Annotated in this window: 189 protein-coding genes, 10 tRNA genes, 1 pseudogene and 1 riboswitch (1 of these 201 running past the window's edge); of the genes and pseudogenes, 97 read left to right on the forward strand and 103 right to left on the reverse strand. The window is 36.6% G+C overall.

What is annotated here, in order from left to right; genetic code table 11:
• From HCX49_RS21370 to HCX49_RS21400, 7 genes are all read left to right on the forward strand, one after another.
• On the forward strand, nt 1-64 hold the end of the coding sequence (locus tag HCX49_RS21370; RefSeq protein WP_132771920.1) for a Gfo/Idh/MocA family protein. Its footprint begins 1250 nt before the window's first position; only the last 64 of its 1314 coding nucleotides appear in the window; the start codon falls outside the window, past its left edge; its stop codon occupies nt 62-64.
• Between the two features lie 15 nt (nt 65-79).
• The gene (locus HCX49_RS21375) at nt 80-1126 is read left to right on the forward strand and encodes an FAD:protein FMN transferase (protein ID WP_168128080.1); all 1047 of its coding nucleotides are present in this window, start codon (nt 80-82) and stop codon (nt 1124-1126) included.
• 8 nt (nt 1127-1134) lie between these two features.
• Complete coding sequence (locus HCX49_RS21380) at nt 1135-2055, forward strand: hydroxypyruvate isomerase family protein (RefSeq protein ID WP_132771918.1); 921 nt, start codon at nt 1135-1137, stop codon at nt 2053-2055.
• 92 nt (nt 2056-2147) lie between these two features.
• On the forward strand, nt 2148-3398 hold the full coding sequence (locus HCX49_RS21385) for a nucleoside permease (RefSeq protein ID WP_031288192.1): 1251 nt from the start codon (nt 2148-2150) through the stop codon (nt 3396-3398).
• 36 nt (nt 3399-3434) lie between these two features.
• On the forward strand, nt 3435-5123 hold the full coding sequence (locus HCX49_RS21390; protein WP_132771916.1) for a GMC oxidoreductase: 1689 nt from the start codon (nt 3435-3437) through the stop codon (nt 5121-5123).
• Between the two features lie 19 nt (nt 5124-5142).
• Nucleotides 5143-6573 carry a Gfo/Idh/MocA family protein gene (locus tag HCX49_RS21395; protein ID WP_168128081.1) on the forward strand — a complete coding sequence of 477 codons (1431 nt, stop codon included), beginning with the start codon at nt 5143-5145 and terminating at the stop codon, nt 6571-6573.
• A gap of 19 nt (nt 6574-6592) precedes the next feature.
• Nucleotides 6593-7225: a gluconate 2-dehydrogenase subunit 3 family protein gene (locus HCX49_RS21400; protein WP_168128082.1), complete on the forward strand. Its 633-nt coding sequence runs from the start codon at nt 6593-6595 to the stop codon at nt 7223-7225.
• 51 nt (nt 7226-7276) lie between these two features.
• On the opposite strand, the gene HCX49_RS21405 is transcribed toward HCX49_RS21400, so the two are convergent.
• Nucleotides 7277-8002 (reverse strand): acyl-[acyl-carrier-protein] thioesterase, encoded by a 726-nt coding sequence (locus HCX49_RS21405; RefSeq protein ID WP_021189843.1) that lies wholly within the window; start codon nt 8000-8002, stop codon nt 7277-7279.
• A gap of 205 nt (nt 8003-8207) precedes the next feature.
• Between HCX49_RS21405 and HCX49_RS21410 the strand changes: the two genes are divergently transcribed.
• The gene (locus tag HCX49_RS21410) at nt 8208-8474 is read left to right on the forward strand and encodes a hypothetical protein (RefSeq protein WP_021189844.1); all 267 of its coding nucleotides are present in this window, start codon (nt 8208-8210) and stop codon (nt 8472-8474) included.
• A gap of 40 nt (nt 8475-8514) precedes the next feature.
• Here the strand turns inward: HCX49_RS21410 and HCX49_RS21415 are convergent, their stop codons facing one another.
• The 22 genes from HCX49_RS21415 to HCX49_RS21520 form a co-directional block, all read right to left on the reverse strand.
• Nucleotides 8515-9564, reverse strand: a complete 1050-nt coding sequence (locus tag HCX49_RS21415) for an endonuclease/exonuclease/phosphatase family protein (protein WP_168128083.1) — start codon at nt 9562-9564, stop codon at nt 8515-8517.
• Between the two features lie 192 nt (nt 9565-9756).
• A complete protein-coding gene (locus HCX49_RS21420; protein WP_132771913.1) occupies nt 9757-9975 on the reverse strand; it encodes a hypothetical protein in 219 nt (72 codons plus the stop codon).
• Between the two features lie 11 nt (nt 9976-9986).
• Nucleotides 9987-12266 carry a cation:proton antiporter gene (locus HCX49_RS21425; protein ID WP_168128084.1) on the reverse strand — a complete coding sequence of 760 codons (2280 nt, stop codon included), beginning with the start codon at nt 12264-12266 and terminating at the stop codon, nt 9987-9989.
• Between the two features lie 93 nt (nt 12267-12359).
• Nucleotides 12360-13070, reverse strand: coding sequence for a LytR/AlgR family response regulator transcription factor (locus HCX49_RS21430; protein WP_168128085.1), 711 nt, complete (start codon nt 13068-13070; stop codon nt 12360-12362).
• Nucleotides 13063-13779 carry a sensor histidine kinase gene (locus tag HCX49_RS21435; protein ID WP_168128086.1) on the reverse strand — a complete coding sequence of 239 codons (717 nt, stop codon included), beginning with the start codon at nt 13777-13779 and terminating at the stop codon, nt 13063-13065. The genes HCX49_RS21430 and HCX49_RS21435 overlap by 8 nt, the downstream gene beginning before the upstream one ends.
• 136 nt (nt 13780-13915) lie before the next feature.
• Nucleotides 13916-14000: transfer RNA gene (locus tag HCX49_RS21440), tRNA-Leu, on the reverse strand.
• 14 nt (nt 14001-14014) lie between these two features.
• Nucleotides 14015-14090 (reverse strand) — tRNA-Gly (locus HCX49_RS21445).
• A gap of 310 nt (nt 14091-14400) precedes the next feature.
• Nucleotides 14401-15645 carry a beta-ketoacyl-ACP synthase II gene (gene fabF, locus HCX49_RS21450; RefSeq protein WP_168128197.1) on the reverse strand — a complete coding sequence of 415 codons (1245 nt, stop codon included), beginning with the start codon at nt 15643-15645 and terminating at the stop codon, nt 14401-14403.
• 3 nt (nt 15646-15648) lie between these two features.
• On the reverse strand, nt 15649-16206 hold the full coding sequence (locus HCX49_RS21455; RefSeq protein ID WP_168128087.1) for a TetR/AcrR family transcriptional regulator: 558 nt from the start codon (nt 16204-16206) through the stop codon (nt 15649-15651).
• 306 nt (nt 16207-16512) lie between these two features.
• Nucleotides 16513-16597, reverse strand: a tRNA-Leu gene (locus HCX49_RS21460).
• Nucleotides 16598-16610: 13 nt separating this feature from the next.
• Nucleotides 16611-16686, reverse strand: a tRNA-Gly gene (locus tag HCX49_RS21465).
• Between the two features lie 187 nt (nt 16687-16873).
• A complete protein-coding gene (locus HCX49_RS21470) occupies nt 16874-17584 on the reverse strand; it encodes a HesA/MoeB/ThiF family protein (RefSeq protein ID WP_168128088.1) in 711 nt (236 codons plus the stop codon).
• A 26-nt stretch (nt 17585-17610) separates the two neighbouring features.
• A complete protein-coding gene (gene thiH / locus HCX49_RS21475) occupies nt 17611-18732 on the reverse strand; it encodes a 2-iminoacetate synthase ThiH (protein ID WP_168128089.1) in 1122 nt (373 codons plus the stop codon).
• Between the two features lie 9 nt (nt 18733-18741).
• A complete protein-coding gene (locus HCX49_RS21480) occupies nt 18742-19512 on the reverse strand; it encodes a thiazole synthase (protein ID WP_168128090.1) in 771 nt (256 codons plus the stop codon).
• The gene (gene thiE, locus HCX49_RS21485) at nt 19500-20150 is read right to left on the reverse strand and encodes a thiamine phosphate synthase (RefSeq protein ID WP_168128091.1); all 651 of its coding nucleotides are present in this window, start codon (nt 20148-20150) and stop codon (nt 19500-19502) included. The genes HCX49_RS21480 and thiE overlap by 13 nt, the downstream gene beginning before the upstream one ends.
• Nucleotides 20151-20257: 107 nt before the next feature.
• Entirely contained in the window at nt 20258-20854 is a 597-nt protein-coding gene (locus HCX49_RS21490) for a thiamine phosphate synthase (protein ID WP_168128092.1), read from the reverse strand.
• Nucleotides 20851-22665, reverse strand: coding sequence for a phosphomethylpyrimidine synthase ThiC (thiC, locus tag HCX49_RS21495; RefSeq protein WP_168128093.1), 1815 nt, complete (start codon nt 22663-22665; stop codon nt 20851-20853). The genes HCX49_RS21490 and thiC overlap by 4 nt, the downstream gene beginning before the upstream one ends.
• 27 nt (nt 22666-22692) lie before the next feature.
• Entirely contained in the window at nt 22693-22941 is a 249-nt protein-coding gene (gene thiS, locus HCX49_RS25620; protein ID WP_206368657.1) for a sulfur carrier protein ThiS, read from the reverse strand.
• Nucleotides 22942-22962: 21 nt separating this feature from the next.
• Nucleotides 22963-23060: riboswitch (TPP riboswitch) on the reverse strand.
• A 186-nt stretch (nt 23061-23246) separates the two neighbouring features.
• Nucleotides 23247-23825 carry a GDP-mannose pyrophosphatase NudK gene (gene nudK / locus HCX49_RS21505; protein ID WP_168128094.1) on the reverse strand — a complete coding sequence of 193 codons (579 nt, stop codon included), beginning with the start codon at nt 23823-23825 and terminating at the stop codon, nt 23247-23249.
• Nucleotides 23826-24296: 471 nt separating this feature from the next.
• Nucleotides 24297-24381: transfer RNA gene (locus tag HCX49_RS21510), tRNA-Leu, on the reverse strand.
• A 14-nt stretch (nt 24382-24395) separates the two neighbouring features.
• Nucleotides 24396-24471: transfer RNA gene (locus tag HCX49_RS21515), tRNA-Gly, on the reverse strand.
• A gap of 99 nt (nt 24472-24570) precedes the next feature.
• Complete coding sequence (locus HCX49_RS21520; protein ID WP_132771896.1) at nt 24571-25059, reverse strand: regulatory protein RecX; 489 nt, start codon at nt 25057-25059, stop codon at nt 24571-24573.
• A gap of 73 nt (nt 25060-25132) precedes the next feature.
• Between HCX49_RS21520 and HCX49_RS21525 the strand changes: the two genes are divergently transcribed.
• The 4 genes from HCX49_RS21525 (at nt 25133) to HCX49_RS21540 (ending at nt 29321) form a co-directional block, all read left to right on the forward strand.
• Complete coding sequence (locus tag HCX49_RS21525) at nt 25133-27574, forward strand: bifunctional UDP-N-acetylmuramoyl-tripeptide:D-alanyl-D-alanine ligase/alanine racemase (protein WP_168128095.1); 2442 nt, start codon at nt 25133-25135, stop codon at nt 27572-27574.
• 48 nt (nt 27575-27622) lie between these two features.
• A complete protein-coding gene (locus tag HCX49_RS21530; RefSeq protein WP_132771894.1) occupies nt 27623-28219 on the forward strand; it encodes a DUF502 domain-containing protein in 597 nt (198 codons plus the stop codon).
• A gap of 98 nt (nt 28220-28317) precedes the next feature.
• Nucleotides 28318-28680 (forward strand): iron chaperone, encoded by a 363-nt coding sequence (locus tag HCX49_RS21535; RefSeq protein WP_168128096.1) that lies wholly within the window; start codon nt 28318-28320, stop codon nt 28678-28680.
• A 29-nt stretch (nt 28681-28709) separates the two neighbouring features.
• Complete coding sequence (locus HCX49_RS21540; protein ID WP_168128097.1) at nt 28710-29321, forward strand: hypothetical protein; 612 nt, start codon at nt 28710-28712, stop codon at nt 29319-29321.
• Here HCX49_RS21540 and HCX49_RS21545 read toward each other — a convergent pair.
• The 3 genes from HCX49_RS21545 to HCX49_RS21555 form a co-directional block, all read right to left on the reverse strand.
• A complete protein-coding gene (locus HCX49_RS21545) occupies nt 29318-30094 on the reverse strand; it encodes a Cof-type HAD-IIB family hydrolase (protein ID WP_132771891.1) in 777 nt (258 codons plus the stop codon). The genes HCX49_RS21540 and HCX49_RS21545 overlap by 4 nt on opposite strands.
• A 144-nt stretch (nt 30095-30238) precedes the next feature.
• On the reverse strand, nt 30239-31099 hold the full coding sequence (locus HCX49_RS21550) for an alpha/beta fold hydrolase (RefSeq protein WP_168128098.1): 861 nt from the start codon (nt 31097-31099) through the stop codon (nt 30239-30241).
• 78 nt (nt 31100-31177) lie between these two features.
• Nucleotides 31178-34537 carry a DEAD/DEAH box helicase gene (locus HCX49_RS21555; RefSeq protein ID WP_168128099.1) on the reverse strand — a complete coding sequence of 1120 codons (3360 nt, stop codon included), beginning with the start codon at nt 34535-34537 and terminating at the stop codon, nt 31178-31180.
• Between the two features lie 251 nt (nt 34538-34788).
• On the opposite strand from HCX49_RS21555, the gene HCX49_RS21560 reads away from it, so the two are divergent.
• The 3 genes from HCX49_RS21560 to HCX49_RS21570 are packed head-to-tail and all read left to right on the forward strand — an operon-like array spanning nt 34789 to nt 36033.
• The gene (locus HCX49_RS21560; protein WP_168128100.1) at nt 34789-35136 is read left to right on the forward strand and encodes a DUF6249 domain-containing protein; all 348 of its coding nucleotides are present in this window, start codon (nt 34789-34791) and stop codon (nt 35134-35136) included.
• On the forward strand, nt 35136-35681 hold the full coding sequence (locus tag HCX49_RS21565) for an RNA polymerase sigma factor (protein ID WP_168128101.1): 546 nt from the start codon (nt 35136-35138) through the stop codon (nt 35679-35681). The genes HCX49_RS21560 and HCX49_RS21565 overlap by 1 nt, the downstream gene beginning before the upstream one ends.
• A 1-nt stretch (nt 35682) precedes the next feature.
• Complete coding sequence (locus HCX49_RS21570; protein ID WP_168128102.1) at nt 35683-36033, forward strand: hypothetical protein; 351 nt, start codon at nt 35683-35685, stop codon at nt 36031-36033.
• Between the two features lie 41 nt (nt 36034-36074).
• Here the strand turns inward: HCX49_RS21570 and HCX49_RS21575 are convergent, their stop codons facing one another.
• The 4 genes from HCX49_RS21575 to HCX49_RS21590 form a co-directional block, all read right to left on the reverse strand.
• On the reverse strand, nt 36075-36674 hold the full coding sequence (locus tag HCX49_RS21575) for a hypothetical protein (protein WP_132771884.1): 600 nt from the start codon (nt 36672-36674) through the stop codon (nt 36075-36077).
• 76 nt (nt 36675-36750) lie between these two features.
• Entirely contained in the window at nt 36751-37236 is a 486-nt protein-coding gene (locus HCX49_RS21580) for a GNAT family N-acetyltransferase (protein ID WP_132771883.1), read from the reverse strand.
• Complete coding sequence (locus tag HCX49_RS21585) at nt 37237-39315, reverse strand: TonB-dependent receptor (RefSeq protein WP_168128103.1); 2079 nt, start codon at nt 39313-39315, stop codon at nt 37237-37239.
• 65 nt (nt 39316-39380) lie between these two features.
• Entirely contained in the window at nt 39381-40709 is a 1329-nt protein-coding gene (locus HCX49_RS21590; protein WP_237682870.1) for a BamA/TamA family outer membrane protein, read from the reverse strand.
• Nucleotides 40710-40987: 278 nt separating this feature from the next.
• On the opposite strand from HCX49_RS21590, the gene HCX49_RS21595 reads away from it, so the two are divergent.
• Complete coding sequence (locus tag HCX49_RS21595) at nt 40988-42859, forward strand: M1 family metallopeptidase (RefSeq protein WP_168128104.1); 1872 nt, start codon at nt 40988-40990, stop codon at nt 42857-42859.
• A gap of 193 nt (nt 42860-43052) precedes the next feature.
• Here the strand turns inward: HCX49_RS21595 and HCX49_RS21600 are convergent, their stop codons facing one another.
• Entirely contained in the window at nt 43053-43517 is a 465-nt protein-coding gene (locus tag HCX49_RS21600; protein ID WP_206368659.1) for a hypothetical protein, read from the reverse strand.
• Nucleotides 43517-44086 carry a hypothetical protein gene (locus tag HCX49_RS21605; RefSeq protein ID WP_206368662.1) on the reverse strand — a complete coding sequence of 190 codons (570 nt, stop codon included), beginning with the start codon at nt 44084-44086 and terminating at the stop codon, nt 43517-43519. The genes HCX49_RS21600 and HCX49_RS21605 overlap by 1 nt, the downstream gene beginning before the upstream one ends.
• A 171-nt stretch (nt 44087-44257) precedes the next feature.
• On the opposite strand from HCX49_RS21605, the gene HCX49_RS21610 reads away from it, so the two are divergent.
• Nucleotides 44258-45949: a sodium/sugar symporter gene (locus HCX49_RS21610; RefSeq protein ID WP_132771878.1), complete on the forward strand. Its 1692-nt coding sequence runs from the start codon at nt 44258-44260 to the stop codon at nt 45947-45949.
• A gap of 573 nt (nt 45950-46522) precedes the next feature.
• Nucleotides 46523-47101, forward strand: a complete 579-nt coding sequence (locus HCX49_RS21615; RefSeq protein ID WP_132843920.1) for a hypothetical protein — start codon at nt 46523-46525, stop codon at nt 47099-47101.
• Nucleotides 47102-47199: 98 nt separating this feature from the next.
• Here the strand turns inward: HCX49_RS21615 and HCX49_RS21620 are convergent, their stop codons facing one another.
• Nucleotides 47200-47778 (reverse strand): hypothetical protein, encoded by a 579-nt coding sequence (locus HCX49_RS21620; RefSeq protein WP_021190911.1) that lies wholly within the window; start codon nt 47776-47778, stop codon nt 47200-47202.
• A gap of 185 nt (nt 47779-47963) precedes the next feature.
• Entirely contained in the window at nt 47964-48716 is a 753-nt protein-coding gene (locus HCX49_RS21625; RefSeq protein WP_132843919.1) for a DUF1080 domain-containing protein, read from the reverse strand.
• A 432-nt stretch (nt 48717-49148) separates the two neighbouring features.
• On the opposite strand from HCX49_RS21625, the gene prpB reads away from it, so the two are divergent.
• The 3 genes and pseudogenes from prpB to HCX49_RS21640 all read left to right on the forward strand — a co-directional run bounded on the left by prpB (nt 49149) and on the right by HCX49_RS21640 (nt 52699).
• Nucleotides 49149-50045, forward strand: a complete 897-nt coding sequence (gene prpB, locus HCX49_RS21630) for a methylisocitrate lyase (protein ID WP_168128105.1) — start codon at nt 49149-49151, stop codon at nt 50043-50045.
• A gap of 1 nt (nt 50046) precedes the next feature.
• Nucleotides 50047-51180: pseudogene (gene prpC / locus HCX49_RS21635) on the forward strand (2-methylcitrate synthase).
• A 67-nt stretch (nt 51181-51247) separates the two neighbouring features.
• On the forward strand, nt 51248-52699 hold the full coding sequence (locus HCX49_RS21640; RefSeq protein WP_168128106.1) for a bifunctional 2-methylcitrate dehydratase/aconitate hydratase: 1452 nt from the start codon (nt 51248-51250) through the stop codon (nt 52697-52699).
• A 152-nt stretch (nt 52700-52851) separates the two neighbouring features.
• On the opposite strand, the gene HCX49_RS21645 is transcribed toward HCX49_RS21640, so the two are convergent.
• Both HCX49_RS21645 and HCX49_RS21650 read right to left on the reverse strand, forming a co-directional pair.
• A complete protein-coding gene (locus HCX49_RS21645) occupies nt 52852-54981 on the reverse strand; it encodes a 3-hydroxyacyl-CoA dehydrogenase NAD-binding domain-containing protein (RefSeq protein ID WP_168128107.1) in 2130 nt (709 codons plus the stop codon).
• A gap of 49 nt (nt 54982-55030) precedes the next feature.
• The gene (locus HCX49_RS21650) at nt 55031-56218 is read right to left on the reverse strand and encodes an acyl-CoA dehydrogenase family protein (protein WP_168128108.1); all 1188 of its coding nucleotides are present in this window, start codon (nt 56216-56218) and stop codon (nt 55031-55033) included.
• Between the two features lie 367 nt (nt 56219-56585).
• Here HCX49_RS21650 and HCX49_RS21655 point away from each other — a divergent pair, with 367 nt between their 5' ends.
• The 5 genes from HCX49_RS21655 (at nt 56586) to HCX49_RS21675 (ending at nt 61043) form a co-directional block, all read left to right on the forward strand.
• The gene (locus tag HCX49_RS21655; RefSeq protein ID WP_168128109.1) at nt 56586-57770 is read left to right on the forward strand and encodes a thiolase family protein; all 1185 of its coding nucleotides are present in this window, start codon (nt 56586-56588) and stop codon (nt 57768-57770) included.
• A gap of 383 nt (nt 57771-58153) precedes the next feature.
• The gene (locus HCX49_RS21660; RefSeq protein WP_168128110.1) at nt 58154-59005 is read left to right on the forward strand and encodes an ATP-binding cassette domain-containing protein; all 852 of its coding nucleotides are present in this window, start codon (nt 58154-58156) and stop codon (nt 59003-59005) included.
• A complete protein-coding gene (locus HCX49_RS21665; protein WP_168128111.1) occupies nt 58989-59801 on the forward strand; it encodes a hypothetical protein in 813 nt (270 codons plus the stop codon). The genes HCX49_RS21660 and HCX49_RS21665 overlap by 17 nt, the downstream gene beginning before the upstream one ends.
• A gap of 1 nt (nt 59802) precedes the next feature.
• Nucleotides 59803-60186, forward strand: coding sequence for a GntR family transcriptional regulator (locus HCX49_RS21670; protein WP_132771869.1), 384 nt, complete (start codon nt 59803-59805; stop codon nt 60184-60186).
• The gene (locus HCX49_RS21675; RefSeq protein WP_132771868.1) at nt 60183-61043 is read left to right on the forward strand and encodes a hypothetical protein; all 861 of its coding nucleotides are present in this window, start codon (nt 60183-60185) and stop codon (nt 61041-61043) included. Before HCX49_RS21670 ends, HCX49_RS21675 begins: the two co-directional genes overlap by 4 nt.
• 82 nt (nt 61044-61125) lie before the next feature.
• On the opposite strand, the gene HCX49_RS21680 is transcribed toward HCX49_RS21675, so the two are convergent.
• Nucleotides 61126-61632, reverse strand: a complete 507-nt coding sequence (locus HCX49_RS21680) for an ecotin family protein (RefSeq protein WP_168128112.1) — start codon at nt 61630-61632, stop codon at nt 61126-61128.
• 212 nt (nt 61633-61844) lie between these two features.
• A complete protein-coding gene (locus HCX49_RS21685; protein WP_031289417.1) occupies nt 61845-62579 on the reverse strand; it encodes an SIMPL domain-containing protein in 735 nt (244 codons plus the stop codon).
• A 140-nt stretch (nt 62580-62719) separates the two neighbouring features.
• Here HCX49_RS21685 and HCX49_RS21690 point away from each other — a divergent pair, with 140 nt between their 5' ends.
• The 6 genes from HCX49_RS21690 (at nt 62720) to HCX49_RS21715 (ending at nt 71229) form a co-directional block, all read left to right on the forward strand.
• The gene (locus HCX49_RS21690) at nt 62720-65518 is read left to right on the forward strand and encodes a prolyl oligopeptidase family serine peptidase (RefSeq protein ID WP_168128113.1); all 2799 of its coding nucleotides are present in this window, start codon (nt 62720-62722) and stop codon (nt 65516-65518) included.
• A 186-nt stretch (nt 65519-65704) separates the two neighbouring features.
• Nucleotides 65705-67891 (forward strand): glutamine synthetase III, encoded by a 2187-nt coding sequence (locus HCX49_RS21695; RefSeq protein WP_168128114.1) that lies wholly within the window; start codon nt 65705-65707, stop codon nt 67889-67891.
• 206 nt (nt 67892-68097) lie between these two features.
• Nucleotides 68098-68526 (forward strand): c-type cytochrome, encoded by a 429-nt coding sequence (locus tag HCX49_RS21700; RefSeq protein ID WP_021191989.1) that lies wholly within the window; start codon nt 68098-68100, stop codon nt 68524-68526.
• A gap of 234 nt (nt 68527-68760) precedes the next feature.
• A tRNA-Leu gene (locus tag HCX49_RS21705) sits at nt 68761-68840 on the forward strand.
• A 151-nt stretch (nt 68841-68991) separates the two neighbouring features.
• Nucleotides 68992-70215 (forward strand): site-specific integrase, encoded by a 1224-nt coding sequence (locus HCX49_RS21710; protein ID WP_168128115.1) that lies wholly within the window; start codon nt 68992-68994, stop codon nt 70213-70215.
• Nucleotides 70216-70317: 102 nt separating this feature from the next.
• Complete coding sequence (locus HCX49_RS21715) at nt 70318-71229, forward strand: hypothetical protein (RefSeq protein ID WP_168128116.1); 912 nt, start codon at nt 70318-70320, stop codon at nt 71227-71229.
• 63 nt (nt 71230-71292) lie between these two features.
• Here HCX49_RS21715 and HCX49_RS21720 read toward each other — a convergent pair whose 3' ends face one another.
• From HCX49_RS21720 to HCX49_RS21845, 26 genes are all read right to left on the reverse strand, one after another.
• Nucleotides 71293-73476, reverse strand: a complete 2184-nt coding sequence (locus HCX49_RS21720) for a hypothetical protein (RefSeq protein WP_168128117.1) — start codon at nt 73474-73476, stop codon at nt 71293-71295.
• 10 nt (nt 73477-73486) lie between these two features.
• Entirely contained in the window at nt 73487-74557 is a 1071-nt protein-coding gene (locus tag HCX49_RS21725; protein ID WP_168128118.1) for a hypothetical protein, read from the reverse strand.
• Nucleotides 74558-74560: 3 nt separating this feature from the next.
• Nucleotides 74561-75226 carry a hypothetical protein gene (locus tag HCX49_RS21730; protein WP_168128119.1) on the reverse strand — a complete coding sequence of 222 codons (666 nt, stop codon included), beginning with the start codon at nt 75224-75226 and terminating at the stop codon, nt 74561-74563.
• Between the two features lie 12 nt (nt 75227-75238).
• Complete coding sequence (locus tag HCX49_RS21735; protein ID WP_168128120.1) at nt 75239-75547, reverse strand: hypothetical protein; 309 nt, start codon at nt 75545-75547, stop codon at nt 75239-75241.
• A gap of 54 nt (nt 75548-75601) precedes the next feature.
• Entirely contained in the window at nt 75602-77437 is a 1836-nt protein-coding gene (locus tag HCX49_RS21740) for a hypothetical protein (RefSeq protein WP_168128121.1), read from the reverse strand.
• Nucleotides 77438-77477: 40 nt separating this feature from the next.
• Nucleotides 77478-81773: a phage tail tape measure protein gene (locus HCX49_RS21745; RefSeq protein ID WP_168128122.1), complete on the reverse strand. Its 4296-nt coding sequence runs from the start codon at nt 81771-81773 to the stop codon at nt 77478-77480.
• The gene (locus tag HCX49_RS21750) at nt 81766-82143 is read right to left on the reverse strand and encodes a hypothetical protein (protein ID WP_168128123.1); all 378 of its coding nucleotides are present in this window, start codon (nt 82141-82143) and stop codon (nt 81766-81768) included. The genes HCX49_RS21745 and HCX49_RS21750 overlap by 8 nt, the downstream gene beginning before the upstream one ends.
• Nucleotides 82144-82437: 294 nt before the next feature.
• Nucleotides 82438-83439 (reverse strand): hypothetical protein, encoded by a 1002-nt coding sequence (locus HCX49_RS21755; protein ID WP_168128124.1) that lies wholly within the window; start codon nt 83437-83439, stop codon nt 82438-82440.
• A gap of 62 nt (nt 83440-83501) precedes the next feature.
• Complete coding sequence (locus tag HCX49_RS21760) at nt 83502-83816, reverse strand: hypothetical protein (RefSeq protein ID WP_168128125.1); 315 nt, start codon at nt 83814-83816, stop codon at nt 83502-83504.
• Between the two features lie 9 nt (nt 83817-83825).
• Nucleotides 83826-84254, reverse strand: a complete 429-nt coding sequence (locus tag HCX49_RS21765; protein WP_168128126.1) for a hypothetical protein — start codon at nt 84252-84254, stop codon at nt 83826-83828.
• Nucleotides 84251-85123, reverse strand: coding sequence for a hypothetical protein (locus HCX49_RS21770; protein WP_168128127.1), 873 nt, complete (start codon nt 85121-85123; stop codon nt 84251-84253). Before HCX49_RS21770 ends, HCX49_RS21765 begins: the two co-directional genes overlap by 4 nt.
• On the reverse strand, nt 85123-86070 hold the full coding sequence (locus HCX49_RS21775; RefSeq protein ID WP_168128128.1) for a DUF6712 family protein: 948 nt from the start codon (nt 86068-86070) through the stop codon (nt 85123-85125). Before HCX49_RS21775 ends, HCX49_RS21770 begins: the two co-directional genes overlap by 1 nt.
• A 3-nt stretch (nt 86071-86073) precedes the next feature.
• A complete protein-coding gene (locus HCX49_RS21780) occupies nt 86074-87495 on the reverse strand; it encodes a hypothetical protein (RefSeq protein WP_168128129.1) in 1422 nt (473 codons plus the stop codon).
• Nucleotides 87485-87775 carry a hypothetical protein gene (locus HCX49_RS21785; RefSeq protein ID WP_168128130.1) on the reverse strand — a complete coding sequence of 97 codons (291 nt, stop codon included), beginning with the start codon at nt 87773-87775 and terminating at the stop codon, nt 87485-87487. Before HCX49_RS21785 ends, HCX49_RS21780 begins: the two co-directional genes overlap by 11 nt.
• A gap of 73 nt (nt 87776-87848) precedes the next feature.
• Entirely contained in the window at nt 87849-88823 is a 975-nt protein-coding gene (locus HCX49_RS21790) for a hypothetical protein (protein ID WP_168128131.1), read from the reverse strand.
• Between the two features lie 83 nt (nt 88824-88906).
• A complete protein-coding gene (locus HCX49_RS21795) occupies nt 88907-90667 on the reverse strand; it encodes a hypothetical protein (protein WP_168128132.1) in 1761 nt (586 codons plus the stop codon).
• 2 nt (nt 90668-90669) lie between these two features.
• A complete protein-coding gene (locus HCX49_RS21800) occupies nt 90670-91617 on the reverse strand; it encodes a hypothetical protein (RefSeq protein ID WP_168128133.1) in 948 nt (315 codons plus the stop codon).
• Nucleotides 91618-91668: 51 nt separating this feature from the next.
• Nucleotides 91669-92307 carry a hypothetical protein gene (locus HCX49_RS21805; RefSeq protein WP_168128134.1) on the reverse strand — a complete coding sequence of 213 codons (639 nt, stop codon included), beginning with the start codon at nt 92305-92307 and terminating at the stop codon, nt 91669-91671.
• Nucleotides 92308-92337: 30 nt separating this feature from the next.
• The gene (locus tag HCX49_RS21810; RefSeq protein WP_168128135.1) at nt 92338-93057 is read right to left on the reverse strand and encodes a hypothetical protein; all 720 of its coding nucleotides are present in this window, start codon (nt 93055-93057) and stop codon (nt 92338-92340) included.
• 1 nt (nt 93058) lies between these two features.
• Nucleotides 93059-93562 (reverse strand): N-acetylmuramoyl-L-alanine amidase, encoded by a 504-nt coding sequence (locus HCX49_RS21815; protein WP_168128136.1) that lies wholly within the window; start codon nt 93560-93562, stop codon nt 93059-93061.
• Nucleotides 93549-94652: a hypothetical protein gene (locus tag HCX49_RS21820; protein WP_168128137.1), complete on the reverse strand. Its 1104-nt coding sequence runs from the start codon at nt 94650-94652 to the stop codon at nt 93549-93551. The genes HCX49_RS21815 and HCX49_RS21820 overlap by 14 nt, the downstream gene beginning before the upstream one ends.
• A gap of 61 nt (nt 94653-94713) precedes the next feature.
• A complete protein-coding gene (locus HCX49_RS21825; RefSeq protein ID WP_168128138.1) occupies nt 94714-95268 on the reverse strand; it encodes a hypothetical protein in 555 nt (184 codons plus the stop codon).
• A gap of 71 nt (nt 95269-95339) precedes the next feature.
• Nucleotides 95340-96869, reverse strand: coding sequence for a hypothetical protein (locus tag HCX49_RS21830; RefSeq protein ID WP_168128139.1), 1530 nt, complete (start codon nt 96867-96869; stop codon nt 95340-95342).
• A 27-nt stretch (nt 96870-96896) separates the two neighbouring features.
• Nucleotides 96897-97793, reverse strand: a complete 897-nt coding sequence (locus tag HCX49_RS21835) for a S49 family peptidase (protein ID WP_168128140.1) — start codon at nt 97791-97793, stop codon at nt 96897-96899.
• Between the two features lie 98 nt (nt 97794-97891).
• Nucleotides 97892-98269, reverse strand: a complete 378-nt coding sequence (locus HCX49_RS21840; RefSeq protein WP_168128141.1) for a hypothetical protein — start codon at nt 98267-98269, stop codon at nt 97892-97894.
• On the reverse strand, nt 98269-98805 hold the full coding sequence (locus HCX49_RS21845) for a hypothetical protein (protein ID WP_168128142.1): 537 nt from the start codon (nt 98803-98805) through the stop codon (nt 98269-98271). The genes HCX49_RS21840 and HCX49_RS21845 overlap by 1 nt, the downstream gene beginning before the upstream one ends.
• Nucleotides 98806-99582: 777 nt before the next feature.
• On the opposite strand from HCX49_RS21845, the gene HCX49_RS21850 reads away from it, so the two are divergent.
• Complete coding sequence (locus tag HCX49_RS21850; RefSeq protein ID WP_206368664.1) at nt 99583-99945, forward strand: hypothetical protein; 363 nt, start codon at nt 99583-99585, stop codon at nt 99943-99945.
• Here the strand turns inward: HCX49_RS21850 and HCX49_RS21855 are convergent.
• On the reverse strand, nt 99938-100627 hold the full coding sequence (locus HCX49_RS21855; RefSeq protein ID WP_168128144.1) for an SOS response-associated peptidase: 690 nt from the start codon (nt 100625-100627) through the stop codon (nt 99938-99940). The genes HCX49_RS21850 and HCX49_RS21855 overlap by 8 nt on opposite strands.
• Before the next feature lie 45 nt (nt 100628-100672).
• Between HCX49_RS21855 and HCX49_RS21860 the strand changes: the two genes are divergently transcribed.
• From HCX49_RS21860 to HCX49_RS21870, 3 genes are all read left to right on the forward strand, one after another.
• Entirely contained in the window at nt 100673-101146 is a 474-nt protein-coding gene (locus HCX49_RS21860; RefSeq protein WP_168128145.1) for a hypothetical protein, read from the forward strand.
• Between the two features lie 7 nt (nt 101147-101153).
• Nucleotides 101154-101384, forward strand: coding sequence for a hypothetical protein (locus tag HCX49_RS21865; protein ID WP_168128146.1), 231 nt, complete (start codon nt 101154-101156; stop codon nt 101382-101384).
• Between the two features lie 61 nt (nt 101385-101445).
• A complete protein-coding gene (locus tag HCX49_RS21870) occupies nt 101446-101667 on the forward strand; it encodes a hypothetical protein (RefSeq protein WP_168128147.1) in 222 nt (73 codons plus the stop codon).
• Between the two features lie 43 nt (nt 101668-101710).
• Here HCX49_RS21870 and HCX49_RS21875 read toward each other — a convergent pair whose 3' ends face one another.
• The 10 genes from HCX49_RS21875 to HCX49_RS21920 all read right to left on the reverse strand — a co-directional run bounded on the left by HCX49_RS21875 (nt 101711) and on the right by HCX49_RS21920 (nt 108810).
• Nucleotides 101711-102319, reverse strand: a complete 609-nt coding sequence (locus tag HCX49_RS21875; RefSeq protein ID WP_168128148.1) for a hypothetical protein — start codon at nt 102317-102319, stop codon at nt 101711-101713.
• Between the two features lie 263 nt (nt 102320-102582).
• Nucleotides 102583-102792, reverse strand: coding sequence for a hypothetical protein (locus tag HCX49_RS21880; RefSeq protein WP_168128149.1), 210 nt, complete (start codon nt 102790-102792; stop codon nt 102583-102585).
• Nucleotides 102793-103016: 224 nt separating this feature from the next.
• Nucleotides 103017-103799 (reverse strand): 3'-5' exonuclease, encoded by a 783-nt coding sequence (locus tag HCX49_RS21885; protein WP_168128150.1) that lies wholly within the window; start codon nt 103797-103799, stop codon nt 103017-103019.
• Between the two features lies 1 nt (nt 103800).
• Nucleotides 103801-104088, reverse strand: a complete 288-nt coding sequence (locus HCX49_RS21890) for a hypothetical protein (protein WP_168128151.1) — start codon at nt 104086-104088, stop codon at nt 103801-103803.
• Entirely contained in the window at nt 104066-104308 is a 243-nt protein-coding gene (locus HCX49_RS21895; protein WP_168128152.1) for a hypothetical protein, read from the reverse strand. Before HCX49_RS21895 ends, HCX49_RS21890 begins: the two co-directional genes overlap by 23 nt.
• A 7-nt stretch (nt 104309-104315) precedes the next feature.
• Nucleotides 104316-107351, reverse strand: a complete 3036-nt coding sequence (locus HCX49_RS21900; RefSeq protein WP_168128153.1) for a primase-helicase family protein — start codon at nt 107349-107351, stop codon at nt 104316-104318.
• A 9-nt stretch (nt 107352-107360) separates the two neighbouring features.
• A complete protein-coding gene (locus tag HCX49_RS21905) occupies nt 107361-107606 on the reverse strand; it encodes a hypothetical protein (RefSeq protein WP_168128154.1) in 246 nt (81 codons plus the stop codon).
• 2 nt (nt 107607-107608) lie between these two features.
• Complete coding sequence (locus HCX49_RS21910; protein ID WP_168128155.1) at nt 107609-108121, reverse strand: hypothetical protein; 513 nt, start codon at nt 108119-108121, stop codon at nt 107609-107611.
• Nucleotides 108122-108125: 4 nt separating this feature from the next.
• Nucleotides 108126-108488, reverse strand: coding sequence for a DUF4406 domain-containing protein (locus HCX49_RS21915; RefSeq protein WP_168128156.1), 363 nt, complete (start codon nt 108486-108488; stop codon nt 108126-108128).
• A gap of 73 nt (nt 108489-108561) precedes the next feature.
• Complete coding sequence (locus tag HCX49_RS21920) at nt 108562-108810, reverse strand: hypothetical protein (protein ID WP_168128157.1); 249 nt, start codon at nt 108808-108810, stop codon at nt 108562-108564.
• A 112-nt stretch (nt 108811-108922) separates the two neighbouring features.
• Between HCX49_RS21920 and HCX49_RS21925 the strand changes: the two genes are divergently transcribed.
• The 12 genes from HCX49_RS21925 (at nt 108923) to HCX49_RS21980 (ending at nt 124438) form a co-directional block, all read left to right on the forward strand.
• Nucleotides 108923-109351, forward strand: a complete 429-nt coding sequence (locus tag HCX49_RS21925; RefSeq protein ID WP_206368666.1) for a helix-turn-helix domain-containing protein — start codon at nt 108923-108925, stop codon at nt 109349-109351.
• A 54-nt stretch (nt 109352-109405) separates the two neighbouring features.
• Nucleotides 109406-110035 (forward strand): hypothetical protein, encoded by a 630-nt coding sequence (locus HCX49_RS21930; RefSeq protein WP_168128158.1) that lies wholly within the window; start codon nt 109406-109408, stop codon nt 110033-110035.
• A 26-nt stretch (nt 110036-110061) separates the two neighbouring features.
• Complete coding sequence (locus HCX49_RS21935) at nt 110062-110862, forward strand: hypothetical protein (protein ID WP_168128159.1); 801 nt, start codon at nt 110062-110064, stop codon at nt 110860-110862.
• A gap of 440 nt (nt 110863-111302) precedes the next feature.
• Nucleotides 111303-112709 carry a sialate O-acetylesterase gene (locus HCX49_RS21940; RefSeq protein WP_132771864.1) on the forward strand — a complete coding sequence of 469 codons (1407 nt, stop codon included), beginning with the start codon at nt 111303-111305 and terminating at the stop codon, nt 112707-112709.
• 145 nt (nt 112710-112854) lie between these two features.
• Entirely contained in the window at nt 112855-113535 is a 681-nt protein-coding gene (locus tag HCX49_RS21945; protein WP_021190960.1) for a response regulator transcription factor, read from the forward strand.
• Nucleotides 113532-114866 carry a sensor histidine kinase gene (locus HCX49_RS21950; protein WP_132771863.1) on the forward strand — a complete coding sequence of 445 codons (1335 nt, stop codon included), beginning with the start codon at nt 113532-113534 and terminating at the stop codon, nt 114864-114866. The genes HCX49_RS21945 and HCX49_RS21950 overlap by 4 nt, the downstream gene beginning before the upstream one ends.
• 68 nt (nt 114867-114934) lie before the next feature.
• Nucleotides 114935-116188, forward strand: coding sequence for a TolC family protein (locus HCX49_RS21955; RefSeq protein ID WP_132771862.1), 1254 nt, complete (start codon nt 114935-114937; stop codon nt 116186-116188).
• A 10-nt stretch (nt 116189-116198) separates the two neighbouring features.
• Entirely contained in the window at nt 116199-117302 is a 1104-nt protein-coding gene (locus HCX49_RS21960; RefSeq protein WP_165905958.1) for an efflux RND transporter periplasmic adaptor subunit, read from the forward strand.
• A 3-nt stretch (nt 117303-117305) separates the two neighbouring features.
• Nucleotides 117306-120398 carry an efflux RND transporter permease subunit gene (locus HCX49_RS21965; protein WP_132771860.1) on the forward strand — a complete coding sequence of 1031 codons (3093 nt, stop codon included), beginning with the start codon at nt 117306-117308 and terminating at the stop codon, nt 120396-120398.
• A 201-nt stretch (nt 120399-120599) separates the two neighbouring features.
• Complete coding sequence (locus HCX49_RS21970) at nt 120600-120857, forward strand: hypothetical protein (RefSeq protein ID WP_237682871.1); 258 nt, start codon at nt 120600-120602, stop codon at nt 120855-120857.
• Between the two features lie 337 nt (nt 120858-121194).
• Nucleotides 121195-121524, forward strand: a complete 330-nt coding sequence (locus HCX49_RS21975; protein ID WP_132771859.1) for a hypothetical protein — start codon at nt 121195-121197, stop codon at nt 121522-121524.
• A 1999-nt stretch (nt 121525-123523) separates the two neighbouring features.
• Nucleotides 123524-124438: a carbohydrate kinase family protein gene (locus tag HCX49_RS21980; protein ID WP_168128160.1), complete on the forward strand. Its 915-nt coding sequence runs from the start codon at nt 123524-123526 to the stop codon at nt 124436-124438.
• Nucleotides 124439-124507: 69 nt separating this feature from the next.
• On the opposite strand, the gene HCX49_RS21985 is transcribed toward HCX49_RS21980, so the two are convergent.
• Nucleotides 124508-124867 carry a VOC family protein gene (locus HCX49_RS21985; protein WP_021191545.1) on the reverse strand — a complete coding sequence of 120 codons (360 nt, stop codon included), beginning with the start codon at nt 124865-124867 and terminating at the stop codon, nt 124508-124510.
• 400 nt (nt 124868-125267) lie between these two features.
• Between HCX49_RS21985 and HCX49_RS21990 the strand changes: the two genes are divergently transcribed.
• A complete protein-coding gene (locus HCX49_RS21990) occupies nt 125268-126059 on the forward strand; it encodes a hypothetical protein (RefSeq protein WP_132771857.1) in 792 nt (263 codons plus the stop codon).
• 268 nt (nt 126060-126327) lie between these two features.
• Nucleotides 126328-127527, forward strand: a complete 1200-nt coding sequence (locus HCX49_RS21995; protein WP_168128161.1) for a hypothetical protein — start codon at nt 126328-126330, stop codon at nt 127525-127527.
• A 9-nt stretch (nt 127528-127536) separates the two neighbouring features.
• Here HCX49_RS21995 and HCX49_RS22000 read toward each other — a convergent pair whose 3' ends face one another.
• Nucleotides 127537-128319, reverse strand: coding sequence for a patatin-like phospholipase family protein (locus tag HCX49_RS22000; protein WP_021191549.1), 783 nt, complete (start codon nt 128317-128319; stop codon nt 127537-127539).
• A 543-nt stretch (nt 128320-128862) separates the two neighbouring features.
• Here HCX49_RS22000 and HCX49_RS22005 point away from each other — a divergent pair.
• The 3 genes from HCX49_RS22005 (at nt 128863) to HCX49_RS22015 (ending at nt 133378) form a co-directional block, all read left to right on the forward strand.
• Nucleotides 128863-129744 carry a GLPGLI family protein gene (locus HCX49_RS22005; protein ID WP_132771855.1) on the forward strand — a complete coding sequence of 294 codons (882 nt, stop codon included), beginning with the start codon at nt 128863-128865 and terminating at the stop codon, nt 129742-129744.
• An 84-nt stretch (nt 129745-129828) separates the two neighbouring features.
• Nucleotides 129829-130704 carry a GLPGLI family protein gene (locus HCX49_RS22010; protein ID WP_168128162.1) on the forward strand — a complete coding sequence of 292 codons (876 nt, stop codon included), beginning with the start codon at nt 129829-129831 and terminating at the stop codon, nt 130702-130704.
• Between the two features lies 1 nt (nt 130705).
• Nucleotides 130706-133378, forward strand: coding sequence for a TonB-dependent receptor (locus tag HCX49_RS22015; protein ID WP_168128163.1), 2673 nt, complete (start codon nt 130706-130708; stop codon nt 133376-133378).
• A 20-nt stretch (nt 133379-133398) separates the two neighbouring features.
• Here HCX49_RS22015 and HCX49_RS22020 read toward each other — a convergent pair whose 3' ends face one another.
• From HCX49_RS22020 to HCX49_RS22055, 8 genes are all read right to left on the reverse strand, one after another.
• On the reverse strand, nt 133399-133914 hold the full coding sequence (locus tag HCX49_RS22020; protein ID WP_132771852.1) for an STM3941 family protein: 516 nt from the start codon (nt 133912-133914) through the stop codon (nt 133399-133401).
• 33 nt (nt 133915-133947) lie between these two features.
• Complete coding sequence (locus HCX49_RS22025) at nt 133948-134655, reverse strand: LytR/AlgR family response regulator transcription factor (RefSeq protein WP_021191555.1); 708 nt, start codon at nt 134653-134655, stop codon at nt 133948-133950.
• Nucleotides 134648-135826, reverse strand: a complete 1179-nt coding sequence (locus tag HCX49_RS22030) for a sensor histidine kinase (RefSeq protein WP_021191556.1) — start codon at nt 135824-135826, stop codon at nt 134648-134650. The genes HCX49_RS22025 and HCX49_RS22030 overlap by 8 nt, the downstream gene beginning before the upstream one ends.
• Before the next feature lie 149 nt (nt 135827-135975).
• Nucleotides 135976-136713, reverse strand: coding sequence for a type II CAAX prenyl endopeptidase Rce1 family protein (locus HCX49_RS22035; protein WP_031289233.1), 738 nt, complete (start codon nt 136711-136713; stop codon nt 135976-135978).
• A gap of 377 nt (nt 136714-137090) precedes the next feature.
• Nucleotides 137091-137723, reverse strand: a complete 633-nt coding sequence (locus HCX49_RS22040; protein WP_132771851.1) for a DJ-1/PfpI family protein — start codon at nt 137721-137723, stop codon at nt 137091-137093.
• A gap of 21 nt (nt 137724-137744) precedes the next feature.
• Nucleotides 137745-138719: a GlxA family transcriptional regulator gene (locus HCX49_RS22045; protein WP_168128164.1), complete on the reverse strand. Its 975-nt coding sequence runs from the start codon at nt 138717-138719 to the stop codon at nt 137745-137747.
• 305 nt (nt 138720-139024) lie between these two features.
• Nucleotides 139025-140266: a GTP-binding protein gene (locus tag HCX49_RS22050; RefSeq protein WP_168128165.1), complete on the reverse strand. Its 1242-nt coding sequence runs from the start codon at nt 140264-140266 to the stop codon at nt 139025-139027.
• Between the two features lie 82 nt (nt 140267-140348).
• The gene (locus HCX49_RS22055; RefSeq protein WP_021191561.1) at nt 140349-140555 is read right to left on the reverse strand and encodes a hypothetical protein; all 207 of its coding nucleotides are present in this window, start codon (nt 140553-140555) and stop codon (nt 140349-140351) included.
• A gap of 344 nt (nt 140556-140899) precedes the next feature.
• Between HCX49_RS22055 and HCX49_RS22060 the strand changes: the two genes are divergently transcribed.
• From HCX49_RS22060 to HCX49_RS22105, 10 genes are all read left to right on the forward strand, one after another.
• On the forward strand, nt 140900-141529 hold the full coding sequence (locus HCX49_RS22060; RefSeq protein WP_021191562.1) for an RNA polymerase sigma factor: 630 nt from the start codon (nt 140900-140902) through the stop codon (nt 141527-141529).
• 50 nt (nt 141530-141579) lie between these two features.
• The gene (locus HCX49_RS22065; protein ID WP_132771849.1) at nt 141580-142776 is read left to right on the forward strand and encodes a FecR family protein; all 1197 of its coding nucleotides are present in this window, start codon (nt 141580-141582) and stop codon (nt 142774-142776) included.
• Nucleotides 142777-142983: 207 nt separating this feature from the next.
• A complete protein-coding gene (locus HCX49_RS22070) occupies nt 142984-146463 on the forward strand; it encodes a TonB-dependent receptor (RefSeq protein WP_237682872.1) in 3480 nt (1159 codons plus the stop codon).
• A gap of 2 nt (nt 146464-146465) precedes the next feature.
• A complete protein-coding gene (locus HCX49_RS22075; protein WP_168128166.1) occupies nt 146466-148262 on the forward strand; it encodes a DUF4397 domain-containing protein in 1797 nt (598 codons plus the stop codon).
• A gap of 49 nt (nt 148263-148311) precedes the next feature.
• On the forward strand, nt 148312-149517 hold the full coding sequence (locus HCX49_RS22080; RefSeq protein WP_132771847.1) for a hypothetical protein: 1206 nt from the start codon (nt 148312-148314) through the stop codon (nt 149515-149517).
• Between the two features lie 23 nt (nt 149518-149540).
• Nucleotides 149541-150629: a fasciclin domain-containing protein gene (locus tag HCX49_RS22085; RefSeq protein WP_132771846.1), complete on the forward strand. Its 1089-nt coding sequence runs from the start codon at nt 149541-149543 to the stop codon at nt 150627-150629.
• A gap of 17 nt (nt 150630-150646) precedes the next feature.
• On the forward strand, nt 150647-151999 hold the full coding sequence (locus HCX49_RS22090; RefSeq protein ID WP_168128167.1) for a fasciclin domain-containing protein: 1353 nt from the start codon (nt 150647-150649) through the stop codon (nt 151997-151999).
• Between the two features lie 106 nt (nt 152000-152105).
• Nucleotides 152106-153104, forward strand: a complete 999-nt coding sequence (locus tag HCX49_RS22095; RefSeq protein ID WP_084825423.1) for a fasciclin domain-containing protein — start codon at nt 152106-152108, stop codon at nt 153102-153104.
• A gap of 30 nt (nt 153105-153134) precedes the next feature.
• Nucleotides 153135-156449, forward strand: a complete 3315-nt coding sequence (locus HCX49_RS22100) for a carboxypeptidase regulatory-like domain-containing protein (protein ID WP_237682873.1) — start codon at nt 153135-153137, stop codon at nt 156447-156449.
• Between the two features lie 121 nt (nt 156450-156570).
• On the forward strand, nt 156571-158739 hold the full coding sequence (locus HCX49_RS22105; protein WP_168128168.1) for an IPT/TIG domain-containing protein: 2169 nt from the start codon (nt 156571-156573) through the stop codon (nt 158737-158739).
• Nucleotides 158740-159034: 295 nt separating this feature from the next.
• Here the strand turns inward: HCX49_RS22105 and HCX49_RS22110 are convergent.
• The 6 genes from HCX49_RS22110 to HCX49_RS22135 all read right to left on the reverse strand — a co-directional run bounded on the left by HCX49_RS22110 (nt 159035) and on the right by HCX49_RS22135 (nt 167505).
• Nucleotides 159035-159107 (reverse strand) — tRNA-Lys (locus tag HCX49_RS22110).
• Nucleotides 159108-159334: 227 nt separating this feature from the next.
• Entirely contained in the window at nt 159335-160633 is a 1299-nt protein-coding gene (locus HCX49_RS22115) for a TolC family protein (RefSeq protein WP_168128169.1), read from the reverse strand.
• Nucleotides 160634-160657: 24 nt separating this feature from the next.
• Nucleotides 160658-163744: an efflux RND transporter permease subunit gene (locus HCX49_RS22120; RefSeq protein WP_168128170.1), complete on the reverse strand. Its 3087-nt coding sequence runs from the start codon at nt 163742-163744 to the stop codon at nt 160658-160660.
• Between the two features lie 208 nt (nt 163745-163952).
• Nucleotides 163953-165086, reverse strand: a complete 1134-nt coding sequence (locus tag HCX49_RS22125; protein ID WP_168128171.1) for an efflux RND transporter periplasmic adaptor subunit — start codon at nt 165084-165086, stop codon at nt 163953-163955.
• A gap of 371 nt (nt 165087-165457) precedes the next feature.
• Nucleotides 165458-166825 (reverse strand): sensor histidine kinase, encoded by a 1368-nt coding sequence (locus tag HCX49_RS22130; protein WP_132843163.1) that lies wholly within the window; start codon nt 166823-166825, stop codon nt 165458-165460.
• Nucleotides 166822-167505, reverse strand: coding sequence for a response regulator transcription factor (locus tag HCX49_RS22135; RefSeq protein WP_021189661.1), 684 nt, complete (start codon nt 167503-167505; stop codon nt 166822-166824). Before HCX49_RS22135 ends, HCX49_RS22130 begins: the two co-directional genes overlap by 4 nt.
• 673 nt (nt 167506-168178) lie before the next feature.
• Between HCX49_RS22135 and HCX49_RS22140 the strand changes: the two genes are divergently transcribed.
• The 4 genes from HCX49_RS22140 to HCX49_RS22155 all read left to right on the forward strand — a co-directional run bounded on the left by HCX49_RS22140 (nt 168179) and on the right by HCX49_RS22155 (nt 173092).
• On the forward strand, nt 168179-168991 hold the full coding sequence (locus tag HCX49_RS22140; RefSeq protein ID WP_168128172.1) for a hypothetical protein: 813 nt from the start codon (nt 168179-168181) through the stop codon (nt 168989-168991).
• Nucleotides 168992-169000: 9 nt separating this feature from the next.
• The gene (locus tag HCX49_RS22145; RefSeq protein ID WP_168128173.1) at nt 169001-169771 is read left to right on the forward strand and encodes a methyltransferase domain-containing protein; all 771 of its coding nucleotides are present in this window, start codon (nt 169001-169003) and stop codon (nt 169769-169771) included.
• A 1-nt stretch (nt 169772) separates the two neighbouring features.
• Entirely contained in the window at nt 169773-171923 is a 2151-nt protein-coding gene (locus HCX49_RS22150) for a 7TM diverse intracellular signaling domain-containing protein (RefSeq protein ID WP_168128174.1), read from the forward strand.
• Between the two features lie 74 nt (nt 171924-171997).
• Entirely contained in the window at nt 171998-173092 is a 1095-nt protein-coding gene (locus HCX49_RS22155) for a sensor histidine kinase (RefSeq protein ID WP_168128175.1), read from the forward strand.
• Nucleotides 173093-173111: 19 nt separating this feature from the next.
• Here the strand turns inward: HCX49_RS22155 and HCX49_RS22160 are convergent, their stop codons facing one another.
• Nucleotides 173112-173582 carry a response regulator gene (locus tag HCX49_RS22160; protein ID WP_021189665.1) on the reverse strand — a complete coding sequence of 157 codons (471 nt, stop codon included), beginning with the start codon at nt 173580-173582 and terminating at the stop codon, nt 173112-173114.
• A gap of 396 nt (nt 173583-173978) precedes the next feature.
• Between HCX49_RS22160 and HCX49_RS22165 the strand changes: the two genes are divergently transcribed.
• Nucleotides 173979-175091 (forward strand): sensor histidine kinase, encoded by a 1113-nt coding sequence (locus HCX49_RS22165; RefSeq protein WP_168128176.1) that lies wholly within the window; start codon nt 173979-173981, stop codon nt 175089-175091.
• Nucleotides 175066-175794 (forward strand): LytR/AlgR family response regulator transcription factor, encoded by a 729-nt coding sequence (locus tag HCX49_RS22170; RefSeq protein WP_168128177.1) that lies wholly within the window; start codon nt 175066-175068, stop codon nt 175792-175794. The genes HCX49_RS22165 and HCX49_RS22170 overlap by 26 nt, the downstream gene beginning before the upstream one ends.
• 87 nt (nt 175795-175881) lie before the next feature.
• Here the strand turns inward: HCX49_RS22170 and HCX49_RS22175 are convergent, their stop codons facing one another.
• The 5 genes from HCX49_RS22175 to HCX49_RS22195 all read right to left on the reverse strand — a co-directional run bounded on the left by HCX49_RS22175 (nt 175882) and on the right by HCX49_RS22195 (nt 181445).
• Entirely contained in the window at nt 175882-176670 is a 789-nt protein-coding gene (locus tag HCX49_RS22175; protein ID WP_168128178.1) for a DUF4249 domain-containing protein, read from the reverse strand.
• 17 nt (nt 176671-176687) lie between these two features.
• Nucleotides 176688-179015, reverse strand: a complete 2328-nt coding sequence (locus HCX49_RS22180; RefSeq protein WP_168128179.1) for a TonB-dependent receptor — start codon at nt 179013-179015, stop codon at nt 176688-176690.
• A gap of 266 nt (nt 179016-179281) precedes the next feature.
• Nucleotides 179282-179354 (reverse strand) — tRNA-Lys (locus HCX49_RS22185).
• Nucleotides 179355-179444: 90 nt separating this feature from the next.
• A complete protein-coding gene (locus HCX49_RS22190; RefSeq protein WP_168128180.1) occupies nt 179445-180140 on the reverse strand; it encodes an SMUG2 DNA glycosylase family protein in 696 nt (231 codons plus the stop codon).
• A 228-nt stretch (nt 180141-180368) separates the two neighbouring features.
• Nucleotides 180369-181445, reverse strand: a complete 1077-nt coding sequence (locus HCX49_RS22195) for an agmatinase family protein (RefSeq protein WP_168128181.1) — start codon at nt 181443-181445, stop codon at nt 180369-180371.
• A 149-nt stretch (nt 181446-181594) separates the two neighbouring features.
• Between HCX49_RS22195 and HCX49_RS22200 the strand changes: the two genes are divergently transcribed.
• Nucleotides 181595-182029, forward strand: a complete 435-nt coding sequence (locus HCX49_RS22200; protein WP_021191445.1) for an immunity 22 family protein — start codon at nt 181595-181597, stop codon at nt 182027-182029.
• Between the two features lie 194 nt (nt 182030-182223).
• On the opposite strand, the gene HCX49_RS22205 is transcribed toward HCX49_RS22200, so the two are convergent.
• Complete coding sequence (locus HCX49_RS22205; protein WP_168128182.1) at nt 182224-182754, reverse strand: NAD(P)H-dependent oxidoreductase; 531 nt, start codon at nt 182752-182754, stop codon at nt 182224-182226.
• A gap of 99 nt (nt 182755-182853) precedes the next feature.
• Between HCX49_RS22205 and HCX49_RS22210 the strand changes: the two genes are divergently transcribed.
• On the forward strand, nt 182854-183219 hold the full coding sequence (locus HCX49_RS22210; protein ID WP_021191443.1) for a winged helix-turn-helix transcriptional regulator: 366 nt from the start codon (nt 182854-182856) through the stop codon (nt 183217-183219).
• A 204-nt stretch (nt 183220-183423) separates the two neighbouring features.
• On the opposite strand, the gene HCX49_RS22215 is transcribed toward HCX49_RS22210, so the two are convergent.
• Both HCX49_RS22215 and prmC read right to left on the reverse strand, forming a co-directional pair.
• Nucleotides 183424-183499 (reverse strand) — tRNA-Lys (locus tag HCX49_RS22215).
• A gap of 138 nt (nt 183500-183637) precedes the next feature.
• Nucleotides 183638-184492 (reverse strand): peptide chain release factor N(5)-glutamine methyltransferase, encoded by an 855-nt coding sequence (gene prmC, locus HCX49_RS22220; RefSeq protein WP_021188142.1) that lies wholly within the window; start codon nt 184490-184492, stop codon nt 183638-183640.
• Nucleotides 184493-184695: 203 nt separating this feature from the next.
• Between prmC and ribD the strand changes: the two genes are divergently transcribed.
• Together ribD and HCX49_RS22230 are read left to right on the forward strand one after the other, a co-directional pair.
• Nucleotides 184696-185742, forward strand: coding sequence for a bifunctional diaminohydroxyphosphoribosylaminopyrimidine deaminase/5-amino-6-(5-phosphoribosylamino)uracil reductase RibD (gene ribD, locus HCX49_RS22225; RefSeq protein WP_168128183.1), 1047 nt, complete (start codon nt 184696-184698; stop codon nt 185740-185742).
• A 29-nt stretch (nt 185743-185771) separates the two neighbouring features.
• Complete coding sequence (locus tag HCX49_RS22230) at nt 185772-187052, forward strand: DUF2851 family protein (protein WP_168128184.1); 1281 nt, start codon at nt 185772-185774, stop codon at nt 187050-187052.
• 1 nt (nt 187053) lies between these two features.
• Here HCX49_RS22230 and HCX49_RS22235 read toward each other — a convergent pair whose 3' ends face one another.
• Nucleotides 187054-187707 (reverse strand): ankyrin repeat domain-containing protein, encoded by a 654-nt coding sequence (locus HCX49_RS22235; RefSeq protein ID WP_168128185.1) that lies wholly within the window; start codon nt 187705-187707, stop codon nt 187054-187056.
• Nucleotides 187708-188064: 357 nt separating this feature from the next.
• Here HCX49_RS22235 and HCX49_RS22240 point away from each other — a divergent pair, with 357 nt between their 5' ends.
• From HCX49_RS22240 to HCX49_RS22275, 8 genes are all read left to right on the forward strand, one after another.
• The gene (locus HCX49_RS22240) at nt 188065-188628 is read left to right on the forward strand and encodes a UbiX family flavin prenyltransferase (RefSeq protein WP_132771829.1); all 564 of its coding nucleotides are present in this window, start codon (nt 188065-188067) and stop codon (nt 188626-188628) included.
• Between the two features lie 234 nt (nt 188629-188862).
• Nucleotides 188863-190131 carry a dihydroorotase gene (locus tag HCX49_RS22245; protein ID WP_168128186.1) on the forward strand — a complete coding sequence of 423 codons (1269 nt, stop codon included), beginning with the start codon at nt 188863-188865 and terminating at the stop codon, nt 190129-190131.
• A 2-nt stretch (nt 190132-190133) separates the two neighbouring features.
• Nucleotides 190134-190808 (forward strand): hypothetical protein, encoded by a 675-nt coding sequence (locus HCX49_RS22250; protein ID WP_021188139.1) that lies wholly within the window; start codon nt 190134-190136, stop codon nt 190806-190808.
• Nucleotides 190808-191404 carry a DUF4199 domain-containing protein gene (locus tag HCX49_RS22255; protein WP_168128187.1) on the forward strand — a complete coding sequence of 199 codons (597 nt, stop codon included), beginning with the start codon at nt 190808-190810 and terminating at the stop codon, nt 191402-191404. Before HCX49_RS22250 ends, HCX49_RS22255 begins: the two co-directional genes overlap by 1 nt.
• 102 nt (nt 191405-191506) lie before the next feature.
• The gene (locus HCX49_RS22260) at nt 191507-192457 is read left to right on the forward strand and encodes a glycosyltransferase family 2 protein (RefSeq protein ID WP_168128203.1); all 951 of its coding nucleotides are present in this window, start codon (nt 191507-191509) and stop codon (nt 192455-192457) included.
• 9 nt (nt 192458-192466) lie between these two features.
• Nucleotides 192467-193594 carry a glycosyltransferase gene (locus tag HCX49_RS22265; RefSeq protein ID WP_168128188.1) on the forward strand — a complete coding sequence of 376 codons (1128 nt, stop codon included), beginning with the start codon at nt 192467-192469 and terminating at the stop codon, nt 193592-193594.
• A gap of 228 nt (nt 193595-193822) precedes the next feature.
• A complete protein-coding gene (locus tag HCX49_RS22270; protein ID WP_021188135.1) occupies nt 193823-194095 on the forward strand; it encodes a hypothetical protein in 273 nt (90 codons plus the stop codon).
• Nucleotides 194092-194856: an MBL fold metallo-hydrolase gene (locus HCX49_RS22275; RefSeq protein ID WP_168128189.1), complete on the forward strand. Its 765-nt coding sequence runs from the start codon at nt 194092-194094 to the stop codon at nt 194854-194856. The genes HCX49_RS22270 and HCX49_RS22275 overlap by 4 nt, the downstream gene beginning before the upstream one ends.
• A gap of 10 nt (nt 194857-194866) precedes the next feature.
• On the opposite strand, the gene HCX49_RS22280 is transcribed toward HCX49_RS22275, so the two are convergent.
• Together HCX49_RS22280 and queA are read right to left on the reverse strand one after the other, a co-directional pair.
• Nucleotides 194867-195556 carry a 2-C-methyl-D-erythritol 4-phosphate cytidylyltransferase gene (locus tag HCX49_RS22280; RefSeq protein ID WP_168128190.1) on the reverse strand — a complete coding sequence of 230 codons (690 nt, stop codon included), beginning with the start codon at nt 195554-195556 and terminating at the stop codon, nt 194867-194869.
• 85 nt (nt 195557-195641) lie between these two features.
• Nucleotides 195642-196691, reverse strand: a complete 1050-nt coding sequence (queA, locus tag HCX49_RS22285; protein ID WP_045752934.1) for a tRNA preQ1(34) S-adenosylmethionine ribosyltransferase-isomerase QueA — start codon at nt 196689-196691, stop codon at nt 195642-195644.
• Nucleotides 196692-196884: 193 nt separating this feature from the next.
• Between queA and HCX49_RS22290 the strand changes: the two genes are divergently transcribed.
• The 16 genes from HCX49_RS22290 (at nt 196885) to HCX49_RS22365 (ending at nt 218314) form a co-directional block, all read left to right on the forward strand.
• A complete protein-coding gene (locus HCX49_RS22290) occupies nt 196885-198129 on the forward strand; it encodes an ABC transporter permease (RefSeq protein ID WP_132771824.1) in 1245 nt (414 codons plus the stop codon).
• Between the two features lie 113 nt (nt 198130-198242).
• On the forward strand, nt 198243-200699 hold the full coding sequence (locus HCX49_RS22295) for a glycoside hydrolase family 31 protein (RefSeq protein WP_168128191.1): 2457 nt from the start codon (nt 198243-198245) through the stop codon (nt 200697-200699).
• Nucleotides 200700-200733: 34 nt separating this feature from the next.
• A complete protein-coding gene (glgB, locus tag HCX49_RS22300) occupies nt 200734-202644 on the forward strand; it encodes a 1,4-alpha-glucan branching protein GlgB (protein WP_132771822.1) in 1911 nt (636 codons plus the stop codon).
• The gene (locus HCX49_RS22305) at nt 202644-204062 is read left to right on the forward strand and encodes a glycogen synthase (RefSeq protein ID WP_132771821.1); all 1419 of its coding nucleotides are present in this window, start codon (nt 202644-202646) and stop codon (nt 204060-204062) included. Before glgB ends, HCX49_RS22305 begins: the two co-directional genes overlap by 1 nt.
• Before the next feature lies 1 nt (nt 204063).
• Entirely contained in the window at nt 204064-205335 is a 1272-nt protein-coding gene (locus HCX49_RS22310) for a glucose-1-phosphate adenylyltransferase (RefSeq protein ID WP_021188128.1), read from the forward strand.
• Nucleotides 205336-205468: 133 nt separating this feature from the next.
• A complete protein-coding gene (locus tag HCX49_RS22315; RefSeq protein WP_237682874.1) occupies nt 205469-206029 on the forward strand; it encodes a DUF2306 domain-containing protein in 561 nt (186 codons plus the stop codon).
• Between the two features lies 1 nt (nt 206030).
• Nucleotides 206031-206951, forward strand: a complete 921-nt coding sequence (locus tag HCX49_RS22320; RefSeq protein WP_021191543.1) for a YARHG domain-containing protein — start codon at nt 206031-206033, stop codon at nt 206949-206951.
• 74 nt (nt 206952-207025) lie between these two features.
• Nucleotides 207026-208366, forward strand: coding sequence for a sigma-54-dependent transcriptional regulator (locus HCX49_RS22325; RefSeq protein WP_132771820.1), 1341 nt, complete (start codon nt 207026-207028; stop codon nt 208364-208366).
• Between the two features lie 868 nt (nt 208367-209234).
• Nucleotides 209235-209594: a hypothetical protein gene (locus HCX49_RS22330; RefSeq protein ID WP_132771819.1), complete on the forward strand. Its 360-nt coding sequence runs from the start codon at nt 209235-209237 to the stop codon at nt 209592-209594.
• A 14-nt stretch (nt 209595-209608) separates the two neighbouring features.
• Nucleotides 209609-209686, forward strand: coding sequence for a K(+)-transporting ATPase subunit F (kdpF, locus tag HCX49_RS25865; protein ID WP_084825336.1), 78 nt, complete (start codon nt 209609-209611; stop codon nt 209684-209686).
• Between the two features lie 39 nt (nt 209687-209725).
• Complete coding sequence (gene kdpA, locus HCX49_RS22340; RefSeq protein ID WP_132771818.1) at nt 209726-211414, forward strand: potassium-transporting ATPase subunit KdpA; 1689 nt, start codon at nt 209726-209728, stop codon at nt 211412-211414.
• Nucleotides 211415-211492: 78 nt separating this feature from the next.
• Nucleotides 211493-213502, forward strand: a complete 2010-nt coding sequence (kdpB, locus tag HCX49_RS22345; RefSeq protein WP_132771817.1) for a potassium-transporting ATPase subunit KdpB — start codon at nt 211493-211495, stop codon at nt 213500-213502.
• A 13-nt stretch (nt 213503-213515) separates the two neighbouring features.
• Nucleotides 213516-214082: a K(+)-transporting ATPase subunit C gene (locus tag HCX49_RS22350; RefSeq protein WP_031289228.1), complete on the forward strand. Its 567-nt coding sequence runs from the start codon at nt 213516-213518 to the stop codon at nt 214080-214082.
• Nucleotides 214083-214278: 196 nt separating this feature from the next.
• Nucleotides 214279-215367, forward strand: coding sequence for a porin (locus HCX49_RS22355; RefSeq protein WP_132771816.1), 1089 nt, complete (start codon nt 214279-214281; stop codon nt 215365-215367).
• Nucleotides 215368-215444: 77 nt separating this feature from the next.
• Complete coding sequence (locus HCX49_RS22360) at nt 215445-216566, forward strand: sensor protein KdpD (RefSeq protein WP_132771815.1); 1122 nt, start codon at nt 215445-215447, stop codon at nt 216564-216566.
• A complete protein-coding gene (locus HCX49_RS22365) occupies nt 216566-218314 on the forward strand; it encodes an ATP-binding protein (protein ID WP_132771814.1) in 1749 nt (582 codons plus the stop codon). The genes HCX49_RS22360 and HCX49_RS22365 overlap by 1 nt, the downstream gene beginning before the upstream one ends.
• The last annotated feature ends 892 nt before the right edge of the window (nt 218315-219206 follow it).

A 219206-nucleotide genomic window follows, 5' to 3' on the forward strand; every position in this document is an offset into this window, starting at 1 on the left:
ACCAAAAGAAGATGGTTCGTACCCGGTAGCTATACCAGGTCAGAATACAAATTTATACATTTAATAAGAGGATGCATTCATGTATTTTAAATCATGGATACTGCTCTCAATTAGTTTTTTTGGCTTGTGCAGGATAACAGCTGCACGAGCTGAACAAGCTTCTTATTCTTTAAAATCTCTCCGAAAAACTGTTTTATCTGGCCCTGCGCAGGGTACTTCTTATCATATTACGTATTTTGATACACAGGAGTTGGTTTCAAAAAATGATATCGATAGTGTTTTGAAAGTCATTGATTTGTCAATGTCGATTTATAACCCATCCTCTACAATAAGTCTATTTAATAAAGAGGAGAGAAGTGCTGTCAAGTTAGATCGTCATTTTCAAAAGGTTGTTGATGCATCATTCCGCTATAATCGCATCACGAAAGGTATTTTTGATATTACGGTAGCACCACTTGTCCAATTGTGGGGGTTTGGACCTAAACAGATTAAACATTTTCCAGACTCAAATGAAATCAATGCAACCCTAGCGTCTGTGGGAATGGATAAGTTAATTTGGAAAGCTCCTTATCTTAAAAAAAGCAAACCTAACGTCAGTATTGATGTCAATGGTATTGCACAGGGGTATTCAGTAGATGTCTTGGCTAAATTTCTTGAAAGTAAGCATATCAAAAATTATATTGTGGAGTTAGGTGGGGAAATGCGTGTTAAGGGAAGAAATCAGGCAGGTGAATTTTTTAAAATTGGTGTTGAAAGACCAGCCTCCAGCCACAATCAATTACTGAAAACCGAAGTTGTGCATATCAAATCTGGAGCATTGACGACTGCTGGAAATTTTGAAAAGTACATGATGAATGGAAAACAGAAGATTAGTCATCATGTCAATCCTTTGACGGGATATATGTTTTCTAGTCCAGTAGTCAGTGTTACGGTATATGCAAAAACTGCAATGGAAGCAGATGCCTTGGACAATTATTTTATGGCCCTTACACCAGATGAGATACTTGATTTTGTGAAGAAGAGAAAGAATTTAGAAGTTTATATTATATTTAACAATGAAAAGGGAGAAATAGAAGAAAAGTACTCGAAAGGGTTTTCCAACTTTTTTCTAAAAAAAACAATATAAATGAAATTATGAAAAGATCTGAATTTTTAAAAAACACCTTATTGGTTGCAGGTTCCGCTGTGAGCTTGAATACTTTAGCGGGTGAACAACAACAGAAAAAAAATAAGGCAGGAGCAGTATTTAACTTAGATTATGCACCGCATCAGGGCATGTTCAGTGCAACTGCTGGTAAAAATTTTGTTGATGAAATAAAATATATGCATGAACTGGGATTCAGAAGTATCGAAGATAACGGTATGACAGGACGCAGTATCGATGAACAAAAGAAAATAGGTGAAACGTTGGCATCTCTTGGGATGCGTATGGGCGTTTTTGTTGTTCCAAAGGGCGGGAACGGTGCCAATACTTTAGCGGCAGGTAAACAAGAGTACATTGATATCTTTCTAAAAGGCTGTAAAGAGTCTGTGGAAGTAGCAAAACGTGTCAATGCAAAATGGGTAACGGTTGTTCCTGGCGATTACGAACGTAATCTATCTATCGGGGTACAAACTGGTAATGTGATTGAGGCATTGAAGAGAGGGGCAGAAATTTTTGAACCACATGGCATAACGATGGTACTGGAGCCTTTAAGTGACAGTCCTGATTTATTTCTTAGATATTCAGATCAGACCTATGAAATATGCAAAGGTGTGGGAAGTCCTTCATGTAAATTATTATATGATGCGTATCATATGCAAAAAAATGAAGGTAATCTCATTCATAAAATGAATGAGTGCTGGAATGAGATCGCTTATATTCAAGTAGGAGATAATCCAGGAAGAAGGGAACCTACTACAGGTGAAGTTAACTACAAAAATGTGTTTAAATGGCTTCACGAGAAGGGATTTAAAGGCGTGGTCGGTATGGAGCATGGTATGTCCAAAAGTGGCAAGATCGGCGAAGAAACTTTGGTCAACGCTTACAGAGAAGTAGATAATTTCTTAGTGTAACTTGTACAATTGTTTTTTTTATGCTAGATTGTCATTTTAAAAACCAAATTCTTGATAGAAATCTCTTATTATAAAATAAACTAAAACATATAATGTCCACATCTATTAGATTTAAATTATCCTTCATGATGTTCCTGGAATTCTTTATCTGGGGCGCATGGTTCGTTACATTGGGTACATACCTGAGTAAAAATTTACAAGCACAGCCGCTTGAAATTGCGAATGTTTTTTCAACCCAATCATTAGGTGCTATTATTGCTCCTTTTATTATCGGTATGATTGCCGATCGTTACTTTAACGCGGAACGTATATTAGGCGTATTGCATATCATCGGTGCGGTATTGATGTATCAAATGTATAATGCAACTGAAATTTCTTCTTTTTACCCTTATGTATTGGCTTATATGGTTTTATATATGCCGACACTATCATTGGTAAATTCGGTATCATTCAGACAGTTGACCAATCCTGAGAAACAGTTCTCTAATATCCGTATTTGGGGAACTATCGGTTGGATCATTGCTGGTCTTTCAATCAGTTATTTGTTTAAATGGGATGCAGCAGAAGCTTCATCTGCTGGAGCTTTGAAAAATACCTTTTTAATGGGGGCTATTGCTTCTTTGGTGTTAGGTTTATTCTCATTTACATTGCCTAAAACGCCACCTGTTAAAATTGAGTCAGATCAGAAACCATCATTCTCATCGATCATCGGATTGGATGCTATCAAATTATTGAAAGACCGTAATTTCTTGATTTTCTTCGTTTCATCGATTTTGATCTGTATTCCTTTGGCATTTTACTATCAAAATGCCAATCCATTTTTAGATCAAATAGGAATGGAAAATCCTACTGGAAAAATGACAATTGGTCAGATTTCAGAAGTATTATTCTTATTAGCATTACCTGTTTTCTTTTCTAAATTCGGTTTCAAGAAAACGATTTTGGTTGGTATGCTTGCTTGGGCATTAAGATATATCTTATTTGCTTATGGTAATGCGGGCGATCTTTCTTTCATGTTGATATTAGGTATTGCTTTACACGGTATCTGTTACGATTTCTTTTTCGTTTCTGGACAAATTTATACCGATAGTAAAGCTGGAATCAAATATAAAAGTGCTGCACAGGGTTTGATTACATTAGCGACTTATGGGGTAGGTCAGCTTATTGGATTCTGGGTTGCAGGTTTTATCGGAGAGAAATATGCATACTTGCAACAAGCTAATGTTGCTGATTTTTGGAAACAAACATGGATCATTCCTGCGGGAATAGCATTCGTAGTCTTTATTATCTTTTTAGTTGCTTTTAAAGATGAGAAGGTCGAGAATAAAGCGGTTGCTGAATAAATTAATAAAAGAACTAAAACTAAACAATAAAATAAAATGGCTGAAAATAACACTTATGATGCTATTGTCATTGGTTCAGGAATCAGTGGTGGATGGGCAGCAAAAGAATTAACAGAAAAGGGTTTAAAAACTCTTATGTTAGAACGTGGTCGTAATATCGAGCACGTAAAAGATTATCCGTCGCCGAATAAGAATCCTTGGGATTTCCCACATGCCGGAGGACGTACGCAAGAGATGATCAAAGAACGTCCAGTTTTGAGCAGGGATTATCCGTTAAATGAAAAAAACTTAGATTATTGGGTAAATGAACAAGAAAGTCCCTATACCGAAACTAAACGTTTTGACTGGTATAGAGGTTATCACGTAGGTGGTCGTTCATTGATGTGGGGAAGACAATCTTACCGACTTGGCGATTTAGATTTTGAAGCAAATTTAAAAGATGGACACGGTGTAGATTGGCCGATCCGTTATAAAGATATTGCTCCTTGGTACAGCTATGCAGAGAAATTTGCTGGTATCAGCGGTAACCGTGATGGTTTGGATGTATTGCCGGATGGTGATTTTATGCCTGCTATGGCGATGAATATCGTGGAAAAGGATCTTGCAGCACGTTTGAAAAAAGAATACGGTGGTAACCGCCATTTTATTATGGGAAGAACAGCAAACATTACTGTTCCTCATCATAACCGTATCAACTGTCAATATCAAAACCAATGTTGGTTAGGTTGTAATTTTGGTGCTTATTTTAGTACACAATCGGCAACATTACCAGCAGCAGTAGCAACTGGCAATTTGACATTACGTCCATTCTCAATTGTTACGAAAATCATTTATGATAAAAATACCAAGAAAGCAAAAGGTGTTGAAATTGTAGATGCGGAAACAAATCAAACGTATGAGTTTTTTGCTAAAGTGATCTTCGTTAATGCATCTGCATTTAACTCAACTTGGGTACTGATGAACTCAGCTACAGATGTTTGGGAAGGTGGACTTGGAAGTAGCAGTGGAGAATTGGGACATAACGTAATGGATCACCATTTCCGTTGTGGAGCAGGAGGTAATGTAGAAGGATATTTAGATAGCTATGTATTTGGTCGTAGACCAACAGGATTATATGTGCCACGTTTTGTTAACGTTGCTGGAGATGACAAGAAACGTGATTATGTTCGTGGTTTTGGTTATCAAGGAGCTGCAGGCCGTGGTCGCTGGTCTGGAGAGGTCGCGGAGATGAGTGTAGGTGGCGCATGGAAAGATGCTCTTACCGAAGCTGGTGATTGGAACGTAGGTTTTACTGCTTTCGGTGAGATTTTACCATACCATGAAAACAAAATTAGCTTAGACAAAACTAAAAAAGATAAATGGGGTCTTCCTGTATTATCAATGGACGTTGAAATCAAGGATAATGAGTTAAAGATGCGTGGTGATATGCAAAATGAGATGAAAGAGATGTTGGAGAAAATTGGTGTTAAGGACACATATACTTATGATAACGTGTATGGTTTTGGTCAAGGTATCCATGAAATGGGAACTGCTCGTATGGGTAGAGATCCTAAAACATCTGTTTTAAATGGTAACAACCAGGTTTGGGATGCGCTTAACGTTTTTGTAACTGATGGTGCAGCGATGACTTCTGCAGGCTGTGTCAATCCTTCATTAACGTATATGGCATTAACAGCTAGAGCGGTTGATTTTGCTGTAAGTGAGTTGAAAAAAGGTAATCTTTAATCAGTTATAAATCTAAATTATGGAAAAGAATAATTCATCAAGAAGAGACTTTCTGAAAAAAGCTGCCTTATTTGGCGCTGGAGTGACTATACTGCCCCGCCATGTATTGGGTGGAGTAGGTTTTACAGCACCGAGTGATATGTTGAATGTTGCATCTGTAGGTGTCGGTGGTATGGGGGGATCAGACGTATCGCGATTTGCAGCAAGTGGAAAAGCAAATATTGCTTACCTATGTGATGTAGATACGCGTCGTGCGGCAGATTCTGTGAAAAAGTTTCCGAAGGCAAAATTTTATAAGGATTTCCGTGATATGCTCGATAAAGAGCATAAACATATTGATGCAGTTTCAGTATCAACACCGGATCATCAGCATGCTATTGTAGCTTTGGCAGCAATGCAATTGGGTAAGCACGTTTATGTGCAAAAACCATTAGCTCATGATGTTTGGGAAGCACGTGTTTTGACACAAGCAGCCAAGAAATATAAAGTTGTGACGCAAATGGGTAATCAAGGAGCATCAGGTGATGGTGTGAGACAGATGCGCGAATGGGTTGACGCAGGGATGATTGGAGATCTGAAAGAGATCTTCTGTTGGACCGATCGCCCAGTATGGCCTCAAGGTATCCAATGGCCTACACAACAAGCTCCAGTTCCACAAGAATTGGATTGGGATCTTTGGTTAGGTACTGCTCCAAAAAAAGATTATGTTGAAAAATTGATTCCTTTCAACTGGAGAGGATGGTGGGATTATGGAACAGGTGCATTAGGTGATATGGGATGCCATAACATGGAAGCGCCTTTTAGTATCTATGGTCTTCAATATGTGAAAGATGTACAGGCAACTGTTGGATCTGTATATGTTGACGAATTTAAAAGAGGATATTTCCCAGAAAGCTGTCCGCCGTCAAGCTATGCCGTAATGACATTCCCGAAAACGGATAAAACAGCAGGAGATGTTAAGCTACATTGGATGGATGGTGGAATTCAACCACCAAGACCAGATGAACTAGGTCCTAATGAGGCTTTTGGCGACGGTGGAAATGGTATTTTATTTATCGGTACGAAAGGTAAAATATTGGCCGATACTTACGCTGCAAATCCGAGATTATTGCCTACAACTGCTTCTTATACGACTCCAAAACAAAAGTATGCACGTGTTAAAGGTGGTGCCGATGGTCACTGGGCACAATGGGTAGAAGGTTGTATTGCTGGTTATGGTAATATGCAGATGTCTTCTCCTTTTGAAATTGCTGGACCATTGACAGAAGCTTTACTGATGGCAAACTTGGCTATCCGTGGATCAGATTTGAAAGTTGATAATAAATATCCAGGAAGAAACTTACGCTTATTATGGGATAATAATAATATGCGTGTGACGAATTTTGATGAAGTAAACCAGTTCGTGAAGCGTAACTACCGTCCAGGCTGGGAAGTTAATTATACAATTTAAGTATTAAAAGAGATTGATTATGAATAGAAGAGAAGCAATTCAACGTGTCGCAATGTTGATGGGAGGCGTGGTCATTGGTTCAAGCCTTTTTCTTGAAGGTTGTTCACGCTCTGCTACTAAACAGGTAGAAGTTTTATTCGAACCTAAGACAACCGATTTATTGGGAGACTTAGCCGAAGCAATATTACCGAAAACCTCTACTCCTGGAGCTAAAGAAGCAGGCGTGGGAAGCTTTATCCCAGTGATGGTAAGAGATTGTTATACCGATGAACAACAAACTGTTTTCATGGATGGAATTAACAACCTAAATAAAAAAGCACAAGAGTTAATGAAGAAAAATTTCTTAGATCTTTCTGCTGAAGAACGTACAAGTTTTGTAAACTTACTAGACAAAGAAGCTGGTGAGTTTAATAAAAAACAAGATGAGGCGACAAAAGAAGAACGTGAGAAAAATGCTGTAAAACAAAATGAATTATATAGAGAAGTGGAAAACAAACCACCTCATTGGTTTACCATGTTTAAGCAGTTGACCTTAACAGGATACTTTAATTCGGAACTGGGATTAACTAAAGCATTGCGCTATGTGAAGATTCCAGGAAAATTCGATGGAAATTACCCTTATAAAAAAGGTGATAAAGCTTTTGCAGGTTAATTCAAAAAGATAAAGAAGAAAAGGGGGTACTTCAAGCGAAGTACTCCCTTATTATTTAGTTTCGATTTCTAAGGCGAAAGAAACACGTTCTTGCTTTGTGACCGTCATGAAATAGCCTTTATCTGTTGAGTTACCACTAATTTCTACACGGTCATTATAGCGGAGTTCTCGTAGGTAATTCATTTCTATGGATACAATTTGATTTGTAAGCACTAATTCCATCGGTAATCTGTCCATACACCAATCTAAATATTTGACATTATTAGCATGATTGACAATATCCAGATCCGATATTTTAACCGTATAGTTTTCGATTGGTTTTACGGTCTGTGCTAGATTTAGTTTTGAAAAAGGCTTTTGCGTACTGTGACGCTCTGGAAATGTTTTAAAATCGCCAAGTGCTATTGCCAGTTCCTCAGGTCCTCTTTTTACAGTATTGATAACTGCCCAATAACTTGTAGCAGTCACATAAAGTTGGTTATTGACATACACCTCAAAATTACGGGTTGATTTAGCCCCTTCTAAGTGCTGAATCCAGGTTTTTATGGTCACTATATCCATCCATTTTGGCAAGCGGTTTATTTCAAACCGGATACGGCTTAACACCCAGGTCTGATTATTTTTGGCCATTTCCCTAAAACCAAAACCTGCAATAGTCGCATGTTCACCAGCTGTGAGCTGCAGTAAATTGGAAAGATCAGAATAACGGATTCTGGCATTTGAATAGCATTGTGTAAAATTGATTTCCCAGTTTTTTTCAAATGTTGAATTGTCCATTTTTGATAAATTTCAACAAATTTAGGCATTATTATGCTGTAGCATAAGTCATTTTGTAAAATAAATGTTAAAATCGAAATAGTATTGGTATTTTATCGAGGATTCCTTACATTTAAATAAGGTTAAGTATATGTTATAACAATTAGGAGCGTTATAAATGAAATGTCTTACTTAATCAAAGTGTCAATTATAAATTATTAGTAGTATGATCGGAGAATTGATAGAAAAAGAACAAATCTCTTCATTCAAAATAGTGGCGGCGAATGAAGATAAAAGTCAAACATTTTTAGAAACTTTAAAAGGAGCTTTGCGATTGGGGAATGAATTTAAGTCGAAGACTACAATAGCCTTTCAAACAGAAGTAGGTCCTAAAAGAATAGAAACAACAGTTTGGTCGTTAACGGATAAGTATCTCCAAATAAAAAGCGGTGTATTGATTCCTCTGAGATCAATTTTAGCAATAGAATATTAAACAAAAATAATTACTCAAAAAAAAGAAAAGTGCTGTTATATCAGCACTTTTCTTTTTTTTCCTCAGCTAATTCCCGATCTTCCTGATCTAAATCTAATGTGTTGTCTTCTTGTTCTGCATCCGCGGATTTTTCGTATTGTAATACGGTCAGAATTGGGAAGTGATCTGAATCAAAATTATTCAGTCTTTTCATTTTCTTTAATTTAAAGTCTGTACTACAGAAAATATGATCTAAAGGAAAGCGCATAAAAAAATGATGGGCGTGAAAAGTATTCAGAAAGAAACGGCCTCTTCTCGGATCAAGTAATTGACTTGTCTTTAAAAATAATTCAGTGGTGTAGCTCCAGGCGACGTCATTCAGATCACCGCAAACTATCACAGGTATTTTTGATGCTAAAGCTTTATCTGCAATCAGAAGGAGTTCCTTATCACGTTCTGTTGACCTTGGGTTTTCACCTGGTACAGGAGGAGTCGGATGTACCGCATATAACTGAATGACCTGCCCATTTCGTAAAATTACTTTTGTATGAATGGAAGGGATATCATCCTCCACAAGAAATTTGACTTCACTTTCCTTCAATTCCAATTTAGAGTACAGCAACATACCATAAGTGTTATCTATCGGTTTCTCTACACGATAGGGGTAGGTATCTGTGGCCTCCTTAAGCTGTTCCATCCATTCATGGCTGGTTTCCAGTAGCAGTACCAGGTCAGCATCAGTCTTTTTAATTTCCGCAATGCAGCCTTTGTAATTGGTATTATCTTCAAACACATTTGATATCATAATACTGATGGTTTGATCGGGTATTTCCTGTTTTACTCTTAAAATCTGCTTTTTCCCAAGAGGAGTAAAGGGAATAATCTGTTTTAATAGGTATAATATAGTCCCTGAAAGTAAGGTTACATAGATATAGAAGGTTAGCGTTTTGTTAGAGAATATTAAAAGGAGCGCCAGTGACAGGGCTGTTAATACAAGCTTTTGTAGTCTTGGATACTCAAAAATTCGGAATGTCCAATAATCATTCCTTATTAATGGAATAAAACTTATAATGATTAGGATGGAAGAAAAAATATATAGAGCTGTGTGCATATGTAATCTATTTGTGCGATAAAAATAGAAAAATAATCAAGAAAAGATGATTCGGGCACAATAAAATGAGAATTGGAAGATAGTAGAAGCAGGCTATAAGGGCATCATGTATGGGGAATCGTTAAAAATGCATACACCATTATGTAAACTTTCTGCCGGAGTTTACATAATGGTGTAACAATGGATCATCTATTATTCTTCGTATAAGCGCTCAACGGCAAAACCATTTTGTTTCAGACGTAGTGCTATTTCAAACGCTTGAATATTTAGAGCTTCCAATTTTAATATTAATCCGTTGCTGAATCTGTTAATATTAATGGTGATGATGTTGGGAATCTTCTTTAAAGTTTCCTCTAATTGATGAATTTTGTCTTCATTAATTAGCATGGTTTCAAAAATGTATTTTTCCATAACAATAAATATTAAGGTTTTAAAATCAATGTACTCGGTAATTTTTTCGTCCATTGCTCTTTCTCAAAAGAAATCTGTTTCCAAGCAATGAAACTTATCAGTATAATATCGAATGAAGAATAATCAATATCTTTAGTCTTGGGTTCCTCTATAATATTGATTTGATTAGGTGCCGCATAATCTAACGAACGAATCGCCTCTTTAAGCTCTACAGAGGTTTTAATGACCTCATCTTCGTCTAAGAAACTTATTTTTACATCGTTGTTCTGTACAAGTTTGTGCACATATATTAATAAGAAACTATCACTAAGTGTTTTGATAGGAACCAATATGTTTTTCACCTCTTCAGGAAGACCCCTATCGACTAAAATTCCACAAGGAATATGAACAGCTTTTAAAAGCGCTGTCGTTTTATCTTCAAATCCGCTATGATTAAATAGACTTTCTTTACCTGTTAATGAACCTAACAATCTTTCCGGATTAACGACTTTACTTGTAAACCCGATGATACTTCCTAAAACAGATCCTTCATAGACAGATTGACCAATACCTGTCAACAGTAAGTCGAAATCTTCTTCATTGGCCATTTTTGCAATATCGTCGTTGATATTGTCGGTACCTCTAAAAATACCAGTGTACGGTTGCTCTATTTTTTCACTTTCATCATTTAATACTGAAAAATTATCTCTTTCGTATTCGATCGAATTATAAGTATTGAGTTCATTCCCGATCGAAAGATGTAATGCCGTTACCGTACTATTTTCTTTTGATTTTTTAATCAGCATATTGGCAATACGGAGCAAAATTTTTCCAGAATTTGGGTTGCCAAATGAAATCAGAATATTGTATTTATTTTTCTTTGAAATGAGATCGCCATTATTTTCGATTTCAGGCTTAAAAAATTTATTAATTAAATCTAATGCAGGCCCCGTCATAAATGTTGTGATCAAAGCCATAAGAACCAGTATTGCGAACATTTCATCAGTAAGGACTCCTAAATCATATCCTATGTTTAGAGCGACTAGTTCCATCAAACCTCTAGTATTCATCAAAGCTCCTATGGTAAGGCTACTGTGCCAGTTTTGCCCCACAAATCTTGCTGATAAAGCACTTCCAATAAATTTACCCACTACAGCAATTGTAACCACCCAGAAACAGGTTTGCCAATGTTCGGCTTCATTGAGTAATCCAATCTGTGTTCTAAGGCCTGTAAAGACAAAAAATAGCGGTAAAAGAAGTACTTGTGCTACATCTTCCACTTTTTCAATAAAGATACTTCGAAAACTTGTGTTGGTTGGCATGATTACACCAGCCATAAAAGCTCCAAATAGGGCGTGGATTCCGATAACTTCAGTGGTCCATGAAGAAATCAACAATGTCAGAAAAAAGATGCCTACGATCGATTTACCTAACCGTTCTTTAGTTGAGTGAAGGTCACCTATACGTTGGAGAAATGGTTTTACGAACCGGACCATCAATAAGACATAGCCGGCCGCGAAAGCGATCGTGTAAACTGCACTGACTACAGATCCTGCTTTTACAACCGCAATAACAGCCGCCAAAAGACACCAAGCAGTGATATCATCTGCCGCTGCGCAGGTGATGGCAATCGAACCTAGTCGTGTTTTGCTCATACCCCTTTCCTGTACGATCCTTGCTAAAACAGGAAATGCAGTAATACTCATGGATATTCCAATAAAGAGCGCATATGATAAAAATGAAATACCTTCAGGTGCTGTTGTCTGGAAGATCACATAGGCGAGCCCCATTCCTAGAAGAAAAGGAAAGATAATGCTTACATGGCTGATAACTATGGCATCCTGAGCTTTGTTTTTTAATATTTTCAAATCTAGCTCCATGCCGACGACAAACATAAATAGCACTAAACCTATTTGACTCAATACTCCCAGATTTCCCAAAGAACTGACTGGAAATAAAAATGTGGATATTTCTGGAAAGTAATTTCCTAGTAAGGAGGGGCCTAGTGCTATACCCGCTACGATTTCTCCAATAACAGAGGGTTGACCAATTTTTCTGAATAATATACCAAAGATTCGCGCTACAAATATGATTGTTATGATCTGCAACATGAGTATTGCTAGCGGGTAGGAAAGATTTTCATGCAAATGATCTAAGAAATGTGACCACGCTGAGTGGAGAGGGACATCTGCAGTTGTATGTGGTTGATTTTCAAATTGGGAGCCCTGATGGATAATAAAATAGCCTAAAGCTATCCCAATAATTAAAATGGCTAGATAAAAAAAGGTGGAGCGGTACTTACTTTTAAACATATTTCGTCGGATTGTAAAGAGCAAGTATAATAGCTAAAGTTTTTTCTACAAAACGAATTCGTGTTTTTTGTACCAAACCAGAAAAAAAATGTACTAAACATTTAAGCTGTTTACAAAATGATCTTTGTAGGGTGCCGATAAGGTAAGTTGTATCAGGTCAGGCATATCTTTTATTTTACACGTGACATACTGTGCTGTGTAAGACGAGACCACAGCTAATGCAACAACATTTCGTCTATTAATCCTACAGAATTTTCCAGAAGGTAGGATCGCCAAAATTTCATCTAAACTGATGTTTTTCGCAAGAATATTTTGACCGTCTTTCATATAAATGTATTTATCCCGCCTATCATGATCGGCCACCTCAATATAGGCAATTTGATCTATTATTATCCTTGTTTTTCCTTGATTACTGTTTAACTCTATAACCTCTAAACCTGTTTCCTTTGTTGAGCTAAGCCACTTCAAGGCTTTATCGAAAGCAGTCTGTAATCGATCAGCCTGATAAGGTTTTCGTATATAATCCACAGCATTGAGATCAAATGCATCAGCAGCATATTCCTTATGAGCTGTTGAAAAGATAATCGCTTTGTCAGAAAGTATCCGGGCAACCTCTAGTCCGTTCATACCTGGCATATGAATATCTAGAATACAGGTGTTAAAATCAAGACTGTCAATCTGTGCTAAAAACTTTTGGGGATTATTGAAACTTTTCACAATTTCTACGTCCTTAAAATTTTCACATAAAGCTTGAATGTAACTTAGTGAAGGAAGTTCATCATCCAATAAAATACATTTAATCATTTTGATAAAGTTTTATTTTTACGGTTACCGTGTATATATTTTCTTTTTGCTCAGTATTCAAGCTGTACTCAGTACCGTAAATATTTTTCAACCGTTTCGAAAAAGTTTTATTGCCCAATCCACCTAAGCTTGAGTCTATTTTTTGTTTTTGCATGACCCGATTAGAAACGGTGAGGTGAAAATAATCGTCGATAACCTCAAACACCACAGAGATAAAACTGTTTTCATTTTGAACATCAGCATGTTTGAAAGCATTTTCAATTGGGTTGATGGTCATAAATGGAGCAATAAGCATTTCTCCAGCTTCGGCACTAATTTTTTTTCGTATATGTAGATCAAATAAGGGACTTATTTTAAGTTTATTGATCTCAATTAGATTTTGCGCAAAAGCGATCTCATCTTTTAGCTTTACGAACGTGCCATCTGTTTCATAAAGAATATAGTCCAGTACATTGGATAATTTATCAAGTGCATGATAACTTTGATAGGCATGAGACTGAATAGCGTTTAATGCATTTTTTAGTAAGTGTGGGTCCAACTTATAATAATTCGTTTCATCAGGAAGAGAAATGCTATTTAAATCTCGATTCTGTCGAATTAATAGTTTATTTTGACGTTTTAAAATACGAACCTTCCAAAAGAGGAAGACCGCTAATAAAACAAGAATAAAGAACACAAGAAATAATAAACTATAATAAAAAGTAGACATACTGACTTTGTTTTACTTCGAATATAGCAATTTTCTGTACAGACATGGCTTTTTTTGTTTTATGAAGAGGAGACAATTTGATATGTTCAGTTGCATAGAAAACAAGAAAAGCTCATCTTTTGGATGAGCTTTCTTGTACCTAGGGCGGGAATCGAACCCGCACTTCCTTAACGGAAACAGGATTTTAAGTCCTGCGTGTCTACCAGTTCCACCACCTAGGCAGGTGATATTAATGTGGAGCGAAAAACGAGATTCGAACTCGCGACCCCAACCTTGGCAAGGTTGTGCTCTACCAGCTGAGCTATTTTCGCATTGCTAACAGTTAACAAGTTGTTTTCTGTTTTGGTGATGCAAATATACGGCGATTTTTATAAAATCAAAATTTGAAACCATCATTTTTTTAATATTTAATGTAATGACCTCAAATATTGGCTCTTATTTTTTAGATTGAAATGAATAATAGAAAAATACATTGATCTGAAACTGGAGTATAGATGTTTTTTCAAAATTTCGCACCTATTATACGATGCACTATTTGTACATGTTTCAAGTAAAATGACAGCCTTCCAAAGCCGTCATTTTAAAATGTTCATTTATAAATCTTCTACAAGTAGCCGAGATCTAGTGCTCTATTTTTTTGAAAATGGAACAAGCGATATGACCACCAAAACCAAAAGTATTACTCATGGCTATGTCTACTTTTTTATGCTTTGCTTTTCCGAGAGTTAAATCCAATTTATCAGCAAATTCAGGTTCTATTTCTTTAGAGTTTATCGTAGGCGGAACAATATCTTCTTGAACCGCCTTAATACAAGCAATAGCTTCGATAGCTCCAGCAGCTCCCAGTAAGTGCCCTGTCATTGATTTTGTAGCGCTAATAGATACCTCGTTGTTAAAACCAAACATTCTTCCCATAGCTTTCAGTTCACTTTGATCGCCCATAGGAGTAGAAGTTGCGTGCGCATTGACATAGTCTATATCTTTTGCAGCGATATTCGCATCCTCCAAAGCAAGTTTCATTCCCAGAAATGCCCCGTCTCCTTCAGGATGTGTGCCCGTAATATGATAAGCATCCGCCGCTAAACTTCCTCCAATTATTTCCGCAATAATCGGGGCATTTCTTTTAATCGCACTTTCATAGCTTTCCAATACAATAGCCCCAGCTCCTTCTCCTAATACAAAACCGTTGCGATGAATATCAAAAGGGCGGGAGGCACCCAAATAATCCTCATTACTTGTTGATAAAGCTTTAGATGCATTAAATCCACCGATGGAACTTTCGGTTATAGACGCTTCAGAACCTCCGGTAATAATCATATCCGCTTTCCCCCAGCGGATATAATTAAAGGCATCAACAATCGCAGTATTACTTGCAGAACAGGCAGAGGCGGTCGTATAATTTACTCCTCTAAGTCCATATTTAATGGAGATAACACCTGAAGCAATGTTCAAAATACGCTTAGAAATAAAGAACGGACTGAAGCGTGGTATTCCATTTCCTTGCTTAAACTCCGCTATTTGTTGCTCAAATGTTGAAACCCCACCATCTCCAGAAGCCCAGATAACACCTATCCGATCTTTGTCCAGTAGATTGAAATCAATCTCAGCGTGGTGAATAGCCTCATGAACGCTAGCTAATGCATATTGCGTAAAAAGATCTAATTTTCGTAATTCTGATTTTTCCATGAATTGTAAAGGATCAAAATCTCTTACTTCACATGCGAATTTTGTTTTAAAGTTTGTCGCATCAAATTTAGTAATCATTTTTGCGCCACTTTGACCCAAAATCAGTGCATTCCAAAATTTATCTACGGTATTTCCTAAAGGCGTAATCGCTCCAATACCTGTTATAACAACTCTTTTCATCATTTAATCGTTTTTAATTAAATCTTCTTTAATAATTTTTTGTATGAGAGTGAAATCTTCATCACCGGTCAGTCTAGTAATCTGTACACTTGCAATCATCGTGGAAATTAGTAAGACGGCTTTTGTTCTAGGCTCACCTTTAAAATGAAAAGTACCCTGTTCTTGACCATATTTAAGCCATTCAATTACCCAGTTTAAAACCTGTTCGGAAAAAATCTTTAGATGTTCAATAATACCTATATCTAAAGTATTGTAATCAGTGGATAGAGAGCCAACGATACATATTTTATTGTCATTTTTAATATTCCTGTATATAGAGAGGAACTTGTCTAGTTTTTGTAGTGGAGATTTATCTTCAAAATCCTTTTTCATTTTGTGAAAGTTTTCAATATGATAATCTATAACTGCAATTCCCAAATCTATTTTTTGTGGAAAATGATAATGAATAGAAGCTTTTTTTATTCCAACGGCATTAGATATATCAAAAAAGCTAAAGGCATTGTAACCCTTATCCCGAATCAGGCTATCAGCAACTTGTATGATTTGTTCTTTTGTTGACATCAATTATTTTTTTGTAAATATACAAACCTACCAGTTGGTAGGCAAGAGTTGCTGATATTTATTTGAGATCAGTGGTGTAGTTGGATTTTTCCGCATGATCAGGCCTACCTGATTATGCAAGAACTTTTTTGAAGTGAGCGGATGTATTATCGCTGGGGTTATTGTATTTTGAAATACATGATGATCAGGATTTAAAATCTGAAATTTAAGTTTTAAGGGATATCTTGGTCAATTACATGTAAAGGGAGGAAACTCGAAATATTTAAAATAAACAAGAAAAGCTCATCTTTTGGATGAGCTTTCTTGTACCTAGGGCGGGAATCGAACCCGCACTTCCTTAACGGAAACAGGATTTTAAGTCCTGCGTGTCTACCAGTTCCACCACCTAGGCAGGTGATTTAATGTGGAGCGAAAAACGAGATTCGAACTCGCGACCCCAACCTTGGCAAGGTTGTGCTCTACCAGCTGAGCTATTTTCGCTTTTGATACTGCAAATATAGGGAGATTATAGATACTACAAAATGTTTTTTTACAGCTAAAGCGTAATTCCCTCAAATGAAGCGAGATAATTTTCATCCCGCTTCAAAATACGATGTGTTTAAATTTGAATTCACCACCTTGCTACGTATGTAGCGTAATTAATTCAATCTTTCATAGCAGTCAAAACTTAAAATGAGAGGGTAGTGAATCTCCAGTGGTAAGTATCAACTAGCGTCAGTTTGTCCAAATCAACAGGTAGATCCGTTATAATTTTCAATACCTGCATGGCCATCATACTTCCGATGATTCCAGGCAGAGGGCCTAATACCCCATATTGATCACAGTTAGGAACATCTTCCGGATGAGGAGGCTCTGGAAATAAATCACGCAATTGTTTACTGCCCATGTAATTGAAAACAGCCATTTGACCTTTGAAAGCAAGAATACTTCCATACACCAAAACTTTGTTGGAACGTACGCAAGCATCGTTGATCAGGTAACGTGTAGTAAAGTTATCAGAACCATCTACAACAATGTCATATCCTGCCAGGGTAACATCAACATTCTCAGAAGTGATTTTTGTCGCAATGCTATCGACTTGGATGGATGAATTGAGTTCGCGGATATATACTGCCGCACTTTTTACTTTTTGTAGATGTACACTTTTTTCATTGTGTATAATTTGTCTGTTGAGATTATGAATTTCTACATGATCAAAATCAACAATCCCTAAATGACCTACTCCAGCAGCAGCGAGATATTGAAGAACAGGCGAACCTAGTCCACCTGCTCCAATTACGAGGACTTTTGCTGCCATAATTTTCTGTTGCCCTTCAACACCAATTTCATTAATGAAAACTTGGCGGGAGTATCGATCAAAAGCACTGTGCTGTTGCATAAATACAGTAATTTAAATTAGAATTATTATTGGCTACCAGAGTAGCTTTTGTCCCAGTCTTTCATAATGGGATCGTATCCAGCCTTTCTGATGATACCTTGGATAGTTTCCATACTGCGCTCATCACTGATCTCAAATTGTTCAAGCGACTGTGGATCGACCACATAGCCACCTGGATTTGTCTTCGAAGCGGCACTCATGGTCGTAACACCGATAGGAATGATATGGTCTCTAAATTTCTCGCGTTCACGGGTTGATATGGATATTTCTAAATTTTCATTCCATAAACGATAAGCGCAGATCAATTGCAGTAAATCACGATCTTCCATAATAAAATTCGGTGTGGATACACCTTCAGCAGGACGTAATCGAGGAAATGAAACTGAATATTTTGTACGCCAATAATGCTTCTCTAGATAATCAATATGTAACGCATTGAAAAAGCTATCGACACGCCAGTCTTCTAGACCTAAAAGAACACCAAGACCAATTTTATGAATTCCTGCTTCACCAATACGGTCTGGTGTATCCAGCCGATACTCAAAATTTGACTTTTTGCCTTTTGGATGATATGTTTTATAAACCTCTTGATGATAGGTTTCCTGATAGACAAGCACAGTATTAACACCTTCTTCCTGCAGAATACGGTATTCTTCTAAAAGCAGAGGTTGTACTTCAATGGATATCTGCGCGAAGTGGGGCTTCAGCAATGCAATCGCATTTTTAAAGTAATTGATCTCAACTGTTTTATTGGCTTCTCCGCTTACCAATAATACATGACTGATACCCATAGATTTTAGCGCCATGGCTTCTAACAGTAATTCTGTATTCGAAAGTGTTTTGCGCTTGATCTTATTGTCCATACTAAAACCGCAATAGGTGCAGATATTCTGACATTCATTGCTTAGATATAAAGGAGCATATAACTGGATTGTCTTACCAAATCGACGTTGTGTGATCTGTTGCGTTAATTGGGCCATTTCTTCTATTTCAGTAATCGCCGCAGGAGAAAGGAAGGTTAGAAAATCAGTTAAATTTCTTTTTTCTTTACGGAGACTTCTTCTAACATCCTCAACTGTGGTGTTATATATTTTTTCCTTGATTTCCTGCCAGCTGTATAGTGTAAATAGTTCCTGAAAAGTTTGCATAAAACGTTCTTAATCGATTAAAAATGAAGTTAGCGGACTAGAAGCGATAGCACGATTTTCTGATATACCTAATCCTGCCTGATAAGCTTTGCGACCTGCTATTACAGCTTCTTTAAATGCCTCCGCCATCTGTATCGGATATTTTGCGGATGCAATAGCTGTATTGACTAAAACAGCATCAGCACCGATTTCCATTGCCTTTGCGGCATCGGAAGGAGCACCAATTCCAGCATCGATAATAACAGGAACTTGGCTCTGAGCGATGATCATTTCTAAAAAGTCCAATGTACGAAGTCCTTTATTACTACCTATGGGTGCAGCTAACGGCATTACTGCCGACGTTCCAGCTTCTTCTAGTCTTTTACAGAGCACTGGATCTGCATGCATATAAGGGAGCACAATAAAACCGAGTTTTGCAAGTTGCTCCGTAGCCAACAATGTTTCGATCGGATCGGGCATCAGGTAACGTGAATCTGGATGAATTTCGAGTTTTACCCAGTTCGTTTCCAGGGCTTCACGAGCAAGTTGTGCGGCCAAGACTGCTTCTTTTGCATTACGTGCTCCAGAGGTATTGGGGAGTAAATTTACGCCAGTGATTTGTAAAGACTCGAGAAATGTGTCTGAGGAAGACTGATGGTCCAAACGCTTTAAAGCCATCGTGACCAATTCAGAACCCGATGCGACGATAGATTCCTTCATTTGTTGCAGACTTCCGAACTTTCCTGTTCCTAAGAATAGTCTCGATTGAAATATCTGATCTGCTATTTTTAATGTATCCATTGCAGTTTATTTTTAAGTTCTTGAATGTAGTGAGGGTGTACGGTGATCAAACTTGACAGTGCTATCCCATAAATGCCAATATCTTGTAGGGGAACGATATCATCAAGTGTTATACCGCCAATAGCGTAAATCGGCGGATAGTTTTGACCGTTGTTTTTTAAATGATAAACGATGTCTTGATATCCTGTTAAGCCTAATATTGGACTTAAATTGTTTTTAGTTGCGGTGAACCGTAAAGGGCCAAGACCGATGTAATCGCAGTTTTCTGTGATGCGTTGCTGTACGTCAGAAATATTATTTGCTGTACCACCAATTATTTTGTGCGGTTCTAATACATGTCGGGCCTCTTGTATGTCAGTATCTGTTAATCCCAGATGAACTCCGGCAGCATCAATGGTTTTGGCTATGTGCAGATAATCATTGATAATAAGAGTAGCACTATGTTGCAAGCAATGCTGTTTAATACGACGTGCTAATGCGAGCACTTCATCTTCAGTGCCTTGTTTCCAGCGTAGCTGAATCCAATCTGCACCCGCTTGTAGTGCATTATTAATGTTAGTCTCCTGTTCAATAGCCGTATCTCCCTGCGAGATATACTGTATCTTACTGAACGTGATATTTTTGGGGTATGCTGTCATTACTGTTTCAATTTTTTTGCTATCGCATTTTTCTGCTCAGTATAATCCGGTTTGGGTATTTCCTTCTAATCATTTGTAAAGGAATGAAGTACCTTTAACAACTATTGTTACAGGCAATATGCATGATCTTTCATAAGACAATTTTTAAAACTTATTAAAGGTTGTTCATTCTTCCAGATTTCTCCTAATAGCGCTACACCATCGACGCCGGCATCATATACAAGGCCTAGGTTTTCGGAATGGATACCAGCAAGCCCAATTAATTGAACTTGCTGGTTATTCCGTAGCTTTAACTCGTTTTTTACGGTATGCTCCTTACCATGACCAGGTTTTGAAATACTTGAAAACATCGGACTAAACAGTGCGTATGACCATCGGTTATCCAGTTGATTAAAATCTGCAATGCTGTGCACAGATGTTGATCGGATTACGGTAGGACTATACTGATTTTGTTTTTTTGATTTTCGATCATATTCATTAAAATGTAACCGGTTTATGTTCAGCTTTTCGGCTAGATAATGATGGCTATGCAGGACAAGACGGTTTCGATATTGCGGAGCTATTCCATAAATAAATTGACACATATCATCATCTGAAAAGTTATATTTTCTGATATGTAACAGTTCCAATCCTGCATCCAGTATACTGTTGATGATCTGGAGTTCGTTATCAATATCATGCTCAGCTGTCAAGACGATGATCATAAGTACAATTCTTTACCTTGTTCGATAAACTCTTTTGACATATCGATCATGCCTTGTTCTGCAGAATCCCGGATTTCCTGTGTGATCTTCATCGAGCAGAATTTAGGGCCGCACATCGAACAGAAGTGAGCAACTTTGGCACCGTCTGCAGGTAAAGTTTCATCATGAAATTCTCGGGCTGTGTCAGGATCTAAGGAAAGGTTAAACTGATCTTCCCAACGGAACTCAAACCTCGCTTTACTTAGAGCATTGTCGCGGTATTGTGCACCAGGATGTCCTTTAGCCAAATCTGCCGCATGTGCAGCCAGTTTGTAGGTGATCACGCCATCCTTTACATCTTTTCGGTTAGGTAAACCGAGGTGTTCTTTTGGGGTAACATAACAAAGCATGGCACAGCCGAACCAGCCAATCATTGCCGCGCCAATTGCTGAGGTGATATGATCATAACCCGGAGCAATATCTGTTGTCAATGGGCCTAAAGTGTAAAATGGTGCTTCGTCACAAACCTCAAGCTGTTTGTCCATGTTTTCTTTGATCATGTGCATAGGTACATGACCTGGGCCTTCGATCATAACCTGTACATCATGTTTCCATGCTATTTTGGTCAACTCTCCCAAGGTTTCTAATTCAGCAAATTGTGCAGCATCGTTAGCATCAGCTATAGAACCTGGTCGAAGTCCATCCCCTAGGGAAAAAGCAACATCATATTCCTTCATGATCTGACAGATTTCTTCAAAATGCGTGTAAAGGAAGTTTTCTTTATGATGGAACAGACACCATTTTGCCATAATCGAGCCACCTCGGGAAACAATACCTGTTACACGTTGTGCTGTCAAATGGATATAACGTAAAAGTACTCCTGCATGGATGGTGAAATAAGAAACCCCTTGTTCGGCCTGTTCAATTAGTGTATCTCTGAATATTTCCCATGTCAGATCTTCTGCAACGCCTTTTACTTTTTCCAAAGCTTGATATATAGGAACTGTACCGATTGGCACAGGAGAATTACGGATGATCCATTCGCGTGTTTCATGAATATTTTTACCTGTTGAAAGATCCATAATTGTATCAGCACCCCATCGGCATGCCCAGACAGCTTTATCAACTTCTTCTTCAATGCTTGAGGTAACGGCACTATTACCAATATTAGCGTTGATCTTTACCAAAAAGTTGCGGCCGATGATCATCGGTTCGCTTTCTGGATGATTAATGTTGTTTGGAATAATTGCTCTTCCGGCGGCAATTTCTTCTCTTACAAATTCAGGGGTAATTAATTTCTTTGGAGTACGGGCACCAAAATTGTGACCGGTGTGCTGATGATCCATACCTTTAGTTGCTGCTTCGATTTGCTCAATACGCTGATTTTCGCGAATGGCTACATACTCCATCTCTGGAGTTATGATACCTTTTCTTGCATAGTGCAGTTGACTTACATTTTTACCTGCTAATGCTTTTTTAGGTCTATGACTGTATTCGAAACGGAGTTCATCCAGCTCCGAGTCTGCCAATCTTTCTTTTCCATAATCTGAACTGATTTGTGATAAAACTTGAACATCTTTTCTGTCCAATATCCAATTTTCACGAGTTCTAGGAAGACCTTTGCGGATATCAATCAGTGCTTGTTCATCCGTATACGGACCAGAAGTGTCATAAATAGTGACTGGAGGATTGATTTCTATTCCACCCTTGCTAAGTTTGGTCGGGCTTAATGTAATTTCACGCATGGCAACCTGAATAGGATAGAGCTGACCTGAAATATAGACTTTTTTTGAATTTGGAAATGGGGTCTGGGTAATGCTTTGTTCTAACATAATGGTATAGTAATAGGTATAAGAGATTTATCCGCCCTGTGTTGCAGCGATAATTAGAATTGAGTCCTGATGCTGTAGTTTGGTTGTTGCCCAAGCCGTTTTGGGTATAACCTGGTTATTAATAGCGACAGCAATGCCCTTGCTTTTTTCTGGGAATTCCAAAAGCATCAAACCTTCCAAAGAGGAGGGGGGCTGTTCAAAAAGACGTAATTGGTGATTAATTGTGAGTTCCATTCCTTTTAAAATTTTTAAATAAAAAACTTTAGGAATGGCCACAGTTGTGCCGGTATATGCACAATGAAGACATCTACTTTTCCCTACGCCAGTATGATCCGGATCAGGTTCTAAGGGTAAAATCTCAGCCTGCAAATTTGCAGACACCCCTAAAGTTTCCACTAAACTAGGTAAAAAATCTCAATAAACGAAAAGAGGTAGATTTATTTTAGTCTGTCCATCTTTTTGTGACAGAACCATATACTTTAAGAAGTGAAGTGTTTTATTGATGAGGCCTGCTGGTATAGCGAACAATGATTCTCCCTGCCAGAGGTGGAGTTATGGGCAGGGTGAATCAATGGAAAATACTATAAAATATGATGGAGTTTAATATATTGAAGCAGCATAATGGTTTTGGCATCTTTGATTTCGCCATTATCAACCATTTGCATCGCTTCTTTTATAGGCAATTCTAAAACTTCAATATTTTCTTCTTCCTGTTCTAGTCCACCACCTTCACTGACTTTCATTTCTTTAGCATATTCGGCTATAAAGAAATACAGAATTTCTGTGACAGATCCAGGGGACATATAAGCTTCAAATATTTTACGTACATCTGTAATTTTATAACCCGTTTCTTCTTCCGTTTCTCTTCTGATGCAATCCTCGGCATTATCTTTATCCAACAAACCTGCACAAGCTTCAATCATCATACCGCTCTCATTTCCATTGACAAATGTAGGTAGACGAAATTGACGGGTAAGAATAACTGTTTTCTGCTCTTTGTTGTACAGTAAAATGGTGGCGCCGTTTCCTCTGTCGTATGCTTCCCTGCTTTGACTCATAATGGTGCCGTCCTTTTTTAAATATTCGTAAGTGATCTTTCGCAAGACGTACCAATTGTCTGATAAGATCTTGGTTTCTGTGATTTTGATGTTATCTATCATGATTGAGGTATTTCAAATTCGCATTATTAATAATTATCATATGCATATTTTTCAGTTCTTTTATACTTTTTTTCTAAAATACGGTGGACTTTTAAAAGTAAGTTGTCGATGGCTAAAGGTATATAAATTTATAAACTCCTAAAATTGTTTATATGGGAAAAATCGATCGTGTTAAAGGAAGTTTTATTCAGTAGCGATTGCCTTTATGAGCTGATATAAAATGATGAAGATCATGTAGAGGACAGGTTAAAAAGTACTTGAGATCTTAAATACATTTTATTATGTATTTATAGAGGGTTTATAGAGATATACCTCTATGAACCCTTTAGTAAACCTCTATAATATCACTATTACCTATCTAGAAATATACAAGATGGAAACAATAAAATGCAATGGTAAATCTATTGATATCAATAAAAAAATCAAAGGTCTATAAACAAGAAAAGCTCATCTTTTGGATGAGCTTTCTTGTACCTAGGGCGGGAATCGAACCCGCACTTCCTTAACGGAAACAGGATTTTAAGTCCTGCGTGTCTACCAGTTCCACCACCTAGGCAGGTGATATTAATGTGGAGCGAAAAACGAGATTCGAACTCGCGACCCCAACCTTGGCAAGGTTGTGCTCTACCAGCTGAGCTATTTTCGCATTGCTAACAGTTAACAAGTTGTTTTCTGTTTTGGTGATGCAAATATAGAGCTAATAATTAAAAAAACAAATTTTAATATAAGCTTTATTGTCTTTTTTTTATAAGCCCTTTTCTTTCAGGAGAGAAGAAATGAGATCACTTTCGAAACCTCTTGATAAAGCATATTGAAATAACTTGTTTTTTAGAATATAGACATCTTTATCTTTCAATGATAGTTGCTTTTTATCTAAAAGATCATGGAGTTTATCTTCATACTCATCTAAATCAATTTTTGAAAATGCAATTTTGATTAAAGGGTCGGATACCCTTTTGAGTTTTAAGGACTGCTTAATCTTAATCTTTCCCCAACTTTTTATTCTAAGCTTACCTAGAGTATAGGCTATAGCAAAGCGTTCTTCATTTAGAAAATTGTCCGATATCAATTGTGAAATGATTTCCTCTACATCTTCTTGATGCAAGCCCCATTCGTATAATTTATCCCGGACTTCTTGTTGTGCCCGTTCTTGATAAGCACAATAACTGGCAGCCTTAAGCAATGCTTGCTTAGGTGTGTATATTTTTTTTCTCGTTTTCTCTTCGTCAAACATCTTTACAAATTTCAAAAATATATTGAACTTATTGAAAAATTGTGGAGCTTTGATTGAATAAATATTTTAAAAAATGTATACCATATCGGATATTTCAGAGATTGTTGTTCCTAAAAGATCAATTATTGTTCATCATAAATCTATCATTCAAAATCTGATTTATGATACACGTAAGATCGTAAATGCTGAAACAGGATTATTCTTTGCCTTGATCAATCGTCGTGATGGACATGAGTTTATCATGGATGCCTATAGTAAAGGGATTAGAAATTTTGTGTTACAAAATGACTTTCAGCAAGAACTGATATTGCCAGATGCTAATGTTTTATGGGTCGCAGATACTTTTTTAGCATTACAGGCAGTAGCAGAAACTCAGCGCATGAAATTTAAATCTCCTGTATTGGGTATTACAGGGAGCAACGGTAAGACTATCGTCAAAGAATGGTTGTTTCAACTGCTATCTCCAGAATATAAAATCTATCGCAGTCCTAAAAGCTATAATTCACAGCTGGGTGTTGCTTTATCACTATGGGAACTAAATGAACAATATAATTTCGCCATCATAGAAGCTGGAATAAGTGAGGTCGGTGAAATGGAGAAACTCCAAAAAATGATTAAACCTACGCATGGTGTATTAACCAATATTGGGGTAGCCCATAAAGAAGGGTTTCAATCGAAAGAGGAAAAAATTGCACAGAAACTGAAACTTTTTACAGATGCTGAGGTATTGGTCTATCCTAAAAAGTATCTTGAACAGATCTATATGCCTTCTCAGATTTACAAATTCGCCTGGGGAGAGGATGAATCGTGTCAATTAGAGGTTTATTCGCTTAAGAAGGAAGGTGATCAATCTACATTGGTAAGTTTATGTTTTTCCCGCCAGTTTTTTACGGTTAAAATTCCTTTTGTTGATCAAGCATCAATTGAGAATGCGATTTCATGTATTGCAGTGATGATTACTTTTGGTTATGATTTTAAAACTATAGCCGATCGTATTGCCACGTTGCAACCGATGGAGATGCGTCTTGAATTGAAAAAAGGAAAACATAATACTTCCATTATTGATGATTCATATAGTAATGATCTGGTAGCGCTACAGATTGCATTGGATTTTTTAAAGCAACAAAAGCAAAATTCTCGTAAGGTCCTAATCTTATCCGATATTCCTGGAGTACAGTTGCATGATGAGAAGAGTATCAGTAAACTAAAGCGTTTGGTCGCAGCTAGTGGATTAACTGATTTGATTTTTATCGGACCTATTTTGAGTCAGTTGGAAGCACAGTTTTCATTACCCACGGCCAGCTACTCGGATACAAAATCATTTATAGATGGTTTTAAGCATATTGATTATAGCAATTCAACGATCTTGATAAAGGGTGCACGTGATTATCATTTTGAACAGATCAGTAAACGATTGGTTGCTAAATCACATGATACGATATTAGAGATTAATTTAAATGCATTGGAACATAACCTCAATGTATATCGGGGTCTGTTGCCTGCAGGTGTTAAATTGATGGCTATGGTGAAAGCTTTTTCTTATGGAAGTGGAAGTTTTGAAATTGCTAATTTACTACAGTTTAATCATGTGGATTATTTGACGGTTGCTTTTGCTGATGAAGGTGTTGATCTGAGAAATGGAGGCATCACACTTCCAATAGTGGTAATGAGTCCTGATGAAAATGCCTTTGATGCTATTGTACATCATAAGTTGGAACCAGAGATCTATAGTTTTAGAGTTTTAAATTCATTTCTCCGCTATCTCTTACAGCAAGGACTAAAAGATTTTCCAGTCCATATTAAAGTTGATACCGGGATGCATCGTCTTGGTTTTATGCCAGAGGAAGTTGATGAACTGCTAGCGATATTGAAAAATCAGGATGCGATGAAAGTGCAGTCTGTTTTTTCACATTTAGCTTCGGCAGGAAATGCTGTTGATAATGATTTTACTGAGAGTCAGATTCATCTTTTAGATGTTTTCACTACAAAACTTAAGGAGGAATTAGGGTATTCTTTTATCAGACATATTGCTGCGACATCGGGTATTGATCTGTGGCCAAGTGCTTATTTCGATATGGTACGCTTAGGGATTGGTCTTTATGGAATTGATATGGATCGAGATGATCTGCCGGTGAGAGAAGTTAGTGTTCTGAAGACCAATGTTACCCAGATAAAAGAGCTTGCGGCTAATGAAACAGTAGGATACAATCGCGCTGGTATGTTGCAACGTGCGAGCAGAACCGCAACCATCAAGATCGGTTATGCAGACGGTTATGATCGAAGGTTCGGTAATGGAGTAGGTAAAATGTCGATCAACGGGCAACTGGTTTCTACCATTGGAAATATCTGTATGGATATGTGTATGTTGGATGTGACAGATATTAATGTTAATGAAGAAGACGAAGTCATTGTTTATCCTGATATCAAGGAAGCGGCATTGGCTATAGGAACCATCCCGTATGAATTGTTGGTCAATATCTCACAACGGGTGAAAAGAGTTTATTTTTACGAGTAATTCGAGGCTTATTTCGCATCTTTGTAGGGTCTTTTAGGTACAAGTAATATGTTATCAAAATTAATTAGAGCTTTTTTAAATTATCTTATCAAAGGAACTTTGGTCGTTGTTCCTTTAGCTGGTGCGGTTTTTTTAATTGTTTGGATTGTTGCTTCAGTCGATTCGGCGCTTAACCTTACAGGGTTATTCCTGGAGGATGAGACAGGACATCCTTTATATATTCCCGGAATTGGTATTTTAACAGTCATTTTATTTTTGGTTGTAGCAGGGATTGTTTTTACCAATTTTGTGACAGATCCAATTAAACACTGGCTGAATAATCAGATTAACCGTATTCCTTTGTTGAATACGCTATATTCATCCATTAAAGATTTTACTGAAGCCTTTGTAGGTGATGCCAAAAAATTTAATGTTCCTGTTCTAGTTAAAGTGAATGAAATAGGTGTTAGTAAAATTGGTTTTCTGACACAATCAGATCTATCAAAAATTAAGCTTACAGATGAAGTGGTGGTTTATTTTCCCTATTCATATTCATTTGCAGGTCAGGTGGTCGTTGTAAAATCATCCTTGGTAACCAAATTAGATATGTCTGCTACAGACGCGATGAAGCTCGTTGTTTCAGGTGGTGTCAGTGGTTTAGAATAAGATACAAATACATACGTTTATATAAAACAAAAGGGAATCATTGGTAAAATGGTTCCCTTTTGTTTACATTTATCTTGAACTTTAAATCATAATTAGTGATGAATGTTGAATTTAAAACAGTAGAAGAGTATATTGCTTCTTTTCCAAAAGAAGTGCAGGAGATCTTGTTGCAGGTCCGTAATACAATTCTGCAGCATGCTCCTCAAGCTACTGAAGGAACAGCTTATGGCATGCCAGCTTATAAATTAAAAGGAAAACCGCTTGTTTATTTCGGTGGTTATCAAAAGCATATCGGATTTTATGCAACGCCGACTGGTCATTCAAAATTTGAAATAGAACTTGCTTCTTATAAGCAAGGTAAAGGTTCGGTGCAGTTTCCGTTACGGGAGCCGATCCCATTTGAACTCATCGGAAGAATTGTTGAATTTAGGGTTTCAGAGACATTAGATAAGTTTAAATAGGTTATTAGGATTTTAAATTAAAGGTGGTGATGGATCGATTATGGAATCGTTTATGGAGCAGTAAAGTTCCTGAAAACTTACACGAACAATGGAAAGATAAGGCAAAACTTTCTTTTGTAAACAGTCAGTTTGATGTAGAACTTATACGAGGTTGCTTGGATAAAATTAAGGATGATCCAAAGAATACCTTATTTTTACAAGCTTTTCTAGCTCATCAGAATATTGCTTCGCAATTGGAAACTCAGAATAGTGCTGAAGCAGAAATTGATTTTATGGAAAGATATGTTTCTTTATTTAGTCAGATTTCTGCTGTAGACCTTTCCGTTGTTTGGACTAAAAAGATCGAATATCCCACTTTGTCTGTACCGAGGTTTATCTTATTGCCATTGGTTCAGAATGCTTTGTGGCAAGGATATCATGCAGCAGCAAAATATCCAATGAAAATCAAGATTTCAGTATTTGAAAAAATCATTTCATTGGATATTACAAATCATGTTAATCACCATATTGTAGATCAAAAAGTTAATGACTCTGTGGAGAATTATCAGGCTCGTCTACAGTATGAATTTGGTGATCAACATACACTTATTATGAATAGCAATGCACATACATTTCGCGCAAATCTAACTTTGAGGTTTTAGATGACCTCAAAATGAGCTAGAGCATTGTATATACCGTCATTGTCTACATCATCGGTAATATAGTCTGCAATAGCTTTTACCTCAGGATTGGCATTACCCATAGCAATTCCGTAGGCCGTATGTTTCAACATGGTGATATCGTTTCCACCGTCACCAAAAGACATGGTTTCCTTGATGTCGATATTAAAGTGTTTGATGAAAATATCGATACCAATTTGTTTGCTTTGACCTAAAGGATTCACATCTGCAAATAGCGGGGTCCAACGGCTGGCCACAGAATTAGGCATTACATTGTTCATGAATTCTTCCTGTTCCTCCGGTTGAATGAAGATATTGGTTTGAAGTACAGATCCCATATCAAAGTCTGCGTACGATCTTTGAGGCGGGACAGGTAAATTCAAGAGTGCATACATGGAAGCGATCTCTGGTGTTACTTGAAAAATGCTGATTTCTTCTTCAGACATCAGCGAGAAGCTTACTTCATTTTTTGCAGCATGGTCAATCAAAGATTGAATATCAGTGGCGTGAATACCTTTTCTGAAAAGTACATCACCCTCTTTCGTGATGCAATAGCCACCGTTGAATGTGATAAATCCGTCAAAGTCAAGGTATTTGATATGATCTAAACTATTGATAGACCTTCCCGTAGAAACAATTACTTTTATACCTTTTGATTTTAATTCTTGAATGGCTTTTTCGGTTGAAGCGGGTACTTTGTGGGTATCGAAACTAAGAAGAGTACCGTCGATGTCAAAAAAAACTGCTTTAATCATGCTACTTTAAAAATTTTTGTGATACAAAGGTAATCATTAGAAGATTGCTTTTTGCCCTTATGATGTCATAATGAAGACTAGTAGCGTCAGTATTATGCTACATTTCATCTGTCAAAAATTGAAGGATTTGAATAAAGATTCTTCTTATTTTAAAGAACTTATTTTTTCAAGAATGTAAGCTAGTGCTTCCTGTGATTTTAATATGCGTTCATGACCGACACCATTCAAGTCTATCGCCTCTGTCGGGGGATGAACTTTAAAAAATGATTGCAGATAGGTATAGGGCGCAATTTTGTCCTGTTGATCATAGAGTACAAGATGCTGCTGGCTATTATCAAAATCGTATAAACTGTTTAAATGAAAGTAAGCGGTTTTCATATTGAATTTTTCTTCAAAATTCAGAAAAAAGTGCTCTTGAACATCTTTTGGTACAGCTACGAAATCCATACTAGCTGCGAAATTTGCTTTTAAATCTATTAGTGGAGTAAGACTGATAATCCAGTTCGGAGTATGTCTAAGTTTTGCTAATGCTGCGATATTAGCCATGGCACCGAGAGAATGACCGATGACTATTGCAGGTAAACCATAGGTATTAATAATAGTTTGAACAGCTTCAATGTATAAAATTAAATTGGATAATTCTCCTTCCGCTCCTCCATTTCCAGGTGCGTCAAATGCGATTATCGTTAAATCTGGATTTTCCAATAGTTTATCAATAAGCATGGAAAAATCTGCGGCTTTTGATCCCCAACCGTGTGTCAACAAAACTAAATCTTTGCCCGATCCCCAACGGTAGAGAGGAAAAGATAATAGGTGACCACTGAAAAATTCATCCTTTACTGCTAATTCATCTTTTGAAGCTAACTGTATTAGTAGCTCTTGATGTTGTCGCAATGGCATTTTAGGGGAATAGCAGATATACGACCAAATATCATCTAAATTAGCCGTTATAGAAATATGTTCTAAAGATTTCAGATATTCAATGCTTTGCTTTAGTTTTTTCATCAGGATAATTATTTAAAAATGTATGTTTTAAGGGCATAGATGAGCTCTTAACATTCGCTTTGTATGTAGCAATTCGATTTATTGAAATAAACTCAGTAGGCGTTCTTTATTCATAAAGTCTGCAATCGGATTATAAGTACTGGAAATGATGTTATCTGCTATTGCTGTTTTATTGGCTTGCAGTTTCATGATTTTATCCTCCACAGTATCCGGGCAGATTAAGCGTATCGCGGTGACATCTTTTGCTTGACCTATTCGAAAGGCGCGGTCGATAGCTTGCGCTTCAACTGCAGGATTCCACCAGGGATCAACCAAATAGACTAAGCTCGCCGCTGTAAGATTTAAGCCCGTTCCACCTGCTTTTAAGCTGATCAATATGACCCTTTGTGTTTCATTTTCCTGAAATTGTGTTACAATATGTTGCCTGTCTCTTGTCTGTCCTGTCAATTTTAGTGCTGTGATATCATGTTTGGCTAAAGCTGTTTCGATTAGATTTAGCATGCTCACAAATTGGGAAAAGATGATGATTTTCTGATATGGACTTTTGTCGAGTACTTGTTCGATAAGCATTTCAATCTTGCAGGCATCTTGTTCTACACTTAGATCATCTGTTTTTAGCAATTTTGTTGAATTGCAGATCTGACGTAATTTGGTCAATCCTTTTAGTACATGCATAGGACTCTTGCGTATTTCATCTCCATCTTTGACCGAGATAAATTCCCGAAATTCCTTTTCGTAAGTATCGTAGATATGTCTTTGAGCAGGCTTCATTTCACAATAAAGTACGATTTCATTTTTTGCAGGCAACTCTTTGGCAACCTCCGTTTTTGTACGTCGCAAAATAAAAGGTTTTACTTTGCGTTGCAATTCTTCCAATCTTTTTTTATTGCTGAATCCGTCAATAGGCGTAGTATAGACATCTTTAAAATATTTTTTCGAACCTAATAATCCGGGATTGGCGAACGACAGTTGCGCAAACAAATCCATGGTGCTGTTCTCGATCGGTGTACCCGTGATCACGATACGATTGCGTGCACTGAGTTTGGTAACGGCTTGATAACGTTGTGATTCGGGGTTTTTAATCTGCTGTGACTCATCTAAGAAAACATAGTTAAAAGCGTACTTTTTTAAGTGATTGATATCGGTCAATAAGTTGTGGTAAGAAATTAATACGAGTTCATATTGTTCAAATCCTAGGATACTTTTTTGACGATCAGCACCCTGTAAGACAAGTGTCTTAATCGATGGCGCAAATTTCTCCAATTCGTTTTTCCAATTGAATATTAGCGTAGTTGGAAGTACCAGTAAATTGCAATTGTTTTTTACTTTTTTACGTTGATCTAAAATAAAAGCAATGACCTGAATGGTTTTTCCGAGTCCCATATCATCTGCTAAACAACCTCCAAAATTGAATTCATCTAAAAAATTAAGCCAATTCAATCCATCATGTTGGTAATTACGGAGTTCGCCGATAAAATCTTTTGATAATATTACGGGTTTGACCTGATCGATGTTGCGTATTTTACTTTTAATTTCTTCCAAACGTTCTTTTGCTATTTGGGATAACCATTGTTCCTCAAAGTATTGATCAATGGCTGTATAATTTGTTTCTGCAATCTGTAAGTGGCTGTCATCAATGATTTCGCCTGCTAAAAAGAACTGTTCAAATTTATTCAACCATTCTTCGGGCAATATACCTTGCGTACCATCATCTAGTGTAATGAATTTTGATTTATTACGAATAGCTTTTTGAAGGTTTTTAAGCGAACCTTTACTTTTACCAAACTGCAGATCCACATTTACATTAAACCAATTCTGTCCACTGAGCACATGAATTGCTATTTTACCTTTAAAGGAGTTGAATTTATTTGCTTTTATTTCGTTAAATCCGATGATGGAAATATGATGATTGCGCCAATCTTCAAACACATTTAAGAACCAGTCCAGTTCAAGGAAATGTTTACGATGCAGATAAAAGTGCTGAAAATCTTCATCAAGTTGCTCTTGGAAATAGGGATGTTGCTTAATGATCAAGCTGACGATTTTGAGTTCAGCTTCGAGATCCCGCTTTACTAAAAATTTCTGTCCACTTTTATCAAATCCAAAAATAGATCTCCTGCTTCGAACAGGAACTTCTACATCCGCATAGCGCATGGTCGGAATGAGATTAATATAATCACCAGATTCTTCCAGATAGATAATCGATTCGGTATCGCTATAGAATTGCTGTTCTTTGATTTGTTTACTACTTGCTTTGGGTATATGTAGATAGTTGACTTCTACAATCTCCTCCATTGCTACTAAAAAATCCTTGTTAAAACCTTCGAATTTGGACTGATGTACGATAAGGTGATCTGCTGTGGTGTTGAAAAGTTTGAACAGGGCAAGGATTTGTGCATGTTCTATAAAATAGAAATGTTGCTGTACTTGGATGAAATAATCAAATACCAAAGGTAGCTGCTGTAAAGCGTGATCTTGTCCAGCAATTTGAATTGTGCTTCGAATAGTGAAAAATTTACCTATTTGATCGATGTCAATTCGGATTGTTTTGGGTAGTTCTCTTAATGTGATCTGCGTCAGACTATTTGCCCCGATAGTTTGCGATAAGGATTTATCATGTTGATAGATTTCCAGTCCTAGTGGATTTTTAATCAGCTTTTTAAAGGCGTTGATCTGTTGTTTGTTTTCTTCTATTGTGTTCTGCCCTAAAAAATGAAGTGCGGTAAAAAATTGACTTTCTGTAATATCTTTACTTTTCCAGATCATTTCCTCACATGAAAGTTGCTGTACTGGGTTTTTTAGCGAACCATTTTTAGCGCGGGTTGCACGATAGAGTAACACCTGAGGGTGTTTATAGTATTTATGCTCTTTAAGTACTAGAATGTTGCTTAGCTGTTCTAATTCCTTATTGTTGCGTTTTAAATCAGGATTTGTTGCGTTATTAAGAATATCTTGAGATAAATCTAGTAAATTATCCTGTTTTTTGATGGTTTTTACAACACCATCTATGCATTGAATTTCGAAATAATCCTCGAGTTGCTGTTCATCTTCTATCCCATATTTAACTGCTATTTTAGTTAGATAATTCTGATAAGCATGATCGGAGAAAAATAAATATACCTGATCATTTTTAAAGATTTCATTCAGAACTAGCTTTTGATGGCTACAGAATTCTTCGCTTTCAGAGCAATTGCACAGTAATGAGAGTACGGGAGTGTCATAAACGACAATGATATCGTAGGAAATACCTAGGGAGAGGATAGAGAAATGGCCTTCATTTTTCTTTAGTGTCAATATGCGGATTGGAGCGTTGCTATCGGATAAGTTTGACATCCAAGAATAAAAACTGTATCGATTTTCATTGTTAAAATGAATATCTGAGAATCGAAACTGGTGAAAATCATCTGAACCCTGTGGCAAAACGTCTTTTGTATACATGCTACTCAAACTTAGATAAATTTGTTTTATTTACAATTTTAATTCCGTCATATAAAACCAATTTTATTCTTCAATATTTATGGTGAGAGTCTTTAAAACTGTTATATCAGTATGAATATAAGCGCAACGATGTAAATTCGTTTTCCAGAAATATTTTTTGTTAAAAGACTAAAAAAGCATTTTTTAAAATTTATAGTGCTAAGTTGTAACATTTGATGATCGGTCTGCATCTAATGAGAAAAATATAAATTATGGAAAAGGAAACAATGGGTGCGATTATGTTCGTATCATTTTTTAGTACAATTTTCTTCACGCTTTATTACTATTTTCAAGCAAGAAATAAAGAGCGTATGGCCTTGATCGAAGCAGGGCTGGACTTATCTCAATTTTATAAAAAGCAAGTTCGAATTTCACAATGGTTACGTTTAGGTATATTTGCAGTGGGAATTGGCATCGGGCTTTTGATAGTTGGTTTAATTTCGCAATATCAGACCGAAAATATTGTCGGTGTACTTAAAGTTTCGATTATTGTACTTTGTGGCGGTATTGCCATGATTGTTGCGAATTATGTAGATAAACCTAAGCAGGATAGGGATTGATGGATCAACAGTATATTGATAAAGTTTTAGCGGGAGATCGCGATTCCTTTCGATATTTTTTACAAAAATATCAGGATATGGTCTTTTCTGTTGCAATGAGTATTGTGAAAAACGAATCGCTTGCAGAAGAAGTCGCGCAGGATGCTTTTGTCAAATGTTACCATAAACTCGACACGTTTAATCAGCACTCCAAATTTAGCAGTTGGTTATATCGAATTGTCGTCAATACAGCCTTTATGCAATTGCGAAAAATTAAGATTGAAGTCTTAGATTTTCAGTCAGATTATGATCAAGAGGTGATCGATGAAAGTGACCTGACTTTATTGGAGGAAGAAGAACGGAGTCAGATGATCAATGAAGCACTTTGTCTATTACCGGCAAATGAAAGTTTGGCTTTACGGTTATTTTATCTGGAGGAAGAAAGTATCAAAGAGGTTTCGATAATAACGGGCTGGACTGATGCAAATACAAGAGTGATCTTGCACCGGGGCCGTAAACGAATGTACGCCATCTTGAAGGAATTAATGAATAAAGCAAATGTGTAGCATGGAAAATAATGATGAATTAATGAAGACATTAATGCAGAGCAGTAAACTTAAAATGCCTTTTTCTGATTTTGAAAGTCGTGTAATGCAAACAATCGAACAGGATGAAAAAAAAGCGGTTGCTGTTTTAGAGGATCGTAAGAGAGGAATTTATTTTTTCTTAGCAGGAATGATATTTGGGCTTGGACTGAACTATCTACTCAGCAGGTCATGGAAAGACCTCCAATTCAATTTACCGCAGCAGGAAAATGCCTTGTTAGTTTCTCAGATCATCTATGCGATATTGATCCTGTTTTTTATAGAAAGGCTTGTTAAGCTATATCACTTGAACCGTCAGATTAAAGGTTTATAAAATAGAAAAGGAGAATACAAGATGTATTCTCCTTTTCTATTTTATCCTCTTTCGCGCTCTAGTAAGATCATCATCATAAAACAAAGAATAAGTCTTGTTTCATCCTTTGGGTTGATATCCGCGAGTTTGTCCAATGTAAATTTTCGGCCGAAAAAAGAAGGTTTTTTCTTGAGCTGTAATATTTTATTTCCTTCTTTATCATACATGGTGTATGAGGGGTTGAATACATATCCGGTGAGAATATTGAGTATCGGTATTTCTCCTAAAAAGCTGTCGCCAACTTTTACCCAGCCATTGTCTTCTTTGATGGTATAATCTTCAAGACCATCTATGTCTAAAGCATTGTAATTAGCTTTCCATATCGATCTCATTCCTTTTCGGCCTACTTTACCAATCGTTTCAGTAGTTCTGGTATCTGTAAAAGTATAATTTGCATTGAAATCTAACCAACGGTCTGCTTTTATACCATACTGCTGTTCTGATCTACTTTCGTCTGAAAAGATCATAATTTCATCTTTAAGCTTGAATAGTTTTTGACGAACATAAAAGAGTGTACGATCCTCACTATCCTTAATGGTGAAGTCATTATGAAAAGTCGAAATTTTAAATAGAAAGTTTAATGGATAATTGAAATTGCTCATGGTATCTAAATGCTCTTTTTGTAAAGCTATTATTTTTAAAGGTATGTATAATTATTTATATTGTGTTGCAGGTAGTTTAATCTGTATTCGTATTTAAACGGTATGCAAAGACAAGCATGTGCTTCATCTGCAGTCCGTTCTCTATAATAGGGTCAGCATAATTTTCCATAAAGAAGTTATGACGGATGTGATTCATTTCAAAACCATTGCGCATATAGAATCGATGCTGTTGAAAGCCTACATCCGCAGTACCAACCCAGATATGCAGTAAATTTTCTTCCTGTGCATGGGATTTTAAGAAAGACAGCATGTCGCTGCCCAGACCTTGCGCTTGGTACTGTGCTGTGATCGCAATATTTTTTAGTTCAACCGTATCTGAATTTATTTGTTTTACTGCCATGACTCCAACAATCTCGTTAGTTATTCGATGTACTAATGTAAAGATGGTACAGGTCGAAATATACTTGTCGATAGCTTCTTTCGTCTCATCTGCCAATAACAGTAAATCGTAAGGTATAGCTTCATCAGTTGAATGTTTTCTGATGATATAGTCCCGTTTCATTTAATAACTTAGTTTTAGTCCAGCGAAAAAATTTCGTGTTGGTGCGGCATTGTAATATCTATTCCCAAATGCATTAATGTCATTTCCTAAACTGTATTTTTCATTCAGTAGGTTATCCACTCCGAGGTATACATTTGCCATGAATTTAGTTGAAAATTTGAATCCCCATTGGATCTTTGCCTGAACCAGATGATAGGAATCTGCAAATGCTGTATTTGCATCATTTAGCGGAATTTTTGACGTATAATTATGTTGCACATGGAGACCAAGTTGATGGGCAAAATCTAGGTTTAAAGCATGAACAATAATCCAGTCCGGTACTGCAGTAAGTTTATTATCATCATAATTGTTATTCCCTATCTCATAATCTTTAAATCGGTAATGATTGTAGGTCACGCTCGAATTGATGTACAGCGCCTGCACCAACTTTTCTGAAGAAGGCTTTATAATGTACCCCATAATGGAACTCTCAATTCCACTTTGGTTTACCTTTCCAGCATTTTGGTAATATTCTACCGCATTTGCATTTAACTGGCGAATAATGGCATTATTCATTTTGTACTGATAGTAGGATATATCGGTAATAAAACGACGGTTCATCCATTCCCATCGTAATCCGATCTCTTTGTTGTAACCAGATTCAGGTTTCAGAGCTGTGTTGATGATATTGTCCGATGATCGGACTTCAGCAATTGTAGGAGCTGAGAATCCAGAGGAAATGGAACCTCGGATGGCTAGTTTTGGTGTAAGCAGATAGGATGCCGCAAACTTCGGCATCCACGTTGTTCCAAAAGAGATTCGTTCTTTTTGTTGCGAGGTTTGAGGATATACTTGTCTATAAGCAATTTGATTCTGGTTCAACCCAATAGCACCCTCCACGGTCAATTTTTCTGCAAGAATAATTTTACCTCTTACAAAATAGAAATTCTGCCAATTTTCCAATTTATCTTCTGCTTGAGGATCTGTGGAAACTCCGTTTTTATTATCATAATTAGCAATATCATACCAACCTTTTTGACCTTCTGTACCAATTTGCAATTGCCAATTCAATTGATCCTGCGATTCGTAAGAAAAATAGCTTCGGTACCCTAAGTTTTGTTCATCTCGATATTCATAATTACTGATAAATGGATTTTCTATTTTTGATGATGAGCCAAAAATAGTGGTCGTATTGGATAGTTTATTACTGATGTTGATTTTATGGGATATTCCTCCGAAAAAGGTTTTATTATCAATCGCCGCTTTTTGTTGTTTAGCCGATGGTGTGGCTGGAGTAGCGGGACGTGCCATACGTGGGTTTTCCTGATATTGTTCTAGCGTAAGTCCTCCTGGTGTTTGATAATTCAAATCACTATAAAGGGCAAAGACTTTAAGACTTGCTTGTGGATGATAGTTCCATTGGTGTGCTGTTTGAATAGTTTTTTTATTTAAAGCCGAATTTTCTCGATAACCATCGGATCTTGTAAAACTTTGATCAAGGGAAAATTGATATTTCTGGTTGATCTGCTGTAGTATCGAAAGTTGTTGTTGTGCGAATCCAAAAGATCCACCAGCAAGGTTAAGTGAGGTTTTCGATAACGGACTATGTTGAAAGCCATTAGGTTTAATCATGAGTACACCTCCCGAGTTCGGTCCGAAAATAGATCCATCAGGACCTTTTAGAACTTCAATTTGCGAAATGGAAGCCGGATCAATAAGATTGAGGTAAGTATTCCCACCTGCGTCAGTTATTGGAAATTCATCGACATATATTTTCACATTACGGATACCAAAAGGAGAACGGATTAAACTACCACGAAGGGCCAAACGGTAGCTTCCTGGTGAGCGTTCTTCCATCCGTAAGCCTGGAACGGTATTCAAGCTCGGTAATAAAGTTGCGCCATTTTGACTAAGAATTGCTTTCTGCCCGACTATAGAAACAGATCCTGGTGTTGTTAATAGAGGCTGTTCTGTAAAATAGCCAGATACTTTTGCTGTTTCTAATTGATAGGATGTAATGGTATCTTTACTAACCTCCTGTGCATACAGAGAAGGTGAAAATAATATTAAAGCGTATAAAGTAGATTTAAAAACAGACATATGATATTGGGGCTCAAAAACAATTTGCCCCTAAAATAATGAAAAACTTCAATTAAGCCTGCTTTTTAAAAGGTTTCATTTAATCCAAGAAATAGACCTCTTTGATGATACCCACCAAAAGCATAATCAATACATAAATTGGTGCGCGTGGCTTTATTAAACAGAATGCGCAATCCTGCTCCTCCAGCAGCTCTCCAAGATTGAAATAATTTGCTGTCCATATCGTTATTGGTCGATTGGATATTAAAAAAGGTTGCTCCACTGATAAATTTATTACGAAGTATCGGGAAACGGTATTCTGCCTCATTATAGAAGTAAGATAAGCCTTTGAAAAACCCAAGCGTATAACCGCGCCCTGACCGTGCATAACTATCTTTGGCAGTTCCTGGTAGATCAAGATAAGGTAGTCTTCCTGCTATACGGTAAGATCCATAATTCCATAATGCAAGTACATGTTCAGGGTTTTCCTCAGAAAGACTAATGTATTTTCTAAAATCTGTGGTAAGCTGAATTGCATTCTTACTACTGCCCATCCACTCCTGGTTCATACGAATTCCAATATCCGAATAAATTCCTTTATACGCACGATTTGGATTATCACGTGTCATATACTGAACATTAAACAGAAGACCATTTGAATTGAATTTTTCAGGATCAAAACCATAACGTTTACTATAGACGTAATTTGGATTGTCATTGTTTTCGGTTGATGCTTTGATATTTCTGCGAATGTCAAATGCAAAACCAGCACCCAGAAAAAGATTATCTGAAACCCGTTTATAGAGCTTTTCATTGATGCTAAAGGATGTATACTTGTAGACAAACATGTTTTTGTCTGGGTTAGCAAGAATATCATCATCATGTTGGCCAGAAAAAGTTTTAGTCATTCCTAAGCCGGCATCTGGATTGACCATTTTAACAATAGCCCATCCTCCCTGGATATTCCATTTATTCTCTCTGGTATAGATGTTATGGCTTACGTAAAAAACCATAATACCTTTTGTTGTTACTGAAGCTGTTGATGCCGCTGTAGACATTGTGGTATTCGATTTATCTCCCAGTACAATTCCTGCAACTCCCTTTATTCCGATTTGAGCTCCAATAGTGGGATTTAAGGCCACACCAGGCATCAGGGTAATTCCAGAACGTTTTTTATTTGGGTTTCGCTCTCTTTTGGGATGAAGAATGTTGCGAAATAAATCGGATATATCATATTGATAAGAAGCGTTAGAATCAATTTTATGCTGCATATAGGTAGATTGTGATTCTAATCTAGATGAGTCCGATACAATAGTGACCTGAGCAAGAACTGGAGTGATAAGAGTTGCGAACAAAAGTAATAAGGAAACTAAAGTTATGTTAACAGCTTTAAAATGAGGTAAAGATCTTTTCATGTATCAAGTTTATATTGCAACATATGAGTATAAAATTTAACGTTTTAGTCATATAGATAGTATGCAAACTTAGATAAATTTGTTTGTATTTTTTTTATTTGGCGCTCATGATTCTTATACAATTATCCATATCTCTTTGGTATCAAGTGTTATTTTAATGAGGAAATACGGTTAAAAGTAAGACTTGCGATATTTTTTAGCCAGTAATTTTTAATATACGGCACATCTCCTTGTTGTACCGCGTGTAGGAACTGCTTATCTTTAGCAAAAAAAAGTACATGAAAATAAAGATTCTCCTCAGTCTGGTTTACATTTTCGCTTGTAACATATTCCTGCATGCTCAGGAATTATATACTCCTCGTCATATTAAGCAGGCTTATAAAAATGAAACCCGAAGTTTAACCGGTGCACCAGGTGCAAAATATTGGCAAAACAGAGCGCAATATCACATACAGGTAACGGTAAACCCAGAAACAAAAATTGTTTCTGGAAAAGAACGTATTCAATATGAGAACAATAGTCCTAATGCATTAAAAGATCTTGTTATTCATTTTGCTAATAATGTACATAAACCTACAGCCGCAAGAGCTGCGGACGTCAGTACAAATTTTCTCACTTCGGGACTGAAGTTGAAGTCGTTTAAAGTAGATAATAAAGTGTATGTTATCGATAGTAAGGACTGGACTACCGCCAATCGCATTAAGTTGAATAAACCTGTTGATCCCAAATCTTCTGTCACAGTCGAAATGGAATGGGAATATCCATTGTCATTATCCAGTGACCGTGAGGGGCAGATTGATCCTGGTACCTATTTCTGTGCGTATGCATACCCGCGTATAGCAGTTTATGATGATTATAATGGATGGGATGTCTTGGAACATAACGGCCGTCAGGAATTTTATAATGATTTCAATGATTATAAAGTTGAAATCCGCGTTCCAAAAAATTATGTAGTATGGGCTACAGGAAGTTTTCTAAATCCTGAAGAGGTACTGCAAACTGAAACATTAGACCGTTTTAAAAAATCTTTGATTTCGGACCAAGTGATTACGGTTGCAAATTTAAAAGAAATGGAGACACAAAAGGTGACAAAACAGCATGACTGGAACATCTGGAAGTTTGAAGCAGATCATATCGTTGATTTTTGTTTTGCTTTGAGTGATCATTATGTGTGGGATGCTTCTAGTGTTCAATTGAAAAGTAAAAGAGTAAGTGTTCAGGCAGCTTATCTGAATGGGACTAAGGATTTCGAGCAATATGTAGGGTGGGAGCGTTACTGTATTGACTGGTTCTCTAAAAATTGGCCAGGAGTAGAATATCCATTTCCAACGATGACTGCAATTCAGGGATTTGCGGATATGGAATACCCGATGATGGTCAATGATAGCAGTGTACCGGATAACTTGATGGATGCTAGACAAACTGTAGACCATGAAATTGCCCATACTTATTTTCCTTTTTATATGGGAACTAACGAAACCCGTTATGCTTTTATGGATGAAGGTTGGGCTACAGCTTTGGAATTGCTAATTGGAATGGATGAAAATGGAGAGGAAGCTGCTAAGCAATTGTTTAAAGAATTTCGGGTAAAAGGATGGATTCAGGATCCTGCTACGGAACAAGATCAGCCATTGATTTCTTTGTCTTCACAATTGAGCGGTAAGGGTTATGGTAATAATGCCTATATCAAATCGGCATTATCTTATTTGGCACTGAAAGATTATCTAGGGGACGAAGCATTCAGAAAAGCTTTACATCATTATATGGAGAATTGGAACGGGAAGCATCCGACTCCTTGGGATTATTTTTATTCCTTCAATACAGGATCTGGAAAAAATCTCAATTGGTTCTGGAATAACTGGTATTTTAGTAATCATTATATCGATCTGAAGGTGTCTAAGGTCAGTCAAAAAAATAAAACCATTAGTTTAGAGATTGAAAATAATGGTGGATTTGCAATCCCATTTGATGTGATATTGACTTATGTGGACGGTGAAAAAGAAAAAATTCATTTTACACCACAAGTTTGGGAGAGTAATCAGGCTGTTACTACATTAAAACTGAAAACTAAAGCAAAGGTGAAAGAAGTTGTGCTTGATAATGATATATTTATGGATTATACCAGTGATGATAATCGAGTAACACTTTAATGTTACTGTTTTGTAATCTCTGAGAAGATTTTGCATCTTACGGTTTGGGGCTGTTATTTCTCTTAAAAGCGGGAATAATAGTACTCAAACCGTTTTTTTTGTGCTCTTATTGTCGATAAGGTTCTGAGATTTTTAGGGAAGAGAGCTGCTGCCTTTTATTGAAAAAGTAGACTATTAAGGTATTTGTAGATGACTAGGTATTTTTTTTCGATTTTCTTCTGGTGTTCTTAAATATCATACGGCGTAACTGAAAGAAACCCAGTGTCATTTTATGATTTGACCGAAGATAAGGTATGCTCATAATTACCAGTAATGATATGCAAGCTGAAGTACCTAATGCACCGCCAAAACCATCAAAAAATTTACTGGTGTTGATATAGATCAGGCTGTATACAAGACCTGAAAGTGAAACTCCGATAAATGTAGACAATTGATTGCTCGAAACCATACCAACAAAAGAAGAACCTATAAAAATCAGTGGAATATGATTGACTAATTCTTTTGGAATATAAGAAGGAAAAAAGTGGACAAATCCAGCAACAATGCTGGTCAATAGGGATGAGGATAATACACCTCCAAGTTTCAGCTTATTGTTAAAATAATAAGTGAGTAAACTTCCGAAAATTCCTGTAAATATGAGAATCGCTGTAAATATCATTATCTAGAAAATAAAAATAGAATCAAGTAGGTAATGGTAACTCCGGCAAAAGCCAATGTTCCAAGTTTTCCGCCAATTCCGTTCAACAAACTTTTTGATATGATCAGCAGAATAGCCGTACAGATACTGGCTGCGAGAATGAAATAAATATCATGAGCTACTTTGGTATTGGACATACCTACGAATGCACCGCAATAAATAGCAGGAGGTAGATGGGGCAGATAACTTGACTTTTTGTTTAGGTACGGAATTAAGGCGCCGGTGAGCCCTACTAAACTTGCTGAAAATACCGAACCTAATCCAAATGCGTGATTTAAAAAATAACAACTTATTGCACCAATTGGAACCCATACGGCAATATAAACTTTTTCAAACGCTAATTTATTATGATGAACTGGCGACTTAAAAAAGGAGAAAAGTAATAAGAATGAAATTAGAATGATGAAGAATGATAGGGCAATAGTTGAGTTATTTTCCTTAAAGATTGCTAATAAAAATAATAATTGTATTACGAAAAGTAATAATAAAGAGGTATAACGAATAACTCTATTTGATGAGATTTTTGACATTATTGTGCAAAATTACAAAGAAAATTGGGAAAAAACATAAAAATTGAACTATTTTGAGATGAGTGAAATTGATTACATACGTTTTGTATCTGTTTTTTTATGTGATTCTGCAATAAATATTTCTATATTTAGCCTCACATTTTTATATCAAAATCTAATTAATCTTAACTAATGAATACTATTTTAAGTACGAAGGATTATATTGTATTTTTTGTATACTTTATAATTGTTGCTTCATATGGTTTGTGGATCTACTACAAAAAGAAGTCAGCGTCAGAAGGAGCAAAGGATTATTTCTTGGCTGAAGGATCATTGACATGGTGGGCTATTGGTGCCTCCTTGATCGCTTCAAATATTTCTGCCGAACAATTCATTGGAATGAGCGGTTCGGGCTTTAAAATGGGACTTGCAATCGCAGCATATGAATGGATGGCCTCTATAACCCTGATTGTTGTAGCCATATTCTTTATGCCGGTCTATCTTAAGAATAAGATTTTTACCATGCCTCAGTTTTTAAATCAACGCTACAATAGTACTGTAGCGATGATCATGGCTGTATTTTGGTTAATGCTTTATATCGTGGTCAACTTAATGTCGATCTTATATCTTGGAGCTGTCGCTATCAGTGGTATTTCTGGTTTAGATTTGACTTTATGTATTATGTTATTGGCTGTTTTTGCTATCATCATCACATTAGGTGGTATGAAAGTTATTGGGTATACAGACGTTATTCAGGTGTTTTTCTTAGTATTAGGAGGTTTGGTAGCTACTTACTTAGCACTTAATATCATTTCAGATGGTAATGGTGTTTTAGCTGGTTTTACCACTTTGCATAATGATGCTCCTGAGCATTTCCATATGATATTCAAAACCGACAACCCTAATTATATGGACTTACCTGGTATCAGTGTTCTGATCGGGGGTATGTGGATAGCCAATTTAAGCTACTGGGGATGTAATCAGTATATTACACAGCGTGCATTGGGAGCTTCTTTGCCAACAGCAAGAAATGGTCTATTGTTTGCCGCATTTTTAAAACTCTTGATGCCAGTGATTGTTGTTATCCCAGGTATTGCTGTTTACTATATTGTAAATAAAAATTTAGGTGCTATTGATGCTTCAAGCTTATTGACCTCAACTGGAGCACAGGATCCAAATAAAGCATATCCAGCGCTCTTAACTCTTTTGCCTGCAGGCTTAAAAGGTCTTTCTTTTGCCGCATTGACTGCTGCAATCGTCGCTTCTTTAGCGGGGAAAGCAAACAGTATTGCGACCATTTTTACGTTAGATATTTACCAAAAAGCAATCAATAAAACTGCTTCTGAAAAGAATTTGGTTAATGTTGGAAAAATAGCTGTTATTGTTTCCATGATTTTAGGAACAGGATTGGCACTTATTTTAGGTGAATCGCTAATGGGAGAAGGAAAACAGGGATTCCAATACATTCAAGAATATACAGGATTCGTTTCTCCGGGTATTTTTGCGATGTTTATTCTCGGGTTCTTTTGGAAAAAAACAACATCAAATGCAGCGATGTTCGCAACGATTGGAGGCTTTATTTTATCTGTACTATTCAAAAAGTTGCCAGATATGATGGACCTTTCTTTTTTATCAAGCACCGGATTCTCTGTGCTGAATCCAACAACAGGTATTTATGAAATTCCATTTATAGACAGGATGAGTTTTGTATTTATCATCTGTGTGATCTTTATGGTAATCATTAGTTTGATTGATAACAAACGTGGCATTGTCCCTAAAGGATTAGAAATTGATGCAAAAATGTTTAAATCTCACAATGGTTTTGTTATTGGGTCATTATTGGTACTCATGATTGTGGTTGCCCTATATTCAATTTATTGGTAAGAACTACATATGCACTATAATACAAGAAAAGGCACCCAATAGGGTGCCTTTTCTTGTATGCATTATTTTTTATTAATTTATAGCAATCGAGAAATCTTAATAGTAGTGGGATTGAAGCCATGTAGACATTTGATTTGTTAGCATTTTTTTACATGCACTATTTATATAAAATGCATGCTATATTAAAATTTGTTAGATAATGACATTTTAAAAAAAATTATAAGTCTAGTCGTCAACTTTCACAACATGTTGTCAACTTCATGTTGTCTGTTTTTCATATTTGTAACGGCTTATGTAAAGATGGTGAACGGCTAGTATCTTATGATTTTTCCGACCTACTTGTCTGGCAAGTAGCACTGATAGAGAAATCTTCATGACTAATTTATTCTTGATACAATAAATTTAAGTGAGTTTTTTGTGCTCTATGATAGATGCATGTTCTTGTTTATTTGTGAATGTAGTAGGTCGGTTTTTTATTTTCAATTTTTTATAGGGAAGTCAATTGATTTGGGAACATACTTAGTATAGCTAAAGCTTTTAATTACACGAAAAACTTATAAACATATAATAAGAATGAAAACATTAAGGCAAGATCGTTTTAAAACTCGTGTCATGAAAGAGTTTCAAACTCATAATCGGGAACAACCTTTAAAAAGCATTTTAAAAGTAAAACCTCCGGAACAATACTATGCACAGTTTACATCTCCTTTAAATGGACTTGATTCTTACAGTGCTGTTGTGCGCGATGAAAAAGCCGATATACTTCGAATCTCATTAGTCAATATGGCGATTTATGAATTTTACTTGTTTGCGTTTGGTTTATCGGCAAATTTTCCTGTCTCACGTATTTTTATCTATGATGATAATCGGTGTCAGTATTTACATACTCAGGATTGTGGAGACTCCGCATTATGGAGGGAGAAGTATTTGTATTGCTATGAAATTACTTTACCTGCGGCAACTGAAAGGGAGGAGTATCAGCAGCGTATTTTAAATGATTTGGACAGTATGTTTCAGCTGGAGGTGAAAATCGAAAAAGAGCATGTTGTATCTGATATTTATTATAATGAAAAACTGGGTTGTCCAGTAGCAACAAGCTGGCATGAACAGACTGTGATGACAATAAAACCTAAGAACGTATTATGTTCATGATTCTTTAATGAAGTCTGTTTTATGATGAAAAAATGACGTGAATAAAAAAAGCACATAGATGAATATGTGCTTTTTTTATACGGTGTAAAAATCTGTTTTTATCTCTGACCAGGTAAATAGATTTGGAATCCAAGTCCTACTCCTAAGCCAGAAGACTTCTCACCTAAGTTAACGTTCGATTTGGTATAGTTATAACCGACAGTAGCCTCAAGTGCAACTGTTCTTGTAATAAAGTGTGCATAACCAAGATTTGCTCCTAAAGCTAAGGAAGCACCTTTTCCAACTGAACTACCTGCGATACCAATATCACCTTGTCCGAAGAAACGTCCTGACGAAGATGAACCTTCTGGGAAATAATATCTGACAAAAGGTGCAATACCATAATTCCATTCGTTATCATGATCTTTTACAGCAATAAATCCTAAGTTAGCTTGAGCTCCGATCGCGATACCATCAGAAACAAAATAACCAGCTCGAGGTTGTACGTTGATATTAAATGCTTTTCCTTCAAAACTATAACCTAGATTTGCTAAGGAACCACCAACCATCCAGTTACCTTTTTTTATTGGGGCAGTTCCAACATCTGCTGAACTTTGTGGAACAGTTTCGATCTTTTGTGCATTTGCGCCGAAAGCTATTCCCCCCATAATTGTAAGTAGTAATGCTAATTTCTTCATGATTCGTAAGTTTTCTATATAATTAACGATTGTTGTTTATTATATAACAGTAAACGAAATCAAAAGTTTTCTTTTTTTTTGCTTGTAACTTACAATTAAGATCCGAAATTAATTATTTTTAATTTTTAGCTGTTAAATTTTCTGTTTTAAACTGCTCTTAAAAGAGCAGCAACGAAGTTAAGTGGTTATTGTATTATTGTTTTTACGATTTGAGAAATGTGGGTAACACTTGGAGGAAGTTCAATTAATTGAAAATTTCTAAAATGTATTTCCGAACCTTCAGATTCAAGACATAGGTACCCTTTCTTAATAGTCGAATTGCGAATACCATTGACAAATTTTCCGTTCACAGCTAATTTAATTGTACCGTCCACGCAGACGATCGTATATTTATTCCATTCTCCTTTCCCTTTAGCCCGATTCTCTATCGCTTTACTTCTTGTACCGCGTGGATTATCTGGTATTGTTTCCACACCGCCCACACCAAATAATTCGCCATGAACGTAAGCGATTGGCGGTACAACACCGTCTTTGGTATTTTGTTTTACCCAATCCAATTCCAGCATCTGCACTTCAACTCCTCCTGGAAGTCTTCCTATGGAATCGGGCTCTGCATCCGACCATACAAAGATACCCGAGTTACCTCCTGCATAGATATGCTTCCATTCGACATGGATAATAAAGTTTTCATATAGTTTTTCAGAACGCATGACACCAATAGGAAGCCCTGTACATATGAGTGATTTTCCATTTAAACGCCAAGTATCTTTGGCTGTGTTTACATTTAGCCAGTTGATTGAATTTTTCGTGGGCTTTTTTGATAAAAGTAGATCCTCAAGTTGTACTTCTTCGCCAAAAGATAAGGGTATTTTTTGAGCGTAGTTATGCTGACATAAAGCGATCAAAAGAAAAAATAAACCGATAGTTTTAAGGTTCATATTGATGTAGTGAAACGGTTTAAAAAAGGTTAAATAAGGATTATGATTAACATACTGCGTACAAGCAAACTTAAATAAATTTGTAGTAATAAGCAATATAATTATCACCAATTCTATTGCTCATCATCTGACCCAGTGGATATGCATATTGTCTCAGTATTTAGCCTTTTTAATTATTTTATCAAGTGTTTTTTTACAATAAAACTTTTGATAATCAATATTTTGAAGGGTGTTGTTGAGAGTGTGTACTTTGAACATTTACATGAAAAATGATCTTTAAAGATGGTGATCACGACCATTATTTTTCTTATCTTTAGCAATAAGGGAACTTTTTTCAGTACGATAATAAAGGAGAAAATTTCTTGGACATTAAACAATAAAAAGTTTAATGCTTCTGCTCGGCTATCGGGCTCATTTATAATATCCAATTATATGATAAAAACTCCAGGGCTTCTTTTCAGAGAAGCAATGCAACAGGAAAAACCATTACAGGTGGTTGGAACTATCAACGCGAACCATGCTCTGCTAGCTCAGCAAGCAGGTTTTCAGGCCATTTATTTATCGGGAGGAGGAGTTGCCGCGGGTTCTTTGGGAATTCCTGATCTTGGTATTACCACGCTGGAAGATGTACTGGTTGATGTGCAGCGTATTACGAACGTTTGTCCAGTCCCTTTATTGGTCGATATCGATACCGGATTCGGACCCTCGGCATTTAATATAGCACGTACGATTCAGTCTTTGATCAAGGCTGGTGCTGCAGCTGTTCACATGGAGGACCAGGTGGGAGCAAAACGTTGTGGACATCGACCTGGAAAAGAATTGGTATCGAAGACAGAGATGGTGGACCGTATTAAAGCTGCTGTGGATGCACGTACGGATAATACATTTGTAATCGGCGCCCGTACAGATGCTTTAGCATCAGAAGGTTTAGAGGCGGCTTTAGATAGAGCTATCGCATATAAAGAGCCTGGAGCTGATTTTATTTTTGCAGAGGCTGTTCATGAACTGGATCAATACAGACGATTTCATGATGCAACCCAATTGCCTGTTTTAGCAAATATTACAGAGTTTGGTCAAACGCCAATGTTTACTCGAGATGAATTACATCAAGTAGGAGTTTCAATAATTTTATATCCGCTCTCTGCTTTTCGAGCAGCTAATAAAGCGGCTGAAAATGTATATCAGCATATTCGAAAAGATGGTACGCAAGCTGCCGTTCTGGTAGGTATGCAAACCCGTGAAGAACTTTATCGTAGCATTAATTATTATGCATATGAAAATAAACTAGATCAATTGTTCAATACTAAGCATGATGACAGAAACAAATGAAATGGGTTTTAAACCCAAGAAAAGCGTCGCATTATCTGGTGTTGCCGCAGGCAATACAGCATTAAGCACCGTCGGAAAAAGTGGTAATGACTTACATTATCGAGGTTATGATATTTTGGAACTTGCAGATCAGGCTAGTTTTGAAGAAGTAGCCTATTTATTGATCTATGGAAATTTACCGACTAAATCGCAATTGACCACTTATCAGGCACAATTAATAAGTCAACGTGGATTACCGATCGCGATATAGAAAGTTTTAAAACAATTGCCGACAACTGCCCATGCAATGGATGTTCTTCGAACTTATGTTTCGGTATTTGGGAGTATTCAACCTGAAAAGGAAAGTCATCCAAGTGCTGGTGCGCGCGATATTGTCAACCGTTTAATGGCCTCTATGGCTTCTGCTTTGTTGTATTGGTATCATTTTAGCCAACATGGTCGAGAAATTGATGTCGAAACGACCGATGGAACTTTGGGTGCGCATTTTTTACACTTGTTGCATGGCACGCCGCCATCTGCATCTTGGATAAGAGCCATGCAGGTGTCTCTTAATCTGTATGCTGAACATGAGTTTAACGCCTCTACTTTTGCCGCCCGTGTTATTGCAGGTACTGGATCGGATCTTTATTCTTGTATTGCAGGAGCTATTGGTGCCCTGCGGGGACCAAAACATGGTGGTGCTAATGAAGTAGCCTTTGAAATACAGAGTCGTTATGCCAATGCTGATGAAGCGGAGGCTGATATTCGTAAGCGGTTAGCGAATAAAGAGGTTATTATTGGATTTGGTCATCCTGTTTATACCATTTCAGATCCGCGTAACCAGGTTATTAAGCGTATTGCTAGGGAGCTATCGGAGGAAGCGGGCGATATGACACTATATTCCATTGCCGAGCGTTTGGAATCTGTGATGTGGGAAGAAAAGAAAATGTTTCCCAATTTAGACTGGTATTCGGCCGTTTCATATCATATGATGGGTATCCCAACTGAAATGTTTACCCCTTTATTTGTGCTGTCACGGATAACAGGATGGTCGGCACATGTATTTGAACAGCGTCAGGACGGGAAGATTATTCGACCTAGTGCTCACTATATCGGACCAGAAAATAGGCCTTATATTCCTATTTCTGAAAGGTAATGTGAGAAAATATACAAATGAACGCAACAATTGAAATTTAATATTTACGAATAGTTTTTTAGAAAAAATGGCATCACAAATTTCGAATGAACGACCGCCGGTTGATCAGGTCTTGGCTGATATTGCAGATTATGTACTTCAATATAAGATTGAAAGCAAAGTTGCATGGAGAACTGCATTTTACTGTTTTTTGGATACATTAGGATGCGGTTTTGAAGCGCTCACTTACCCTGCCTGTACAAAATTGTTAGGTCCGGTGGTATCTGGTACCATTGTGCCAAACGGTGCGAAAGTTCCTGGAACAAACTACCAATTAGATCCGATACAGGCTGCTTTTAATATCGGTACAATTGTGCGCTGGTTGGATTTTAATGATACTTGGCTTGCGGCAGAATGGGGACATCCTTCGGATAACTTAGGAGGTATTTTAGCAACGGCTGATTGGTTGAGTAGAACCCGTATTGCTATGGGTGAAAAACCTTTAAAAGCAAGGGAAGTCTTAGAAGCAATGATCATGGCACATGAGATTCAGGGTGTTCTTGCTTTGGAAAATTCTTTTAATAAAGTGGGCTTAGATCACGTCATTCTTGTTAAAGTAGCTTCCACAGCTGTGGTTGGTAAATTGTTGGGATTAAGTCGTGATGAATTGATCAATGCTGTTTCACTGGCATTTGTTGATGGGCAGGCACTGCGAACATATCGTCATGCACCCAATACAGGTAGCCGTAAATCTTGGGCAGCAGGCGATGCAACCTCACGTGCTGTAAAGTTAGCATTGATAGCCAAGACAGGGGAAATGGGATATCCTTCCGTATTAACGGCTCCAGTGTGGGGATTTTATGATGTTTCGTTCAAAGGAAAGGAATTCCAATTTCAGCGAGCTTATGGTTCTTATGTGATGGAAAATGTTTTATTTAAGATTTCTTTTCCTGCTGAATTCCATTCTCAGACAGCTGTTGAGGCCGCCATGTTGTTGCATGATCAACTTAAAGCAATAGGGAAAACTGTTGAGTCTATTAAGCATATAGAAATTAGGACCCATGAAGCTGCTATTCGCATTATTGATAAAAAGGGGCCACTTCATAATCCTGCTGATAGGGATCATTGTATACAATATATGATTGCGGTACCTTTGATCTATGGCCGATTGACAGCAGAAGATTATGAAGATCGGATAGCTATGGATCCTCGAATTGATGTTTTGCGTGATAAAATGAATTGTATCGAAGATTCTAAATTAACAGAAGATTATCATGATCCTGAAAAAAGGGCAATTGCAAATGGATTGATGATTACATTAAATGATGGAACAAAGCTCTCTGAAATTTTGGTTGAATATCCAATAGGGCATCCACGCCGCCGCGATGAAGGTATTCCTAAACTGATTGAAAAATACAGGATTAATTTGGCCCGCATATTTGCAGATAAACAACAGAAACAAATCTTAAATGCAACATTGGATTACGATACTTTTATCGATATGGATGTTAATCAGTTAGTTGATTTGATGGTGAAATAAAGTTAGTTAGTTAGTTAGTTAGTTAGTTAGTTAGTTAGTTAGTTAGTTAGTTAGTTAGTTAGTTAGTTAGTTAGTTAGTTAGTTAGTTAGTTAGTTAGAGAAGGTTTTCATAAAGGTTTTTTTTAAAACTTTTATGAAAACCTTTTTTGAATTTATAAATTTTGGGCTTGGATAGGCCAGTTGGATTGAAGGCCTAAATAAAAGCTGTAATTCTCTTCGGCGAGCTGATGTAACGAGGTTGGAATCATCCATTGTTCGCCTAGTTGCGCAAAACGCTGACAGTCTCTTACAAATTTTTGAAGGCCAACTTGGTCTATATGACCAAATACACCACCTGTATGAATGGGATAGCCAATCCCTAAGGTAGCGCCGATATCGCCATCGATCGGTCTGTCGAGTATCCCTTCTATTAAGCATCGGTAACTATCCAGTGCCATAACATGTAATAATCGATCCCGAATGTTGGTCGTTTCGGGCAATGTAGCTAAGGTAGGTAAATTCGAATCTTGCCAAATTGTTTTTTTTCCGGATGCAATGTCATAGTCATAAAAACCTCTATTGGATTTTCGTCCATTTCGTCCATTATCCACAAGTTTTTTTAAATAATCATAGCATCGCCTCTGGCTTGGATGTAGATGGGGTAGTTGGTCGTATACATGCAGCATAAGCGATAGCGAAATTTCATCAAGAACTGCCAAAGGACCAACAGCAAACCCAGCATTTATTGCTTGTTCATCAATGAGAGATGCAGGAATACCTTCCAACAGCATCGTCACTGCTTCCAGTAGGTAGTTGAAAAAAATACGGGAAGTAAAGAATGCAGGGCCATCATGTACAACAATTGGAATCTTTCCCAGTTGACGGACTACTTGTAGAGCCTTAGACAGGGTTTGTTCACTTGTCTGATTCCCGCGTATGATTTCTACTAAAGCCATTCGATCTACAGGTGAAAAAAAATGCATTCCAATAAAGTTTTCTGGTTTCGGACTTACTAAAGCCAATTCACTGATGGGTAATGATGTGGTATTGGAAGCAAAAAAACCATTATTATTTAGGAAAGGAAGTGTTTCAGTACTGACAGCCGCCTTAAGATTTTTGTCTTCAAACACAGCTTCGATAATGAGATCAACTTCTCCAAAATCTTTTGTCTGATCTGTAGGGGAGATTCGGGAGAGGAGAGCCTGTCTTTTTTCTTCATTCATTTTTCCCAGTTCCACCCATTTTGCTGATACTTTTTCTGCATATTTTTTTCCTTGCTCTGCTTGTTGTAAAGTCACATCTTTCAAGATAACATCAATTCCTGAGCGAGCAGCTTCGAATGCAATTCCAGACCCCATCATACCAGCTCCTAATATTGCCATCCTTTTTAATTCATATGAGCTATTGGCTAATGGACCTGTAGCTTTTGTAGCTTCATTTATACCGAAGTACTGAGTCCGGATGATACTGCAGGTAATAGGATCGCGCAGGGTCTGGATAAAATACGCTATTTCAATACGGAGTGCTTCTTGTTTTGGAAGATTGTGTTTTTGATAAATAACTGCCATACAGTTGTCTATGTTTGGCTTAATTCCTAGGTTACGTTTTTTGATGGGTACGGTAAGATTATCCCATTGTGCTCCATCCCATGGTGGAGTTGGTTTCCGAGCCTGTTCATGCACATGTTCTAAGATCCATGTTTTGGCTTGAAAGATTGCATGATCGATATTTGAAGAAATGAGATCGATTAAACCTATTTCTTTAGCTTTTTGTGCTGTGATTATTTTAGCCTGTAGCACCAATGGAAGAGCATCTTGTGCATCAAGTATCTCTGTTATTTGTATGGTGGCACCAAACCCTGGAAATAATCCATAGTTGACTTCTGGAAATCCTATTTTTATCTGCTCAAGGGCAATCCGGCAGTGTGCCCATAGTTGTGTCGAAAGCTGTAAACTCAGACAATCACTGTCCATTAGACCGACAATGGGTTTCTTTTGTTGGTTAAGCTCATTAAAATTTGAAAGGAGTGATTTCAAACGTAGCTTAAATGAATTTTCATCTGATGCTTGTTGAAGTAAAATATCATAGTTAATAGCTTGGCCTATAAGTGGATTTTTGAATATTATTCCTTTTACTTCAGTGAGATCAATCTGATCACGGATGATGGTCACAAATTGTTCTAATCGCTCTAAGTCATTTCCATGGATAGTTTCTGTAGAAATTAAGGGGCTAATCAATACGACTCCCTGTTCATCTCTTTCACTTAAGAAATAAGTAAAATATGTAGGATTAATTTTCTGCATTTTTTTAGGTGTTATATTCCCTTATGGGGAGTTGCAGTATAGAGTTTAATTAATTTGAAGAAATTGTTTTATCGGATTTGGATTGATAATTGACTTTATCAATTGTCATTTTAGCAATAATTTCCAACATGATTTCAGATGTTCCCCCGATAATGGTACCGACTCTTATATCACGGTAGATACGGGCTATTTTGAAATCTTCTGTAAAGGCATAACCACCAAAAAGTTGAAAACATTGGCTTACAATACGGACCGCAAGCTCACTCGCCTGTAATTTCGCAATCGAACATTCTTTAACTGCATATTTTCCAAGTTGTTGCAAATCGCAACAAGCATATATAAATGCTTTTGTTGTAGCGATATCTGCAACCATTTGTGCGACGCGATGTCTCACTACTTGGAAATCTTGCAGTTTATGCTTAAATACTTCACGTTTGTTAATATATTCTAGGGTATACTGTAAGGCAGAATCTGCTGTAGCAATGCTTTGGATTGCTGCGGTCAGGCGTTCCAGTTGTAGTCCGTCCATCAGGTAACTAAAACCCGCACCTTCTTCACCTATTAAATGTGAAATGGGGACTTTTACCTGATCAAAACCCAATTCTGCTGTATCAGAAGCATGCCAGCCCATTTTATTGATTTTGGTTGCAGTTACTCCTGAAGCATGACGGTCGATCAAGAGCAAACTGATACCTTTACTACCTTTGGTCGGATCGGTTTTAACAGCAGTAATAAAAAAATCGCCATAGTAACCATTGGTGATAAAGGTTTTCGAACCGTTAACAATGTAATAATCACCTTCCCGGATAGCAGTTGTTTGGATTTTTTGTACATCAGATCCAGCACCTGGTTCTGTAATAGCTACTGCACTGACCAAATCTCCAGCAATAACACCTTTTAAATATTTTTCTTTTAATTCTTCAGAGGCATACTTGAGTAAGTATGGGGCTGACATATATTGAATGACTAATGCTGTTATCGTGAATCCTCCCGAAAAACACTGAGAGAGCTCTTCGCACAGAATCATGGAATAATAAAAATCAAGGTCGAGCCCACCATAAACTTCTGGATAGTTAAGACCTGTAAAGCCCATGTCGCCCATTTTTTTCCAAATGGCACGATCTATTTTACCTTCTTCTTCCCATTGGTCAATATAAGGCAGGATCTCTTTACGGATAAATGCTTTTAAACTTTCGCGAAATACGTGGTGCTCAACTGTCAATTGTGTTGCTTGCATATGCTATCAAGTTTTATTGGTTATATTTTCTCTTTTGGTTTTGGTGATCCAAATAAGTTGAAGCTAATTTAAATTAAAAAGCTGACGTTTCCATTTATTTGAAAGTTAATTTTTATGGTAACTTATTTTTATGGGAGACTGTTCGCTTGATTTAAGTGTTTTAGGCTCATTTATAAGCTTATTAAAGATTTCTGTTTAACCGATTCATTTACTGTTTACTATTTTTTGTACCTTTAAATATAACTTTATGATAACGCTCTACTGTTTGTTTTCTTCGTAGGTCAATTGGGATTCGCAGTTCGGGGGAAACCGGATCTGACTTCTAGATAAAACAAGGTAGTAGCATAGATAACCAAAATAATAAACGATGACTAAGAAAGTATTTATTGTCGCGGCGCAACGTACCGCAATAGGAAGCTTTGGAGGAGGATTATCCACTTTGAGCGCGACAGAATTGGGTGCTCAAGCTGTTAAAGCAGTTTTGAGTCAAGTTGCTGTTGATGGCAAAGAAGTGGATGAATTATTAATGGGCTGTGTCCTACAAGCTGATTTGGGACAAGCTCCCGCTCGCCAGGTTTTAAAATATGCAGGTTTACCCGATGATATTCCTGCGACTACTATTAATAAGGTTTGTGCAAGTGGAATGAAGGCGGTAGCATTAGGGGCACAGGCTATTTTATTGGGTGATGCTCATGTGGTACTTGTTGGCGGTATGGAAAGTATGAGTCGCGTACCTTATTATGCACCTACAGTACGTTGGGGAGCGAAATACGGTCATCAAAGTTTAGTAGACGGAGTACAGAAAGATGGACTGAGTGACGCTTATTCGCAAGACGCAATGGGTGTTTTTGGGGAGCTGTGTGCCATTAAATATGGTATTAACCGAGAAGAGCAGGATGCCTATGCGGTATCGTCCTATACCAGAAGCCGTGATGCCTGGAAAGAGGGAAAGTTTGATAAAGAAGTGGCTCCGATAACAGTTTCTACCCGAAAAGGAGAAGTTGTTGTCAAGCAAGATGAAGAATTTACGCAGGTCAATTTTGAGAAAATTTATACTTTGAAACCAGCTTTTCAAAAAGACGGAACGATTACTGCAGCAAATGCTTCTACTTTAAGTGATGGAGCTGCGGCATTATTACTCATGTCCGGTGAGAAAATGGAAGCATTGGGTTTACAGCCTTTAGCTGAAATCATTGCATATGCTGATGCGGAACAGGAACCGGAATGGTTTACAACGACGCCTAGTCTCGCCGTGAAAAAAGTATTAGCAAAAGCAGATCTAGAATTGTCTGATATTGACTTTTTTGAATTTAATGAAGCTTTTTCAGTTGTAGCATTAGTAAATGCCCGTTTGCTGGATATTTCATTGGAAAGGATGAATGTTTATGGGGGAGCAGTATCTTTAGGTCACCCTCTAGGGTGTTCGGGTGCCAGAATTTTAGTAACCTTAACAAGTGTGCTGGAGCAGGAGAGAGGACAGTATGGGTTAGCAGCAATTTGTAATGGTGGCGGTGGTGCTTCTGCAATGATTATTAAAAGATGTAATGTATAGTAGCGATCAGGTTAGATATATTATCATACATACATATGGACTGAAGGTTATAATACTGAGTTTAGAGAATATTGTTAAGTGACAGTACTCATTTACATGAAAGGTTCCTATCTTTAACACAAATTTCTCCATCGAAGGTAAAAGACCGTTTTTCTTATATAGAGAAACGGTCTTTTGTTTGCACCTAATTTGTTCGGCATAATTACTTCTTATAACGATCGCTAATCTTTTCAATATAATGTTAAAAATCAAAAGGGTAGGCTTCTTATTTCTGATATTATATTTAAAATTGTTTGCGTTTTTTTTTAAATAAAAAGTACAAAATAATTTGCATTCTTATTTTTCCTTTCTATATTAGTGTATTAATTAAATAATACAGTAGTATGATAACTATTAAAAACCTAAATTTCAGCTACAGCAAATCGCGACCATTATTTAAAAATATGGATCTTCATTTACAGGAAGGGCATATTTATGGTCTATTGGGGAAAAATGGTGCAGGCAAGTCGACGTTACTGAAGAATATGGCCGGTTTGGTCTATCCTGTAAGTGGTACGATTGAAGTGTTACAGCATGATCCTTGTAAACGCGAACCTGCTCTGCTTCAGGAAATCAGTTTTATTCCTGAGGAATTTCACTTACCAGCAGTGAAATCCGCAACTTTTGTAAAAGCGAATGCCGTTTTTTATCCAAAGTTTGATCATGCATATTTTCAAGAACTGATCAGAGAGTTTGAAATTCCGATCGAACAGAAGCTTGCAGATATGAGTTATGGGCAAAAGAAGAAATATATCATATCATTTGGTTTGGCCTCCAATACCAAAATCATGATTATGGATGAACCTACTAATGGTCTAGATATTCCTTCTAAAGTGCAATTTCGCAAAATTATGGCCTCGGCTATTGCTGACGACCGCTGTGTTATTATTTCGACACATCAAGTACGTGATCTCGACAACCTGATCGATGCGGTTATTCTATTGGATGAACATCGGGTGGTATTAAATGCTAATGTTAATCGTATTACGGATCATATCAGCTTTAAAAAAGTACCTGAGTTGAACGATGATGTGCTTTATTCAGAACCTGCATTAGGTGGTTTTAATACCATACAGTTGAATGCGATGGGAGAAGACTCGAAATTAGATCTGGAACTGTTGTTTAATGCTGTTTTACAGAAAAAAGAATTGATTACAAACCTTTTAAATGTTACTGAAGATGTCGAACGTATTTAATGTTAATCGCTTGTGTGCATTGATTCGCCGGCAGTGGATTTCTGTCGGACGCATTTATTTGATGTCCCTAATTATTGTTGCTGGAGTTTTTATAGCTTTTTATAGTTTCTATTTTTCTAGATATTTTGAAGAGCTAAAATTTGGAAATGCTACTGGAGAATATTTGCTCAATTTTAGAGTTCCTTTATTTTTCATTTTGGGTTTATTCTTTATCACTGTTGTCTCTAGCAGTTATTTCTCTGACCTAGGCCAAAAAACTAAAGCCATCTTTGAATTAATGATGCCAGCTTCTCGTTTAGAAAAATTTCTTGCAGCTATTTTTTATACTGTTATTGTGAGTTTAGGGGCTTACTTTTTACTTTTCTATTTAATTGATCTGGCCTTTGTATCTTATTTAAGAAGTACAGGGTCTTCGATAATAACCAAAACTTATTCTACTGGTGAAACAGTGATAACCGACCATTGGCTTTATTTCTTCAAATTGGAAAAATGGAAGTACTTACATTATTTATATTTCCTACCATTCTTATTGAACGCTTTGTTTTTACTGGGTTCTATTGCCTATAAAAACTTTCAATATATTAAAACTGCTATTACCATGATTATATATATAGCGATCTGGATGATTTCATATATTTATGTGATGAAATTAACTACTAAAGATACCATTCAAGTTGGAGGAAATGCTTTTCAAGATGAAATCCATGTATTTCAGCTCATTATGGCGATAGGAATTATTTTAACATTAGTTTTTTGGGGGTTAGCATTCTTGAGATTAAAAGAAAAGGAGGTTTAGTATGGATTTTAATGCTAATAAAGCCATTTATCTTCAGATAGCAGCTTATGTATGTGATCATATTCTGTTGGGGACGTGGAAAGTGGATGATAAACTCCCATCGGTACGGGAGTTGGCGGTACAATTGGAAGTAAATCCAAATACAGTAATGCGGACTTATGACTTGTTACAGCAAAAGGAAATAGTAGTGAACAGACGAGGAGTTGGTTTTTTTGTAACTGATGCTTCTGTAAGTAATGTGAAGGCATATCGAAAAGCGGTGTTTTTAGAAGAAGATCTTTTTCCATTTTTTAGAAATATTTATTTACTAGAAATTAGCTTAGATGAATTAAAACAGCGTTACCACAACTTTATCGAACAAAATTTTAAAAATAACGAATTATGAAACTGAGTACTAAATTATTGATAGGCTTGGGGATAGCGCTACTTATTATTCCTACAGTCACGACCTCCTATATCGTGGGGCATAATAGTATCGATATAAACGTGTATAATAAAATACTGAACCAAGAGGGAAAAGATCCAAATACGAAAGACACGTATCTTAAAACCGTTAAAAGTAATAACTTTAAAAAGGTCAGCATTACTGGAAGTGATAGTTTAAACTATATTATCCCTATCAGATTATATGTGATCAAGAGTGATAAGCGTGCTGTGAAAATAGCAAAAGAGGATGCTGAACGGTTAACAATTAAATCGGATGAGAATGGACAGTTAAGTATTAAGTTCAATTTTTATGGCAATTACTATAATACGCCAATTTATATCTTTACACCCAATCTAGAGCAGATAGATTTAACAAATTTGATGGTCAATGAATTTTCCACTAAACAAGATGAATTAACGATCGTAGGAAACAAACTTTCAGGATTTGTTATGAATAATGGAACGCAAATCAACAAATTGAATTTTATACTGAAGTATTCGCAATTTGCTATTAATAACGGAGAGCAAGATAGCCCAGTTTCATTCAATTTAAATCACTTGAATTTCGATTTAGATAGTTCCAATGTGAATTTTGCAAAGAATAATTATGAAAGCGTTCAAATTAAAGCTAAAGATTCACAGTTGTATTTTGTAGGTGAAAATGAAGGTAGATATTTGAAAAATATGAATTTAGAAACGATTGGAGCGAGTACAATTGGTTTCAATGATTACCAGATTGGTGCATTATCTGGAAAACTTTCAGACGAAACAAAAACAGACTTTACACTTTCTACCTTGCGTAAATTTTTAAAATAATCGTTTACGTCAAAGTTGTTAATTAACAAAAACGCTCTTCAAATTTAATTGAAGAGCGTTTTTTATTTTATATTGCGTTTAACTATTTCGCTTTTTTTAGAGGAACCTCAGCGGCCTGGTAAGTTTCAGGCTCAGCTTTGTAAATTTTGAATTTTACTTCATAACCCTCTGGTGCGTAAATAACGATTGGCATTCTTCCATTGTAATCGGTTATAACAGATTTACCCTGTACAAAGCTGTTCTTTTTTTCACCCTGGCAAAGCATTTGAGTCGAAGCTACATTTCCATTTGTTTTGAAAACATAGTAATTATATTCCCATCCCTGCAGATCTTTTTTCTCAAAATCACCGGCTAAGAAGTAACTGTTACACGCGTCGGTCTCCATATATTTGCCAGCAAAAAACTCAATCTTTTTATTATTATCACCATCGATTCCTGCATGAGGGACTTCAATGACATATTTTACCATCCCTTTTTCTGGTGCTGGAAATACATTTACGTCTTGTTTAAGTAATGTCTGTGCCATAGCGGATATCGAAATTAATAAAGTAGCAACGATCATACCTGTTTTTAACATTAACTTTTTCATATATATTATTTTTACATGTGTATTATTATCAGGTTAGAGCGATCTGTATACGATAAGTTTAATCCGTTGACGATTTTTTTTATCATGAAAAGTTTTGGAAGTCGTTTTAAATTATGCTATTTTCTTGATAGACAATTTATTGTATAGCGTTTTTCTTGTGAATTTTTCTCTTGATTTAAGACTAAATGGCTTTGAAAATATCATTTTATACTTTATAATGGTAAATAGCTCGCTTTTACAGTAATGTTTGCAGTCTTTTTTCGAGATGTTGTATTGAATGCACCACCATAAGAAAATTCTTCGTTATCATTTTGACCAGTTATCTGAAAAACGCCTAAATCAGCTTTTACCAATTGACCTAAAGTGGAGGCAGATTCGGACGCTATATTCTGTGCACGTTGGTGTGCATTTTTAGAAGCCTGAGAAATGAGTTCTAATTTTAAATCTTCCAGCTTAGAATAATAGTAGTTGGGTGTACTTGAACTTAATTCAAGCCCTTGAGAGATTAACGTTGATATTTCGCGAGATGCATTATCGACTTTGTTAAGATCTTTTGATTCCACTCCAACAGTTTGCGATAAGGTATATCCAGAAAACGTATTATAGCTACTGCCTTTACCATCTGTGTGGTATTCAAATTCTTTATTAATATTAACAGCTTCAAATCTTATCTCTTCAGCTTTTAAACCCTGTGCGATCAAAAAATTGCGAACCAGCTCACGATCCTCAGCTAATTGATCTGATGCGCCTTTTAAATCGAAATTTTTACGACTGTAGCTGGCATTCCATTTTACTAAATCAGATTCAAAATCTTTTTTAGCATTTCCATTAACGGTAATCGTTTGTGAAGATTTGAATTTGTAACGGTATGCATTGCTAAAAAGGCATGCACTTGCAATAATAACAATACCTGCAATAAGTGCTATTATAATTGGATTGTATTTCATAATCATTATTCTAATCAGGTTATTTAACGTTTTATCGACTTACTATGTAGCAATCATGATACCAAAAAAAACTGTTATTTTTGAATTTAAATAGATAATTTGCAGTTTTTGAATCAATTTGTTGATATAAGTAATAAATAATGAATAAAAAAATCATTCTTATAGGGTTGTTAGCAATGCATGGAGCCGTTTTATTCGCTCAAAAGCAACCGCTTAACCATACGGTTTATGATGGATGGCAAAGTTTGAATGCAAGTGAAATAAGTGGTAGTGGAAAATACATCACATTTCAAGTACTGCCACAGGAGGGAGATGGAGCCTTATATGTCAAGGATAATTTAAACAAATCCATACTTGCATTACCAAGGGGATATAATGCCCGTTTGACCAATAATGAAACGCATGTCATTTCATTGATAAAGCCTAAGTTTGCTGATACACGCCAAGCGAAAATTAAGAAAAAGAAACCGGAAGAAATGCCGAAAGATTCACTTGCTATTTTTACGGTAGCGACTGGAAAGCTTTTAAAGTATGCAGAAGTTAAATCTTATAAATTGGCTGAGGAAGCTAATGGTTACTTTGGATTCTTAACGGATGATAAAGGGATAGCTCCTACAGACACCGCGACGTCAAAGACTAAAAAAGCAACTAAAATCAGCACATTGCATGTATATGATCTAGCAACAGGTGATACGGTTAATTTTCAACAGGTAGATCAATACGACTTTAATAAAGCGGGAAACAAGCTGGTTTTTACCAAAAAAACTGAAGCTAAAGATTCTACATCCAATATTGCAGGTGTTTATTTATATGATTTGACCAATAAAACATTAAAAAAGATTACAAATGGTCGCGGAACGTATAAAAACTTCACTTTTGACGATCTTGGCAATCAATTGGTCTATTTAGGAGATAAAACTGCTGAAAAATCTTTATTAAAAGAGTTTAATCTTTATTATTATACTGCACAGCTTGATTCAGCGCGCATTGCTGTTCAGAAAAATACTTCAGGAGTACCTGCAAATTGGGCAGTAAGTGGAGATGGAGAGTTAAAATTCAGTAAAAATGGGCAGAAATTATTTTTAGGATTGGCACCTATACCTAGAGTTAAGGATACGACATTAGTGGATTTTGAGCATGCGAAAGTAGACGTTTGGCATTGGCAGGATGATTACTTACAGCCGCAGCAATTAGTCAATCTTAAAAAAGATCTTGCTCAAAGCTATTTGAGTGTATTTTATCCGCAACAGAATAATCGTGTGATTCCTCTAGTTGATGAGAAATTTAATCCAGTACGTACAACAATTGAAGCCGACCAAGAATATGTTTTGGCAACCACTGATTATGGACGTAGAGTATCTACGCAGTGGGATTATAGGAGCAAACAGGATGTATATGTCGTCTCTACCGTTTCTGGTGCTCGTCAGTTGGTAGCTGAAAATTTATCAGGACAAGCTGTTTTATCACCAGATGGTCAGTATGTGCTGTATTTTAATCAGGATAGTGGCAATTGGTATTCGTATCAAATTGCCTCCAAAAAAGTGTCGATATTAAATGATGGTCTTCCTGTATCCTTTGTCGATGAGGATAATGATATGCCGGCAAAACCAGAAGGCTATGGTATGGCCGCTTGGGGAGCCGACAATAAAGGAGTATATGTTTATGATAAATATGATATCTGGTATTTCGCTTTAGATGGATCGGATAAATATTTAGCCACAAATGGATATGGAAGGGTATCCAGTACCGTATTGCGTTATAAGAACTTAACACATCCGCGAAATAGCAAGTGGAAATCCAACACACTTGATGAGCGTCAACGTGTTTTGCTAACTGCTTTTAATGAAAAGACCAAAGAGAATGGTTTTTATGAATTGAGAGGTAAGCGGAAAGATCCAAAAGAGATCTTGATGGCACCAAAGGTTTTTAGAAATTTACAAGCATCCGAAGATCAGAAATATCTGATTTATTCAAAAGAAGATTATGTCAATAGTCCTGATTTATATGTGAATAGCAATACGTTTAAAAAGGAAGAAAAATTGACCGAGTTGAATCTGCAGCAAGCGAATTACAATTGGGGAACCGCGGAGTTGGTACAATGGACTACACCTGCTGGTCATGCTGCAGAAGGTATTCTGTACAAACCGGAAGATTTTGATCCGAATAAGAAATATCCAATTATTGCTTATTTCTATGAAAAATTATCAGAAGGACTATATAGTTACCAAGCGCCGGCGCCCACACCGTCTCGTTTGAACATACCTTATTTTGTAAGTAATGGTTATTTGGTTTTTGCGCCTGATATTTCATATGTTACAGGTGAGCCTGGTAAATCTGCGGAAGAATATATTAATTCAGGAATGAAGCATCTGGCGCAGAATAATTGGGTAGATTCATCTAAAATGGGTATCCAAGGACAAAGCTGGGGAGGCTACCAAGTGGCGCATTTAATAACAGCTACCAATATGTATGCAGCAGCTTGGGCAGGTGCTCCAGTTGTGAATATGACTTCAGCGTATGGGGGTATTCGTTGGCAAACAGGCATGTCCCGTCAGTTTCAGTATGAAAATACACAAAGTAGAATTGGTAAGACCCTATGGGAAGGGCAAGAAGCTTATCTAGCCAATTCACCTTTATTTCATTTGAATAAAGTGACAACACCAGTCGTTATTATGGCAAATGATAATGATGGAGCAGTGCCATGGTACCAAGGCATCGAAATGTTTACGGCATTAAGACGCTTACAAAAACCTGTTTGGATGCTTAATTACAATGGTGACGAACATAATTTGTTGTTAAGACAGAATAGAAAAGATATTCAAATACGAGAGCAACAGTTTTTTGATCACTATTTAAAAGGAGCGCCTGCTCCGAAATGGTTGAAATCTGGAGTTCCCGCAAAAGAAAAAGGAATCGATTGGGGGTTTTCTAGTGAATAATTTTAAAAAGAGCTTATTTGTTACAAATAAGCTCTTTTTTTTATGTCTAATTGTAATTTTTTAAGGTTTTCAATAAAAATATTAAAAAAAATTTCAATTTTTATTGAAAACAACATACTTTTACAAAGTAATTTGATGGAAAGATCAAAAATAGGGTGTAAAAAAACTTAAAATCTCAATCACATAATGTCTAACTTAAGATTTAAATCTGTCGAAGCAGCTGTATCTCGCAAAAATGCTTCTTTAAAAGTAGAAACTAAAAAAGCTACCGATATTTACGGTAAGAATGTTTTTTCAATTGCGAAGATGAAAGATTATCTTCCTAAAAACTCTTACAAGGAATTAGCACAGGCAATCGAAGATGGAAGTGCAATTTCTCGTGATTTAGCGGAGCATATTTCACAGGCGATGAAAAGTTGGTCACTATCTAATGGTGCTACGCATTATACACACTGGTTCCAACCTTTGACAGGATCTACTGCTGAAAAGCACGATGCTTTCTTTGAGCCGGATGATAATGGTGAAGCTATTGAGAAGTTTACCGCAGATGCTTTGGTACAGCAAGAGCCTGATGCATCAAGTTTTCCAAATGGAGGTATTCGTAATACATTCGAGGCACGTGGCTATACAGCTTGGGATACTTCATCACCAGCTTTCCTTTATGAAACAGGTTCAGGTAAAACATTATGTATCCCAACAGTTTTTGTATCATACACAGGCGAGGCATTAGATTATAAAGCTCCTTTGTTAAAAGCTGTAAGTGCTATTGACAAAGCTTCTACTGAGGTAGCACAATACTTCGATAAACAAATTACAAAAGTAAATGCTTCTTTGGGTATTGAACAAGAATATTTTTTAGTTGATCTTTCTTTATATAATGCACGTCCAGATTTACAATTGACAGGACGTACTTTATTCGGTCATATGTCCGCAAAAGGACAACAATTGGATGATCATTATTTCGGAGCGATCCCTGAGCGTGTTTTAGCATTCATGGTCGATTTGGAAAATGAAGCTTTGAAATTAGGTATTCCATTAAAAACTCGTCACAACGAGGTTGCTCCTTCTCAATTTGAGTGTGCGCCTATGTATGAGGAAATCAACTTAGCAATTGATCATAACCAATTGTTACAGAATTTAATGGACCAAGTGGCAATGCGTCACCATTTCAAAGTGTTATTACACGAGAAACCTTATAGCGGTGTCAATGGTTCTGGTAAACATAATAACTGGTCTTTGATTACCAATACAGGTGTTAATTTATTGTCTCCTGGTAAGACTCCAAAAAATAACCTAATGTTCTTGACATTCTTTGTTAATACCATTAAGGCTGTTTATGAACATGCGGATTTATTACGTGCATCGATTGCTAGTGCAAGTAATGATCACCGTTTAGGTGCAAATGAGGCTCCTCCTGCTATTATTTCAATCTTCTTAGGCTCTCAGTTAGATGATCTTTTAGAAGAAGTTGAATCGGCTCGTGTTGCTAAAAAAGTAAAATCTGAAGCGAACTTATGGCATGGTATTCCTAAAGTTCCTGAATTGAGATTGGATAATACAGATCGTAACCGTACTTCCCCATTTGCTTTTACAGGTAATAAGTTTGAATTTAGAGCTGTAGGTTCTTCTGCGAACTCTGCATTACCAATGACCGTATTAAATGTTATTGTTGCGAATCAATTGATCGAATTTAAGATCGAAGTTGATAAGCAAATTAAAAAAGGCATTAAGAAAGATTTAGCATTATTGAATGTTGTGCGTAAATACATCAAAGATTCTAAATCAATCCGTTTTGAAGGTAATGGTTATAGCGAAGAGTGGGAGAAAGAAGCTGAGGCAAGAGGCTTGTCGAATATCAAATCTACTCCGAAAGCTTTAGACGTTTACGTAAAAGAAGAGTCGATCGAGTTATTTGAGAAATTAGGTATTTATACAAAACGTGAAAGTGAAGCACGTCATGAAATTTTGTTGGAAAACTTTTACAAAAAACTTCAGATCGAAGCTCGTGTTATTGAAGATATCGTCAATAATCAGATTGCTCCTGCATGTTTGATCTATCAAAACGAATTGATCAAAAACGTACAAGGTCTGAAAGATCTAGGATTCGGAAAAGAGGCATATAGCTCTCAGTTTAACTTCTTAGAGCGTATTTCATTACACGTTAATACTGTTCTTGAGAAAACAGAGGCGATGCGTAAAGAACGTAAAAATGCAAATCAAATCGAAGATATGCGCGAAAAATCAATCGCATATGATGAGGTTGTTAAACCTTATTTTGATGAGATTCGTTACCATGTCAATAAATTAGAGAAAATTGTTGATGATCAAAAATGGCCATTACCGAAACTTCGCGAACTGTTGTTCATTAGCTAAGAATTGGTAAATTAGGTATAATTTAAATTGATACATCTTGAAAGCGCGCGATATTTTATCGGGCGCTTTCTTTTTGCACCTTAACTGGTTACGGTGCAAAAGTCAATATTGTAACAATCTACTGTATTGTCATATTAATTTCATTTTATCATAGGTTATTCGTTGTTCTTTTTTTACATTTAGTTATTAAAAGAAGAAGAAGAAAAATGAAGAAGTTTAATTTTAAATACAGGAAAATATCCTTAGTTACTGCAGTGATTGCAACTGCGATGACTTTAAGTGCTTTTATTCCCAATCAGGAAAAACCAAAGGAAGAAAAGTTTACCAATCTAAAAGTACTCCCTAAAAATATAACTCCAGATGAGTTAAAGTTAGTGATGCGCGAATTTAATAGCTCCTTGGGAGTCAAATGTGGATTCTGCCATACTCCTTCAAAAGATGATCCTAAGAAAATGGAATTTGCGAGTGACGAGAATAAGCATAAAAGTATAGCACGTGACATGATGAAGATGACAGCCAAGATCAATAAAAAATATTTCCATAGAGCAAATAAGGAAGGGGAGATCAAGGCAATTTCATGTAAAACATGTCATAATGGAAAGGAAAACCCTGAAATGAAAATTGCGAGTTTATAGCATTGCTCCATAAGGTAGTTCAAGCTTACTATTATCATTTGGCTTGATTGAGAATCAATATCCGATAAAGATTATAAACCTGTCGATATTTGTGATCTTTATTTTTTTATTAAAAAAATAAAGTCGTTCATAATCAGTTATTTTCTTGTTTAGGTGCATTTTTATTTTGCATATATCAAAAGAATATCTACATTTGCATCACTCCAAACAACGAAATACTTGTTTGAACGGACCGCCCGGATGGCGGAATTGGTAGACGCGCTAGTCTCAAACACTAGTGGGAAACCGTGCCGGTTCGATCCCGGCTCCGGGTACTTTAGCAGGAAGATTGCATTTAAGCGGTCTTCCTGTTTTAGCTTTATATGCGTTTAAACCACGCAAATCCTCATTTCTGTCGGGGGTTATAATTCTGGTGACCGATGCTCACGTACACCTTTGTGTACACCTGAAAAATCGATCATGATTATGAACTTTCAAACAGCAGAAAAATTGTTCAAATTTTCTATCTCGCTATTTTATCGTAAGGATAAAATAAACCCAGTGACACGGGAAGTGTCGCTCTATCTCGAAGTTTTTATTACCGGCAACGGAAATAAATACCGCACACGCTTGCCTTTAGATCTCCGCTGGATCGCTGAAAAGGTTGATCGGGGAAATAATACCCTATTACCTCGTACTCGAAAGGATAATGACGTCATGGATTACAACATGATGATCATTTCTGAAATTTCAAAAGTTAATGAGATAGCTAAGATCTACAGGCTTTCGAATCGAATATTGACTGAAGAGAATTTACTCAGGGAACTGCGTCTGGCTCAAACGTCCAAATCACTTATAGGGTACATGATCAGTCGATCAAAAGAACTTTTGAATAAACGGCTTATATCATATCAGACTTATAAAAATTACCACACAACAATTAATACGTTGGTTGCCTATGATGATAAAGCAGAATTTTCACAGGTGTCTACAAGTTGGATGGATGGGTATAAAGCCTTCTTAAAAAAGAAAGGAAATGCCCACAATACTGTTTGGACTAGAATTCGTGATCTTAAGGCATTTTTAAGAATAGCGAATGACGAAGCTACCATCTTTGTTGATCAGGTAGCTATCGATTACAAAAATATGCCTATCGATACTCCGACAACTTATCTAAAGAGGGATGAGATCCAACGGTTGATCAATTTGCAGAATGAACCTTTAAAAGAAATAGAAACAAACGTCTTGCGTGCTTTTCTTTTTCAGTGCTTTACATCGCTACGAATTTCGGATGTGTATAAAGCGAATAAGAAATGGATGATGTCAGAAACTATGATAATTTTCACAATGCAAAAAAATATTGATCGCGCACCGAAAACGATTAAAATACCGATTATCCCGATCGCAAAAACTTTTATTAATGAAACACTAAGTCAGTTCTTTTCGTTGCCTACAGAGCAGGAATACAACAGAACCTTAAAAGATCTAGCGCGTATGGCTGATATTAATAAGAATTTGCATTCGCACGTTGGACGTCACACTTTTGGTTATTTATTTATGACGGCTGTAGGTGACATCTATGCGCTTAAACAGATTATGGGGCATACTAAGATCACAACAACCGAAAGATATGCTCATATCGATGATGACTATGAATTCGCACAGGCTATTAAAATACAGGAAGGGTTTAAAATGTGGGCTAATGGGTGATGATGAATTTGCATTCTACTTATATTGTAGTAAATTGTATTACTTTTTTTTAAACAACATTTAATTATGAGAACTACTATAATTTCCACAAAGGGATTGGCTTTGGAGGAAGATATTCCAGAGCTAGCATTATTTGCATCAATCAACAAAAACAGTCCTTTTTTAAGATATATTGAACCATTCATAGGCAAAATTAAGTTTAAAAACCTGATTGAAAATCCTATGTTTTTTTTTAAAGAGGATGCTTTTACCCCAAATGAAAATGTAGTGTTAAATAATAAAATATCTAGGACAAACACAATATTATCAGTTTCTTGCTGGCTATTGAAAGATACTTGTGGATCTACTCCATCAGGATATCTAGTGAATACAAATATAGCAAATCCATTTTGGGATGAACAATTGAATTATTGCACATTGGCCAATGGCACACATGAAAACACCTTTTTTTCAAAATCTGAAATATTACAGGTAATGGATTTGGATAGAAAATTTAGAGATATTATCGGTCCCTTGGAAAATGTTTATAAATCCGAAAATGGATTCTCATCATCTAAGTTCAGTCTGAGAAATTATGCAACATACAATAAAATGGCGAGAGCCCAACAATTTGTATTCCTAGCACGATGTACAAGTAGTTTATTACAGAAGATTTCTTGGTACATTGTTGCATTGGAAGCCCTTTTTTCAACTGGACCTGCAGATATTTCGTTCAAATTGAGATTTATGGTTGCTTATTTTCTAGGAGGTGAGCCAGCGGATTTAGAAATGACTACATCAATTATTAATAAAGGCTATGACTTACGGTCTAAATTTCTGCACGGGGCCTCTTTTGAGAGTAAGAAATTAAAAAAATTAGTAGATAGGCAATATCAAGAACAGGTTAGTGTTGGTCTAGATACAATACTTAGAAAATCATTTAATATGATAATTTTGGATAAAGATAAAAAGGATATTGTTTTTGACGATGAAAAGTCAAATGATTTTTTTAAAAATAAGCTGCATGGTTTTTAGATGAAAATTGATTTGAAATGCATAATAAAACGGTTTTAATTAAATGTTTTATTATGCATTTCATTATATCATTTTATACTCTGTTTTTCGTACTGTCCCTGCTCCAACAATATTATTTGGACTTACAGTATCGACCCCAAAATCATGGTATTCAAAAATACCTGCATTATTTATATCGTTTACAGTTGCTCCCTTAGATCGTGTCCACTCAGCTACAATAGTTGCACCTTCTGTGGTTCTAAAATTAACCGAGTGGTTTTCGCTCACAACATTAATTAGGTGCACTGTAGTACTGATCTTTCCGCTATTACCACTTTCGGAATCATTTTGTGCCATACACCCTTCCATTAAATTGTCGCGGAAACGTCCTCCATTAACTGTCATTATAGCTCCACCGAAAGCAATTATACCTCTGCGGTTACATCTTTCCCCTAATATATTGCTAATAAAAACATTACTTCTAGCATGGTGAGATATAACATCACCTTCTCCATTTATAGCATACACATTGTAGTAATAGAAAGTATATTGATCATTTCTTACATCAGTATTGTAGTTTGTGTAATGACCATTAATACAGTCAGCTCCGGGACTTATTACTCTATCTCCTCGTGATACTCCCGTGCAGTTATCATCATTAATTCCTTCACTAGCTGAACCTAATACAGTAACATTATTTCTTATTACATGCCTTCCGTAGATATGACAACCATCATTGTTTGAAAATTCAAAAATAATATTGTTTAATTCTATTTTCCTTCCAGTATTATCACTACCCCAAGAAGTGTTTGGCCGAACAGCATTTTCATATGTAAACCCACTAGTGTTAGGATTAATAGAATCATTTGTGTGTATATATAGTACTCCCTCTGAGTGAAAAAAAGAACCTTTATTTGAGTCGCATTCGGTAAGGCTAGCAGCTTGTTTAATCTCACTAAATGGTGACATATGAGTCATGCCTCGATGTAAAGGATGGTATTTTGCCGGATCTATTGCTAATGATAGTCTGCCGTTTTCAAATATCCTTTTAGTTTTATCCTGAGTTGTTTCAGGTATTATTTTATTGTAATTAATTTGGTAAACGTTTAATGTTCCTGCAGTTTTTTCCCATCCTGTCAAAAATTCACCACCAGCTATTTTTACAGGAATTCCGTCCGAAGACTCTAATCGTAAGTCTCCAATTGTAGCGAGGTTTAAAGTTTCGGCATATCTACCACCCTTTGCTCTAATAATAGCTGAATCATATTCTTTATATCTGGCAATAGCATCAGATAGATTATGAAAAACATTTTCTGTTAGTTCTGCATCTGGATCAACGATAAGTGTAACTTGACCACGAGATTCTTTAGGTAAAGCAGAGGATTTTAAAACTAATCTTTCATCTACTTCTTTTATGACAGGATCGGAACCAATTGCACAACCTGCTATATATACTGTTCCTGGCGGATAATTTAATCTGTATCCTTTATACACTTTTGTTTCAGATGCATCATAATCTAATAAAGCAAAATTTTCATCTTTGTACAAAATACCAGCCATAGTAGAAAATATTGTAAGATCGATCTCACCATCATATTCATACGCTTTACCATATGTAATCTTGTACATGTTTACATTTGCTGTAGCCGTTCTTCTGCCTACTGCGTTATTATTTGAACCTCCCGATCGGGTTAAAAATCCATTTACGATTGTAGCAGTTAAATTCTGAGAATTTTTTTCTACAGTAAATGATTGACTGCTCTCATCAACTAATTTCCATTGAGTAGATGTAGCTTTAGGCTCTTGACTAGTATTTTCAAGCGCAATCCATATTTTGGAGGCATTCGTAACAATATCATTTTTCTTATATAGTCCCAAAGACCAATCTGGAGCGTTTGCTGAATTATCTGGTAGATCTAAAGTAAACTTCTTAATCCATCTAACTCCATCAAACAAGGTTAAACCCCATTGTGTTGTGGAATATTCTAGATCCGGGCCATTGGGTTGCGTATATCTTCCATTAGCTAAAAATCCAAATTTCATTTCTGCTTGTGGAATTGGTAGTACAACAGGAGCTGAAGACGTTGCAATTGGTAGATCTTCGAAATCTGCTCCCTGAATTGCTACATCTCCAATAACTTGTTTTCCAAATTCTTTGGCAGATGCCCCACGAAATACTTTTTCATTAGCCTGTTGTAATGCTATAAATACTTTTTCCCAATCCGTTACTGGTGGGAGTCCGTTAAAATTTGGGTCTAAAAGAGTCATATTAGTATAGTTAGATTTTTAAAAAATTTGGTGCTTGCTCGATCTGTGGGTATGCCAGGATCGAATCCGAATAGCTGAATTCGATATCAAATTCATTTAGGTTGTTCCTGGTGAAATCCAAAGTTGAATCCTTCACGTTAATTTTTCGTAAAGCACCGTCGAGCATGTGGTACCTGTTGATTGAAAATGAAAAGTCGACCAACAATTGTCTATGTTGACGGCTTTGGATGTATCCGGTATTTTTTAATACTGTCCGGGTTGGATTGGTTGCATACTCGACTACATGATCATCGAACAGTGCATTCGACGGATTATTCTTAAATGTATCTTTCAATTCGCCGGACATGACGAAGGAATCGAAACCCCCGAGGCGATTTTCGAAGACAAAGAAGTCATGGATCAATGGGTTGAAATGCTCAACACTGAAGACTTGTTTTCGCAAAACCAATTTCCCTGCAGATGAATTTCCATAAATGGTGTATTGAGCCAACTTATCAAACGATAGCTGTTGCACCAGGTATGGCGAAACGTCCAACGTCTGTAATTTATCTGCAGATAATTTTGCATATTCAAATGTCCCGGTTGTTCCACCTTCATAGATGCAATCTACCTTTACCGTGATTGGCTCTGCTGGGTACGCTGTCAAGTAAACTGGCTGATGCGTTTTAACGGATTGTGGAAGTATTCCAATATTCAACCAATTATAAGCCGTATAGAATTCAATATCTAACGGTTGGCGATAATAGAAACCTTTGATCGCTACAAAGCTGATTTCTTCAAAAGTTGGATCTTCGAAAGTATCTTCGCCTATAAACTGTACAGTATAAGTTCGCACTCCCTGATCTTGGACCGTCACGCGATCTGCACCAGGAATAATAATATTTTGATTCCCGTGCAAAAGTCCGGCAAACTTTAATACTACTGGAGTAGTTGCATTAAAAGGATTGTACCGCTCACTGATCAGTTCGACACCATCGTCCAAGATCTTGACCATTACTTCAGCCTCATCGGATGTAAATTCGATGTGTGGTAAGCTTTTGGTATAATTAAGCGCCGCAGGCTTTTTAAGAATTTTGATCATAGTCTAAAACGATATCAGATCATAGGTCAATCCAAGTCCTACACCATAAGATAATCCCACGGGTGTCATGATCGGACCTCCAAAGGCACCGATACCCCAACGGGATGGCTGCTTGATCTTGGTGAAGTCTTGTACAAATGAAATTTCAGCCCTAGAATCATCGACGATGATTGCACTATTGTATTTGTAAGGGTGAAATATGCTCTTTCGGGTGCGATAAGTTAATAGCTCAGGCTTGATCGTTACTTTAGGTATCCATAGGTTAGAATCAATATTGTACCGGATATCAAAGGTTTTATCTTTCAAAGAAGCCCACTGCAGACCGGCTTTGTCCTTATACACATTTCCCTTCAGGGAATCCTGTAGTGTGATCACGAATGATTTATAAGACTTTAGATCTTTAACCGCTATTTTCAAAGCTGTCTGTAAAGAGTCGGCTACCGATTTCGAAACGTAATCACCGATATTATTGGGTGTCTCTGCAGGCAAATAAACGATCTTCGATTTTCCTGCAATGGTATCTCTCTTTATGATCGGGTTATAAGCATTCCCAGGTTTTAATTCTGCGAGATCCTTGTTTGCAAGTTGCAGGGATTTATTTTCCTGATAAAATGTAAAGGCGATAATACCACATACCGCGATTAGTAAGATAAAAATGAAATTTTTCATGGCTTTATAGTTTTAGGGCATTACTTGTTTAATATCTGTTTTTGATTGTTTACGTATTTGCTCATCGTTTCGAGCAGTATTGGCGTCCTGGGCCTTGCTCTGCAGAACCGCCTGCAGTAATTGCTTTCGTGTATCTTTCAATTCTTCCTGAGCATCCTTTAATTGTACTTGACAATCACCTTTATTGTTGTTTTGATCGTCCCGATTGACCGAAACGGCCCAGATCACTGCGATGATCAACAGGACGAAGATGGTTTCCTTAAACCGCCGAGTCAATGCCGTCAGCAAGGGTGTGAATACTATTTTAAATAATTCATTCATTTTAGTGGTTTGTTACAAATTTGATGGTTAGAGGTATGTTAATAAAGGACAAGGCTACACCTCGACGAGGTCCACAACAACTGGGTCGATTTTATCTTTCCTGATCACGTACTGCATTTTTTCGATAAAGAAGTTTCGCCCTTGAACATGGATTTTATCCGTGATCGCGAGTTTATTCAGGTCAAGCGGAGATAATAAAAATGTACCGGTTGCTTTCGTTTTAGTCCGTTCGATCCAGTTCTTGAAATCCAGGTGATATTTATTCAATAGACCATCTGCGCCGTCCCATTTCAGAGAAATGTTGTCGTTTTTATAGGGTGATACAAATGGATAATCTTTGCTACCATCAACAGTTTTTCGGACACCGGAATAGAGTAATAAGGAAATGCTTTTAGATCTTACATTACGCTTACTCTTATCATAACCGTCGCCCTCTTCAGGGATCCACATGGGTACTGTCCAAAATCTTTTCGTATCATCATTGGATAATGTGGTCCAGTACGGGCTAGGCTGCAGATACATTTGTTTTAAATCACTTTTTGCATCATAGGTTTCCTGATCAGGAGCAGGTTCTTTACGCACCGGTTTCTTGTAACCTTTAAAATCATATGCGATCATCAATTCATATTGATCTTGGTTATTCTCCCGGTACGATTGATAATAGGCTGACTTTAGGAAATATTGCTCAGTATCTTTTATGTAGAAAAACTCTTCATAGCTGTCGTCTACAGTTGGTAGATTAAAAGGAGTATTATACATGTCTTCATGTGTCTGGACTTCAGGAACCACTTCAACTGGTACATAATATTCTTCATCCTGAAAGCCGAAATCATAAAATAAGCCATCGACTGTTTTAATCGCCAATTCATCGATAAGCTTATTACTCCAATTATATTTTAAATCAGCTTGAAAAATCTCCTTATTAAAGTTGACTACAAAACCGCCTTTATGAGCCGATAAGGTCATGCAGAAAATATTTAGTATCGTCTTCAGGAAATCATTTGCATTGATTTCAGGCATGTAATCACTAAAAGTTACATAGGCAGGATTTTCCCGGTAGGGGCTACTGGTAAGAATTGAAGATAATGCCCTAGTAAGACCTTTGAAGTAAAAGGTTGGTACTAAAACATCTCGCATTTCGGTCGCATCAAAAGGCGAGCTATTCAGGTTATTCCCGACCAAGCAATCGACTAAAAAACCAAGCCGGAAAAGTGGAAATATCAAAGATGTCGATTGGGTACGATCGTCATCTGTCTTGAAGAAGAAAGATTGATCATTGACATTGAACATACTTAGATAGAGATCCTGCATCATCGTGATCATTCGAACACGGATCGAATTACTACCATTGCCCGAAGCATGTTCTCGATAAAATGAAAATGGATGATTCCACATCTTGACATAGATCGGAGCCGCTATATAGTCTGGATGCGAGTTGTAAGCGAGTGTATCCGTCCAAGCTTTATAGTGATAATCAAATGATGCTGGATCGTCAAAGCCAGGTATCAGGACATCACCATTGAATACCAATTCTCCGAAATCTTTTTTATAAAACCCGGCTTTTAGGTTATCATTGAAATCGACAGCCTTGAATGTTGCATTGAAACCTTTATTATATTCGTCGAGCGTGATAGTTCCCTGAAGAATACAAATCGACTGAAAGAAGATCTTGCAGGGAGCTGCTTTAAAAGCTTTACCATCTTGATGGGTCGCAAGACGATTGGCATGCGCAAATACTCCTGAGTTCTTAGGAGTAGGAGGAAGTTGAAAAGATAGAGAATAAGGTACTGGCAGTTTATCCGAGATGAGCAACGGATTTTCGTTCGTCATAGCGATCTGAATATCTTCAGGCAGATCAACAAATATGTTTCTAACTAGGATTTCAAGCATGGCTCAAAATTATCATTGAGCCATGCTTGAATAAAGGACACTAGAGATCAGCGTTATTTTGAATACGATCCAATTCCGCCATTTTAGCTTTAAATCCTTCAGGACCTAAAAGCGATACAGATACCCCATTTTTAACGGCTTGATAAAGTGCATTAGTTACTGCAGTATTATTCGCGATCAGTTTGCGAATTTCTTCATCAGACTCATTTACGATCGTTGTTTGACCAGGTGTGGCAGTTGAAGATCTAGAACTATTATTATTCAGATATCCACCATTAGCACGCCCAGGCATTGTCGATGTGATGATATTACTTAGTACTGCAGGATCTATCCGGCCATTACTTTGCATCGTGTCCAGGAGTGAAATAATTGGTGCGGCAAAAGGATTGCGAACAAGATCTGCATTTGCAACCCATTCTGTTCCCTCTTCACTCACGATAACTGAAGTTTGTGGTACAAACCCACGTTTCTTCGGATCATTTTTTGCCCGAAACTGTTTACCGTCCTGCGACCTAGTCACGTCGATATATCCACCATCTTCACGACCTTCGATCGCAGGAAGTGGTGTTTTTAATATTGTTCCGATTTGTAAAGCTCCCATCGCACCGACTAATGCAGCTAGAAAAATATTTGGTAACGCCTTTGTCACTGCAGAAGCGGTATTGACAACGGCAGACATTAGTGATACATTTCGTTCACGTTTCGCCTGTTTATGCGCAACTTCAGACTTTTTCTTATCGAGATCCTTATCAAGTTTTTCGACTTGTTTGTTATATGACTCTTGTGATATCGTCCCAGACTTTAGTCTTGAATCAAGATTTGACCTCTTTTTCTTATTAACCTGTTCGTCTTTTTGAAGCTGGGCGTTTTCACCTGAAGCAACCATATTATTGTAAGCGCTCCATACTTGAGTCATAGCCCCAAGTGCTCCAAAAACACGGTTTAATTTTTCTTCAGATGTACCAATGTTTTCGAATAGCTTCTCCCAATCTTCAGTAGCCATACCAAGTATATCAACCTTTGATCGCTGATCATCTTTGATATCGTCTGTTTTGTCGAGACCTTTTAGTTTCGACAATTCTTCCTTTATCTCCCGGATTTTGGTTTGAAGGCTTTCTTTTTCTTTATCAGAGAGAATCGAATCAGAAAGGTTCATACCTTCCATTTGACCTGATTCGATCGTGGCATTTAAAACCAGCAATAAACTTTCTAGATGTTGCTTTTGTAATTTTTGTTCCTCAAGATCTTGTTGGTTCCGGATCAACCTACGTGCGTCACCGAGAGTTTTGATAGAAGATAATTCCTTAGCATTTAAAACACTACTTAACGTTTCTTTAGCTTGAGCCAAAGTCGTGATTTCGGAAAGCTCTTCGTTATGCTTGATTCGTAATTCTGAAAGTTCAACAGAATTCGATTTCAACAACTTATCCGTTCTTTTCTCAATTGCATCAGCATCTATCTTGTTGAGATTCTTTTGATGATTATTTCGAAGAATTTCTAGTGCTGTCTGTTGCTCTACAGTAAGCGTTTCCCATTTCTTAACCTTATCCTCCATTTCTTTATCAAAGAGACCGGCTAATTGCAAGCGCTTTTCAAAATCTTCTTTTTCTTGCTGGATTAAAGGATCAGTCTTATCGACTAGTTTGTCACGATATCTACGTTCAGTCGCTGCCCTACGATCTAACTCTGAGGAATATTCGTTTGTTTGTTCGCGTTGTGAATGGTTATATTTTTGATTGATTTCGTTTTCTTTTTTAATATAATCATCTTTGATCTGCGCACGTTTTTCCAATTCATCAGCGGTTAAGGAATTAATATCGCGTTGAAATAAACCTTCTGCTTTTAATTTATCCTGATAATCTTTTTTTGCATCTTCCAATTCCTTCAGACGAGCTTTCTTAGAAGCAGCTTCAGCGGCACGTGCTGCTTTTGCATCTTCTTTGCTGGTATCAATACCTACTTTCGTACCACCCTCAGCTTTTGGAGTCTTAGCAACGACTATTTTGTTTAACTTTTGCTGATCCGATAATATTGAATCGGTCAATTCTTTTCTGGCTTTATTAATATTTTGTAATGACTCGACATTATCCATTGCATTTTCTACTGTAGCAGCACCAACACCAATAATTGATTGCCTAACATATCGATATGTATCAGTCAAAAATCCTAAATCATTTTTTTGAACTTTTAATTCTTTCTCCGCCAAGTTATTTAGCTCATTTCTTTTAGCTTGTATTTGCGAATTCAACACCAACGCTTCACTATATGTATTTATCGCAGTAGTTGCTTTTCCTAATAGTAATTCTTCTTTAGTATATCCATCCAGCACACCAGGCATGATCTGTTTTAACTGATCCATAGCTGCTATCCGCTTATCGTGCGCAACTTTGTTATCGGTCATCACCTTGTTTAAAGAATCAATTTCAGATAATTGCGCAGCAGTATCTTCAGAAGCTTTCCTCATTGCATTGTTTAAAGAATCCTGCACCTTTACAATACCTCTAAGATTATCCCCATAGACAACAAAAGCAGCAACTAAGGCACCTATTCCAGCTACTAAAAGAGCAATTGGATTAAGACCTATAGTCGTGAAAAATAAAGCCATCGCCCTGTTAGCACTCAGTATCCTTCCTGCTAACAGTTCCTGTGCAGCTATGAGTAAAATAGTTCCTGCAGTCAGTAACTTTTCCCAAAGCACCTTTAGTTTAGTAAGAGCAATATTAGTAGTAAGGTTGATATTACTTATAGCGATCGTCGCATTGTAGGCGATAATTGAAGCTGTAATGACAATTATGATTCGATGATTATTAGCAAGGAAGCTAAACAGTGTCATCAAAACTTTAAAAAATGTAATGACGAGATTGGTACCTGACAAGACAACAGGATTCAGCTTTTCACCCAATTCGATCCAAAGCGCTTTTACTCTCTTTTGCGCCATCTCCATTTTTGCAGCGGCAGTCTCATTTTTGATCGCATATTCAGCTGTAATCGATGTACCATCTTTCATCGATGTCGAAGCTAGATTCATAGAAGATCTAAGTACATCGACATTATTAGCTAAGGATCCCAAAACACCAATCGTTCTACCACCATCTTCACCCAGATCACCGAGTGTACCGGCAAGTTCATTAATCCCTGCAGAGTTATTTTTTACTCCCTCCAGAACTTTGACAAAAGCACCCATGAAATCCTTTTCCATGAATCCTTTAAAGTCATTGAGCTTCATGCCGGCATACTTACTATATGTTTCGGCGTTCTTAGCCATAGCAAGAAACATCTTACTGAGTGAAGTCGATGACACCTCTTCAGACTGGCCGAGCTGATCAAGTGTAGCTCCTAGACCGAGGATCTGATCAATCGTTATTCCTGCCAGAGGAGCAACACCGGCCATGCGTCGCGCGAACTCAACCATATAACCTTCGTTGGCTGTCGAGGCCATACCGAGCTCATTGATCGACGATCCAACTTTTAAGAAAGCTTCTTCAGTTGTGTAGAGATCCTTAAGTTTAAAGATGTCTACCAACTTACCGATCTTGTTCACGGTCTCTTCAACATTCCCTCCGAGATCTTCATTAAGCGAAACGATGATCTGGTTATTGGCTCGAACGAACTCGGTAATATCTTTGATATCTGTATAACCTAACTTACCGGCAATACGAGCTAAGCCCAGCATATCTTCCTGACTGGTCCTTGTTTCGATCTTGGTTAGTTCAGCATTCAGATCCTTAATACTAGTCTTTGTCAAGTTGGTTGTTTTCATCACATCGGCCAGTACATCATCAAAGTGCGCGTATTCGTCAGATGCTCTCTTAGCACCCGCCCAAAGAGCAATCATTGATGCGCCACCTGCTACTATTGCACCTATATATTGATTTAGACGATTTGCGGTCCGTAGTATAGAATTGCCTGTTTGATCAGCACCGTGCCCTAGTTCTCGTAAACGATTCCGAACCATATCGATCTGTTGCGAGTATGCCTTATAGTTTTCAGACCCGGGTACCGACTGCTTTCGTAATGCAATCATTCGCTTCAATGTCGCCTCTAATTGTTTTTCGTTCTGATCATTCAGTTTTAGGGATTGGTTTAATTCCGATAACTTTCTTTTCGTTTCTAAAATAGTCGCATTGTACTTATCTGCTTCAACAGCAAGGGCTAGATATCGAGATGAGTTCTTTTGTCCCTGCTTCTCCAGTTCCTTCATCTCTGCCTGAGTTGCTTTCAGATTAGCTTTAGCATCAACTAATGATCGTGACAGCTTACCTATATCCGACTGTGCCTTATTACCATTCACGATAATATTCAGTACTAAATCTTCCTCGGTGAGTTTCTTAGCCATTTATACCCCCTCTCATCTGCGATCTGATATCGCGTTTTACTTGATCAGTGAAATCATTTGCAACCCGAAAGCCGATCGCATAGTAGGTGCCCATCACGAATCGGTTGTAAATACGAAGGGACTTAACAGTCGTGCCTTTACCGGATTTCTTTTTGCGTTCTCTTTTAATGTCTAGTAAGCGGTTGTAATGGGGTACGGTAAACTTTAAGGTACCGCCCATACTTGTAGGGATAACAGTAGTAGTCCTGTCCTGAAGTAATCTATTAGAGTGGAACTTGACCTCCCGGGTTATTGCTTTGCCCTGATTGGTCAACATCCGAGATCCTTCTTCCTTCAGAATATTTCTGATGAATGTAGATTCAATTGCCATGCGATTTGAGTTGATAATCGAAGGTAGGCAGGTGGTTAGGGGGCAGAAAGGACAGAGGTTTTCGGTCCTAAGTCGGTAGTCGTTGAGTCTTAGTCGATCGGGACATCGACGGGGTAGAATCTACCGGTCGAATTCAACTAAAAAAGTGTCTTTAAATACATTTAAAGGCACTTTTTTGAAAATTATCGTCATATATCCGCCCTGTGGCCGAGCGGTGCAATTGCAATTCACCGGCAGGGCGGGCTGGTGTCGTTCTTGTGTGAGCGAAAACGAGTTTTCAATTACAGGGAGTAACTAATTGCAAAACAAGTTTTTAACGCATTTTAAAAATGAATTTTGTTCTTTTTTCGGTGTTTTATAATCCTTTTTCGATATTAATTCATTGAATTTTTCAATTGCAGCCTTATTTTTATCAAAAATCGGCAAATAGTTTGTAATAGTTTTATTTGCTGAATCAAATAGATTTTCTATAGTTCCTAATACCTCTAGCGCTAATACTATTTTTTGAGCATATTCCGCATTTATTCCTTTAGAAATCACTTCATCGTCTTTTAAAGCAGAGAGGCTTTTTAGAAATTCTTGTATCTTAATTAAGTGTGAATCTTTTGATTCCTTAAACTGATTCGTGATTTCATTGGAATAAATAGCTTGTTTTAATAACGGATCGGATTCTATTTGTGCCTGCGAAACATGAATTGTTGTAAATGGCGGAATTACACCGTGTATGTTTACTGAGGTTTCTTGAGCTATTTCATGATTTATGCGATTTAATTCATTATTGTTTATTCTGTATTGCTCCTCAATCATTTTCAAATAATTATTTAGAGATGTGTAATTCTTAATTACAGAATCGATGGCTACCCAATACTTAGATGCTATTTTAAAATCATCTTCATTATTACTATCTATTAATTGTATAATCTTCACATATCCAAAATTTTTGACAATATCAAAATTAGTAGAATTCATAGTTGTAATTGTTATGGCAGTAAAATCTTTAAAGTTTAATATACTTTTGGTTTTATCTAAGCTTATCTCTGCTTCTTTAATGCTTTCTATTAAAATTGGATTATTGAATTTTATAATTTCCGATAATAACACTTTCTCATTTTCTTTTTCAATATTAATTTCAATTTCCTTTAGCGTATTCTGCTTATTAATACCCCAATAAACTGCTTTAATAGAGAAATAAATTGCAGCAGCAGGAACAACAAAATCTTTTAAAAAACTATAAAATGAAAAAAGAGAATCCTCACCATTCACATAGTAGGTATCAAAAAATAAAAATATATTCATACGGTTAATATTTAAGCACCTAATATAACCAAAAAAGGCAATCTATTTGATTGCCTTTTGTTTTAGTGTATGATAATATTATCAGCCAGCACGGTTGCCAGCTTGATCTTTGAATCGTCGTCGGGTTTGATATCTTCGATGGTGAGGATATCACCTTCAGCGAGCAAACCGGTTGTGCGTCCGTAGATGTAAAGTTTGCGAAGAAATGCCTCTGAGTTTTTCATCTGCAGGAGTTCCGGAAAGGTATAAAATACACCTTCATCGGTTGTTTCCAGCATTTTTTGTTGCTTCAGACGATCGATATCCAGATATAGATCTGTTGTTTGTTTGATCGTGATGGCCTTTGATGTTTTCTTCAGCTTTTTAAGTAGTCCCATGATGTAAATTTAGCAAATGAATTTGATGGAATAGCCCAAATAGCCACCGAAAATATTATACTCAGGATCAATCTGAATACTGGACACATAGATATTTGGAAATATCATGCAATAGGAGCCAGTTCGATTTGAGGTTAAGTACTTTTTTAAACGTAACATTGCATCCAGTGTCGCGCTGTACTGTTCAATTTCTTCCTCATCGGTACCACCTTCTTTTTGACGAACCACTATAAACATCAACATCTCGTTTTTTTCGAGTACAGAATCAGAGTCACCTTCCATATTGTAGGCAGGATATACACCAACGAGTCTTAAACCAGCTTTGTCCTTCAACTTATTTGAGCCCTGCTCATACGTGCTAGCAAGCACATAGCCATCAATTTCTATGACGGGAACTATTTCCGTGCATAGATTTTTAAATTCTTTTACTGTTATCATTTCTTTTGACTTGCTTCTAATTGTCGCTGGTATTCATCCTGTCTTTTCATCAAGAAAAAAAGGATATCATATAAAGGCGTTTCATTTACTCGAGGAGCAGGACCGAATACACCTGATTCGGCGATATCGATCAAGACACCTGTCCAACCGAGATCCAAGCCTTTACGTTTTTTATTGCCGTTCTGATCACCTTCAGGGAATATGCATGAAAAATTAACATCAAGCCCGTTGATCGTTAGATCTTCACTTTTGATCGCGTTGATACAGTTGGTAAACCAAATCATAATACTTCGCATCTTCCAGCGCGGTATCTTTCTGAATAATTTTTCATCTGCAGTATAATCGGTCAATGGGACTCGTTTACCTTTATCCAATGTCCGGTAGATCATTGCAATAAATTCGATTAAACATTCATCAGCCACTATAGGTTCCGAATAATTATCGAAGTAAGCATTCATCAAATTCAATGATTCTTGAAATTCTCCGAAAGTCAGATCCGACAACAGATCTGCAGGTCCTGCAGCTTTTCCAATAATTGGAAAATAATTGACAGTCGAATCAAAGGTTAAGTTGTAATGATCATCTTGAGCCTCAAAGATCCAGTCGCACAATTGCTGTGAAAGCTGATAAATGACCGTATTTACTTTTTTGTTCAGTTTTAAAAGATGTCTGATTTGATAAGACAATCCAAATTTCAAACCTGTAAAATGTTGGAATATCTTAATCCGGAATAAAGCAATCGACATCGTTCCATCGACCACTTTAAAGGCATTTTCTAAGATGAAAAACACATCTGCAGGTTGACATTCACCCCAACAGGAAGGAATTTCTATGCGTTTGTTTTTAGATTCAATCTCGATCGTATGCATTATGTACCTATAAATTTATCTCGAACATCATGATTTGGCAGCAGTTGGTAATCCAATGCTTCAGGCTTAGTCTTATGCCGTTCACGTTTTATTTCGTCCAACATTTCAAAGGCATCCGCTTCCAGTTTTTGACTGAAGTATTTGATCTCATCTGTAAGTGCTGGACGCGAAGCATTGACCGTCTGGCTCGATGATTTCAATGATTTCACGATTCCTTCAGGAAGTACTTTCGCATTTAAGCGACGAACAGCAAGGGCAATAGTCGCCAGAGCCTGAGCACGGCGTGCCAATTCCAACAATATTTTTTGATGATCGGTTAAGTCATCCGGTGTATTTTGGAAAGCCTCTAATAAAGTCGTGTAATCATCTCCAAGTGCTTTTCTTAATTCCAATGTTTGGATTTCGCGCATTAATGGGATAGCCATATAATAGAATCGGGCACTGTTGTCGATTGGGTAATAGCCCCCGAATACCTTTGTCGAGTTAAGGAATAACGCCTTTGCATCTTTCTTTTCCTGACTATCGTTCCACTCTGGGAAATCCGATTTATCCAGGAAACGAATCAGTCGATCGATAGCCCGCTGCGCTTTATTCATATGCGCTTCATCATCCTTATCGAGCATCCATTCCCAGGGCACGGACTCATTTTCTTTGTCGACTTTAATTTTACGTGTTGACTGATCATGCGAAACCAGATTCGTTTGATAAAATCGAAGCGTGGCCATGATCGCGATCGGACGTTTGATGAGCTTGAGCAATTCGATTTCATCGGCAGTCGGATCTGACTTTAATTGAATTTCTTTAGCGAGGTCTATGATATCATCACCTACGATCTGCGCCAATTCTTCCGTTTCATCATCGATATCTTCTTTTACACGATCAAAATCATTGCTCGCATACCAAGATCCGGTTAGGTAGCGAAGTTCTTCAGTATTTTGTATTAACATAGTCTAAACGTTATTAGTAACACGATTTTTAGGGGCCACCTCATCTTCTTTCATGATCACTTTACGCGAAAAGCCCATTTTAATGTGTGCTTTATCAGGCCAATTGATTGCAATAGCTTCATTTATGGCTTGAAAAATGATCTTTTCGGGTTTATTAACTTCAGTGAGAATGTGGAATTTCATGGAATACAATTGTTGCGATCCAGAGCTTAAACCCCCATTGGTTACTAAGTTGGCCAATGAAGGCGCCAAGCCCATACCTGAAGTGGCTGCTGAGTCGGCTTTTTCTGAAATTTTGATCTGAGCTTCGATGAAATCTTTGATGGATTGATCGATTGCTTCAATTTTCCATGAACATAAATTTCCGTCCTGATCATAGAAGTCTACCGTCTGGATGAACTTACCTGTATTCTGTTTTCCCGAAAGTGTTTCGGCGATACGCTGGAACAATTCCGTTTTAACATCCTCTAATCGTTTTAGGATCTGCGCATCGGTTTCATCTTCATATTTCTTTTCAAGTTGCTCGCGTTTATTATCCCAATAAATCTGTGGGCTATGAATATGGAACGCTGCAGTAATACCATTTTCAGTTAGGTATCGGAATATATCGGGAATATCCGAAGCCGTTTCCAACCATGGCAATGTTCCGTAATAACTCGGAATTGAATAAAATGTCCGGGCAAAAGAATATAAATTATGATAGGTCATTGATACGGCATGCTTGAACGGATCCTGTTTTTTCCAAACTGGGTAAGAAGCTATTCCCGACCTGAAACAATTATTTTCAAAATCTCCGACGTAGATCGTATCAACATTTTCTAAACGCTTTTCTGGAGTCTTTGGCCAACCAAGGCGAGCCCAGGAACTTTGGACAGCTTCCAATTTCAGAATCTTGTTTTCCGTATTAATGCCCATTGATCCCAAATCATTGAGCTGATCTGCCGAAAGTTTTTTTGTTCGGTTACGGTAAAATCGCGTGTAAAACCCTTCCATATACATAAATTCGGTCACGATGATATCGATGTATCTGTCAAATGACCAGGATTCCAACCAGGCGTTGATTTCTGCATCAGGTGTTGGCTTTCGGATAATGTTATTCTCCAGATCAACAATTTCGGTATACAGATAAGGACCGTCCCCATACTGCAGACCAATTTTTCTTTTTAAAATACCTGGGCCAATGTTACTTCTGTCCATCACCCTTCTGATCACTTGTGGCATATCGTTATTGTGACCATGAGGAACAATTTCTTTTCCCATCACAATAGCAGGATCTGATTCCCAGCTATTGGTAAATGTTAAGCGAGATGATAAAGAATCGTCATTTTTATAATTACTGGATATCGTATATACACTGCCATCCATGAGGTGAATGGCCTTGGTATCTTTAGTAATTTCTCTTATTTCGGGTTTATTATTGTCCATTTTCAGCAGTTGTGAAGGTTAGTGATTGTCCATTAAATGAATCTAAACAGCAATGCCAGAACCGGCGAGGCTCAAGGGTGTCGAGATTGATATATTCTTCCTGCAGTTCTGCATATTGATTATCATCTACACGCCCTCGTTTCCGTAACCGGGCATTATGTACTTCAATAATTCCTGAAGTCTCACCCCTAGAAATTGAAAAGGAGTAAAACGAAAATGAAAATGTCCGTCCCAGTTTAGAAAGTCGACGCATTTCGGCTATAGCCTCATAAATTGACATAAAAAAGCATCTTTGATTTGATTCAAAGATGCTTCTATCTTAAGAGTAGGTAAAGGACAGGAATATGTACTATCTAATCTTGTGTTGTTAATTGTGATTTTGCTTCTGTTCTCTTTAATTCTAAATCCGTTATTGAATTTTCAATATTTAGCAATGCTTCATCTATAGATTTTACAAAATTCTCTCTTTCGGTATATAAATTTATGGTACTACCATCATCTGTTTTTATATTAGCCGGATCTAATTTATTGTCTACAAGTGATTTTATCCCGTTATCAATTTCAACCAATGTTTGTTCCTTTTGAGATTTTAATTTTGTTAATTCAATTTTTAAGTTTGATTCTATACAATTGAACATGTCATCCGTAGCGATTAGAATTTTTTCCTTTTGAATAGAATCTAAGCTTTGAGCAGTAGCAGCAAGATCTTCAGCTTGGTTTTTATATTCCTCAAATTTTTCTTGATTTGGAATTGAACCCTCATTAGGTATTGGACTTACCAAAGTAAATTCAGGAATATGCATAGAGAATCCTAAAGTCTTTTTCTTAAATTCTGGAATCTTTGTAATAATTGAGGTAGTGTTCATTTTAAATTCGGGTAAATCAAAATACTTTTTTTGATTATATACGACAACCTGTGGGATTTTTGTTTTGAAAAATCCAATTTTTTTGGTTTTCCATCTTATAGTTGTTCCAGGAATGGATATTGTTTTTCTTTTCATTGTTGTTGAAGGAATATCAAATTTCATTTCCTTATTTTTCATTGTAACATCAACTAAGTCAAATGAAAGATCTTTTTTATTAAATTTCACGGTAAATCGGACTTTGTGCCCAGGTAACTCTGGTTCATGATTCTCTTTTTCAATATTCGCTGTTAGTAAGTTCCCCTCTACCTCTAACTTTTTTACTTCAGTTTCAAACTCTTTTTGCAACAGATCTAAAGATTTGCTTTGAGTTTCGCACTGTGCATATAGTTTTTGAGAAACAAATATGCTAACTGCTAGAATACCACATATTAAATGTGTGCTAATTTTAATAATTCTTTTCATAATTATATCGGTTAAAGTAATTGAAATATTTATTTAAATTAATAAAATAAATATTTATAAAAAAATACTCTTTTTGAGATATTTTAAAGTAAGCTAGTATCCTCGATTCTAGTCGATCGGGACTTAACCAAGTTCCTCCATTCACGTCGCATCAGCATATATTTAAAACTATCTGAAGGGTTTGTCGATTCGAGAGGAAGTCGATGAATGGGTAGCGATTCCGAGGTCTTATTTTTCGTGATCATCTTACCACCTGACTTCGTCGGTTTAATTTTCGTTCGCGCGAGTTCCAGTGAAGCTTTAAGTTCTTTACACTGATACATATCAATCAACACTTTAGGTAATCGACGTTCGTTACCAGCAAATAAAGTTTGCATAAATACATACTCTTCTTTCTGATAGATTGTGCCTTGGTTTTTGGACATCAATACCACTTTCCAGCCGGAGCGTTTTTTATTACCCTGATCATCTGTATTGTATTCAATTGCATTTTTAAATTGCGTGGCTTGATCGACACCTGCTGCAGCTTGATTATTTCCAGCACGATCGTAATAACAATGAATTGTTTTTTCTTCTTGAGGGGCAAAGTATCCCTTAAACTCATTTGCCAAATGGGTGATGTGCTTCGGTGACAGCGTGTAAATAAATTTCAATACCCGATATTCATTGTTAGGCTTTGGTTGTCCGATACACATCGACATCATGTTACCGAAATCCAACCCTATTTCAATGATTTTCTTTTTATTCAGGTATAGTAATTCCCGGCAGTCCGCAGTATCCTTTATACCAAAGCGATCGTGCCAACGTGGATCAAGTCCATCTTTATAAAAATTGACTTCCGTGATATTCGGATAAAAGCGATCTCCCGAATCTAGACTCGGTTTAAGTGACAATATCGCGGTGTCAACGTCACCCAGATCAGACTCAACGGCATCTGTAAACCACTCATTCGACAATATATCAATATTGACCAGGGAAGATGCAATGAAAAATAAAGTATGTCCGTCTTTCAGTGATCGTGCAACTCGCCAACGTTCTTTCCAACGCTCTTCAGTGCGCAACTTTTTAGCTGTTTCTTCCAGATCATTTCTTTGCTGATAATAGACTCTTTCTTGAATTGCCTCATTCAATACAAAAGCAGTCTTTAAAATGCGCAGGATACCTGATTTTCGCATTTTATTAACTTGTTTCAGAATCCAGTCATGTTCACCAATATTCGCAGGGTTGGGCATATCCGTTGTGAAGGTATGACCTCGATAAAAAACAGATTTACCATACTTCACCATGTAGCCACGAACAGACTTCAGTAAGTTGGCAATCTTATGTTCCGGAAAGTATTTAACCTCATCACCAAAAGCATGTACATATGATCTACCGGCTAATGAAGCAGGACGATCCAATGAACCAAAGGTGACATTCAACCCGGTATACCAGATCATTGTATGCTTGTACGAAACGATCTTGTTATATGGCTTCCAAAAATGTTCCTTAAGTGCTGCAGGTAGATCCTCTTTTTCAGCTTCAGAAAACACAGGTGGAGCTTTTCCTATTACATAATGTATTCCTTCTTTATACCCTTTTCTTTCTAAGCCTTCCAGAACGGAGGGTAATACGTTTTTCTGTAAATTGGAATAGGTATCCGACACCCAAACCACAGGAGCCCCAGGCATATCCTCCGCAATTGCTATTAATCGTTCAACGAGGATATCCGTTGTTTTTGCAGATCCACGACCAAGTACCAGGTATAAATATTTTGGCAGAACCATCAGAGCCATCTGCGCCAACCAGTTCATAAATGCTACTGCAGTATCGACTGTCTTTTTAATTTTCGGTCTCCAAGCCATGTTTATTTTTTATATTCTTCTTCGATGACATCAAACTTTGATGATAAGTTGATCGGTTCGATCATTGCGTCTTGACGTAGACTTGATTTCACAGATTCAGGTTGATCTAGGGAATCAATCTCTGCAGCTAGTTCATTACGATTAATATTTGGTAAGCCGACTAATTCTGTATTTAAGCTAAACACCCTTACAGACGGCATGTAAAGTTCTTTAGGCAACTTATTTACGTCAGGTTTGTCTAGTTCCAGCAATACAGAAGCTTGTTTGGTCAAGTTTCCAAAAACCTCCCAATCTTTAGATGTCTCCGCATTTGACATGACTACATTGGCGGCCATTTCCAAACGATCGGCAAATTTATGGCGCAAAGCTTTTTTGTTTATATTTCGATCAGCATAAAAAAGATTAACCGCTTCATCGTACATTTCGGATGCGCGCTGGTGTTTTAGTTTGAAATGCTTTACAAAGAAATCGACAGTTGCACGACGACCGTAAATCGAATCCATATCTCGGATGAAAATCAAAGAATCGATGTACAGCTGTTCTTCGACGGAAATATCTTTGATCGATTTTCCATCCTGTATATAATCGTTCAGGCGTTCTAAAATGCGCTGGTGTTCGAAGGTCCCGAAAATATCCATCTTCGATATTTTGAAAGCTCGGGATCGTTTGATCTCGTGAATCTGCTTTTGTGCCGGAACATCGCCATTAGCGGCAACGTTATAGAGTGCTAATCGTTCGTCGACATCCTGCTTGAGCTTTCCAGCCTCGAGGCGTTCTGCGAGCATCGAATTTTTATCTGCAGCAATTTGTTTGAAGATGATTTTATCGATACCAAAATAGGTCGCAATCTTTTCATTGGAGTAACCAAGAGCCGATAAGGTTTCTAGTTTATCCCAATCTTCGTCATCGAAAGGTAGAGTAGGGTGCTTTATGGGTTTGTTGTTGGCCATAAAACAAAAATGCCGCTAAGTTAGCGGCATGGAAAGGACGGTTAGTTATTCTTATAGTAGACCTTTAACATGGTCTGCAATGTCGGATATTTGTTCCGGCGCATAACTAAGCATCGCAAAAAATGAGCCTTTGAAGGCCATATCCATAACTTTACCAGCCAGTTGCTGCTCAACGAATTCTTTACCAAATATCTTTCCTTTTTCGGCTTGAGCTTTCAATTGTTCTCTTATTTGATCAACGGAATCATAAATGATTTCATTCGCGATATCAGATTTTTGTTGGAAGGAAAAAAGAGATTCTGCTATTTTATCAATTTTAGATAATAGGTCTTCAAACTCTTCTTTAGTATATACTTCTTTTTTTAGGTTGGCGCCAATATTATGTAACCGAAGCTTTAATCGATCTGTTAGTTCCACTATTCCTTCATCAATGAAATATTTATCAATATCTACATACTCTTCAGAGTTATTAATTTTTAACTTTAAATTATCAAGATATTCAATAGTTTTAAGTGCAATATACTCTAAATGAGACTCATCTTTGAAGTCTTGTAAAAAAGTATTTAGTGCTTTATCAACCGGCTCCTTTCTCGTAGCAGGTCCTATCAAAGAATGAATCAAACGACTTTCTTCAAATTTATCATTAAAAAAAATCTTACATTGCCTGTCTAAAATATCATTAAATGCCATATGAATTAGTTTTTTCAATGATACAAAATTCTACTCCAATAACCTATTAACCTCTGCTAATTGCATCTGTAATTCTTTTATTTTCTCTTCTCGTTGTGGGAACAGATCCGATCGCTTATCTTTTTTGATCAGGGAGGTATTCCTCCAGATCGCGTGCTCGATATTCTTTTTCTTTTTAAAGAGATCTATGCTTTTAAGATTACGTAATTCTCTGATGCGCTGGAATTGTCCGAATATCTTATGATCACCCAATACTTTTCTATTGTCTTTATAATACTTCAGCTCTTTGTAGATCTTATGGTTGTCGATAAAGTTGTTAACCAGGGAACTTAACTTACTTAGCAATTCTTTATGATCATTGTATTCGCTCAATGAGTCATAGGCCTGAATGCAATTGCGATAAGCGGTGATCTTGTCGGATATCAACAACTTGAGTTCCGGCGGACAGTCATGATCAGCGAGGAATGGCCACTGGGTACGGAGCTGATACTGTTGTGCTTTATTAACCTGGTGCGACTGCAGATTGGTCGGTTCATTTTTTAATTGTACCGAATGAGGTATCTGGAAATCATAAGGCATTTGTGCTTTAGCAAACAAGGTTACTTTTATGATCTGCAGATGTCGTTCCGGGTGTTTCGATACCATCTTTGCGACAGCAGGTTTAGGATCCGTGTAATCCATAAAAAGACGTAAGCCGACCGTGGGGTCGGCTCCGCCTAATAACCAATTATGAATAAGAGATGAAAGCATTTTATTTTTTTATTGATTCACCGATATGTTTTAAAGCTTCAGTACCGACAATCCATTCATATTCAATTTCTGCATCGAAGCATGGGCACGTTTTTTCCCATTCATTTTTTGAGATCTTACCGTCATGGTTGAGATCTCTAGAAAAATCACGATGTCCCAATATTCGAATAGCGGCAAGTTCTTCAGGCGTATGATGTTTAGCGCACCATTTCAAAGCCTTATTGATACTGTCTAATAATTCATCTTTCTGAAAGTCTGTACGGGTATCAGTGCCTTTACTGTCACCACCTTTATAACAGATGTTTATAATCTTACTATTAAAACCTTTTACGCCATTGGAAGGATTTTCAAATGATACTAATTGTTCTGTTTTATCTTCCCCGATCAATCTATGATATCCATCTGTCTTCCAACCAAGCCCGCGCCAATATGCTTGAATCGCTTTCGTTGTTTGCTTCAATGGTCCAGCAGTACAATGAATGACAATGAACTTAATCTTTCTCATATCTGGAGGGATTAGCAAATAGCGATTTAACCACAGGTTCAACAGATACCCAGCCTTTAGCATTGCAATTGACGAACTTACGTTCGGCGAAAACTTTTTGGACCAAGGCTAACTCAGCGTTGTCGCGATATAATGAAGCCAGGATCGGATCATTACTCGCACCGGTGATTTGGATCGGACGGGCATTGGGGAATTGATCATTAAAATACAATGATGTCAATAGCAAACCTTTTTCAGTTGCGCCATACTTTTCGATTACTTCAGCTAAGACTTCCGCATTCAGTAACATGGGTGTATGTGTACCGTATGATTTTGTCGTTTTCTTTTCAGCTTCCAACGCTCGTTTTGTCAAAAGCGCATTTTTACAATAAAGCGATGCACCTTTTCCGTGATCCTCAAGATCACCGAATGCTTTTAGCGATTGGATATCCGCTAAGGTTGTATGTCCGGCTAAGAAGATATCATCATTACTCAAGATAAATTCACCCTCGATTTCACCGGCAGCGATTAATGCCAGGATCTTGTGCGTAACATCTGCCTGAGGGTTGCGAATCTCAGCAGGTGCTGCGCAATTGCAGTCCTCTAAAATTAAAACAGGATCCATCGGGATATGGTTGATTTCCGGTGAAAACCAATCTTCACGATCACCGACTACGATAACATGATGCTTGTTTGCGAAATGATCTGCCCAGGAGCGCAAAGCGTATCGCAATTCATCACCTGCAGCTTCAGATCTTAAATAAGGAATTAAGATTGCAATACCTTTATTTTCCGATTTATTCTCGGCATTATCTGATGATCCATTTTCAGTAGTTGCAATAATTACTGGAGGTTTGCCAGATCTAGCAGGATCAGCATCGCCTTGGTCTACCTTAGATTGCGTTAACGACTCAATATATTCTCCGAATTTTGCGCCTAATCTCAAGGTTTTATCTTCTAGTTTTACCAATAACTCTTTTTTGACTAATGAGTTGATAACAGCATGAACTGATGCAATCGATAATTCTGTTCTATTAGCAATACTTGATGCCTCGACATTAGCACTTTGTACTTCTTGTAATACAGCTGATTCTTTTTCTGATAAATTCATAATTTATTTATTGAAAGTGCCGAATCTTTGAGGTTCGGCACTTATTTAATTATTCGGTTGATTATACGCCTCCGCCTGCAGATCCTGCAGAACCCGAAGCATCGTTCCATTCTTCGTTTGGAATAGCAGCTCCTTTGTAGAAGCCTACGCGTTTGCGCGAGTGAAGTCTTTGCGCAAATGTGACAACAGTTTTTGCTCCAGTACTATTATCCTGTCCTGCTGGAGATAAGTAAACGGGATTACAGCTCCATCCCACAACGCGAGATCCATCTCCTGAACATTCATCTGCTAAGACCAGGAATGGTTCTCCTAAATAATTTTGAAAAAATAATTCGGTATCCACATTTACACCCGGGTGTTCAAATACTATAGTTTGTTTTACACCTTCACCGTCCGGATCACCCTCAGGCGGATTAGAGATGTCAATGGTTGAAGCTGTCACTTCTATTGCTATGGCTTTCGCCCCAACTTTTAATTTGATATCCCCAGTTACGACAATATCTTTATCCGTACGAGCCGGAAATGTTTCAATATCATCATAATGTACGAGCTGAATTACTCCAGATTTTGGCTTTGGTGCTCCTGAAGATTTGCGGAGTGATACTTTCTTTGCCATATTTTTATGTATAAAAGAGTTTTAAATTTTGTGAATAAGGGGCCGAAGCCCCTAGGTTGGTTTTAGGTTGATTACATACCACCTGCTCCAGATCCAGAACCGGCATCTACAGCAGGAGTTGTTCCGTCAGGGAATTCGTCATCCGGTTTTAATCCATCTTGAGGATCATAGCCATCTGGAACATAAGCAAATAATGCTTCAGCTATTGCAAATCCGGCACCTAACCAAAATTCTCCTACTACATCAAGTTGATAATGACCTTCAACAATTTTGTTAATAATGTTTGGCGCTTCATTAATATGACGAAGTTTAACCATGTTGCCCGGAACTGTCGCAAAAATGATAGGGGAATTACCCATTCCATCTAGGTGAATAATTTCCATTTCAACATAATCCACTTCAGCATTTGGATTCATTCCGCCTACCTGCTTTTGTCCTCCACCATAAACCGATTCATAAGCACGTTGGTAACGTTTCTTTACAAACTTAGACGCCGAAATTGTTTTGATTTTCAATTTATCATCAACGAAATCAGCAAAATTTTCGACGAACTTGACAACTTGGGCATCGGTAGCAGTTACCCAGTTGATTGTCTGTGGAAAGAAATTAACTTTAGTATTTGCCTTCGCTTTTTCTTTGATCAAAAAGGTCTCAATACCATCCATCGATTCTTCAGCAGGTGTCGCTTCGTCATCTGTAGATTCAACATATTTCCCTTTGAAAATCATACGTAACTCGATGTCATCCAAAATTTGAGGGAGGATCATCACATTGATGATGTATTTTGTGATCGGCATCTGACTTGGTGACAATGATTCATCATATAAATGAAACATGTAACTATCAACAACATCTGAAGGGATGATTTCTACGTTGATCTTGTGTCTAAAGTTTGGAATTTTAAGCGGTGTAAACTTAGTTTTTCCTTTCGGTGTCCACTTTGGTTTGAATTGTTGTACGACAGAATTAATCATCGATTGAACAGCACGGTATTCTGTGGTTGCTGGTACAGTTCTAAAATGTTTACTCGATGTAAAACCATTGAAAATCTGCTTGATGATGTCTAAGTTGTTCACACCTTGAGAAAGGTATGTCCCAAATTCTTGACGCAAGTCTGCAACATCAATAGATCCTTTACCTGAAGGAGCAACTCCAGTAAGGCTATAGGTCATTGCTCTAGCATAATGCGTTGCTACTGTATTAACTTTCATTGGCTTAGATGCTTGTTGACCTAATCCCTCCAAATTCTCTGAATTTGGCAGATTTTCAGGTGTGTCTAATAGGGTTGCAATTGTTTGGCGATTGGCAGCACTCTCTGCTTTTAATCGATTGTTTTCAGCTTGCACTGCTTGAAGTTGAGCTGCTATATCTGCAGTAGCCTCTTCTGCTTGTGGAGTGAAAAAAGCTTTCATAGCTGCATGGATACCGGTTGCATGATCTTCAGGATTCTCCGCCGATAATCCAGCTTTGAATTTCGCCAAAGGATCTTCACCGAAAACCGTCTTCAGGGTTTCTTCCTGATCAGCGGTCAACTTATTATCAGCTAAAGTTGTGATACCTAAAGCTGAAAAAAAGATTGTTTTGATTTGTGAAAATTTCATTATGAAATTGGGTTTAGGTTGAATATTCTATGATTTGCCCCAAGCCTGCGCTTGGACATATTGAATTGCGGTTGAGAGAGGTCCGATCCGATCAGCAAGTCCAAGCTTAATGGATTGCTCAGCATCGAATGTTGATCCAGTCAGTACACCTTCAGCATCTGCTTGTAAACTTGGTCGTCCTGCTTTTACTCCAGCGTGGAATTTATGGGCTAATGGATTGAGCATTTCTTTCCTAATCAGGTCGTATTCACCTTTGAGGAATTCTTGGAAAGGTTTGTTTTTGTCCGGTGATTCGTCGGCATATACTTCATGGTATTTGGCCCCTTCTTTTTCGTAGTATGGAACTGGATCTAAGTAAGAGATCATGACACCTATAGATCCGGTACCTGACGTGATATCGTTATTTAGGAAAATTTTATCGGTAGCAGCAGCGGTCCAGTACCCAGCTGAATAAGCAGAGTCGATATGAGCTACTATAGGTTTGTTTTGTCCACGAACAAAATTGATCATTTCCAATAATGGAGGTACAGCGTTGCAAGCACCACCGCCTGTGTCGATGTCTAAAACAATGCCTGCGACATTTTCTTTTGATGCGAAGTATTTGCCATAGTGAGCAATCTCATCCATCCCATATGAGCACATGGTGCCATATTTCATCATCATGCCCTTAACTGGGAGCACAACGACACGTTTTTCTTCTGTCTCGACGTCGACTTGTACTTCTTCATCAGATCCAGCAGAAAATGCTCGGATATCTATTGATTCTAATTTTTGAATGTTATCTGCAAAGAGTGCCGATGAACCGACGATGCCTTTTGCTTGCATCATCAGACCATTGATCATGTCGGGTGCGACCATAAAATGGCCCTTGCAGATAGTGGAAAGTAAATGATATTGCCAATTGGCGGTGATTATCCTTTGCATACAATATTGTTTGATGCAAAGGTGTTGAAGGTGGGTAGGCTGAGAAAGGACGTTTCCCGGGGTGCTATGAAAGTATAAAAGGGGTTTTTAAACTCCTTTTATACTGTATATTTTAATGGTGGATTTATTCCGGTATAGGAAATTGAAAGTGTCGAAAGGTACAATGTGCTGCTTTGATTTAGGTCGACAGGGATATCGGGGGCCCCTATGATCAGCGAGCTGCCATCGCAAAGGTTCACCTTAATAATGACCAGTTCTTTAAAATTAACTTCTTCCGTGAGTCGAGCAGAAATATTGACGGTGTAAAGCTTTCCGGCCTTATCGTTTTTGTCAGATGTAGTCATATCCCCAGATGCGACATATATAGGAAATAAGATCCACGGTAGATAAGGTTGTACCTGAACAGTATCTTTTTTTTGAAACCAACTGACAATCTGATCAGCAGGTGCATATTGGATAGATTCGATTATTTTCATTATAGCACAGATTGATATTCTTGTATTGTTTTTTGAATGGCAGCATTTTGCAGACGAATACGTCTTGAGAATCGCTCATAAAGTTTATTGATCTGTTTCGTTTCTGATCTATACTGTCGTTTCTTCAGTTGCTCAGGGTCTCCGATCTTGGATACAAGCTTACGCGTTAGGATGAAAGTTTGGATCACTTCCTTTTGTTGGATACGCATGGCAATACCGTTATAATAGAATTGAATCCAGTCATTTTCAAACGTAGCACTCAGGTAATCTTCTATTTTCTGCTGATCATCTGGGGTGATGTAGCAGAACTGTCTGAATAATCCAGGCATGGCACTGGTTTTCGGTAATTTAAAATACACGACTTTAGAATCGATTACTTTTTGCTCAGCTGGGTAATCCGAATAGCGGACCATCGAGCAAATGAACTTACCAACTTTGGTATCTCTGAATACTGAAAATGACTCATTTTCGAACGCAAAGAGAAAATGTAGGTAGTCGCGTAGGACATCTTTCTTAATGTGACAAAAAACATTCATAAATACTTCGGAAATGGTTTATTCAAAGGTACTCATTTTTCCGCTCGAATCGGAAGTTAATGTTCTGATAATATGATAGTTTATGGTGTTTAATTTGAACAGATAATTCCGCTAAAATTTTCAATTTTTGAAAACACCGTCTTCCGCTCGAATCGGAATATTTTGGGCAAAATAATTATAGTCTTACATAGCTGATTGCGGTACTGTGATCACGTTGTTCTAAGACTAGCTGAATGGCTGGGGGCTGGTAAGGTGGTGTTTTTTTTGTAACAGTTGTAACAAATGTTATTTAATTGATAATAAGCATGTTATATTTTATGTTATTTGTAACAGCTTACTTTTTCTGTTTGTAACAGTTTGTAACAGTTATTACTGTTACAATTTTTTTTTTTTAAATTTTCAAAAGTTACAATTAATTGTAACAGTTAAACTTCTTTATTTTCAGCTCAATATCTTATAGAATTATCCTTTGTTACAAAGTTACAAAGATTTAAAGGTTAAAGGAGAGTAAGGGATAAAAGGGAAAGGCTAGGCAGAGCGCTGGGCCAATGAATATGGTGTTGTTGGCAAAAGATGCCAGCAACGAGTTTTGCGACGCTCCGCAATCGCATTTGAGTTCTATGGGAAATGGGCGGACGAGATTTGATCAACTATTCTTCGCCTCTATTTTAATATTCAAAATTATCTACTTGATTCTAGGGAAGTACCAACACGGGTTTTCTTTATTTAAAAGTTGATTATCTTGTTTGCTATAATTTTTAGCATTAATTTAGTTTGATGTTAGTATTTTTAAATATACTTTTGAATAAAATTAAAATTATGGGAGCATGGGGAATTGAAGAAAAGAAAGAAGTACCAGCGGAAGTCACGTCGCTTTATAGATTTGCTTTGCAAAACAATTGCTGGATCTATTATGATCATAATCGCGTGTTTTATACGCCTGAAGAGTTTATGGATAAGTGGAGACAGTTATATAAGCAAGAGCATACTGGTTTAAGCAATATTAAAGATTTTGCAGTTAAAAGTCCATATGCTGCGATTAAACAGAGGGCTGGATGGATAAAAAAAGCAAATGAGGAGCTCCAGGCCTTATTGGAAAAGCTTGAAGGTTATGATATTCAGTTTAAACCGCCTAAATAGCCCTTTGGATTTCGGGGTGATTGGTGTCTGTCAATTTAGGATCTGTTACACGTACAACTTGATGGCTACCTAGTTCACCACCGTAAGGCTTCATCATTTTAATGATGTCTTCTTTATTGGTGGCATTTAACCAGGCATCTTCATCTTGTTGGGAAATGATCAGAGGCATACGTTTCTTCTCATTGTGAATTTCAGCTAAGAGAGGGTTAGCCTCAGTAGTGATTATTGAGAATGTTGGATAAGTGTCTCCAGTCTCATAGTCTTTAAAGTCGCTGAATACAATGCCAAGTGTGAAAATCTCTTTAGATGGAGTGTAGATGTAATAATTTTCGGTGTCTTTCTGTCCGGCAACTTTGTGAGGCTCATAGAAGCCATTCACATAAAGTAGGCCCCGATTTTTCATTATATAGTTTTTATAGGATGCTTTTTCGAATATGGTACCAGAATCAGCATTCAGTGTGTTAGCATACTTTTTTGCGTCATCTTCTGTTTTGACCCAAAATGGGATTAATTTCCAGCGAGCCTGAACAATCTTATCATTCTGATTGTTAAGTGTTACCGGCAAGTAAGGACGAGCGAAACCAGAGACGTGATAAATTTCTGATCCTTCAAAGATCACCTCTTTCTCAGGTCTTGCTTTCTTTAGATAAGTAATGTCCGGTGTTGAAACATGATAGCACATAATACAATAGTTTAAATGTTTAACAATTTTAAAACTTATATGTTTATGGATCAAGATAAATTAAATATGGAAGCCCGTGTTATTGCCTATGATAAGCATTACGGGTTTGTTGAAAATCCTCAGGATTTCAACTTTGAATATAATCCTCATCGTTTAATCGTTAAGAACTATGCAATTAGAACGGGAGATAAGGCAGCATATAATAAGTATTTGGATATCTTCTTTCCGGAGCTGACTGAAATTGAACTTAAGAACTTTGATACTGAGGTAAAGTATATCAAAGCATTGGACAATGAAGAATTGGCTAGGTGGTTAGCTAGTAATGATATTAAGGTAGTAGAATCAGATATTTCTGCAGACGATCCAGACGCTATTTTTAAGATGGTTGATGTATCTGATTCTGAAGATCCTGATATGTACGTAATCGAGGAAGAGGATTTTATCCTAAACCGAATATTGCCAAGGACTCTAATAAAAACACCAAATAAAACTTGGGTAAATATTAAACTATCTAAATGATATAGTCATGGAATACGTAAAAGTAACACACGCCGTACTAAGTGAACTTAAGAAAGATCACTATAATGTTCTAGTTACTGATTCTACGGCAGATGACGACGATCCCAAATTCATACCAGAATTTAAAGCTGACCTTTGGGGATATCTTGAAAGTCTGGACGGTGAATTAGCATGTGCGGTGATTGATGATTTACTTGCACTGAAAGAGGAAGCTTTGAAAGGCACTGTTTTGTATTAAGGGGTCATGAAATAAGCATAAATCAGGATTTATATTTGTATTAAATCAACAATTATAAATTATGATATACACTCACAATGGAAAATCCTATCTTCTTGACTTATTACTAAGCCAAGCGCTTGAGGAAAATGGAGCAAAAGCAGTTTTAAACACCTTCTTAAGTTCAAATGGTGAAAAATTTTATATGAAGATTTCTGATCAAAGAGGCGAGGAATTTTATGATGACTTAGGAATTCTTTTGGAACGTACTGATGCTTTGGAAAAAATGGATATTAAAGAGTAGGCTATAAACCTACTCTTTTCTTAAATTACTAGGATGAATTATCTTAATCTTTGCTATATTCTTCAAATTTCAACACATTTCCAGTTACTGTGAAGTCCGTAATATGGTAATCATCTTCAAAAAAGAAACCGTTGATAAATCTCTTAATTGGATGAAATAAATCTTTTGGATACTCATCATTTATTAAACTTTCATAATCATTCTTTATCGAGAAAGCCCTGGGGAATTTCCCTCTACTTTTTTTAATCAATCCACACTTTTCGAGAACTTTAGTGATATCATGCTTATAATTCCCGTGTTGAGGGTTTTTAGTACTTACATAATAATCACTTACATGGAAAGTATTTACATTACTTATTTTTTTATGATAACCGTCCTGATAATCTTTAGTAGATAATTTACCTTTTTTATAAGTTACTTTGACTAATTCACATTCGGCACTAATGATATCATTAACCTCAATAAAATAGTCTCCTCCCACAAGAAGCTTCTTCTTAGTTTTATATATCCCATTTATTATCTCAAGTAATTCTTGTTCTTTATAATCGGCTGGATTATCAGACATACCAAAATCTAATAAATTTTTTGAAAAATTTTTAAAGGATTTTTGGGCTTGTCTCAGGCTCTGGTCACTAGTTTTTAATCGTAACATAATTGGTTTTAATTTTAACAAATATACTAAATTTAAATAAGCTTAATTTTCCATCCAACCTCCAAATTTCTCTACGAAAGGTGCTTGCTCGTATTCTCCTTGCTCATTTACCCAACTGGACGATAACTATCGGCGTATGAGATGTGGGCATGAATTGTGTTTGTAAGCTTCTTGCTCAACACAGGCAAATATTTCATGATTAGCAGGAAAATGTATTGCCATGAAAGAACTTGTCTTACCTCCGGATAATAAATTTACTGTGATCACACTTTACTTTGTTTGGTAATTGTTTCAAATCGTTTTTTATCATTTAAAGTGGAGGTATAATAATTTCGAACCCAAAAATCAACAGCTCTGCTGGAGCATCCTAGGAATAGACCAACTTCGTCTGAAGACAATCCAAATCCAATAACAAGCTCGATAGCTTCTGCAGCATCGTATATTGAATAAGTGGGTTTGAATTTTTGAGACATGATTTTTCCTGTCTTAATTGAATGAAGTTATTGAATCTTTAATTGAACGTTATACCCTGCTCTGATCAGTTGGCCGACATAATAACGTGGACCAACTGGGATATCCTTGAACTGTGTAAACGGGGTCACGTCGAGTTCTCTTTTGTTAGTGTCCAGGACAAATCCTGCGTTCCGGACTTTTCTGCTCCAATACTTCAATTGTCCGGGAGTCGCTTTTTTCTTCATTAGATATCCTCGTTTTTTGATCGATCGTGCAACAAAGTATAAATTGCACATACATCTCTTATCTGCGCTAAGCAATCTTCTAACGGATGATGTGTATTTGGTAAAAAAATTAGTGGGCCAAGACCTAGGTTATTAGAATCACAATAAGTCCGGACATCTCTTTCATTTGTATAATGCCAGGGTACAACAGCCCCCTCATAGGCATTCTTTAAAATAACTAAATCAAATGCTGGTGATTTTGCCCATACTCGGCGATCTGTAAAGCATTCCTTTTGGAAATATTCATTTAATTCCAGTACTGACTGATACAAATATTTTTCGCCATTAAAGTTTTCTTCCTGAGTTTCTTCAGACTGCGCACCCCACCATAATGTGGTTTGAATAGATGTCGTTCTATTATCTTCGATCTGACGAACGTAATCAAGTTGATGATAATATGTATTTTCTGATATTTTACCTGTCTCCAAATTGAAGGCTACGGCAGCGATACTTAAAATAGCAGCTGTTGGCTTAGTGTCTAACGTTTCTATATCGATCATGATATCAGTGAATCGTCCATCTAGCTTACGCCAAATTTCTACTTCAAGATTACTTTTATCTTTATCTATTAAAATTGAGCTCATGAACTTTTCGACATCAAACAGACTACAATAGATATAGCCTAAATCTGTTTTTATCTCATATCGTCTACTAAAACCTAGTGATACATCGAGGACTTGATAAATTTTCCCTTTGTATAAGATGAAATTCCCTTTTAATTGCGTTATTTCTAATTTTTCCATTTTAAATCTTTTTAAGATGACCTGTACGTTCGTACAGGTCCATTTTTTCTATTTGTTGAATTATTAATTTTGGTTGCTCGACGTTTAATTCTCGAAATCCAACGGCTGTCTGCAGATGATCACCAGGTTCTGATTCTATCGACCAGTCATTATCGAGATCTATGCAGTAACTCATCGGTTGACTGATATCCCCGAATATCGTTTTGACGACTTCGAAACTTCGCTGATCGGAATCAACGAAGATCAGCCCCAGGTACCATGTCGGTTTATACGTCGAGGTCGGCTTCATGATTTTCTTTCTTAAGCCTGACTGAAACAGATCTCAGTTGAGCGTTTACATCAAATATTTCGATAGGCCATTGGTTAACTTTGATGTGATGCTGCACCTCATTTCTCAAGCGATCGGGATCTGAAGATCTGATCTCAAATCTATCTTTATACTTACGTGGCGGATTTGTTTTTACTGCTTTAACCAACAATGCGATGTAATCTTGTTCTTGTTTTTTCATGATTTAGTTATGTAAAATTTGGTTTTTCTGTTCCTGGTACCGGTGTCGGAAATCCATCTGCAGGGATTGTTTTAAATGTGGGGTCGTAGACTTTAGCGCCATTGACTTCATTCCATCCACCTGTTTCTTTTTCGGTCTGCAGATAAAAATAATCTTGCGCCACTGTGTCTATGCTTTTGCTCCAAGTTTTTAATTTGTGATCAAGTTCATAGGCAGGAAATCTTCTCGAGAATCTTTTTGATTTTCCTAATAAGTCTTTTGGATTGTATCTCCAGCCTTTAAATTGTGCGAATAACCTTAATTTTGAATTGAATAATTGTGCACTATACTTGTTCATATTAGCAGAATTTTTGAAGTCTTCTAATGCGATTTTGACAGGTATCACAATATCAATTGTACCCATGTCGTTGTTAAAATAATTTTCTGCCCATTCTAAAAAAGTTAATCCAATATCCGCTAGGATATTTCGTTCCATGATATTTTTCATGGGTGCTTCTATTTGCGAAGTAGATAAATATAGATGTGAGCATTGGATCAATAGATTTAGAAAATTATTCCAATCGTTATCATCAAAAGCCGAAAAAAGCGATTTACCTAAATCAGAAACAGGGGTACGTTCTTCCCTAAATTCTCCCAGTTTATTGTTGTGGAAATAATTTGACATCCCAAGAAATAGAATTCTACGCAACAATGAACCTGACATTTTGCCGGGGGTATAGTTGGTTGATATCGATATTTTTGGAGATTCAGATTTATCCAACGAAACGCGTGTTTTTCCTTTAGGATTGACGGTCATGTCTCCAGTGACTAAAGAAAACAGCTGTTCGAAGTCAAAGCCCTGAGCGGCATCATCAATGTATAAGCTGTCTGTTTTTCGAGTGATTTGCTCAAGCACATGTGAATCATCAAATAGCTTATCTTTTTTTCCATTCAAAAACACTTGTTCACGAACCTGTTTGATTGCTTCAAAGAAAATAGATTTACCAGTACCACCTTGAGGTAAACCATCTTCATTCGGCGTATCATCCATTGCTACAACAGACCATGATCGACTTGGATCTTTATATCGATGTACTAAATATCCAAGTGCGTAATACTTGGACATCAGGTGTAACTCTTGTTCATACCGTTCTTCGTCAGTCAGATTCGGTCCCGAGATATTGAATCGATTTTCCGATTTGTATTTTTCGATTTCTTCTGAAGAGAGATCGTCCAGATTATCCTCTAACTCTTTTCTCCAATGAACACGGGATGTTTGAATCAAGAAACGATTGAAAATACAGTCGTTATTAAGCATAGTTAACTTGAAGCGTCCATCTTGTTCTAAAACATTAAACATTGGATCCAATAATCTGCTAAATGGCTTTTGTATAATCTGTGATTCCCAAACGTAAAATCCACTACCTTCATTCTTTACTTCAGTAATTCCCTTATCATCAATTTTTATTGTTTTTTTAGGGAAATACATCAGCTGGGTGTTAAACCATGCGTCACGAAAATCTAATTCCAATTCGGGCAATTGAGTAAAATGTGTATCACTCAAAATCGGTGATTTATGAACTGTATCAATTAAACCTTCTTCCATATACCATTGACGGAGAAAGTTGATAACGAATGATTTGATTTGCTCAGGCTTTACGATGCTAACTACAGAGCCCTTAACATGAATATATTCTATAAAGTCTGGCATCGTTTCATATCGTCCAAAACCATTCTTTATTAGGAAATTCAACATGCGCTCGATACTTATCTTGTATTCATATACTGGACGTCCGAATTTGAATCGTGCATTTCCGTCACGATCTAACGCTTGATGAGAATCCCAAAAGCGCATAGGTTTAGCCATCTTAACCAAGTTCCGAAATGATGATGCACTGAAATAATTTAAATAATCTCTAACATCTTTGCACTTACGTAAGTATTGATCGGTCTTGTACTGCAGTTCTACGGGGAGGTCGACCGTCTTTATGTCTAAGTAATTGGTAGAAGTAGAAGTAAAACATAAAGCGAGGTTCTCACGTTGTCCGGTATAGTCCAAATCAGGACATGTACATATATTATGCGCTAAAGAACGTAATTCCTTCAATACAGACGACGATAATTTGAAATATTCAGACGCACCATACACACACTCGAAACCTATGGCTGCTTTGTTGATCGCATCGGAGCCACCAGTACTGAAGAAAACATTTTCTAACTTAATCTTTTCCCGTTGGAATGATGTATCATCATTTGATTTAGCTTCTTTCTGTTTTTGATCACGAAGTTTTTCGACTTTAGCACGCAACTGTACCAGCCCGTGTAGGAAGTATCGATCGCCTCCATTATAGTACATAAAGCGAAATTTCTTGTCTTTATTTTTTGGTTGATATATTTTTTTCCACTTCGTTTTCTTTTCATTAATTGTCGATTCCTCTTCTATTGAAATGATAGGATAATGATCTTGAGACTCAACGATTGTCTTCTTACGCTCTTTAACTATGCTGTAGGATGATAAAGGATGCCAATTTTGATTAGTCAATAATAATTTCAATGAATCATAGACAGCTTTTTTACGGTCTTCTTCCTTTATATGTTTGTGCTTGTATTCTACATCAGCAATTGCATATCTGGAAAATAAAATATCGATCCACGAGTCTGGCCACTCTTCTAAGTGTCCAAATTCCCAAAGACCTTCTTTTTCATCCGGATTAGCATCTTCTTTACGGAATTTTGCGGTGTAAAGAGATTGAACTTCCTGCCCAAATGATAAGTTATGCCTTGTTACGATTATTTTCAATGCTTCGCCATAGGTGCAATTTTCTTCATGCTGCACAAGTGCAATTGCATTACGTGGTTTGGCACTACCTCCACCTCCAAAATCCGTGACGATATATCGATGCTCAGGTGTTTTTTTGATTGCGCACGATTCAGACTTATCAGCGTCACGCATCCGAAAATGTTTATTCGTCCCTACAAAATCATCGATATCTTTTACATACCAACGTATGATATCAAGTCCTCCATTTGTCTCCTGAAATATTTGATCTATGTCGAATGCCATGTTTTGTTCTTAATAGTTTTGTTGATTTTCATTTATTCTTATCTCCCAATTGTGTGATCTTCTTGGAGGAGAAGGAAGGCGCTTTTGTTGCCCAGATTTAGTTTCCATACGTTTCAAAATCAATATGCACAGGGCGAGTACAAACAGGCCACAAATGATGATCGTGATCATAATGATTATCTGTAGGTGTTGGATCTGTTTTTCCTGTTCTGCTATTATCTCTGCAGATAGCTGTTGTATTTTTAGATTGGTCATGATTAAAAGTGTTTTCTGATGATTGATGGCTTTGTGAAATGATCCGGCGCTGTATTTACTATTCGTGAGAATTCCTCTATCAGTTTTTCCCGACCAGGATATAGAATGAAAGGGAAACTGAAATCAATTAATACCTCATAGCTTTCAGTTTTGTGAGTTATCTTCATATACTGAGGATTGTCATTCAGCTCCATTTCAATTCCTATTACTATTTGCTTTGCGACTTGTTTAATGACATATTCGCAAAGGGTACTACCCAGCCCCTCTTTTGGATTCTTGCGTAAATGATCTAAATATCTCAGCCCTATATCTTGTGTGCCCAAAGCCATACGTCCTTCTATTGTTCGTTTATAGGGTTCGTATATCGACATCATCTTATAGATATGTTTATTCAATTCGATCAATTGATTTTCACGGATGTTTTTCGTTGTAATCAATCTATTATTGAGCACTACTACAGTCGCTATAAGGTACACATTGAGTGCTAGGGAGGCTATTATTATTAATGTTGTCATTTGTTTATTGATTTGAATATTTACGAACTAGGTCTTCGACTGAATCGAAGATTCCCATTTTGAATAGTACTGCAGCTTCGCGCTCCACCTGAGCACCTGCAGAGTATTGCCACCCGTCGAGCAGTAGCAGATCAGAGCATTCTGCGAGCACCTGAAAACCTCGACGATAGTATTTAGGATCCGAAGAATCTTCGCTTTTAATATCTGCACAGAAATCGTGTGGATTCCGGATCTCAAAGCCCAGGGCATTGAGCTGCTTTTGCGCCTGATAGAATGCAGATCGATTCAAATCGGGTTGACCACTGACTGGCCCAGCTATGTATATTATGATTTCATTCATGATTTCAATTTGATTACAGTGATACAAAATATCATCGCTCTATCCCTAAGCGATGAGGACCCCGTATAAAGAACTGGGGATATTTACGTTTCTATCGGGTTTATTGATTTTGAAAGTCCACGCCTTTGATTGCTAGAAGGATCCGTCTAGCAGTTTCAATGATTCTTACATCGTACTCATCTTTTAATGTGACTAGCTCTTGATGAACTTTAACTCGGCTCGTTTTGTACCCTTGAGCTTCCAGTGCTTCTGTAATCAATCGGGGGAATGCTTTAGGGGCATTTTTCCGCATAAAGTCGAGCTCTTCTATGCTTACTATCATGCTAGTGTTTTCTACTTGTGTATTCATTATCGTGTGTTTTTAATTTTTGAATTCGTTTACGGTTTTCCGTATTGTTTGTTATGTTTTTTTGTTACGTTTGTTCGTTCGTTCGTTTTGTTATTACAAATATATACGCAAAATGAGTACAAAACAAAATATAATACGCAAAATGAGTACAAATAATGATAAATCATTGATTCTAAATCAAATAAAAATTCAGCTAGGTTATAGTAAAGACTCAGAATTTGCTAAATTCCTAGGAATAAAGCCACAAACATTATCGACTTGGCATACGAGAAATACATTTGACATAGAATTAGTGTACGCAAAATGCGAACAAATTGACGCAAATTGGCTTTTGACCGGAAAGGGGCAAATACTAAAAAATGAAGAAAATCAATTTCCTTCAGGAGAATTAAACGCAGTTAAAGAACCAGTACAAGGTTATGGTGATGATGCTGAATTTTGGAAGAATGAATATATAGCTATACAAAAGAAATATACCGCTTTATTGGAGAATAAGCTGCAAGAAATATTTACTGCAGATAAAAGCTCTAAAGCAGGTTAAAATGGAAGTTATTTGGAGGAATTGGGATAATAATTACTAACCTAAAATTGAAATATGAAGTATTTATGTATTGCATTGATGGGACTTTTGATAATGTCATGTGGCACAAGTCCTGAAGATAAAGCTGAAAAGAAGAAGAAGGAAGATATTGAAAAAATCAAAGCTAATGCTCTAACATTTCTGTTGAATTCTTCTGAAAAGGATCCAGAAGGAATTATTATTGATTCTATCGAATTATTAAAAATCGATACATTAACTGAGCTTTTGGACTCCACACATTCTATGAATTCATATATGCAAAATTTTACTAGACTTAAGAAATACCGAGAAATATTAGTTTCAGAAGTTAAAAATAGAGCAGAGTTTGCTGAAATTTCTAAAAAATTGAATATGGATCCAAGCTCATGGGAGGATGATGCGAAAACTAAGTATAAGAAATCGATGGAAATTGGGAAATATGCATTAACTCTTTTAGATCACATTGAAAAACTTGACTCTTTGATTAAAATTAAAGCTTATGACTCAAAAACTCCAACAGGTTACCTTGCTATTGTTAATGCATATGCTCATAACAAAGATATGGTCTCTCGTGATCTAGACTCAGTTTATATTCCTCTGAAAATCAATCTTATGATTAATGATAGGATAAGTAAGATTCATGAAATTAATTTCGATAAATTTTAGTCCTGAAAGAAATTGAAAAATATACTATGAGAAAATATCTACTGACAATATCAATCATTTTTACCGTCATTTTTGCAAAAGCTCAGGATGATATTTTTAAACCACCCAGCGATACATCATTAGCTTTTTGTTTAATTGGTGAATCAAATGTTATTGGAGAGAAATTTTCCGAATATAATATATATGGTACAACATATTTGAAAAGAGACTTAATTGTTCCTGTTGTTGCAGCATTAAATGGTGTGAACGATTATAAAAGTTTCGAAATCGCATATCGGGGGAAAAGCTTTTTTGTTGATGCTGAAAAAGTAAAAGTAAATTCTAAAACATTTAATCTTCTTGCTTCTATGAATGAAGATTCTAAATCTGCATATAGACAAATGGCTGTAGATGCTGGAATAGAAATTCATGTCGAGGAAATGGTAGAAATGACAGAATGGTTTAAGAAAACTAGTCCTTCGGGAATAGCTATTTATAAACGCCAAGTTTATGATGAAAGTGAATATACGGATGGAACAGGTATTGAGTTTCAAATACATAATACCAGTAAGAAAACTATTAAATATATAACTTTTAATTTCACAGGCTATAATGCCGTCGATGATCCTGTTTCAACTATGAAAACTAGAAAAGGCATTGGACCCATTGAACCAGAAAATGCTGGAGGTTACACATTTGAATATGTTTGGCATACCGATATTGTTGAATACGCCAAATTAAATTCTATAAAAATTCAATATACAGATAATACTTTTAAGACATTGACATCAAATACTTTAAGCAAACTATTTGTCCCTGATGTATACAAAGAATATCTTCTAGATTAGTTTCGACTAATTATATTGTTTGACAGATTTTCGTACACCTATACGTACACCTTTGATTTAAACAACTGATAATTAACAAATTAATTGCATCGGCTCCGGGTACCGAAAAAGGATCTGAAGTTAATTCTTCAGATCCTTTTCTTTTATAAAACCTACTCCTGTTGTTTCACACAAGTCTTTATTTTTTATCAAAAGGGTACCCTAATGAGGTATTTGTCACTTTAAAAAGAGTTTAAACATGCTGAACGACTTACTTTGTGGATAGTATGTTCTAGAATTGGAGCTTCTTTTTTTATACTTTATTTGATTTAAATCATTTATATTTACTTTTATAATCATTTGCTATTGCAACTGCTTACCCTATTTCTGTTACTATAAAACCTACTTTTTAATGTACTGAGAATAGAAGATATGCAACCTAAATTCTAAATAATAAAAAAATGAAACAATACTTGCTAGTTGGTATCCTTTTCTTGTTCACAGCGACATCGTATGCAAAAATTCGTCTTCCTAATATTTTAGGGAGTAATATGGTCCTACAACAAAAATCCACGACTAAGCTATGGGGATGGGCAGAGCCGGGTGAAAAGATTAAAATCACTACTTCTTGGGATAATAAGGTTAGCGAAAACGTTGCCGACGGAAATGCAAAATGGCAGATCGATATCCAGACGCCACAAGCAGGCGGACCTTACAGTATTACGCTTCAAGGAAATAATAAAATAGTCCTTGAAAATATATTGATCGGAGAGGTGTGGGTCTGTAGCGGTCAATCTAATATGGAGTGGTCATACAATCAAGGTATCACAAGTATAAAGGATGAGTTTTCCCAACTAAACACACGTAATATTCGATTGTTTAATATCCCTAAAACAACTTCTCAAACACCACAGGATAATAATGAAGGTAATTGGTCAGTTTGTGACAGTAACGCCATAAAGAATTTTAGCGCAGTAGGTTATTATTTTGGTAAACACCTCAACGAAGATTTAGATGTTCCAATTGGATTGATCGGTAGCAATTGGGGCGGTACACCAGCTGAAGTGTGGACTCCCGAAGAGCTGGTGAATAATAATACGGTTCTCAAAGAAGGGGCAACTAACAATAAACCTACAGCGTGGTGGCCTGTATCGCCAGGATATGCTTACAATGCCATGATTGCTCCACTTGTCAATTATAAAATAGCAGGTACAATCTGGTATCAGGGTGAAAGTAATAAAGAGACAGCATCTACTTATACGGAATTGATCAATACCATGGTTGGATCATGGCGTAAGGCATGGAATAAAGAATTTCCATTTTATTATGTACAGATTGCACCATTTCGTTATGAAAGACATGGTGTCGGAGCTTTATTGAGAGAAGCGCAGGCTAAAAACCTTACTACAAAAAATACAGGAATGGTGGTGATTTCAGATTTAGTCACAGATACGTTGAACATTCACCCTACAAATAAAAAAGATGTAGGTCTAAGATTAGCAAACCTTGCTTTAGTAGAAACCTATGGTCTTAAGAAAGATGCGCACAAAAGCCCGATGTTTAAATCATTAACAATAAAGGATAAAGAAGCTATCCTCGACTTTGATTATGCTACATCAGGATTAGTTTTAAAAGGAGATCAACCAAAGGAGCTTTTTATTGCTGGAGCGGATAAAGTATTCTATCCTGCAACAGTTAAAATAAAAGGAAATCAACTCCTTGTCTCCAATAAACAAGTGAAGGCTCCTGTAGCGGTACGCTATCAGTTTAGTAACACTGGAATCGGAAATATTTTTACTAAAAATAATCTTCCAATGGCGCCATTTAGAACAGATAATTGGGAAATTGATACAAGCCCCTTGAAATAATGAAATAGATTTCTGATGGTTGCTTGTTAGCATCATAAATCTATTTGCACCGCTACTTCTTTAGATTAGAATTTCATTAGATATTCATATTTCTGTTTAATTTCCTCTAACCTTTCTTTAAATTTGTGAATTAAAGTAAATTACTATGCAGATATTAGTTGTGGAGGATGATAAACGGATCAGTGATTTTCTAATTAAAGGATTAGAAGAAAACGGCTATTTGGTTACGTTATGTCGGTCTGCAGAAGAAGTCATTGCTAATTACCTCAATATAGCATGGGATCTCTTGATTATTGATATTATGCTTCCGGGAATGGATGGTAGACAACTGGTCAGTACTTTGCGCTATAAAGATTGCCGTGCACCTGTCTTAATGTTGAGTGCATTAAACACGGTACAAGATAAGGTCGATTCTTTAGATATTGGGGCTGATGATTACTTGACCAAACCATTTCACTTTGATGAATTATTATCTCGGATTAAAGCACTGACCCGTCGTAGTCAGATTGGCTTTGACGTTAAAAAAAGCCAATGTATACAGATCGGATCACTCATGATCGACAAAGATCAATATAAGGTGTTTGATGGGGGACAGGAGGTGGAATTATCACCTCGAGAATTTAAACTCTTGATGTACTTGGTGGAAAATCAGAATAAAGCGGTTAGCCGAATTCAGATCCTCAATGCAGTATGGGGAATCAATTTTGATAATCAGACCAATGTCGTTGATGTTTATATTTCTTATGTTCGCAATAAGGTAGAAAAAAATCAAAAATATATTTTTACTGTAAAAGGAGTAGGGTATCTATTTAAGTTAGAACAATGAATTTAAAGAACCGACTTTCTATATATGCAGCTTTCATCTTTGGAGTGATTATTTTGATTGCCTCGACGATCATCTATGTGTCTTTTTATACTAAGATGGAAAGCCAGGAATTTCGGAATCTGGAGAGTAAGACCCTCTTATCTGCTCTATTTTATCTGGAGAAAGACGAGGTGTCATTTATCGAACATGAATCGATTAAAAATCAACTTCAGAAGAATATTTCTAAACGCAATATACTGGTTGTGGACTCCCTTAATAGACGCTATGATGGACTGATGGAGGACGATGCTCCAGTTTCTTCAGATTTTTTCGATTTGGTACGTAAACAGGATGAAGCACAACTTAAAACAGATGCTTTTTTTTATAATGGACTTTTTTATCATGATAATGAAGGTGATTTTGTTATTGTAACACGGGCGTCAACAGCCGAGTTTCAAGATCAGATGAAACTGTTGTTGCATATCTTATTGGCTGTATCGCTAATTGGATTGATTTTGATCCTGATTTTCTCTCAGTTTCTTGGAAATATTGCTTATGATCCGATCCTCAAGATGATCAGTCAGATTAAGAAAAAAGACAATCAAAATTTCAATGAACCCATTGTATTAAATAAATCCTATCAAGAGGTACAGGAATTAGTTGATACCTACAATCACTTTGTTGAAAAGCTAAGTCAGACCTTTTCCATTCAAAAAAATTTTATCGATTATGTTTCTCATGAATTGCGAACACCCCTTGCCGCGATTTTAGGGACATTGGAAGTGAGTAAACAAAAGCCTAGAACTGTCGAAGAGCATGAGCTCGTCAATTTACAGCTGAAACGTTATACCGAAGATCTCCGTGATACGATCGATCATATGATGATTCTATCGGGCGCAAAGACTAATTTTGAGACTAAGATCATACGTATTGATGAAGTACTTTGGGAAATTATTGAGCAACTTACCTTAGTGCATGGTGCCCAGATCAGTGTTGATATCCAGGTTGCAGATACCGATATATTAAAAATCGATGCGAATGATAAGCTGTTACAGCTTGCTGTTCAAAATATAATTTTAAATGCTGTCAAGTATTCCAATAATCAACCTATCGTTGTTCATCTCAAATCCCATAGTGGTAAATTGCTTGTTGAAATCATCGACCAAGGAATAGGTATTCTGCCAGAGGAACTTATTCGCGTGACCGAAAATTTTTATAGAGGTGAAAATGCACATGGTTATACGGGGAAAGGGATTGGTCTATCGTTAGCGAATGTTATTTTTAAACTCCATCACATTCGTATGGATATCAGTTCTAGTACAAAAGGGACAATCGTCTCGTTGTATTTCTAATCAAATTCTAATCTACTTCGAAATTCCTGTTAATCTTCTAAGCATAGCTTTGCTAAAAATAATAAATAGTGAAGATATATTGGTTTATAGGTGTTTTTCTATTGACAGTTGGTCAATCGCGGGCACAGACGTATTCGTTACAGGCATTGAAGGATATGCTTCTGCAGAACAATGGACAACTTATTGCTCAAAAGTATCAGATAGCTGCTTCAGATGCATTGGTCGTACAGGAAAAATTATGGTCTAATCCTACTCTAAGTATTAGTGAAGTCAATCTTTGGAAAAATGGTACCTCAGAGACTTTACCTTATCTGTTTGGAAAATACGGGCAACAACAGCAAGTCGCGGTAGAATTAGAACAGCTGATTGAAACTGCCGGAAAACGTAAAAAAAGAATCAGTCTTAAATCCTTAGAAAGGAAAGATGCTTTACTTGATTATGAAGAATTACTTCGTGAATTACAATTTGAGTTAGATGAAGCATATTGGAGCTATATGGCTGTCTCCCGAAAAGAGTCGCTCGTGGATTCCATTGTAAATCTCTATCAGAATTTGGAAAATCAATATAAACGTCAATCCGACCTCAATAATATTCCTAAATCTGATTACCTCCGTATTCAAGCTGCGCTTATCAATTTTGAAAAAGATCGTGTGGAACTTTATGCCGACAAAAATAATTGGTTGACAAAGATTAAAGTTTTGACTCAGAATGAAACGATTGAAAATCTGCAAATTGAACAATCTGAGGTGCCGTTAAATTTATCTCAAAAAATACCCCTTGATATTGAGCATCAGTTATTAGATCAAAATATTGGTTATCAAAAACAAATCAACGAACGTGATAAGGCAAAGCAACAGCTTTTGATCGAAAAAGCTGAAAGAACGCCCAATCTAACATTTCAATTAAGTTATGATCGTGGTGGAAATATTATGCGTGATTTTGTAGGTGCTGGAGTTAGCATGGACTTACCTATTTGGAACCGAAATAAGGGAAATATAAAAGCCGCCGAAAGTATGGCAAAACATGCTGAATCGCAACAAAATGTGTTACTCAGTCAATTGAAAGGACAGCTCAAAGATTTACAGTATCAAGTTGCACTATATGAAGTTACTTTATTAAAATCAAAAAATATTGCTTCGGAAGAACGCAAAGCTATGATTGCTAACTACCAAAAACATTTACAGAAGAAACAGATCACTTTATTGGAGTTTATTGATTTTATAGAAGCTTATCAGGAAACCGAAACGGGTATTGTTGATATGACTTTAGCTTATCAAATGGCACATGCGCAATTACAATATTTAACCGGACAAAAATTTTAGAAAGATGACGATGAAAACCAAACTTATATATTTACCGATGGTCATTTTTATGAAATTGCTATCGGGATGCAGTGCCGATGCCACTTCAAATACAACTGAAGGTATAGCCGATACCACCAAATTCTGTCTCAGTGAACAGATGAAAAAAACAACGACCATAAGCCCGATCGCTTTATTACCCATTACGGAACAATTATCGCTTTCTGGTAAAATTGATTATAATGAAAATGATCTAGTTGCCTTTAGAAGTTTATTGGAAGGTACAGTTGAAAGTGTTGGATTTGAATTGGGAGATTATGTTAAAGCTGGCCAAATATTGGCGACGATTAAATCGACACATGTTCAGGAACTCTTTCAGGAACAGCGTAATTTACAAAATCAAATTGTAATGGCGACTAAGCAGTTGCAGACCAAAAAAGAACTGTTGCAAGACGGTATGGTAGCTGGATCGGAGGTTCTGACCAGCGAACATGAATTAGCCAGTTTAAAAATTGAATTGGATAAAGTTCAGCAGATATTAAAAATGTATCGCGCAAAAGGACAGGGATCATTTGAAATTGTAGCGCCTAAGAATGGTTATATTATTCAAAAAGCGGTAAGTATTGGACAAAGTATTTCAACAGACCAGGATCCGCTTTTTTCGATTTCTAATCTGAAGCAAGTTTGGGTGATGGTTAATATTTATGCCAACAATTTAAAATACATCAAAGAAGGTGATGCGGTAAAGGTAAAAACCATCGCACAGCCCGATATTTTTTATGCTGGAAAAATTGATAAAATATATCATGTGTTTGATGACAATGAGCATGTATTAAAAGCTCGTGTGGTACTGGAGAATCAAAATCTACAATTGATGCCAGGTTTAGCGGCCGATATCATTATTGATAAATCCAATGGAGGTGCACAAGCTTATGCTGTTCCTAATGGCGCCATTGTCTTTCACAACAATAAAGAATATGTCGTTATTTATAAAAATGACTGTGCTATTTCTACAAAACGTATCACGACAATTTCTTCCAATGAGCAGTATACATTTGTTCAAGAAAAATTTGATGAAGGCGAACAGATCATCAGTAAAAACGCTTTGTTATTATTTGAACAGTTAAATCCCTAAGGTATGCAAAAGTTAGTTCAAAATATCGTGACCTTCTCGTTGCGAAATACAACCTTTATTCTTTTTGCAACCTTAGCATTGCTGTTTGGAGGTGTTTATGCGCTACGACATACAGCTATTGAAGCATTTCCCGACGTAACGAGTACCCGTGGCCGTATTATTACACAATGGCCTGGAAGAAGTGCAGAGGAGATGGAAAAGCTGGTTACTTTGCCTATATCAAAGGTGATGAATAGTATCCCGCATAAATCCAACATTCGTTCCATATCTTTATTTGGATTATCAGTTGTTACGGTCCAATTTGAAGACGGAGTTGATGATTTTTATGCACAGCAATATGTTTCCAACAAATTAAGCGGGGTCAATTTACCCGAAGGAGCAAGTGCTGAGATTGAACCTCCTTCGGGTGCAACTGGAGAGATTTTTAGGTATGTGATTAAAAGTGATCTTCCATTGAAAGAAGTAACCGCTATTCAGGACTGGGTAATTGAACGTGAGTTGCTTTCTGTACCTGGAGTTGCCGATGTTGTGAGTTTTGGTGGTGAAGAGAAGACTTATGAAATCAAAATTAATCCGACAGAACTCAAAAATTTCGACCTTTCTCCATTAGATGTCTATGAGGCTGTATCGAAATCAAATGTGAATGTCGGTGGTGATGTCATCGAACAGGGAAGTCAGGCTTATGTAGTACGTGGAGTAGGTCTATTGGATAAAATTGAAGATATTGGGAATATCACAATCAAATTAAACGGTTCTACGCCAATATTGATTAAAAATGTTGCTGAAGTCGTTGTTTCGCATAAACCTCGTCTGGGGCAGGTAGGATATAACGAGAACAATGATATGGTTGAAGGAATTGTGGTTATGTTGCGTGGAGAAAACCCCTCAGCTGTTATTGAAAATCTGAGAACAAAAATTACAGAACTTAATGAGCGGACATTACCTGATAATGTAAAGATTGAAACCGTTATCGACAGAACCAAATTGGTGGACAATACGGTGAAAACAGTATCTAAAAATCTGGTCGAAGGTATTCTGTTGGTTTCACTGATTGTATTTATCTTTCTTTATAATTGGAAGTCCACCTTTATTGTTGCTTCGGTCATTCCGCTTGCATTCCTGTTTGCTATTATCATGCTGAAAATTCAAGGACTGCCGGCCAACCTAATATCTATGGGTTCTTTAGATTTTGGTTTATTGCTTGAAGGGACGCTTGTTATTGTAGAGACTGTATTTGTAGCCATGGCTACGTTATCACACAAAGTAGGACCCGAGCGTTTTGCTAAAATGAGTAAGCTAGGGGTGATCAAGAAAAGTGCTGGTAGTGTAGCTTCTTACATCTTCTTTGCATTGATTATTCTGATTGTTGCACTACTGCCTATTTTTTCTTTTCAAAAAGTGGAAGGAAAAATGTTTACTCCTTTAGCATTTACGTTGGGTTATGCTTTACTTGGTTCTCTGATATTAAGTTTGACCTATGTTCCAGCGATGTGTAAATTGTTGTTTACCAAAAATATCGACGAGAAAGAAAATGTGATCACCCGATTTTTTCAGAAAACAATTTTCGGGATGTATGCCGTGGCATTCCGTTATAAAAGAACAACCATAGGTCTATTTTTAGGTATTTTAGCTTTATGTCTTTTCAAATTTATGCATTATGGATCCGAATTTTTACCCAAACTCAATGAGGGAGCGATTTACATCCGTGCAACACTGCCCAATAGTGTCAATTTGAAAGAATCTACCCGTTTGACCGCAGAAATGAAAGATTTAATGCAAAAAGATTGCGAAGAAATCGATTTTATTTTGACGCAAACAGGTCGGCCAAATGATGGGACAGATCCGACGGGGTTCTTCAATATTGAGTTCAATGTTCAACTGAAAGATGCCGGCGAATGGAAAAGAAAAGTATCTAAAGAAGATATTATTCAAGAAATGCGTACCAAATTGCATCATTATCCCGGTATTACATTTGGATTCAGTCAACCGATTCAAGACAATGTCGAGGAATATGTCGCAGGTGTGAAGAGCTCTTTGGTTATCAAAATTTTTGGTGATGATCTCTATGATTTAGAAAAATATGCCAATAAAGTAGCCACATCTATTGCAAAAGTTAAGGGTATAGCCGATATCAATGTGTATAAGAATATCGGACTGCCAGAACTCAAAATACAGTTGCACGATTCCAAGATGGCAAAATATGGGATTCAGACTCGAGATGTTCAGGCTGTTATTGAAATGACGATCGGAGGACAGGCTGCGACAACTTTTTATGAAGGTGATCGACAGTTTGATGTCATCCTTCGTTTTCAAGAAGCTTATCGTGATACCCCAACTAAAATTGGTCAAATTTTAATACCGACCAGTAACGGACAGAATATCCCATTGCAGGAGATTGCGAGTATCAATTATCAAACGGGGCCTGCATTTATATATCGTGAAGGCAATAGCCGCTATATCGGTGTCGGATTTAGTATCGATGGCCGTGACTTGGGAAGTACGATTGCAGAAGCGAAGCAGGTAGTAGCCGCAGAAGTAAGTCTACCAAAAGAAAATCATATGGAGTGGGCAGGAGAATTTGAAAGTAAAGAGCGTGCCGCTAAACAGTTAGCTTTAGTAGTTCCTATCTCTTTAGTGCTGATTTTATTATTACTGTATGCCAATTTTGGAAATATAAAAGATACAGCCATTGCTTCTCTCACATTACCTTTTGCCTTTATTGGAGGGTTTATTTCACTATGGGCCACAGGCACCATCTTTGGGATATCAGCAGGTATCGGTTTCATCATTTTATTTGGAGTGGCTACGATTGATGGTATTGTACTTATTGGTGTTATCAGAGATAACCTCAGACATAAAATGAAGTTGAAAGATTCCATTATACATGGTGTCCGAAGCCGGATCAGGCCTGTTGTTATGATCGCTTTAATGGGGTCAATGGGTTTATTGCCCGCAGCTTTATCGACAGGTATGGGTTCTGAAATCCAGAAACCACTTGCCATTATGATCGTAGGTGGACTGCTGATTTGTCTTGTACTGTCATTTACTATTTTACCAGTTGTTTTTTATCTGGCTTATCGCAAAGAGAAGGTCTAAGGGCAATTAGCTTTTTAACTAAAAGATCTCCAATAGTTTCGTGCTTTTGGAGATCTTTTTATGTAGAATAAGGTGATGCCGATCAATCTGAAGAGCTTACCTTAAAACCTATCTTTTTTCTTTCTTTTGGAAGAGGTTCTTCTAGTGAATGTTGACATCAAACAATTGCTATTTCCGTTTATGATTTTGTGTTTGGTCTTAGTGACATCTATTACCAAGCGCATCCATTTACCTGATATCGCCAATACCCGAGCTGAACCTGGTGAAAAACGAGAAAGGAGCATCCGGTCATTTCGACATTTTGCCTTAGGGGTAGTGGCTATCTTTTTTTATGTTGGGACAGAAGTTGCTATTGGAGCTAATAGTAATCTTCATGCTTTTGAATGGGAAGAATATAGACAACGGATACTTAACGATCTCAACAAGTACTTCGGAATAGAAGAGAACTTAGAAAGATAAATAATAGTAAAAGGTAGTCGCAAAGTATTGAACATAGTAGGTAAATCTTTCGACTTGATTTTTAGGGAACAGCGGATGATGATCATGAAAGCTAAAGTTGTCGTTGAAGAAAACTAAGCATTAATCTTAGAAAAATATTAAAATAGAATTTCTACCTGTGAACTCCGGATGCCCCCGAGGTATAATTGACACATTAAACATGTCAATAATACCTCGAGATGAAAAGGGGCGGTTTAATGCCTAAAAAATCAAAATAATAAACAAAACTATACACGATATAATCAAGCTCTGGGGATATCTCCGTAAGCTATTGAAATCTGATGGGAAAGGATTTCTGTTGAGTAGAAAGCAGGAGGAATTACCTGAATATCCTGTAACTAAAAATGTAGTAAATAATAATATTGCAGAAGCAACTAATGTAATTTTTAGCAGTAAATGTACCTTCGGTGAAGGTTCGCTTATTGTTGGGGATAAGGTTATAGCTGACTCAGGACTGGATTACTATTTCTCTGGCTATTTATTGCTAAATAAGCAAAGAATAAGCAATAAAACAGCAGAGAATAAGCAGGCAAGGTGTAATGCAGGTCATATGCAGAAGCCTAGAATTATCAAAGAAACGGCCTATAAATGGCAACGATTCGGTAATCAAATACCAAACAAACGGTAATGGATTAGCAATAAATAAGCGGACAAAGACCATCGCAAAGAGATCAAGCAGAATAAATTCTGATTTTTTCTTAACCAATTTAACACCAACTTCTAAGTTTCTTCGACTGAGCTTCGAGTCGGCATCGGTATTTCATCGGCTACAGTGCATGAAAAGTCGAAGCACGGTCGAACAAAAGTCAAGTGGAAGTATAAAAAGAGGTGAAGAAAAGGAAAAAAAAGTTAGTAGAAGTTTGCTGGATGTGGCAAAACAGCAAATCAACGCATTGTCCGGGAGGTACACGCTATATACCTGCTTTTAACCTGTTTCGGACCTTGTTTTATTTCCGGCTGTCGATGCACAAGGGAAAGGACGGTGTAGCTACTTTGCAAGTGTTGTGCAGTTACTGGGAAACTTAGTACGAGGTTCAAGGAAGGCTAAAACAAACGCTGATCAAAATAGTCGTTTTCCGCATCATTGTCGATCTATTTGTAAGATCTCGCTCAAGAGGGTTTGGTGTGTAGCTCAAGCGTCCGTAATGCGTATGCTAAGTACTGGTAAAGCATGGATAGTGCGTAAAACGGTACCCGTTTACGCACTACTAACGCACTATCAACGCTTTATCTATGCTTCATCCATACTTAATCCCTACATTGAAAGCGCTTTATTTAAAATAAGAAGTTTTAAGCGATTGATTTCATTTAGTCAGGTCCTATGGCTGGTTTTGCGTTAATAATCTGTCTAATCGCTTAAAAAGCTTTTCAAATCAAATGCATGGGAGTGTAAGAGATGTTGTGAATGAGCGTTTTGGAAAGCGGTTGCTAAAATAAAGGTTTTCAGCAGTGTTGCTTTTATTGCAGTTGATGACTTTCGGATCGGTATCCAAACAATTCCTGAGTAAGCAGAATTATGTGTTGCAGGGAAAGGTTATTTCTGCTGTAGATAAAAAGCCGTACACGCTCTATGCGGGCGTGTTGAATCGGATAATATGAAGACATCGACCAATAAAGATGGCATGTTCAGTATGACCGTATCCCAACGCAATGGTAAAGTGAAGTTGACTTCTGTCGGCTATAAAACCCAAGAGTTGAATTATAATTAAAGTATATTATTGCACGTGCAACTAAACCATTTGTAAGATCAGATTGAAGAGGTGGAAGTGGTGTCTGTCGGGTGCCAAAAATACCTAAAGAAAGAATGACAGGGAAGTTGGTTCTATATTCTTACAATCTTAAGAAGAGTGAGGCGCTGAATTTACCAGGTGATATGGGGGTGTTGCTGGTAGGAAGATTGTATAGTTTTTGTTTTCAGGTATATATACTTTTTATCGGCCCTAATATGGATATTGATAAAATATAGACTCGTAAAGTACGGATTTATAAAAATATTCCTTTAGTAGCTTTTGTAGAAGAAATGAGCCGTTTGGAAGGGTTTACGATAAAGCGATGGGATTGTGTACCCAAGAATTAGTTAGTCACGGTAGCCGTATATTATCAGAGCGCTAAAGAAGAGGTTTATAGTGCTATTAATGATTTTGGGGTGCTTTTTACGAGGAGAAAGGAATATTTAGTTTTTGCCCTGAAGATGAGAAAAATAAGATCGCAATGATTGAAAGCAGAAAACATGATAAGCAGTTTTAAACAGTTTTTAGACATGGTGATTTACAGGATTGAAATTAATGAAGTAGTCGAGAGACAAAAATGCCGAGCAACCGGTAAGGTACGGTTTAACAGTAAAGCGGAATCGACTTTCTTTATTCATTGGCTTAAATAGAGGATTCTCAAATGGTTGGAAAAATCTGCGTGGCGGAAGCTCCGTAATAAGGGATTTGGAACGAAAAGTTCAACTTCACGATATGTATACTTCTGTGAAGGATACCACAGCACAAAAGAGCATCCATATGATTATCAAAAGAAAAATAAAATCGACAATAGGAAATATTTTGATAAATTAGTGTATACTGAGAGTACGGGGGGATGTGAATGAGTGGTAGCTCATTTTTTGGAAATAAGAAATTGGAATGATCGATAAAAAAAATAAAATAGCCTGTTTCGGCGAAGTACTGTGGGACATATTCCCTGGAGGAGATAGAAGAGCTGGGGGAGCCCCCTTTAATGTCGCTTATCACTTGTCTAAAATGGGGGTTGAGGTCAATATGATAAGCAGCGTAGGAGATGACGAATTAGGTCGTGAATTGCTGCAGAAAATCGAAGATTGGAAAATACATTCTACTGGCATACAGGTGAATAGTGCTTATCCTACGAGCACAGTTGTTGCGACTATCGATGAACATAATGATGCACATTATGATATTGTCCGGGAGGTTGCATGGGATTATATTGAAGTGAATGCTATTAATCAAGCAATGGTTAATGAATCGGATGCATTGGTTTTTGGTACACTGGCCACTCGTAATACCCAGTCTAAGAATACATTATTTGAGTTGCTTGAAAATAGTTCTTACAATGTATTTGATATCAATCTGCGAGCGCCACACTATGATGTACATGTGATAAAAGATCTGTTGCATAAAACACAGTTAGCAAAATTTAATAAAGCCGAGTTACGTATGATGATTGACTTTATGGGTAAGTCCTATACGACAGAAGAGGATTGTGTAAGTTTCCTACAGGACACTTTCGGGATGAACGAAGTTATTGTATCCAAAGGAAGTAAAGGAGCACTCTATGCTGATCATCATGATTTTTATTCCATATCGACGATCCCTATTGAAGTAAAAGATACTGTTGGTAGCGGAGACTCCTTTTTGGCGGGATTTTTATCAAAAAGGTTTGAAAAAGGAAGTTCAGCAATTGAAATTATGAATCAAGCTGTTTCACTGGGAGCATTTGTTACTGCTCGAGAGGGAGCATGCCCAGATTATTCTAAGGCAGATTTTATTGCTTTTCAAAAAGAATCAGCACATAAAGATTAGATGTTAAGCTATTATTTTCATGCAGGCCTGTGTTTATTTGATTCATCAATACAGACCTGCATGTTTAGTTTATTCTGACCAAACTGCCAGCTCATTGCCATCTGGATCTATAAATTGAAATCGTCTCCCACCAGGGAAGCTGAAGATTTCTTTTGTTATTATACCACCAGCTTTAATTACTTTTTCAAGAGTTGTTTCAAGAGCTTTAGAGTAAAGGATAATTAATATACTTCCCTTTACAGGAGTTCCTAAAGTAAAACCACCATCAATATATTCACCTTCAAATGCAGTGTAGTGAGGTCCATAATCGGTAAAAGTCCAACTGAAACATGCTGTATAAAAATTTTTGATCTGTTGAAGATCTTGAGATAAAAATTCAATATATTGGATCTGTTCGTGCTTGAGTTTTTGTGTAGGTGTATCTTTCATAATTTTTTTGATTATAGATACAAATATAATGTACTATACTTATTTAATTCTGAAAAAAAGACGATGATTGCACCTCTTCTTAAGTGATCAATAATTCTATGTAATTTACGCGATGATTTTAGAATAAAGAATATTTATAGATCAAGTTAATCTGATTAAGCTTTTATAGAAAGGGACACTTATAGGTTCATTTTAAGAATTCTTTTCGACAGTTTAATATTCTTCAAGTTGTCTATTTAGTATAACTTTTTTTATTTTAATGGAAACGCCACGAATTGTAAGTGATGGTTTACAAATTGTAAATGCTTCGTGTTTTAGTCTTGTCGATTTTTATTTTTGGCCAATAAATTGTTATCAGTGAAATAGTAATTTGAATACTAGAAATACAACCGAAAATAAGATGGATCGAACCAATTCTAACTCAAGTCAATTTCAGAGCTCGGATAATTTGCCGGAACCGAAACCTAAATCAAATAAAAAAACTATTTTTTGGGTAGTTCTCATCATTGCCTTACTCGCGATAGTATGTTTTATTGCTTTTCAATTTGGAGTTTATAAACAGCGTCAGGAAGTTTATACAGAAGAGATCGCATATCCCGCTGATAGTGTTTTTGTAAATGGATGGGCTAGTCAAGAAGATTATGCATATTGGAAAAATGCGGTTTTTACAATACCTGAATATAACGATATTCCTGTTCCATTTCAAAGGGCTATCGTAAAGATTTTTATGGACAATAAGTTCATGCAAAATGAAGATAACATTCAATATTTTTTCACAAAAATTAAAGATCGAGCACCTAAAGTAATTGCATATGGCAATTTTACTGGTCAAGGGGATAAAGAAATGGCTTTTCTACTTGAAAAACAAGATTTTGCCAGTAGTGCCATTTTCATTATAACTGATCAAGGTAATCTCCTGTACTGGAAAGAATTAAGTTCCGAGTTGCCGACCATCAAACGATTTGCAAAAGGCGCACTAATATATTTGAATGATATGAAGCTTGTTCCTGCACCAACTGATGGTATAATAAAGCAAAACAAAAACTCAAAATATGTGCTGATTTATAATCGTGAGACGAAAACCTTTGATGAACATTATCAATATACAGATGAGGATGTTAAAAATTCAAAACACGAAATGGAAGGTGATGAGGAAACAGTAGAAGAGGTCGATACCGCTGTTGTCGAATAGCCACAGTGTTTTAATGTATTTTTATAAAAAGCCATTGTTTGTAAAATGATACTTAACTATATATACTCATCAGTGCACCGATTGAATAAGGTCACAACTGAATCTAGCAATGAATTAAAATCATGTAATAAAGACTCGCAGATCGATTCGATAAAGGCTCATCATAAAGAGGGTCTATTAGATGGTAAATGAAGATGCCTCCAAAATATAGCTTCAGCATATCTTGAAATTAACACGTACTCTATTGAACTTTTATAAAAAATATACAATGAAATTACTTCACTATTATTTTATTGCTACTGTGCTATTGATATGCATTTCTCAAAGTGGAAGTGCGCAAAGCAAAAAAACGAAAAAAATAATAAAAAAGGAGATCCTTAAACCGATTAAGAAACAAATTGAACCACCGGTTGTGGTGGGAAAAATAACTGATTCTATTTTTGCAGAAGTGCCTCCTATGATTGCATCTCCGATAAAAAATAATGATCTAGAAAATGATATCGCTGACAATGCTAAAGCCGCCCGTGAGAAAAAGTCTTATGATAAACCCTTTCAATTTTGGCCATCTATAGATACGGTGATACATGAAGATTATCAGACATATTTGAAAAAGAAAAGATCGGCATTGAAAAACTATAGTACAGGTAAATTTTCGAATATGAATAAACCTGTACTGAAGTCAGTAAATGAACTTTGCTACGTCTTAGAGAATAATAAAATGGACACGGTTCGTTATTATGGCGATGGATGGAACGAACGTAAAGTATATGATAGCAATGGCATTCTGACTCATCTTTATGTTATTTTTGAAGATGAGAAGACTAAGCAAGATAGTGCTTATCTCACTACAGAGTACTTTTACAGTGGAGCACAATTAAAACTAAAATTATATTTTTGGTGGGAGACAGGTCAAAAAGAAGCTGAAGAAGAACTGGAATATAATGACGAAGGGGAACTTTGGAAAGTATACTATACTTCTTTAGATAAAAACGGTGATGAAGTGATCGAGGAGGGCAGAGGCTTTCGGACGCTCTATAAGTACGAGGATCATAGACAGATTGAAGAAAATTATGAACGTGTCGAGGATGCTATGAATGAATTTGTCTTAAGTGAAACAATTTATAAAACACTTGGTAATGGCGGAGTGCTTATTGAAAGTAAAAAAGTAGAGTGGCCACAGAAAACTCCATCTATAATTACCCGTTATAAATACGATGCCAAAGGGAACAAAATTTTTTCAGGAGATCAAAACTCTTCTTACACCTATCAATATAATGAACAGGGGGATGTTGTCTCTTCCATTTACAAAACCGCAGATCCTAATTATGGTAGTACAACTACCTATTCTTATACATATGATCAGAACAACAACTGGGTGATGAGAGAAGAGGTTGTTATTGATAAAGATCAAGAAACGACAACAGAAAAAGTGTTTTTATGGAAGCGCGAGCTTTCTTATCATGATTAAAACTAGCTATTAGCCGAGTTCTTTCTGGAGATTTAAAAATTCTTTCTCAAATTTTTTCGCGTAGTTATATCCGAATTCATATATCTGATTCACTCTACTTGTGTCAAATGTTTTAAACTGATTGATTTCCTCAGGCTGTATAAATATATCGCAATCGCCAGGAGCTTCAGCCTTAATGTTTGAGGTTGTAATTCGGATAATACGTTCCACAATCTGCTTGTAGTTCAGTCGTCCTTCGGAACGGTTGACCGGATTCACATTGATGCCGATACTTTTATTGCATGTTGCTTTAATCTGCTCCACCGGAAAGTTATTTAATATTCCGCCATCACATAAGTAACGGTTATTTTTATAAGCTACCGGCTGAAATACCAGAGGAAAACAGCAGGAAGATTTAATAGCAAAAGATAGTGAGCCTTGGTTGAAGATAAGAGACTCCGCATTGGTTAAATCTGTAACAGCAACATATAGGGGCATTTTCAAGCTTTCGAAGCTGTCGTGCGGAATATATTTTTTAATGATTTTTTCAAAAATATCTGCACTGAACAGGCCATCAGTTCTAATGGAGAAGTCGGAATAGGTGAAGAATTTTTCCTGTTTTACCAACTCCAATATCTCTAGCGGAGCGTATCCTTCAGCTATAAACGCACCGACCAAAGCTCCTGCACTCGCTCCTGAAATAGCATGAAGCTGTATGTTCAGTTCCTGAAGATATTGGAGTATGCCCAAATGGGCGATTCCTCTAAAGCCACCACCGGAAAGCGTAATTCCTATTTTGTTATTTACAATCATTTAAATTTTATTGTAAGAATTCCTAATACTAATAAAAAAAGCAACGATCCATATTCACTAACTATTGAATGTAGTCTGTTGTTAGATTTTAAGTAGGTTTTTCCAGGCTGTATTTAATTATTAAATTTCTCTTATCATTGATTTCCACATTTGCCAAGGATATCTTGACATATAAAACTAGCAAATAAAATCATACGATCAAAAAGCTGTTATCATAATGCTTGCTGTTCTACAATAAGACAAGTCTATTTTTTACTTTGCATTGATGTCTGTTATATAAGCCTACGGTTAGTCCGTGATCTTCATTGTACAACGACAAAGATGATGAGCTAAGCGCTATATATTCTATATAAATGGCTATAAAGATTATTATTAAACTGTTATAAGGAGATCACTAAATATTGATAATTATAAATGTGAAGACATGTGATTTGATTTTATTTATCAATGAATCAGTTATTTATATATTTATTTTATGATTTTCCTTAATGAGTATTTGTTAATTACGAATATTTCGTAAGTTTACAAATAAATCGTAAAATTATGAAGAAAATCTTATTAACCACATTCATTTCATTCAGCCTGCTCTCTCTTCATGCACAAGAAAAGGCAATTGCTAAAATACATTACATCTTTAAGCATGTTAATGATACCACACAAAAAGACAAACATATACGTGATGAAGTTGCTACTTACCTTGGTAAACAAGCTAGTTATTACACCAGTTATTCTAGTACTAGAATGCAAGAACAGACTTCAAAAATACTATCAGCTCCGGATTTTGATGGTAATTTAGTGATTTCCAGATCGACTAGTGGTATCAAGGAATCTTATCTTTTAGAACCTTCGAAGTCCAAGATGGTAGAAGTAAAACGTGTTGCATCTGATGAGTTTTTATTAGAGACTACTTATCCTAAGCAGGATTGGGATATAGAAGATGAAACCAAAGTAATTGGTGGATATACTTGTCAAAAAGCAACTACAACTTTTGCTGGTCGTCATTACACCGCTTGGTTTACAACAGATATTCCTTTTTCTTTTGGACCTTGGAAATTGCATGGCTTACCAGGACTGATCTTGGCGGTAAAGGATGACAAGAGTGAGGTGGAATTTGAATATTCTGGCTTTGATAAATTAACTGATGATGTACAAGTGAAAATTGGAACTCCTGCAAATGCAATTTTGTCTAAAAAAGATGAAGTAGAGAAATTAGAGCAGGCTTTTAAGGCAAATCCCAGTGCCTATATGCAAACCAGATCTAGCCGAAGATCTACAGGCGCTGGTGTTTTTGTTAGCATTAGTGGCGCGAGTTCATCAGCTCCAGCTATGGATGCTTCAAAAATTAAATCGATGACTATTAAGAATGATGATGATTATAAGCCCTCTTCTGTGATCAATAATCCACTCGAGTTAAAACCGTATTAAAAACCCTAAAATTATTCGAATCGGAATATAATACTTTGGCTTCGTTACGCCTTATTCTTAATTCAACTGCTTTAGACCAAAAAAATGAAAAGAAATCTATTCATCGTATTGATGTTATTAACGGGGATCACTGTTAAGGCTCAAGAAAAGGCAATTGCGAAAGTTCACTACCTCTTTAAACACGTTAATGATACAACACAACGAGATAAATATCGGAGAGATGAAGTCGTAACTTATTTAAGTCCCCAAACAAGCTATTACACAAGTTATTCATCTACTAGAACACAAAAACAATCTGCGCAACAGATGGATGCTCTAAATTTTGATGGTCATGTTATTGTTTCGAAATCCACTAGCGGAATAAGAGAATCTTATCTTTTAGAATCCTCTAAATCCAATATGATTGAAGTGAAACGTGTAGCATCCGATGAGTTCTTGTTGGATGCAGTATATCCTAAACAAGACTGGGATATTCATGATGATACTAAAGTAATAGGCGGATATACTTGTCAAAAAGCGACAACGACTTTTGGCGGTCGACATTACACAACTTGGTTTACAACAGATCTTCCTTTTTCTTTTGGACCATGGAAATTACACGGCTTACCAGGATTAATTTTGGAAGCCAGGGATGATAAAAGTGAAGTTGAGTTCGAGTATTCTGGTTTTGATAAACTTGCTGATAGTGTTCAGATTACGATTGGTGCTCCGGTTGATGTTATTTTATCAGCACCTGAAGAGGTAGAAAAATTGTACAAGGCTTTTAAAACCAATCCAAAGGCGTATATGCAAACAAAATCGGGTGGTTCTTCCTCTATAAAAAAGAGTGGAGTTTTTGTAACGAGCGACGTGCCATTTTCAACTATCGACCCTAATAAAATTAAATCGATATCTATTAAAAATGATGATAATTATAAACCTTCTTCGGTCACTAATAATCCTTTAGAATTAAAACCATAATATGTTATTAAGATCTCTTACTGTAATATGCTATATACTTTGTAGTGCATGGGTTTTTGGGCAGCAGGTTGCCATTGAAGGGGTATTAGTAGATAAGGCGTCGGGAAAACCGTTAAATTATATCCATGTGGTACTGAAGTCAAGTGACCATAAATTGTTAACCTTTAAAGAAACAAATGAGAATGGGGCTTTTTCTTTAACTACATTGAAAGGTGTGGATGGAGCATATCTCGAGATCAACCACTTAGGGTATCATAAAAAAATAATTCCATTGACAGATCTTCGTACTAAAAAAACGATTGAACTTGAACAGAAAGCTGTTTTATTGGATGATGTTGAAGTCAAAAGTAGACCGAAGATCCGTCGAATCGGGGATACATTATCTTATGATGTTTCGACGTTTGCAAAGGATGAGGATCGTAGCATTGGTGAGGTTTTAAAACGCATGCCGGGTATTGAAGTTGGAGAAAACGGTGCTATCAAGTACCAAGGTAAATCTATTTCTAAGTTTTATATCGATGGAGACGATCTGCTGGATGATCGCTACTCTATCGGCACGAAAACTATTCCACATAAGATGGTAAAGGATATACAGGTACTGACCAACCACGAACATATGAAAGTGTTGAAAAATAAGCGTTTTACAGATAATGTGGCGATAAATCTGGTTATTAAAGACGATGCTAAGCTCAAGTTAACCGGTCAGGCTAAACTGGGAGCGGGAATGCCCAAGCAATATGATGCAGAAGTCAATACGATCTTGTTCAATAAAAAATATAAGGTATTGAATGTGCTGCAGGGAAATAATATAGGTAATGACTTGACTGGTGATTTTACTGGATTTAATCAAAGTTCCGTGTTTGCACAAATGGGGTATTCACCTATAAATAATTTGCTTGCTGTAGGGACTGTTGGTGGTCCTCCTGTAGCAAAATCAAATTATTTTATGAATAATACAGTGGCTTTAAATGCAAATAATCTATTGAATATAAAAAATGGTTTGCAACTGAAGTCGAATGTACAGCTCTTGTATGATAAGAATAATACCACTTTTCAAGGAAAAACAAGCTATTTTTCGGAAGAAGGAGATTTTGTATTTGATGAAAACCAATATACAGAAACAGCGGAATGGCTAGCAGCATTTCGGTTGTCATTGAACAAGAACATGGAAAAGCGTTATATCAATAATACGTTCTCGTTCGAATATGAAAAAGAAGATCGGCGCGCCACAATAGGGAGTAATGGAAATACTATTTTCGGGAATTTGAACCATAAAATTAGAGGCTTTTCTAATCAATTGGAATGGGTTCCTCAACTTAAAAATGGAGATATTGTGCAGATCAATTGGTATATGAATTACGCCAATAAACCACAGACCTTAGCTTTTTCTCCTGGTCTTTTTCCGGATATCTTTGCTTCAGGAATATCATATGAACAAACACTGCAACATGTTGAAGTTCCCACAATTTTTACGAATGGTAGTATCGGATATAGGCTTCCCAAAGGAAAGATCAAACAATACTATACGCTGGGGGCAATGATGGAAGACCAAAAACTCAAATCGGGTATTGATCTCAATAAAGAAGGAATTGTAAAGGCTACAGATGTTGATTCTACGGAGAATAATATGCACTGGAATCGTTCATCGTTTTCTGTCAATGCAGACTATGAATGGAGTATTAATAGACTAGCCACAAAGTTGAGTTTGCCTTTATCATGGCAACACACCAGTTATATTGATGACGGTTTTAGTATCGATAATAGCCAGAATAATCTTTTATTTAATCCTTCATTTTCAGCTCGTTTGCAAGTACACCAAGAGGATGAACTTAGTTTTTCTTATCAGAGAGGCAATACTTTTGGAACTATCGAAAATGTGTATCGAGGTTTACTGATTAGAAATTACCGGACTTTATCGACTAATAGTGGTGGGATCAATGAAAATAGGAGCAATAATTTTGGATTAAACTATAAGTTAGGTAAAACAATAAAACTGCTATTTTTTAATTTTGGATTGGGCTACAACCAATCCATATCAAGTACAATGCTTTCTAATGTAATCAATGAGGAGTCGACTCAAACACAGCTGATCGCCCAAGAAAATGAAGTGAAGTCCTATAGTGCTTCTGCTGGGATTGATAAATACATTTTTGCTTTATCGAGTACGGTGAAAATTGCTGCATCGTGGTCTTTGTCGGACTATAATCAGTTATTTAATGAGGAGATACTTCCATTTCAGAATACAAGTTATACGTTGAGGCCAAATATGGAATTTAAAATATGGAAGCAGTTGAACCTTTCTTATACTGGACAATTATCTTGGGTAAGTACGAAACAAAAGGGTGGATCTGATGAATTAAATAGAAATACATTTAATGCTTCACATCAAATGAGTTTACCGGTAAATCTATTTTCAAGCGTTCATTTGCGTTTAAGTGCTAGAAATACTTATTCCCATCAACCGGGATTGAAAGATTTTAATTATGTTTTCTTTGATACATTTTTACGCTATCGTCACAAGAAGTTGAAAACGGATTTTGAACTAAATTTGACGAATTTGGCAAATGTGAAGAAATTTGAAACCTATTACATATCGGCGAATATGCAGACTCATAATCAGTATGAACTACGAGGCAGGATGGCTGTTTTAAAAGCGGTGTTTAATTTTAAATAATAGTTGATCTAAAGGAAGTTTTACCCTTGACGGTTATTTTTAGCCAACCTCGACCGCAGTAAGGTTAAAAGCTGTTGTTCTGAGATCGCTAAGACATCAACATCGATCCAAAGTAAATCTGGTTTTGACCTAAAAAGGCGACCTATTTTATTTAAAGCAGTTAAGTATGTCGTACGTTTAACTTGGTCATATTTTTTTTCGTTCCTAACTTTGATAAAGATTTGATTTTGGGTACGAAAAAAGCCAGATTCAAAACTTTGAATTTCTTCCCAAGGAATAAAAATGGATGTATCAGCGGTGTTATTTAATATACCTTGTTCCTCAATGCTTAATCCTGGTCGGCCATTTTTATGATCGATCCAGAATTTTATCTTGTGAAAATATAAAATATGTAAAGTTATGCATATTAAAAATATTAGTATGGGGGCATAGCTATTGGACGAGGTATAAAAGATGAAAAGTAATAGTACAATAAATGCAATACAAAGGAAAATGCCTGTCATAATATTGCTCTTCTTAAATTGTATATCTACCATAAGGATCTCTTTTAAATATTAAAATTATCTTTTTTATTTGATGCCCAATAAGGTGAAAAACTCCTCCTTTTTGTTTACAGCGATCGCTATTGATTTGCCATTGGTTAATTCGATCATATTTCCGGTAACTGTTTTTACAGCTTCTATGTTGAGGATAAACGACCGCTGAATACGAAAAAATAGTTGCTTATCAAGGATTTCTTCCATGGATTTGAGCGTAGCTTGTGTGGTATATGTTTTTTCGTAAACAACGATTTTTAGATAATCTCCTTGGGATTCAATGTACAGAATTTCATGCAATAAGATCTTCACTAATTTTCCTTCTGATTTTATAAATATACGATCAGGTCTTGCTTCTTGTATCTTTGGAGTTTTACCGGCCAATACACTTTCTTTGGCTCTATTTACTGCTTTTAAAAAGCGATCGAATCGAACGGGCTTAACTAAGTAATCTGTTACCCCAGCATCAAAACTATCCAATGCGAAATCACGATGTGCGGTAATAAAAATAATAACAGGTGGATTGACCAAGGCATTTACCAACTCCATACCATTAATTTTCGGCATCTGGATATCGCTAAACATGATGTCAACAGCATTACTTTGTAAATACAGCAATGCTTCTACAGGATCTCCAAATGAGCCGACAAGCTTAAGGAAGGGTATTTCTTTTACAAATGATTCTATAATTTCTCTACCAAGTGGTTCATCATCGGTGACGATACAGGTGAATTTATCCATAATTTGCTAAATCTATTTTTAAGTTGACGATAAATTTATTTTGTAAATGCTCTATTTTGAGTTCGTGTTTATTGGGATATAACAATTGAAGTCTCTTTTGTAAATTAGATAGACCTATACCACCAAAGTTTTTTGTCGGGACAAAGTCTTCAACATCATTCTCAAGATGAAAGTAAAAATGATGATCCTTAACTTTTATCGTCAAATATATAAGCTGTTCTTTATTATTTTTGAGTCCGTACTTAAAAGCATTTTCAATACATGTAAATGTTAAGAGAGGAGCGATGTATAAACCTAATAATGCACTTTCTTCAGGAAGATCAAATTGGATCTTTTTATCTACCGGGTATCGCATTTTTTCGAGTTCACCATAGTTTTTTATAAATTCCAATTCTTTCTGCAAGGATACTTTTTCCGTGTTAGACTCATAAAGTGTATAACTCATAATGTCCGAAAGACTTACAATCACCTCTGGCGTAGTGGGATCTTTCTTAATTGCAAGACCATAGAGATTATTTAAAGTATTGAATAGAAAATGTGGATTAAGCTGTGCTTTTAAAAAATTCTTTTCAATATTGATATTCTCAATTTCTAATGAAGCTTTTTCGTTTTGAATTTTTAAGGTTTTACTGTATAATTTTGAAATTTCAAATAGAATTTTGACAAAAAAGAAAGGCGATAGAATTGAAATGACAATGAATGCTTGTGAAATCATGCGTTTTACAGATACGGCTTGTAAGAACGTCTGATCGGCACTCATCTTAATAGCATTCTTTAGTTCTCCATTTTCTATTTCAAAGCCCAGCGCATGGTAGATTAGGGAGAAAAAATAGGTAGTAGCAATCCAGATAAATAGCAATATCGGCAAACTAATGACTAGAAGTAAAATGATCTTATTCTTGCTACCGGATAAAATCTTGGGAAGTAACACATAAAAGAACAGATAGAAAACGAGCATATTAACGCTTGTCATCCTAATGGTTAGGATGGTAGCATTAAAAAAAGAGAGTTTATATGCAAGTATGTAGCTCAACAGCAATAAGATGGAAAAAGTGAACCACATGCAGACATGAAGTAAAATTCGACTGGTTTTGCTGTATAAACTATCAAAATCAAATTCAGCTATTTTACTTGTTAAATAACTAGATAAAATTCTCGTATCCTGCGACATGATGTTTGTTTAAATGATCAACCAAATATAGTTTTTTGAACGAGTTATAGGATTACTTTTCATATAAAAAGAGAATTGCTTATGGTATTTACGATCGCTTGTTAGCAGATTCATGATTCACCTATTGCCCTATTTCAGCATATGTTCCACTATAATATTCGTATCAGTGCATTCAATACATTGACCATATTGTGGCCTATTATGGGATAAATCAGATTACCTGTAAATTTCCTTAGCAAGCCAAGACTTAACGAAGATATCAGCGTGAGGTAGATGATGGTTATGATATCAAATTTGAGTTGATGATCTTCCGTTAACACAAGACCATGTGCAACACTGAATAGCAGGGTCACGATAATAAATCCCCAGCCAAATGAGATGCCTTTGATATTCCATTGGGGAGTAAAAGCTTGATCAAGAAGCCAAAAGCAAATGCCTCTAAAAACTAATTCTTCGGTTAAGCCTGGCATTGTAGCCTGGAAAGCGAATGCCTCAAGATCAAAATGACCTCCTTTAGGGAATAAGATAAATTTGAAAATCAAATCAAAAAGTAAGAATCCAAGGAATATGGATATACCGAATTTCACCTGTTTCTTTGCATTACTTTTCGAGGTGAATCCGATCTGCTCACGATGGGTTTTGCTTACCGAGAAAATGATGGTCAGCGATAACAATAAACTCAATATTTTACCGATCCATGAAAATTTAAGGCCGATCGAATCAAGGCTAAAATATTGTCTGCTAAAATGTTGGATATAACAATCCGTTAAAAAATAGACGATAAAAAGGATTAAAAATTTTGTATTTACTTTTTTCGTTTTGGCAAAAGCAATAGCCATTAACGGTAGCATCAAAGAGATCCAAATAAGCGGTGTGAATAGTGACATATCTTTTAATTTTTCTTAAAAATATGTGAATGCAGCATTCGATGAAATTTCTACCGATGAAAAGGTGGAATCAGCCGATGGAAGGTGTTTTTTGATCGATAAAGGAATTGCATACAACGCTGATCAATGGTTTAAAGCACGATCAAAAAAGTTAGTAATGGGCAAAATCACTTCATGCGACATGAAGTGATTTTTAAAATAACCTAACTAGCTCTTCAAAAACTGAAAGTAAAATCCACAGGGTATGCGTTTAAAGGAATTGAGCAATCCTTTAATTGATGTTATTTTACTTGATGTAAGAAAGAATGGATAGGTGAAGTGATCATGTAAAGACTGTTTTTCAATCTTATACGATACGATTATCCAGGTAAGTGAGCTTAATGAATTTGCAATTCTGCTTTATACTCAAAAATTTCAATAATCTGTTGAGCCACATCCTGACCAAGGATATCTGTCACCATATATAAGGCTGCATCTATACCCGCTGTGATGCCTGCAGTAGTTAATAAGTCACCCTGATCAATATATCGAGGCCCTGTTACAACTTGACTGTCCGGATTTAGTTCTTGTAACAGATCTGTCATCATAAAATGACTGGTAATAGATTTTCCATCTAAAAGCTTAGTATTCGAAAGTAATAGCGCACCTGTACAAATACTGGCAATTACAGTATCACGTTGTGCCTGAGCTGTAACCCATGCTGTGAATCGGGATTCAAAATGCTCGTCTTTGAATAATTTGATAATTGTTTCAGGAAATGCTCCAGGTACGATAATCAGATCTGCTTGTGGACAATTATCAATTGTATAATTAGGAATAATTTGCATGGTATTGGATTCTGCAAATATAGGCGTAGTATCCAAGGCAACAGTATAACAATTAAAGCTGTTTGGTATTATTATATTTGCTTTTACAAATACATCTAAAGGTCCGTTTAGATCTAATACTTCTACTTGGTCAAAAACAAAAAATGCAATGTTTTTGATAGTTTTATCTTTGTTGATCTCCATTTTTGAAAAGGTATTTATGAATTAATGTTGAAATGTTTTTCGATACTGTATTGCACTAATTTTATAGTATTTATAAAACAGCTTGTTTAAGGAGCTGACCTGATCATAGCCGCATTGAACACTGATAATCGTTAAGGTGTCAGCAGTGTAAGCAAGTAGTTGTTTTGCTTTTTCTAAACGTATTTTTTCGATAAATTGTCCAGGCGGAAAACAAGTTTCTTTTTTAAAAACCCGTGAAAAATTACGGGGACTCATGTTTACTGCGGATGCTAATTGTTCAAGATTTAATGTTTCTTCAATACGTGCATTAGCATAGTGATAAACTTTTTGAACAAGTTCACTCATATTTTCAACAGCAGGTAATTCTTCAGAAAAAAGTGATTGATCCGAGAGTCTATGTACTCCAAATACCAGATGTTTGGCCACCTGTATGGTTATGTCCCGCCCCACATCTTCTTCAACTAAATGTAATGCCAAGTTGATTCCAGAAGTGATCCCGCCAGAGCTATAGATATTGCCATCCTTTAAAAAAATAGATCGGGCGTCAACATGAATTTCAGGATACATACTTTTAAGCAGACCTGCATATTTCCAGTGTGTGGTCACTGTTTTATTTTTCAGCAGACCGCTTTTGGCCATTAGAAATGTGCCGACGCAGATCGAAGCTAGGCGATTTACCTGCGGATATATTTGCTTGAGCCATGTATAGACCGTTTCATCAAGATTTTCAAATAAATTTGGGTGCGTGCCCGCAATGATCAAGGTATCTATAGGTGTTGTTATATTGAAAATACTTGCGTCGCATTGGAGCTTGATACCTGAATTTGATGTGACAGTTTCAGATTTTAATGCCGACAGGTAATGAAGCTGATAGGGTGCGCCATAACCTACTTTTTTTAAAATCTCATTGGCCGTATGAAAGACATCAGTAGGTCCTGCTACATCCAATAATTGTACATCTGGTAATATCAAAATGGCAATATTTTTCTTATCCATGTCTCAACGTAATTTGCATATTGATTAGGACAAAGGTACTCGATCGTAACAGGATCATCAATGACAATATGCTGTGTTATCGTGCCATTTTTTTTGATAATTTATTTAAAGCTTATGGATATACTTGAATGGTTATTTCATTATTTTGATCCGTTCAGGATGTGAGCTTTTTAAAATAAAACCTGCTATCAGGTCAATTTTATGATGAAGGGGGTATCTGCATGTTGAAGTCCGATGATAATAAAATTGCATGGAGCATACTTATGCTACCATGCTATTTTATTTTTTCACTGATCTTCTCCACTTTATATATTTGTTGGAAAAGGATCTTCGAATAGGATGTTTTTATCAAACAGATAAAACTCATCTTCTTGGAGTAAGCATTTTTCCAGATCCAGCATTACTTTTTTTTCGTTTATGTCTTGTCCGATAAAGACAAGTTCATTTATCCTGTCGCCCCATTGTTTACTCCAGCGACTTTCAATATAGTCTTTGTTGGCCACATAACTTTCAAACTGTATGCGTTCAAAGTAAGACATGCTGCTCCACCACACGCCAGCTGTTTCTAGGCGTGAAGATCCGCCTGCCTGAGAAAAATTTAAAGCTTCATCCCGACGAGAAGCTAGCCAAAAAAGACCTTTGGCACGTATAATACCTGCGGGATAGTTATGGTTTAAGTAATGCCAAAACCTTTCAGGATGAAAAGGTCTTTGATTTCTGAATACGAACGAACTAATCCCGTATTCTTCAGTTTCAGGAACATGATGCTCCGACTCCAACTCCTTTTGCCATCCCGCCGAAGTCTGGGCTTCATCAAAATCAAACAGGTTGGTGTTTAATATTGCTTTTGGACTTACCTTTCCAAAAACAGAACTGATAATATTTGCTCCTGGATTTAATTTGTGTATCGCAGCCTTTAAAATACCAACTGTTCCAGCATCCACCAAATCTGTTTTATTCAGGATGATGACATTGGCAAATTCGATCTGATCGGTAAGCAGGTTGACAATGGTTCGGTCGTCCCCCTCCATATCCGTTAGATTGCGATCCTGTAGCAGTTCATTTGTTCCAAAGTCCTTGAAAAAATTAAAGCAGTCCACTACCGTAACCATGGTATCAATGTAACTGAAGCGAGACAAGTCTATCCCATGTTCTTCGTCAACATAGGAAAAAGTTTGCGCTACCGGAATAGGTTCACTGATACCCGTACTTTCAATCAATAAATAATCAAATCGTCCTTCATTCGCAAGTTTTTCAACTTCAACCATGAGATCTTCACGGAGTGTACAGCAAATGCAACCGTTGCTCATTTCTACTAATTTTTCTTCCGTACGTGATAGTGTGTTTTGATTTTCAACCAATCGTGCATCGACATTCACTTCGCTCATATCGTTGACAATTACTGCAACTTTTAAGCCCTCTTTGTTCTGCAAAATATGGTTAAGTAAGGTTGTTTTTCCAGCACCAAGGAAACCGCTTAATACGGTGACCGGAAGTTTCTTGCCGATGCTCAAAGCAGGATTTGATAAAGATGTTTCTGTCTGCATGTAGTTAATTCTTTAGAGTTTTATATTAAGCACTATCAATATGAGTAGAAGTATTCAGTTGTATTGCCTTGTTAATTTTAGCCTAAATCGAGCCTTCAACTATTTTTGTAAACCAGCCAATGATATTTTGATAATGTTGAAAACCATATAAGCGGATGAATTTTTTCGTTTCGGGCTTATCCAAATCATGGTAAACAGCAAGCCTCCTAGTTGCAAATTCTTTCGTAAGACTGATCTTGCAATCATTTACCAAACAGGTTTTCCATTGTTCAAATGTTTGAGGTATCATATATAATCTGTTTTCTGAATTGTTATACAAAAGCAAATATAGGAAATAATTACACTAAATGCAATTAAGTTGCATTTAGTGTAATTATAAAAAGTGAAGAAATAAATCTGGTACAAACCCAATATTATTAAAAAAATGCATGTTGATTCAAATGATCTATTGTTTTAAGTAAGGGGGGCAAATATTGTCGATGGGGCAATACAGGCAAGGTATGTGATGTTTGTTGCTAGCTTGTTTTTATGCTGCTCTTAGAGATGACATGATTTGGTTATTTATAATTAATGCTCTGTTAATATGCGTTCTATTTCTTTGTAAGGAATAGTTAACCGTATTATTTTGAATTTATGCCTCTTATAAAACGCCACGACCTGAAAGAACACTGGAATAAATTTGTTATCGAAGAATGTGAAGAAGCGTTTTATCAGATTTACGAATACTATCACCATTACCTAAGCTATGTCGGCACCAAACGTGGTTTTGCTATTGATATTATTCAAGATGCCATTAACGATGTCTTTCTTTATTTATGGGAAAATAGGATAAAAAGCAGTGCGATACAGAATCAGCATAATTACATTATTACCATATTTTTGCGCCAGCTATTCCGTGGCGACGCAAAAAAATACGAAATGATACCTACCATGGCTACTTTATTAGAAAACTGTGAGGTACCTTCTGTTGAAGATGGATTTATACAGCGTTATACGGAAGATGAGGTCGGTCGCTTTGTAAAAGAAAAAGTAGATGAGCTTGGCGAGAAGCAACGCTTGTTGATTTATCAGAAATTTTACCTTGGATTATCCTATCATGAGATCGCTGTTGCAAATGGTATTTCGATCAATACGGTCTACAACACCATCTATAAGTCTGTTGATAAATTACGAAATCTGTTGACTGAAGAACAAGAAACTTTCCTTAAAATAGCCATTGGCGCCCTTTCAACATTTTTTTTATTTTTTTTAGAAAATCAGTAGTGAAAAAAGCTTACTCCATGCTCTATTGATCAAATGAAGAAAAATAAAACATGGAAGAACTGAATCTGAAAGCATTATTAGCAGATGAGAGCTTCATTAACTATTGTAAAGGATACCCTGCTCATGATGTTGCCAAATGGGAGAATTGGCTTCAGGATCGTCCGCAGTATCGTAAAGAAGTTGAAGAACAGAAGCGTATCGTACAAGCGCTGGCTTATCATGCTACCGTTACGACTGCTGAAGATAATTATCTTCGACTTAAGAAGCGGATCGCTAAAAAAAATAAGAAACTGGATCCGGGTTTTCGAATTTCCTCATGGCTAAAGATCGCAGCTTCACTACTGCTCATCTGTTCCATCTCTTACTTGATTTTTCGTCAATCTTTCCTGTCTAAGCCTGATAACAATACGCAAAGTTTAGTGATACCGGGAGAAGATAAAGCTTTATTGACTCTAGCAGATGGTTCTACGATTTCATTAGATGAAGTTGCCGTAGGAACATTAGCCCTAGAAGGCGGAGTCCGTGTAGAGAAAACAAAAAGTGGTCAACTTATTTACAGTGTTTCCGAATCCGAATCCAATAACAAGAATGCTTCCAATACCATTACTACTCCTAAAGGAGGGCAGTATCGACTTACCTTACCTGATGGCTCTAAGGCTTGGTTGAATGCTTCATCAACCTTACACTATCCCCTACATTTTGAGCATAACGAGCGCCGGGTAAAAATGACCGGTGAGGTATATTTTGAAATTGCCAAAATGGAAAAGCGTCAGCATGGTCGGGTCGAGCGTATCCCTTTTTATGTGGAAACAGCGCATCAGGAGATCCAAGTATTAGGTACGCATTTTAATGTGAACTCCTATCCCGATGAACCCGGAATAGTTACCACACTGCTGGAAGGAAGTGTGCGCGTAACTTCTTCTTTAAACGGCGAATCGATTCTGTTGCGTCCCGGACAGCAGTCATTCTTAGATAAACAGCTGGTCGTAAGTACGGCAGATGTCGAGCAGCAGGTAGCGTGGACTGCCGGAGATTTTGTGTTTAAAAGTGAGCCATTAACCAGTATCCTGCGCAAAGTTTCGCGCTGGTACGATGTGGATATCGTATGTCCACCACATTTAGGAAAACTCAAATTTGATGGCATCGTTTCGCGTTCTCAGCCCTTAACTGCTATTATGGATATGGTTGAAATAACGGGAAAAGCAAAATTGAAATTGATAGAAAGGAGGATTATTGTGACCGATTAATACCTCTATAATACCTGATCGGCTTTTAAAAAAGGCCAAAGGTGCTCGTAACACCTCTGGCTAGTGCGTTAAGCTGATCGATAACGTTGTGCGAACAAAATCATCAATTAATATTAACGACAACAAATATATAAAATATTCATTTGCATTGGGTAAACACCCGTCATGAATCTGCTATATAGTCTTGTTAAAGGACAATAAATACATATGAATTTTTATCAATGCATGCGTGTTATGAAAATCACCATGATGTTAATGACTTGCTTGTTGGTTCAGGTCAGTGCGTCTACTTTTGGACAACGCATTACACTGAATAAGCAAAATAGCAACATACCATCCATATTACAGGAATTCAGAAAACAAAGTCAGTACGACTTTTTTTATGATACTGAATTATTTAAAAATACCAAACCGATCCATATTAACCTGAAGGATGCTTCCATTGAACAGGCATTAATGGCTTGTTTTTCCGACCTACCTTTTCGATATGTGATTAAAAATAAATTAGTAGTGGTGACCGATGCTCCAGAAAATGCTGGAAGCAAATCCAAACCCGAACAACAGCAATTTACGATGACCGGACGGGTGCAAGATGTGAATAATAAAGCGGCTCTTGCTGGGGTCACCATTCGGGTCAAGGGTCTTTCATTGGGTGCGACTACCGATGCCTCGGGCAATTTTACAATCATCGTTCCCAAAAGCACACAGGTGTTTGTATTCACCTTATTGGGATACCAATCCCGAGAAGTATCGATTAACGCCGCCGAACGTAATATCCTGATTCAACTGCGTTCTGCCTCAACAGCATTAGATGAAGTTGAAGTGAGGGTACAGGCGCGACGTAAAGCAAATACCGAAGTTGCCGTTTTGGAAGAGCGTAAACGAGCATCTATTGTTCAGGATGCTATTTCAGCTGAATTGATACAGCGTACGGGAAGTATTACAACCACTCAAGCTTTACAGCGGGTCACCGGAGTAACCGTTACTGACGATAAATATGTTGCGGTACGCGGTCTTGGTGACCGATCGGTGATTGGACAGCTAAACGGAGTACGTCTAGCATCATCGGATCCTGACCGTAGTTCTATCCCTTTAGATTTGGTACCTGCTTCCTTATTGGATAACATCACCATTTATAAAACGGTGACACCTGATAAACCGGCAGATGCGGCTTCGGGAATTGTAGAACTGAAAACAAAGTCTGTCCCCGATCGGATGACTTTCGAAGTCATAGCACAGACCGGATTAAATTCAAATATTGGAATGGGAGGGAAGTACAATAGTTTCTGGAATAGTGAGATGGGCTTTTTAGGCACAAAAATCAATAATAAAAATCTGTCGACTGATTTCTTACATCTAGCGAAAGAATATCCCGCAGGTTTATCATCGATCCATAATTTGATTGCCAATAGTAATTATAGCAACGATGCTTATCAGGAGGTCGGACGGATTAACGGCATTATGCAGGGCTTTGATCCTGTGATGACCAGTACCTATAAAAAAGCGCCATTGAACCAGTTGTATTCCGCCACCTTTGGAAACAGTTATGACCTGTTTAATAAGAGACATAAGCTAGGGGTCATTTTAGGAGGTAATTATTATAGAAGAACAACCGATATCAGTGGCGGTGACTTGACACAATATAGTATCTATCAAGGAGTCGTAACCGGTAATCCGGACGTGTACAGTGTTCGTAATATTCCAAATTATATTACACCTAATAGTCTGTACATGGGCAAATATCAGACTTATAAGGAAAATACCGGAACCGAAACATTGAATTATGGAACGCTGGTGGGACTGACCTACCGATTTAATCCACAGCATGAAATCAGTATGCAGTACCTCGGGAGCTGGGGCGGTGAAACAAAATCTACTCACCTAAATGGTCGATACGAATACACGGGTTTGCCAGGAGAGGTGAGAAGTACAACCTATTCGCTTAAACAGACGTTCAGAAACTTGAATACCTTCAATTTACAAGGAGAACACAAATTTTTAAAAGGTGATCTTTCTCCTCGTCTAAGTTACAATGTGGCCAGTTCAAAATCCAAACAGAATGATCCTGATTTTCGTTTCGCGAGTTTAGCAGACTATATCCCGCGTGGAGGAGGCTATTATAGCAGACCGGTCGTCGGCGCAAATAATGGTGAAACAGAAGAGGTGTATACTCAACATCTGTATGCCTTGACTTCAGGTTATGTCAATGGATTTGGCACCTATGGTATTATGCAGGCGGAGCCGAATGGCCGGAGATGGCGAAATCTGACAGAACAGAATTACAATTACAAAGCTGATATCAGCATTCCTTTCCGCTTATTAGGTCAGAAGCAAGAGTTCAAAACAGGGGTAAACTATTTGTTTCGGGATCGGGATTTTACAGAAAACCAGTTGTTCTTACCAGGATCGAATTTTACCAGAAATAAAGCATTACCGCTCTATGACGTTGAAGGTAATCTGAATCGTCTGGTCAGTAATGAAATCATTGGAGTGAAAATACCAGCAGCTGGTCAGGGTGAAGGAATGATGCCTATCGGCGGATTTTTATATAACAGTCAGAAATCGCCGAACAATTATACCGGTTATTTTGAAACCAATGCCCTATACGGTATGCTTGATCTAAAATTGACCGATCGTTTCCGTATGGCAGGGGGTGTTCGATTTGAAATGACCAATATTGGCTCTACAGTCGATACAGCTGGCGTGTTTTTGGATCCTTCATTGACAACAGGCGCTAATGGAGAAGCTCCAATACCGCTTAACCCGATTGATCCAAATTCGGTTTATAAAACTGGTTATAAGCCTTTTTACTCTTTGAATGCAACCTTTACCCTAAACGATAATATGAATTTCAGGGGCGCTGTCAATACGACCTTGGCAAGGCCGGAGCTTCGGGAAATAACCAATGTATTTGAATTTGATGCTTTTCAAATGGGATTGGTCGTTGGAAATCCAAATCTGAAAAATCAATGTACTCAAAATGCAGATTTTAGATGGGAATGGTTTCCGGCAAAAGGCGAGGTTATAGCCGTTTCGGCTTTTGGTAAGCGTATCGAAAACCAGTTGGTCAAGGTGTTTAATCTGGAAACTCAGGGATTGGCAGCTACTTACCCAGAATTTCCGACCATACAATTCCAGAATGATGTGAATGTAGGTAAAGTATGGGGTGTCGAGTTTGAAGTGGTTAAAAACTTGGGAACGTTGATCGATCCTTTACGCAATTTCTTCTTAGGCTCCAACCTCATGCTTGCTCAAAGTGAGATCCAAAAATCAGCAGCGCGCTATGAAGCTAATCGCTCGTTGGATCGACATTCACCAAAAAATAGCCCCCTGTTTGAACAAGCTCCCTATTCGATCAACGCTTGGTTAAATTATGATAATGATCAATCAGGAACAGATCTAACGATGACCTTTAATATGGTCGGCGAACGCTTGGTCCAGATCAATCTAACGGGTGAGCCAGATCTATATACACAGCCAGTGCCTTATCTGGACTTTGTATTTAGTCAACGGATCAATAAAAGAATTCAATTTAAGGGCTTTGCCAAAAATATCATGAATCCAGCGATTAAAACGGTGTATGCTAATCCGCAAACGGGAGGAAAATGGTACGGCAACGAGTACATCAACCGTAGTTATAAACGCGGTGCGGAAATCATGGTAGGCTTTACATATAATTTATTGTAGTCATGCGATATCAAAAATTAGACTTTAAACAGTACAAACGCGATCATACGCAACAAGCTTATTGGTTTCGCCTAGTGGATAACCACCTCATGTATGTGGCCATTTTATTTTTCACATTCGTGTTCACGGCCTGTCAGAAAGAAAAAATGGATATGGGTGTTGACAATCGGGCGGTAACGGAAAACCGTGAACGATCAAATGTGCGGATTATAAATATGGCTGGATTTAATCAGGTTATTTCAGGTAAAGATAGTTTAACCAATTTTATCGTACGTCGTCCAGACGCTCCAGATACTGATCGCTATCCGGGTACATCCTATTTTCCTGTAGACGGACGATTGGGTAAAAGCTGGGTAATTCCACAGGATCTCTTTAACCAACAGGATCAAGTAAAGCTTACGTTGGGGATACGTCATTATCAGGGGGCTTTAGATCGGGACATTACTTTTCAGGCTGCCAACGATTACCGTAAACCGATGGATTATTTCTTGATGCCTACGTTATTTATGGATGGACAACCGGATATAGTAGCGGTGCCACGTGCGGTTTCCGCTCCTTCAAAACCGGATCATTTTAAAATCCGAGTCGTCAATCTGGGTGGTCCTATCAAACATCAGACCATGGGCCTTTTGGGTATGCAGGAAGATATTACGGGGGCCGTATCTCTAGCGTATGCCGATGGTACATTGGTCAGTACACAAACCAATAATATACAGACAAATGCAGTAGCTTCTGATTATATTGAACTGCCTTATGGTACCTATCAGTTTAGGTTATTGCTCCAAGACGGAAGGCAGATTCCAGCTTTGGGAGCAGATACTTACGCATACACTGTCCTTCATCCGTCGACATCCACGATCGCTATCGATCATTCGAGCAATAGCAATTTGCATTACGCTCCCGTCACGACCTATCAACCCGGTGGCGTGTATACCTTGTTGGTTGCTCCCGGAGAATTTAATTACTACGTCGATGAAATCGGAAATACCTCTTCCTATTATCAGAATGCTTTTCAGGTATTGACCGATGTAGCAGCTCCTGCCAACCGGACCTATTCCCGTATTCAAGCAGCTAATGCGCGAGCAGGTCAACCGGTCAATTTTCGGGTTGATGGTAAACCACTAGCCGATGCTTTGGCTTTTGGTCAGGCCAGTAATTATCTCAATATGATTCAGGGAACACATAGGATAGAAGCATTGGATGCATCAGGCAAAGTATTGGCTTCTTTGGAGCAGGCGATGCAACCGGCACAAAATTATACCATTTGGCTTTATCCCCAACAAGATGGTAAACCTCAACTGCTATTAGTAGCCAATGACTTAAGTGGTTCGGTCTATACAGGAGCTCAGGATGATGCCAGTTTTGCCCGTTTACAATATCAGTTTTATTTCCCAAAACGCTTTTTAAACTTATCCATTGGAAATCCATATGTGACGTTTACCGTGGGCAATGGACAGTCTCCTGCCACGTCTTTCGATAATCGGGACGCGGTAGAAAATCTACAACCTGGAATTCCGAAGATGGAAAGACCATATATCGGATATCGAACACTCTATAATCCTTTTGAATTTATGGTCTATCGTTCTACACCTGATGTCGTTCCGGGTATTTGGGCAAGCGATATCAGCGTGTTGACACACGAAGCTTTTATCGCCAATAAAAAACTTTACGAGAAATCAGGACGCCCCGAACCCATACAGGAAGCAGGCGTATATACGGTTTCTCTTATTGGCAAGAGTGCAAAAGATGCTACTGCGACCGATAAAGCAAGAATGATTTTAGTTAAACATACCCGATAATGGAAGGCATAAGTATTCTTGTCTGACCATGATTTAAAAAAATATTGATATGAAAAATCAACGATTAACGATTTACTTAGCACTATGGCTGCTCTGTGTTTCCCTATTTACAAGTTGTAATAAGGTGGAATATACAGCCATCGCCGAACCTGCCTATCTACGGGTGTTCAACAACCTCAATTATGTTCAGACCTTAGGCAGTAAAGATGATAAAGTGCCCTATTTCTGTATGTTGATCAATCCTACCTTTGGTGTAGGAGGAGCAATAACAGGAGCCGAGATTGTAGGTGACTTTCTGGATAAAAGGGCAGCTTATGCACCCCCTTATCCCTCACATATCGGAAATAGTACCACAGTGGATAATCCAGAATATCCAGGTAAAGAAAATGTACTGGTAGGCCCTATCTTAAACGGATTTGATTTAAGCAGCTGGGCTCAAGTTCCGTCGGGAGACCTGCGCATTATTTTCGCCTATCGACCAAAGAACAGCATTCCTTTTTTGGAATTAGAAAGTCACCTGAAGACGGATGTTTTAATCGATACGGTGATCCATCTAGCAAGTAAAGAGGTGTATACCCTGCATCTGCTGCAAAAAGATTTTGTGACCAAAACGCATGGATTGCTCTTGCGTCAGGAGAATTTTCATAAACTGCCACTTTCTGATTCCTTGGTCTATGTCAATTTTTACAACATGAGTGCAACAGGCTTCTTAGAGGCCGATCTGACTTTGAAAGATGATGATTACTTATTGCGGAGTTTTAAAAATGGGATCAAAGACGAGATGAATATCTTTCTTTCGCTGTATGAAAGTCAAGAAAAACCTTTTGTTCAAGCACAGACAGTACCTGGTTATAAAGGTAAATTTTTAACGCGATTGACCCGTAATAATACCAACGCTGCGGTCAGTCCTTATGTGAGTTTTCCGCTGTGGGCAAGTAGTAAAAGTAACGGTATCCAGACTGATATCTGGCAACGGTTTGATTTCTTTATCCCAGGTATGGATATTACCAATAATCCTTTTTTCTCCGGTGATATCGCTACCGGAGGCAATTGGGCATCCGTGAACTGCCTGAAGAATGGCAAAGTATCATTAGAAGGATCTGATAATGGAACGCAGTTGCCGAACCTCTTGGTCAATGTGCATTCCGGCACCCATAATCCACAAACTTTTGCAACAGTCAACACATTAGAAGTGGTCAATGGCCGGATTTACCTGACCACCATTCAACGCAAATATGCACCACCAGTTTATTAACAGTTAGCTAGGAGATTTTAAATATGAACTATAAGATAATCGATAAGAGATGGTATCCAGTAAGGCAGTACGTATTATTTATGCTTTCGTTTTTCCTTTTCTCTTGTGAACATCCCGATTTAACGGTGGTCGTACCCAACGAGAACTTACGTCCAGCATCGGATTTTATCAAAAATAATTATGAAATGACCTTATTCAGTGCTGCGCTGGAAAAAGTGGGATTGGCATCAACATTAAATGAAAAGGGACCTTATACCGTTTTGGTGCCTACAGATGCCGCATTTAATGAATTAGGCATATTTAGACCTTCAGATTTTGATAAGATGAATCTGGACAGTTTAAAAAAAGTGATCCAATACCATATTCTTCCTCGCCGTATGCTCTTGCGGGATATCCCATCAAATGGGGTAGATGTGCGCTATGCCACGCTAGCCGGTTCGGAGTTATATGCTTCGCTAGGTTCGGTGGGACCAAATGGTGGTACGCCTACAAATGAGCTTTTTTTCAGTGGAGCAAAGGCGTCTAGAAAAGATGTGATTTTAGCCAATGGCGTTTTGTATGTTTTGGATAAAATGATGAAACCACAATTTGATACCTCTATTCAGGCTTGGTTGGCAGCACGTCCTACCTACCGTGTTTTTGTAAGTGGGTTGAAGAAATTTGGTTTATGGGATCAACTGGCAACGAATGGGCCCTTCACCATCTTTGCGCCGACCAATGAAGCATTGGAAGAAGTGGGTATTACCGAAGAAACATTACAGACATTAAGCCCAGAAAAATATCGTGCTGATGTGCTGTTTGGATCTTACCTCATCTATGACAAACACTTTTTTGTATCCGATGCTAAAGTCATGGGGATCATTGCGACTACTGGGGGCTATACCTATCAGTTAAAGAACAATCTGCATGAGATGAGTTTTGCTGCCGGAGAGGAGTACCCCAGTTTTATATTAAGTTACTACCTCAGATTACGTGCAGACCGTACCGTCACAGCACCCATAATTGCTCAAGTATCGTATGGAATCAGGGCAAAGATGGACTATCTGTGTCGTAATGGTGTGATACATGATCTTAATCAAGGATTGGTAAGACCTGAACAGGCTATTAAATAATATCACAAATTATGCTGATGAAAATGCAACAAATCAATACAATATATAGGCTGGCCTTTATGGGCTTGCTCATGACGCTGTTATTTGCCGCCTGTAAAAAAACAGAGTTTATGCCTGCAGCGGAAGGCGAGCAGGTCCCGTATAAACCTGATGCGACCGAGAGTGTTACCGAAATATTAGGTAAAAATCCGGATGCGACATTATTTTATACGGCTTGGAAAAAGAGCAGCATGGAGGAGAAAATCAAGGAAAAAGGAGGGAATACAACCTATACCTTGTTGGTTCCCAACAATGCGGCGATGATCGCATCGGGACTGACCGAAGCAAAGATTGCACAAATGCCACGGGCAGATGTAGACAGCCTCCTGTTATTTTATACGGTTTTGGGTATGATATCCCATGATGAACTTCGAGATAATAGTTTACCTGTAAAAAGTATGCTGATGAATCCGGGTTTACGAGTTCCTTTTTATGAAGGTGGAGTGGGATCAGGTCTTGGCCAACGATATGATCCCTACTATTACAAACATTATCTGGCTATACGCGATGAACAATTGCTGATCAATGGAAAGAAAACCGGTAAAATGAAGTATCAACCGGCACGTAATGGTGCACTTTATTTTTTGGAGCAAACCGTTACCAAACCGACAAAAACTGTTTTGGAAGCCTTGGAGCAGGATGGGCGTTTTACCATGTTTCTCGAATTGCAACGCCTTTCTGATGATGCTTTCGTGGAAGTGATGGTGACTCAAATGGAGCCTTTATTTGGCTATAAAATGTCACCTGAAGAATATTGGCAGAATTTTCCTGATGCGCGGGAGCCTTATACAAAAAAATGGCTAATTGGACCAACACCTAATCCCGATTATGCTGATCCCAACATCACCATTTCGACTTGGTTTGCTCCGACAGATGCCGCCTTTAAGCATGCTGGATTTAATTCTGTAGCAGAAATGCTTCAATTCAATGAGACTCGTGGTCATGTGTTTTTTGATGAAGGAACGTTTCAACCGACTGGTGGCTATCCTTTGGATAGTATCGTTAACTATCATCGGGATTGGGGACGTTTTTTTGCGATCCAGGATCCTAGTTATGGGTTAGCCTATCCCAATAGTACGGTATTTTTTAGTAATGATCTGACTGCAGACTTCTTACAGGATTATTACGTCAATATCGGTGGAAATGCGCAGGTGCAGTATGCCTATAAAAATCCTTTCGCTTTTACAGCATCCAATGGAAAGCTATCCATGACCATAAAAGAAAGTGGCGGTACACCTGTACAGATCATCGAAACAGATATCAATACCCTCAATGGACCGATACATGTTGCTGACAATCTGCTGTTGCCTAAGGGATTTAAATTAAAGTAGACGCTTAAATCGTATGGAAACTGAAAAATAACAAGATATCGATACGATTTCAGGTGAACGCTGAATAACAAAACGAGCTGGTAAGCTCATGATTAATAAACGATAGATGAAACTACAGCTAAGATATTATAAGCAATTGGGGATATTGCTTTTTGCAACTTTCATGGTTACCTCATGTAAAAAGGACGAGGTACTGAATAGTCATGACAATAATAGGGTCAATTTGGTCATAGCCGACAACTTTAATCTGTCTAGTTTTAGTGCTGTTTTACGTAAAAGCGGCATGGATAAAGTTTTACAGGACGGAGAAGGGCCCTATACCTTATTGGCACCTTCCGATGCGGCTTTTTCAGCAGCAGGTTATGGCGATGCGGTATCAGTTTTGGCGGGAAATACGAAAGTGATCAGCAGAATTGCTCATTATCATATGTTGGATGGTAAATATGAGTTAAATAAACTTCCTTTTTTGTTTAATCAGGAATTACGCACGCGCGGAGGAAAAATGTATGCGACCCATTGGTTAAAGGGAGGGGATACGGTATTGACGCTCAACGGCTCACGTGTACTGGCTCAAAACATCGCCGCATCCAATGGACTGATTCAGGTCTTAGATCGGGTGCTGACGCCCTATGTGCACGATTTGATTGGAAATGCTATTGCTGCTGACCCCAGTATCACCTTGTTTGCACAAGCCTTAAAGACTTCGGGAGTTCTACAGACCATAAGTGATGCGGGTCCATATACCGTATTTGCTCCTAATAATGCAGCGATGCAAGCTTTAGGGTATAGTACGGTACAGCAGATTCTGTTGGCAGATCCGGTCAAACTCCGAAGTTTTTTGCTCTACCATATTGTGAAGGATAGACGTTTTGTATACGACTATATTCTGAGTACGGGTGCTTCAAATAAGGCGCAACAGGGCATGATGGACGGTAATAGCATCACCATCTCACTGGTATCAAATCCAAATGCTCCTAATTCTTTTCAAGGGATCAGCTTACGTGGAATAGGGAATACTTCAGAGATTAAATTACTGAAACAAGATATGTTAAGTGGAAATGGGGTATTACATGTGATCGATGGCGGTTTACGGATTACCCAATAATCAAACTAGGATTAGCTAAAAGAAATTAAAATGAATATTTATATCAATAGGAAGCCCAGATCAGGTCTATTTTCAGGGAAAGATATGCTTTGGAGGATACACATACAAGTTGCCTTATGGTGTCTCGTCTTTTTTATGAGCACCTCTGGTTTTGCACAGGAAACATCTGGTGCTTTAACAGGGCGTGTGCAACATGTCGATGGGCATGCTGTTGCAGGCGCTTCAATTCTGGCTGTACATACCCCATCGGGGACACGCTATTCGCTCGCTACCGATAAAGATGGGCGCTATACCTTAAACAATCTGCGTATTGGTGGACCCTATACGGTGACCGTGAGTATGGTCGGTATGCAAAGTGATACACGTACGGATATTCAAATCCGTCTTGGTGCGGCACAGGAACTCAATTTACAAGTGCGGGAAGGTAGTCAAGCTTTGGCCGAAGTTGCTGTAACTGGACGTTCGCAGAGACAACGTGTGGATACGTATGGCGCAGGGCGCAATATCAGTGCTGAGCAAGTGCGCAATATGCCTACGGTGAGTCGTTCGATTACAGATGTGACCCGCCTGACACCACAAGGAAGTCGAGACAATAGTTTCGGAGGAACTAATTTCAGGTATAATAACGTCACTGTAGATGGGGCCGTCAATAACGATGCGATCGGTTTTTCACCCTCTTTGGGTGGACAGACGGGGACTTCAGGAATGGCTGGAAGCAGTACGCGTACCAACCCGATCTCCATGGATGCCATACAGGACATGCAGGTCTATCTGGCACCCTACGATGTTAAAATCGGAAATTTTACGGGAGGTTCGGTCAATGCCGTAACTCGAAGCGGTACCAATAAAATCGAAGGCTCAGTCTATGGATATGGACGCAATGCTGCTTTAACGGGTAAAGACCGTGTGGGAAGTCTCGGTAAAATGGATCATGATTTTTATGACTACCAGTCCGGATTTAGAATTGGTTTTCCAATTATAAAAGATAAACTTTTCTTCTTTAGTAATGAAGAGATCACCTGTCGTCAAGATCCTACACAACTGTATGCAGGTACTACCGAGACAGCCCATATTCTGAGTGAGGATGATGTCAAATCGATTGCTACAGCAGTGGGTAGCCGCTATGGAGATGTATTTGATGCAGGTACAGCCGGTAAGTACACAAACTGGTCAAAATCCACTAAGTTTTTTAACCGTATCGACTGGAATATCAATGATAGACATCAATTAGCCATTCGTAATAACACGATTTTTAGCAGTGCCACTCACATGGACCGGGATCAACAGGATTTCCGCTTTTCGAGTATGGCGTTTAAGCAAACGAATAATCAAAGCAGTACAGTAGCTGAATTGAAAAGCCGCTTTAGCAATAATCTTTCTGCTAATGCAGTACTGGGGTTTACCGTAGTAAACGATAGACGGGATCCGTTGAGCGACCCTACTCTTCCACAGGTTCAGATTCAGGGACGTACTCCAGGTACGACAATTTACCTGGGAACTGACCGTGAAGCCAGTATTTTTGATATGCAACAGCGGACATGGGAACTAACGGCAAATCTGAACTGGAACCTTGGCCGGCATAAACTCCTTTTTGGTACGCATAACGAGCTTTACCGTATTCGCTATGGTTTTGTGAATGCTTGGAATGGACGTGTAGACTATAATAGTATTGACGATTTTTTAAATAATAATCCTTATCGCGTACGTGGTAGTTACAACTACAAGAACAATACGCGGGATTATATTCTAGGTAATCCTGCCGCAGATTTTGGAATCAATATGTACAGTCTTTATGTACAGGATGAGATCAGAGTAAGTGATCATTTTCGTGTTACACCGGGTTTACGTGCCGATTTTACGCAGTTGCCCGATATGCCTGTGCTTAGTGATAAGGTTCGTCATATACAGTCCGATCCGTACTTTGGTACAACTTATAATTATACGCCTTTGTCTCGGATTTCAAATGATTTTCTTAATCGCGTACAGCTTTCACCCCGTGTGGGATTCCGTTGGGAAGTGCTGGAAGATCAAAGTTTAGTATTACGCGGTGGAGCAGGACTTTTTACAGGACGTATTCCCTTTGCATGGTTGGCATATGCTTATTATAATACAGGGGACAGCTATGGTGCTTTTGATCAGCGTGCAGATCAGAAACCTTTTGCTCCGGGAAGTGATGCGATTAAACCCAGCCGCAATGGATTGGCCGATTTTATTGCCGCAAATGGAGCTGTAGTAAATGATCCGAAGAGTGGTAAAACGCAGGTTGATCTGGTTGATAATGGCTTTACAATGCCTCAGGTACTGCGTGGTAGTCTGGGTATTGACTATGAAACAGCGAACAACTGGAAGTTTACAGTCGAAGGTTTGTATACCAAAAATATCAGCGATGTGCTCTTTCAACAGTTGAATGTCCATGATAATCCACTTTATTATGGTTATGATATTCATCAACAGCAACCGGTGTATCAGGGTGCGGTTGATGATCGTTTCTCGAATATTTATGTATTGAGCAATACCGATCAGGGCTACCGTTATAACATCACGGGGACAATCAGCAAGCGAATGAAGAATTTTAATGGAACAGCGAGTTATACGTACGGAGAATCAAAGGATTTGAGCAACGGGGTGCGTAATTCTATGGAATCAAATTGGCAACTGAACCAATCGCTTATACCAAACAATCCAAAGTTAGCCTATAGTAATTTTGATATCCGCCACCGCATCGTTTCCAGTATCAGTTACGATCATTATTGGCGAACGGCTGGAAAAACAAACATCACCTTGTTTATCAGTGCACAATCGGGCTCTCCCTTTACTTATGGCATAGTAAACAACAGTATTCAAGGATTACCACAACAGGTGAGTTTAGTCTATGTACCAAATCCGGAGGAAGCAATCCGTTATTTTAAAGATATTCCTAGTGGAAACACGGCGGTACAACAAGCTGAAGCATTTAACAAGTACATCGATGGCAATGCTTATCTCAGCAGCAGAAGAGGAGATTTTACGGAACGTAATAGGGGACGTACACCTTGGAATGTGCAAGCGGATCTCCGCATTGCGCATGATTTGCCTGTGAGCACTAAAAAAGGACAGTTTATTACGATTTCTGCCGATGTGGTCAATGTGACAAACCTGCTGTACAAAAAGTGGGGAGTACAGTATTTTTCTCCTAATACATTCAATTCGACAAGTAGCGTGGGTTTGACACCGACCTTGTTTCCACCACAGCAAAATAATGGAAACTGGCCCGTATTTACGTTCAATGAACCTGGACAAACCTATAGTATTGATTATTTCAATTCAAGAGCACAGATTCAATTAGGGGTTCGGTATACATTTTAGGTTCTTGCAGTTTATGGGATTTTAACTCCTAATGACGGTAATGACCTGAACGGTGAGGAGGATAATAATGAAAAAAGATAGTATATGGATATTCCATATGATTAAATAAAAAATGAAAGTCATGAAAATATGGACAAAATATAGCCTCGGTATCATCCTTTTTATTTTGATACTTGCAGGTTTTGCAGGTTGTGAAAAGAAGGAAGGTATACTTCCTGAGACAGCAGTGAAAATAACGCAGTATTATCCAAATTCAGGAAAAGAGGGGACGCTTGTCACCATCGCAGGAGAGGGATTTGGTACAACACTTGAAGCGTATAAAGCAACAGTAAATGGTAAAGATGCCACTGTGATCAGTGCGACTGCAACAGCTATAGTGGTTCGTATGCCCACAGGTGGGAATACAGGTAAATTGGTGTTGAGCTATAATAACCAGATCATGGATGTAGGTACATATACCTATCAAGATTTAAGTGTTCGGCAAGTATTTCCTGCAAATGGTCCTGCTGGTTCTCAAATACGCATTGGAGGTACTGGATTTGGAAGTGTCAGTAATCCGGCGGAAGTCTTTATTAATGAAAAAAAAGCTTTGGTCGTCAGCATTAGTGATACGCTGATCGTAGCAGAAGTGCCCAATGAGGCTGGTTCTGGATCTGTAATTGTTAAGGTGGATGGGATGAATGCAAAAGGGCAAACCTTCACTTATCAGGCAATAAAGGGTATCAAACCTTTGACAGGAGGGAAAGATACACGTGTAGTGATCTCAGGAGAAGGTTTTGAGCAACTGACTACCAATAATATTGTTGAATTTAATGGTAAGAAAGCTCTTGTCGTTGAATCTACCCCAGAGCGTTTGGTCGTAAAGGTTCCAGATGGAGTAACAACAGGTCCTTTATCGGTTAATATCAATAACCAAAAAACAATAGGTCCATCTTTTACCGTTGTGGATAAACCTGTTATTCAAACTGTAACACCGCTAAGTGGTCCAAAGGGGGCACAAATGACGATTAGTGGATCTTTATTTAGTAAAGAGTTGGATGAAAACCAAGTATATATCAACAATATATTGATACCGTTGACCTCAGCTAATGAAACGGAACTGAAACTAACCGTTCCAGGAGGTACTGGGTCAGGCGTTATCCGTGTTGTGGTGAACGATCAGGTGAGTAATGGTCCACAGTTTAAAGATCAAAATCTGGGGATTACTGCGATGACACCAGACAACGGATTGACTGGTACCAGTGTGACGATTAGAGGCACAGGTTTTAGCACAACAGCATCTGAAAATAAAGTGTATTTCAATGGCGTATCAGCGCTGGTAAAAACAGCGACGGAGAATAGTTTAGTACTTGAAGCACCTCTAGGATTAAGCACTGGAAATGTGAAAGTGGTTGTTGGCGGGCAGGAAGCCCTCGCTCCGCAATTGTTTAAACGAGCAGGTGTGATGACTTTGGCGGGTGGACCTAACAGTAATACTTTTGCAGGATATATGTCTGCCATTGCTACCGACCAGCAGGGCAATATCTATGTAACCGATACAAATAATAAACAGGTGAAAAAAATAACGCCTTCGGGAGCTGTTTCAATTTTGCAGGTCAATGGAGCCGATGCGGTTTTTGTCAAACCTTATGGCATCGTCATCGATAAGCAGAATACCATGTATGTGAGTGATCAGGGAACCAATCAGGTGATCAAGATTACATCAGCTGGTCAACGTTCGGTCCACACTTCGGGATTTGCACCCGGGCATATGAGTATTGACGATGCTGGAAATCTGTATGTCAATATCAATGGATTTGCTGCAGGAGTCAATAAGGTCAATCCAACAGGAAATTATAGTAAACTTAATGGCACAGGTTGGGTGACAACCCGCACCGTGGTGGATGCTTTAGGAAATTACTACTACCCAGATCAAAATGCCATCAGTGGGAATGGTTTGATGCGTAGGGGAGCTGATGGTATAACGATGAATGCATGGATCGGTTTTTCAGAGGCAGGCTATGCGGATGGTATTGGAAGTGCTGCACGCTTTCAGGGGATTAGTAGTATTGTCCTTTTTGGAGGTAATACCATGTACGCTACGGATAACTTTAATTATGCATTACGAGAAATTGATGTAGCAACTCGAAAGGTATCCACTATTTTCAAGGCGAACAACCGTGGATATATAGATGGATCTTTAGTAGAGTCACGCTTTGGAGCTTTGGCCGATATGGCGGTAGACAAGAATGGTAATATTTATATCTTGGATCCGGACAATAAAGCAATCCGGAAGGTTTTCTTGAAATAGGAGCGAAATTATAATTAATATTAAAAGGTAATACAATCTAAGAAAGTGAACGTACGTTCACTTTCTTAGATTGTATTTTTGTTCTATAACCATTACTTGATATTCAGTCATATATTAAAATTACTTTATCGATGGTTTTATTAACTCTGCTACCACAAACTCTACCCTGAGATAGAAAGTTGGCTCAGTTCCACCCCGCACACTAGCTTGAGCCTCCACTAGATCGAACCCGATCGAGGCTTCTTTCGAATCTAGCCGAAATAAAAAAAGCTTCACATTTCTGTGAAGCTTTTTGTGATCCCGCTGGGATTCGAACCCAGGACCCATACATTAAAAGTGTATTGCTCTACCAGCTGAGCTACGGAATCTTACTCTTTTTTTGAAGTTTCCTTCGTTGTTTGGAGTGATGCAAAGGTAGAAAAATCCCTGAGATATGCCAAGTATATCTTGCGAATATTCCTTAAATCCTTTATTTTGAGGGAGAATATTTTTTTTATCTAGGATTTTTGTTGCTTTCTGGGAGCATATTTCATTAAAATATGCTTCTGATTATCCATATTAATATTTTTTAAACACACATAAAATTGTTTTTTTTCTAAAAAAGTATATCCCAAATACCTGCGGATTGTTCCAATATAACGAGAGCATGGGCATTATTAAACAGTATTTCATAATAATTTTGTTGAACTTCAATATAGGTTCTCTGTGCATGGAGTACTTCAAGTAAACTAGAATCACCTCGTTTGTAGCCGTAGAGTTTCCCCGTTAAGATAGCTTTAGCATCGTCAAGAATACCACTGTTGAACTGCTGGAGTTGCTTTTGAGTCGCTTCATAGTTATAAAATGCTTGCTTAACTTCTGTTTGCACCTGTAGTTCAATCTCTTGATGTTGTAATCCAGCTTGTTGGGCAGTATAAAATGCCTCCTTAAGTTCTCCTTTCCTATGATTTGAAAATTTCAAAGGAATTCTTATTCCAAAATTTGATGAAGTGAAAGCTGGACTGGGAGCTAACTCATTGCGGGCTTCTGCATTGCGCGTAATACCTGTCGTTATTCCTAAATCTAGTACCCGATTTACTTTTGTAAGACGGATCATTTTTTCTGACACATCTTTATTTTGTAATGCATACAGTAGATCTGCACGGTTTGATAGTGCATGGACTATAAGGTCATCAAGATAAAAAGACCGGTCAAATGTAGAAAAATTCACCAATGCCATCTGTGTAAGTACAGCATGTTTACTCCCCATCAGTAAATTGAGGCTACTCAACGATCCTTTCCAATTTCCGATGGACTGAACTGCTTCATTCCATATGGATTTAGCCTCAAGTTTACTTTGTTTGGCATCAATAGCAGTAATTGTACCTAATTTGGCACGTAAACTGTCCGATTTTGCAAGTTCATCCATCGTTTCATAGGAATTGAACTTTAATTTCATCAGTTGCTCATGATGGATTGCGGTTAAATATTGTACAGTAGCATCGGCTCGGAGATTCCTGAAGTAATCCTGCAATATATATTTGCTAAGTTCAGATTCACTTTTTGCCAGATCAACGCGTGCTTTCCGTTTTCCGCCAAGTTCGAGGGTCCAGTCCAGTCCGATATTGTATCCGTACCCCATCTTCATCTTATGCTGGTCGTTATTAAATACATCAGCGGTAAATTCTGGATCAGGAATTATTTTGGATTTTTCAATATTTGCTTCAGCAATATTGATATTTAACTTTTCTGCCGCATAAGCTATGTTATTTTGAGCAACAGCTTTTATAAAATCGGGATAAGTAATCTCTTTTTGAATATCTGCGTCAATCTGAGCTTGAGTAATTACACTTAAGACTAAAGTAAAATATAATAGTAGAAAGTGTTTTTTATGGATGTTTTTAAGACGTAACATGTGATGGTATTTTTGAGATGAAAACTAATTATGTTTTTTGTCTGCATTTATTTTCTCTAATAGATAATATAATGATGGCAATGCATAGAGGGTTATCACGGTAGCGAAGAATAATCCGTAAACAATGACAGTTGCTAATGGTCTTTGAACATCAGATCCAATACCTGTGGCCAATGAAGCAGGAAGAAGCCCCAAGATGGCTACAGTGGCAGTCATGATTACTGGTCTGAAACGATGTTGAGCGCCTTCTATTACGGCTTCTTTTAAAGCATACCCTTTTTTTCTTAATGCATTGAACTGTGTGATCATCAGTACACCATTTTGAATTGCAACACCAAAGAGTGCTATAAATCCGACTACTGAAGATACATTGAGGGTGATAGCGCGAATATTTAATGCAAGCATACCTCCAAATATGGCAAGCGGTACAACACTCATCAATAACCCGGCTTGTGAGAAGCTTCCAAAAGCGCCGTATAGTAGTATAAACATTAATGCTAGTGCCATAGGAACAATAATAGCCAAATGCTGATATGCGCGATTTTGATTTTCAAATTGACCGCCCCATTTTATTTTTATGTCGTTGTGGTCATATTTGATATCTTTTTCAATTTTAGCTTGTGCTTCTTTGAGAAAGGAAGTAAGATCATTTCCGCGTAGATTTAACCGCACTGTCAAATGTCTCTTATTCATCTCACGAGCGATTGTGCTTTCTCCGGTATTGAGTTTTATTGTCGCTACTTGTGATAGGGGAATTTTGGCTCCGGATTCATTTGTCAACATTAGATTTCCTATTTTTTCAGGGGTATTGCGACTTGCTTCATGATAACGGCAGATAATATCGTATACCTTTCCCTCTTGAAATATTTGGGAAACCGCTTTTCCGCCGATAGCTGTTTCAATAAGGTCGGAGACATCGGCGACATTTAAACCATATTGTGCTATTTTATAACGGTCTGCTTTTATCTGTAGTTGCGGCAATGGAGGTTCTTGATCGATCGCTAAATCTACAGCACCTTTTACTTTTCGCAACGTAATCAAGACCTCATCTGCTATTCTTCGGATTTCCTTAAAGTCTTCTCCATATATCTTAACGACGAGCTCACTATGCGCCCCCGCAATTTTATCCATCACTCCATCAATCATTGGTTGTGAAAAAGCAACGTCATATCCGGGCATCTGTTTGTATTCAGCAGCCAATTCCTCAATTAGATCAGCTTTGGTTTTCCCATTTTTCCACTGTTTGTAAGGAAGTAAGCCAACACTGCATTCAAAATGAGAGGGAGTCCATGCATCTGTACCATCATCATTGCGACCTGCTTGGATCATCACATATGTAACCTCATCATATTGAAGTGTTCGCGCACGTAGTGAATCACTCATTTCCTTTGATTTTTCAACTGTGATTCCGGGAGGCAGTGATACTTGCAACCAGATGGATCCTTCATCTAAGGGAGGCAGAAAATCTTTACCAACAGTACATGTTAATATGATTGCACCTGCAAAAATGATTATTAAAGGCATGAATACTCTCTTTGGACGCTTTAATAAATGCTGGATTTGTCTGTGATATCCTACAGTTAATTTTTCTAACCATTTGTTGTGATATACTTTTTGAGGCTTACGATAAACAACATAAGCGAGTCCAGGTATTAGGAATAGAGCAACTATTAACGCACCCAACAATGCATAACCTACTGTAAAAGCCATAGGAGTAAATAACTTTTTTTCTACACGTTCAAATGCAAATAGGGGAATATAAGCCGTGATTATAATGATTGTTGCAAAAAATATGGGTTTAGCCATTTGCTTTACAATAGAAGCAATACCTAATTCTGTGAGTTGTTCATCTTCATTCTCTTCTCTTTTTTTCAAGATAGCTTCCATCATGACAATGGCCCCATCGACTATAATACCAAAATCGATGGCACCCAATGACAACAAGTTAGCCGGAACATGCGTAAAGTGCATCAGGATAAAAGCTGTCAACAGAGCGATAGGTATGGTAATAGCAACTAACAGCGCTCCACGCCAGCTACCAAGGAATATGATGAGTACAATAATAACCAAACCCATTCCCTCTAATAAGGTGTGGGAAACGGTAGTTAAGGTTGTTTCTACAAGTTGAGTACGATCCATGAACGGATGAATCTGTACTCCCGCAGGTAAGATGGTATTGTTTAATTCATCAATAGCTTGATTGACGCCCTCTAAAACGACAGAAGGGTTTTGGCCTTTAAGTAATAGCACAATTCCCTCAATATTGTCGGAATAGTTTGCTCCACGTTTATCAGAATAGCCTAAAGCGCCTTTTCTTTCAAGATTTCCGTATTTGATCTGACCGATATCTTTCATGAAAATAGCTGTTCCTTGTCGGGATTTAACTACTATATTTCCGATGTCTTCCAATGTCCTGAGAAGTCCGATTCCTCTAATGACGTAAGATTGGTCTCCTCTATTCATAACACTTCCACCTGCATTGGTGTTGTTTGTTTCAATTTTGTTCACTACCTCGCTTAGGGCTAGACCATATTGTTCCAGTTTAATGGGATCAATCTCAACTTGAAATTGTGTCGTAATACCTCCAAAATTTGTAACATCAACTACTCCAGACACTTGCTTGATACGGGGTATAATGACAAATGTCTGCAGATCGGTGAGTTCGCGTAGATCATGTGATTTACTTTCGATGATGTACCGAAATATTTCTCCTGTTGGAGAAGTTAAAGGGTCAAGATTTGCGGCTGCGTTATAAGGCAGTTCCAGATCCGTCAACCGTTCTTGAATACGGGCGCGTGCGAAATAATCGTCTGTTCCATCTTGAAAAACAATTGTAACCATAGACAGTCCAAAAGTACTTTTACTCCGCATAACGTGCATACCTGGTAAACCATTGATAGCTCTTTCTATCGGAATAGTAATTTGCTGCTCTACTTCCTCTGCAGCAAGTCCAGGTACTTGTGTCACAATCTGAGAACTTACATCGCCTATATCAGGATACGCTTCAATGGAAAGCTGTGTCCAAGAATAATATCCAAAAAAGGTTAATAGAATAAAAAGAGCCAAGACCAACCAACGTTTGGCTATAGTATTGTTGAATATATTTTTCATTAGAATAGAGTTGATTAAAGTTGCGATGCACCAATCAGAAAGTCATTAATTTATCTTAGCTTTTCAGCGATGTTTTCATAGCTAGACTTATTTCAATAGATCTCCAAATGCAATTCACAGCGTAATTGATTTCATTGGAATGATATACTTGAGAATGTACCAGCAGTTTTTATGATTTTATGTGAATAAACTTTCTTCGAAATACTATTTATTTTGCATTTAATAGATAAAATGCACCCTCACTGATAATATTGTCTCCTGCTTGCAGACCTGATAAAATCTGTACCTGATCTTTATCTGTGATACCTGTTTCGACGTAGCGTCTGAGATATTTATCTTTCCCAATTGCTAAGAACACATAGCTTTGATCATTATATTGTAGTAAGGATTTTGCAGGAATGAACGCAGCATCAGAAGCTTTTTTAGTAAAGTTGACATTCACATACATGCCTGGTTTTAATAAACGATCGGGATTGTGACATTCAATAAGTATTTGGACACTTCGGGTATCTTCATTTACAATTTCATCGATGTGATAAATGGTTCCCTTTATCTTATCATCAGGAAAGGCTATTGTAGCAATTTCGGCTAAATCTAATTTATTTATAAGGTTTAGATTTTGTTCTTTAACCATTCCAACTACCCAGACAGTGTTCAGTTCGGCTACTTTAGCAAGGGGTAAATCATCCGATTTAATGTATTGTCCCAGAACAATGTCATTGCTGATAACTTCACCACTAATAGGCGATCGGATAATAATTGGCTGTCCTAAAACTAGTTTTTCAGTATCTACATTGAAGAATCTAAGCGAAGCAGACGTATTTTGATATTCTTTCTCTGTAATTTCGTACTGGGCCCTGGCCTCTTCGACATCTTTATCAGTTCCTACACCATGTTGTTTAAGATCTTGTTGTCGCTTTAGAATCAATCTAGCATTTTGATAAGCTGTTTTTGCCTGAAAGTATAGCTTTTGAGTTTCAATAAATTCCGGAGATATCAGTTCATAAAGAGGAGTTCCAGGTTTTGTTTTCATTCCTAATTTGAGATGTACTGCTGAAACACGTCCTGAAAATGGAGAACCGATTTCAGCATAGAGATTTGGAATAGCTTTCACTGTCCCGGCTGTAATGAGCTCCAGTTGATGTGCTTGTTTGAGAACAGTACATGTCTTTAATTGTGATTTTACCTTTCCTTGGACTTGAATGGTATCACCTTTTTGTGTGAAATCTTCAGTAATTTCTTCATCAACTTTTGTATGACATCCCATTAGACTAAGAGAAAGTACAGAAATGATGAGAATCTGTATTAAGTGACTATGTTTTTTTGTAATTGTGGTTTTCATCGCCAAGAATTTTAAATTAACATTTATTTGTGCCTAAGTGATATTTCTCCATGAGGAGCATCTTTATCGCTGTTTTTGAACATTGCAAAGGTGCTTAGGTTGTAGGAGTATAGCAGTTAGAAGACGAATAGAAAATTATTAGAAAATTATTAGAATGATTTACGAGATGCTCAGCTTAGCAGAGCAGATTTTGATCAATTTGTTTTAATATTTGAGTTTGATGGTGCTCAAGATAGGGTTAAGCTGATTGAAGTGTTGTATGGCTATAATTTATAGAGAAATTAAAGCATAGCATTTTTTGGATTACGACTGGGCTGTAATAATTTGTTTGGCAGTTAGGTCTGTTTAAGTGGTCGAACTGCGTTAAATCATTAGCAATGTGGTAAGGTTAAGATGAAAGTTGTTCCTTCATTCTCTTTTGAAATGACCGAGATGTTGCCATTATGCAGTGCAATAATTTTTTGTGTCAATGCAAGTCCAATGCCGTGTCCATAAGTATAGTCTTTGTTTTTACCACGATAAAATGGACTAAAAATCTGTGGTAGATCTTCTGTTGCAATTCCAATTCCTAAATCAACAAATTTTAGCACTATATTTTGGCTGTCAAATAGAACAGAAACAGTACAACGAGGTGGGATAGAGAATTTACAACCATTTTCGAAAAGATTGCTACAGGCCACTTTTAACAAGTATTCATTACCATTTATGGAGATTTGATTGTCGTTTTCAAAATCGTCATCAAAGTGTATGTCAATTTTATATTCGGGATTGGTTTTTTTAACCTGTTGTCTGGCATCTAACAAAAGCTCGTCCACTCGTATGGGTTTAAATGCAATTTCGGCAGGATCGTAACTAGCTTTTGCTAGATCAAGGAGGCTATTGCACAAACGGGCCAATTTGTTTGAGTCATTTAATGCATGATTAATTGCGTTCTTATAATCGTCTATCCCTCGATCCTTACTCATTGATAATTCCAGTTCAGTAATAATAGCCGCAAGTGGTGTGCGTAATTCATGAGAGATGTTCGATACAAAATGTTTCTGTGCGTCAAATGAGTTTTCTAAGCGATCCAACATATCGTTGAAGGTATCGGCAAGCTCAGATAGTTCATCTTTATTGTCATTATTTGATAAACGTAGATCAAGATTGGTAGCAGAAATATTTCGTGCTTTTTCACTCATGGCACGAACAGGTTCAAATGCTTTCTTAGAGAAAAAAATACCTGCTACGAGAATAAACAAAATTGAAATAATAAAAACAATAATGCTATTATTTAATAAATTATGGAGTTTACTATAACCATATTGGTCATAAGCGGCCGCAGTAACAATATATCTTTTACCTTGATAAACATACTGAAGACCTATAACTTGCCAGTCCTGCTGATAAAATTTGATTTCACCTTTTTGGTAAATTTCATCAAACATAGGTTTTGTTTCTTTGACAAAATCGATATCCACAGCGTCATGATAGATTAAATCAAATTTGGTATCATAAATAGCAACCTCAACCTCATTCAATATTTTTCTATTATTATGGTAGATATCTTGCAAAATCTTTTTGTCTACATGAGCATTTAGAAAAAGATTGGCTTTGGTGATCGCTTCTTTTTGGAGTAGATTGTAAAATTCTATCTGTCTGTTTTCCTTTGCAGATAGATAGATTACAGTAGCAAACAAACTAAGAATAATTGCTGTAATGAGGGTAAATAGAAAAACTAGACGTGTTCTTATTTTCATAGTTCTTTTTTCAAAATGAAACCCATTCCGGATTTTGTATGGATGAGTTTCTTGTCAAAATTACGGTCTATTTTTTTTCTGAGGTAGTTGATGTATACATCGATGAAGTTCGTGCCGGTATCAAAATGGGTTTCCCACACTTTATCTGCAATTTCGACCCGAGACAATACTCTGTTGGGATTTTGCATCAGGTATTCCAGCAGTTTAAACTCTTTAGGTGTTAAATTAATCTCTTGCTGACTACGTTTTACAATTTTGGTATGTAGATTCATTTCGAGATCTTCAAAGTGTAAAACAAAATTGAGATTACCAGTTGTTTTTTGACGACGCTTTAATAATGCTCTAATACGGACTAAAAGTTCGCGCATTTCAAATGGCTTTACTAAATAATCGTCAGCTCCGGCATCGAACCCTTCTATTTTATCATCTGTAGTTCCTAGTGCTGTCAGCATAATGATTGGAAGATCTGGATTTATTTGTCTGATTTGCTTACAAAGGTCTAAACCATCCAGCTTGGGTAAGATGATATCCGTAATGATTAAGTCAAAATGATCTTGGGAAAAAAGCTTTTTACCTGATAATCCATCATAAGCTAATACGGTTTCAAAATCCTGTTCATCCAGTCCTCTCTTTATGAGTTCTGCTACGCGCTGATCATCTTCTATAATTAATATTTTCATGGAGTATACGTTATTTATCAGTTGAAACCATCATCGATATTTAATTCATAAACTGTTTTTTACTATGGCGCGCTAAACACATGATGGTTTAATAAATACAAACTTACCATTTAAGATGTTATTATCGTAAAATACCATAAGCAGGTAACCTTGGTCTCTTATCTATATGGAGATTATAATAGTTCATGTATATTCTAAATCCGTGTTGAATTGAAAAGTTGTTTTGGACTAGATTTTAATAAAATTATTATTCAGAAGAAAGTGTTATGTAACACATAGTTATCTTAAATTAACTTTTAAGGTGTTTTTGATGATCTATATGGAAATTTCATATATGATTTCAGTAACTTTGATTTGTTGCAACAAAGTAATTTCAAAATGTCGAATGAATAAAATTATGACTTCGAAACTCCTTTATCGCAAAATGCATTATTGATATAATCTAATGAAATTTGAATTTGAAAAAGATACAAAAAAACAATTAAATTGAGTTTATTTCAAAAAATAATATTTAAGGGCCTACCAAATTTATATTCTAATTACGCTATACAATTTTAGGTTTTTAATGATTTAGAATTCAATAAAATAGTTCATTTTTAATATTTTTATATATAGTGAACAGCTTTTGATTATATTGATTATTTTTGAATCTTAATCGAATAATTAACTGTCCATGGCACTAATATTTAAAGAGGGACGTCCTGTGGTCAGGTTAAGAGCGTTTCGTGCAATCGATGATCCTAAAACTTGCGAACGTTTTATAGAGGGACATGCACATGTTTTAACGGCCATAGGTGTGAAAAAAGTTACATCATCCAAAAATGATTGGATGTATAACCCTGCTGCTTTCGTTTTGATTGTAGAATCTCTGGATGGAGAAAATGTATACGGAGGTGCAAGGATACATGTTTCAGGAGGATCCCAACCTCTTCCTATCGAGGAGGCGACAGGAAACATGGACGCTAAAATCTTTGATTTGGTATGGGACTATGCACAAGAAGGTACAGGCGAGGGCTGTGGGCTATGGAATTCAAGGGAAATTGCGGGCTATGGTATTGGAAGTATTTTTTTAACTAGAGCTGCAATTGCAATTGCACCACAAATAGGTATAAAATCATTATTTGCTTTATGTGCTCCATACACGATTAATTTAACAAAATGTGTGGGCTATCGTTTGGAAAGTGGGGTTGGAAATAACGGCACATTTTATTATCCTAAGCTGGATCTTCTTGCAACAACGATGATTCTAGATGACGTTAATAATCTTGAATTAGCTTCTGAAGAAGATAGAAAGGCTATTTTAGAATTACGTAATCGTGGAAATGTTGTTAGAATTGAGGAATTGCGCTCCAAGGAGATTGAGATACATTATATGTTGCAACTGGATAACATGGACCGATGGAACTTGAGTGAAGTCATCAAGCAGATGAGCAAACAGAAAACTAACAATGATTTTTTTGATGAGAATAATCTCAATATACTTTGATAATATAAAATGTACGAAAAACATTATAATCTAGACTATTTAACTGAGACACTGAAAATATTGAGTGGAGTTAAACAAAAATCTTATACCTATTTTAATGATATCCCTGAGGGAGGAACGATTGTTGATTTAGGCTGCGGTTCTGGACAGGATGTCCTTAATATGAGCCGTATGTTTAATACTAATAAATTTGAATTTATTGGTATAGATCACGATCCGGAAATGATCACTGCGGGCCAAGCTGCTATACAAGATGAATCAAATGTTAAATTTTTAGTATCAAATGTACTTGAAGTACCTTTAGCGGAAACGTCTGTTCATGGTGTTCGGATGGAACGTTTAGTCCAACATATTGGAGAACCATTAAATCTTTTCAAAGAAACACACCGTATATTAAAGGATAAAGGTATTGTTGTTGTGGTGGAATCTGATTGGAATAGTCTATCATTTTATAATGGCGATAGTGCGATTGCTGATAAATTAAACGGTTATTTAACCCAACAAAAAGTAAATAACGGTAGAGCTGCACAATCCTTGACCACTTATCTAAATAAAATGGGCTTTTCGCAGATAACAATTGAAGTTTTTCCCTTTGTACTAAGAAATTATGATGATGCATGTAAATATCTATGGATTGATAAAATGATTGATGAAATGTTTTCATTAAATATTATTGAAGCAACTGAAAGAGATCGTTTTATTGAATCTCAAAAACATGCTGATCAAAAAGGTTATTTTTCTTGTTCCATGAATATTGTAATTGCTTCGGCTGTAAAATAGTATGAATTTATTTCGACTGATATTATTTTTTATAGTAATACCTATCCCTTTATTTAGTCAAATTCAATTAACTGATAATTTTGAATTTTTTGAGCCTGGTTCTGATTTACACATTTTAAAATTAGATAGAGAGGTGACTCCGCAGGAGGTCCCTACATTATTAAAGAAATTTAAACCAGGTGAAAGCCCTAACCCTAATCTAGGGCTTAGTAAATTCAGTGTGTGGGTTGCATTTAAAATTGAAAATCTCAGTCAACGTACACATTACCTTTTGGATATTGCATATCCACTTTTAGATGAAGTGGAACTGTATGATTTGGATAAGGAAGGGAATTTTAGATCATTGGCACATTTTGGGAGTTTTAAAAATTTTAAAGAAAGAACTTATCAAAGCCCAAACTATATTTTTGATCTCAATTTAAAACCAACAGAAAGCAAACAGTATTTTTTAAGAGTGAAAAGCTCCGAACAAATTATACTCCCGATAGCTGTGGGGAAGCCTGATGTAGTTTGGGAAAATTTATGGAAAGAAAATATTTTATTAGGACTGTTTTTAGGAGTGGTGTTGATAATGGCAATTTACAATTTTTTCCTATTTCTTTCTGTAAGAGATTTGGCATATTTGTATTATGTGCTTTATATCTCATTTTTAGGGCTTACACAGCTAGGAATAGTCGGATTTAATTTTCAATTTTTATGGCCAACTATGCCTGGATGGGAATCTGTCAGCATCGTTATTTTTGCATGCTCTAGTAGTATAGCCGTTTTATTCTTTTCGAATCAATTTCTAAATCTTAAGAAAAATGCGCCGACTATCCGCAAGATGCTCTTGGCACTTCTTGTTTTATTTTTAGCAAGCTTTCTTTTATTAATTTTTGGCTATCACCAGTTCGCATTTGAATTAATGCAGACTGCAACATCATTAGAAACAATAATCTTATTTATAGCTTCTTTATATGTACTGAAAAAGCAGTATCAACCGGCTAGATATTTCTTTATAGCATGGTTTATATTGCTAACAGGAGCTTTGATATTTCTTTTAAAAGACTATGGAATATTACCCTATAATCTATTTACAAGTAATTCCTTTAGATTAGCATCAATTGTTGAAATGGCATTACTTTCTTTTGCACTAGCTTCAAGAATTAATATCTTGAAAAGGGAGAAGGAAATATCCCAAGCTAATGAGTTAGCCACTTCACTTGAAAATGAACGTCTTATTCGTGAACAGAATGTAGTTTTAGAACAAAAAGTTGTAGAGCGAACGAGCGAATTGACAGAGTCGAATGAGTCGCTGCAAGCGACTTTGAAACATTTAAAAGAAGCGCAATCACAACTGGTAGAGGCCGAGAAAATGGCTTCTTTAGGGCAATTGACTGCTGGTGTAGCACATGAAATTAATAATCCGATTAATTTCGTCACCTCAAGTGTTGCGCCTTTGAAGCGAGATATTAATATGATTTGGGAAACTTTAGATGAAGTGGAAAGTGTTGCACTTGATGATGAACTGACCTTAAGTGAAAAACAATCTCGTATTATAGCATATAAAGAAGAAATTGATCTGGAATACCTCAGAACTGAAGTGGATTTCTTATTGAAAGGGATGAGTGAGGGAGCCAATCGAACCGCTGAGATCGTTAAAAGTCTTCGAATCTTTTCACGTGTCGATGAGGACACACTTAAATTTGCTGATATTAATGAGGGTTTGGAATCTACGATGGTTATTCTAAACAGTTTAATACAACAGGGGATTGAAGTTGATAAAAATTACGGTGAATTACCAGCGATAGAATGTTATGCAGGAAAACTTAATCAAGTTTTTTTAAATATATTGACTAATGCGATTTATGCGATCAATAAGAAATTTCAAAATAATCCGGGTGGAATTTTAAAGTTAGAAACAGGATTAACTGAAGATGAGTCACTTATGTATATTAGTATTGCTGATAATGGTATTGGGATTCCTTCAGAAATTAGAGAGAAAATTTTTGAACCATTCTTTACCACTAAAGATGTTGGTGAGGGCACAGGTTTAGGTATGTCAATTGCTTATAATACTATAGCCAAGCATAATGGAAAGATTGTGGTTGATTCTATAGTCGGAGAGGGGACCGTTTTTAAATTAATTATTCCGATTCGACAAATTATTTAAATGGAACCTTATCTTTAAAGTAAGGGATATTCTTATTTTTGTAGGCGTGGCATTTACTGCTATATGATTAGATTATGATAAAAGATATAGAAATACTATATATTGATGATGAATTAAATAACTTATTTGGTTTTAAAGCCAATTTTAGATATAGCTATGTTATACATACCGCTTCTTCAACAGTTGAAGCTCAAGAAATATTGATTAAAAATCCTAAAATTAGAATCATATTCTGTGATCAGCGCATGCCAAATGAGTTAGGAATTGATTTCTTTGATCGTATAAAGAGGGATTTTCCAAGACCTATCCGTATCTTATTAACTGCTTATGCAGATATGGAGACTGTAATTGATGCTGTTAATAAAGGAAATATATTCCGTTTTGTCCGTAAACCATGGATAGAGGAGGAAATGATTTCCTGTATCGAAGAGGCTGATAAATTTTATACAGCCAATTCTATGCTCGATATAAAAAATGAGGAACTAGAAAAAGCTTATCATGAGCTGGATAAATTTGCTTACAGTGTAAGTCATGATCTTCGCGATCCACTTACTGGAGTTCTATCAGCTGTTAAACTTGGGTTAAAATTTGATCAGGTCGATCAAATTCATGAGTTATTGGGATTAATGGATGGTTCGTTGACAAGACTGGATTTATATATCGATAGCTTACGTGATTATTATTTATTGAGGCGTGGCGAATTAATGCTATCTACAATTAATTTCAGAGAACTTTTTAATGATATTCAAGCATTCTATAATATGTCTGTTCGGAATAATGATGTAGAATTTATAATCAGTGTTGATCAAAAAGAAGAATTTATTTGCGATAAGACTGTCTTGGAATTAATCTTACATAATCTGCTTTCTAATTCTTTTAAATATCAAAGAAAGGATTGTGAAAATAAATTTGTTAAATTATCTGTCGAAGTTTCTGATGGAAATGCAACGCTGAAAGTAAGTGATTGCGGGATAGGAATCTCTTCAGACTATATCAATGATATTTTCAAATTGTTTTTTAGAGCAAGTGACCAAGCTGAGGGTATGGGATTTGGTCTTTATAACGTGAAAAGTGCGCTACTTAAATTACAGGGTACAGTTGATGTTGAATCTGAAGTTGGAGTTGGAACAACTTTTAAAATTGTTGTTCCAAGCAAAAAAACTTATTGAATTTAGGTTTTTGTATAACCTATGAAAGCAATTTTTGACGAAGTAAAAATTCTAATTGTTCATTTGATACTTCCAATTTCGAATATGTTTCTAATAGATTTTTTCGTTCAGAATAGATATCATAGGCCCGATTTATTGTTTCGTCTAATTCTTCCTCACTCCAAGGTTTATTTAGATAATGGAAAATTTTCCCTTTGTTTACAGCATCTATAACTGCGGCCATATCGGTATAACCGGTCAGTAAAATGCGCATAGGTTCTGGATTAATCTTGATGATTTCTTCTAAAAATTGTACACCCGTCATGCCTGGCATCCGTTGATCTGTAACTATAATGTCGACGTGATTCTTTTTTACAATTTCGATAGCTTCAGAACCACTAATGGCAGTAAGTACTTTATACTTGAAACGGAAAGTTGCTTTGAAAGAAACGAGATTGTTTTCCTCGTCGTCAACATATAATACAGTAATTTTGTTTTTTTTATTTTCCATGTTATTTGTTGTAAAAAGTTAGAAAACCTAGTAAAAGTGTCGCGCAACGAATGGATGTTGTTTTTCTTAGTAACAACATTTGCATCAATTGGTTTGTGTTCAAATGTTTTAATATATAAATTAACAACTTATACATTAAAAAGGTAGATTTTCTATCGAAACAAACATGACTTACCCTAGAATTCAAATAGGGGGTTTTCATTACGTACAAAGTTAAGAATTATTTGAATCTAATTTCAATACAAAGAAGAATCATATAGAACATACAATTACAAATAGATAGCAATTAAATGAAGACGTATCTTTTGAAAAAAATAAATGATAAAAGGTCGCAAAATCACTTTCGGAGTAATGTACCTTTGCAATAAATTAAATGCTTATCTGCAAATCTTTTAAATGAGAAATGGACAAATAATTATCGGTTATGAAAATAGCCATTTTATAGATTTCGTAATTGACAGTAAATACCGCTGGATACGGCATGTTTTGTTAATAGCAGCAATCATAGGAATTCATTTTTTACCAAATAATGCGCCTGCAGAAGTTGATGAAAAAATGAAGGTGTGGAATCTACTGGTAAAATGTATTTCAATTATTATTCTCTTGGCTTTATTTTATATTAATCACTATGTTTTGATACCTGTGTTTATGTTGAGAAGTAAGTTTTTAGCTTATGGAGGTACTTTGTTCGCATTTTATACCATCATTTTCTTAAGTATGTTGATCTTAGAAAGTCAAGAATTGCGGTTTATTAAGAAGCCAGATCAATCTTTATTAGATGGAAAAGATTTTGTGATATTAATCATACTTTTTACAATTTTTATTGCAGCTGTAAGTAGTGTTAAGCTGTTTAAAATATGGATTATCAATTTAATACGATTTAAGGAATTTGAAAATAATACCTTACTGAGTCAATTGGAACAATTGAAAAGTCAGATTAATCCCCATTATTTATTTAACACACTCAATAATATCAATTTTCTCATTTATGAAAATCCTAAATTGGCATCAAAAGTCTTATTGAAGCTTAGTGATATTCTTAGAAATCAGCTTTATTTATCAAAAGGGGATACAATAGAACTGGCAAAAGAAATTGAGGTACTTCAAAATATTATCTTTTTAGAGGAAATTAGAAGGGATAAATTTAGTGTGAATTTTGAAGTTGATTTAAGTGTGGAGGAAATTAATATTCCACCATTTCTATTTATTCCCTTTATTGAAAACGTCGTGAAGCACGGTGCACATCAAGCTATGCATGGCGGTTTGCATGTGCAAATTAATTTTAATGTAGTCAATGAGCAACTTTGTTTTTCATGTGTAAATGCGAAAAAAAAGAAAGTATCTGTCAAAGAATACGGAGGCTTAGGATTGAGTAATATTCGAAAGCGGTTGGACATTATATATGCGAATAGATATAATTTGGCAATAGATGATGGAGAAGATGTTTTTAAAGTATTTTTAAGTATTCCAATAGAAGGGTCGTATGAATATAGAGCAGTTAAGCATTAAGTATATTGTGATTGAGGATGAACCTTTTGCAAGAAGGGGATTGGTAAAATTACTAAAAGATTATACTTTCTTAGATTGTATGGGTATGTACAGTAATACTGATGATGCCCGTATGATTATGGAAACGCAAGATCTTGATTTAATTTTTTTAGATATTCATTTACCAGAGGAGAGTGGATTGGAGTTTGCAAAACATATTCCAGCGTCAATTCAGGTTATATTTACTACAGCATACCCTAATTATGCTTTAGAAAGCTACGATCTGAATGCCTTAGATTATTTATTAAAACCTATCGCTGAAGATCGATTAAAAAAAGCTTTAGATAAGGTAATTAACTATTTTCAGAATAAAGCTTATGATAAACAGGCTTTACAACCAACGGATCATATTTTTGTTAAGTCTGATCGCAAATTATTCCGTCTTGCACTGGACGAAATTCAATACATTGAGGCAATGAAAGATTATGTTATGATACATAGTAAAGACAAAAAATTAATGGTTGCTATGAATATAAAAACAATCTTAAATAAGTTGCCAAGTATGGATTTTGTACGTGTGAATAAATCATTTGTGGTCAATCTTAAAAAGATTGAAAGTGTCGATAATCATTGGGTAACAGTTGCTGGGTTCGAAATGCCTTTGGGTGCTAGTTTTAAAGAGGACCTATTAACGCGTATTGACAAGCAGACAATTAATAGGTGATGAATGAAAGCTATTAGGAGAATGAAGTGATACAAAGGAACCATATGTTATCAACGATATGGTTCTTTTGTAATGATGGAGTTGACATTAATTAACAACGATGTTTTTGCTGGATATGGTATGCGCACTGAAGTAACCAAATACATTTGGACTTATATTAGTTGGTGGATTACTGGGGGTGATACCACCTCCTGAAGACTGCTGCATGAGGCTATACCAGTAATTATAGATCGATTTATCAATACAAAGCATTTCGACACGAATTTGATCCCCTGGATATATCTTCTCATCATCATTTGGCCTTAATGTGATACTAACCTGATTACCATTGTTAAAATCATCATTTACGGCATAGATGTCTTTAATCTGTTTATCGTTAACAAATAAGATAAAACGATATTGATTAGCTTCATTCTTAGGATCGCTGTAAAATACTTTTATATTGCGGGTATCTTTATCTCCAAGCTTTGGCTTTTCTACTATTAAAGAATCTATCGGAACCACCTGTGGCATTTTAGACTTCGCAGCAAATTTATTCTCATCGACTTGAATATCCATGCTGTAGCTTCTTCCGGGCTGTCCCGTAAAATCTTTAGCTACATAAGTTCCTGGAATGGTTTCTTGAAATACATATTCTTTTTCTTCATTATCATAAACAATAACCCTAGCGCCTGTTACGGAAGGGTAATCATTACCTGCGGAAAAAGATACATTACGACTCAGTTTAATCTCTTGCTGAGGGTTTGTATTGTTAATACTGCCTTCAATCACAAGCTTTCCTATCTCGTCATTTACTTGAATATCAATCACTTTTTCGCATGACTGTGTCAAGATAAATAGGACTAGCAACAACATATAAAATAAAGTTTTTTTCATGTTTTCTGATTTTTAGATTAAAATTTAAAATTCCAGGTAATGGAAGGAATAGGTGCTCCAAATATGCTGGTTTGAACTGCTTCAGTTGCATTGGGAACTTTTTTACTATCTCTGAATGCTATTCGATAAGGATCTTTATGGGCGTACACATTATAAATACCAAAGGTCCAACTGGACTGAAAATATTTACCAGGTGCTCCTTCGAATGTTGCTGCTAAATCTAAACGATGAGTGGCTGGCTGGCGATAAGCGTTTCTTTGTGAATAAGAGAAAGTTGTGTTACCTCCAATATTATATTTGCCAGTAGGATAGGTTACAGCTTTACCTGTTCCATAGACGAAATTGCTCGAAAAAGTCCATTTGTCGCTGTATTTGTAAATAGCAACTAAAGATAAATCGTGTGTCCGGTCGTGTGTTGCAGGGTAATATTTTCCATCATTTATTCCATCAAATTTACGTTCTGTTTTGGATAGGGTATAGCCAAGCCATCCGTTAAATTTTCCATATCTTTTCTTTAGGAATAACTCAGTACCATAGGCTCTGCCAATACCGTAGAGTAGTTGTGATTCTACATCCTGATTGACTAGCAATTGTGCCGCATCTTTATAATCGATTTGATTTTGTAAATTTTTATAATACAGCTCAACTGATAATTCGTAGGTATTGTCTTTGAAATTTCTAAAATATCCAGTAGAAATCTGATCTGCGATTTCCGGTTTGATATTTTTGCTGCTCATGACATATAGATCTGTAGGACTAGCGCTTGTTGAGTTTGTTAAAAGGTGAATGTTTTGTGTATTTCTATTATAAGAGGCCTTGATTGATTGCTGATCGTCTAACATATAGCTTACGCTGAATCGAGGTTCTAAATTTAAATAATTTTGAACAACTTCACCTGTCTTATACTTTTCTGACATTAACGTATTGCCTAACATATCATATTTGCTGAATGTTCCAGGACCGACGACTAGCATTGAACTTAGGCGTAACCCGTATATCATACTTAATTTATCGTTTACTTTCCATTCATCGCTTAAGTACGCTGCCATCTCATAACCATACCGATGTTCAACATGCTTATCATTAAAACTGGAACTCGCTGTGGTGGTAATATCTCCTGGTGAAATATCATGTCTAGTTGCCTGGATTCCAAATTTTAAAGCATGATTATAACTTGCATAATAATTGAAATCTTGTTTAAAATTTAAGTCGGTTATTTTTGAAGTTGCCTTAAAACCATCATTTCGGTCCAGTCCTTCAATAACATAGTTATAATTGCTGTAGATGAATGAAGTGTTTGAAAATAATTTACTATTGAAAACGTGGTTAAATCTTACCGTACCAGTTGCATTTCCCCAATTAGTGCCAAAAATGTCCTGAAGGCCCAATACATCCTTACCAAAATAACCTGAAAGATAAATGGCATTATTATCGTTGAATCTGTAATTTGCTTTTGCATTAACGTCATAGAAAAACAATGTGCTTTTATTTATTGTGGTATCTGATGAAGCTTTCAGGAAAAGATCCGCATATGTGCGGCGGGCGGAAATCATAAATGAACCTTTATCCTTTACGATTGGCCCTTCAACTTTAATGCGGGAGGCAATCATTCCGATACCGCCTTGAACGGTTATTTTTTTATTATTCCCTTCATTCATTTTTACATCTAAGACAGACGATAATCTTCCGCCATATTCAGCAGGCATACCACCTTTATAGATGCTCACATCTTTGATCGCATCTGAATTGAATGTTGAAAAGAAGCCTAATAGATGAGAGGCGTTGTAAACAGTAGCTTCATCCAATAAAATTAAATTTTGATCTGAACCTCCTCCACGGACATAAAAACCAGTATTTCCCTCACCGGAACTTTTTATTCCCGGCATCAGTGTAATACTTTTTAATACATCCTGCTCACCTAAAACGACTGGTAGCTGATTAATTTGCTTCATGTTGAGCTTTTCAACACCCATTTGCGGAGACGAAATATTCTTGTTGTTTTTTCTGTTCGTAGATATGACCACTTCTTCAAGCATCGCTTGAGACTGCAATGCTATATTCAAAACAAAATTTTTATCTAAGGTGATGGTATCTGTATAGGTCTTGTAACCGATGTAGGAGCTTATCAGTACATATCGTCCTTCTGGTCCACCAATTGAATAAAAACCATATGAATTACTTAAACTGCCGGACTGTGGTAATTCCTGAAGTTTAACCGAAGCACCAATTAGTGTTTCGCCGGTTGATATATCTGTTATAGTTCCTGATATGTTGTATCGCTTTTGGGCAATACCTATATTGGTGATTGATACTAAAAATAATAGAAAAGATAGTGGTTTTAACATATTTCAAATTTTCTACGAAAGTAGAGGTTTGGCAGAATGAAATATTTACTATTATAGGAACGCTGGTAGATATTATAGGAACATGCGATTTTGAGTGCTTTTTTAGAATATCGTATTGAGATGATCGATATCTTGATTCCGTTGGGATTAATTACATTGCCTAATCATCTAACGCATGTCCGCAATGAAAAGCGACGAATCATCCCAACGCTTATGTTCGAATCCAGGGAAAACAAAAAAAGCCTCACATTTGTGAAGCTTTTTTGTGATCCCGCTGGGATTCGAACCCAGGACCCATACATTAAAAGTGTATTGCTCTACCAGCTGAGCTACGGAATCCTTTCTTAATTGGAAGTGTATCCCTTTTTGAAAGTGATGCAAAGATATAGTTTATAGTACTATAGTCCAAATAAAATTTATTATTTAACCCTAAGTCCCTAGTACACCGATATATTTATTTATATAATGCTCTTTATCTCGGGATTTATATTGCTGTATATAGCGTGGGTGATCTAGAATCATTAAATTTTCAAATAAATGCTCTTCTTTATTTATCTTTTCAATAAACGTTGCATTCTTTTTTCCTAATACAAATACGTTAGTTGTATCCAGGCCTAAGCTTATGTGTTTTTTTAGAGATTCGATCATAAATGGCTTAACCATTGCAAACAAGTTTCTATCATCATAATAGTTTGCATTGATCCATTTGTTTTCCTTTGTTCTGCGGACAATGGCTAATGGGAAGGGTGAATTGATGTAAAATTGTCGATAAAAAGTTTGTGTACCACCAAATTCCTTAATCATGTCATAAAGAAAAACGGAAGATATTTCATGGGTATGTGCAGATTTCATGGGGATACCACAGATGTGTTCTAACCTTTTGGTGTCTGTAAATGGTACGCCTGTGACCCCTGCGCCGTGACGGCTAGGATTGATTCCTATAATAAATTTTCTAGGAGCAGTGTCGTCGTAATACTTGTTGTAAAACTTTTCCATAACGATTAAGGTCTCCGGGTTTTCAAAGTAAGGATTTAATACTCGAAAGTCATCTGGAAGATTTCCTGAGTAATGTAATTGTTTATTAAACTCAATTATTTGTGTTGCTACAGTCTTGGCGTTGTCCATACCTTGATTTTAATATTCTATTTATTCACAAATTAATTATTTTCTGAGATATGACGTATACAAATACTGACCTATCACAATTTAATAACAACAAAAGCCAATCGAAAGATTGGCTTTTGTGTTTTCTGGTAAGTGTAATTATGTAAAATGTCTACTGCTCTAATTATTTTTGAACATTATTTCAGTAGATATGATCTATTTAAATATCGTTAGTACATGCAGTTTGCTTTAAAAATTGATTTTCGATCCTACAGCAAGTTTGTTGTTTTTTGCAAATACGCCACATAAATGAAATAGAAGTCTAGCACCTACGTTACCATCCCAGTCGTCTTCTCCGGGAGCAACTTCAACTAAATCAATACCAATAATGTTTTTATCGCTATTAGCCAATCGACTTAACAAGTAAGTTGCTTGTTCATAAGACAGTCCCCCAGGTACCGGAGTTCCGGTGTTTGGACAGTACCAACGCTGTAAAGCATCAATATCAAAACTGACCGCTACATTTTCCGGTAATTGTGCTAGAATTTCATCACATTGATCTTTCCAAATTTTTCCTTCAAAGCTATTTGCTTTTAGATCTGTGTCAGTAAATACTTTTACTTTATTTGAAGTTTGAACTGCTTCCAATTCTCCTTCACTAAAATCGCGAATACCAACCTGAACGATTTTTTCCAATTGTGGAAGTTTGATCGCGTTGAACATAATTGATGCGTGAGAGTAGGTAAAACCTTCATAAGCATTGCGTAAATCCATGTGTGCATCGAAATGTAAAATTCCAAATGAATCATGGTTTTCAGCTAAAGCTTCATAATATCCCAAAGGTGTAGAATGGTCTCCGCCTAAAAGAATTACTTTCTTACCTTTATTCATCCAATACAATGAGCGTTCTTTTACTTCGTCATTGAATTGTTTGGAAGCTTTATTTATTTCTTCTAAATACCCTCTTAGTGTAACGTCATTTTCAATATCTTCACCATTTTCTAACGCCTCTATAATAGGTTGCGCTAAACTTTTATATTTTTCACTGTTTTCCGACCAGTGCGCAGGAGTTTCATCCATGAAAATTCCTAATTTCCATAAATCCGGAAATTCCTGGTGCAGTAAATCAACCTGAAATGAGGCATTTAAAATAGCATCAGGACCATTACTGGCACCGCTTCCATAACTTACAGTTACTTCCCAAGGTGCGGGTACAACAATAATATCACTTTCTTCAGCTGTAAAGGGAAGCCCGTATATGCTGGAATCTGGTAAGCCAGGTTGTGATGGATCGAAATTTTCAATTTTTGTTTGCTTTGTCGACATGTTATGAATCACTAGTTGAACTGCAAATATAAAAAAACTTACCTGCGTTAAAAAGGATATCTTGAGCCATGGTAGGGAGGGTAAATGAACAAATAAAGGTTCGGGAATTTAGGCTATCTTTACAGTCTACTAAAAGTATAAGAAATAAAATGGCAGAACAACGTATCCATATTTGGACAGGGACATCAAATAAAACGGAAGAACAATTTTATAAATATTTTGACCAAAGCAAATTTATTAAGGATTATAATCGATTTAAAACGGATGAAACCTATGCGAGAAATGCACCTGACTTTAATCTCCGTTCACAGTTTAGCAAAGCAATTGACAAACAGTATGATTATGATGTAGATTGGATCACTGTTTACTTTAGTCGCAAAAAAATGAGTATTCAAGCTGCTATAGAAGAACTGCCTATATGGAATGATCAAACAGAAGTAGCAATCTATCAGGCATGTGTTGATAAAGGAATTTCAAATGTGAATGCCATATTATGTTATGCTGATGCCGAATTGATCATAGACAAACCAATTGGAAATTACAACGATATGATCTATATAGGTTGTTTTAATATTCCGGCTTAGTATATCCTAACAAATCAGTACGTAATTAAGGTGATGCTTCGTTCGAATTTTCATATCGATTCCATAAAAGGAGCTAATGTAACATGTGCTCCTTTTATGGAATCGGCAGCGAGCGAATTTAAGTTCTTTTTGAAAGAATCCAATAATTATAAACAATGGAAAGACAGTGTCTATTTATTTGTCTGACCTGCATGTTATAGATTATTCATGAAATCTATATATTGGGTAACACTTTTTTCAATCCATTCCTCTGAACTGTCTTGTTCTCGGCCATAATAAGCAAAGAATGGTTGATAATCGGCTTTTATATATTCAAAAGTTAATTCAAAATTTCGGGTCAGTTCCTTTATTGTGTATTTATACTTTCCGTTAGCAGCGTACTCTTCCTCATCTATGCCGATCGACATTGCTAGAGCAATCTTTTTTCCTGAGACTTTGTAGCCACTCTTGCTTCCGTATGCCCATCCATAAGTAAAAACCTCATCTAGCCATTTTTTTAATAACGGAGGGCAATTAAACCAATAAAACGGAAATTGAAATACAATTTTATCATACTGCTCTATCAATTTCTGTTCTGCTACAACATCAATCTTTTCATTTGGATAGATGGCATGTAATTGATGGATGTGATATTGCTCAGGATGCTTGTTTAATTCCTCCATCCATCTTTTATTGATTATGGAATTTTCTGCATCGGGATGAATAACAATTACTAATGTTTTCAAATGTCTTTTAATTTTAAAATTCTCATACAAAAGTAATTGATGAAGCATAAATTTTGTAGGTTAGATGCTAATTGTGGGATACTATAAAAAAAGTAAGTAATGACAAAAATAAAAGAAACTTCAACAAACTTTGCAAATAAGCAGGCTTTAGCCAATGAATGTTTGGAGGTTTATGCTTCTAACATAATTGGCGGTCAGTGGTCGCTGGCGATCTGCTGCTATCTAATTAACGGAAAACACCGATTTGGAGAATTGAAAAAATGTTTACCAAACATTACCGAGCGTATGCTGACCTTACAACTACGTAAGTTGGAGGAAAATAAAATTGTGAAACGAACGGTATACGCTGAAGTCCCTCCGCGCGTTGAATATGAATTAACTTCAATCGGAAATGAATTGAAACTTATTATTGAAGAACTTGGAAAGTGGGGTGAAAAACATAAAGCTGAGGCAATACAGGACTGAATATTTTAGATACAGTATAATGTGGGGTTTTATCTAGGGAAAAGTTGTTGGTAATTTGTTGTAAATTCTCAATGGTAGAAATGCAATTGGAGCAGTTTTACAATTATCGTATAATATCTTTAACATCCAGTACATGGTATCTATCCGAATGGTGCTATTGAAATCCAGTAATAACAAAAAAGCTTCACATTTCTGTGAAGCTTTTGGTGATCCCGCTGGGATTCGAACCCAGGACCCATACATTAAAAGTGTATTGCTCTACCAGCTGAGCTACGGAATCCTTTCTTTTTTGAAGAAATTTCGTTTTTGAAAGTGATGCAAAGGTAGAAAAAAAGACGATATGTGCCAACTTTTAAGTTAAATATTCTTAAATTATTTTGTTACTATTTGGTAATGAAATAATTAAATTTTTATCACCTTATTTTTTAGCATGTATCATCCTTGGATTTTGTTGCATATCATGATGTAATATCACTGTTTTAAACCCCTTTTTTTGTAACATATCGACTGTTTCATCCCCATAATACTGATTAATTTCAAAATATAAGTCACCTTCAGCTGTTAAATGCTTCAGCGCAAAAGAAGCTATAGTCTCATAAAATAATAAAGGAGCAGTTTCTTCCACAAAAAGAGCTAAATGCGGCTCGAATTCTAATACATTTGGATGCATTTCCTCTTTTTCTTTTGGTGTAATATAGGGAGGATTACTGACGATAATATCATATTGCTGGGATTGAAAGATATATTCCCATTCTAGGATATCTGCATTCACAAAATTTATTGGCGCATCTAAACGGAGTGCGTTGCGTCTGGCTGTGGCAATAGCTTCTTTAGAAATATCCAATGCTGAAATATGGGCTTCCGGCAAATGCTTTTTAAGTGAAATCGGTATGCAACCGGATCCGGTTCCAATATCGATAATACGTAACGGTAGCTGATCCCGATGATTGCGGATGATCAGATCAACTAATTCCTCTGTCTCTGACCGCGGAATTAGAACAAAAGGATTGACTTCAAAAACTTCTCCAAAAAAATCAGCTTTTTTTAAGATGTGTTGTATAGGTTTCTGTTTCAGCAGATCTTTTAAAATATTTGAAATCCGACTGCTTTGTTCTTCTGATAATGCCAGCTCTTTGTTCACACTGTACTGCATCTTGGAAAGTCCTAAAACATCTTTAATAACTATATAGAAGATGTTTTTGATTTCTTCTGCGTCATAAAATTTAGCTAGATCTTTTTGGAATAAGCTGTCGTAGGTTTGTAATTTTTCCATTGGTCAAACTTAGATAAATTTGTTTTATTTACAATTATTATTGCCTCAGATATTAAACAATTTATTTGTTGAAGTCATTTTTATTGGAACTTACCTTATTAAACAAGATGAATCTCTCCTCTAGTATTCAGAACTATTGGATAGTCTAAATTTACAATATTGCTCGTATTTTAAGTTATAGTATTGTTTTGATACTTTTGTATATGAATATGCAAGAAAGCTACATGCGTAGATGCCTGGAACTGGCCGTTCTGGGAGCAGGTACTACAAGCCCTAACCCAATGGTGGGTGCTGTTATTGTCTGTGATGACCAAATTATAGGAGAGGGTTTTACATCACCTTACGGTGGAGCTCATGCCGAAGTAAATGCTATTCAGCAGGTATTGGACCATTATGGGGATGAGGCCGCAACTAAATTAAGACAGTCAATTTTTTATGTTAGTCTTGAACCCTGTGCACATTATGGTAAGACACCACCTTGTGCAAATCTTATTGCAAGATACAAGCCTAAAAAAGTATATATAGCATGTTTAGATCCATTCGCCAAAGTGAACGGTAAGGGTGCAGAGATTTTAAAAAATGCAGGAATAGCTATTGAGATCGGACTATTAGAACAGGAGGCTTTGTGGTTAAATCGCAGATTTTTGACACGTGTTCAAAAAAATCGCCCTTATGTTATTCTCAAATGGGCAGAAAGTGCAGACGGGTATCTTGGAAAAGAAGGGGAGCAAGTGTGGATTAGTAATGTGGCGAGTAAGCAGTTGGTTCATAAATGGCGAGCTGAGGAAGATGCAATTTTAGTGGGTGCTAAGACTGCATTGGTTGATAATCCTAGCTTGACCGTACGCGAGTGGAATGGAAAAAATCCGAAACGTATATTGATAGATAAATTACTTTCCGTTCCCGCTGAAGCTGCGATTTTTAACGATGAAGCTGAAACCATTATTTTTAATGCTTTGAAGACGGAATGGTCTGGTCATAATAAGTATATCGAATTGGAAAATTATGATTGGTATCTTCCTCAAAATATTTTGTATCAATTGTATTTAATGGATGTGCAATCTATTATTATTGAGGGTGGAGCAAAGACATTGTCCCTATTTATTGAAGCTAATCTGTGGGATGAGGCTAGGGTTTTTAAAAGTAAACGTACTTTGGATGGCGGGATAAAAGCCCCGCAGGTAAAAGGTGAATTGAAAGAAATTATGAAAATTTCGGATGATCAATTGGAAATTATCGTAAATATATAAACTTTAAATTATTTGATTATCTTTAGGTTATGGCTATTCCTGAAGATCTTTTGCAATTCATATGGAGGTTGCGTCTGTATCACACAGATCAATTAAAAACCGTAAATGGCGAATCCATCCAAGTTTTACATGTAGGTGAACATAATGACAATGCAGGACCAGATTTCTTGTTTTCAAAAACCCGTATCGGAAGTGAGTTGTGGACAGGTAATGTGGAGATTCATGTCAGATCATCAGATTGGTTTCTACATGGACATCAAAAAGATGCAAAATATGCAAATGTAATTTTACATGTTGTGTGGGATCATGATCAAGAAGTGTTTCATGAAGATGGCTCCCTTGTTCCAACACTCAGACTGTCGGATTATGTTTCTGAAGAATTACTGAGACAATATCAGCGTTTAATGGATGGGCAACGTTGGATTCCCTGTGAAAGTCAGATACTTCATTTAGATAGTTTTAAAGTGGAGAGCTGGGTGGAGCGTATGGCAGTAGAAAGAATGGAAGATAAGTCAAGACTGATACTTGAATTACTGCAAAAATTTGATGGAGATTGGGAGAAAATATTTTTTATATGGCTGTTTCGAAGTTTCGGATTTAAAGTAAATGCAGAAGCTTTTCAGGCTTTAGGCGAGCAATTGTCAAATTTATTATTGCTGAAATATAGGACAGATATCAGTAAATTGGAAGCTATGATTTTTGGTCAGGCGGGTTTTTTAAATTCTACTTTTGACGAAGCATATCCTCTACAATTACAAAAGGAATATCTTTATCTTAAAAAAGCCTATTCCTTAAAAGAAACTCATTTTCCACTGCTTTTTTCACGGATGCGACCTCACAATTTTCCCACTATTCGAATAGCTCAATTAGCCAGTTTGTTACAAAATGAAAGTGTTCGTCTACAAGGAATCTTAGCGATTGAAAATTTAAGTGAATTTAGATCGCTACTTAATAATATAAGGGTTACTCATTACTGGAAGACTCATTTTAGTTTTGCGAAGCAATCCTTAGCGACTAGTGATCATAGTTTAAGTGAAATGAGTCAAAATAGCTTGATTATTAATGCATTTATTGCATTAACATTTTCTTATGGGGCTTACTTTAAGCTGGAAGATTTGAAAGAAAAGGCAATGCGATGGCTAGAAGAATTACCAACTGAAAGAAATAATATTATTCAAAAATTTGAAGATATAGGGGTTAATGCGTGGCATGCGGCACATTCACAAGGGTTGTTGCATATAAAAAGGAAGTATTGCGATTCAAAACAATGCTTACGTTGTGGGATTGGCTTAGAATTGCTGAGGCGTTAGTTTACACATCCTTAAGTATTGTTGCAATATCACTATAGCCTTTTGAGGCAGCGAGATCTGATGCTGTTTTGTTGTTGGAGTTCTTCAATTCAATAATAGCTCCATGTTCAAGGAGTAAAACGATAATTTCAATATTTCCTTGTTGTGCTGCTAAATGCAATGGGGTAAGACCTGTTTGCTGTCTGTTGTTAACATTAGCTCCAGCTTCAATAAGTAGCTTTGTAATTGCCGTGTTTTTATTTAGAAGAGCAATGTGAAGCGGGTAGAGATGTTCCTCATTTTGGGTAGGGATATCAGGATTGGCTTTATGTGCAAGTAATAGACGAACAACATCTTCTTTATTAAAATGGGTCGCTAAAGCGAGGGCAGAATAACCATGTGTGGAGACCTCATTAACAACTGAAGGTAACTGTTTAATCATCGCTTGAATATAATTATCCAAGCCGGCAGCCACTGCTTCATGAATATTTAAGCCTTGATTGTGCTGAAGCAGAACGCGGATGATTTGAGGTTTATGAAAATAGCAAGCTAGTAATAAAGGCGAAATGCCGTGACTTGTTTCTTCTAAGATTAAGGCTGGGTTGCTTGTTAAAAGCAAATCTAAATCTCTACTATTTCCAGATTCGATGTATTGTTCTAATATACTTAAACTCATTTTCTAGTATTATACGATCTTAACGGTAACTAAAATAGAAAAAAAATGTGATGAAAATCTGAATTTATGAAAGAATTGTACAGATTATTTTTTATTAATAATCATTGGTTGTGCATGTAGATAACCTTGTTAAGTTTTAATTTATCAGGCTTTTAGGTAATAAATAAGGTGTTTTTAACTATTTTTAGGAATATAGTTGTAACAATTATTCTTTTTTTTTAAAAATCCTTTAAAATATTCACACTTATGGTATATTTGTATACGCCCCTCCCAAGGGTTTGTTTTTCATAGGTAGATGTAGGGTCGAATATTCCTTATTCGACCCTTTTTTATAGCTTTGTTTATTAAAAGGAAATTATGTCTAGAAAAATTGTAGTAGCAATAACAGGAGCAAGTGGTTCCATCTATGCTAAGGTTCTGCTAAATCGACTGATGGAATTAAAAGATCAGATCAGTGAAGTGGGAGTAGTAATGTCAGACAATGCCAAAGTTGTGTGGCAGGAGGAGTTGCAAAATAAAGATTATGAACAATTCCCTTTCCAGTTTTACAGTAAAAATGATTTTTTTGCGCCATTTGCTTCGGGATCTGCACGTTTTGATACGATGATTATCTGTCCTTGTTCAATGGGGACTTTAGCACGTATCGCGCATGGTATCTCTTCTGATTTAACAACAAGGGCAGCTGATGTCATATTGAAAGAACGTAGAAAATTAATTTTAGTAACTAGAGAAACGCCTTTAAGTCATATTCATATTCAAAATATGAAAGTTGTGACTGATGCAGGTGGTATTATTTGCCCGGCATCACCGTCGTTTTATAGTTTACCGAAAACTTTTGATGAATTGGCAGGTACAGTCGTGGATCGGGTGTTGAGTCTGGCTGGTTTTAATTTTAATCATTATCAGTGGGGAACAGAATAGCGATAGCTACGTGAATATTTTCTAAAATTCAATGGAGAATCGATAGTATTTTGTAACTTTGTTTTTTGAAATGAAGCAGTCTAAAGCTACACGTATTAAAAATAATCCTTCCTCTAATTTTCAAAGAGAAAACTCGCTATTTTTATTGAATTCTACTAAGGAAAGAGTATTAGTGTGCTTTAAAACTGCGCGTACTTACTATTCAAATCCAATAAATTTCAACTTCTTAAGCATATGAAAAGCGTATTAATTACTTCTGTCAAAGTGGTTTTGCCGGGAAATGAATTTGATCAACAGGTGGTTGATGTATTCATTGAAAAAGGAAAGATTTCCAAAATTGCAAATTCCATTGAAGTCGCTGATAAAAATATAGAAATATTCGATGGTTCAGGAAATATCCTTTCTATAGGTTTCTTTGACCTAAATGCTAATTTTGGTGAGCCAGGTTTGGAAACCAAAGAAGATATTACTTCTGGATCGGCAGCTGCCGCCGCTGGAGGGTACACTGCTGTTGCTGTGATGCCCAATACGCAACCGGCAATCCAAAGTAGGGCTGAAGTTGCTTTAATTGTCAATATTGCAAAAGGTAATTTGGTAGATATTTTACCGATCGGTGCAGTGAGTAAAAATCGCGAAGGCCATGAAATGGCTGAGTTGTATGATATGAAACAGACTGGTGCCATTGCTTTTAGTGATGGTAATAAAAGTATGCAGCATGCTGGTTTAATGAGCCGTGCATTATTATATGCGCGCGGATTTGGAGGCTTAATCATTGCTCATCCAGAAGATGCTTCAATGGCGGGAGGTAATAAAATGAACGAAGGGGTGATGAGTACTTATTTAGGTATGAAAGGTATTCCTAATCTTGCAGAGTCTTTGATGGTTTCTCGTGACCTTTATCTAGCTGAATATGCCGAGTCACCTATTCACTTTACTACGATAAGTACAGCCGAAGCGGTAGATTTAATAAAAAAGGCAAAAGCAAAAGGAATTCAGGTTACCTGTGATGTTGCCGCACATCAATTGGTTTTTACTGATGATGAAATTGTTGATTTTGATAGTAATTATAAAGTAAGTCCCCCGTTGCGTACCAAATCCGATGCAAAAGCGTTAATAAAAGGATTGAAGGATGGTGTTATTGATGCTGTTGTTTCACAACATACTCCGCATGAAATTGAATTTAAAAATGTTGAATTTCATATCGCAAAAAATGGTATAATTGGTTTACAGACTGTTTTACCTCTTTTAATCAAAGCAGGATTAAACGAACAACAGATAGTTGAAAAATTAGCTGTAAATTCACGACAGGTAGTTGGATTAACTTTACCTGAGATAAAAGAGGGTGAAGTGGCCAATTTGGTGCTATTCAGTATGAATGAAAATTGGATTTTTGATCAAGAATCAAACAGATCCAAATCTAGAAATAGTCCTTTGTTCGGAAAAGAGTTAAAAGGAAAAGTTAAATTAGTGATCAATAATGGTCAAATCATAAAAAATGCTTAATAATGGAAGCGAATATTAAAGCGGCTGTTGCTGCAGGGATCAATACCTACGGTAGAGTAGATAACATCGAAACAAAATCAGAATTTTTAACAAAAGTTGAGCATGTTTTTGATACCGATGGAAAATATATCGATAAATTGGCTTTATTGGATGAAGCTTTTGATGACTATCCACTATTTGATGAGTTAAGAGAAGTATATGTCGATCTGTTATTGATGAACTTTTTTTCTATTGATATTCAAAAATTAGAAGAAGATTATTTGGAGTCTGAAGAATGGGAGAAAATCGAAGATGAAACAATAGATCGCGGTACAGAACTATTGAATATATTTTTATACTTACGTGAATGTAAAGATGATGAGATTGATCCTGATTTAGATGATTACTTGAAGGAGTTTTTATTGGTTGATGAAGATGAGTTTCAAGATGAGCATGAGATTTATGAAGATATCATTGCGAATCAAATTTTAGTAGAAAGTACATATGCAGAAATTGCAAAAACTGCAAAAACAATCAATCCATCAAGTGAGGTTTATGAACTATTTTATGCAATCATAAGTTTCTTCAGTGAGATTAACCCTAAAGATGCGCAGTTTGAAGAGTATGAATCTCACAGTGAAAACAAAGCTTTCGATGCCGCTCTTTATCAAATTATTACTAATTTTTACAAGGGGTAATGGAAGTTGGTGTTGACAAAAATAGTAAGATTACAAGTATCCTATATGGTGTTGGCTTAGGGGTGATTTCATTTATCTTAGGATTATGTTCCATTTATGTAGTAAAGCCATTAGAAGGATCAGCCTTATTGCAATACAGCAATCCATTTTTTAATTTTATTTTATTTTTAGGTGTGACGGTTTTAATAACCTTTGCGCTACGAAAAAAAAGGGGAGGTATCTGGGACTTTAGTAAGGCGTTGAAATGTATTTACATCATGCTTGTAATTAATCATTTAGTCGCTTCAGTAAGTACCTTTACCTATTTAAAATATGTAGAACCAACTCTTCAGGAAGAAAATTTTCATGTAATGATGAATGCTAGGATTGAAAGTATGGAAAGAAGTACAGGTTTTGCCAGTGAAGAAGAAAAGCAAAAAACAATCGATGTAAGCATTGAACAAATGGAGAAAGATAATGAATCGGTTGCAAACATGACTTTGGGCGCTCGTGCAAAAGGTTTTATTATCACCTTACTTCCTTATTTTTTGTTTGCCCTAATGTTAGCTGCTTTGACAAAAAATGGTCAAAAAGCTAGCAGTAATCCTGCTGTTTAAAAGGATAAATTTAAAAAAAAATCATTACGTTAAGGTGTTGTCAGAATGACGATACCTTAACTTGTTTATAAAGCAAATATATTGACAATGATCAACGTACATATGGATATTTCAGTTGTTGTTCCCCTTCTTAATGAAGAAGAATCTTTACCAGAGCTAACCTCATGGATAGACCGTGTGATGGCTAAACACCAGTTTTCTTATGAAATTATTTTAGTTGATGACGGAAGCAGGGATAAATCATGGGCTATAATTGAAGAATTAAAAAAGAGCAATAACAATATTTCAGCAATCAAATTTAGACGTAATTACGGTAAATCTGCTGCTTTAAATGTTGGCTTTGCAGCAGCTCAAGGTGATGTGGTAATTACAATGGATGCCGATTTACAGGATAGTCCTGACGAAATTCCGGAATTGTATGATCGTATAATGAATAAAGGGGCAGATCTAGTTTCTGGATGGAAACAGAAACGCTATGATCCACTTACAAAGACATTACCTACTAAACTGTTCAATGCTGTGACAAGAGGTATGTCGGGAATTAATAATTTGCATGATTTTAATTGTGGATTGAAAGCATACCGTAAAGATGTTGTTAAAAACATTGAAGTGTATGGAGAAATGCATCGTTACATTCCTGTTATAGCGAAATGGGCAGGTTTTACCAATATTCAAGAACAGGTTGTACAACATTATCCAAGGAAATACGGTACAACCAAATTTGGTGCAGGTCGTTTTGTAAAGGGTTTTCTTGATTTATTATCCATATTTTTTGTTGGAAAATTTGCTAAACGTCCTATGCACTTCTTTGGTGTAATGGGTGTAGTGAGTTTTTTAGTAGGTCTTATTATTACTTTATACTTGATCTGTCATAAATTGATGAGTATCGCAGCTGGAACACCATTTAGAGATGTCACAGATCAGCCGATGTTTTTTTTATCACTGACAGCGATTATCATTGGTTCACAATTGTTTCTAACCGGTTTTTTGGCAGAATTGGTTTCGAGAAATAGTACAGATCGTAATAATTATCAGATCGAGAAAGTAATATAATTAATAGAAATGCGCATTGTTATCTTAGGATCTGCATATCCATTAAGAGGAGGGGGAATAGCTTCATTTAATGAACGATTGGCCGAGCATTATCAGCAAATGGGACATGAGGTGGATATTTATTCTTTTTCACTCCAGTACCCAAATTTTTTATTTCCTGGTAAATCGCAATTTTCAGATGAGTCCGCACCAAATGGATTACGAATTTTTTCAAAGGTGAACTCTGTCAATCCTTTTAACTGGATTAAAATAGGACTGGAATTAAAGAAAGCAAATTATGATCTCTTAATCGTGCGCTTCTGGATGCCTTTCTTTGGGCCCTGCCTTGGAACGATTCAAAGAATTGTACGTCAAAACAAACACACAAAAGTAGTATGTATTGCTGATAATATCATTCCACATGAACATCGGATTGGAGACCAAATATTAGCGAAATACTTCTTAAATGCTGTTGATGGTTGTGTTACGATGAGTAGAAGTGTTTTGGACGATTTAAAAGAGATCAATTCTAAGATACCTGCAACTTATACACCACATCCTTTATACGATAACTATGGTCCTAGCATTAGTCTAGAACAAGCTAGAGCAGCGCTTAAGATACCAGTGGAAGACAAAGTTGTCTTGTTTTTTGGTTTTATACGCCAGTATAAAGGATTGGATATGCTTTTGGAAGCGTTAGGAAAAGTAGAACTTAAGGAATTAAATGTAAAATTATTGCTAGCTGGAGAGTTTTATGGAGATGACGATCTTTACCAGTCACTAATTCAAAAGTACGGTTTGCAAGACCGTGTTTATCTCCATACTTCCTTTATTCCGAGTGATGAAGTTGGCAAATATTTCTGTGCGGCCGATGTTGTCGTATTACCCTATAGAACTGCCACACAAAGCGGTATTACCCAAGTAGCCTATCACTTTGATCTTCCTATGATCGTTACTCGAGTAGGCGGACTGCCAGAACTGGTCCACGATGGACTCGTTGGTACCGTTGTCGAACCTAATGTAGCAGAAATTGCAAAAGGAATAGCATCTTTTTATGATCAAAATAAAGGAAGTGTCTTTCGTGAAAATATGAAAGAGGAAAAGAAAAAATATAGCTGGGATATCTTTGGTGAAGAAATAATTCGATTGGCGAAGTAATCTTTAAAATTTAATGTATAAAGCTTTTCATATACAATTATTTAGGGACTGATTGCTAATCATTTCCAGCCAGGTTTAGCAGAAAAATCAGAATTCTATAGGCAATCAATAATGATAAAAGTGCATTGCAACCTGTACAATTCCTGCTCAATTGGAGGTAATTGTATTGCAAATCTGAGCAAATTTATCTAAGTTTGAATATAGGCACAAGCATAAATAAGGGAAAAATTGGTAGCATATACACAAGGAAGTTTAGATAAGATCGAAGAACTTTTTAAGGATCAGGGATATAGGGTGAGGTACGAGAAAGGGACTTTTAAGACAGGAGCGTGTGTGTTACAGAGTTCACTTGTAGTTGTCGTGAATAAGTTTTCTAATTTAGAGATGAAAATTCAGTCTTTGATGGCTATTTTAACGGAAATCGACATCGATCAATCACGCGTTAATGAAAAGCACCTTACTATTTATACACAAATTACTAAACTAAAATCAAAACGTTGATAGTCAAATTTTTAGGAACTGGAACTTCGCAGGGTGTACCTGTTATCGCTTGTCAATGTGCTGTTTGTTTATCAAATAGTCATTTTGATAAACGTCTTCGTTCCTCTATTTTGATTAGTTATGACGATAGAAACATTGTCGTAGATACGGGGCCAGATTTTAGATATCAAATGCTACGCGAGCATGTGATGCATATGGATGCGGTATTAATGACACATTCACATAAAGATCATATCGCAGGTCTTGATGATGTTAGAGCATTTAATTTTAAGCAACAGTCTTCCATAGATATTTATGGTACAGATGTTCTTCATGATGCGTTAAGAAGAGAATTTTATTATGCTTTTTCTGGAGTAAAATACCCTGGGATACCGCGTTTAGAATTAGTGGAAATTGAAGCATTAAAACCATTTCAATTGTTTGGAAAGGAAATTCTTCCTTTGGAAGTGATGCATTATCAAATGCCTGTCTTAGGTTTCAGAATAGACGATTTTGCATATATTACAGATGCAAAGACCGTATCCCATTTAACAAAAGAAAAACTTCAGGGATTGAAAGTTTTAGTTATAAATGCTTTACAAAAAGAAAGCCATGTTTCGCATATGACTTTGGATGAAGCTGTAGCTTTTGCTCAAGAAATAGGAGCTGAACAAACTTATCTAACACATATTGGTCATCGCATGGGGCTGCATAAAGATGTTGTGAAGGAACTTCCTGCAAATATCACTTTAGCTTACGATCAACTTGAGATCAGGTTGTAATTATACACTTCTATACTTTTGAGTAGATCTGTGCAATTTCCAGATCCTCAGGATAAGTTATCTTAATGTTTTTATAATCACCAATCACAATATGAATAGGTATACCTAATCTTTCCACAACGGAAGCATCATCTGTAAAAGTCGCCTCTTCATCCTGTTCATAAGCTGTTTCTAATAAACCTCCTTCAAAAATCTGAGGTGTCTGTACAAGCCAAATATGATTACGATCAATTGCATAGTTGGTATCTGCTGTCGTCATACGAACAGAATCAGTACACGAACGAGCAACGATTACCGCTTTAGAAACCTTCACTTGTTCATAGGCCAGATCAATTGTATTGGTGGCTATTAAAGGTCTCGCCGCGTCATGTACAGCGATAGCAATTTCCTGTAAATTTAGTTGCTTTTTTTTGATAAATGCAATTCCATTTTTGACCGTCTGAAATCTGGTTTCTCCTCCATAAGTAATATCATGAGGAATAGTGAACTTGTATTCTTGACAAAGAGATTTCCAAAAATACTCCATTGCTGGATCAATCGCTATGATGATATGGGGTTGTTTGGTACTTGTATAGAACTTCTCTATCGTATGCATCAAGACTGGTTTCCCGTTCATCAATAGATATTGTTTCGGTAAATCTGACTGCATACGACTACCTTTGCCAGCCGCAACTATTAAAACAAAGCTTTGATCGATCATGAGTTATGATGAATATAAAAGGATTGAAAACAAAAAACGTGGATAAATATACTATTTATCCACGTCTGTATTTTTTAATTGTCGATTAGATAATCAACATGGCATCGCCATAGCTGTAAAATCTGTATTTTTCTTTAACCGCTTGTTCATAAGCATTCATAACGTGTTCGTAACCACCAAAAGCAGCAATCATTACTAATAAAGTAGATTCTGGAGTATGGAAATTCGTAATCATTGAGTTTGCAATACTGAAATCGTATGGCGGATAAATAAATTTACTCGTCCAATCGTTCGCTGGTTTTAAGTGACGATCAGCAGAAACAGCTGATTCGATTGCGCGCATTGAAGTCGTTCCTACGGCACAAACTCTTCTTTTTAAGTCAATAGCTTTATTTACTGTTTTAGCAGCTTCTTCCGTGATGATAAACTGCTCAGAATCCATTTTGTGTTTTGTTAAATCTTCAACTTCAACCGTTCTGAAAGTTCCTAATCCAACATGTAAAGTTACTTCAGCAAAATCAACACCTTTTAGTTCCAAACGTTTCATCAACTCGCGAGAGAAGTGAAGACCTGCAGTTGGTGCTGCAACTGCTCCTTCATTTTTAGCATAAATTGTTTGATAACGAAATTTATCCTCAGGTGTTGCTTTACGAGTAATATATTTTGGAAGTGGAGTTTCACCCAAAATCTCAATATTACGACGAAATTCTTCATCAGTTCCATCAAATAAGAAACGGATTGTACGTCCACGTGAAGTTGTGTTGTCAACAACTTCAGCAACTAATAAATCATCATCTCCAAAGTAAAGTTTATTTCCTACACGGATTTTTCGAGCTGGATCAACCAATACATCCCATAAACGAAGTTCTTTGTTTAATTCACGTAACAAGAAAACTTCGATTGTAGCACCAGTTTTTTCTTTATTGCCATATAGACGCGCCGGAAAAACTTTTGTATTATTTAAAATCATGACATCTTTGTCATCAAAATAATCTAATACATCTTTAAAAATTTTATGCTCAATTTTACCAGTATCACGGTGTAAAACCATTAAGCGTGATTCGTCACGATTTTCAGTTGGTTCAGACGCCAAAAGAGACTCTGGTAAGTTGAATTTAAATTGAGATAACTTCATCTTTAATATTGATATTTTAAATGATTGCCTTTTATATGTATTTAAGTTCCCTATAACAGACTTATTGGAACATAAATAAGCATACAAAGGTAGTCAATTTTTTAGTTAAAAGGGAGTTTCTTTCTGGATTAAATTGATTAATGAATTGATTTTGACATAAAATCAAAACTTAATTGTAATTTAGAACCTGAATATGCTAGCAATAGGTCTCATTAAGGAAAGTGCAAAATTCGCACTATCGGCTCTAAAAGATAACCGTACGCGTACTTTATTGTCCTTATTAGGGGTAACAATAGGTATTTTAACGATTATTGGTGTCTTTTCAGCTGTTGATACATTACGAAATAATATAGAAGATTCTGTTAAGAAGATAGGATCAAATACATTATATGTTCAGAAATGGCCTTGGACTGGAGGGCCCGATTTCCCTTGGTGGAAATATCTCAATAGACCAGAACCTAAATATGAGGATTATTTAATGCTGAAAGAACGCATAACAACGGCAGATAAGATTGCCTATATGATTGATATCGGTAATTCTACGATTAAATATAAAAATAATAATGCCTCTGGGGTGTCTATTTCAGCAGGAACACAGGATCAGTACAGTATTCAGAATTTGAATGTTGAAAAAGGTAGATATTTTGTCGAAAGCGAAACCCGTGCAGGGTCATTAGTGACTGTTTTAGGTGCTGTCATCGCAGAGGGACTTTTCCCAAATAGTGATCCTCTGGGAAAATATGTCAACATGCTGGGACGGAAGGTACAGGTAATTGGTGTATTAAAGAAGGAAGGGGAAGGAGTGCTGATCAATACTTCTCCTGATAATAGTGCATTTATTCCCTTTGAGCTTGCTCGAAATCTAGTTAATTACGATAATTTTTCACCTAGTATTGCTGTTCGAGTGATGTCAAAGTATTCTTTAGCAGAAGCTGAAAGTGAAATTAAAGTTTTAATGCGTTCAATTCACCGCATTTCTCCACAACGAGAGGACGATTTTTCAATTAATCAAACAACCATGATAACTTCCCAACTGGATAAAATGTTTGGCATTGTAAATCTAGCCGGTTTCTGTATTGGAATTTTCTCCATATTGGTAGGCGGATTCGGTATAGCCAATATTATGTTTGTGAGTGTCAAAGAACGTACACATATTATTGGTATTCAAAAGGCTTTAGGAGCTAAAAACTTTTTTATATTGTCTCAATTTTTGATCGAATCAATCGTGCTCTGTCTATTAGGCGGTGCTATTGGCTTATCTATCGTGTTTCTGATCACATTATTGGTTAAAATTGGTACTGGGTTAGCAATTGTCGTGAGTATAAAGATGGTACTCTTGACAGTCTTTATTTCGACGTTAATTGGTTTGATATCAGGTATTGTTCCGGCTTTGATGGCTTCTAGATTAGATCCAGTGGAAGCAATCCGTAGCAAATAAGCTATAAAATAAAATTAAGTTTATTCTTTACCACATGATGTAGCGAGTTTTTGTTTTATTTATCGTAATTTAAGTTCAGCTTAAACTGATTAAATTATTTAAAGATAAATACTATGGGAGACTCGATAAAAAAAGAGGAAATTGCAAATGATCTGTTAGATGCAAACTCGTCTGAAGATAATGTACATCATGTTAATAATCCTGTATTAGACCTTCCTACTATAGAGAAAAAATACCTGGCTAGAGTAAGAGCATGCTCTAAGGATCGGAATACATTTTATTTTACAGATGGTATTGCTAAAGTGGAAATTCGAATAGTTTCTGATGAAATTATTCGCGTTCGTTTGGCTCCTCAAGGATCTTTTTTAGATGACTTTTCTTATGCTGTTATCGATACAGATCAGCACGCAGTATCGTTTTCTGTAGATGAAGATGAAACAAGTTATTACGTCAAAACAAATAAAGTGATCTGCGCTATCCGTAAAGCAGATTTTTTGGTTTCATTTCAAGATTTTTTAGGTAAAGTATTCAATACCGATGATAAACCAATGCATTGGGAGGAAAATCCAGACTTTGGCGGTTATTATGTATATTGCAGTAAAAAGGCACATGAAGATGAAGCTTTCTTCGGCCTGGGAGACAAAGCCACCAATTTAAATCTTCGAGGTAAACGATTTAAAAACTGGAATTCGGATACCTACGGCTATGCTTTTAATCAAGATCCCCTTTATAAAACAATTCCTTTTTATATCGGAGTGACTGGTGGAGAAGCCTACGGTATTTTCTTTGATAATACATTCAGAACATTCTTCGATTTTGCTTCAGAAAATAAACAACGTACAAGCTTCTGGTCCGAAGGCGGTGAGATGCAATATTATTATATTCATGGCCCAAATATGATCGATGTGGTAAAACGTTATCATAGTATCACTGGAACCCATTATATGCCTCCATTATGGGGGATTGGTTACCATCAATGTCGATGGAGTTATTATCCTGAGCAGAATGTAAGAGATATAACAGCAGAATTTAGAAAAAGAGAAATTCCTTGCGATGCTATTTACCTTGATATCGATTATATGGATGGCTATCGCTGTTTCACCTGGGACAAAAAATATTTTCCGGATCCTAAAAAAATGATATCAGATTTGGCCGCCAACGGCTTTAAAACAGTGGTTATGATAGATCCTGGTATTAAGGTTGATGAAAATTATTGGGTGTTCAAGGAAGGACAGCAAAATAGGTATTTCTGTCGTCGAGGTGATGATTATTTTATGGAAGGTTTTGTATGGCCTGGAAGATGTCAGTTTCCCGATTTTACAAATCCAACTGTAAGGGAATGGTGGGGTACTTTATACAAAGGCTTGGTTGATGACGGAGTTGCTGGATTTTGGAACGATATGAATGAACCTGCTGTTTTTGGAAGAGGTACATTTCCGGATGACGTAAGACATAACTATGATGGCTATCGAGGTTCCCACAGGAAAGCGCACAATATATATGGCATGCAGATGGTACGTGCTACATATGATGGTTTAAAAAAGCTATATAAAAATAAAAGACCTTTTACTATCACGAGAGCAGCGTATTCGGGTACACAGCGTTTTTCTTCGGTATGGACCGGAGATAATATTGCAACATGGGAACATCTTCGTATTGGTCTTTTGCAGTTGCAGAGATTATCCGTTTCGGGACTTTCTTTTTGCGGAACCGATATTGGAGGATTTACAGGAGAACCGGATGGAGAATTGTTTACACGTTGGATGCAATTTGGCGTCTTTTCTCCATTCATGCGTGTACATTCCGCAGGTGATACCCGCGACCGTGAACCATGGAGTTTTGGCCCTGAATGGGAAGCAATATGTAAGAAATTTATTGAAATGAGGTATAAATTACTACCTTATATCTATACCATTTTTTGGCAACAACATCGTTATGGAGAACCTATTTTAAGACCGATTTCCTTGGTGGAACAACATATCCCTAAAAATTTAATACGAGAGGAAGAGTTTTGTTTCGGAGATAAAATTTTAGTCTCACCTGTTCTTAATCCTGGACAAAAGAATAAAGTGGTTTATCTTCCAGAAGGAGAATGGTATTATTATTTCAATTTACAGAAATATGTAGGTTTACAGGAACATACTATTGATACTCCCCTAGATGAAATGCCGATTTTTGTAAAAGGAGGAAGTATAATTCCTGAATATCCCGTGATGCAATATACATTTCAGCAAAAAATTGATGCATTGAAATTGAATGTTTATTTCAGTAGAGGTAAGTTTGACTCTTATACCTATGCTGATCATGGCGATACCTTTGCTTATGAACAAAGTGTCTATGCTGAAAAACACTTCCTCTTAGAAGGGACAGATAATAGCTTAGTGATACTGCAACAAGTGGAAGGACTTTACAATGAAAGATTTGATGATTACAAAATTTATCTGATCGGCATTCCATTTGAAGTAAGAACAGTTAAGGCAGATGGTGTTGAACTCAACTTGTTAAAAGATGAATCAGGCAATGATTACATCCAAGTAGAAAAAGATTTCAGAAACTTAATTATAACATAATTTACGATTATTAAACCTAACACCTAATCTGATCATGGGTCAACCAGTAGAAGTATTTTCGTTACTTACAGCATTCGACATATCATTATTTAGAGCTGGAAGACATTACAAATTATATGAGAAATTTGGATCTCATGTTGTTGAGTATAGCGGTCAATCAGGAGTTTATTTTGCCGTATGGGCACCTTATGGAAGTCAAGTTTCCGTCATTGGAAATTTCAATGGCTGGAATCCTTATACACACCTTTTGCATGTGCGTTGGGACGGAAGTGGTATCTGGGAGGGATTTATTCCAAATATTGGAATAGGAGAAGTATATAAATATCATATTAATTCGATGGCAGGAGAGCAATTGGAAAAAGCTGATCCTTTTGCGTTGATTAGTGAGTTACCACCACAAACTGCGTCAATTGTCGGTACAACTTGGTATGAGTGGGAGGACAAAAACTGGATGTCACAAAGAGCTCAGTTTAATAGTTTGGATAAACCTATGTCGGTGTATGAAATGCACTTGGGTTCCTGGCAACGTGATCCTTCAGATCCCGATCGTTTGCTTTCCTATCGCGAAATTGCAGATCGATTAGTTCCCTATATAATAGAAACAGGATTTACACATGTCGAGTTTCTTCCTGTTATGGAACACCCCTTTTATCCATCTTGGGGTTATCAGATTGCGGGTTATTTTGCTGCATCTTCACGCTATGGGGGACCACAAGATTTAATGTATTTGATCGAATCTTTACATAAGCATAATATCGGTGTAATTTTAGATTGGGTACCTTCACATTATCCTGGTGACGCTCATGGATTATATCGTTTCGATGGTAGTTTCCTTTACGAGCACGAAGATATAAGAAAGGGCTTTCATCCAGATTGGAAATCATATATCTTTAATTATGGTCGAAACGAAGTGCGATCATTCCTCATTAGTAATGCGCTCTTTTGGTTGGACCGGTATCATGTGGATGGTTTGCGTGTGGATGCCGTTGCTTCCATGCTTTATCTTGATTATTCGCGTAATGAAGGCGAGTGGGAACCCAATAAATTTGGAGGAAGAGAAAATTTGGAAGCTGTAGAGTTTTTAAAAGAATTTAACGAAGCTGTTTATCATCATTTCCCAGATGTTCATACCATCGCAGAGGAATCAACATCTTGGCCTGGTGTAAGTAAGCCAACATCTGTAGGAGGATTAGGTTTTGGCATGAAATGGATGATGGGTTGGATGCATGATACGTTAGATTATTTCAAAGAAGATCCTATTAATCGCCGATATCATCATCACAAATTGACTTTTGCAACTGTGTATGCATATCATGAAAATTTTATGTTGCCCTTATCTCATGACGAAGTTGTGCATGGAAAAAAATCTCTTTTGTATAAGATGCCGGGTGATGAATGGCAAAAATTCGCAAATTTAAGAGCACTTTATTTGTATATGTTTACATTAACCGGGACGAAACTGTTATTTATGGGTGATGAATTTGCACAAACAGCAGAGTGGAATGAAAACAAATCTTTGGATTGGCACTTACTGGATTATTCGCCACATAAAGGTATGCTTAGATTTGTTACCGCCTTAAATCGTGTGTACAAAAGTCAACCTGCACTTTATCAGAAAGCTTTTGTAGGCGATGGGTTTCAATGGGTAGAACAAGGAGATTATACCAATAGCGTGTACGCGTATTTACGCAAGGGATATGAAGAAAAAGACAACTTATTAGTCATATTAAATCTAACCCCAGTTGTTAGAAAAGAATTTAGGATAGGTATACCAAAAAATGGCGTATGGGAGGAAATTTTGAATTCAGATCAATTAGAATTTAATGGGAGTGGACTGATCGGCGAAGCTTACAATTCAACACATGTTCACTGGATGGGTTTTGAGCAATCGATAACGATAACTTTACCACCTTTAGGAGGTATAATATTAAAACGAAAAGCATAATGAAAGTAATACATTTAAGTGTTGAATGTTTTCCGGTAGCAAAGGTAGGCGGACTGGCAGACGTATTGGGAGCTTTACCTAAATATCAGCGTAAACTTGGTGTTGACGCATCCGTTGTTATGCCTTGGTACAATCGGAAATTTACACAAGAAAATAAGTTTGATCATATTGCTTCCGGAGCTTTCTATCAAGGATCGGAATTATTGCATTATGAAATTTTGAAGGAAGCAGATGATCTACTTGGATTTCCATTATATCTCATTCGCATACCCGGTAAATTAGATCGTGAGGAAGTATACTGTTACCCAGATGAATCTGAGCAATGGCTATCATTTCAACATGCTTTTTTACATTGGTTAAAAGCAGATGGCATACAACCCGATTTGATCAATTGTCATGATCATCATGTTGGATTGGTTCCTTTTTTATTGAAATACAGTTATGAATTTCAACAGTTTTCGCATGTTAAAACACTTTTTACAGTTCACAATGGGCAGTATCAAGGCTGGATGAATTGGAGTAAAGGTATTTTATTGCCAAGTTTCGATACTTGGCGATGGGGATTGCTTGATTGGGATGGTGTAATAAATCCCATGGCAGCAGCGGTTAAATGTTGCGATGCATTTTCTACGGTTTCAGATGGATATCTAAAAGAATTATTTATCGAAGCAAATGATCTACAATCTTTGTTTGCATCCGAATCGCAAAAAGGATACGGCATTGTTAACGGGATCGATACAGATTATTGGAATCCGCAGTTAGATACTTTAATTGATTCGAATTATAATCTTAATACAGTTGAAAAAGGTAAATCACAAAATAAAAAAAGCTTATGTGAACAGTATAAATTAGATCCTTCTTTACCATTAATGTCATTTATAGGCCGATTTGCTATAGAAAAAGGAGCAGATTTATTAGCTGAAATAATTGATCAACTTTTGGGAAATATTAAATCCAAAATGAGTATATTTATTTTAGGCTCAGGAGATCAAGATATTCAGGATGCTTTGCAACAGGTTTTAGAAAAATACCCAAAACAGCTTGCAGTTTATTTTGGGTATAATGAATCACTTGCACATCAAGTATATGCAGCAACAGATCTGTTATTGATGCCCTCAAGAGTGGAGCCTTGTGGATTAAACCAATTATATGCCCTACAGTATGGGACAATTCCAGTCGTAAGAGGTATTGGCGGGCTCAAAGATACAGTTATTGATGTGAAAGATACAGGTGGATACGGTATCGTATTTCCCGAAGCACATGTTGAAGATGCAGTACAGGGTGTGATAAGGACTTTAGAAATAGTTAACCAGGCCGATTTGTTGTCAGAAATTAGACAAAGGGAAATGCATTTGGATTTTTCATGGAATAAGTCAGCTCAAAAATATTTGGATTTGTACACTAAATTATTGAAATAATATGTCACACAAAGTAGTCTCTATTGTTTTGGGGGGTGGACGAGGTACTCGTTTGTATCCCTTGACCGAACAGCGCTCAAAACCAGCTGTACCAATTGCTGGTAAATACCGTTTGGTGGATATTCCGATTTCGAATTGCTTAAATTCCGGATATAATAAAATCTTTGTTCTGACACAGTATAATTCGGCATCTTTAAATAAGCACATTAAAAACGCTTATAATTTCAGTATTTTTAGTAAAGGATTTGTAGATATATTAGCTGCAGATCAAAATAATGAAGGCGATCGGTGGTTCGAAGGAACAGCTGATGCTGTGAGGAGAACACAGAAAAATCTGCTGAATGTCGATTATGACTATGTACTTATTCTTTCAGGTGATCAATTGTATCAAATGGATTATGCTGCATTAGTCGACTTTCATGTTAAAAACAAAGGAGATGTCACCATTGCAACTATTCCTGTCACTGGTAAAGATGCAACAGGATTTGGAATTTTAAAATCGGATGAAAATAATGTTATTACCTCCTTTATAGAAAAGCCTAATAAAGAAGAACTGTTAAACTGGGGGTCCGAAGTATCAGAAGAGATGGATAAGCGCGGTAGACATTATTTAGCTTCTATGGGGATTTATGTTTTTTCAAAAGGAGTATTGGCCTCCTTACTCAAAGAAAATCCAGGTATGGATTTTGGGAAAGAAATCATTCCTGAAAGTATAGATTCCAAAAATGTACTGAGTTATCAATTTGATGGGTACTGGACCGACATTGGTACAATTAGTTCTTTTTTTGAAGCAAATATTGGTTTAACCGATGATATCCCTGATTTTAATTTGTTTAATGAAACAGTTTATACAAGAGCACGGATGTTGCCTCCTTCTAAAATATCAGGAACTACATTAAACAATACAATTGTTGCAGATGGATGTATTCTTAATGGCGATAAAATTCAGCGTTCCATCATTGGTATTCGCTCCCGTATAGGACATGGTACAGTGATTAAAAACACCTATATGATGGGGAGTGATTATTATGAACAACTGGAGGAAGTTTTGGAATTAGGAAGTACGCAGGCACCTCCGCCAGTAGGCGTCGGTGAACGATGTTATATTGAAAATGCAATCCTAGATAAAAACTGTCGTATTGGTAATAATGTTCGTATAAAAGGAGGGAAGCATCTTAAAGATGGAGATTATGAGACCTATGCTGTTTGTGACGGTATCGTGGTCGTAAAGAAAGAAGCGGTTATTGTGAACGGCATTACCATTGGCTGTTAATTGAAATTTTGAAAATTAAGGTAATTTTTTAAATTACCTTAATTAAATCAAATTGGAAGAGATGACTTTGGGTTGGAAAAAAATCATAGGTAATTTAATACTATTATTACTGTTTGGATATAGCTGTATTCTAATGGCAGAAATTATTTGGCAATATCGAAATTTTGAATTAGATACTTCTTTTTTACAGATTAAACAAACTGAAATAACAGAGATCTTCTGGTACAGATTTGTGTTTTATGCCCATGTTACTTTTGCAATTTTAGCGCTTCCAGCTGGATTTACACAATTTAATAGCACCATTTTAAGAACATACCCACGTTTACATAGAGCATTTGGTTATTTATATGCTGGTGCTATTTTAATTGTTGCAGCACCCTCTGGTTTTTTAATCGCAATGCAAGCTAACGGTGGACCAGTTGCTCAGATTGCCTTTACATTACTTGCAATATTTTGGTTTTACGTTACACTTCAAGCTGTTCTAAGAGCAAAAACGGGAGATTTTAAAGCGCATAAAAATTTTATGATCAGAAGTTTTGCATTGACATGTTCGGCATTAACTTTGCGCTATTGGAAACTTGTATTAGTTTATTTCTTTCATCCCTATCCCATGGACCTATACCAATTGGTGGCCTGGTTAGGCTGGATTCCAAATCTACTAATTGCAGAATGGATAATTAACCGTAATAAATAATATGAAAAGACTTTTCTATATTGCACTGGCATTCGTCATGCTAACCTCTTGTAATAGTAAAACAGATAAAAAATCTTCAGACCAATCAGTTTCGGGAGCTATGGTCGAAAATGAGATTCATCCAGAATTATATGGAAATTGGGTAGGCGATTTTACTGTAGATGAAAAAGTTTCGGAAGAAATTCTTGAAAAGCAAGGCGAGTTTCCTGCTGAATTCGATTATAGTCCTAAAATTAATTTGACAATTAAAAGAATTACAGCCGATACAGTCATTGCGCAAAATGTGGTAAAAGGAAATTTAAGACCTTTGGTAGGGAAAATAGAAGAAAATGGAAATTTGATCACCTTTATCTTGGATGAGCCCGGAGATAAAAAATCTGACGGAAGATTTGAGTTCAAATTGAATAAAGATACTTTAGAGGGGGCTTGGACAGCATTTGATCAAAGTGTAAATGTGAAAAAAAGGAATTTCAAATTAATAAAAAAACAGTTCGTTTATAATGCTAATCTCATGTTACCTAATGATGAAAATAGCGAACCATTAATTGATTGGTATGCGTCAAAAAAGGAATCAAAGACGATGGCAGACGGAGATTCAACTTACACCTTTATTAATGATTTATATCGTGCAGCATCGCCTGTTGTATATACGCTCAATGCGTCAAAAACAAAGCTCACAGAAGCCGATTTAAAAAATTTGAAGAAGTTGGATTTAGAGATTATTCGAAATACTATTTTTGCACGTCATGGATATGCTTTTACTAAAATTAATGTGCGTCAATTCTTTGATCCGGTGGATTGGTATGTGCCGGTTTCCAATGATGTAACAAAAGAGCTAACGCAATTGGAACGTGATAATATTGCCCTATTAACACGTTTTGAAAAGTTTGCAACTGATAACTATGATCATTTTGGTCGTTAGGTACAAATTGTATCTGATATACATAATAAGTTTCGCCTAAAATTTACTTAAGTTTGATATCTAAAATTTAATCATTGAGCACTATCCTAATCATCGACGACGAAGAAAAGATTCGTACACTACTTGCTAGAATTATTACCCTAGAAGGCTTTGAGGTATTTCAAGCTTCAGATTTAAAGAAAGGATTGAAACGCTTGGAAGAGCAAGATATTGATGTTGTAATCTGTGATGTTAAATTACCCGACGGAAGTGGTGTAGATAGCACAAAAGTAATAAAAGAGAAGTACCCGTTAATTGAAATTATCTTGTTGACAGCATATGGAAATATTCCGGATGGCGTACAGGCAATTAAAAATGGAGCTTTTGATTACATTACCAAAGGAGACGATAACAATAAGATTATTCCATTAGTAAATAATGCAAGCGAAAAGGTAGCATTGGCAAAAAGAGTTCAAAAACTCGAAAAACAGCTAGGAGACCGCTATTCCTTTGACAAGATTGTCGGAAAATCGAAACCAATATTAAATGCAATTGATTTAGCAAAAAGAGTTGCTGTTACTGATACAACAGTGTTATTAACAGGTGATACAGGAACTGGAAAAGAAGTGTTTGCACAAGCGATACATCAGGCAAGTAACCGTAGTAAGTTTAATTTTGTCGCCATTAATTGTGCTGCTTTTAGTAAAGAACTATTGGAAGGTGAATTATTTGGACATAAGGCCGGTTCTTTTACCGGTGCAATGAAAGATCAAAGAGGACTTTTTGAAGAGGCAAATAAAGGCACTATTTTTCTTGATGAAATCGGCGAAATGCCAGTGGAATTGCAAGCCAAAATTTTAAGGGTATTAGAAACTGGCGAATTTTTAAAAATTGGAGAAACAAAAGTAACACGTGTAGATGTTCGTATTATTGCAGCTACGAATCGTAATTTGGAAGAAGAAATAGCAAATGAACATTTCAGAAGTGACTTATTTTATCGTCTTTCGGTATTCAGTATTTATTTGCCAGCACTGCGTGAACGTAAGCAAGATATTCATTTATTGGCAAATCATTTTACACAAATCTTTTCTTTGCGTGCTAAGAGAAAAGAATTACAAATCTCGCCTGAATATATTACTGCATTGGAAAACCATCAATGGAAAGGAAATATTCGTGAACTTAAAAATTGCATAGAACGTAGTGTGATTTTATCAGATAATGATGTATTGTGTGTTGACACGCTTCCTTTTGCTAGTATAGCCGTTGATTCAGGTGTAAAAATGTTATCTGCCTTCTCCATGGCAAGTGTAGAAAAAGTGCATATTCAAAAAGTACTACACCATACTCAGGGAAACAAAGCAGAGGCTGCTCGTCTTTTGGAAATTGGTATTGCAACACTCTATCGTAAGATTGAAGAGTATAAATTAATATCATGAGCTAGAGGTCTCTGGTCTTACGGAGGCCTTACATATTGTAATCTTCCTCTCGGATGATTGTTTAATAATTACTTTGTTAAGTATATTTCAAACTTGTATTGAACTGATTTTGGAAAGAATAGACTATTCCTCAGAGAACTTAGAAGTTTATAGTTTAAGATAAAAAAATCCAATTGTTGTTATAGGAATGTCAATTGGATCTCGTTAATACCAATTTATCTGTATATCGGCCTTATATTCATTATACGGCCATTTTTATATTACTTTCATTATAATGCCACTATTCTTGGCTCTTTCAGACATGTTGTTCCTTACAACTTTCGAGCAGTGTAATAATTCTCTGTAAAAATTCCTTTTAACCTTATATCACTCTGCATCATACCTCTTAAAATTCCTTCTATTATGATAATGAGCCTATCATTTTGATAGGTTTTTCTGTTTTTAATTATTTGCGTTATTGCCTTAAGTTACTCTTATTGAGTATTTTATTTTCCTGTTATTAGACTTGGAATAAAATTGGCATCCAGCACTTCCAAAATGAATACTCATGTTAAATTCAAAATGGAAAAAAATCAGGCAGTACGACAGGTACTGGAAATCCGGCATAACGTCCGGACTATTGAAAATTGCCTTTGTTGCAATTGTGACTTTTGCGCTTGTAAAATTTGTAGATATTCTCAGCACATAAATTGATAAAGATGATAGCCATAATATTGACACTTGTCGGTGTAATTTGTTTTGCACTGTTTTTTAAATCAATTGACTTTTTTGATCAGATTTAAGGTGAAGCCAAGAAGTAGATAATCTTGATATATAGCAGCTATTATGTACTACTCGAGCAGTCATCAACAAATGAAAAAATAATAGAATGAAAACAAAAATGATAAGTACCCTGGAAGAATGGATACCAGAGTCCAGTAATTGGATTTCAGATAAAGAATTAGGCGATCATACCGTAGCTGATTATATCGTATTAGGGAAATTAGCCGAACAATGCTTAAAAAAGATGAACTCAGGTAATGAATATGAGTATGCAGACGCCGAAGAAATTGCAAAAGTGGTGAATTTGATATATCAGGGAGGAAACCAATATACACGTAATGCGATCGAAAATGAATTTCTGACTAAGCTGTCCATAGAAGAAAGTCCAGCAAGTTTAAAAAAGCATCTGGCCATATTGCCAAAAGAATTGAGGAAGGAATACCTCAAAACGATAATGGAAAATTAAAATTATAGCAAACGATGATAGCATTACTCATAGTAGCAGTAGGCGTGTTTGCATACATCGTGTATGTATTACTAAAGCCCGAGCAGTTTTAACAATCAAACTGTGAATGAAATAATATTTAAAATTTAATTATGAATACAGAAATAATAGCCATAATCGTCATGTTTCTTGGTACGATCGCTTTAGCAATTCCTTTAGGGAAATATATTGCGAAAGTATTTGCTGGAAATAAGACAATCTTTGATCCCGTTTTCAATCCGATTGAAAGATTATTTTATAAACTAACAGGTATAAACCCAAAAGTTGAAATGAGTTGGAAGCAGCATATGGTTGCGATGCTCACTATCAATATGATTTGGTTTCTGGTGGGAATGCTGGTACTGATGATGCAAGGAAGATTACCTTTAAATCCAGATCAAAATCCAAGCATGACAGCAGATTTGGCATTCAACACGGTAATCTCTTTTGTTGTGAACTGTAATTTACAACATTACTCTGGTGAAACTGGGGTGAGTTATTTGGGACAATATTGGTTGATGTTTTTACAGTTTGTCAGTGCAGGTACAGGTATGGCTGCAGTAGTAACTCTTTTTAGAGCTTTTAGAGATAAAACAGCTACAGATTTAGGTAATTTTTATGAATATTTTATAAAATCCTGTACACGAATTCTGCTTCCATTATCCTTTATTGTAGCTATTATACTTGCTTTTCAAGGAACACCCATGACGTTTGAGGGTAAGGATACGATTGTAAGTCTGCAAGGTGATACCGTTGAAGTATCGCGAGGACCTGCCGCAGCGTTTGTTGCAATCAAACATATTGGAACAAATGGTGGTGGTTTTTTTGGAACCAATTCAGCTCACCCTTTTGAAAATCCGACCTATTTAAGCAATATGATCGAAATGGCCGCGCAGATGATCGTACCATTTGCCATGATATTTGCTTTCGGCTATTTTATTAAGAGGAGAAAATTGTCCTGGATGATGTTTGCCGTGATGACTGTAGGATTTTTGATGTTGGCAATTCCCAATATCAAGATGGAAATGGATGGTAACCCTGCTTTAACGAGTTTGGGAATTGATCAGTCATTAGGTGCAATGGAAGGAAAAGAAATCCGAATTGGAGCAGCAACATCTGGGTTCTGGAGTATTGTGACAACAGTGATTTCAACTGGATCTGTCAATTCCATGCACGATAGTTCAATGCCACTTTCCGGAATGAATGAATTATTAGCAATGATGATAAATAGTTTTTATGGAGGTGCAGGAGTTGGTATCCTTAACTTTTTCATCTTCATTATTCTTGCTGTATTTATCAGTGGCCTGATGGTGGGGCGCACACCCGAGTTTTTAGGAAAAAAAATAGAAGCTAGAGAAATGAAGATTGCGATGATTATTGCATTGATTCACCCATTTCTAATCTTAATCAGTGCAGGTTTAGCAACCGCATTTCCCGGACAAGGTGCATCAACACTAAACAATCCTGGTTTTCATGGTTTCAGTGAGATCTTATATGAATATACATCTTCATCGGCAAATAATGGAAGTGGATTCGAAGGTTTAGGTGATAATACACCTTGGTGGAATATCAGCACTGGTATCGTTTTGATCTTATCACGCTTCTTGCCGATTATCGGACCAGTAGCAATTGCAGGTTTGTTGGCTAAGAAAAAATTCATTCCTGAGGGCGAGGGAACTTTACAGACAGATACAGCAACTTTTGGGATTTTGGTATTTACAGTAATCATTATTGTAGCTGCATTATCATTTTTCCCAGCATTAGCGTTAGGTCCTATTGCTGAATATTTTTCTATGCGTTAATCTCATTTGAATAGTAACGGATCGCTGGGTAATGTATACAGACACGATCATTTACTTCATCAATATAAATAATTAAAAATGAATAAGAATCAATCATTATTTCAGAGTGATATGTTATTGCAGGCTTGCAAACAGTCTTTCGTGAAATTGAACCCCAAACTGATGTTTCGTAATCCCGTAATGTTTACGGTAGAGATCGGAACTTTTGTGATGCTAGTAGTCAGTTTATGGATATTGTCAGGAGAATCATCACAAGGTAGTTTTGGTTATAACTTCACCATATTTTTGATTTTATTGCTTACTCTGTTGTTTGCCAATTTTGCGGAAGCGATTGCTGAAGCTAGAGGAAAAGCACAAGCAGACAGTTTACGTAAAACAAGAGAGGAAACCCCTGCAAAATTAGCAAATGGAAGTATGATTTCTTCTTCACAACTTGTGAAAGGTGATATCTTTATATGTGAAGCAGGTGATATCATTCCTTCTGATGGAGAGATTGTTGCGGGCTTGGCAACGATAGACGAAAGCGCGATCACTGGAGAGTCGGCTCCTGTCATACGTGAAGCTGGAGGGGATAAAAGTAGTGTAACAGGCGGAACAAAAGTATTGTCCGATAAGATACAGGTAAAAGTAACTACCGAACCAGGTGAAAGTTTTTTAGATAAAATGATCGCTTTGGTAGAAGGAGCAAGTCGTCAAAAAACACCAAATGAAATTGCATTGACCATTCTTTTAGCAGGTTTTACCTTGGTATTCATTATTGTTACTGTGACTTTAAAACCTTTTGCAGATTATGCCAATGCGCCCATCACAATTGCAGCTTTTATTTCACTATTTATCTGCTTAATACCCACTACGATTGGCGGATTATTATCCGCAATTGGTATCGCAGGAATGGATAGAGCGTTGCGGGCAAATGTCATTACTAAAAGCGGAAAAGCAGTAGAGACGGCTGGAGATATTGATGTCCTATTATTGGATAAAACTGGTACCATTACCATTGGTAACCGTAAAGCAACACATTTTTACCCAACGAAGGGCATAGCCGAAGAGCAACTGATTAAAGCTGCTGTATTAAGTTCAATGAGTGATGAAACTCCTGAAGGAAAATCAATCATTGAGTTGGCTGGTGTTAATCCGTTGGCATATCCAATCAATGCACCCGTTTTTATCAAATTCACGGCAGAGACAAGAAGTTCAGGGATCGATTTTGATCAGACTCGTATTCGTAAAGGTGCGACTGATGCGATCCGTAATATCGTTACGCAGGCCGGAAATGTATTTCCAGTAGATATAACCGATCAGGTTACTGAAATTTCTCAAAATGGAGGTACACCCTTAGTTGTTTGTGAAAACGAAATTGCTTTAGGCGTCATTGAATTGCAGGACGTTATTAAACCAGGGATTCAAGAGCGGTTCGAACGTTTACGGAAAATGGGTATCAAAACAGTTATGGTAACCGGCGATAATCCATTGACGGCAAAATATATTGCCGAAAAGGCCGGAGTCGATGATTTTATTGCTGAGGCTAAGCCAGAGGATAAGATGAACTACATCAAAATGGAACAAGCTAATGGCCGTCTGGTTGCCATGATGGGAGATGGTACAAATGATGCTCCAGCACTGGCTCAGGCAGATGTTGGTGTTGCAATGAATAGTGGGACGCAAGCTGCTAAGGAAGCAGGCAACATGGTTGATTTGGATAATGATCCGACGAAATTGATCGAAGTTGTGGAGATCGGTAAACAATTATTGATGACTCGTGGCACACTTACTACTTTTAGTATTGCAAACGATGTGGCGAAATATTTTGCGATTATTCCTGCTTTATTCATTACGGCTATTCCAGCTTTGCAAGGATTAAATATTATGCAATTACATAGTCCAGAGAGTGCCATCTTATCTGCCGTGATATTCAATGCCCTAATTATTCCATTTTTAATTCCATTGGCTTTGAAAGGGGTGGCCTATAAACCCATAGGTGCAAGTGCACTGTTACGGCGTAATCTGCTCATTTTTGGAGTAGGGGGTATTTTGGTGCCATTTGTAGGCATCAAATTGATTGATCTTATTGTATCCTTATTTATTTAAAAAAAACGAAATCATGAAAAAGCATATTTTACCAGCTATAAAGCTGACTTTTATCCTAATTGTTTTTTTTGCAGTCATCTATCCTTTTGCTGTATGGGCCATTGCTCAAGCAGCTCCAAATGAAGGTAAAGGTGAAATCATTACTTTTAAAGGTAGGACTTATTACAGCAATATTGGTCAGGCCTTTACAAATGATCACTATTTCTGGTCCCGTCCTTCTGCGGCTGGCTATAATGCAGCAGGATCTGCGGGAAGTAACAAAGGCCCTTCAAACCCGTCATATCTGGCAGAGGTAAAAGGTAGGATAGATACATTTTTGGTGCATAATCCCGCTATTACAAAAGCACAAATACCTGCTGATCTTATTACTGCAAGTGCGAGTGGCTTAGATCCTCACTTTTCAGTACAGGCAGCTCAGGTTCAGGTGAAACGTATTGCTAAGATCCGAAATATTGCAGAAGCAGACTTAATGACATTAATTCATGAGCATACCGAAAAACCATTAATCGGACTATTTGGTCCTGCGAAAATAAATGTATTAAAGTTGAATATTGCATTAGACCAATTATCTGCAAAATAATTTAATATGAAATATCCATGTCATACACATTCGAATAAATGTAATTCTGTCAAGAGTGATGTGTACGCAGTCTGGATATTTCATAGCATCCTTATACAATCAATTAACAAATGTGAAATCAAGCTGTAAAATCATCTGCTATGGATGTTAAGCATGATATACACGAATGCTCTATCAACAAAATGATAAAATTAAGATGAAAAAATATATCATCAGTTCCCTATTGTTATTAGGAACTATCCATATTTTGCAAGCACAAGAAAACGTTGAGATCAAAAATCCGTTAACGATTAGTGGCTATGTTGAAGTATACAGTCAGTACGATTTTTCTAACCCTAAAAATAATTCCCGACCAGGATATGTATACAGTCATCATCGTAATAATGAGGTTAATTTAAATCTTGGAATGATTAAATTAAATTATGAATCTGATAGAATCAGGACTAACCTGGCATTGGCGGCTGGTACTTATATGAATGCAAATTATGCTGCTGAACCAGTAACGTTGAAAAATATCTACGAAGCAAATGTCGGTATCAAGATTTCAGAAAAGCATAATTTATGGATTGATGCTGGTGTTTTGCCATCTCATATTGGATTTGAAAGCGCCATTAGTAAGGATTGCTATACCCTGACACGTAGTATAGGAGCGGATAACTCTCCTTATTTTGAAACAGGAGCTAAGATATCGTATACGACCGATGACGGTAAATGGATGATGAGCGGATTAGTTTTAAATGGCTGGCAAAGAATTCAGCGGATTGACGGAAACAGTACCCCCGCTTTTGGGCATCAGTTAACGTATAGGCCCACGGATAAAATAACTTTAAACAGCAGTTCGTTTATTGGTAATGATAAAGCCGATTCTGTTCGTCAGATGCGGTATTTTCATAATTTTTATGGACAGTTCCAACTGCATGATAAATTTACGGTTATAACAGGGTTTGATATTGGTGCTGAACAAAAAGAAAAAGGAAGCAGTCATTATAACACATGGTTTACTCCAGTTTTGATCGCTTCCTATAAACCTCATGATGATTTTGCTATAGCTTTACGAGGTGAATATTATCAAGATAAGAAAGGGATAATTATTAATACCGGAACTACAAATGGTTTTCAAACATTTGGTTATTCCTTTTCAGTAGATTATGTGGTTTTCTCAAATTTAGTATGGCGAACAGAGTTAAAGAGACTACAGAGTAAAGATGCTATTTTTGCTGATCGAAATGATTCTTTGGAAAAAGATAATATGATTGGAATTACTTCTTTGGCATTACGTTTTTAATCAAATTATTATTTCTCTTGTTGTTTTATACTGGTTTATAAAATAACAAGAGAGCTAATAACATGATCTACACTTATATGGAAGAAAGAAAAGATGCGGAACATTTCTTAGGGCTGATAAAAAAATCTAGGAAAGGAAAATTTAAACTGTATATCGGTATGAGCGCTGGTGTAGGGAAGACTTATCGTATGCTACAAGAGGCACATATGCTTCTACATAGTGGGGTAGATATTAAAATAGGTTATATTGAAACTCATAATAGAAAAGAAACACATGCATTATTGGATGGTATTCCGTTGATAACCAGACGTAAACTTTTTTATAAGGGAAAAGAGCTTGAAGAATTGGATGTTCAGGCGGTTATTAACATACATCCTGAAATTGTCATAATTGATGAACTTGCTCATAGTAATATTGAAGGAAGTGTCAATGCTAAGCGTTGGCAGGATGTTGTCGATATATTGGATGCAGGTATCAGTGTGATCAGCGCAGTCAATATTCAGCACATTGAAAGTCTGCATGATGAGATTAAGAATATAACAGGTGTTGATGTACAGGAACGTATACCCGATAGTGTGCTGGGATTGGCCGATGAGGTCGTTAATATTGATTTAACAGCTGAAGAGTTGATAAATAGATTGAAAGATGGTAAAATTTATGATGCTGCTAAGATAGAAATGGCATTAGCAAATTTTTTTAATAGTGATCATATTTTGCAATTACGTGAACTGGCTTTAAAAGAAGTTGCTTCACAGGTGCAAAGGAAAGTTGAGACGGAGGTTATTCATCATAAATATATGAAGAAGGAGCAATTTCTAGCTTGTGTAAGTTCAAATGAGAAGACTGCTACGATCGTAATTCGTAAGACTGCAAGGTTAGCAAACTATTATAATAGTAAATGGTTTGTTCTCTATGTACAAACGCCTAAAGAAAGTGTTTCTAAAATAGCGCTGGATAAACAGCGACATTTGATTAATAATTTTAAATTAGCAACAGAATTGGGCGCCGAGATTATAAAGGTTAATCATAGCAAGATCGCTACAGCCATTATTGAGCAATGTGAAGCAAAACAGATAACGACAGTTTGTATAGGTAAGCCACATTTGGGATTAATCAAAATCATTTGGGCAACAAATACTTTTAATAAACTTCTGACGAAGCTTTCAAACGAAAAAATTGATCTTATAATTCTTTCATAATGCGTATAAAGACAAAATTAACTTTTGGTGTTGGGTCACTTTTTCTGATGATTGTACTATTGGTTGTGGTAAGTGGCTGGTATGTCAATCAGTTGAAAAGGGATACCAATAATATTCTCGTTGCCAATTATAATACTTTGCAATATGCCCGCAATATGCTGTTGGCATTGGAAGAATATGATGTTGATCCAGTAGCGTTACATGATTTTAAGGAAAATCTAGAGAAACAAAAGCATAATGTTACTGAAATCGGAGAGGTGCAGGCTACAAAGATGGTCGAAAAACATTTCTATCAGTTTACTGAAAATAAAGCGGATGTTACGCTGCTTTCCAAAATAAGAAAAGACATTACTGAATTGATGCGTCTCAATATGGAAGCCATAGAACGTAAAAGTGATATTGCTTCTGTAACTGCAGAAAAAGCCATTGCTGTCATTTCCATTACCGGAACATTGTGTTTTCTGATTGCTTTTGTTCTGATCGTTAACCTGCCATCAAATATTGCAAATCCTATTAAAGAATTGACAGAAAGCATTAAGCAGATTGCAAATGAAAACTATAAAAAACGAATACATTATGATAAACGTAATGAATTTGGAGAGCTTGCAAATTCTTTTAATACAATGGCTGAAAAACTAGAAGAATATGCCGAAAGTAAATTGGATAAAATATTAAAAGGGAAAAAACGAATAGATACTCTTATTAATAACATGCATGATCCTGTAATTGGGATTGATGAACAGAAGGTGGTATTATTCGCGAATGAAGAAGCTTTGAAAATTTCTGGTTTACAAAATGAACAGCTAATTGGAAAGCAAATACAGGATGTAGCGGTGACAAATGATCTGATACGTGATTTTATCAAAGATATTTTTCAGGATCAGAAACAACGAGAAGCTACTCTTCTTAAGATTTATGCAAATGGTAAAGAAAGTTATTTTGAGAAGGAAATTGTCGATATCAATATTGTACCGACGGGAGAATTAGATTCTCAATTTATAGGACAGGTCATCATGTTGCGTAATATTACCCAGTTTAAAGAAATGGATTTCGCTAAAACGAATTTTATAGCAACCATATCGCATGAACTTAAAACACCGATTGCCTCCATAAAGATGGGGTTACAACTTTTAGAAAATAAACAAATTGGTGTACTCAATGAAGATCAAAATAATCTTGTTCAAAGTATCCGCGAGGATACCGGGAGGTTGTTGAAAATTACAGGTGAGCTTTTGAATATGACGCAGGTTGAAAGTGGGACCATTCAGTTAAATGTAGCACCGACCAATGTGAGCGAACTCATAGAATATGCTATACGGGCAACAAAAGCGATGGCAGAACAAAAACATATAGAATTGCAATTGCAAATGGAAAATAACCTACCAGATGTGCTCGCTGATAATGAAAAAACAGCCTGGGTATTGACCAACTTACTTTCAAATGCAGTACGTTATTCCTATGAAAATGCTATCATTGGGATCTCTATTGGATCTAGTGAGGATAAAGTGAAATTTGCAATTAAAGATGCTGGACAAGGTATAGAAGATCGGTATAAGGATAAAATATTTGAACGGTATTTTCGAATTCCGGGAACAAAAAAAGAAGGTACAGGTTTGGGTTTAAGTATCAGTAAAGAGTTTATCGAAGCACAGGGGGGGACTATAACTGTTGATAGTGAATATGGTTCAGGAAGTACTTTTTCTTTTACATTGAATCGTATTGATACCAATAATTTTAAAAAAAACTAGTGTCTGTAGCAAGACTTGAGATTGAGAAAATCTAATATGTTTTTCATTCCATAATTTTCGCTTTGAGATTTGGAGTGGCCACAATAGGGTAAAGGTTCCTGTGTGCTTGGTAGTTGTAACAAGTGGTGTTGCGCATTCATTTTGCTTAAAGGTATGATAGCAATGCGCGATGGCGCATTGATTTATCACTCTGGTCAATGTATATACCAACTTAGCCGTTTGTCTTCGCGTTTTTGGTAAACCATTTTGCGTTGCAGCGGTGTAGTAATTCGCCATGTCCAATTGATTCATCACGCTGGCCAATGTATATTGAAATTTGGCCGTCTGTTTTTATTCTTACGGTAGTTCATTTTACGCTATTGCTTATTATTAACTCTGCATGGCTTATAGGTATTGCTACGTAACATGCTTTTAGAGAAATATTATTTTACTATTAAGTTAATTTAGTTTACTGGCGAGTAAAATTCTGATATTATTTAGCCTCTTGTTTAAATTAAAAAAGCTTCTCGTACAGAATAGATGCACTTAGGGAAAGTCTGATTTTTAGTTGAATTTATTGAACATCATATTGGGGAGCTTATTTTGTATTCGGAATTGACGTAAAACCCATACGACAGCTTTGATATGCCGTATGCCGAAATAAAATTAGCAGAAGGATTTATGAATACGGCATACCGCGACAAGATAAATCATATCCGTTCCCTTGCCATGTTACGTAGAAAATTGGGCTAATCTGAGTATATAACAAAAGAAGAGGCTGTCTTTATGCAGTGCCCCCAAAAAGTTAGACACTTTCTGGGGGCATTTTTATGAATAAGAAAAACAAGCACAGTTTTGAATTTAAGTTGAGCTGTGTTAGACAAATGGATGAGCATTATCGTTCTGCAAAGTC

It is taken from the genome of Sphingobacterium sp. B16(2022) (assembly GCF_012030425.1).
Taxonomy (GTDB): Bacteria; Bacteroidota; Bacteroidia; order Sphingobacteriales; family Sphingobacteriaceae; genus Sphingobacterium; species Sphingobacterium anhuiense.

Bases quoted from the DNA above. Each gene is read 5' to 3' on its own strand.
- HCX49_RS21375 (WP_168128080.1), top strand. From the start codon at position 80: ATGTATTTTAAATCATGGATACTGCTCTCAATTAGTTTTTTTGGCTTG.
- HCX49_RS21380 (WP_132771918.1), top strand. From the start codon at position 1,135: ATGAAAAGATCTGAATTTTTAAAAAACACCTTATTGGTTGCAGGTTCC.
- HCX49_RS21385 (WP_031288192.1), top strand. From the start codon at position 2,148: ATGTCCACATCTATTAGATTTAAATTATCCTTCATGATGTTCCTGGAA.
- HCX49_RS21390 (WP_132771916.1), top strand. From the start codon at position 3,435: ATGGCTGAAAATAACACTTATGATGCTATTGTCATTGGTTCAGGAATC.
- HCX49_RS21395 (WP_168128081.1), top strand. From the start codon at position 5,143: ATGGAAAAGAATAATTCATCAAGAAGAGACTTTCTGAAAAAAGCTGCC.
- HCX49_RS21400 (WP_168128082.1), top strand. From the start codon at position 6,593: ATGAATAGAAGAGAAGCAATTCAACGTGTCGCAATGTTGATGGGAGGC.
- HCX49_RS21405 (WP_021189843.1), bottom strand. From the start codon at position 8,002: ATGGACAATTCAACATTTGAAAAAAACTGGGAAATCAATTTTACACAA.
- HCX49_RS21410 (WP_021189844.1), top strand. From the start codon at position 8,208: ATGATCGGAGAATTGATAGAAAAAGAACAAATCTCTTCATTCAAAATA.
- HCX49_RS21415 (WP_168128083.1), bottom strand. From the start codon at position 9,564: ATGCACACAGCTCTATATATTTTTTCTTCCATCCTAATCATTATAAGT.
- HCX49_RS21420 (WP_132771913.1), bottom strand. From the start codon at position 9,975: ATGGAAAAATACATTTTTGAAACCATGCTAATTAATGAAGACAAAATT.
- HCX49_RS21425 (WP_168128084.1), bottom strand. From the start codon at position 12,266: ATGTTTAAAAGTAAGTACCGCTCCACCTTTTTTTATCTAGCCATTTTA.
- HCX49_RS21430 (WP_168128085.1), bottom strand. From the start codon at position 13,070: ATGATTAAATGTATTTTATTGGATGATGAACTTCCTTCACTAAGTTAC.
- HCX49_RS21435 (WP_168128086.1), bottom strand. From the start codon at position 13,779: ATGTCTACTTTTTATTATAGTTTATTATTTCTTGTGTTCTTTATTCTT.
- fabF (WP_168128197.1), bottom strand. From the start codon at position 15,645: ATGAAAAGAGTTGTTATAACAGGTATTGGAGCGATTACGCCTTTAGGA.
- HCX49_RS21455 (WP_168128087.1), bottom strand. From the start codon at position 16,206: ATGTCAACAAAAGAACAAATCATACAAGTTGCTGATAGCCTGATTCGG.
- HCX49_RS21470 (WP_168128088.1), bottom strand. From the start codon at position 17,584: ATGCAACAGCACAGTGCTTTTGATCGATACTCCCGCCAAGTTTTCATT.
- thiH (WP_168128089.1), bottom strand. From the start codon at position 18,732: ATGCAAACTTTTCAGGAACTATTTACACTATACAGCTGGCAGGAAATC.
- HCX49_RS21480 (WP_168128090.1), bottom strand. From the start codon at position 19,512: ATGGATACATTAAAAATAGCAGATCAGATATTTCAATCGAGACTATTC.
- thiE (WP_168128091.1), bottom strand. From the start codon at position 20,150: ATGACAGCATACCCCAAAAATATCACGTTCAGTAAGATACAGTATATC.
- HCX49_RS21490 (WP_168128092.1), bottom strand. From the start codon at position 20,854: ATGATCATCGTCTTGACAGCTGAGCATGATATTGATAACGAACTCCAG.
- thiC (WP_168128093.1), bottom strand. From the start codon at position 22,665: ATGTTAGAACAAAGCATTACCCAGACCCCATTTCCAAATTCAAAAAAA.
- nudK (WP_168128094.1), bottom strand. From the start codon at position 23,825: ATGATAGATAACATCAAAATCACAGAAACCAAGATCTTATCAGACAAT.
- HCX49_RS21520 (WP_132771896.1), bottom strand. From the start codon at position 25,059: ATGTTTGACGAAGAGAAAACGAGAAAAAAAATATACACACCTAAGCAA.
- HCX49_RS21525 (WP_168128095.1), top strand. From the start codon at position 25,133: ATGTATACCATATCGGATATTTCAGAGATTGTTGTTCCTAAAAGATCA.
- HCX49_RS21530 (WP_132771894.1), top strand. From the start codon at position 27,623: ATGTTATCAAAATTAATTAGAGCTTTTTTAAATTATCTTATCAAAGGA.
- HCX49_RS21535 (WP_168128096.1), top strand. From the start codon at position 28,318: ATGAATGTTGAATTTAAAACAGTAGAAGAGTATATTGCTTCTTTTCCA.
- HCX49_RS21540 (WP_168128097.1), top strand. From the start codon at position 28,710: ATGGATCGATTATGGAATCGTTTATGGAGCAGTAAAGTTCCTGAAAAC.
- HCX49_RS21545 (WP_132771891.1), bottom strand. From the start codon at position 30,094: ATGATTAAAGCAGTTTTTTTTGACATCGACGGTACTCTTCTTAGTTTC.
- HCX49_RS21550 (WP_168128098.1), bottom strand. From the start codon at position 31,099: ATGAAAAAACTAAAGCAAAGCATTGAATATCTGAAATCTTTAGAACAT.
- HCX49_RS21555 (WP_168128099.1), bottom strand. From the start codon at position 34,537: ATGTATACAAAAGACGTTTTGCCACAGGGTTCAGATGATTTTCACCAG.
- HCX49_RS21560 (WP_168128100.1), top strand. From the start codon at position 34,789: ATGGAAAAGGAAACAATGGGTGCGATTATGTTCGTATCATTTTTTAGT.
- HCX49_RS21565 (WP_168128101.1), top strand. From the start codon at position 35,136: ATGGATCAACAGTATATTGATAAAGTTTTAGCGGGAGATCGCGATTCC.
- HCX49_RS21570 (WP_168128102.1), top strand. From the start codon at position 35,683: ATGGAAAATAATGATGAATTAATGAAGACATTAATGCAGAGCAGTAAA.
- HCX49_RS21575 (WP_132771884.1), bottom strand. From the start codon at position 36,674: ATGAGCAATTTCAATTATCCATTAAACTTTCTATTTAAAATTTCGACT.
- HCX49_RS21580 (WP_132771883.1), bottom strand. From the start codon at position 37,236: ATGAAACGGGACTATATCATCAGAAAACATTCAACTGATGAAGCTATA.
- HCX49_RS21585 (WP_168128103.1), bottom strand. From the start codon at position 39,315: ATGTCTGTTTTTAAATCTACTTTATACGCTTTAATATTATTTTCACCT.
- HCX49_RS21590 (WP_237682870.1), bottom strand. From the start codon at position 40,709: ATGAAAAGATCTTTACCTCATTTTAAAGCTGTTAACATAACTTTAGTT.
- HCX49_RS21595 (WP_168128104.1), top strand. From the start codon at position 40,988: ATGAAAATAAAGATTCTCCTCAGTCTGGTTTACATTTTCGCTTGTAAC.
- HCX49_RS21600 (WP_206368659.1), bottom strand. From the start codon at position 43,517: ATGATATTTACAGCGATTCTCATATTTACAGGAATTTTCGGAAGTTTA.
- HCX49_RS21605 (WP_206368662.1), bottom strand. From the start codon at position 44,086: ATGTCAAAAATCTCATCAAATAGAGTTATTCGTTATACCTCTTTATTA.
- HCX49_RS21610 (WP_132771878.1), top strand. From the start codon at position 44,258: ATGAATACTATTTTAAGTACGAAGGATTATATTGTATTTTTTGTATAC.
- HCX49_RS21615 (WP_132843920.1), top strand. From the start codon at position 46,523: ATGAAAACATTAAGGCAAGATCGTTTTAAAACTCGTGTCATGAAAGAG.
- HCX49_RS21620 (WP_021190911.1), bottom strand. From the start codon at position 47,778: ATGAAGAAATTAGCATTACTACTTACAATTATGGGGGGAATAGCTTTC.
- HCX49_RS21625 (WP_132843919.1), bottom strand. From the start codon at position 48,716: ATGAACCTTAAAACTATCGGTTTATTTTTTCTTTTGATCGCTTTATGT.
- prpB (WP_168128105.1), top strand. From the start codon at position 49,149: ATGATAAAAACTCCAGGGCTTCTTTTCAGAGAAGCAATGCAACAGGAA.
- HCX49_RS21640 (WP_168128106.1), top strand. From the start codon at position 51,248: ATGGCATCACAAATTTCGAATGAACGACCGCCGGTTGATCAGGTCTTG.
- HCX49_RS21645 (WP_168128107.1), bottom strand. From the start codon at position 54,981: ATGCAGAAAATTAATCCTACATATTTTACTTATTTCTTAAGTGAAAGA.
- HCX49_RS21650 (WP_168128108.1), bottom strand. From the start codon at position 56,218: ATGCAAGCAACACAATTGACAGTTGAGCACCACGTATTTCGCGAAAGT.
- HCX49_RS21655 (WP_168128109.1), top strand. From the start codon at position 56,586: ATGACTAAGAAAGTATTTATTGTCGCGGCGCAACGTACCGCAATAGGA.
- HCX49_RS21660 (WP_168128110.1), top strand. From the start codon at position 58,154: ATGATAACTATTAAAAACCTAAATTTCAGCTACAGCAAATCGCGACCA.
- HCX49_RS21665 (WP_168128111.1), top strand. From the start codon at position 58,989: ATGTCGAACGTATTTAATGTTAATCGCTTGTGTGCATTGATTCGCCGG.
- HCX49_RS21670 (WP_132771869.1), top strand. From the start codon at position 59,803: ATGGATTTTAATGCTAATAAAGCCATTTATCTTCAGATAGCAGCTTAT.
- HCX49_RS21675 (WP_132771868.1), top strand. From the start codon at position 60,183: ATGAAACTGAGTACTAAATTATTGATAGGCTTGGGGATAGCGCTACTT.
- HCX49_RS21680 (WP_168128112.1), bottom strand. From the start codon at position 61,632: ATGAAAAAGTTAATGTTAAAAACAGGTATGATCGTTGCTACTTTATTA.
- HCX49_RS21685 (WP_031289417.1), bottom strand. From the start codon at position 62,579: ATGAAATACAATCCAATTATAATAGCACTTATTGCAGGTATTGTTATT.
- HCX49_RS21690 (WP_168128113.1), top strand. From the start codon at position 62,720: ATGAATAAAAAAATCATTCTTATAGGGTTGTTAGCAATGCATGGAGCC.
- HCX49_RS21695 (WP_168128114.1), top strand. From the start codon at position 65,705: ATGTCTAACTTAAGATTTAAATCTGTCGAAGCAGCTGTATCTCGCAAA.
- HCX49_RS21700 (WP_021191989.1), top strand. From the start codon at position 68,098: ATGAAGAAGTTTAATTTTAAATACAGGAAAATATCCTTAGTTACTGCA.
- HCX49_RS21710 (WP_168128115.1), top strand. From the start codon at position 68,992: ATGAACTTTCAAACAGCAGAAAAATTGTTCAAATTTTCTATCTCGCTA.
- HCX49_RS21720 (WP_168128117.1), bottom strand. From the start codon at position 73,476: ATGACTCTTTTAGACCCAAATTTTAACGGACTCCCACCAGTAACGGAT.
- HCX49_RS21725 (WP_168128118.1), bottom strand. From the start codon at position 74,557: ATGATCAAAATTCTTAAAAAGCCTGCGGCGCTTAATTATACCAAAAGC.
- HCX49_RS21730 (WP_168128119.1), bottom strand. From the start codon at position 75,226: ATGAAAAATTTCATTTTTATCTTACTAATCGCGGTATGTGGTATTATC.
- HCX49_RS21735 (WP_168128120.1), bottom strand. From the start codon at position 75,547: ATGAATGAATTATTTAAAATAGTATTCACACCCTTGCTGACGGCATTG.
- HCX49_RS21740 (WP_168128121.1), bottom strand. From the start codon at position 77,437: ATGCTTGAAATCCTAGTTAGAAACATATTTGTTGATCTGCCTGAAGAT.
- HCX49_RS21745 (WP_168128122.1), bottom strand. From the start codon at position 81,773: ATGGCTAAGAAACTCACCGAGGAAGATTTAGTACTGAATATTATCGTG.
- HCX49_RS21750 (WP_168128123.1), bottom strand. From the start codon at position 82,143: ATGGCAATTGAATCTACATTCATCAGAAATATTCTGAAGGAAGAAGGA.
- HCX49_RS21755 (WP_168128124.1), bottom strand. From the start codon at position 83,439: ATGAATATATTTTTATTTTTTGATACCTACTATGTGAATGGTGAGGAT.
- HCX49_RS21760 (WP_168128125.1), bottom strand. From the start codon at position 83,816: ATGGGACTACTTAAAAAGCTGAAGAAAACATCAAAGGCCATCACGATC.
- HCX49_RS21765 (WP_168128126.1), bottom strand. From the start codon at position 84,254: ATGATAACAGTAAAAGAATTTAAAAATCTATGCACGGAAATAGTTCCC.
- HCX49_RS21770 (WP_168128127.1), bottom strand. From the start codon at position 85,123: ATGCATACGATCGAGATTGAATCTAAAAACAAACGCATAGAAATTCCT.
- HCX49_RS21775 (WP_168128128.1), bottom strand. From the start codon at position 86,070: ATGTTAATACAAAATACTGAAGAACTTCGCTACCTAACCGGATCTTGG.
- HCX49_RS21780 (WP_168128129.1), bottom strand. From the start codon at position 87,495: ATGGACAATAATAAACCCGAAATAAGAGAAATTACTAAAGATACCAAG.
- HCX49_RS21785 (WP_168128130.1), bottom strand. From the start codon at position 87,775: ATGTCAATTTATGAGGCTATAGCCGAAATGCGTCGACTTTCTAAACTG.
- HCX49_RS21790 (WP_168128131.1), bottom strand. From the start codon at position 88,823: ATGAAAAGAATTATTAAAATTAGCACACATTTAATATGTGGTATTCTA.
- HCX49_RS21795 (WP_168128132.1), bottom strand. From the start codon at position 90,667: ATGGCTTGGAGACCGAAAATTAAAAAGACAGTCGATACTGCAGTAGCA.
- HCX49_RS21800 (WP_168128133.1), bottom strand. From the start codon at position 91,617: ATGGCCAACAACAAACCCATAAAGCACCCTACTCTACCTTTCGATGAC.
- HCX49_RS21805 (WP_168128134.1), bottom strand. From the start codon at position 92,307: ATGGCATTTAATGATATTTTAGACAGGCAATGTAAGATTTTTTTTAAT.
- HCX49_RS21810 (WP_168128135.1), bottom strand. From the start codon at position 93,057: ATGCTTTCATCTCTTATTCATAATTGGTTATTAGGCGGAGCCGACCCC.
- HCX49_RS21815 (WP_168128136.1), bottom strand. From the start codon at position 93,562: ATGAGAAAGATTAAGTTCATTGTCATTCATTGTACTGCTGGACCATTG.
- HCX49_RS21820 (WP_168128137.1), bottom strand. From the start codon at position 94,652: ATGAATTTATCAGAAAAAGAATCAGCTGTATTACAAGAAGTACAAAGT.
- HCX49_RS21825 (WP_168128138.1), bottom strand. From the start codon at position 95,268: ATGGCAAAGAAAGTATCACTCCGCAAATCTTCAGGAGCACCAAAGCCA.
- HCX49_RS21830 (WP_168128139.1), bottom strand. From the start codon at position 96,869: ATGAAATTTTCACAAATCAAAACAATCTTTTTTTCAGCTTTAGGTATC.
- HCX49_RS21835 (WP_168128140.1), bottom strand. From the start codon at position 97,793: ATGCAAAGGATAATCACCGCCAATTGGCAATATCATTTACTTTCCACT.
- HCX49_RS21840 (WP_168128141.1), bottom strand. From the start codon at position 98,269: ATGAAAATAATCGAATCTATCCAATATGCACCTGCTGATCAGATTGTC.
- HCX49_RS21845 (WP_168128142.1), bottom strand. From the start codon at position 98,805: ATGAATGTTTTTTGTCACATTAAGAAAGATGTCCTACGCGACTACCTA.
- HCX49_RS21850 (WP_206368664.1), top strand. From the start codon at position 99,583: ATGTTAGTATTTTTAAATATACTTTTGAATAAAATTAAAATTATGGGA.
- HCX49_RS21855 (WP_168128144.1), bottom strand. From the start codon at position 100,627: ATGTGCTATCATGTTTCAACACCGGACATTACTTATCTAAAGAAAGCA.
- HCX49_RS21860 (WP_168128145.1), top strand. From the start codon at position 100,673: ATGGATCAAGATAAATTAAATATGGAAGCCCGTGTTATTGCCTATGAT.
- HCX49_RS21865 (WP_168128146.1), top strand. From the start codon at position 101,154: ATGGAATACGTAAAAGTAACACACGCCGTACTAAGTGAACTTAAGAAA.
- HCX49_RS21870 (WP_168128147.1), top strand. From the start codon at position 101,446: ATGATATACACTCACAATGGAAAATCCTATCTTCTTGACTTATTACTA.
- HCX49_RS21875 (WP_168128148.1), bottom strand. From the start codon at position 102,319: ATGTTACGATTAAAAACTAGTGACCAGAGCCTGAGACAAGCCCAAAAA.
- HCX49_RS21880 (WP_168128149.1), bottom strand. From the start codon at position 102,792: ATGTCTCAAAAATTCAAACCCACTTATTCAATATACGATGCTGCAGAA.
- HCX49_RS21885 (WP_168128150.1), bottom strand. From the start codon at position 103,799: ATGGAAAAATTAGAAATAACGCAATTAAAAGGGAATTTCATCTTATAC.
- HCX49_RS21890 (WP_168128151.1), bottom strand. From the start codon at position 104,088: ATGAAGCCGACCTCGACGTATAAACCGACATGGTACCTGGGGCTGATC.
- HCX49_RS21895 (WP_168128152.1), bottom strand. From the start codon at position 104,308: ATGAAAAAACAAGAACAAGATTACATCGCATTGTTGGTTAAAGCAGTA.
- HCX49_RS21900 (WP_168128153.1), bottom strand. From the start codon at position 107,351: ATGGCATTCGACATAGATCAAATATTTCAGGAGACAAATGGAGGACTT.
- HCX49_RS21905 (WP_168128154.1), bottom strand. From the start codon at position 107,606: ATGACCAATCTAAAAATACAACAGCTATCTGCAGAGATAATAGCAGAA.
- HCX49_RS21910 (WP_168128155.1), bottom strand. From the start codon at position 108,121: ATGACAACATTAATAATAATAGCCTCCCTAGCACTCAATGTGTACCTT.
- HCX49_RS21920 (WP_168128157.1), bottom strand. From the start codon at position 108,810: ATGAATACACAAGTAGAAAACACTAGCATGATAGTAAGCATAGAAGAG.
- HCX49_RS21925 (WP_206368666.1), top strand. From the start codon at position 108,923: ATGAGTACAAAACAAAATATAATACGCAAAATGAGTACAAATAATGAT.
- HCX49_RS21930 (WP_168128158.1), top strand. From the start codon at position 109,406: ATGAAGTATTTATGTATTGCATTGATGGGACTTTTGATAATGTCATGT.
- HCX49_RS21935 (WP_168128159.1), top strand. From the start codon at position 110,062: ATGAGAAAATATCTACTGACAATATCAATCATTTTTACCGTCATTTTT.
- HCX49_RS21940 (WP_132771864.1), top strand. From the start codon at position 111,303: ATGAAACAATACTTGCTAGTTGGTATCCTTTTCTTGTTCACAGCGACA.
- HCX49_RS21945 (WP_021190960.1), top strand. From the start codon at position 112,855: ATGCAGATATTAGTTGTGGAGGATGATAAACGGATCAGTGATTTTCTA.
- HCX49_RS21950 (WP_132771863.1), top strand. From the start codon at position 113,532: ATGAATTTAAAGAACCGACTTTCTATATATGCAGCTTTCATCTTTGGA.
- HCX49_RS21960 (WP_165905958.1), top strand. From the start codon at position 116,199: ATGAAAACCAAACTTATATATTTACCGATGGTCATTTTTATGAAATTG.
- HCX49_RS21965 (WP_132771860.1), top strand. From the start codon at position 117,306: ATGCAAAAGTTAGTTCAAAATATCGTGACCTTCTCGTTGCGAAATACA.
- HCX49_RS21980 (WP_168128160.1), top strand. From the start codon at position 123,524: ATGATCGATAAAAAAAATAAAATAGCCTGTTTCGGCGAAGTACTGTGG.
- HCX49_RS21985 (WP_021191545.1), bottom strand. From the start codon at position 124,867: ATGAAAGATACACCTACACAAAAACTCAAGCACGAACAGATCCAATAT.
- HCX49_RS21990 (WP_132771857.1), top strand. From the start codon at position 125,268: ATGGATCGAACCAATTCTAACTCAAGTCAATTTCAGAGCTCGGATAAT.
- HCX49_RS21995 (WP_168128161.1), top strand. From the start codon at position 126,328: ATGAAATTACTTCACTATTATTTTATTGCTACTGTGCTATTGATATGC.
- HCX49_RS22000 (WP_021191549.1), bottom strand. From the start codon at position 128,319: ATGATTGTAAATAACAAAATAGGAATTACGCTTTCCGGTGGTGGCTTT.
- HCX49_RS22005 (WP_132771855.1), top strand. From the start codon at position 128,863: ATGAAGAAAATCTTATTAACCACATTCATTTCATTCAGCCTGCTCTCT.
- HCX49_RS22010 (WP_168128162.1), top strand. From the start codon at position 129,829: ATGAAAAGAAATCTATTCATCGTATTGATGTTATTAACGGGGATCACT.
- HCX49_RS22015 (WP_168128163.1), top strand. From the start codon at position 130,706: ATGTTATTAAGATCTCTTACTGTAATATGCTATATACTTTGTAGTGCA.
- HCX49_RS22020 (WP_132771852.1), bottom strand. From the start codon at position 133,914: ATGGTAGATATACAATTTAAGAAGAGCAATATTATGACAGGCATTTTC.
- HCX49_RS22025 (WP_021191555.1), bottom strand. From the start codon at position 134,655: ATGGATAAATTCACCTGTATCGTCACCGATGATGAACCACTTGGTAGA.
- HCX49_RS22030 (WP_021191556.1), bottom strand. From the start codon at position 135,826: ATGTCGCAGGATACGAGAATTTTATCTAGTTATTTAACAAGTAAAATA.
- HCX49_RS22035 (WP_031289233.1), bottom strand. From the start codon at position 136,713: ATGTCACTATTCACACCGCTTATTTGGATCTCTTTGATGCTACCGTTA.
- HCX49_RS22040 (WP_132771851.1), bottom strand. From the start codon at position 137,723: ATGGAGATCAACAAAGATAAAACTATCAAAAACATTGCATTTTTTGTT.
- HCX49_RS22045 (WP_168128164.1), bottom strand. From the start codon at position 138,719: ATGGATAAGAAAAATATTGCCATTTTGATATTACCAGATGTACAATTA.
- HCX49_RS22050 (WP_168128165.1), bottom strand. From the start codon at position 140,266: ATGCAGACAGAAACATCTTTATCAAATCCTGCTTTGAGCATCGGCAAG.
- HCX49_RS22055 (WP_021191561.1), bottom strand. From the start codon at position 140,555: ATGATACCTCAAACATTTGAACAATGGAAAACCTGTTTGGTAAATGAT.
- HCX49_RS22060 (WP_021191562.1), top strand. From the start codon at position 140,900: ATGCCTCTTATAAAACGCCACGACCTGAAAGAACACTGGAATAAATTT.
- HCX49_RS22065 (WP_132771849.1), top strand. From the start codon at position 141,580: ATGGAAGAACTGAATCTGAAAGCATTATTAGCAGATGAGAGCTTCATT.
- HCX49_RS22070 (WP_237682872.1), top strand. From the start codon at position 142,984: ATGAATTTTTATCAATGCATGCGTGTTATGAAAATCACCATGATGTTA.
- HCX49_RS22075 (WP_168128166.1), top strand. From the start codon at position 146,466: ATGCGATATCAAAAATTAGACTTTAAACAGTACAAACGCGATCATACG.
- HCX49_RS22080 (WP_132771847.1), top strand. From the start codon at position 148,312: ATGAAAAATCAACGATTAACGATTTACTTAGCACTATGGCTGCTCTGT.
- HCX49_RS22085 (WP_132771846.1), top strand. From the start codon at position 149,541: ATGAACTATAAGATAATCGATAAGAGATGGTATCCAGTAAGGCAGTAC.
- HCX49_RS22090 (WP_168128167.1), top strand. From the start codon at position 150,647: ATGAAAATGCAACAAATCAATACAATATATAGGCTGGCCTTTATGGGC.
- HCX49_RS22095 (WP_084825423.1), top strand. From the start codon at position 152,106: ATGAAACTACAGCTAAGATATTATAAGCAATTGGGGATATTGCTTTTT.
- HCX49_RS22100 (WP_237682873.1), top strand. From the start codon at position 153,135: ATGAATATTTATATCAATAGGAAGCCCAGATCAGGTCTATTTTCAGGG.
- HCX49_RS22105 (WP_168128168.1), top strand. From the start codon at position 156,571: ATGAAAATATGGACAAAATATAGCCTCGGTATCATCCTTTTTATTTTG.
- HCX49_RS22115 (WP_168128169.1), bottom strand. From the start codon at position 160,633: ATGTTACGTCTTAAAAACATCCATAAAAAACACTTTCTACTATTATAT.
- HCX49_RS22120 (WP_168128170.1), bottom strand. From the start codon at position 163,744: ATGAAAAATATATTCAACAATACTATAGCCAAACGTTGGTTGGTCTTG.
- HCX49_RS22125 (WP_168128171.1), bottom strand. From the start codon at position 165,086: ATGAAAACCACAATTACAAAAAAACATAGTCACTTAATACAGATTCTC.
- HCX49_RS22130 (WP_132843163.1), bottom strand. From the start codon at position 166,825: ATGAAAATAAGAACACGTCTAGTTTTTCTATTTACCCTCATTACAGCA.
- HCX49_RS22135 (WP_021189661.1), bottom strand. From the start codon at position 167,505: ATGAAAATATTAATTATAGAAGATGATCAGCGCGTAGCAGAACTCATA.
- HCX49_RS22140 (WP_168128172.1), top strand. From the start codon at position 168,179: ATGGCACTAATATTTAAAGAGGGACGTCCTGTGGTCAGGTTAAGAGCG.
- HCX49_RS22145 (WP_168128173.1), top strand. From the start codon at position 169,001: ATGTACGAAAAACATTATAATCTAGACTATTTAACTGAGACACTGAAA.
- HCX49_RS22150 (WP_168128174.1), top strand. From the start codon at position 169,773: ATGAATTTATTTCGACTGATATTATTTTTTATAGTAATACCTATCCCT.
- HCX49_RS22155 (WP_168128175.1), top strand. From the start codon at position 171,998: ATGATAAAAGATATAGAAATACTATATATTGATGATGAATTAAATAAC.
- HCX49_RS22160 (WP_021189665.1), bottom strand. From the start codon at position 173,582: ATGGAAAATAAAAAAAACAAAATTACTGTATTATATGTTGACGACGAG.
- HCX49_RS22165 (WP_168128176.1), top strand. From the start codon at position 173,979: ATGAGAAATGGACAAATAATTATCGGTTATGAAAATAGCCATTTTATA.
- HCX49_RS22170 (WP_168128177.1), top strand. From the start codon at position 175,066: ATGAATATAGAGCAGTTAAGCATTAAGTATATTGTGATTGAGGATGAA.
- HCX49_RS22175 (WP_168128178.1), bottom strand. From the start codon at position 176,670: ATGAAAAAAACTTTATTTTATATGTTGTTGCTAGTCCTATTTATCTTG.
- HCX49_RS22180 (WP_168128179.1), bottom strand. From the start codon at position 179,015: ATGTTAAAACCACTATCTTTTCTATTATTTTTAGTATCAATCACCAAT.
- HCX49_RS22190 (WP_168128180.1), bottom strand. From the start codon at position 180,140: ATGGACAACGCCAAGACTGTAGCAACACAAATAATTGAGTTTAATAAA.
- HCX49_RS22195 (WP_168128181.1), bottom strand. From the start codon at position 181,445: ATGTCGACAAAGCAAACAAAAATTGAAAATTTCGATCCATCACAACCT.
- HCX49_RS22200 (WP_021191445.1), top strand. From the start codon at position 181,595: ATGGCAGAACAACGTATCCATATTTGGACAGGGACATCAAATAAAACG.
- HCX49_RS22210 (WP_021191443.1), top strand. From the start codon at position 182,854: ATGACAAAAATAAAAGAAACTTCAACAAACTTTGCAAATAAGCAGGCT.
- prmC (WP_021188142.1), bottom strand. From the start codon at position 184,492: ATGGAAAAATTACAAACCTACGACAGCTTATTCCAAAAAGATCTAGCT.
- ribD (WP_168128183.1), top strand. From the start codon at position 184,696: ATGAATATGCAAGAAAGCTACATGCGTAGATGCCTGGAACTGGCCGTT.
- HCX49_RS22230 (WP_168128184.1), top strand. From the start codon at position 185,772: ATGGCTATTCCTGAAGATCTTTTGCAATTCATATGGAGGTTGCGTCTG.
- HCX49_RS22235 (WP_168128185.1), bottom strand. From the start codon at position 187,707: ATGAGTTTAAGTATATTAGAACAATACATCGAATCTGGAAATAGTAGA.
- HCX49_RS22240 (WP_132771829.1), top strand. From the start codon at position 188,065: ATGTCTAGAAAAATTGTAGTAGCAATAACAGGAGCAAGTGGTTCCATC.
- HCX49_RS22245 (WP_168128186.1), top strand. From the start codon at position 188,863: ATGAAAAGCGTATTAATTACTTCTGTCAAAGTGGTTTTGCCGGGAAAT.
- HCX49_RS22250 (WP_021188139.1), top strand. From the start codon at position 190,134: ATGGAAGCGAATATTAAAGCGGCTGTTGCTGCAGGGATCAATACCTAC.
- HCX49_RS22255 (WP_168128187.1), top strand. From the start codon at position 190,808: ATGGAAGTTGGTGTTGACAAAAATAGTAAGATTACAAGTATCCTATAT.
- HCX49_RS22260 (WP_168128203.1), top strand. From the start codon at position 191,507: ATGGATATTTCAGTTGTTGTTCCCCTTCTTAATGAAGAAGAATCTTTA.
- HCX49_RS22265 (WP_168128188.1), top strand. From the start codon at position 192,467: ATGCGCATTGTTATCTTAGGATCTGCATATCCATTAAGAGGAGGGGGA.
- HCX49_RS22280 (WP_168128190.1), bottom strand. From the start codon at position 195,556: ATGATCGATCAAAGCTTTGTTTTAATAGTTGCGGCTGGCAAAGGTAGT.
- queA (WP_045752934.1), bottom strand. From the start codon at position 196,691: ATGAAGTTATCTCAATTTAAATTCAACTTACCAGAGTCTCTTTTGGCG.
- HCX49_RS22290 (WP_132771824.1), top strand. From the start codon at position 196,885: ATGCTAGCAATAGGTCTCATTAAGGAAAGTGCAAAATTCGCACTATCG.
- HCX49_RS22295 (WP_168128191.1), top strand. From the start codon at position 198,243: ATGGGAGACTCGATAAAAAAAGAGGAAATTGCAAATGATCTGTTAGAT.
- glgB (WP_132771822.1), top strand. From the start codon at position 200,734: ATGGGTCAACCAGTAGAAGTATTTTCGTTACTTACAGCATTCGACATA.
- HCX49_RS22305 (WP_132771821.1), top strand. From the start codon at position 202,644: ATGAAAGTAATACATTTAAGTGTTGAATGTTTTCCGGTAGCAAAGGTA.
- HCX49_RS22310 (WP_021188128.1), top strand. From the start codon at position 204,064: ATGTCACACAAAGTAGTCTCTATTGTTTTGGGGGGTGGACGAGGTACT.
- HCX49_RS22315 (WP_237682874.1), top strand. From the start codon at position 205,469: ATGGCAGAAATTATTTGGCAATATCGAAATTTTGAATTAGATACTTCT.
- HCX49_RS22320 (WP_021191543.1), top strand. From the start codon at position 206,031: ATGAAAAGACTTTTCTATATTGCACTGGCATTCGTCATGCTAACCTCT.
- HCX49_RS22330 (WP_132771819.1), top strand. From the start codon at position 209,235: ATGAAAACAAAAATGATAAGTACCCTGGAAGAATGGATACCAGAGTCC.
- kdpF (WP_084825336.1), top strand. From the start codon at position 209,609: ATGATAGCATTACTCATAGTAGCAGTAGGCGTGTTTGCATACATCGTG.
- kdpA (WP_132771818.1), top strand. From the start codon at position 209,726: ATGAATACAGAAATAATAGCCATAATCGTCATGTTTCTTGGTACGATC.
- kdpB (WP_132771817.1), top strand. From the start codon at position 211,493: ATGAATAAGAATCAATCATTATTTCAGAGTGATATGTTATTGCAGGCT.
- HCX49_RS22350 (WP_031289228.1), top strand. From the start codon at position 213,516: ATGAAAAAGCATATTTTACCAGCTATAAAGCTGACTTTTATCCTAATT.
- HCX49_RS22355 (WP_132771816.1), top strand. From the start codon at position 214,279: ATGAAAAAATATATCATCAGTTCCCTATTGTTATTAGGAACTATCCAT.
- HCX49_RS22360 (WP_132771815.1), top strand. From the start codon at position 215,445: ATGGAAGAAAGAAAAGATGCGGAACATTTCTTAGGGCTGATAAAAAAA.
- HCX49_RS22365 (WP_132771814.1), top strand. From the start codon at position 216,566: ATGCGTATAAAGACAAAATTAACTTTTGGTGTTGGGTCACTTTTTCTG.